The organism is Achromobacter mucicolens (genome assembly GCF_902859725.1).
Classification (GTDB): Bacteria; Pseudomonadota; Gammaproteobacteria; order Burkholderiales; family Burkholderiaceae_B; genus Achromobacter; species Achromobacter mucicolens.
In genome coordinates this window covers 1-225711 of the sequence record NZ_CADIJP010000009.1, presented here as the reverse complement: position 1 = coordinate 225711, position 225711 = coordinate 1, and the positions used below count along the sequence as shown (strand labels likewise).

At 66.0% G+C, this 225711-nt stretch carries 210 protein-coding genes, 3 tRNA genes and 2 pseudogenes (1 of these 215 only partly in view); 105 read left to right on the top strand and 110 right to left on the bottom strand.

From position 1 onward, the window contains the following. The 4 genes in view from HV786_RS13850 to HV786_RS13835 are tightly spaced (at most 24 nt apart) and all read right to left on the bottom strand, a layout consistent with a single transcriptional unit that may run on beyond the window. Positions 1-843, bottom strand: partial view of a branched-chain amino acid ABC transporter permease gene (locus HV786_RS13850; RefSeq protein WP_056327370.1) — the 5' portion only. Its footprint begins 222 nt before the window's first position; 843 of the gene's 1065 nt are visible here — the first part of the coding sequence; the start codon lies at positions 841-843; its stop codon lies beyond the left edge, outside the window. Between the two features lie 23 nt (positions 844-866). Next, positions 867-1796, bottom strand: coding sequence for a branched-chain amino acid ABC transporter permease (locus HV786_RS13845; protein WP_056327372.1), 930 nt, complete (start codon positions 1794-1796; stop codon positions 867-869). Positions 1797-1820: 24 nt separating this feature from the next. Continuing rightward, positions 1821-2618 carry an ABC transporter ATP-binding protein gene (locus HV786_RS13840; protein ID WP_056327375.1) on the bottom strand — a complete coding sequence of 266 codons (798 nt, stop codon included), beginning with the start codon at positions 2616-2618 and terminating at the stop codon, positions 1821-1823. Between the two features lie 5 nt (positions 2619-2623). Then, positions 2624-4600 (bottom strand): AMP-dependent synthetase/ligase, encoded by a 1977-nt coding sequence (locus tag HV786_RS13835; protein ID WP_128829560.1) that lies wholly within the window; start codon positions 4598-4600, stop codon positions 2624-2626. A 168-nt stretch (positions 4601-4768) separates the two neighbouring features. Between HV786_RS13835 and HV786_RS13830 the strand changes: the two genes are divergently transcribed. The 3 genes from HV786_RS13830 to HV786_RS13820 all read left to right on the top strand — a co-directional run bounded on the left by HV786_RS13830 (position 4769) and on the right by HV786_RS13820 (position 6594). Continuing rightward, on the top strand, positions 4769-5476 hold the full coding sequence (locus HV786_RS13830; RefSeq protein WP_056327378.1) for a Crp/Fnr family transcriptional regulator: 708 nt from the start codon (positions 4769-4771) through the stop codon (positions 5474-5476). Positions 5477-5543: 67 nt separating this feature from the next. Continuing rightward, positions 5544-6005, top strand: coding sequence for a MarR family winged helix-turn-helix transcriptional regulator (locus HV786_RS13825; RefSeq protein WP_128829559.1), 462 nt, complete (start codon positions 5544-5546; stop codon positions 6003-6005). Positions 6006-6168: 163 nt separating this feature from the next. After that, positions 6169-6594, top strand: coding sequence for an organic hydroperoxide resistance protein (locus HV786_RS13820; RefSeq protein ID WP_056327382.1), 426 nt, complete (start codon positions 6169-6171; stop codon positions 6592-6594). 1149 nt (positions 6595-7743) lie between these two features. Here HV786_RS13820 and HV786_RS13815 read toward each other — a convergent pair. The 6 genes from HV786_RS13815 to HV786_RS13790 form a co-directional block, all read right to left on the bottom strand. Next, on the bottom strand, positions 7744-8466 hold the full coding sequence (locus HV786_RS13815; protein WP_128829558.1) for an ABC transporter ATP-binding protein: 723 nt from the start codon (positions 8464-8466) through the stop codon (positions 7744-7746). Positions 8467-8484: 18 nt separating this feature from the next. Beyond that, complete coding sequence (locus HV786_RS13810; RefSeq protein ID WP_128829557.1) at positions 8485-10407, bottom strand: branched-chain amino acid ABC transporter ATP-binding protein/permease; 1923 nt, start codon at positions 10405-10407, stop codon at positions 8485-8487. Positions 10408-10410: 3 nt separating this feature from the next. Further along, positions 10411-11283 (bottom strand): branched-chain amino acid ABC transporter permease, encoded by an 873-nt coding sequence (locus HV786_RS13805; protein ID WP_006216335.1) that lies wholly within the window; start codon positions 11281-11283, stop codon positions 10411-10413. Between the two features lie 140 nt (positions 11284-11423). Then, positions 11424-12587, bottom strand: a complete 1164-nt coding sequence (locus HV786_RS13800; protein WP_056319508.1) for an ABC transporter substrate-binding protein — start codon at positions 12585-12587, stop codon at positions 11424-11426. 321 nt (positions 12588-12908) lie between these two features. Then, a complete protein-coding gene (locus HV786_RS13795) occupies positions 12909-13850 on the bottom strand; it encodes a LysR substrate-binding domain-containing protein (protein WP_175211104.1) in 942 nt (313 codons plus the stop codon). 76 nt (positions 13851-13926) lie between these two features. Continuing rightward, positions 13927-14559, bottom strand: coding sequence for a LysE/ArgO family amino acid transporter (locus HV786_RS13790; RefSeq protein ID WP_175211102.1), 633 nt, complete (start codon positions 14557-14559; stop codon positions 13927-13929). A gap of 156 nt (positions 14560-14715) precedes the next feature. Here HV786_RS13790 and HV786_RS13785 point away from each other — a divergent pair, with 156 nt between their 5' ends. Together HV786_RS13785 and HV786_RS13780 are read left to right on the top strand one after the other, a co-directional pair. Then, positions 14716-15615: a LysR family transcriptional regulator ArgP gene (locus tag HV786_RS13785; RefSeq protein ID WP_063955095.1), complete on the top strand. Its 900-nt coding sequence runs from the start codon at positions 14716-14718 to the stop codon at positions 15613-15615. An 18-nt stretch (positions 15616-15633) separates the two neighbouring features. Beyond that, entirely contained in the window at positions 15634-16125 is a 492-nt protein-coding gene (locus HV786_RS13780; protein WP_062838924.1) for a copper chaperone PCu(A)C, read from the top strand. Positions 16126-16279: 154 nt separating this feature from the next. On the opposite strand, the gene gdhA is transcribed toward HV786_RS13780, so the two are convergent. Together gdhA and HV786_RS13770 are read right to left on the bottom strand one after the other, a co-directional pair. Continuing rightward, positions 16280-17626 (bottom strand): NADP-specific glutamate dehydrogenase, encoded by a 1347-nt coding sequence (gdhA, locus tag HV786_RS13775; RefSeq protein ID WP_056319526.1) that lies wholly within the window; start codon positions 17624-17626, stop codon positions 16280-16282. Between the two features lie 412 nt (positions 17627-18038). After that, complete coding sequence (locus HV786_RS13770; protein WP_056319529.1) at positions 18039-18833, bottom strand: exodeoxyribonuclease III; 795 nt, start codon at positions 18831-18833, stop codon at positions 18039-18041. Between the two features lie 132 nt (positions 18834-18965). On the opposite strand from HV786_RS13770, the gene pyrE reads away from it, so the two are divergent. Continuing rightward, positions 18966-19652, top strand: a complete 687-nt coding sequence (gene pyrE / locus HV786_RS13765; RefSeq protein WP_056319532.1) for an orotate phosphoribosyltransferase — start codon at positions 18966-18968, stop codon at positions 19650-19652. Positions 19653-19783: 131 nt separating this feature from the next. Here the strand turns inward: pyrE and HV786_RS27320 are convergent. From HV786_RS27320 to gatC, 5 genes and pseudogenes are all read right to left on the bottom strand, one after another. Further along, a pseudogene (locus HV786_RS27320) lies at positions 19784-20110 on the bottom strand (type II toxin-antitoxin system VapC family toxin); the annotation flags it as partial. Beyond that, positions 20107-20355 carry a type II toxin-antitoxin system Phd/YefM family antitoxin gene (locus HV786_RS13755; protein ID WP_128829556.1) on the bottom strand — a complete coding sequence of 83 codons (249 nt, stop codon included), beginning with the start codon at positions 20353-20355 and terminating at the stop codon, positions 20107-20109. The gene HV786_RS13755 and the pseudogene HV786_RS27320, both read right to left, overlap by 4 nt. A 100-nt stretch (positions 20356-20455) precedes the next feature. Beyond that, on the bottom strand, positions 20456-21913 hold the full coding sequence (gene gatB, locus HV786_RS13750; protein WP_062839047.1) for an Asp-tRNA(Asn)/Glu-tRNA(Gln) amidotransferase subunit GatB: 1458 nt from the start codon (positions 21911-21913) through the stop codon (positions 20456-20458). 4 nt (positions 21914-21917) lie between these two features. Next, positions 21918-23453, bottom strand: a complete 1536-nt coding sequence (gene gatA / locus HV786_RS13745) for an Asp-tRNA(Asn)/Glu-tRNA(Gln) amidotransferase subunit GatA (protein WP_175211100.1) — start codon at positions 23451-23453, stop codon at positions 21918-21920. A gap of 3 nt (positions 23454-23456) precedes the next feature. Next, entirely contained in the window at positions 23457-23765 is a 309-nt protein-coding gene (gatC, locus tag HV786_RS13740) for an Asp-tRNA(Asn)/Glu-tRNA(Gln) amidotransferase subunit GatC (RefSeq protein ID WP_056319538.1), read from the bottom strand. Between the two features lie 229 nt (positions 23766-23994). On the opposite strand from gatC, the gene HV786_RS13735 reads away from it, so the two are divergent. From HV786_RS13735 to HV786_RS13710, 6 genes are all read left to right on the top strand, one after another. Beyond that, on the top strand, positions 23995-25038 hold the full coding sequence (locus HV786_RS13735) for a rod shape-determining protein (RefSeq protein WP_006216320.1): 1044 nt from the start codon (positions 23995-23997) through the stop codon (positions 25036-25038). Positions 25039-25122: 84 nt separating this feature from the next. Further along, positions 25123-26007: a rod shape-determining protein MreC gene (gene mreC / locus HV786_RS13730; RefSeq protein WP_056319540.1), complete on the top strand. Its 885-nt coding sequence runs from the start codon at positions 25123-25125 to the stop codon at positions 26005-26007. A gap of 49 nt (positions 26008-26056) precedes the next feature. Beyond that, positions 26057-26563, top strand: coding sequence for a rod shape-determining protein MreD (gene mreD / locus HV786_RS13725; protein WP_108005818.1), 507 nt, complete (start codon positions 26057-26059; stop codon positions 26561-26563). Positions 26564-26578: 15 nt separating this feature from the next. Then, positions 26579-28507 (top strand): penicillin-binding protein 2, encoded by a 1929-nt coding sequence (gene mrdA / locus HV786_RS13720; RefSeq protein ID WP_056319545.1) that lies wholly within the window; start codon positions 26579-26581, stop codon positions 28505-28507. Further along, positions 28504-29640, top strand: coding sequence for a rod shape-determining protein RodA (rodA, locus tag HV786_RS13715; RefSeq protein WP_056319549.1), 1137 nt, complete (start codon positions 28504-28506; stop codon positions 29638-29640). The genes mrdA and rodA overlap by 4 nt, the downstream gene beginning before the upstream one ends. Positions 29641-30152: 512 nt before the next feature. Then, positions 30153-31403, top strand: coding sequence for an IS256 family transposase (locus HV786_RS13710; RefSeq protein ID WP_128829545.1), 1251 nt, complete (start codon positions 30153-30155; stop codon positions 31401-31403). A 657-nt stretch (positions 31404-32060) separates the two neighbouring features. Here HV786_RS13710 and HV786_RS13705 read toward each other — a convergent pair. The 5 genes from HV786_RS13705 to argB form a co-directional block, all read right to left on the bottom strand. Next, the gene (locus HV786_RS13705) at positions 32061-33110 is read right to left on the bottom strand and encodes an Ldh family oxidoreductase (protein WP_056319551.1); all 1050 of its coding nucleotides are present in this window, start codon (positions 33108-33110) and stop codon (positions 32061-32063) included. 9 nt (positions 33111-33119) lie between these two features. Then, entirely contained in the window at positions 33120-34613 is a 1494-nt protein-coding gene (locus HV786_RS13700; protein ID WP_128829544.1) for a DASS family sodium-coupled anion symporter, read from the bottom strand. A gap of 303 nt (positions 34614-34916) precedes the next feature. Beyond that, positions 34917-35492 carry a nucleoid occlusion factor SlmA gene (slmA, locus tag HV786_RS13695; RefSeq protein WP_056319559.1) on the bottom strand — a complete coding sequence of 192 codons (576 nt, stop codon included), beginning with the start codon at positions 35490-35492 and terminating at the stop codon, positions 34917-34919. A gap of 53 nt (positions 35493-35545) precedes the next feature. After that, on the bottom strand, positions 35546-36292 hold the full coding sequence (locus HV786_RS13690; protein WP_056319764.1) for a pyrimidine 5'-nucleotidase: 747 nt from the start codon (positions 36290-36292) through the stop codon (positions 35546-35548). 43 nt (positions 36293-36335) lie between these two features. Next, positions 36336-37238 carry an acetylglutamate kinase gene (argB, locus tag HV786_RS13685; protein WP_013396740.1) on the bottom strand — a complete coding sequence of 301 codons (903 nt, stop codon included), beginning with the start codon at positions 37236-37238 and terminating at the stop codon, positions 36336-36338. Positions 37239-37513: 275 nt separating this feature from the next. Between argB and HV786_RS13680 the strand changes: the two genes are divergently transcribed. Then, positions 37514-38302 carry a MetQ/NlpA family ABC transporter substrate-binding protein gene (locus tag HV786_RS13680; RefSeq protein ID WP_056319563.1) on the top strand — a complete coding sequence of 263 codons (789 nt, stop codon included), beginning with the start codon at positions 37514-37516 and terminating at the stop codon, positions 38300-38302. Positions 38303-38420: 118 nt separating this feature from the next. On the opposite strand, the gene HV786_RS13675 is transcribed toward HV786_RS13680, so the two are convergent. From HV786_RS13675 to HV786_RS13660, 4 genes are all read right to left on the bottom strand, one after another. After that, the gene (locus tag HV786_RS13675) at positions 38421-38915 is read right to left on the bottom strand and encodes a peroxiredoxin family protein (RefSeq protein WP_056319566.1); all 495 of its coding nucleotides are present in this window, start codon (positions 38913-38915) and stop codon (positions 38421-38423) included. Then, complete coding sequence (locus tag HV786_RS13670; protein WP_128829543.1) at positions 38912-39658, bottom strand: BON domain-containing protein; 747 nt, start codon at positions 39656-39658, stop codon at positions 38912-38914. Before HV786_RS13670 ends, HV786_RS13675 begins: the two co-directional genes overlap by 4 nt. Next, positions 39655-40248, bottom strand: coding sequence for a phosphoheptose isomerase (locus HV786_RS13665; protein WP_056319572.1), 594 nt, complete (start codon positions 40246-40248; stop codon positions 39655-39657). Before HV786_RS13665 ends, HV786_RS13670 begins: the two co-directional genes overlap by 4 nt. A gap of 86 nt (positions 40249-40334) precedes the next feature. Continuing rightward, the gene (locus HV786_RS13660) at positions 40335-40814 is read right to left on the bottom strand and encodes a YraN family protein (RefSeq protein WP_056319574.1); all 480 of its coding nucleotides are present in this window, start codon (positions 40812-40814) and stop codon (positions 40335-40337) included. 64 nt (positions 40815-40878) lie between these two features. Here HV786_RS13660 and rsmI point away from each other — a divergent pair, with 64 nt between their 5' ends. Both rsmI and HV786_RS13650 read left to right on the top strand, forming a co-directional pair. Beyond that, positions 40879-41814 (top strand): 16S rRNA (cytidine(1402)-2'-O)-methyltransferase, encoded by a 936-nt coding sequence (gene rsmI, locus HV786_RS13655; RefSeq protein WP_175211098.1) that lies wholly within the window; start codon positions 40879-40881, stop codon positions 41812-41814. Positions 41815-41817: 3 nt separating this feature from the next. Then, positions 41818-42402, top strand: coding sequence for a methylated-DNA--[protein]-cysteine S-methyltransferase (locus HV786_RS13650; RefSeq protein WP_152382891.1), 585 nt, complete (start codon positions 41818-41820; stop codon positions 42400-42402). 58 nt (positions 42403-42460) lie between these two features. On the opposite strand, the gene HV786_RS13645 is transcribed toward HV786_RS13650, so the two are convergent. Further along, positions 42461-43420 (bottom strand): septal ring lytic transglycosylase RlpA family protein, encoded by a 960-nt coding sequence (locus tag HV786_RS13645; RefSeq protein WP_175211096.1) that lies wholly within the window; start codon positions 43418-43420, stop codon positions 42461-42463. Next, on the bottom strand, positions 43417-44289 hold the full coding sequence (rapZ, locus tag HV786_RS13640; protein ID WP_063956154.1) for an RNase adapter RapZ: 873 nt from the start codon (positions 44287-44289) through the stop codon (positions 43417-43419). Before rapZ ends, HV786_RS13645 begins: the two co-directional genes overlap by 4 nt. A gap of 193 nt (positions 44290-44482) precedes the next feature. On the opposite strand from rapZ, the gene HV786_RS13635 reads away from it, so the two are divergent. Both HV786_RS13635 and HV786_RS13630 read left to right on the top strand, forming a co-directional pair. After that, the gene (locus HV786_RS13635) at positions 44483-45241 is read left to right on the top strand and encodes a c-type cytochrome (RefSeq protein WP_175211094.1); all 759 of its coding nucleotides are present in this window, start codon (positions 44483-44485) and stop codon (positions 45239-45241) included. 12 nt (positions 45242-45253) lie between these two features. After that, positions 45254-46537 (top strand): c-type cytochrome, encoded by a 1284-nt coding sequence (locus HV786_RS13630; RefSeq protein ID WP_175211092.1) that lies wholly within the window; start codon positions 45254-45256, stop codon positions 46535-46537. Here the strand turns inward: HV786_RS13630 and HV786_RS13625 are convergent. The 9 genes from HV786_RS13625 to HV786_RS13585 form a co-directional block, all read right to left on the bottom strand. Beyond that, positions 46534-47967, bottom strand: a complete 1434-nt coding sequence (locus HV786_RS13625; protein ID WP_175211090.1) for an aminotransferase-like domain-containing protein — start codon at positions 47965-47967, stop codon at positions 46534-46536. The two genes, HV786_RS13630 and HV786_RS13625, sit on opposite strands and share 4 nt — an antisense overlap. Before the next feature lie 25 nt (positions 47968-47992). Continuing rightward, on the bottom strand, positions 47993-48919 hold the full coding sequence (gene hprK, locus HV786_RS13620) for an HPr(Ser) kinase/phosphatase (protein ID WP_006216298.1): 927 nt from the start codon (positions 48917-48919) through the stop codon (positions 47993-47995). Between the two features lie 20 nt (positions 48920-48939). Further along, positions 48940-49395 (bottom strand): PTS sugar transporter subunit IIA, encoded by a 456-nt coding sequence (locus HV786_RS13615; RefSeq protein WP_056319588.1) that lies wholly within the window; start codon positions 49393-49395, stop codon positions 48940-48942. A 342-nt stretch (positions 49396-49737) separates the two neighbouring features. Continuing rightward, the gene (gene hpf / locus HV786_RS13610) at positions 49738-50076 is read right to left on the bottom strand and encodes a ribosome hibernation-promoting factor, HPF/YfiA family (protein ID WP_056319592.1); all 339 of its coding nucleotides are present in this window, start codon (positions 50074-50076) and stop codon (positions 49738-49740) included. Between the two features lie 217 nt (positions 50077-50293). Beyond that, the gene (lptB, locus tag HV786_RS13605) at positions 50294-51088 is read right to left on the bottom strand and encodes an LPS export ABC transporter ATP-binding protein (protein ID WP_128829541.1); all 795 of its coding nucleotides are present in this window, start codon (positions 51086-51088) and stop codon (positions 50294-50296) included. A 33-nt stretch (positions 51089-51121) separates the two neighbouring features. Beyond that, positions 51122-51745, bottom strand: a complete 624-nt coding sequence (lptA, locus tag HV786_RS13600) for a lipopolysaccharide transport periplasmic protein LptA (protein ID WP_056319596.1) — start codon at positions 51743-51745, stop codon at positions 51122-51124. After that, on the bottom strand, positions 51742-52374 hold the full coding sequence (gene lptC, locus HV786_RS13595; RefSeq protein ID WP_056319599.1) for an LPS export ABC transporter periplasmic protein LptC: 633 nt from the start codon (positions 52372-52374) through the stop codon (positions 51742-51744). Before lptC ends, lptA begins: the two co-directional genes overlap by 4 nt. A 37-nt stretch (positions 52375-52411) precedes the next feature. After that, positions 52412-53020 (bottom strand): KdsC family phosphatase, encoded by a 609-nt coding sequence (locus HV786_RS13590; protein ID WP_175211089.1) that lies wholly within the window; start codon positions 53018-53020, stop codon positions 52412-52414. Further along, positions 53017-54006, bottom strand: a complete 990-nt coding sequence (locus HV786_RS13585; RefSeq protein ID WP_056319605.1) for a KpsF/GutQ family sugar-phosphate isomerase — start codon at positions 54004-54006, stop codon at positions 53017-53019. Before HV786_RS13585 ends, HV786_RS13590 begins: the two co-directional genes overlap by 4 nt. Before the next feature lie 104 nt (positions 54007-54110). Here HV786_RS13585 and purT point away from each other — a divergent pair, with 104 nt between their 5' ends. The 8 genes from purT (at position 54111) to HV786_RS13545 (ending at position 63248) form a co-directional block, all read left to right on the top strand. After that, positions 54111-55328 carry a formate-dependent phosphoribosylglycinamide formyltransferase gene (purT, locus tag HV786_RS13580; RefSeq protein ID WP_128829539.1) on the top strand — a complete coding sequence of 406 codons (1218 nt, stop codon included), beginning with the start codon at positions 54111-54113 and terminating at the stop codon, positions 55326-55328. Between the two features lie 314 nt (positions 55329-55642). Continuing rightward, entirely contained in the window at positions 55643-56188 is a 546-nt protein-coding gene (locus HV786_RS13575; protein WP_128829538.1) for a GbsR/MarR family transcriptional regulator, read from the top strand. Positions 56189-56314: 126 nt separating this feature from the next. Further along, positions 56315-57889 (top strand): cytochrome ubiquinol oxidase subunit I, encoded by a 1575-nt coding sequence (locus HV786_RS13570; protein WP_056319612.1) that lies wholly within the window; start codon positions 56315-56317, stop codon positions 57887-57889. Between the two features lie 14 nt (positions 57890-57903). Next, complete coding sequence (cydB, locus tag HV786_RS13565) at positions 57904-59058, top strand: cytochrome d ubiquinol oxidase subunit II (protein WP_128829537.1); 1155 nt, start codon at positions 57904-57906, stop codon at positions 59056-59058. 16 nt (positions 59059-59074) lie between these two features. Then, the gene (gene cydX / locus HV786_RS13560; RefSeq protein ID WP_056319618.1) at positions 59075-59200 is read left to right on the top strand and encodes a cytochrome bd-I oxidase subunit CydX; all 126 of its coding nucleotides are present in this window, start codon (positions 59075-59077) and stop codon (positions 59198-59200) included. Next, positions 59197-60945 carry a thiol reductant ABC exporter subunit CydD gene (gene cydD, locus HV786_RS13555; RefSeq protein ID WP_128829536.1) on the top strand — a complete coding sequence of 583 codons (1749 nt, stop codon included), beginning with the start codon at positions 59197-59199 and terminating at the stop codon, positions 60943-60945. The genes cydX and cydD overlap by 4 nt, the downstream gene beginning before the upstream one ends. Continuing rightward, positions 60942-62639, top strand: coding sequence for a thiol reductant ABC exporter subunit CydC (cydC, locus tag HV786_RS13550; protein ID WP_175211087.1), 1698 nt, complete (start codon positions 60942-60944; stop codon positions 62637-62639). Before cydD ends, cydC begins: the two co-directional genes overlap by 4 nt. A 54-nt stretch (positions 62640-62693) precedes the next feature. Continuing rightward, positions 62694-63248 (top strand): adenine phosphoribosyltransferase, encoded by a 555-nt coding sequence (locus HV786_RS13545; protein WP_056319625.1) that lies wholly within the window; start codon positions 62694-62696, stop codon positions 63246-63248. Positions 63249-63299: 51 nt separating this feature from the next. On the opposite strand, the gene HV786_RS13540 is transcribed toward HV786_RS13545, so the two are convergent. Beyond that, complete coding sequence (locus tag HV786_RS13540) at positions 63300-64190, bottom strand: LysR family transcriptional regulator (RefSeq protein WP_128829535.1); 891 nt, start codon at positions 64188-64190, stop codon at positions 63300-63302. A gap of 385 nt (positions 64191-64575) precedes the next feature. Between HV786_RS13540 and HV786_RS13535 the strand changes: the two genes are divergently transcribed. Next, entirely contained in the window at positions 64576-64956 is a 381-nt protein-coding gene (locus HV786_RS13535) for a DUF4148 domain-containing protein (protein ID WP_128829534.1), read from the top strand. A 446-nt stretch (positions 64957-65402) separates the two neighbouring features. Beyond that, on the top strand, positions 65403-66515 hold the full coding sequence (locus tag HV786_RS13530; protein WP_175211086.1) for a porin: 1113 nt from the start codon (positions 65403-65405) through the stop codon (positions 66513-66515). Positions 66516-66676: 161 nt separating this feature from the next. Here HV786_RS13530 and ilvA read toward each other — a convergent pair whose 3' ends face one another. Beyond that, a complete protein-coding gene (ilvA, locus tag HV786_RS13525) occupies positions 66677-68185 on the bottom strand; it encodes a threonine ammonia-lyase, biosynthetic (RefSeq protein WP_128829533.1) in 1509 nt (502 codons plus the stop codon). 95 nt (positions 68186-68280) lie between these two features. On the opposite strand from ilvA, the gene HV786_RS13520 reads away from it, so the two are divergent. The 5 genes from HV786_RS13520 to HV786_RS13500 all read left to right on the top strand — a co-directional run bounded on the left by HV786_RS13520 (position 68281) and on the right by HV786_RS13500 (position 75326). Continuing rightward, complete coding sequence (locus HV786_RS13520; RefSeq protein ID WP_128829778.1) at positions 68281-68817, top strand: YqaA family protein; 537 nt, start codon at positions 68281-68283, stop codon at positions 68815-68817. A 132-nt stretch (positions 68818-68949) separates the two neighbouring features. After that, positions 68950-72909, top strand: coding sequence for a DUF3683 domain-containing protein (locus HV786_RS13515; protein ID WP_175211084.1), 3960 nt, complete (start codon positions 68950-68952; stop codon positions 72907-72909). A 238-nt stretch (positions 72910-73147) separates the two neighbouring features. Further along, positions 73148-74266 carry a PDDEXK nuclease domain-containing protein gene (locus tag HV786_RS13510; protein WP_128829532.1) on the top strand — a complete coding sequence of 373 codons (1119 nt, stop codon included), beginning with the start codon at positions 73148-73150 and terminating at the stop codon, positions 74264-74266. Between the two features lie 188 nt (positions 74267-74454). Next, positions 74455-74898 (top strand): Hsp20/alpha crystallin family protein, encoded by a 444-nt coding sequence (locus HV786_RS13505; protein WP_062838950.1) that lies wholly within the window; start codon positions 74455-74457, stop codon positions 74896-74898. Positions 74899-74930: 32 nt separating this feature from the next. Then, the gene (locus HV786_RS13500) at positions 74931-75326 is read left to right on the top strand and encodes an Hsp20/alpha crystallin family protein (RefSeq protein ID WP_056319645.1); all 396 of its coding nucleotides are present in this window, start codon (positions 74931-74933) and stop codon (positions 75324-75326) included. A 174-nt stretch (positions 75327-75500) separates the two neighbouring features. Here the strand turns inward: HV786_RS13500 and HV786_RS13495 are convergent, their stop codons facing one another. Together HV786_RS13495 and HV786_RS13490 are read right to left on the bottom strand one after the other, a co-directional pair. After that, positions 75501-76469, bottom strand: a complete 969-nt coding sequence (locus HV786_RS13495) for a Bug family tripartite tricarboxylate transporter substrate binding protein (RefSeq protein WP_128829531.1) — start codon at positions 76467-76469, stop codon at positions 75501-75503. A 155-nt stretch (positions 76470-76624) separates the two neighbouring features. Then, entirely contained in the window at positions 76625-77344 is a 720-nt protein-coding gene (locus HV786_RS13490; protein WP_062838952.1) for a YggS family pyridoxal phosphate-dependent enzyme, read from the bottom strand. A gap of 212 nt (positions 77345-77556) precedes the next feature. Between HV786_RS13490 and HV786_RS13485 the strand changes: the two genes are divergently transcribed. Together HV786_RS13485 and HV786_RS13480 are read left to right on the top strand one after the other, a co-directional pair. Next, positions 77557-78798, top strand: a complete 1242-nt coding sequence (locus HV786_RS13485; RefSeq protein WP_128829530.1) for an aminotransferase-like domain-containing protein — start codon at positions 77557-77559, stop codon at positions 78796-78798. Positions 78799-78970: 172 nt separating this feature from the next. Further along, positions 78971-79987 (top strand): amino acid ABC transporter substrate-binding protein, encoded by a 1017-nt coding sequence (locus HV786_RS13480; RefSeq protein ID WP_128829529.1) that lies wholly within the window; start codon positions 78971-78973, stop codon positions 79985-79987. Between the two features lie 71 nt (positions 79988-80058). Here the strand turns inward: HV786_RS13480 and HV786_RS13475 are convergent, their stop codons facing one another. From HV786_RS13475 to dprA, 3 genes are all read right to left on the bottom strand, one after another. After that, the gene (locus HV786_RS13475) at positions 80059-80532 is read right to left on the bottom strand and encodes a hypothetical protein (protein ID WP_056319659.1); all 474 of its coding nucleotides are present in this window, start codon (positions 80530-80532) and stop codon (positions 80059-80061) included. Positions 80533-80557: 25 nt separating this feature from the next. Continuing rightward, complete coding sequence (locus tag HV786_RS13470) at positions 80558-81466, bottom strand: hydroxymethylglutaryl-CoA lyase (RefSeq protein WP_128829528.1); 909 nt, start codon at positions 81464-81466, stop codon at positions 80558-80560. A gap of 93 nt (positions 81467-81559) precedes the next feature. Beyond that, a complete protein-coding gene (gene dprA / locus HV786_RS13465; protein WP_175211082.1) occupies positions 81560-82672 on the bottom strand; it encodes a DNA-processing protein DprA in 1113 nt (370 codons plus the stop codon). 230 nt (positions 82673-82902) lie between these two features. Here dprA and def point away from each other — a divergent pair, with 230 nt between their 5' ends. Both def and fmt read left to right on the top strand, forming a co-directional pair. Next, entirely contained in the window at positions 82903-83415 is a 513-nt protein-coding gene (gene def / locus HV786_RS13460) for a peptide deformylase (protein ID WP_062838955.1), read from the top strand. Positions 83416-83429: 14 nt separating this feature from the next. Beyond that, positions 83430-84371, top strand: a complete 942-nt coding sequence (gene fmt, locus HV786_RS13455) for a methionyl-tRNA formyltransferase (RefSeq protein WP_175211072.1) — start codon at positions 83430-83432, stop codon at positions 84369-84371. 19 nt (positions 84372-84390) lie between these two features. Here the strand turns inward: fmt and HV786_RS13450 are convergent, their stop codons facing one another. The 5 genes from HV786_RS13450 to HV786_RS13430 form a co-directional block, all read right to left on the bottom strand. After that, the gene (locus HV786_RS13450; RefSeq protein WP_175211070.1) at positions 84391-84912 is read right to left on the bottom strand and encodes a class IV adenylate cyclase; all 522 of its coding nucleotides are present in this window, start codon (positions 84910-84912) and stop codon (positions 84391-84393) included. Between the two features lie 15 nt (positions 84913-84927). Continuing rightward, a complete protein-coding gene (locus tag HV786_RS13445; protein WP_175211068.1) occupies positions 84928-85554 on the bottom strand; it encodes a pyridoxamine 5'-phosphate oxidase family protein in 627 nt (208 codons plus the stop codon). A gap of 12 nt (positions 85555-85566) precedes the next feature. Further along, positions 85567-86193, bottom strand: a complete 627-nt coding sequence (locus tag HV786_RS13440; protein ID WP_128829527.1) for an HAD hydrolase-like protein — start codon at positions 86191-86193, stop codon at positions 85567-85569. Between the two features lie 70 nt (positions 86194-86263). Continuing rightward, positions 86264-86830 (bottom strand): hypothetical protein, encoded by a 567-nt coding sequence (locus tag HV786_RS13435; protein ID WP_128829526.1) that lies wholly within the window; start codon positions 86828-86830, stop codon positions 86264-86266. Positions 86831-86865: 35 nt separating this feature from the next. After that, entirely contained in the window at positions 86866-87456 is a 591-nt protein-coding gene (locus tag HV786_RS13430) for an LOG family protein (RefSeq protein WP_056319681.1), read from the bottom strand. A gap of 234 nt (positions 87457-87690) precedes the next feature. Here HV786_RS13430 and HV786_RS13425 point away from each other — a divergent pair, with 234 nt between their 5' ends. Beyond that, complete coding sequence (locus HV786_RS13425) at positions 87691-88251, top strand: ferritin-like domain-containing protein (RefSeq protein ID WP_062838961.1); 561 nt, start codon at positions 87691-87693, stop codon at positions 88249-88251. 134 nt (positions 88252-88385) lie between these two features. On the opposite strand, the gene rimO is transcribed toward HV786_RS13425, so the two are convergent. The 3 genes from rimO to HV786_RS13410 all read right to left on the bottom strand — a co-directional run bounded on the left by rimO (position 88386) and on the right by HV786_RS13410 (position 90952). Next, complete coding sequence (gene rimO, locus HV786_RS13420; protein WP_418910215.1) at positions 88386-89741, bottom strand: 30S ribosomal protein S12 methylthiotransferase RimO; 1356 nt, start codon at positions 89739-89741, stop codon at positions 88386-88388. A 133-nt stretch (positions 89742-89874) separates the two neighbouring features. Further along, complete coding sequence (locus tag HV786_RS13415) at positions 89875-90126, bottom strand: helix-turn-helix domain-containing protein (protein WP_062838962.1); 252 nt, start codon at positions 90124-90126, stop codon at positions 89875-89877. Between the two features lie 193 nt (positions 90127-90319). Beyond that, on the bottom strand, positions 90320-90952 hold the full coding sequence (locus HV786_RS13410; protein WP_128829525.1) for a LysE family translocator: 633 nt from the start codon (positions 90950-90952) through the stop codon (positions 90320-90322). 96 nt (positions 90953-91048) lie between these two features. Here HV786_RS13410 and rsmB point away from each other — a divergent pair, with 96 nt between their 5' ends. The 7 genes from rsmB (at position 91049) to HV786_RS13375 (ending at position 100500) form a co-directional block, all read left to right on the top strand. Continuing rightward, entirely contained in the window at positions 91049-92386 is a 1338-nt protein-coding gene (gene rsmB / locus HV786_RS13405; protein WP_175211066.1) for a 16S rRNA (cytosine(967)-C(5))-methyltransferase RsmB, read from the top strand. A 39-nt stretch (positions 92387-92425) separates the two neighbouring features. Further along, positions 92426-93016: a DUF4390 domain-containing protein gene (locus HV786_RS13400; protein WP_128829524.1), complete on the top strand. Its 591-nt coding sequence runs from the start codon at positions 92426-92428 to the stop codon at positions 93014-93016. Beyond that, positions 93013-95328, top strand: coding sequence for a sensor histidine kinase (locus tag HV786_RS13395; RefSeq protein ID WP_128829523.1), 2316 nt, complete (start codon positions 93013-93015; stop codon positions 95326-95328). The genes HV786_RS13400 and HV786_RS13395 overlap by 4 nt, the downstream gene beginning before the upstream one ends. A gap of 11 nt (positions 95329-95339) precedes the next feature. Then, positions 95340-96035, top strand: a complete 696-nt coding sequence (locus HV786_RS13390) for a response regulator (RefSeq protein ID WP_128829522.1) — start codon at positions 95340-95342, stop codon at positions 96033-96035. Next, positions 96032-97411 (top strand): Trk system potassium transporter TrkA, encoded by a 1380-nt coding sequence (gene trkA, locus HV786_RS13385; RefSeq protein WP_175211064.1) that lies wholly within the window; start codon positions 96032-96034, stop codon positions 97409-97411. Before HV786_RS13390 ends, trkA begins: the two co-directional genes overlap by 4 nt. Before the next feature lie 53 nt (positions 97412-97464). Next, positions 97465-98934: a TrkH family potassium uptake protein gene (locus tag HV786_RS13380; RefSeq protein ID WP_128829521.1), complete on the top strand. Its 1470-nt coding sequence runs from the start codon at positions 97465-97467 to the stop codon at positions 98932-98934. Positions 98935-99261: 327 nt separating this feature from the next. Beyond that, on the top strand, positions 99262-100500 hold the full coding sequence (locus HV786_RS13375; RefSeq protein ID WP_175211062.1) for a YbdK family carboxylate-amine ligase: 1239 nt from the start codon (positions 99262-99264) through the stop codon (positions 100498-100500). A gap of 25 nt (positions 100501-100525) precedes the next feature. On the opposite strand, the gene HV786_RS13370 is transcribed toward HV786_RS13375, so the two are convergent. Continuing rightward, on the bottom strand, positions 100526-101461 hold the full coding sequence (locus HV786_RS13370; protein ID WP_175211060.1) for a methyltransferase domain-containing protein: 936 nt from the start codon (positions 101459-101461) through the stop codon (positions 100526-100528). 90 nt (positions 101462-101551) lie between these two features. On the opposite strand from HV786_RS13370, the gene HV786_RS13365 reads away from it, so the two are divergent. Both HV786_RS13365 and HV786_RS13360 read left to right on the top strand, forming a co-directional pair. Further along, positions 101552-102286 (top strand): ComF family protein, encoded by a 735-nt coding sequence (locus tag HV786_RS13365; protein WP_420809640.1) that lies wholly within the window; start codon positions 101552-101554, stop codon positions 102284-102286. A 134-nt stretch (positions 102287-102420) separates the two neighbouring features. Continuing rightward, positions 102421-102891 carry a tRNA (cytidine(34)-2'-O)-methyltransferase gene (locus HV786_RS13360; RefSeq protein ID WP_128829520.1) on the top strand — a complete coding sequence of 157 codons (471 nt, stop codon included), beginning with the start codon at positions 102421-102423 and terminating at the stop codon, positions 102889-102891. Positions 102892-102913: 22 nt separating this feature from the next. Here the strand turns inward: HV786_RS13360 and HV786_RS13355 are convergent, their stop codons facing one another. The 5 genes from HV786_RS13355 to HV786_RS13335 all read right to left on the bottom strand — a co-directional run bounded on the left by HV786_RS13355 (position 102914) and on the right by HV786_RS13335 (position 106363). Further along, positions 102914-103906 (bottom strand): Bug family tripartite tricarboxylate transporter substrate binding protein, encoded by a 993-nt coding sequence (locus tag HV786_RS13355; RefSeq protein ID WP_056319730.1) that lies wholly within the window; start codon positions 103904-103906, stop codon positions 102914-102916. Between the two features lie 65 nt (positions 103907-103971). After that, the gene (locus HV786_RS13350; RefSeq protein WP_175211058.1) at positions 103972-105039 is read right to left on the bottom strand and encodes an NAD(P)H-dependent glycerol-3-phosphate dehydrogenase; all 1068 of its coding nucleotides are present in this window, start codon (positions 105037-105039) and stop codon (positions 103972-103974) included. A gap of 17 nt (positions 105040-105056) precedes the next feature. After that, positions 105057-105593 (bottom strand): protein-export chaperone SecB, encoded by a 537-nt coding sequence (secB, locus tag HV786_RS13345; protein WP_056319734.1) that lies wholly within the window; start codon positions 105591-105593, stop codon positions 105057-105059. A gap of 37 nt (positions 105594-105630) precedes the next feature. Further along, positions 105631-105888: a glutaredoxin 3 gene (grxC, locus tag HV786_RS13340; protein WP_056319736.1), complete on the bottom strand. Its 258-nt coding sequence runs from the start codon at positions 105886-105888 to the stop codon at positions 105631-105633. A 52-nt stretch (positions 105889-105940) separates the two neighbouring features. Beyond that, a complete protein-coding gene (locus HV786_RS13335) occupies positions 105941-106363 on the bottom strand; it encodes a rhodanese-like domain-containing protein (protein ID WP_056319739.1) in 423 nt (140 codons plus the stop codon). A gap of 214 nt (positions 106364-106577) precedes the next feature. Between HV786_RS13335 and gpmA the strand changes: the two genes are divergently transcribed. The 7 genes from gpmA to HV786_RS13300 all read left to right on the top strand — a co-directional run bounded on the left by gpmA (position 106578) and on the right by HV786_RS13300 (position 114867). Further along, positions 106578-107330, top strand: coding sequence for a 2,3-diphosphoglycerate-dependent phosphoglycerate mutase (gene gpmA, locus HV786_RS13330; RefSeq protein ID WP_056319742.1), 753 nt, complete (start codon positions 106578-106580; stop codon positions 107328-107330). Positions 107331-107337: 7 nt separating this feature from the next. Continuing rightward, positions 107338-108939 carry a murein hydrolase activator EnvC family protein gene (locus HV786_RS13325; RefSeq protein WP_175211056.1) on the top strand — a complete coding sequence of 534 codons (1602 nt, stop codon included), beginning with the start codon at positions 107338-107340 and terminating at the stop codon, positions 108937-108939. A 136-nt stretch (positions 108940-109075) separates the two neighbouring features. Further along, positions 109076-110521 (top strand): S41 family peptidase, encoded by a 1446-nt coding sequence (locus tag HV786_RS13320; RefSeq protein WP_063952146.1) that lies wholly within the window; start codon positions 109076-109078, stop codon positions 110519-110521. Continuing rightward, positions 110518-111276, top strand: a complete 759-nt coding sequence (locus HV786_RS13315) for a HesA/MoeB/ThiF family protein (RefSeq protein ID WP_128829518.1) — start codon at positions 110518-110520, stop codon at positions 111274-111276. Before HV786_RS13320 ends, HV786_RS13315 begins: the two co-directional genes overlap by 4 nt. A gap of 104 nt (positions 111277-111380) precedes the next feature. Next, positions 111381-112571 (top strand): GGDEF domain-containing protein, encoded by a 1191-nt coding sequence (locus HV786_RS13310; protein WP_128829517.1) that lies wholly within the window; start codon positions 111381-111383, stop codon positions 112569-112571. 167 nt (positions 112572-112738) lie between these two features. Then, the gene (locus HV786_RS13305; protein WP_128829516.1) at positions 112739-113458 is read left to right on the top strand and encodes a FadR/GntR family transcriptional regulator; all 720 of its coding nucleotides are present in this window, start codon (positions 112739-112741) and stop codon (positions 113456-113458) included. Then, positions 113455-114867, top strand: coding sequence for an FAD-binding oxidoreductase (locus tag HV786_RS13300; RefSeq protein WP_142052483.1), 1413 nt, complete (start codon positions 113455-113457; stop codon positions 114865-114867). The genes HV786_RS13305 and HV786_RS13300 overlap by 4 nt, the downstream gene beginning before the upstream one ends. Positions 114868-115991: 1124 nt before the next feature. On the opposite strand, the gene thiC is transcribed toward HV786_RS13300, so the two are convergent. Then, on the bottom strand, positions 115992-117905 hold the full coding sequence (thiC, locus tag HV786_RS13295) for a phosphomethylpyrimidine synthase ThiC (RefSeq protein WP_062838980.1): 1914 nt from the start codon (positions 117903-117905) through the stop codon (positions 115992-115994). Positions 117906-118300: 395 nt separating this feature from the next. On the opposite strand from thiC, the gene HV786_RS13290 reads away from it, so the two are divergent. Then, a complete protein-coding gene (locus HV786_RS13290) occupies positions 118301-118864 on the top strand; it encodes a SecDF P1 head subdomain-containing protein (RefSeq protein WP_128829515.1) in 564 nt (187 codons plus the stop codon). A gap of 204 nt (positions 118865-119068) precedes the next feature. Here the strand turns inward: HV786_RS13290 and HV786_RS13285 are convergent, their stop codons facing one another. After that, positions 119069-119518, bottom strand: coding sequence for a helix-turn-helix transcriptional regulator (locus HV786_RS13285; RefSeq protein WP_063952153.1), 450 nt, complete (start codon positions 119516-119518; stop codon positions 119069-119071). 103 nt (positions 119519-119621) lie between these two features. Here HV786_RS13285 and HV786_RS13280 point away from each other — a divergent pair, with 103 nt between their 5' ends. Further along, entirely contained in the window at positions 119622-120290 is a 669-nt protein-coding gene (locus tag HV786_RS13280; protein WP_254599478.1) for a response regulator transcription factor, read from the top strand. 39 nt (positions 120291-120329) lie between these two features. On the opposite strand, the gene proB is transcribed toward HV786_RS13280, so the two are convergent. From proB to HV786_RS13255, 5 genes are all read right to left on the bottom strand, one after another. Continuing rightward, on the bottom strand, positions 120330-121466 hold the full coding sequence (gene proB / locus HV786_RS13275) for a glutamate 5-kinase (RefSeq protein WP_056319998.1): 1137 nt from the start codon (positions 121464-121466) through the stop codon (positions 120330-120332). A gap of 55 nt (positions 121467-121521) precedes the next feature. Then, the gene (obgE, locus tag HV786_RS13270; RefSeq protein ID WP_056319997.1) at positions 121522-122658 is read right to left on the bottom strand and encodes a GTPase ObgE; all 1137 of its coding nucleotides are present in this window, start codon (positions 122656-122658) and stop codon (positions 121522-121524) included. Positions 122659-122859: 201 nt separating this feature from the next. Then, positions 122860-123120, bottom strand: coding sequence for a 50S ribosomal protein L27 (gene rpmA, locus HV786_RS13265; protein WP_006389959.1), 261 nt, complete (start codon positions 123118-123120; stop codon positions 122860-122862). Between the two features lie 34 nt (positions 123121-123154). After that, the gene (rplU, locus tag HV786_RS13260; RefSeq protein WP_006216228.1) at positions 123155-123466 is read right to left on the bottom strand and encodes a 50S ribosomal protein L21; all 312 of its coding nucleotides are present in this window, start codon (positions 123464-123466) and stop codon (positions 123155-123157) included. A gap of 269 nt (positions 123467-123735) precedes the next feature. Continuing rightward, positions 123736-124494 carry an IclR family transcriptional regulator gene (locus HV786_RS13255; RefSeq protein WP_128829513.1) on the bottom strand — a complete coding sequence of 253 codons (759 nt, stop codon included), beginning with the start codon at positions 124492-124494 and terminating at the stop codon, positions 123736-123738. 136 nt (positions 124495-124630) lie between these two features. Between HV786_RS13255 and HV786_RS13250 the strand changes: the two genes are divergently transcribed. The 13 genes from HV786_RS13250 (at position 124631) to HV786_RS13190 (ending at position 142352) form a co-directional block, all read left to right on the top strand. Continuing rightward, entirely contained in the window at positions 124631-125800 is a 1170-nt protein-coding gene (locus HV786_RS13250) for a fumarylacetoacetate hydrolase family protein (RefSeq protein ID WP_128829512.1), read from the top strand. 193 nt (positions 125801-125993) lie between these two features. Continuing rightward, positions 125994-126959 (top strand): octaprenyl diphosphate synthase, encoded by a 966-nt coding sequence (gene ispB, locus HV786_RS13245; RefSeq protein WP_056319988.1) that lies wholly within the window; start codon positions 125994-125996, stop codon positions 126957-126959. A 150-nt stretch (positions 126960-127109) separates the two neighbouring features. After that, a tRNA-Pro gene (locus tag HV786_RS13240) sits at positions 127110-127186 on the top strand. A 698-nt stretch (positions 127187-127884) separates the two neighbouring features. After that, a complete protein-coding gene (locus HV786_RS13235) occupies positions 127885-129144 on the top strand; it encodes a nucleotide sugar dehydrogenase (protein ID WP_128829408.1) in 1260 nt (419 codons plus the stop codon). Positions 129145-129182: 38 nt separating this feature from the next. Next, on the top strand, positions 129183-131663 hold the full coding sequence (locus HV786_RS13230) for a hypothetical protein (protein ID WP_128829407.1): 2481 nt from the start codon (positions 129183-129185) through the stop codon (positions 131661-131663). Beyond that, entirely contained in the window at positions 131660-133717 is a 2058-nt protein-coding gene (locus tag HV786_RS13225; protein ID WP_056319979.1) for a glycosyltransferase, read from the top strand. The genes HV786_RS13230 and HV786_RS13225 overlap by 4 nt, the downstream gene beginning before the upstream one ends. Positions 133718-133760: 43 nt before the next feature. Continuing rightward, positions 133761-134918, top strand: coding sequence for a polysaccharide biosynthesis/export family protein (locus HV786_RS13220; protein WP_056320018.1), 1158 nt, complete (start codon positions 133761-133763; stop codon positions 134916-134918). A gap of 17 nt (positions 134919-134935) precedes the next feature. After that, positions 134936-136273, top strand: coding sequence for an ABC transporter permease (locus HV786_RS13215; RefSeq protein ID WP_062838988.1), 1338 nt, complete (start codon positions 134936-134938; stop codon positions 136271-136273). A gap of 9 nt (positions 136274-136282) precedes the next feature. Continuing rightward, positions 136283-136999, top strand: a complete 717-nt coding sequence (locus tag HV786_RS13210) for a hypothetical protein (protein ID WP_056319973.1) — start codon at positions 136283-136285, stop codon at positions 136997-136999. 121 nt (positions 137000-137120) lie between these two features. Beyond that, the gene (locus tag HV786_RS13205) at positions 137121-138152 is read left to right on the top strand and encodes a KpsE/RkpR family capsule polysaccharide export protein (protein ID WP_158216737.1); all 1032 of its coding nucleotides are present in this window, start codon (positions 137121-137123) and stop codon (positions 138150-138152) included. Further along, the gene (locus HV786_RS13200; RefSeq protein ID WP_175211052.1) at positions 138145-140058 is read left to right on the top strand and encodes a tetratricopeptide repeat protein; all 1914 of its coding nucleotides are present in this window, start codon (positions 138145-138147) and stop codon (positions 140056-140058) included. The genes HV786_RS13205 and HV786_RS13200 overlap by 8 nt, the downstream gene beginning before the upstream one ends. 20 nt (positions 140059-140078) lie before the next feature. Then, on the top strand, positions 140079-141308 hold the full coding sequence (locus HV786_RS13195) for a pectate lyase family protein (protein WP_128829490.1): 1230 nt from the start codon (positions 140079-140081) through the stop codon (positions 141306-141308). Between the two features lie 75 nt (positions 141309-141383). Then, complete coding sequence (locus HV786_RS13190) at positions 141384-142352, top strand: glycosyltransferase family 9 protein (protein WP_128829406.1); 969 nt, start codon at positions 141384-141386, stop codon at positions 142350-142352. 112 nt (positions 142353-142464) lie between these two features. Here HV786_RS13190 and HV786_RS13185 read toward each other — a convergent pair whose 3' ends face one another. Further along, positions 142465-144555: a PhoX family protein gene (locus HV786_RS13185; RefSeq protein ID WP_128829405.1), complete on the bottom strand. Its 2091-nt coding sequence runs from the start codon at positions 144553-144555 to the stop codon at positions 142465-142467. A gap of 177 nt (positions 144556-144732) precedes the next feature. Continuing rightward, positions 144733-145128 carry a SecDF P1 head subdomain-containing protein gene (locus HV786_RS13180; protein ID WP_128829404.1) on the bottom strand — a complete coding sequence of 132 codons (396 nt, stop codon included), beginning with the start codon at positions 145126-145128 and terminating at the stop codon, positions 144733-144735. A gap of 123 nt (positions 145129-145251) precedes the next feature. Between HV786_RS13180 and HV786_RS13175 the strand changes: the two genes are divergently transcribed. The 17 genes from HV786_RS13175 to HV786_RS13095 all read left to right on the top strand — a co-directional run bounded on the left by HV786_RS13175 (position 145252) and on the right by HV786_RS13095 (position 162982). Next, the gene (locus HV786_RS13175; RefSeq protein ID WP_338076539.1) at positions 145252-145704 is read left to right on the top strand and encodes a hypothetical protein; all 453 of its coding nucleotides are present in this window, start codon (positions 145252-145254) and stop codon (positions 145702-145704) included. A gap of 146 nt (positions 145705-145850) precedes the next feature. Further along, on the top strand, positions 145851-146279 hold the full coding sequence (locus HV786_RS13170; protein ID WP_128829403.1) for a carboxymuconolactone decarboxylase family protein: 429 nt from the start codon (positions 145851-145853) through the stop codon (positions 146277-146279). 255 nt (positions 146280-146534) lie between these two features. After that, positions 146535-147158, top strand: a complete 624-nt coding sequence (locus HV786_RS13165; RefSeq protein ID WP_128829402.1) for an HAD-IB family hydrolase — start codon at positions 146535-146537, stop codon at positions 147156-147158. After that, a complete protein-coding gene (locus HV786_RS13160) occupies positions 147155-148036 on the top strand; it encodes a decaprenyl-phosphate phosphoribosyltransferase (protein WP_128829401.1) in 882 nt (293 codons plus the stop codon). The genes HV786_RS13165 and HV786_RS13160 overlap by 4 nt, the downstream gene beginning before the upstream one ends. A 2-nt stretch (positions 148037-148038) precedes the next feature. Beyond that, positions 148039-148377: a DMT family transporter gene (locus HV786_RS13155; protein WP_128829400.1), complete on the top strand. Its 339-nt coding sequence runs from the start codon at positions 148039-148041 to the stop codon at positions 148375-148377. A 12-nt stretch (positions 148378-148389) separates the two neighbouring features. Continuing rightward, on the top strand, positions 148390-149526 hold the full coding sequence (locus tag HV786_RS13150) for a hypothetical protein (RefSeq protein WP_128829399.1): 1137 nt from the start codon (positions 148390-148392) through the stop codon (positions 149524-149526). Continuing rightward, a complete protein-coding gene (locus HV786_RS13145) occupies positions 149523-150677 on the top strand; it encodes a hypothetical protein (RefSeq protein ID WP_128829398.1) in 1155 nt (384 codons plus the stop codon). The genes HV786_RS13150 and HV786_RS13145 overlap by 4 nt, the downstream gene beginning before the upstream one ends. 319 nt (positions 150678-150996) lie before the next feature. Further along, positions 150997-151806, top strand: a complete 810-nt coding sequence (locus tag HV786_RS13140) for an ABC transporter permease (RefSeq protein WP_175211050.1) — start codon at positions 150997-150999, stop codon at positions 151804-151806. A gap of 3 nt (positions 151807-151809) precedes the next feature. After that, the gene (locus tag HV786_RS13135; protein ID WP_175211049.1) at positions 151810-152856 is read left to right on the top strand and encodes an ABC transporter ATP-binding protein; all 1047 of its coding nucleotides are present in this window, start codon (positions 151810-151812) and stop codon (positions 152854-152856) included. A gap of 8 nt (positions 152857-152864) precedes the next feature. Then, positions 152865-153746 carry an ABC transporter permease gene (locus HV786_RS13130; RefSeq protein WP_056319944.1) on the top strand — a complete coding sequence of 294 codons (882 nt, stop codon included), beginning with the start codon at positions 152865-152867 and terminating at the stop codon, positions 153744-153746. A gap of 28 nt (positions 153747-153774) precedes the next feature. After that, positions 153775-155022, top strand: coding sequence for a metal-dependent hydrolase family protein (locus HV786_RS13125; RefSeq protein ID WP_128829396.1), 1248 nt, complete (start codon positions 153775-153777; stop codon positions 155020-155022). Between the two features lie 5 nt (positions 155023-155027). After that, positions 155028-156686 (top strand): amidohydrolase family protein, encoded by a 1659-nt coding sequence (locus HV786_RS13120; RefSeq protein WP_128829395.1) that lies wholly within the window; start codon positions 155028-155030, stop codon positions 156684-156686. After that, on the top strand, positions 156686-157669 hold the full coding sequence (locus HV786_RS13115) for a CobW family GTP-binding protein (protein WP_175211048.1): 984 nt from the start codon (positions 156686-156688) through the stop codon (positions 157667-157669). Before HV786_RS13120 ends, HV786_RS13115 begins: the two co-directional genes overlap by 1 nt. 89 nt (positions 157670-157758) lie before the next feature. Further along, positions 157759-158808 carry an ABC transporter substrate-binding protein gene (locus tag HV786_RS13110; protein ID WP_056319935.1) on the top strand — a complete coding sequence of 350 codons (1050 nt, stop codon included), beginning with the start codon at positions 157759-157761 and terminating at the stop codon, positions 158806-158808. Between the two features lie 279 nt (positions 158809-159087). Next, the gene (locus tag HV786_RS13105) at positions 159088-161100 is read left to right on the top strand and encodes a TonB-dependent receptor domain-containing protein (RefSeq protein WP_128829774.1); all 2013 of its coding nucleotides are present in this window, start codon (positions 159088-159090) and stop codon (positions 161098-161100) included. Between the two features lie 81 nt (positions 161101-161181). Then, entirely contained in the window at positions 161182-161967 is a 786-nt protein-coding gene (otnI, locus tag HV786_RS13100) for a 2-oxo-tetronate isomerase (RefSeq protein WP_175211047.1), read from the top strand. Between the two features lie 43 nt (positions 161968-162010). Next, positions 162011-162982 (top strand): Bug family tripartite tricarboxylate transporter substrate binding protein, encoded by a 972-nt coding sequence (locus HV786_RS13095; RefSeq protein ID WP_175211046.1) that lies wholly within the window; start codon positions 162011-162013, stop codon positions 162980-162982. 23 nt (positions 162983-163005) lie between these two features. On the opposite strand, the gene HV786_RS13090 is transcribed toward HV786_RS13095, so the two are convergent. Together HV786_RS13090 and HV786_RS13085 are read right to left on the bottom strand one after the other, a co-directional pair. After that, a complete protein-coding gene (locus HV786_RS13090; RefSeq protein ID WP_128829509.1) occupies positions 163006-163911 on the bottom strand; it encodes an EamA family transporter in 906 nt (301 codons plus the stop codon). Positions 163912-163964: 53 nt separating this feature from the next. Continuing rightward, complete coding sequence (locus tag HV786_RS13085) at positions 163965-164609, bottom strand: LysE family translocator (protein ID WP_128829508.1); 645 nt, start codon at positions 164607-164609, stop codon at positions 163965-163967. 206 nt (positions 164610-164815) lie between these two features. On the opposite strand from HV786_RS13085, the gene HV786_RS13080 reads away from it, so the two are divergent. Then, the gene (locus HV786_RS13080; protein ID WP_128829507.1) at positions 164816-165286 is read left to right on the top strand and encodes an Lrp/AsnC family transcriptional regulator; all 471 of its coding nucleotides are present in this window, start codon (positions 164816-164818) and stop codon (positions 165284-165286) included. 36 nt (positions 165287-165322) lie between these two features. On the opposite strand, the gene HV786_RS13075 is transcribed toward HV786_RS13080, so the two are convergent. From HV786_RS13075 to HV786_RS13065, 3 genes are all read right to left on the bottom strand, one after another. Continuing rightward, on the bottom strand, positions 165323-167782 hold the full coding sequence (locus tag HV786_RS13075) for a mechanosensitive ion channel family protein (protein ID WP_175211044.1): 2460 nt from the start codon (positions 167780-167782) through the stop codon (positions 165323-165325). Positions 167783-168046: 264 nt separating this feature from the next. Next, positions 168047-168122, bottom strand: a tRNA-Phe gene (locus tag HV786_RS13070). 131 nt (positions 168123-168253) lie between these two features. Then, positions 168254-168329 (bottom strand) — tRNA-Phe (locus HV786_RS13065). Positions 168330-168653: 324 nt separating this feature from the next. Here HV786_RS13065 and hemA point away from each other — a divergent pair. The 5 genes from hemA to HV786_RS13040 all read left to right on the top strand — a co-directional run bounded on the left by hemA (position 168654) and on the right by HV786_RS13040 (position 172948). After that, the gene (gene hemA / locus HV786_RS13060; protein ID WP_056319920.1) at positions 168654-169928 is read left to right on the top strand and encodes a glutamyl-tRNA reductase; all 1275 of its coding nucleotides are present in this window, start codon (positions 168654-168656) and stop codon (positions 169926-169928) included. An 85-nt stretch (positions 169929-170013) separates the two neighbouring features. After that, the gene (gene prfA, locus HV786_RS13055; protein WP_056319917.1) at positions 170014-171096 is read left to right on the top strand and encodes a peptide chain release factor 1; all 1083 of its coding nucleotides are present in this window, start codon (positions 170014-170016) and stop codon (positions 171094-171096) included. Positions 171097-171106: 10 nt separating this feature from the next. Next, entirely contained in the window at positions 171107-171940 is an 834-nt protein-coding gene (prmC, locus tag HV786_RS13050; RefSeq protein WP_128829105.1) for a peptide chain release factor N(5)-glutamine methyltransferase, read from the top strand. Between the two features lie 114 nt (positions 171941-172054). Continuing rightward, complete coding sequence (gene grxD / locus HV786_RS13045; protein ID WP_056319914.1) at positions 172055-172381, top strand: Grx4 family monothiol glutaredoxin; 327 nt, start codon at positions 172055-172057, stop codon at positions 172379-172381. A gap of 6 nt (positions 172382-172387) precedes the next feature. Next, the gene (locus HV786_RS13040) at positions 172388-172948 is read left to right on the top strand and encodes a UbiX family flavin prenyltransferase (protein ID WP_056319911.1); all 561 of its coding nucleotides are present in this window, start codon (positions 172388-172390) and stop codon (positions 172946-172948) included. 119 nt (positions 172949-173067) lie between these two features. On the opposite strand, the gene HV786_RS13035 is transcribed toward HV786_RS13040, so the two are convergent. Further along, entirely contained in the window at positions 173068-174141 is a 1074-nt protein-coding gene (locus HV786_RS13035) for a tetratricopeptide repeat protein (protein ID WP_056319909.1), read from the bottom strand. Positions 174142-174313: 172 nt separating this feature from the next. On the opposite strand from HV786_RS13035, the gene HV786_RS13030 reads away from it, so the two are divergent. After that, on the top strand, positions 174314-175108 hold the full coding sequence (locus tag HV786_RS13030) for a MetQ/NlpA family ABC transporter substrate-binding protein (protein ID WP_128829104.1): 795 nt from the start codon (positions 174314-174316) through the stop codon (positions 175106-175108). Between the two features lie 15 nt (positions 175109-175123). Here the strand turns inward: HV786_RS13030 and HV786_RS13025 are convergent, their stop codons facing one another. Continuing rightward, entirely contained in the window at positions 175124-176086 is a 963-nt protein-coding gene (locus HV786_RS13025) for a LysR family transcriptional regulator (protein WP_175211042.1), read from the bottom strand. Positions 176087-176187: 101 nt separating this feature from the next. Between HV786_RS13025 and HV786_RS13020 the strand changes: the two genes are divergently transcribed. Together HV786_RS13020 and HV786_RS13015 are read left to right on the top strand one after the other, a co-directional pair. Continuing rightward, positions 176188-177285: a mandelate racemase/muconate lactonizing enzyme family protein gene (locus HV786_RS13020; protein ID WP_128829505.1), complete on the top strand. Its 1098-nt coding sequence runs from the start codon at positions 176188-176190 to the stop codon at positions 177283-177285. 100 nt (positions 177286-177385) lie between these two features. Then, positions 177386-178378 carry a Bug family tripartite tricarboxylate transporter substrate binding protein gene (locus HV786_RS13015; RefSeq protein WP_152382826.1) on the top strand — a complete coding sequence of 331 codons (993 nt, stop codon included), beginning with the start codon at positions 177386-177388 and terminating at the stop codon, positions 178376-178378. A gap of 22 nt (positions 178379-178400) precedes the next feature. Here the strand turns inward: HV786_RS13015 and HV786_RS13010 are convergent, their stop codons facing one another. Genes HV786_RS13010 through HV786_RS12995 form a run of 4 tightly spaced genes read right to left on the bottom strand, consistent with a single transcriptional unit; the run spans position 178401 to position 182507 of the window. Next, entirely contained in the window at positions 178401-179213 is an 813-nt protein-coding gene (locus HV786_RS13010; RefSeq protein WP_175211040.1) for an SDR family NAD(P)-dependent oxidoreductase, read from the bottom strand. Continuing rightward, complete coding sequence (locus HV786_RS13005) at positions 179210-179998, bottom strand: citryl-CoA lyase (RefSeq protein WP_128829103.1); 789 nt, start codon at positions 179996-179998, stop codon at positions 179210-179212. Before HV786_RS13005 ends, HV786_RS13010 begins: the two co-directional genes overlap by 4 nt. After that, positions 179995-181500 carry a class I adenylate-forming enzyme family protein gene (locus HV786_RS13000; RefSeq protein WP_175211037.1) on the bottom strand — a complete coding sequence of 502 codons (1506 nt, stop codon included), beginning with the start codon at positions 181498-181500 and terminating at the stop codon, positions 179995-179997. The genes HV786_RS13005 and HV786_RS13000 overlap by 4 nt, the downstream gene beginning before the upstream one ends. 17 nt (positions 181501-181517) lie before the next feature. After that, positions 181518-182507, bottom strand: a complete 990-nt coding sequence (locus tag HV786_RS12995; RefSeq protein ID WP_128829102.1) for a Bug family tripartite tricarboxylate transporter substrate binding protein — start codon at positions 182505-182507, stop codon at positions 181518-181520. Positions 182508-182609: 102 nt separating this feature from the next. On the opposite strand from HV786_RS12995, the gene HV786_RS12990 reads away from it, so the two are divergent. Further along, positions 182610-183404: an IclR family transcriptional regulator gene (locus HV786_RS12990; protein WP_056319887.1), complete on the top strand. Its 795-nt coding sequence runs from the start codon at positions 182610-182612 to the stop codon at positions 183402-183404. Positions 183405-183447: 43 nt separating this feature from the next. On the opposite strand, the gene HV786_RS12985 is transcribed toward HV786_RS12990, so the two are convergent. From HV786_RS12985 to HV786_RS12970, 4 genes are all read right to left on the bottom strand, one after another. After that, positions 183448-183993 carry a DUF934 domain-containing protein gene (locus tag HV786_RS12985; RefSeq protein WP_128829101.1) on the bottom strand — a complete coding sequence of 182 codons (546 nt, stop codon included), beginning with the start codon at positions 183991-183993 and terminating at the stop codon, positions 183448-183450. After that, entirely contained in the window at positions 183986-185728 is a 1743-nt protein-coding gene (locus HV786_RS12980) for a nitrite/sulfite reductase (RefSeq protein WP_128829100.1), read from the bottom strand. Before HV786_RS12980 ends, HV786_RS12985 begins: the two co-directional genes overlap by 8 nt. 533 nt (positions 185729-186261) lie before the next feature. Continuing rightward, on the bottom strand, positions 186262-186453 hold the full coding sequence (locus HV786_RS12975) for a DUF2970 domain-containing protein (RefSeq protein WP_056319879.1): 192 nt from the start codon (positions 186451-186453) through the stop codon (positions 186262-186264). Positions 186454-186526: 73 nt separating this feature from the next. Beyond that, positions 186527-187462 (bottom strand): LysR family transcriptional regulator, encoded by a 936-nt coding sequence (locus tag HV786_RS12970; RefSeq protein ID WP_128829099.1) that lies wholly within the window; start codon positions 187460-187462, stop codon positions 186527-186529. Between the two features lie 232 nt (positions 187463-187694). On the opposite strand from HV786_RS12970, the gene HV786_RS12965 reads away from it, so the two are divergent. After that, entirely contained in the window at positions 187695-189029 is a 1335-nt protein-coding gene (locus HV786_RS12965) for a DUF3100 domain-containing protein (protein ID WP_128829098.1), read from the top strand. A 146-nt stretch (positions 189030-189175) separates the two neighbouring features. Here the strand turns inward: HV786_RS12965 and HV786_RS12960 are convergent, their stop codons facing one another. Further along, positions 189176-189757 carry a hypothetical protein gene (locus HV786_RS12960; RefSeq protein WP_128829097.1) on the bottom strand — a complete coding sequence of 194 codons (582 nt, stop codon included), beginning with the start codon at positions 189755-189757 and terminating at the stop codon, positions 189176-189178. Between the two features lie 172 nt (positions 189758-189929). Here HV786_RS12960 and HV786_RS12955 point away from each other — a divergent pair. Beyond that, positions 189930-190405: pseudogene (locus HV786_RS12955) on the top strand (helix-turn-helix domain-containing protein); the annotation flags it as partial. A gap of 39 nt (positions 190406-190444) precedes the next feature. Here the strand turns inward: HV786_RS12955 and HV786_RS12950 are convergent. The 10 genes from HV786_RS12950 to HV786_RS12905 form a co-directional block, all read right to left on the bottom strand. After that, entirely contained in the window at positions 190445-191044 is a 600-nt protein-coding gene (locus HV786_RS12950; RefSeq protein WP_056319865.1) for a glutathione S-transferase, read from the bottom strand. A 24-nt stretch (positions 191045-191068) separates the two neighbouring features. Further along, entirely contained in the window at positions 191069-192775 is a 1707-nt protein-coding gene (locus HV786_RS12945; RefSeq protein ID WP_128829094.1) for an FAD-dependent oxidoreductase, read from the bottom strand. A 5-nt stretch (positions 192776-192780) separates the two neighbouring features. Beyond that, positions 192781-193509, bottom strand: a complete 729-nt coding sequence (locus HV786_RS12940) for an SDR family NAD(P)-dependent oxidoreductase (protein ID WP_128829093.1) — start codon at positions 193507-193509, stop codon at positions 192781-192783. A 9-nt stretch (positions 193510-193518) separates the two neighbouring features. Continuing rightward, positions 193519-194271: an SDR family NAD(P)-dependent oxidoreductase gene (locus HV786_RS12935; RefSeq protein ID WP_063955923.1), complete on the bottom strand. Its 753-nt coding sequence runs from the start codon at positions 194269-194271 to the stop codon at positions 193519-193521. A gap of 19 nt (positions 194272-194290) precedes the next feature. Beyond that, positions 194291-195010 (bottom strand): ABC transporter ATP-binding protein, encoded by a 720-nt coding sequence (locus HV786_RS12930; protein ID WP_128829092.1) that lies wholly within the window; start codon positions 195008-195010, stop codon positions 194291-194293. Beyond that, complete coding sequence (locus HV786_RS12925) at positions 195003-195767, bottom strand: ABC transporter ATP-binding protein (protein WP_128829091.1); 765 nt, start codon at positions 195765-195767, stop codon at positions 195003-195005. The genes HV786_RS12930 and HV786_RS12925 overlap by 8 nt, the downstream gene beginning before the upstream one ends. Continuing rightward, the gene (locus tag HV786_RS12920) at positions 195764-196765 is read right to left on the bottom strand and encodes a branched-chain amino acid ABC transporter permease (RefSeq protein ID WP_175211035.1); all 1002 of its coding nucleotides are present in this window, start codon (positions 196763-196765) and stop codon (positions 195764-195766) included. Before HV786_RS12920 ends, HV786_RS12925 begins: the two co-directional genes overlap by 4 nt. Continuing rightward, positions 196762-197664 carry a branched-chain amino acid ABC transporter permease gene (locus HV786_RS12915; protein WP_128829090.1) on the bottom strand — a complete coding sequence of 301 codons (903 nt, stop codon included), beginning with the start codon at positions 197662-197664 and terminating at the stop codon, positions 196762-196764. The genes HV786_RS12920 and HV786_RS12915 overlap by 4 nt, the downstream gene beginning before the upstream one ends. A 67-nt stretch (positions 197665-197731) precedes the next feature. Then, on the bottom strand, positions 197732-198946 hold the full coding sequence (locus HV786_RS12910; protein ID WP_175211033.1) for an ABC transporter substrate-binding protein: 1215 nt from the start codon (positions 198944-198946) through the stop codon (positions 197732-197734). Between the two features lie 83 nt (positions 198947-199029). After that, a complete protein-coding gene (locus tag HV786_RS12905) occupies positions 199030-199824 on the bottom strand; it encodes an SDR family NAD(P)-dependent oxidoreductase (RefSeq protein WP_175211032.1) in 795 nt (264 codons plus the stop codon). Positions 199825-200030: 206 nt separating this feature from the next. Here HV786_RS12905 and HV786_RS12900 point away from each other — a divergent pair, with 206 nt between their 5' ends. Then, positions 200031-200708 carry a GntR family transcriptional regulator gene (locus tag HV786_RS12900; RefSeq protein ID WP_056319843.1) on the top strand — a complete coding sequence of 226 codons (678 nt, stop codon included), beginning with the start codon at positions 200031-200033 and terminating at the stop codon, positions 200706-200708. 54 nt (positions 200709-200762) lie between these two features. Here the strand turns inward: HV786_RS12900 and HV786_RS12895 are convergent, their stop codons facing one another. Together HV786_RS12895 and HV786_RS12890 are read right to left on the bottom strand one after the other, a co-directional pair. Further along, complete coding sequence (locus tag HV786_RS12895) at positions 200763-201413, bottom strand: carbonic anhydrase (RefSeq protein WP_128829088.1); 651 nt, start codon at positions 201411-201413, stop codon at positions 200763-200765. A 187-nt stretch (positions 201414-201600) separates the two neighbouring features. Beyond that, positions 201601-201942 carry an FxLYD domain-containing protein gene (locus HV786_RS12890; protein WP_128829087.1) on the bottom strand — a complete coding sequence of 114 codons (342 nt, stop codon included), beginning with the start codon at positions 201940-201942 and terminating at the stop codon, positions 201601-201603. A gap of 217 nt (positions 201943-202159) precedes the next feature. On the opposite strand from HV786_RS12890, the gene HV786_RS12885 reads away from it, so the two are divergent. Beyond that, positions 202160-202486 carry a PsiF family protein gene (locus HV786_RS12885; protein ID WP_062839027.1) on the top strand — a complete coding sequence of 109 codons (327 nt, stop codon included), beginning with the start codon at positions 202160-202162 and terminating at the stop codon, positions 202484-202486. 72 nt (positions 202487-202558) lie between these two features. Here HV786_RS12885 and HV786_RS12880 read toward each other — a convergent pair whose 3' ends face one another. Genes HV786_RS12880 through HV786_RS12855 form a run of 6 tightly spaced genes read right to left on the bottom strand, consistent with a single transcriptional unit; the run spans position 202559 to position 206418 of the window. Next, entirely contained in the window at positions 202559-203599 is a 1041-nt protein-coding gene (locus HV786_RS12880; protein WP_175211030.1) for a cyclase family protein, read from the bottom strand. A 5-nt stretch (positions 203600-203604) separates the two neighbouring features. After that, the gene (gene pcaD / locus HV786_RS12875; protein WP_128829085.1) at positions 203605-204384 is read right to left on the bottom strand and encodes a 3-oxoadipate enol-lactonase; all 780 of its coding nucleotides are present in this window, start codon (positions 204382-204384) and stop codon (positions 203605-203607) included. 58 nt (positions 204385-204442) lie between these two features. After that, positions 204443-204739 carry a YciI family protein gene (locus HV786_RS12870; protein ID WP_128829084.1) on the bottom strand — a complete coding sequence of 99 codons (297 nt, stop codon included), beginning with the start codon at positions 204737-204739 and terminating at the stop codon, positions 204443-204445. Positions 204740-204751: 12 nt separating this feature from the next. Then, positions 204752-205027, bottom strand: coding sequence for a muconolactone Delta-isomerase (catC, locus tag HV786_RS12865; protein ID WP_056319828.1), 276 nt, complete (start codon positions 205025-205027; stop codon positions 204752-204754). A gap of 60 nt (positions 205028-205087) precedes the next feature. After that, positions 205088-205732 (bottom strand): 3-oxoacid CoA-transferase subunit B, encoded by a 645-nt coding sequence (locus HV786_RS12860; protein WP_056319825.1) that lies wholly within the window; start codon positions 205730-205732, stop codon positions 205088-205090. Continuing rightward, positions 205729-206418, bottom strand: coding sequence for a 3-oxoacid CoA-transferase subunit A (locus HV786_RS12855; protein ID WP_128829083.1), 690 nt, complete (start codon positions 206416-206418; stop codon positions 205729-205731). Before HV786_RS12855 ends, HV786_RS12860 begins: the two co-directional genes overlap by 4 nt. A gap of 195 nt (positions 206419-206613) precedes the next feature. Here HV786_RS12855 and HV786_RS12850 point away from each other — a divergent pair, with 195 nt between their 5' ends. Beyond that, positions 206614-207396, top strand: coding sequence for an IclR family transcriptional regulator (locus HV786_RS12850; protein ID WP_063955940.1), 783 nt, complete (start codon positions 206614-206616; stop codon positions 207394-207396). A 50-nt stretch (positions 207397-207446) separates the two neighbouring features. Here HV786_RS12850 and HV786_RS12845 read toward each other — a convergent pair whose 3' ends face one another. From HV786_RS12845 to ppc, 5 genes are all read right to left on the bottom strand, one after another. Beyond that, positions 207447-208175 carry an SDR family NAD(P)-dependent oxidoreductase gene (locus HV786_RS12845; protein ID WP_062839031.1) on the bottom strand — a complete coding sequence of 243 codons (729 nt, stop codon included), beginning with the start codon at positions 208173-208175 and terminating at the stop codon, positions 207447-207449. Between the two features lie 138 nt (positions 208176-208313). Beyond that, positions 208314-209654, bottom strand: a complete 1341-nt coding sequence (locus HV786_RS12840; RefSeq protein WP_128829082.1) for a short-chain fatty acid transporter — start codon at positions 209652-209654, stop codon at positions 208314-208316. 169 nt (positions 209655-209823) lie between these two features. Continuing rightward, positions 209824-210759, bottom strand: coding sequence for a 3-hydroxyacyl-CoA dehydrogenase family protein (locus HV786_RS12835; protein WP_128829081.1), 936 nt, complete (start codon positions 210757-210759; stop codon positions 209824-209826). A 796-nt stretch (positions 210760-211555) separates the two neighbouring features. Beyond that, positions 211556-212377, bottom strand: a complete 822-nt coding sequence (locus HV786_RS12830; RefSeq protein WP_128829080.1) for an alpha/beta fold hydrolase — start codon at positions 212375-212377, stop codon at positions 211556-211558. Positions 212378-212389: 12 nt separating this feature from the next. Then, complete coding sequence (ppc, locus tag HV786_RS12825; RefSeq protein ID WP_175211028.1) at positions 212390-215239, bottom strand: phosphoenolpyruvate carboxylase; 2850 nt, start codon at positions 215237-215239, stop codon at positions 212390-212392. Positions 215240-215405: 166 nt separating this feature from the next. Here ppc and queC point away from each other — a divergent pair, with 166 nt between their 5' ends. After that, positions 215406-216125, top strand: a complete 720-nt coding sequence (gene queC, locus HV786_RS12820) for a 7-cyano-7-deazaguanine synthase QueC (protein WP_128829079.1) — start codon at positions 215406-215408, stop codon at positions 216123-216125. A 678-nt stretch (positions 216126-216803) separates the two neighbouring features. Here the strand turns inward: queC and HV786_RS12815 are convergent. Both HV786_RS12815 and HV786_RS12810 read right to left on the bottom strand, forming a co-directional pair. Further along, positions 216804-218042, bottom strand: a complete 1239-nt coding sequence (locus HV786_RS12815; RefSeq protein WP_175211026.1) for an MFS transporter — start codon at positions 218040-218042, stop codon at positions 216804-216806. Beyond that, positions 218039-218584 carry a GNAT family N-acetyltransferase gene (locus HV786_RS12810; RefSeq protein WP_062841295.1) on the bottom strand — a complete coding sequence of 182 codons (546 nt, stop codon included), beginning with the start codon at positions 218582-218584 and terminating at the stop codon, positions 218039-218041. The genes HV786_RS12815 and HV786_RS12810 overlap by 4 nt, the downstream gene beginning before the upstream one ends. 144 nt (positions 218585-218728) lie before the next feature. Here HV786_RS12810 and HV786_RS12805 point away from each other — a divergent pair, with 144 nt between their 5' ends. From HV786_RS12805 to HV786_RS12790, 4 genes are all read left to right on the top strand, one after another. After that, positions 218729-219628 carry a LysR family transcriptional regulator gene (locus tag HV786_RS12805; RefSeq protein WP_152382806.1) on the top strand — a complete coding sequence of 300 codons (900 nt, stop codon included), beginning with the start codon at positions 218729-218731 and terminating at the stop codon, positions 219626-219628. Next, positions 219625-220434, top strand: a complete 810-nt coding sequence (locus HV786_RS12800) for an AraC family transcriptional regulator (RefSeq protein WP_175211024.1) — start codon at positions 219625-219627, stop codon at positions 220432-220434. Before HV786_RS12805 ends, HV786_RS12800 begins: the two co-directional genes overlap by 4 nt. 106 nt (positions 220435-220540) lie before the next feature. Further along, entirely contained in the window at positions 220541-222409 is a 1869-nt protein-coding gene (gene ilvD, locus HV786_RS12795; RefSeq protein WP_128829078.1) for a dihydroxy-acid dehydratase, read from the top strand. Positions 222410-222612: 203 nt separating this feature from the next. After that, complete coding sequence (locus HV786_RS12790; RefSeq protein WP_128829077.1) at positions 222613-223494, top strand: LysR family transcriptional regulator; 882 nt, start codon at positions 222613-222615, stop codon at positions 223492-223494. A 79-nt stretch (positions 223495-223573) separates the two neighbouring features. On the opposite strand, the gene lpdA is transcribed toward HV786_RS12790, so the two are convergent. Continuing rightward, a complete protein-coding gene (lpdA, locus tag HV786_RS12785; protein WP_128829076.1) occupies positions 223574-224971 on the bottom strand; it encodes a dihydrolipoyl dehydrogenase in 1398 nt (465 codons plus the stop codon). 8 nt (positions 224972-224979) lie between these two features. After that, positions 224980-225711: 2-oxo acid dehydrogenase subunit E2 (locus tag HV786_RS12780; RefSeq protein WP_175211021.1), on the bottom strand; the 732-nt coding region annotated here is incomplete at its 5' end.

Here is a 225711-nt window from a genome sequence, read left to right as displayed (position 1 = left end):
GATGATCGAACCCAGCCCGCCGATGATGACCATGAACAGCAGCTGGAACGAGCGGCCCAGGTCGAACGCCAGCGGCTCCCACGAACCCAGGTGGATGTAGCCCCACAAGGCGCCGGCCACGCCGACGATGAACGAACTGACCGCAAACGCCGTCAGCTTGGCGTACATGGGCCGGATGCCGATGACGGAAGCGGCGACGTCCATGTCGCGGATCGCCATCCATTGGCGGCCGATGGCGCCGCGCACCAGGTTCTTGGCCAGCAAGCTGAAGATGACGACCAGGATCAGCACGAACAGGTACTTCTCCATGGCGCTCTGCACCGGCAGCCCGAAGGCCGTGAGCGGCGGCACCGACACGCTTCCCGAGGACGAATAGTTGGTGAAGAAGGGGATGCGCAGGAACGCCCAGTCCACGAAGAACTGCGCGGCCAGTGTCGCCACCGCGAGGTACAGGCCACGGATGCGCAGGCTGGGGATGCCGAAGATCACGCCGACGAGGGTGGCAAAGCAGCCCCCCAGGAGAATCTGCACCACCAGCGGCATGCCGGGAAAGCGCACGCCGAAGTTCCACGCCGCATACGCGCCCACCGCCATGAAGGCGCCTGTTCCCAGCGAGATCTGGCCGCAGTAGCCGACCAGGATGTTCAGGCCCACGGCGGCCAGCGCCAGGATCAGGAACGGAATCAGGATGGCGCGCAGCAGATAGTCGCTGGCCATCGCCGGCACGGCGATGAACGCCACCGCCATCAGCAGCCAGATGAAGACGCGATCCTGGCGGATCGGGAAGATCTGCTGGTCAGCGCGATAGCTGGTCTTGAATTGGCCGTTTTCGCGATAGAACATGTTTTATCCTCGGTGACGCAGGCTTAGACGCGGTCGATGATCTTCTCGCCGAACAGCCCTTGCGGACGGAACAGCAGGAACACCAGCGCCAGCACATAGGCGAACCAGATTTCGATGCCGCCGCCCACCAGCGACCCCAGATACACCTCGGACAGCTTTTCCCCCACCCCGATGATGAGCCCGCCCAGAATGGCGCCCGGCACCGACGTCAAACCGCCCAGGATCACCACCGGCAACGCGCGCAGCGCGGCGGTGGACAACGTGAACTGCACGCCGAACTTCGATCCCCAGATGATCCCGGCCACCAGCGCCACCAGTCCCGCCACGCTCCACACGATCACCCAGATGCGGTTCAGCGGAATGCCGATCGACTGCGCGGCCTGATGGTCGTCGGCCACGGCGCGCAGCGCGCGGCCCGTCGAGGTGTACTGGAAGAAGAGCGCCAGCGCCGCCACCAGCAGCGCCGCAATGACCGCCGCGGTCAGGTCCTCCAGGTTGATGAGCAGCCCCCCCTCGAACACCGAGTCCAGGATCAACAGCGGATCCTTGGGCATGCCGACATTGATGGAGTACACCGAGCTGCCGAACGTGATCTGGCCCAGTCCGTCCAGGAAATAGCTGATGCCCAGCGTGGCCATCAGGAGCGTGGTGGCTTCCTGGTTGACCAGATGGCGCAGCACGAAGCGTTCGATCGCCACGGCCAGCAGGAACATCACGATGGCGCTGACAATGAACGCCAGCACGTTGGCCAGGATCATGTTGTCAAAGCCCAGCCAGCGCGGCAGCCATTCCGAAAAGCGCGCCATCGACAGCGCCGCCACCAGCACCATCGCGCCCTGCGCGAAGTTAAAGACGCCGGACGCCTTGAAGATCAGCACGAAGCCCAGGCCGATCAGCGCGTACAGCATGCCGCTCATCAGGCCGCCGAATAAGGTCTCTAGAAAAAATCCCATGTCTTTCCGCCTTGGTTGTCCGGCTTAGTGCGACACGCCGAGATAGGCGCGGATCACGTCTTCGTTGGCGCGGACCTCATCGGGCTTGCCGTCGCCGATCTTCTTGCCGTAGTCCAGCACGACCACGCGGTCCGAGATGTCCATGACCACGCCCATGTCGTGTTCGATCAGCACGATGGTCGTGCCGAACTCATCGTTCACATCCAGGATGAAGCGGCTCATGTCCTGCTTTTCCTCGATGTTCATCCCGGCCATCGGCTCGTCCAGCAGCAACAGGCGCGGCTCCATCGCCAGCGCCCGGCCCAGGTCGACGCGCTTCTGCAGCCCGTAGGGCAGGCGGCCGACCGGCGTCTTGCGGTAGGCCTGGATTTCCAGGAAGTCGATGATGTTCTCGACGAACTCGCGATGCTGGATCTCTTCGCGCTCGGCAGGCCCCAGGCGGAACGCCTGCGCCAGCAGGCCGCTCTTCATGCGCAGGTTGCGGCCCGTCATGATGTTGTCCAGCACGCTCATGCCCTTGAACAGCGCCAGGTTCTGGAACGTGCGCGCGATGCCCATCTCGGCGGCGCGGCGCGGGTTCATGCGCGAGAACCGCTGGTTGCGGAATTCAATGCCGCCTTGCTGCGGCGTGTACACGCCGTTGATGACGTTGAGCATGGAGCTCTTGCCCGCGCCGTTGGGCCCGATGATGGCGCGGATCTCGTGCTCGCGCACGTTGAAGGAAATATCGGTCAGCGCTTTGACGCCGCCGAAGGACAGGGAGATGTTCTGCATGTCCAGCATGACATCGCCGATACGCTGGTCGCGGTCGTTATGGCTCATGATCTCTACGCGGCTCGGGCGGTGATGGCGGGAAACGTCTTGACCGGGCAGATCCGCAGGTCCGCCGAAATCTTGCCGGTGCGTCCGTCTTCGAATTTCACTTCGGTCTCGATGAACTGCGACTGCTTGCCGCCAAAGAGCGCCTCGATCAGCACGCCATACTTCTGCGCGATGAAGGCGCGGCGCACCTTGCGCGTGCGGGTCAGCTCGTCGTCATCGGGGTCCAGTTCCTTGTGCAGGATCAGGAAGCGGCTGATCTGCGAGGCGGCCAGCTTGGGATCGGTCGCCAGGTCCGCATTGACCTGCTCCACGCATTCGGCAATGAGCTGATAGACCTCGTCCTTGCCCGCCAGGTCCGTGTAGCCGGCGTAGGCCAGGCCGCGGCGCTCGGCCCAGTTGCCCACGGCTTCCAGGTCGATGTTGATGAACGCGCACACATCCTCGCGGTTTGCGCCGAACGCCACCGCTTCCTTGATGTGCTGGAAGAACTTGAGCTTGTTCTCGATGTACTTGGGCGCGAAGAGGCTGCCGTTGGCCAGCTTGCCCACGTCCTTGGCGCGATCGATGATCTTGAGCTGTCCGTCGGTGTCCAGGTAACCGGCATCGCCTGTGTGGAACCAGCCGTCAGCGCTGCGCGCCTCGGCCGTGGCGTCCGGATTGCGGTAGTACTCCTTGAACAGGCCCGGGCTCTTGACCAGGATCTCGCCGTTGTCGGCCACGCGGATTTCCACGCCGGCCACGGGCGGTCCGACGGTGTCGTCGCGCACCTGACCGTCGGGCTGCACGCAGACGAACACCGAGGTCTCGGTGGACCCGTACAACTGCTTGAGGTTGATGCCGATGGAGCGGTAGAACACAAAGAGGTCGGGCCCGATGGCCTCGCCCGCCGTGTAGGCCACGCGCACGCGGCTCATGCCCAGGGCGTTGCGCAGCGGGCCATAGATCAGCACGTTGCCCAATGCATAGCGCATGCGGTCCCAGGCGTTCACGGACTCGCCGTCCAGAATCTTGGTGCCGACGCGGCGCGCCAGCTTCATGCAGGCGCCAAACAGCTTGCGCTTGAGATATCCCGCGTCTTCCATGCGGATCATCACGTGCGTCAGCAGGCCTTCCAGCACGCGCGGCGGCGCAAAGTAATAGGTGGGGCCGATGTCGCGCATGTCGATCGACACCGTATCGGGCGACTCGGGATGATTCACCGTGAAGCCCGTGACCAGCAGCTGCGTGTACGAGAACATGTTCTGGCCGATCCAGGCGGGCGGCAGGTAGGCCAGCACGTCTTCCTGGTCGGTCAGTTTTTCCATGTCGGACACGGCGCGCGCGCGGTCGATGAGCGCGTGGTGCGTCAGCACGACGCCCTTGGGCTTGCCCGTCGTGCCGGACGTGTAGAACATCGCCGCGGGGTCCTGCGGCTGCACGGCGGCCACGGCGCGCGCGTAAAAGTCGGGGTGCTTGGCCGCGTATTCGCCACCCAGCGCTTCCAGTTGCTCATAAGACAGCAGCATGGGATCGGCATAGTGGCGCAGGCCGCGCGGGTCGTCGAAGACGACGTGCTTGAGCGCGGGGCACTGCTCGCGCACCTCGATCATCTTGTCGACCTGTTCCTGGTCCTCGACGATCGCGACGCTGATCTCCGCATCCTGCAGCACGTAGACCATTTCCTGGGCCACGGCGTCCTGATAGAGCGGAACGGGAATCGCACCGATCGACTGCGCGGCCATCATGGCCATGTACAGGCGCGGGCGGTTCTCGCCGATGACGGCCACATGCATGCCGGGCTGGATGCCAAGCGACGCAAGACCCTGCGCGACGTGACGGACATGCTCCGCCACTTCGGACCAGGTCAGGGTTTGCCAGATCCCCAGGTCTTTCTCTCGTATCGCGGGCCGCGACCCACGAACGTTGGCATGCGCGAGCAGCAGCGCCGGAAAGGTGTCCGGCGCCGCCGGCATCTGTGCAGATGCGGGCGATGAATGTGCCACGTTGTCTCCTCCGGTTTGGGCGCATCGCGCGCGGTGCCTGCGTTGAAGCGGCTGCGGCGGCGTGCTTGACCAGTTGGTTTTAGATTTACGGCAGGAGTTAAGGTATAAGGTTGGGTTGCTACCAACTGTCACCATCGCGACATTCAAGGACCTTTTAGGGTATTCCCGATGCAGCTATCCGACTCCCTGCAACTCGCCGCCGCCTGGTTCCGCGTACTCGACGCCGAACAGCAAGCGCGCGTGGAGCGGGACCTTTCCGTGCAGCAGGTCGTTGCCGGATCGATCATAGAGCGCAAAGGCGAACTCGCCCAGGCATGGATCGGTGTGCTCGCGGGACTGGTGAAGGTGTCGGTGGGCAATTCGGAAGGCAAGGTCGCATCGCTGACGGGCGTGCCCGCCGGCGGCTGGATCGGCGAGGGCTCGCTCCTGAAGCGCGAGGTCCGCAAATATGACATCGTGGCGCTGCGCGACTCGGTGGTGGCGCGCCTGCCGGGCGCGACGTTCGACTGGTTGCTGGATACCAGTATTCCGTTCAACCGCTACCTGCTGCACCAATTGAACGAGCGCGTGGCGCAGTTCATCGGCAAGGCGGAGTACGACCGTCTGCTGGATCCCGACGCGCGCGTCGCCCGCTGTCTGGCCGAGCTCTTCAACCCTTTGCTGTATCCGGGCATGGGCATGCGCCTGACGATTACGCAGGAAGAAGTCGGCTATCTGGCCCGTGTCTCGCGCCAGCGCGCCAATCAGGCGTTGCGCAAGCTGGAGGAAGCGGGATTGCTGAACGTCGAATATGGCGCGGTGCGCGTGCTGGATCTGGACGGCCTGAAGCAATACGGGTCGGATCGGGGCACGTCGGAAACGGAGCAGGCGGCGTAAGCCGGGGGCAAGCTGACGCGCAAAAAAAAGTGTTGACGATAAATCGTGCGCTATTTAATATTGCGCAATGAAATCCAGAAACAAGACCAAAGGCGTTTTCAACCCGCTGCTGCTGGACAGCCAGTTGTGCTTCGCCCTGTACTCGACCTCGCTGGCGATGAACAAGGTGTACCGCAAGCTGTTGCGCGGGCTGGATCTGACCTATCCGCAATACCTGGTGATGCTGGTGCTGTGGGAAGGCGACGAGATTACGGTGACGGATATCGGCGACCGCCTGTTCCTGGATTCCGCAACGCTGACGCCGCTGCTCAAGCGCCTGGAAGCCGCCGGCCTGGTGACGCGCAAGCGCGCCGTGAACGACGAACGCCAAGTGATCGTGAGCCTGACCAAGCAGGGCCGCGACCTGCGCGAAAAGGCCGAAGCGGTGCCGCATGCGGTCGGTGCGGCGGCGCAGTGTTCGCTGGACGAAGCGCAGGGCATGACGAAGACGCTGCACGCGCTGCGGGAAAAGCTGGTCGAAAGTCTTTGAGGTTGCGGGTGATGACTGTCATCATCCGGTTTTATAAGTAGCGCACGATATTGTTGTTCACTATTTAAATTTTCAGGCAAGCCGCAAGTTCATCGTTGACCGCCAACACGGGAAGGGTCCCGCAAGGCAAGCAGTTCAAACTCTCATTCAAAGGAACCACACCATGTCTATCGAAAAAGTCCTCTACCGCGCCAACGCCACCGCCACCGGAGGCCGCGAAGGCCGTGGCGTCAGCGACGACGGCAACCTGGACGTCAAGCTGACCACCCCGCGCGAACTGGGCGGCGCCGGCGCCGCGGGCACGAACCCGGAACAACTGTTCGCCGTCGGCTACTCGGCCTGCTTCCTGGGCGCGATGAAGTTCGTCGCCAACCGCGACAAGATCGCGATCCCGGCAGACGTGTCCGTGAACGGCACCGTCGGCATCGGCGCGATCCCCACCGGTTTCGGCATCGAAGTCGAACTGAAGATCTCGCTGCCGGGACTGGACCGTGCCGAAGCCGAAAAGCTGGTCGCAGCCGCACACATCGTGTGCCCGTACTCGAACGCCACGCGCGGCAACATCGACGTGACGCTGACGATCGTTTGAGGTTGACGTTGCATTGAGGTTGATGTGACGGCGAAGTGGGCCTTGCAGGGGATGACTGATCTGGTCGGTTGCCTGCATAGGCCCATTTTTTATTGCGCTGCGGTTCGTGGATTGATGATCCTCGTGCTGTGATGTGAGTTCTTCAGGGCGACCGCACTCCGTGCCACTAGGGCCTTCGTAGGTTATATGTAGGTCTGCCACGAGGTTCTTCGTAGGTCGCCCGACGCCGCGGTCACCGTGGGCACGATCGCCCACGATCGCGGTCCGGAGCCTTCGCTCCGGACTCCCCCTTCGTCATCTTCGTCCGCCTTCGGCTCCCTTCAGATTCCCTCGGGCGCATCGACGGCGCTCGCACCCACGGTGACCGCGACGCCGTGCTGCCAGGGTCTTTGGTATGTGGCGCTGTAAGACCTGTGGTCAGGGAAGGGGATTTGCGGGGCCGCCGAATTGCTGCCGCCCGGGCGGCGGCAATCGGCATCGGAGACGTGGGTCGTCGGTGCGGGGTGCGCTTGCGCGCGTGCGCAGATTGGTTTTCGAATGACGCTCGTCAGAGGGGGGAGAGCGGTGATGGGCGGCGCGGCGACGGTCAGCTACAACTTGCCGACCCGTACGCGCCGCCCATCGGGCACTGGAGTTCAACTGATGACTATTGCCGTCACGGCCTGAATCTGCCCAGAGCGTCTGCCGCTGCCGGTGTCTGACACCCTTGGGAGATGCACTAGGTATGATGCGAATCTTACCCGGGTGTCAGACACCTAGAGCAGAAGCAGCCACACGCGAAGCGTCATCGCCCCGACGCAAGTCGCCGCGTAAGCCCCCGAAGGCCGCCCGCGCGGCCGCCGCGGGCGGGCCCCGCAAGATCTTTCTCTCTCCCCCCACCGTGGGCAAGAACCTAAAGAACCCCACTCGCCCCGCAGACCGCAAAGCTGAATCTACAAGAGCCCGTCGCAGCGGGGGCCGAGGCGCGCGGGGCGTGTAGATGCGCCCGAGGGAAACCGAAGGGAGCCGAAGGCGTACGAGGTTGACGAAGGGGTAGTCCGGAGCGAAGGCTCCGGACCGCAATCGTAGCCCCGCGCGCCTCGGCCCCCGCTGCGGCGGGCGTCTAAAGAACCACCCTCAACGCCAGCCTAAAAAAACCCCCAATAAACCTCAATGCGCCCCACCCAAATAAGCCGCCACCACAGCCGGATCATGCTTCAGTTTGTCCGCACTCCCATGCACGGAAATCCGCCCATTCTCCAGCACATATCCATAATCCGCGACATTCAACGCCGCCGCCGCGAACTGCTCCACCAGCAGCATCGTCACGCCTTCTTCCTTGAGCCGTGCAATGATCCGGAACACTTCCTCCACCAGAATCGGCGCCAGTCCCATCGACGGCTCGTCCAGTAGCACCAGTTCCGGGTTCAGCATCACCGCACGCGCCATCGCCAGCATCTGCTGTTCGCCGCCCGATAACGTGCCTGCCAGCTGATCGCGCCGTTCCTTCAAGCGCGGGAACAGGTCCATCGCCCGCCCCAGATCCGCCTGCACGTCACCCTTAGGACGGCTACCCGTCAGGCGGGGAAACGCGCCCAGCAGCAGGTTGTCCGTCACCGACAGCGTCGGAAACACCCGGCGTCCTTCCGGCGAATGCGCCAGTCCCAATCGGGCAATCCGATGCGACTCCATCCCGTCGATGCGCTTGCTGCCCAGCGTGATCTCCCCCGCCGTCGGCCGGATCATCCCCGACAATGCCCGCATCGTCGTCGTCTTGCCGGCCCCGTTCGAGCCGATCAGCGTGACCACCTTTGCCTTGGGCACCTCCATGCTGATGCCGTGCAGCACCTTCACCTTGCCGTAGCCTGCTTCCAGATTCTTGATCGATAGCATCTTGTTGTCCCCTTGGCGTCAGGCGGGCGCGCCGCCCAGATACGCCTCGATCACCTTGGCGTTGCTTTGCACTTCATTGGGCAGGCCCTCAGCGATCTTCTGGCCGAAGTCCAGCACCGACACGGTGTCGCACACCCCCATCACCACATCCATGTGGTGTTCGATGAGGATCAGCGTGATGCCGTGGTCGCGCACCTTGCGGATGATGGCCAGCAGCTCCACGATGTCGGGCGCTGTCAGGCCGGCCGCCGGCTCGTCCAGCAGCAGCAGTTGCGGATCCAGCGCCAGCGCGCGTGCGATCTCAAGCAGGCGCTGCTTGCCGTAGGGCAAGTTGCGCGCCTCTTCGTTGGCCAGCGACTCCAGCCCCACGAATTCCAGCAGCGCCATGGCCCGCGCCCGTGCGCCCTGTTCTTCGGTCTTCCACTTGGGCGTGCGCAGCGCGATGGCCGCCAGTCCCGTCGTGAAGGTGTGGTGCAGGCCCACCAGCACGTTCTCCAGCGCGGTCATCTCGCCAAAGAGCTGCACGTTCTGGAATGTGCGGGCGATGCCGGCCTCGGCGATATGAGCCGGGGGCAGGCCAACAAGCGACTTACCGGAAAACTCCACCGCACCGGCCGTGGGCACGTAGATGCCGGTCAGCACGTTCATCATGGTGCTCTTGCCGGAGCCGTTCGGTCCGATCAACCCGTGGATCGTGCCGCGCTTGACGGTCAGGTCCACTTCGTTCAGCGCCTTCAGGCCGCCAAACTGCATCAGCACGTTCTTGGCCGCCAGCAGGGTTTCGCCCTTGCCGGCCACCGCGTCGGGCACGGCGTCCTGTTCCTTCACCAGGTCCTTCTTCACCGTCAGCGCAGCGCGGCGCGTGGAGAAGAACAGGTTGCGCACGAAGCCCACGATGCCGTCGGGCAGGTAATACACGACGAACAGGATCATGGCGCCGAAGATGGTCAGACGCCAGTCGGTCACGGCCTCCAGCCAGTACGAGAAGATGGCCAGCACGATCGTCCCGATCACCGGCACCGCAACCTTGCGCGGCTCGGTGCGGCCCTTCGAGATGGCCACGGCGCTGCCTACCGTCACCAGGATCGCCACCGCCAGCGCGATCAGGCGGAATGTGCCGATGTCGTCCAGCATCTTGGGCAGCAGCACGATGATCGACGCGCCCAGCAAGGCGCCGGTTCGGCTCTTGCGTCCGCCCATGATGATGGCCAGCAGGAACAGGATCGTGAGCTCGAAGTTGTACGTGTTCGGCGAGATGTACTGTTCGGAATACGAATACAGCGCGCCCGCCAGCCCGGCGAAACCGGCACTGATGACGAAGGCGATCACCTTGTGGCGGTACACCGACACGCCCATGCAGTCCGAGGCGATCGGGCTGTCGCGCAGGGCTTCGAACGAGCGGCCCAGGTGCGACTTCAGGATCCGGTGCACCACGATCAGCGAGATCACCAGCAGCGCGGCGACCAGCCAGAAATACTCGGCCTTGGTCAGCACGTGCCCGGCGATGGACGGCTTGGAGATCTTGATTCCGAGCGGGCCTTCGGTCAGGAAGGTCATCTCGTTGATCAGGATCTGGATGATCGTGCCGAATGCCAGCGTCACCATCGCCAGATAGGGGCCCGTAACGCGCAGCGCCGGCAGGGCCAGCACCGCGCCGAAGGCGGCGGCAATGAGGATGGCGGCGGGTAGCGTCAGCCAGATCGGAATCTGCAGGTGAAAGACCAGCACGCCGGCCACATACGAGCCGATGCCGAACAGGCCCGCGTGGCCCAGCGACACCTGGCCGGTGTACCCCACCACGATATCGAGCCCGAACAGCAGGATCGAATAGATCATGATGGTTTCAATCAGGTGCAGGTAATACGTGTTGGTCACGCCCAGCGGCACGGCGGCCAGGCAGGCCACGGCCACGATGGATAGGAGAAGGTGCAGGGGTTTCATCGCTTACACCTTCTTGATCGCGGTCTTGCCGAACAGGCCGGCGGGCTTGAAGGTCAGAACGAGCAACAGCAATACCAATCCCGGCACGTCTTTGTATCCCGTTGATAGATAGAAACCGGTGGTCGTCTCGGCGATCCCCAGGATCAGCCCGCCCACCACGACGCCCATCCCGCTGGACAGGCCGCCAATGATCGCGACGGCAAACGCCTTCAGGCCGAGCACCGCGCCCATCGTGGCGCCGGTCAGCGTCAGCGGCGCGACCAGCACGCCGGCGAACGCCGCGGTCAGCGACGACAGCGCATACGAGAACGTGATGACCATGCCCGTGTTGATGCCCATCAGACCGGCCGCGTCGCGGTCGTTGGACGTGGCGACGAAGGCCTTGCCGTAGATCGACTTGCGGTTGAAGATCTCCACCAGGATCATCATGCCCAGCGCGCCGAACACCACCAGCAGCTCCATCGGCAAGACGTTCGCGCCCAGCACCTGGATGGGCGCCTCGGGCAACGGCGAAGGAAAGCGCAGGTCGTCGCGGCCCCAGATGTTCTCGGCCACGTTCTTGAAGATGATGCCCAGCGCAATGGTGGCCATGATCCAGCCGAATTCGGATCGCGTCTTGATGGCGGGCCGCACGCCCACGCGCTCGACCAGCGCGCCCTGCGCGAAGCCGAAGATGCAGACGATGGGAATCATGACCCAGTAGTTCACGCCCAGTCCGACAAGCGTCAGACCGACGAGCGCACCCAGCATCAGGGCTTCGCCCTGGCCGAAGTTCAAGGTGCCGGACGTGGCGAAGGTGAGCTGGTAGCCGAAGGCAATGACCGCGTAGATCATGCCTAGCGCGATACCGCTATAGATGAGCTGTAGAAGAATCATGGTGTGTGTCTTGAGGCGCTGTGTTCCGTCCCAACCCCCTTGGGCAGAACGCTGTTTTCAGGCGGCTGCATGCCCCGCGCCCTGAGCTTGGGGCGCGGGCGGCGGCGGCCGGGCAGCCGCCGCCTTCCTGCTTGTCGGGATTAGTTGGCCTTGACGACCCGGCCGCCCTTGACCTCGCCGATGACCACTTCCTTGGCGGTGATCGCGTCGTGGTTGTCGTGCGAGAAGGGCTTGTTGTAGGTCATCACCACGCCCTCGACCGGGGTCTGCAGGTTCTCAAGCGCTTCGCGCACCTTGGGACCGTCGGTGGAGTTTGCCTGCTTGATGGCGGCTGCCAGCAGGAAGATCGAGTCATAGCCCTGCGCGGCCGACACCGGTGAGTCGATGCGGTTGTTCTTGGGCTTGAACTTGGCCAGGTAGGCGTCGATGAACGCCTTGCGCTTGGGCGTGTCCGGGTCCTGGATGAAGGTCTGCGGCATGCGCGCGCCTTCGCCGTTGGCGCCGGAGTTGTCGATGTAGTTGGCCATCGACAGCGTCCAGCTGCCGATGATCGGCACCTTCCAGCCCAGCTTGGTCATGCCGTTGGCGATCTGCGCCAGTTCGGGGCCGATGCCGTAGGTCAGCACGGCTTCGGCGCCCGCGGCCTTGGCCTTGAGCAGCTGGGCCGTCATGTCGACGTCCTTGATGTTGAACTTTTCGACGGCCACGGGCTTGATGCCCTTGGCGTCCAGCGCTTTCTCCAGATCCTCGCGGCCAAGCTGACCGTAGTTGGTGGAGTCGGCCAGGATCGCCACTTTCTTGAAGCCGCGGCGCGTGATCGCTTCTTCGACGATCATCGGGGCCTGGATGCTGTCATGCGCCGCGTTGCGGAACACGTAGTTGTCGGGGTATTCCGGCGCCTTGAACTGATGCGTGATCACACTGCCGGTTGCCACGTTGTTGAACACCGGGATCTTGGCGTCCTGGTAGAAGCGCTGGGAGGCCAGCGCCACGCCAGTGTTGATGTAGCCGACGGTGGCCGTCACCTGTTCCTTGTTGATCAGTTCCTGCGCGATCTGCACACCGCGCTCGTTTTTGGCTTCGTCATCGCGTTCGACGGCGACGAGCTGGCGGCCCAGCACGCCGCCGTTCTTGTTGATCTCTTCGATGGCCAGGCGCACGCCGTCGCGCATGCTGACGCCCATGGAGGACGAACCGCCGGTGTAGGGGCCGGCCACGCCGATCTTGATGGGGTCGGCGGCGTAGGACGCGGCCGATACGGCAAATGCAAGGGTTCCTGCAAGCAGCTTCAAACGAAAATCCATGGATGTCTCCGTTGTAATTGGGTGAACTGCGTGGAAAGCCGTGTGCCGGCGCCAGTCGGCGTGGGATGTTTTGTTGGCGCGCTCCTTTGTTGCGTGTGGTGACTGTCTGCTTAATCGCTTACGCGAATCTGACCCGGCGGTGCTTTTCCGCGTAAATACCTAGTGCGGCTGCAAGGTTCCTTTCAGACTGCTGAACGTCTTTAGCCTGATGGCGGGCCCGCAGCCGCATCGGTGCACCGGGCGCGCGCAGACGTGCTGGCCGCATCCTAGCGATCAGGATGCGGCGTCGTGCGGAAAATCATTCCGCCATCGAGTGGAAATTTATTCCTGACTGGCCCCGGGCCCGCGTGGCCATTGGGCTGCGCGCTGGCAGACCTCGGTCAGCCATAGGGAAAACGCCTGGACTGCGCCGCCAGGTGCACGTGTGGTTTCGGTGCACAGGTAGTACTGCGACTCGCCGGGGATTTCCACGTCCAGCAGGCGCACCAGCTTGCCTTCGTCCAGCCACTCGGCGGCCAGCGACCGGCGCGTCAGCGCCACGCCCTGGCCCGCGCGTGCGGCGGCGAGCATCATGCCCAGGTCCACCAGCCACACGCCGCGCGACGGCTCGGGCCAGTCCAGGCCCGCTGCCGCCAGCCACGGACGCCAAGGCTCCATCGGGCAACGCAGCAGGTCGGCGCGGGCCAGGTCCGCCGGCCGCTGGAACGGGCCGCGCGCCGCCTGATAGCCGGGCGAGCACACCGCGAACACGGGATCGTGCGTCAGGGGGTGTGCATGCAGGCCGGGATACTTGCCGCTGCCGAAGCGGATCCACACATCGGCATTGGGCGGCATGATGTCCAGGTAGGGAATGGACAGCATGATCTCCAGTTCGACGTCGGGATGCGCGGCGGTGAAGCCGGGCAGGGCGGGGATCAGTACCTGCCGGGCAAACGTGGGCGTGGACACCACGCGCAGCGTTTCCAGCTTGGGTTCGTTGCGCTTGTGCAGCGATGCGTCCGACAGCAGGTCTAGCGCCGTGCGCACCTGTTCCAGATACTCGCGTCCCGCCGCGCTCAAGGTTGCGCCGCGGCTGCTGCGGATGAAGAGGGTGACGTCCAGCAGCGTCTCAAGCGAGGCAATGCGCTTGCCGATGGCGCTGGCGGTGACAAAGAGCTCTTCGCTGGCGCGCTCGAAAGAACCCAGCCGCGCCGCGGCTTCGAACGCCTGGATGGCGGCAAGCGGCGGCAGGCGCACATCTTTGGAAGGGGAAGGTCCGCGCATGGAGCGGTGGCGGGCCGGCCCTGCGCCCGACAGAAATTGGTGAGGCGACGATTATAAAAGTGCTGGCCTGCGAGCCTCAGACGCCCTTGACCGCCAGGCTGACCGCCAACCCGGCCATGACTGCGGCGATGACGCCGTCCAGGACCCGCCAAGCCGTCGCGCTGGCAAAGAACGGGGCGAAGAGGCGCGACCCGACGCCCAGCACGGCGAGCCACAGCAAGCTGGCCGTGAAGGCGCCGGCCGCGAAGGCCATGCGGGCGTCTTCGAAGCCGTGCGCCAGCGAGCCCACCACCACCATGTCCAGCCAGAAATGCGGATTGAGCAGCGAAAAGCCCAGCGCGCCCAGCATGGCGGCGCGGCGCGACGGCACCACGTCGCGGGCGGCGGCCAGGCCGCCCGTGGCCGTCCAGGCGCGGCGCGCGGACTGCGCCGCGTACCAGGTCAGAAAGGCCACGCCGAACCACAGCACGGCGGTGGTCAGCCAGGGGAACCACGCGGTCAGCGCCTGCAGGCCGGACACGCTCGCGAAGATGAACACCAGGTCGATCAACGCGCAGATGGCGACCACGCTGAGCAGGTGCGCGCGCATGAGGCCCTGGCGCAGGATGAACGCGCTTTGCGCGCCCACGACAGCGAACAGGCCGAGGCCCGTGGCCGTGCCGCTGGCCCAGGCGGTGAGGAAGGCGGGGGATGACAACGTGGCAAACATGGAAGGGATACCTGTGAAACCGGTGACTGCAACGCCTGTGGCGGCGCTTCGATGGGTTGCCGGGCGCGTGGAGCGGGCGGCATGGTGAGATTTTCCCTTGCCATGCATATGAAATACAGCTAATTTTCCTTCACTATATTAAGCACAGCTAATGTCATGAAAATCGATCACGGCAACCTGCGCGCTCTGGCCGCGGTGGTGCGCGAAGGCAGTTTCGAGCGCGCGGCGCTATCGCTCAGCGTCACGCCGTCGGCGGTGTCGCAACGGATCAAGGCCCTGGAAGACCGCATGGGCCGGTTGCTGGTCCAGCGCACCGTGCCCGCCGCTGCCACGGCCGATGGCCAGGTGCTGGTCCAATTGGCCGAGCAGACTGCCTTGCTCGAGCACGACGCGCTGAACCGGCTGGGCGTGGCCGATGACGACATCCCCCACGCCAGCATCCCGATCGCCGTCAATCACGACAGCCTGGAAACCTGGTTTGTCGACGCCGCCCTGCAGTTCGCCGCGCGCACCCGCGCCACGCTCGACATGCTGTCCGAAGACCAGGATCACACGGCCGCCCTGCTGCGCAACGGTTCCGTGCTGGGCGCCGTGACCACGCTGGCCGATCCCGTGCAGGGTTGCCGCATCCACGCGCTGGGCAGCATGCGCTACGTGGCCACCTGCACGCCCGATTTCCACAAGCGTTACTTCGCGTCGGGGGTCAATGCGCAGACGCTGGCTCAGGCGCCCGTGCTGGTGTTCAACCGCAAGGACGCCCTGCAGGCGCGCTTTGCGCACAAGATCGCCGACCCCGCGCCGTGGGAGCCGCCGGTCTGGTGGGTGCCGTCCACACGCGCATTCGTGCAGGCGACGCTGGGCGGGTTGGGCTGGACCATGAACCCGCTGCCTTTGGTGCAGGAACACCTTGATGCCGGTCAACTCGTCCTGCTGCGCGGCCGGGCGTGGGAGGACGTGCCGCTCTACTGGCAGCATTGGCGGGTAAACTCCGAAGCCATGGAAGCCTTGACCGACGCGGTGCTGTCAGCCGCCCGCAGTCTGGTCAGGCGCCGTTAACGTCTCAGGAGGACACGCATGAACATCCGCAAGTTTGCCGCCATTGCCGCGATTGGCCTGTGCACCGCCGGTTCGGCGTGGGCCAAGGACTACAAGGTGGGCCAGGTCGAAATCGACGATCTCTGGGTGCGCGCTTCCGCGCCGGGCCAGGCCAACGGTGCGGGCTACATGGATATCGACAACGACGCCAAGGCACCGGACCGCTTGCTGTCCGTGACATCGGATGCAGCGGAACGTGTGGAACTGCACACCGTGCAGACCGAGAACGGCGTGTCCAAGATGCGTCAGGTCGAAGGCGGCATCGCGCTGCCCGCCGACACCGAGGTCAAGCTCAGCCCGGGCGGCTACCACGTCATGTTCATCAAGCTGAAGGCGCCGTTCAAGGACGGCGCCACCGTGCCCGCCACGCTCAAGTTCGAAAAGGCGGGCGAAGTCGCGGTGCAGTTCAAGGTCATGCCGGCCTCGCACAACCCCGGCATGAGCCACGGTCATGGCGGCATGAAGCACTGATTCTGGCAAGCCCGCGTCCCCGGGGGCGCGGCAGTCTTGCCAAGCGGCGGCGGCCTTGCCGCCGCCGCCAATAACAAGGCCGACTCGCAATGAATCGGCCTTTTGCTTGGTCCGCTTACCTGCGCCGCTGCGGGCGAGGGTCAGCGAGCAGCGATCAATACAGGCCTTGCTGGCGCATGGCGTCCGCGACCTTCACGAAGCCGGCGATGTTGGCGCCGTCCAGGTAGTTCACGTACTCGCGCTCGGAGTGGCCGTGACGCACGCAGTTTTCGTGGATGTCGCGCATGATGGCGTGCAGGCGGGCGTCCACTTCCTCGCGGGTCCAAGACAGGCGGGCCGAGTTCTGCGCCATTTCCAGGCCCGACACGGCCACGCCGCCGGCGTTGCTGGCCTTGCCCGGCGCGTACAGCACACGGGCGGCAACGAAGGCCTTGGCGGCCTCAAGCGTGGCGGGCATGTTCGCGCCTTCGGCGACGGCCAGCACGCCGTTCTTGATGAGCGTCTGCGCATCCGACAGCTCCAGCTCGTTCTGCGTGGCGCACGGCAGGGCGACGTCGACGGGCACATGCCACGGGCGCTTGCCGGCCTCGTACTGCAGGCCGAATTGGCGGGCGTAGGTGTCCAGGCGGCCGCGCAGATCGTTCTTGATGTGCATCAGCGCCACGAGCTTCTCGTGGTTGAAGCCGGCCTCGTCGACGACGGTGCCGTTCGAATCCGACACGGTGATGACGCGGGCGCCCAGGGCCATCGCCTTCTCGATGGCGTATTGCGCCACGTTGCCCGAGCCCGACACGGAAACGCGCATGCCGTCGAAGGACTTGCCCACGCGCTTGAGCATTTCTTCGGCGAAGTACACGGTGCCGTAGCCGGTGGCCTCGGGACGGATCAGGCTGCCGCCAAAGGTCAGGCCCTTGCCGGTGAACACGCTGGCCGTCGAGTTGGACAGCTTTTTCATCATGCCGGCCATGAAGCCGACTTCGCGCGCGCCTACGCCGATGTCGCCGGCCGGCACGTCGGTGTCCGGGCCCAGGTGGCGGTACAGCTCGATCATCAGCGCCTGGCAAAAGCGCATGACTTCGGCATCGGACTTGCCCTTGGGATCGAAGTCCGAGCCGCCCTTGCCGCCGCCCATGGGCAACGTGGTCAGCGAGTTCTTCAGGGTCTGTTCGAAGGCGAGGAACTTCAGGATCGACAGGTTCACGGACGGGTGAAAGCGCATGCCGCCCTTGAACGGGCCGATCGCCGAGCTGTGCTGGATGCGGAAGGCGCGGTTGACCTGGGCGCGGCCCTGGTCGTCAGTCCAGCAGACGCGGAACTGGATGACGCGCTCGGGTTCGACCAGACGTTCGAGCAGGGCGTGTTCAGCGTAGTGGGGATGCTTCTCGACGAAAGGCCACAAGCTGAGCATCACCTCCTGGACGGCTTGCATGTACTCGGGTTGCTGCGGGTCGCGCGCGGCGACGCCACGCAGAAAGTCGTCCAGACTCTGCACTTTCACCATGATCTCCTCGGGGGTGCTTCGAATAGGTGCGGAAATTGCGCTAGATTGGGGCGCGATCAGTTTGTTTTGGTGCAAGACTGCACCGGTATGGTGCGGCGATTGTAGGGGCAAAATGTTGCCCTGCGCAAAGCGAAAAACCGCGCCATCACATTGATATCAAACGGATTTTTTGAAGCAAAAATCGGGGACGTATTTGTGGGTGAGCGTCCCGGGATGCGGATTACAAAGGTGCGCGTTTGGGGGTGACGTTTGAAATATCAGGGAAAATTAATATGTCCCCGTTTTAAATGCCTGTCCCGTCATAGAGGCGGCTGCTCGTGCCCTCAGGCCGCGCGGGCATCCGCAGGCCGCGCGCATGCGCGTCGGCCCGTGGACCGCGCGTGATAAGTCCCCAATTAAATATTGAGAAAAATCACGCGCGCAAGGTGGTGTCGTAATCGATCGTCAACGGCGCGTGATCCGAGAAGCGTTCGTCCTTGTAGATGGCGACGTTACGCGCCTTGGCGGCGATGCCCGGCGTGGCGATCTGGTAGTCGATACGCCACCCGACGTTCTTGGCCCAGGCCTGGCCGCGGTTGCTCCACCAGGTGTATTGGTCCGGACGGTCATCGATGGTGCGAAACACGTCCACAAAGCCGCGCTTGTCGAAGACATCCGTGAGCCAGGCGCGCTCTTCGGGCAGGAAGCCCGAGTTCTTCATGTTGCCCTTCCAATTCTTCAGGTCAATTTCCTTGTGCGCGATGTTCCAGTCGCCGCAGATGACGAATTCGCGGCCGGTCGTCTTATGCTCGTGCATCAGGGCATCGATCCACGGCCCGAACCGGTCCAGGAAGCGGTACTTCGCCTGCTGGCGTTCGTCGCCGCTGGAGCCGGAAGGCAGGTAAGCGCTGATGATCGACAGATCCTTCCAGTCGGCGCGGATGATGCGGCCTTCGTTGTCGAACTCTTCACAATCAAAGCCGTTGTTCACGCGCTCGGCGGCGTCTCGCAGGTAGATGCCCACGCCGCTGTAGCCCTTTTTCACGGCGTGATGAAAGTGGCCGGTATAGCCGGGCGGATGGCGCAGGTCGTCGGTCAGGTCCTCGTGGGAGACCTTGATTTCCTGCAGGCACAGCACGTCGGCGGCGTGCTTTTCCATCCACGGTTGCAGGCCCTTCTTGAAGGCGGACCGGATGCCATTGAGGTTGATCGACGTGATGCGCAGCAAAGCGAAACTCCTGTAATGCGGCCGCAGGGGGGGCGGACAATGCCAGGAATTTAACCGACTCGGCGGCGCCGTCCAGGAAAGTCCCCGACAGCGGATAAAATGCGGGGTCTGCCACCTACCGGAACCCCTTGCATGCCCGCCGCCCAGTCCTCCGTCACCGCCCTGGATTTCGTCCGCTTCGCCTTGAACGAGGGCGTTCTGCGCTTTGGCAGCTTCAAGGTCAAGTCGGGCCGTATCAGCCCCTATTTCTTTAACGCGGGCCTGTTCAACAACGGCCGCTCGGTCGGCAAGCTGGCGCAGTTCTACGCGCAGGCGCTGCTGGATTCCGGTGTCGAGTTCGACATGCTGTTTGGCCCCGCGTACAAGGGCATCCCGCTGTCCACCGCCACCGCCGTGGCGCTGGCCGGCCATCCTGACATGCAGGGCCGCAGCGACGTGCCGTTTGCCTACAACCGCAAGGAAGCCAAGGACCATGGCGAGGGCGGCACCCTGGTCGGCGCGCCGCTCAAGGGCAAGGTCGTCATCATCGACGACGTCATCACCGCCGGCACGTCGGTGCGCGAATCGGTGGAAATCATCCGCGCCGCGGGCGCAGAGCCGGCCGCCGTGCTGATCGCGATGGACCGCATGGAGCGCGCCGGCCCGGACGACGCCTTGTCGCCGCACTCGGCCGTGCAGGACGTGGCCAAGACCTATGGCATCCCTGTGGTCGCGATTGCCTCGCTGACCGACATCCTGGCCTTGCTGCAAGACGATGCGGCCTTTGCCGAGAACCGGGATGCCGTGCTGGCGTATCGGACGAAGTACGGGGTGAAGTAAGGGGAGCCATACTGCGCGAGCGGTTCCGCCAGGTGTGAGGGCGGTCCAAGTACGGAAACCCCGCAGGTTTGCGCCGCAGCACATAGTTTCTGATCGAAGGTCGCAAGCGTGGCGCCGGTTGCCAATGCCAGTTCCAGATAGGACGCGTCGTAGACGGTCAGGCTGTGTTTCCGGGCGAGGGACACGCTGGCGGCCAGCCAAAGCTGCGTGGGGCGTTGCTCTTCAGAGAAGGGCACGCGGCTCAGGATCTCGGAGAATTTGGTCAGCACGCTCGCGCTGGCCATGCCAGAGCGCTCCGCGCGCATCGCGCCATGGGCGACCTCCAGATGCCAGATCATTGGCACATAGGTGACGTAGTCGTCCAGCCCCTCCAGGATGCGAAAGGCTGCCTCTCGAAAAGGCTGGCAGGGAAGGCTCAGCCAGTTGAGCGCAACCGAGGCGTCAAGGACAAGTTTCATTCGTGCACCGGCTTTACCGCCGCCCACCAGCTCTCATAGCTGTCGTGCTGGATGGCGGGAAACGTCTTTATCGACTCCACTGCCCAATGCGCGTTTTCGCTCATCATGGGATTGACGGGGCGGATCTGGGCGTAGGGCTGTCCGTCACGCAGGACGACGATGCGGGCTCCTTGGTGTGCGGCTTCAATGAGCGAATCCACACGCTGGGGCAGCTGTTCCAGGGGCACTTCAAAGTACGGAGACATGTTGTCTTCCCATCAGACATTGACCGCTCCATTCTTCGCCAAAGAAAAAGCCGCGGCAATCTGCCGCGGCTTCGGATTAGTCTGATTTCGCAATAAGCGATCAACTATCCAACTTCTGCTTCAGCAAGTCATTCACCTGCTGCGGGTTGGCCTTGCCGCGGGCGGCCTTCATGATCTGGCCGACCAGGGAGTTGAACGCCTTCTGCTTGCCAGCGCGGTACTCCTCGACGATGGCCGGGTTGGCGGCCAGCACCTCGTCGATCATCGCGCCGATGGCGCCCGTGTCGCTGATCTGCTTCAGGCCGCGGGACTCGATGATGGCGTCGGCGTCGCCGCCGTTCTCGCCGGCCCACATGGCGCCAAAGACCTCGCGGGCGATCTTGTTGGAGATCGTGCCGTCGATGATGCGGCCGATCAGGGCCGCCAGCGCGGGCGCGGCGACGGGCGATTCGGCGATGGTCTTTTCTTCCTTGTTGAGCACGGCCGCGACTTCGCCCATGACCCAGTTGGACGCAAGTTTGGCCTGACCGGCCGGCAGCGCGTGCGCCACGGCCTCAAAGTAGGCGGCCAGGTCGCGGCTGACGGTCAGTTGGGCCGCGTCGTAGGCGGGCAGGCCGTATTCCGATTCAAAGCGCGCGCGCTGGGCGGCCGGCAGTTCGGGCATGGCGGCGCGGACCTCGTCCACCCAGTCGCTGGAGATCACCAGCGTGGGCAGGTCGGGGTCGGGGAAATAGCGGTAGTCGTGCGCGTCTTCCTTGCTGCGCATGCTGCGCGTCTCGTCGCGGTCGGCGTCGTACAGACGCGTTTCCTGGACGACGGTGCCGCCGTCCTCGATCAGCTCGATCTGGCGGCGCGCTTCATAAATGATGGCGCGTTCCAGGAAGCGGAACGAGTTGACGTTCTTGATCTCGGTGCGGGTGCCGAATTCCTTCTGGCCCACCGGGCGCACCGACACGTTGGCGTCGCAGCGGAACGAGCCTTCCTGCATGTTGCCATCGCAGATGCCCAGCCACACGACCAGGCTGTGCAGCGCGCGCGCATAGGCCACGGCCTCGGCGGCCGAGCGCATTTCGGGTTCGGTCACGATTTCAAGCAGCGGGGTGCCGGCGCGGTTCAGGTCGATGCCGCTGGCGGGGCTGCCATTGGCCAGGCTGAAGTCGTCGTGCAGGGACTTGCCGGCGTCTTCCTCCAGGTGGGCGCGCGTCAGGTTGACGGTCTTTTCCTCTTCGCCGACGAAGAACGACAGCGAACCGCCCACCACCACGGGCAGCTCGTACTGGCTGATCTGGTAGCCCTTGGGCAGGTCAGGGTAGAAGTAGTTCTTGCGCGCAAAGACCGAGCGCGGCGCGATCTTGGCGCCCACGGCCAGACCGAAGCGGATGGCGCGTTCGGCCGCGCCGCGGTTCATGACCGGCAGGCTGCCCGGCAGGGCCAGGTCGACTTCATTGGCCTGCGTGTTGGGCGCGGCACCGAATTGGGTGCTGCTGCCCGAAAAAATCTTGGAGTCCGTGGAAAGCTGCGTGTGCGTTTCCAGGCCGATGACGATTTCCCAGTTCATGTTCTCAGCCTTGCTGGACAGGGGCACGCTGATGCCAGTCCGTCACGTGTTGGAAGCGGTCGGCGATGGCCAGCAGGCGGCCTTCGTCGAAGTAGTTGCCGATGATCTGCAGGCCGATGGGGCGATTTTGTTTTTCGCCGCCGAAACCGCAGGGGATCGACATGGCGGGCAGGCCCGCCAGGCTGACGCCCAGCGTGTAGACGTCGGCCAGCCAGTCGGCGGTCGGGTCGTCGCGGTTGTCGCCGATGTTCTTGGCGACCGTGGGCGTGACCGGTCCCATGATGACGTCGCACTGGTCCGCAAAGGCGCGCTGGAAGTCCTGCGCGATCAGGCGGCGCAGGCGCTGCGCCTGCAGGTAGTAGGCGTCGTAATAGCCGTGGGACAGCACGTAGGTGCCGATCAGGATGCGGCGCTTGACCTCGTCGCCGAAACCTTCGGCGCGCGAGCGGCTGATCATCTCGTTCAGGTCGCCATACTGCTTGGCGCGGTGGCCGTAGCGCACGCCGTCGTAGCGCGCCAGGTTGCTGGACGCTTCGGCGGGGGCGATCACGTAGTACGCCGGAATGGCCAGTTCAGTGCGCGGCAGCGAGACAGGCACGCGCACGGCGCCCAGCGCCTCGAACTGCTCAAGCGCGGCCTGAACGGCAGCGGCCACGTCGGGCGCCAGGCCAGCGCCAAAATATTCCTCGGGTACGCCAATGCGCAGGCCCTTCAGGGGCTGGCTGCCGGCGGCGTCGAAGCGCCCTTGCGCGGCGTCGAAGTCGCGGCGCACGCGGCCGGGCTCGTTGACGGCGCCGTCGCACTTTTCAAGGCTGGTGGCGTCGCGCGGGTCAAAGCCGCTGATGACGTCCAGCAGTTCGAGCAGGTCGCGGCTGCTGGGGGCCAGCGGGCCGGCCTGGTCCAGGCTGGAGCCGAAGGCCACCATGCCGTAACGCGACACGGTGCCATAGGTGGGCTTGATGCCGCTTACGCCGCACAGGGCGGCGGGCTGGCGAACCGAGCCGCCGGTGTCGGTGCCGGTGGCGGCAGCGACCAGGCGGGCGGCCACGGCGGCGGCCGAACCGCCCGACGAGCCGCCGGGCACGGCAGCGTGGTCCCACGGGTTCTTCACGGCGCCGTAGGCGGAGTTCTCGTTGCCGGAGCCCATGGCGAATTCGTCGCAGTTCAGCTTGCCCAGCGAAACCGCGCCGGCCGCTTGCAGACGCTCCACGACGGTGGCGTCGAACGGGCTGGTGTAACCCTCGAGCATCTTGCTGCCCGCGGTGGTGCGCCAGCCGCGCGTGACGAAGGCGTCCTTGTGGGCGATCGGGATGCCCGCCAGCGGACCGGCGGTGCCGGCCGCCAGCGCGGCGTCGGCCGCGCGCGCCTGGGCCAGCGTCAATTCGGCGTCAATATGTAAAAAGCTGTTCAGGCCGCTGGCCGCTTCGGCGGCCGACAAGGCGCTTTGCGCCAGGTCAACGGCACTGATTTCGCGTTGGGCGAGGGCCGCGCGCAGGGCGGCGATCCCCTCGAACTGGGTGTGCAGGGCAGGTTTCGTCATGACTTATTCCAGGACCTTGGGAACCAGGAACAGGCCGTCCTGGGCATCCGGCGCATTGGCCAGCAGTTCCTCGCGGCGGGCTTGCGAACCGGCTTCAGTCACGGCGTCTTCACGCAGGCGCAATACGATGTCTTCGTGGGCGGACAGAGGATGGGCCAAAGGTTCCACGCCTTGCGTGTCGACGGACTGGAGCCGTTCGATCAAGTGGAGAATGCCGTTGAGTTCGGCCTGCGCGACGGTGCGCTGGTCGGGGGTCAGTTCGATTCTGGCCAGCCGGGCAATGCGGGCCACATCTTTGTCGTTGAGCGCCATGGGGAATTGCAAAAATCGGTGAGCGAAGGCCGCGGGGCGGGAGTGGGCAGTATGCACATGCCAAACCCGTTACAAAGCTTGAATAGCCTGCATTTATGCGCTATTTCCGGGGAAATTATAAGTTATGATTCACGGTTTAATCGCCGTGATGACAGGCGGACCCGTCGTTTCTCGGGCCAAACGCCCCGCGGCTTGACCCCAATTCCCCCCAGAATTTAGCTGAGCTCCCATGTTCGGATTCCTGCGCAGTTATTTTTCCAGCGATATGGCGATCGACCTCGGTACCGCCAATACGCTGATTTACGTCCGCGGCAAGGGCATCGTTCTCGATGAGCCTTCCGTGGTCGCAATCCGTCATGAAGGCGGGCCCCACGGCAAGAAGATCATTCAAGCCGTCGGGCACGAAGCCAAGCAGATGCTCGGTCGCGTTCCCGGCAACATCGAGGCCATTCGGCCCATGAAGGACGGCGTGATCGCCGACTTCACGGTCACCGAGCAGATGCTCAAGCAGTTCATCCGCATGGTGCACCCCCGCAACATGCTGGCGCCCAGCCCGCGGATCATCGTCTGCGTTCCCTGCGGTTCCACCCAGGTTGAACGCCGCGCCATCCGCGAATCGGCCCTCGGCGCCGGCGCCTCCCACGTATTCCTGATCGAAGAACCCATGGCCGCTGCCATCGGCGCCGGCCTGGCCGTGTCGGACGCCAGCGGCTCGATGGTCGTCGACATCGGCGGCGGCACCACCGAAGTGGCCGTCATCTCGCTGGGCGGCATGGTCTACAAGGGTTCCGTGCGTGTCGGCGGCGACAAGTTCGACGAGGCCATCGTCAACTACATCCGCCGCAACTACGGCATGCTGATCGGCGAACCCACGGCTGAACTGATCAAGAAGGAAATCGGCTCGGCGTTCCCGGGTTCCGAAGTCCGCGAAATCGAAGTCAAGGGCCGCAACCTGGCCGAAGGCGTGCCGCGCAGCTTCACGGTCTCGTCCAACGAGATCCTGGAATCGCTGACCGATCCGCTCAACCAGATCGTGTCCGCCGTCAAGATCGCTCTCGAACAGACGCCTCCCGAGCTGGGCGCCGACATCACCGACAAGGGCATCGCCCTGACCGGTGGCGGCGCGCTGCTGCGCGACCTGGACCGCCTGCTGCAAGAAGAAACCGGCCTGCCGGTCGTGGTGGCCGACGATCCCCTGACTTGCGTCGTGCGCGGTTGCGGCGAGGCGCTGGAACACCTTGAGAAACTGGGCGCCATCTTCATCAACGACTAATATTGCCCGCCAGCCCGGAGCCCCGCTTTTTTCTGGCTCCGGCCGCTGCGGGGGCCTCGGACGCGGGCGCCCGGGCTGAGATTCATGCAACGACAAGGGACTCCCCCCCTATTCAGGCGCGGCCCACCGGCAGAGGTGCGGCTGGTCGTTCTGGTCGTCCTTGCCCTGGCCCTGATCGTCATGGATTCACAATGGCGCATGCTGGAGCCGGCGCGCCGGACGATCGCCGTGGCGCTTTATCCCTTCCAGCGCGCCGTCATGGCGCCGCGCGACCTCGTCCAGCAAGTCAATGAGTGGGTCAACGCGGCCAATCTCATCCGCAGCGAAAACGAGGCCCTGCAACGCCAGCGCATCGAGCTTGCCCAGGTCGCGTCCCACGCCGCCCAGCTCGCCGCCGAAAACTCCCAGCTGCGCCGCCTGCTTGGTGTGACCGACACCGTGGCGCAGTCCGCGGTGGTGGTCGAAGTCATGTACGAACCCACCAACGCGTTCACCCAGCGTCTGGTCTTCAACAAGGGCAGCAAAGCCGGTCTTGCCCCCGGCATGCCCGTTATCGACGAAGGCGGCGTGGTCGGCCAGATTGTCCGCGTGACGCCGATGACCGCCGAGGCGGCCCTGGTCACCGACGAACAGGTCTCCATCCCGGTGCAATTGCTGCGCAACGGACTGCGTCTGATTGCATTTGGCGGCAATTCCCCCGGCAAGATGGAAGTGCGCTACCTGGCGGCCAATGCCGACATCAAGGAAGGCGATACTATTGTCACCAGCGGCGTCGGCGGCCTCTTTCCCGCCGGCCTGCCCGTGGCCAAGGTGACCTCGGTCGAACGCGATACCGCATCCGGTTTCGCGCGCGCCGTGTGTGAACCCTTGGCCCACCCAGAACGCTATCGCCACTTCCTGGTTCTGCAAGTGGATGTGGATCGCGCCGAGTCCAACCGTCAGGAGGTCGATTCCGGTGGATCGGACTAATCAACAAGCCGCAGGGCAGTCTCCGCGCCGCCTTGGCACGCCCAGCAACGTGCAGCCCGACAGGCTGTCGGGGCCCGCGCATGCCTTCTTCGTGTGGGGCACCGTGCTGCTCGCGTGGCTGGTGTCGCTGCTGCCGTGGCGCCTGTGGCAGGGCGCGCCCGACGTGCTGCTGCTCATCATCGCCTTCTGGTGCGTGCACGAGCCGCGCCGCGTGGGCCTGTTCACGGCCTTCTTCTTCGGCCTGCTGATGGACGTGCACGACGCGGGCCTCCTGGGCGAGCACGCGCTCTCGTACACGCTCGTCGCCTACGGCGCGGTGGTCCTGCACCGCCGGCTGCAGCGCTTCGACCTCTGGAGCCAGGCCATGCACATGCTGCCTGTGTTCTTCATTGCGCGCTTTGTCACCCAGATCATCCACGCGTGGCTGGCCGGCAAATGGCCGGGTTGGGACTGGGGCATCAGCGTGCTGTTGACTGCCGCCCTGTGGCCGCTGGCGGGCTGGGTGCTGCACCTGCCGCAACGTGGTGTCGACGACGCCGAATCCTCATCCGCCTGACGGCGGCGTCGCGTCATGTTTGAATTCAAGAAAACCGGCCAGCAGCAGAAGCAGCGCTTCCGCCTGCGCGCGTGGGTGGGCGGCGCCTTCGCGCTGGTGTGTTTTGGCGTGCTGGTGGGCCGGTTCTGGTACCTGCAGGTCGACCGCTACGAAGGCCTGTCCGAACGCGCCGACCGCAACCGCATCGCGGTCGTGCCGATTCCCCCGCGCCGCGGCGAGATCCTGGACCGCAACGGCGAGGTCCTGGCCCGCAACTACCGCACCTACACCCTCGAAGTCGTGCCGGCCCACGCGGGCAACATGAACGAACTCTTCGAGCGCCTGACCGAAGTCGTCTACATCAGCCCGTCCGACCAGCGCCGCTTCAAGCGCCGCGCCGCCGAGTCCAGCCGCTATGCCAGCCTGCAACTTCGAAACAACCTGAACGAGACCGAGGCCGCGTGGTTTGCCGCGCACGCGTTTCAATTTCCGGGCGTGGAACTGCGCGCCCGCTGGGTGCGCGAGTACCCGCAGGGCGTGTCGGCCGCGCACGTGGTGGGCTACATCGGCCGCATCGCCGACAACGACATCGAGGAACTGGACCGCGCCGGGCAACTGGGCAACTATCGCGGCACCGAGGTCATCGGCAAGAAGGGCATCGAAAAGACCTGGGAAGAACAACTTCACGGCCGCACCGGCCTTGAAGAAGTCGAGGTGACGGCGGGCGGTCGGCCCATGCGCACGTTGCGCCGCATCGATCCGGTTCCTGGCTCGGACATCATGCTGTCCATCGACATGGGACTGCAGAAGGTGGCCGAAGAGGCGTTCGAAGGCCAACGTGGCGCGCTCGTCGCCATCGATCCGGACACGGGCGAAGTGCTGGCTTTCGTGTCGCAGCCGTCATTCGATCCGAACCTCTTTGTGGACGGGATCGATGTCGACAATTGGCGCATGCTGAACGAATCGCCGGACCATCCCCTGATCAACCGTCCCCTGTACGGCACCTATCCCATCGGCTCCACCTACAAGCCCTTTGTGGGCCTGGCCGCGCTGGAACTGGGCAAGCGCCGCGCGACCGACCGTATCTCGGACCCGGGCTACTACGAATTCGGCGGACAGAAGTTCCGCAACGCCGGCGGCGCAGCCTATGGCATGACGGACATGCACAAGGCCATCGTCGTGTCCTCCGACACGTATTTCTATTCGCTTGGCCCCGAAATCGGAGTGAACGCCCTGCACGATTTCACCAAGCAGTTCGGGTTTGGCCAGATCACGGGCATCGACCTGGAAGGCGAAAAGCGCGGCGTGCTGCCGTCCACCGACTGGAAGCGCGCGGCCTACAAGGACAAGGAACGCCAGCGCTGGTACGCGGGCGAGACCATCTCCGTCGCGGTGGGCCAGGGCTACAACGCGTTCACGCTGCTTCAGCTGGCGCAGGGCACCTCCACGCTGGCCAACAACGGGCTGTACCGCCGTCCGCACCTGGTGCACGCGGTGCGCGATCCGCGCTCGGGTGTGGCCAAGCCGACCGAGTCGCCGCCCGACTATCGCATTCCGCTCAAGCAGGCCAATGTGGACGTCATCAAAAATGCCATGGCCGACGTGGTGCGGGCCGGCACGGCGCGGCGCGCGTTCGCCAACACGCCCTACCAGGCCGCCGGCAAGACCGGCACTGCGCAGGTGTTCAGCCTGCGCGGCGGCCACTACCGCGCCAGCGCCATCGACGAGCGTCTGCGCGACCACGCGCTGTTCATGGGCTTCGCGCCGCTTGAGCACCCGCGCATCGCCGTGGCGCTGATCGTCGAGAACGCCGGTTGGGGCGCCAGCGTGGCGGCCCCCGTCGCGCGCAAGGTCTTCGACTACTGGCTGGCCAAGGACCGCCAGGACAAGATCGTTCGTCCCGAGCGCGCGGACACCATGGCGACCGTCGACGACATCGCCTCCGACCTGGTGCGCCAACAATGAAGCGTCTTGGCCTGATCCTGCTGCGCGTCTTCACGGCCTTCGACTGGCCGCTGCTCGCGATCCTGATGATGTTCGCGGCGCTGGGCCTGACGGTGATGCACTCGGCCGTCGGCGGCACCGACTGGCGCTTTGCGGAACAGTCGCGCAATTTCATCATCGCCTTCTTCGCGATGTGGACGATGGCGCTGATTCCGCCGAAGCTGCTGATGAAGCTGGCCTTGCCGTTCTACGTGGTCGGGGTGGTGCTGCTGCTGGGCGTCGAATTCTTCGGCGAGACCAGCAAGGGCGCGACCCGCTGGCTGAACCTGGGCGTGACGCGCATCCAGCCGTCCGAGATGATGAAGATCGCGGTGCCGATGATGCTGGCCTGGTACTTCCAGCGCCACGAAGGCGCAGTCCGCGTGCGCGACTTCCTCGCCGCGGCCGCGATGCTGGCCGCGCCTTTCGGCCTGATCGTGCTGCAGCCCGACCTGGGCACGGCGCTGCTGGTGTTCGGCGCGGGCTTTTTCGTGATCTATTTCGCCGGCCTCTCGTTCAAGCTGCTGGTGCCGGTCATGCTGGCTGGCATCATCGCCATCGGCACGCTGGTCTACTATGAAGACCAGCTCTGCGAGCCGGACGTGGACTGGGTGGTGCTGCACGATTACCAGAAGCACCGGGTCTGCACGCTGCTCAATCCCAGCTCCGATCCGCTGGGCAAGGGATTTCACACGATCCAATCGATGATCGCGGTGGGCTCCGGCGGCGTCTATGGCAAGGGCTACATGAAGGGGACGCAGACGCACCTGGACTTCATCCCCGAACGCACGACCGACTTCATCTTCGCGGTGTACGCCGAGGAATTCGGCCTGTACGGCGGCATCGCAATCCTGGTGCTGTACGGCCTGATGATGGCGCGCGGCTTGACGATCGCGTCCCGCGCCTCATCCCAATTCGGCCGCCTGCTGGCCGGCGCGCTGACGATGATGCTGTTCATCTATGTCTTCGTGAACGTGGGCATGGTGACGGGGATCCTGCCCGTGGTGGGGGTGCCGTTGCCCTTTATGAGCTACGGGGGGACGGCGTTGTTCACGATGGGGATTGCGTTTGGGATCATGATGAGTATTAGTCGGCATCGGTCTGTGAAGACTTGATGTTGGTGGTTGTTCTTCGTGGGTCGATGTCTTTGTGACTTGGAGTTTTCCTTAGGGCGATGATCTTTGCGCTACGGAGTTCTTCGTAGGTCGCCCGACGCCGCGGTCACCGTGGGCACGATCGCCCACGATTGCGGTCCGGAGCCTTCGCTCCGGACTTCCCCTTCGTCATCTTCGTCCGCCTTCGGCTCCCTTCAGATTCCCTCGGGCGCATCGACGGCGCTCGCACCCACGGTGCCCGCGACGCCGTGCTGCGAGGGTCTTTGGTATGTGGCGCTGTAAGACCTGTGGTCAGGGCAGGAGATCTGCGGGGCCGCCGAATTGCTGCCGCCCGGGCGGCGGCAATCGGCATCGGAGACGTGGGTCGTCGGTGCGGGGTGCGCTTTCGCGCGTGCGCAGAGTGGTTTTCGAATGACGCTCGTCAGAGGGGGGAGAGCGGTGATGGGCGGCGCGGCGACGGGAGTGTCATAAATTTTGTGTTTGGGGCCTAACATGTTGCTCAAGGAGCATGTATGGCTACCAAGAAAAAGACACCGCTGAGGGAACTGCCGACGATCCCCACCGAGCTGGTTGATCAATTCGTCAAAGGCCCTATGACCGCCGAGGCGGTGCAAGACCTGTCGATGGCGTTCAAGAAGGCGCTGATCGAACGGGCCCTGGGAGCAGAATTGGGCCACCACCTGGGCTATCCGGCGGGCGGCGAGCGCCCCGAGCAGGCCACCAATCAACGCAACGGCAAAAGTTGCAAGACAGTCCTGACCGATGACGGGCCGCTGCGGGTGGAGATCCCACGCGACCGCGATGGCAGCTTCGCCCCGATCCTGATCCCCAAGCACGAGCGCCGCTTTACCGGGTTCGACGACAAGATCATCGCCATGTACGCCCGCGGCATGACGGTGCGCGAGATCCAAGGGTTTCTGCTCGAGCAGTACGGCACGGAAGCCTCGCCGGAGTTCGTCAGCTCGGTGACCGACGCGGTGATGGACGAGGTCACGGCCTGGCAAACGCGGCCTCTGGAGACGATGTATCCGGTGGTGTTCTTCGACGCGCTGCGGGTCAAGATCCGCGAGGACGGCGTGGTGCGCAACAAGGCCGTGTACTTGGCGCTGGCGGTGTTGCCAGACGGCACGCGCGACATCCTGGGCCTGTGGATCGAGCAGACTGAGGGCGCCAAGTTCTGGATGAAGGTGTTCAACGAGCTCAAGACCCGCGGCACGCAGGACATCCTGATCGCTGTCACTGACGGTCTAAAGGGCATGGAGCAGGCGCTGAACGCGGTGTTCCCGGCCACGACGCTGCAGACTTGCATCGTGCACCTGATCCGCTCCAGCCTGGAATACGCCAGCTGGAAGGAGCGCCGGACGGTGGCTGCGGCGCTGAGGCCGATCTACACGGCGGCGACCGTGGAGGCAGCGCTGGCCGCGCTCGTGCAGTTCGAGCAAGGCCCTTGGGGCCAACGCTACGCGCCGATCGCTGATGCATGGCGCCGGGCCTGGGACCGTGTGATCCCGTTCTTTACGTTCCCACCGGCGATCCGCAAGGTGATTTACACCACCAATGCCATCGAGAGCATCAACGCGCAGTTGCGACGGGCGGTGAAAACGCGGGGCCACTTCCCAAGCGACGAGGCCGCCACCAAGCTGCTGTGGCTGGTCTTGCGCAACATCACCGGAGCCTGGGGCAGCGCCACGCACGACTGGAAGGCCGCTATGAACCAGTTCGCCGTGATTTATGCAGAACGCTTCACTGACCCGTATCGCTGAGATAGCATCAATAAGCCTGATAGAACCAACAATCAGACTTCTAACGCCTCAAACACAAAAATACTGACACTCCCGCGGCGACGGTCAGCTACAACTTGCCGACCCGTTCGCGCCGCCCATCGGGCACTGGGGTTCAAGTGACGATTACTGGCGGCTCTGCCTGGGCCTGCCCAGCGCGTCTGCTGCTGCCGGTGTCTGACACCCTAGGGAGACGCACTTGGTATGACGGGAATCTCACCAGGGTGTCAGACACCTTGAGCCGTCGCAGCCACACGCGAAGCGTCATCGTCACGACGCGAGACGCCGCGTAAGCCCCCGAAGGCCGCCCGCGCGGCCGCCCGGGGGCGGGCACCGCAAGATCTTTCTCTCTCCCCCCACCGTGTGCAAGAACCTAAAGAACCCAACTCGCCCCGCCGCCGGCAAAGCTGAAGCGACTGGAGCACGTCGTAGCGGGGGCTGGGGTGCGCGGGGCGTGTAGATGCGCCCGACGGAAACCGAAGGGAGCCGAAGGCGTACGAGGTTGAGCACGGGGCAGTCCGGAGCGAAGGCTCCGGACCGCAATCGTAGCCTCGCGCGCCCCAGCCCCCGCTGCGACGGGCGTCTAAAGAACCCGCCTCAATGCCAGCCTAAACACCGCCAGCAGCCCAAAAACCAACCTCACGGCAACGCTTCAGGCACCCCAAGCTCCACGGCCAACTTCGTCAACCCGTCCCAAATCCGGCTATCAAACTCCACCGAATCTGCATTGACCGCCCGATTGCGAGCCTCGTACTCCCCCGGATACTGCACCGCTTCCACTCCGGGTTGCGGTTTGCACGCATGCAGGTAGTCGATGAAGGCGCCGACTTCCATCGACCGCCAATCCGTATTGAAGTCCACCTGCGGATCCAGCAGCAGCGCGAACATGTTGTTCGTCGCCACGCCGATGCGCGGATGTTCCGGTTGGATGGTGCCGCCGCCGGACAGCACGCCGGCAAGCAGTTCGGCCACCAGTCCCAGCGCGTAACCCTTGTGACCGCCGAATGGCAGCAGTGCGCCGGGCGGGTCGGTGAAGAGCGCGCCCGGGTCCGTCGTTGGGTTGCCGTCGGCATCGATCAGCGACCCCGGCGGCGCCTGTTCGCCCTTCGCCGCCAGCACGCGCGCCTTGTTCACCGCGATCGAGCTGGTGGCCATGTCCACGATGAACGGCGGCCGGCCGCCGGGCAGGGGGCCGGCAAAGCACAGCGGGTTCGTGGTCAGGCACGCCTGCGCGCCGCCGAACGGGGCGACGGTGGGCGAGCGGTTGATCACGTTGGTGAAGGCCAGCAGGATCAGGCCCTTGGCCGCCACCATTTCGCCGAAATGGCCCATGCGGCCCAGGTGATGGCTGTGGCGCAGGGTCAGGATGCATTGACCGTGTTCCTGTGTGCGCTCGATCGCCTTTTCGATGACGACCTTGCCCACGTACTGACCCAGTCCGTGGTGGCCGTCGTAGGCCAGCATGGCGCCGCGGTCGTTGAGAAGTTCGGGGCGGCCGTCGGGTTGGGCCAGGCCCTCGGACAACACGCGGCGGTAGTTGGTCAGGATGGACAGGCCGTGGCTGGTGTAGCCGACACGGTCGGATTCCACCAGGTGTTCGGCCACGTCGCGGGCGATGTCTTCGGGCACGCCTTGCGCCATCAGCACCCGGCGGCCGTATTCGTTGGCTTGGGCAATCGTGATCTTCATGAAGATTCCTTACAGCCAGCCCAGCCAGCGCCAGTACGTCATGCCCATCAGCAGCATCAGCAGGTAGCCGACGATGGTCACGATGATACCGACCTTGGCGAACTGCTTGGCGTTGAAAGTCTCGGTGCCCAGGCACACCATGTTTTGCGGCGCGTTGATGGGCAGGATGAAGCCGTAGCTGACCACGAAGCCCAGCAGCATCGTCATGCCCAGGCGGCTGAATTCGCCCGGCAGCGTTGCCAGCACCGAGATCAGGATGGGCAGCATGGCCGAGGTCAGCGCAGTGGCGCTGGCAAAGCCCAGGTGGATCACGATCAGGAAGGCGGCCAGGATGGCGAAGATGGCGAGCGGGCCAAGGTGATCCAGGCCGGTGTGTTGCACCACCTGGTTGCCCAGCCATTGGCCGGCCTGCGTCGTGAGAAGCGCGGTGCCCAGGCTGATGCCGACGCCGAACACGATCACCGTGCCCCATGGGATGCGTGATTGCACGTCTTTCCATGTCATCACGCCAAAGCGCGGCAACATCAGCAGCACGAGGCCGAAGTAGGTGGTCGAGGTGGTGTCGAACTTGTGCAGCTTGCCTTCGGTCGACCAGAACAGCAGCAACATGATGGACACAGCCATCAGGCGCTTTTGCGCGCCGGTCATGGGACCGAGGTCGAGCAGCGACTTTTCGACGGCTTCCTTGCCGCCGGCAATGCTGTTGCTTTCAGGCGGCAGCAGCTTGAGCACGATGACGATCAGCACGGCGGACATGATGAGCGACCAGGGGGCGCCGGCAATCAGCCAGTCCGACCAGGCCACGCGTTCGCCCAGCATCTTTTCCATGAAGCCGACCGTCAGCAGGTTTTGCGCTGCGGCAGTCTGGATGCCGACGTTCCAGATGCTGGTGGCCTGGGCCACGATGATCATGATGCCGGCGGCGATGTTCGAGCGCTTGTCCACGCCGAAGGCCGCGATCACGCCCATCATGATGGGAACCACGGCGGCGCTGCGCGCGGTGGCGCTGGGCACGACAAGGCTCAGCACGATCGTCACGGCGATACATCCGATGAGGATGCGGCGCGTGCTGGTGCCCACCTTGGACAACGTGACCAGCGCGATGCGGCGGTCCAGTCCCGTGAAGGTCATGGCGGCGGCAATGAACAAGGCGCCGGTGACCAGCGCCAGCGCCGAGTTTGCGAAGCCGGTGAGCGCCATGCTGATGGCGGCCGACGTGCCGTACAGAACGTTGGGATCCTTGATGGTGGGGGCGGTGCCCAGCAGGAAGGCCATCAGCGTCGTGATCATGATGGCGCTGGCTTCGTAGGAGACGGCTTCAGTGATCCAGACGACCACGGCAAACGCCAGGATAGCCAGCATGCGGTGTCCTGCAACGGGCAGGTCCGCGGGCAGGGGCATCATTAAAACGCCGATCATCACGAGGATGCCGGCGATGAGCCCGATTGGTATTTTGGCTTTTTTGGGGGCTTGCGAGGCGGGGACTGCGGTTTCCGCGGCCATATCCTTCTCCGGTTGAGGTCAAACTGACGAAACACCGCCCGCGAGCACGGGGTCAATCAAATCGGTGTGTCGACGCTACAGGATGATCGTGACGGCATTGAGGAAAACCCGTATTGATGAACATCAAGCAAGCGGAGAACAGCGCTTGTGGAAAACTTGTCCCGGGCATTATGCTCGTCGCCCCCTGCGTGGGGCAAGCAAGTGAGTGTTGCATTTACACGAACCAATCGGGTCACGATGAATGCGTTTTACCCCGCAAGGGCCGCGCGCATTGTTCCGTGAAATGACGCTAATGCAGGCGGCTCAGCCCAAGGCAAGGCGCAGTTGTTCGTCCAGGTGCAGCGTGGGCGTGACGCGCCATCCGCTTTGGGCGTAGCGCAGCCAGCGGCCCAGTACCAGATGCGTCAGCAGGCTGGCGTGCGCGGCGACATTGGCTTCCTGCGGCAGGCCGCCGTCGGTGATCGCGATGCGCAGCGACTGTTTTAGCGACGCCTCGATGCGATCGTTGATGTGGTTGATGCGTTCCTGCAGCCGGTTGTCTTCGGTGACCAACGCGTCGCCGGTCAGCACTCGCGTCATGCCCTTGTTGCGTTCCGAGAAGGTCAGCAGCATGGCGACCGTCTTGTGCGCCTGGGGCACACCGTAGGGCTCGGCGGTGGCGATCTGGTTCACCAGCGTGAAGATGCTGGTTTCGATGAATTCGATCAGCCCCTCGAACATTTGCGCCTTGCTGGCGAAGTGCCGGTAGAGGGCGGCTTCGGAAACCTCAAGGCGCGCGGCCAGCGCGGCCGTGGTGATGCGGGACGCGTGCGGCTGCTCCAGCATTTCGGCCAGAGTCTGCAGAATCTGGGTCTTGCGCTCGCCGGGTTTGCTCGCCATGGAAGGGACTGCTTCGCGCAGGATGACGGGTGGAGGGGGAGTGGAGCGCGCCGTCAGGCCCGCAGGGGGCGTCGGCGTAACAACAAATCACTGACGCAGTTTACCCGCAAGTCGACGTAGGCCGGGCGGTGCGAGCGTCCGCGGCCGAAGGGCGTGCCGGGGTGGTAGACGTGGACCGTCTTTAAGCCCGCCACGCGGGCGCCCCGCAGGTTGGCGAGCGTGTCTTCCACGAGCACGGCGCGGTGGGCGGGAACGCCTTCGCGCGCCAGCACGTAACGCAGCAGCGCCGCGGAAGGCTTGGGGCGGTATTGGCCATGCAGCCGCATGTGCTCGATGGCCCACAGGCTGTCGAACTGGCGCAGGATTCCCAGGTGCGACAGGACGGACCGCGCATAGTGCAGCGGCGCGTTGGTAAGCAGCACCTTGCGGCCGGGCAGGCGGCGCAGCTTGTCGGCAAGCGCCTTCTCCGACCGCATCAGCGGCGCGACGTCGAAGTCATGGCTGCGATGCAGGAATTCATGCGCATTGACGCCGTGGTGCCGCACCATGCCGATCATGGTGGCGCCGTAGCGTTTCCAGTACTGCGACCGCACCAGGTTGGCGGCATCCACGTCCACATTGAGCGCCTCGGCCACCGCCATCGTCATGCCGTGATCGATCTTGGAGAAGATGGCGTGCGAGGTGTCGTGGAGCGTGTTGTCCAGGTCGAAGAGCCACAGGCGCTCGGGCGCGCCCGTGGCGATCCCGCGCGACCGGCGCATGCGGACCGCGGGCCGCAGCAGCTGGCGACGCGCTTGCATCATGAGAGGCTCACGGCGCGCAGTGCTGCGGAATCGGGCTGCATCAGTGCGAGCTGATCATCGTGCCGACGCCTTGGTCGGTCAGGATTTCAAGAAGCAGGCAGTGCGGCACGCGGCCGTCGACGATGTGCACCGAGTTCACGCCGTTCTTGGCTGCGTCCAGCGCGGACGAGATCTTGGGCAGCATGCCGCCGGAGATCGTGCCGTCGGCAAAGAGCTCGTCGATGGTCTGGGCGGACAGGCTGCGCAGCAGCTTGCCGCCCTTGTCCAGCACCCCGGGGGTGTTGGTCAGCATCAGCAGCTTTTCGGCGCCCAGCACTTCGGCCATCTTGCCGGCGACCACGTCGGCATTGATGTTGTACGCCGTGCCGTCTTCGCCATAGCCGATGGGCGAGATGACGGGAATGAACTGGTCGTCCTGCAGGGCCTTCACGACGGCCGGTTCGACCATGGTGATGTCGCCCACGAAGCCGATGTCGATGGGCTCGGACGGGTTGTCCTTGTTGGCCATCAGTTTCTTCTGGGCCTGGATCAGGCCGCCGTCCTTGCCGGTCAGGCCCACGGCCTTGCCGCCGACCTCGTTGATCATCATGACGATGTCCTGCTGGACCTGGCCGCCCAGCACCCATTCCACGACTTCCATGGTCTCGGCGTCGGTGACGCGCATGCCCTGGATGAAGGTGCCTTGCTTGCCAATGCGGCGCAGGGCGTCATCGATCTGCGGACCACCGCCGTGGACCACCACCGGGTTCAGACCCACCAGCTTGAGCAGCACGACATCGTGCGCGAAGCTGCGCTGCAATCGCTCTTCCGTCATGGCGTTGCCGCCGTACTTGACCACGATGGTCTTGCCGTGAAATCGTCGGATATACGGCAGAGCCTCGGACAGCACGGCGGCTTTGACGGCGGGAGACGAAACGGCAGCAGGGTCGGGGGTGTCGGTCATGGCAGCTAAGTCGGCAAATAAATAACAGGTAAGTTAGCGGGCGTTAAAAAAATGCCTGCACAAGAACGCGGTTGGAACGCGGCTAGCGCAAGCATACGACGGATTGTAGTCCCCTCAGGTTTCTTATGCTGGAAAGCCATGTCCTTATGCCCGACAAATAACCGGCATTCAGGTAAATTGGGGGCGTTTTCACAACGGCTGGCCCCGCAAAAGGGGGCTCGCCCGAACCTGCGGGGACATCTATCCCCGTTTTTCATCCATAAAAGAGGCAAGACATGCGTTTGAACTTCGTCCGTTCCGCCCTGGCAGCGTCGGTCCTGCTGGTTGCCGCCAATGCAGCCCATGCAGAAAAGGTGGTCGTTGGCGCCACGCAGGTTCCGCACGCCGAGATCCTTGAAGTGGTCAAGCCCAAGCTGGCCAAGGAAGGCGTGGAGCTCGACATCAAGGTGTTCAGCGACTACGTGCAGCCCAACCTGCAACTGGCGGACAAGCAGCTGGACGCCAACTTCTTCCAGCACAAGCCGTACCTGGATAGCTTCAACAAGGACCGCAAGGCGACACTCGTGCCGGTGGCGCTGGTCCATGTCGAGCCCTTCGGCGGCTACTCCAAGAAGATCAAGAGCCTGTCGGACCTGAAGGACGGCGCCACGGTCGCCATCCCCAATGATCCGTCCAATGGCGGCCGCGCACTGGTGCTGCTGCAAAAGCAGGGCGTCATCAAGCTCAAGGATCCGGCCAACATCCTGGCCACGGCCGCGGATGTTGTCGAAAACCCCAAGAAGCTGAAGTTCCGCGAACTGGAAGCGGCCATGCTGCCGCGTGCGCTGGACGACGTGGACCTGGCGCTGATCAACACCAACTACGCGCTGGAAGCCGGCCTCGTGCCGACCAAGGACGCCCTGTTCATCGAAGGCGCCGATTCTCCCTACGCCAACGTGCTGGTCACCCGCAGCGACAACAAGGACGCCCCGGGAATCAAGAAGCTGGTCGACGCGCTGCACTCGCCGGAGGTCAAGACCTTCATCCAGGAAAAGTACAAGGGCGCGGTGGTTCCCGCCTTCTGATGCACGGCGCGCGGGTGGCCGCGAGCCGCCCGCTCCCGCCCATCGGCATGCCCCAAGCAAAACGCCGCCCGTTATTTTGCGGGCGGCGTTTTGTTTTGGGGCTGCTTGCGTGGGCGGATCAGCCGGCGGCCAGCGCCTTTTCCACGGTGGCGTGGAATTCGGCCTTGTCGTATTCGCCCAGATAACGCTTGATGATGCGGCCCTCTTTGTCGATGAGGAACGCCGTGGGCGTCAGGCGGATGTCGCCGAAGGCGCGGGCGATGTCGCCCTTGGTGTCCAGCGCAACGGGAAACGGCAGCTTGCGGGTCTCGGCGAAGTTCAGCACGAAGTTGGGCGGGTCGTAGTTCATGGCGACCGCAATGGCCTCATACCCCTTGTCCGCATACTCGTTGTAGGCGGAGATCGTGTCGGGCATTTGCTTGACGCACGTGACGCAGCTGGTCGCCCAGAATTTGACCAGCACGACCTTGCCGCGCAGGTCCTGCATCGAGAACGTCTTGCCTTCCAGCGTGGTGAAGGTAACGTCGGGGGCGGTCTGGGCCGGGCGCATGGCGAACCACGCGCCAATGCCGACCGCGACCAGGACTGCGAGGGCTACGATGGCTTTTTTCATTTGATGGGCATTGCCTCGACGCCGCTGCTCGTGCCGCCGGTGCCCGCCGCGTTGTCAGTGGCCGGACCGGTGCCGCTTTCGATGGGCGCCTTGCTTTCGGTGGTGGCGGGTTTGGAGCCGCTTCCCGACAGGCGGATCGCCTCTTCGCGGCTGATGGTTTCAAAGAGCTTGACCACCTTGGTCACGCCGCCGACGTCGGCGGTGGCGTTGGCGGCATAGTCGCCTTCGGCTTGCGTGACCTTGCCCATCAGGTAGACGACGCCGCGGTCGGTCGTGACGGCGATGGTGCCCGAGGGTACGTACTTGGTATTGAGCAGGGCGGTCTTGACCTTGGAGGTCAGCCAGGTGTCGTTGGAGCGCTGGCCAAACGAGGCGATGGGTCCGACGTTCAGCTGGTTGATGACCTGCTTTACGTTTTCCACGCCCTGGGCAATGGTGGTGGCCTGGTTCTTGGCTTCTTCGGAGGGCACATCGCCCGTCAGCAGAAGGTGGCCGCCGTAGGCCATGGCATTGACGCGTGCGGTATCGCCCAGCTTCTGGGAGATCAGGTTCTGCGCCTTGAACGCCATGTTCTGGTCTTCGAGCTGGACGCCGGACGTGCGGCGGTCGGTGACGACCACCGCCGTGGTGGCGGCGGCGCCGCCCACGATCAAAGGCGCGCAGGCCGTCAGCGAAAGCGCCGCGGTGGACAGCGCGGCGGCAAGCATCAGCGGGCGGACTGCGGGTCTGACGTCAAGAATCATTCGGTGTCTCCAAGCAGAAGAGCGTCGATGCCGTCGCACAGCGCGTGCAGCAGCAGAATATGGACTTCCTGGATGCGCATGGTGCGATCGCTGGGAACACATAGATGGACGTCCATCGGGGTAATGAGTTCCCCCATGACGCCGCCGCCCTTGCCGGTCAGGGCCAGGACGTGCATTTCGCGTGCGCTGGCGGCTTCCATGGCGCGGACCACGTTGGGCGAATTGCCGCTGGTGGAAATGGCCACGAGCACGTCGCCGGCCTGCCCGAAGGCGTTGACCTGCCGTTCAAAGACTTCGTCAAAGCCGTAGTCGTTGCCGACCGCCGTGAGGATGGAGGTGTCGGTATTGAGCGCGATGCCCGCGAGCGGCAGGCGTTCGCGTTCGAAGCGGCCCACCAGCTCGGCGATGAAATGTTGCGCGTCGGCGGCCGAGCCGCCATTGCCGCAAGCCAGAATCTTGCCGTTGTTCGCCAGGGCGCCGAACAGCACGTCCACGGCCACGGCCAGCGGCTCGGCCAGGACGTTCATGCTTTGTTCGTGAGCGGCCATGGCGTCGCGAAAGTGCGACGTCATACGAGAGGTCATATCCATGGGCGCGATTATCTCACGGGGCCGGGCCGCGGTTCTGTCCACGCGCAACGATCGCCGAGGGCCGGCGCCGGACTGCGCCAGCCGGATCAGGGCAGCCAGAAAGCGCCGCGCAGCCAGGCCGGCTCGCCGTCGTCGAAAACCACCGCGTCGAAACGTGCGGGCGGGGGCGCTCCTTGCCAGTGGCGGCGGGCCAGTTCGGGCAGCCACAGCGCCGCCGCCCGCGCCAGCCGCGCCTGCTTTTCCCGGCCGATGCTGGCGGCGGCCCCGCCGAACCGGCGGTTGGCGCGCGCCCGGACCTCCACGAAGACGAGCGTGTTGCCGTCGCGCATGGCCAGATCGATTTCACCGGCGCGGCAGGCCAGGTTGCGCGCCAGCAGCGTCAGGCCGTGCGCCAGCAGCAGGCGCAGCGCTGCCGCTTCATGATGATCGCCGCGTCGCTGCGTGGGCGAGCGGCGCGGGGGCGGACGGTCGGCCGGCGTGCGTCCGGTGCGCCGCCGACGTTTGGCGGCGCGGCGGCGGGCGGCCAGGGCAAGTTCGCAGGCCAGGCGCAGGGTGTCGTCCGTCATGGATTCCAAAGGCAGCGGGCATAGGCGGCTACACTGACATGGTTTTCCGAGTCTGCAGGCTGCAATGAATCAAAACGTCTCACCTCCCGTTGCCGGCGATGCCTGGTCCCGCGTGTCGGAACGCGTGGCCGGCCAGCATTGGCCCGCCTCGACGCTGTATGTCGTGGCCACGCCCATCGGCAATCTGGGCGACCTGGGCCTGCGTGCCTGGCACGCCCTGCAGCGGGCTGACGTGATTGCTGCCGAAGACACGCGCGCCAGCCGCACGCTGCTCGATGCCTGGGGCGTGGGCACGCCGCTCATGGCGGCGCACCGCCACAACGAGGCCGCCGCGGCGCAGGCCATCTGCGAGCGCCTGGCGCAAGGCCAGCGCGTGGCGCTGGTGTCCGACGCCGGTGCGCCCGCGGTCAGCGACCCCGGCGCGCGGGTGGTCCGGGCGGTGCGCGCCGCCGGCTACGCCGTGGTGCCGGTGCCCGGCCCCAGCGCCGTGATCGCTGCGCTGATGGGCAGCGGCGTCACCACGGACGAGAACCCCGCCTACGCCTTCGCGGGCTTTGCGCCACCGAAGGCCGTGGCCCGTCAGCGCTGGCTGCGCCAGTGGTGCGCATTGCCCGCGCCCGTCGTGATGTTCGAGTCGCCGCACCGGCTGGCGGCCACCTTTGCCGACCTGCTCGAGGTGTGCGGCCCCGACCGCGAACTGACCGTGGCGCGCGAGCTGACCAAGCGTTTCGAAGAGATCGGCACTTTCCGGCTGAGCGAGGCGTCGGCCTGGCTGGCCGCGGATCCGCATCGTGAACAGGGCGAGTTCGTGCTGATCGTCCATGCCGAGCCCGAAGCGGCCGCTGACGAGGACGCGGACCCGGCCCACGACGTTCTGCTGGACGCCTTGCTGGAATCGCTGTCCGTGCGCGATGCCGCGCGCGTCGCCGCCAAGGTGACCGGCCAGCCTCGCGACGTCCTGTACAACCGCGCCCTGGCGCGCAAGAAGACGCAGGAATAATCCATGGCGTATTCGACGCTCGTGTCCAACAAACCGGCCGACCCGAACGAGCGGCTGACCTATCGCGACATGCCGACGCCGCTGGGCGAGATGCGCCTGGTCGCCAGTCCCAAGGGGTTGCGCGGCGCATGGTTCACCGATCAGGCGCTGCTGCCGTCGCCGGAAGGCTGGACGCTGTCCGGCAACGACCCCTTCCTGGAGCAGGCGCGGCGCGAACTGGACGAGTGGTTCGCCGGCGAGCGGCGCGTGTTCGACGTGACGCTCGACCCCGTGGGAACGACGTTTCAGCATCAGGTCTGGCATGCGCTGTGCGCGCTGGAATTCGGCGTGCTCACCAGCTACGGCGAGCTTGCCCGCGCCGTGGACCGGCCCAAGGGCGCGCAGGCGGTGGGCGGCGCCGTGGGCCGCAATCCCATCAGCATCATCATTCCGTGCCACCGCGTGATCGGCGCGGACACGTCGCTGACGGGTTTTGGCGGCGGGTTGCCCCGCAAGCAGGCGCTGCTGGCCCACGAGGGCAATCGCTATCTCAGCCGCAGCGCGCGCGCCCGCCGGGTCTGCGACGGGCAGGCAGAGCTGTCCTGGTAGGCAAGCCCGGCGCCCGGCCGCTTATTTGGGCGCTGACTTGGCCAATTACCGCGATGCGTTATTGCGACGCGATGGTCGGCAGGATGCCGATGCGGTCCGACACGAGCGGCACGGCATTGAGCGCGCTCTGGCGGTCGGGATACGGACCGATCCGCACCCGGTAAAGATTGTTGGTCTGTTCCACCGTCGCCGCAGGCGCGCCTTCGGCGCCCAGTTGCGTGTTGATGCGGCTGACCAGCGACTGCGCATTGGCGGGCTGGCTGAACGCGCCCACCTGCAGGTAGACGCTGCCGCCGGCCACGCCGGACGCCGGACGCATCGGTGCGGGGCTGGGCGTGGCTGGCGCCAGGGGCTCAGGCGTCAGCGCCACGGGCGTGGCGGCCACGGGCGCCATTACGGGCGTTGAGCCCGTGGCCGATTCCGGCTCCGGCGCGGGGGCCGCGGGCGCGCCTTGCGAGGCCAGCCGGCGGATCTCTTCGGCCTGGATCGCTTCCACGACCACCTGGCCGCTACCCGGGCCGATGATGCCCAGCTTGTAGGCGGCCACGTATGACAGGTCCATGATGCGGTCGCTGTGGAAGGGGCCGCGGTCGTTCACCCGCACGATGATCGTCTTGCCGTTGACCAGGCTGGTCACCCGCGCATAGCTGGGAATCGGCAGCGTCGTGTGCGCGGCCGTCATGGCATACATGTCGTAGGTCTCGCCGATCGACGTGGAGTTGCCATGAAACTTCTTGCCGTACCACGACGCGATGCCGCGCTTTTTGTAGGGCTGTCCGCTCGTGTCCGGCACGTAGCGCTGGCCGAATACGACATAGGGCCGGTTTGCCCCGCTGGCGTAGGGTTCCAGCTTGGGCACGGCGTCTGGAATCTGGTCCAGGTTCGACGGCGGATTGGCATCCGGCCCGTCGTCCTTGTAGTAACCGCCCTTCTTGCGTCCGCCGCTGGTGGAGCAGCCTGCCACGGCGATCGCCAGCAGCAGCACGAAAATGAGATGTAAGGGGCGGGAAAGCGTCATGCGGTTTCGTCGGGCAGTTGCGTGCGGTGGCGCACCAGGAGCGGGTCGTGATCGGCAAAGCGCAGCGCCAGCTGTTCCACCACGTAGACCGAGCGGTGCTGGCCGCCGGTACAGCCGATGGCCACGGTCAGGTAGTTGCGGGTGTCCTGCGTGTACAGCGGAAGCCAGCGCTTCAGGAAGCCCGCAATGTCGTCGATCATCAGACCCACCTGCTCGTATCCCGCGAGCCACGTGGCCACGGGCTCGTCGCGGCCGGTCAGCGGGCGCAGATTGCGGTCGTAATGGGGATTGGGCAGGCAGCGCACGTCGAACACCAGGTCCGCGTCTCCCGGCACGCCGCGCTTGTACGCGAAGGATTCGAACGTCAGCACCAGCGGCGCGCGGTCTGCCTTGATCAGGTCGCGGATCCAGGCGCGAAGCTGGCCGGGCGTCAGGTCCGAGGTGTCGATGACGTGTTCCTGCTCGCGCAGCGGCGCCAGCAGTTCTCTTTCCAGGGCGATGCACTCGGTCAGCGAGGGTGCGGTGCCGCCGCGCTGCAGGCGGTCGGTCAGCGGATGGCGGCGGCGCGATTCGGAATAACGCTGCACCAGCGTGGCCGTGTTGGCATCCAGGAAGACGACCCGCAGGCTGGTGCCCATGGCGCGCAACGCGGTGACCACGTCGGGCAGTTCGGCAAGCTCGCCCGGCGAGCGCACGTCGATGGCGACCGCCACGCGCTCCATGCCCTCATCACGCGCCTGGGCAATGAACTCGGTCAGGAAGCGAACGGGAAGATTGTCGACGCAGGTATAGCTTGCGTCCTCGAGCATGCGCAGCGCGACGGATTTGCCGGAGCCGGAAATGCCGGTGACGAGGACGACTTTCAACATGGACATGATTGTGGCACGCTTTTCCAGGACGATGCCGGCGGGATAGCATCTGATATGGCCATAAACTCAGGAACTGCTTCTGTTCCCTGCTGCGTGCCCTGACGTAAGCTAGGGGCCGCAAACTCCGCAGTTCCATCGCAGTTCCACTTTACGCGCCCCGCCGTCTCGGTTCGGGGTTTGGAATTCGACCTAGATGTTAGCCCTCATTTCCTCTTGTAGTGTTTCACTGCTGCGGTTTTGGACGATCCCAAGGGCCTTGGCCGCGGCGGCTGTTGTGTTTATGTCCGCGCCCGCGCTGGCGCAGCAGCCCGACCCGCCGGTCTTGCAGCCCGACACCATGGCGGCGCGCGTGGCGGCCTGTACGGCCTGTCATGGCGCGCAGGGCAGGGCGGGTGCCGATGGCTACTACCCGCGGCTGGCCGGCAAGCCGCAAGACTATCTCTACCACCAGCTGCTCAATTTTCGCGACGGCCGGCGGCAGTACCGGCCCATGACGCATCTGCTGGCGGGACTGCCCGACGACTACCTGCGCGAAATGGCCGCGTATTTTGCCGACCAGCATGTGCCGCATCCGGCGCCCGTGCGCGCGGACGTGTCCGCGGCCACGCTCGAGGCCGGCCGCAAGCTCGCCCGCGATGGCGACGCGGCGCGCGGCCTGCCGGCCTGTGCGTCCTGTCACGGCGCGGCGCTCTCCGGCATGCTGCCCGCGATTCCCGGCCTGCTGGGGTTGCCACGCGATTACATCGGCGCGCAGATCGGCAGCTGGAAGAACGGCCTGCGCCGCGCCGCCGCGCCGGACTGCATGGCCGACATCTCCCACAAGCTCACGCCCTCCGACATCGGCGCCCTGGCGGCCTGGCTGTCGTCGCAGCCCGTCGTCGAGCCCTACGTGCCTGATGCCGCGAATTCGGTCCGGCTGCCCGCGGAATGCGGCAGCCAGGCGCAACGCTGAACGGGGCCGCGAATGACGCTGATGAAAAGAGTTCTGGGTGTCCTGTTGCTGGTGGCTGTGGCGGCCGTCGGCGGGTTGTATTGGCTGGGCACGCGTGACGATGCCAGCACCGGGCCCACGGCCGCGGCAGCCGAGGGTGCCACGCTGATCGAACGCGGCCGCTATCTGGCGCTGGCCGGCAACTGCATGGCCTGCCACACCAGCCAGGGGGGCAAGACGTTTGCAGGCGGCACGCCCATTCCCACGCCGTTCGGCACGGTCTACGGTCCGAACATCACGCCCGATCCGGATACCGGCATCGGCGCATGGACGGCCGACGACTTCTGGCAGGCGCTGCACAACGGCAAATCGAAGGACGGCACCTTGCTGTATCCGGCGTTCCCGTACACCGAGTACACGCGGGTCAACCGCAGCGACGCCGACGCGCTCTTTGCCTATCTGCGCAGCGTGTCGCCCGTCAAGCAGGCGAACCGTCCGCCCGACATGAATTTCCCGTACGACCAACGCGCGCTGCTGGCGGCGTGGCGCGCGCTGTACTTCAAGCCTGGCGTGCAAGCGCCCGATCCCGGCCAGTCGGTCCAATGGAATCGCGGCCGGTATCTGGTCGAGGGGCTGGGGCATTGCGCGGCCTGCCATACGCCGCGCAACAGCCTGGGCGCCACGCGCACCCGCGACGCGCTGGCGGGGGGCGTGATTCCGGTGCTGGATTGGTACGCGCCGCCGCTCACGAACGACATGCAGACCGGCATGGGGCGCTGGTCCGCGCAGGACATTGCCGCGCTGCTCAAGACCGGCATTTCGGCGCATTCGACCGTCAGCGGACCCATGGCCGAGGTCGTGCTGGGCAGCACCCAGCACCTGACCGACGAAGACGCCCTGGCCATCGGCACCTATCTGAAGTCGTTGCCCGCCACGCCGCCCGCGACCGATGCGCGCGCCGCCGTCCCCGCGCCCGCGGCCATGGAACTGGGCGGCAAGCTGTACCGCCAGCAATGCGCGCAATGCCACCAGGCCGACGGCAAAGGCAGCGGCACGGCGTGGCCCGCGCTGGCCGGCAATCCCACGGTGACCGCGCCATCGCCCGTGAACGCCATCCGCATGGTGCTCGACGGCGGCTACGCCCCGGCCACGGCCGCAAACCCGCGTCCGCACGGCATGCCGCCGTTCGGCCAGGTGCTCAACGACAACGACATCTCGATGCTGGTGACCTACATCCGCAACAGCTGGGGGAACGAAGCAGGCGCGGTGAGCGGCCTGGAGGTCAAGCGCGCGCGGGCGTCGTCGACGTTGAACTAGCGCCCGGCGGTGGCCGCGCGGCAGGCCTCGTGCGCCAGGTCGCCCAGCGTGCGGATCGCCGCTTCGGTGCTTGCGTCCCACGGGTGCCCGTAGTTCAGGCGTAGCGCGCTGCCAAATTGGCCGCTGGCAGAGAAGATCGGGCCGGGCGCCACGCTGATGCCGCGCGCCAGCGCCTGGCGGTGCAGCGACAGCGCATCCACGGCGGCCGGCAGTTCCAGCCACAGGAAGAATCCGCCCTGCGGCCGCGTCACGCGCGTGCCGGCGGGAAAGGCCTGCGCGATGGCGTCGGCCATGCGCTCCTGCTGCGCCTGCAAGGTCTGCCGCAGCCGGCGCAGATGGCGGTCATAGCCGCCTTGTTCCAGGTATTCGGCAATCGCGCCCTGCGCGGGACCGGACGCCGACAGCGTGGATGACAATTTCAGGCGTTGCACCTGCTGGGCGTAGCGCCCGGCGCTGGCCCAGCCAATGCGATAGCCGGGCGCAAGGCATTTCGAAAACGACGAACAGTGCAGCACCAGCCCGCGCGTGTCGTAGGCCTTGGCGGGAACCGGCCGCGTCGCGCCGAAGTAGAGCTCGCCGTAGACGTCGTCTTCGATCAGCGGAATGTCGTGCCGGGCAAGCAGTTCGACGAGCCGGCGCTTGTTGTCGTCGGGCATCAGGCAGCCCAGCGGATTCTGGAATTGCGTCATCAGCCAGCAGGCGCGCGGCGCGTGGCGCAGGATGGCCGCCTGCATCGCGTCCAGGTCGATGCCGGTGCGCGGATGCGTGGGCACTTCCAGCGCTTTCAGCCCAAGGCGTTCCAGCGCCTGCAATGCGCCGTAGAACGTCGGCGCTTCCACCATGACGGTGTCGCCGGGCTGCGTGACCGCCTGCAGGCAGAGATTCAGGGCTTCGAGCGCGCCATTCGTGACGACGATGTCGGCGGCGGGCAGATTGATGCCGCCGATCAGGTAGCGCAGCGCGATCTGCCGGCGCAGGCGCGGATTGCCGGGCGCCAGGTCTTCAACGGTGTCGCGCGGGTCCTGGCGCTTCAGATGCGTGGCCATCGCCTGCGCCAAGCGCGGCAGCGGAAAGAGCAGCGGCGAGGGGAAGGCCGAGCCCAGCGGCGTGACGTCGCGATTGCGCACCGAGCCCAGGATGTCGAAGATCCGTTCGCTGATCGCCAGTTCGGTCGATTCACCGTCGGGGCATGAGGCGCCGGGTTCGGGCGGCAGCGATTCGGCGGGGGCGTTGACGTAGTAGCCCGAGCGCGGCTGCGCGCGGATGAGACCGCGTGCTTCAAGCAGGTAGTAGGCCTGGAACACCGTCGAGGGGCTAACGCCGCGCGCGGCACACGCGTCACGCACGGAGGGCAGCTTGTCGCCGGCGCGCAGCACGCCGCTTGCGATCGACGTGGCGATCTCGTCGGCCAGAGTCTCGTAGAGGCTCACGATGCCGCAGGGCGACGACGCGGGCTCATTTGCTGCTTTGGAGGATCGCCATGGCCTGGCGTTCCATGAATTCGCCCAGCGTGTCGATGCCGCGCAATTTCAGGATGGTGTTGCGCACGGCCGCCTCGACCAGCACGGCCAGGTTGCGGCCCGCGGCCACCTGCAGCATCACCTTGCGCACGGGCAGTCCCAGCATGTCCTGCGTGATGTCTTGCAGCGGCAGGCGTTCGAATTTGTCCTGCGCGGTGGCGCGCACCAGGTGCACGATGAGCTTGAGCCGCATCTTGCGGCGCACCGAGGTTTCGCCAAAGATGGTGCGGATGTCGAGCAGGCCCAGGCCGCGGACTTCCAGCAGATTCTGCAGCAATTGCGGACAGTGGCCTTCGATCATGTTGGGCGCGGTGCGCGAGAACTCGACTGCATCGTCGGCCACGAGGCCGTGGCCGCGCGAGATCAGTTCCAGCGCCAGTTCGCTCTTGCCCAGGCCCGATTCGCCCGTGATCAGCACGCCCAGCCCCAGCACGTCCAGGAACACGCCATGCACCGTGGTGGTGGGCGCCAGCTTCTTGCCCAGATAGATGCGCAAGAGGTCGATCAGTTGAGCGGCCGCGACCGGCGTGGACAGCAGCGGTACCTGGTGCTGGTCGCACTGGTCGACGAGGTCTTGCGGCGGCGTCAGGCCATCGGCCAGCAGAATCGCAGGCACGCCGCCGATCAGCAGCTCGTCCATGTGGTGCATGCGGCGGCGCAGGTCGAAGCGCGTGTAATACGCCAGCTCTTCCTGGCCAAACACCTGGATGCGAGACGGGTGGATCAGGTTCAAGTGGCCGACCAGGTCGGCGGCCGCCATGCCGTCATCGGGAATCGCGCGGTCCGCCGCGCCTTGGCCCGAGATCCAGTTAAAAGGGATTTTGTCGGCGTTGTCGTCGACGAGTTCCTGCACCGTGAGCATGGCAGCGATTCCGCGTGGGATCAGAGTTGGCCGGTCGTGAGCATTCTGTGCACGATGGCCGGGTCGGGCTCGGTGGCCAGCGCCTCGCGCAATGCCTTGTTGGACATCAGCTGGGCGAGTTCGGCCAGGATGTCCAGGTGCTGCTGCGTAGCCGTTTCGGGCACCAGCAGGCACAGCAGCATCGACACGGGTTGTCCGTCGGGCGCGTCGAACGTGATGGGCTGGGCAAGGCGGATGAATGCCGCCAGCGCTTGTTCCAGACCTTTCACGCGGCCGTGCGGCACGGCCACGCCCTGGCCGAGGGCGGTTGACCCCAGACGCTCACGGGCAAAAAGGCTGTCGAACACGAGCGCGCGTGCCAAGCCGTTGTTGTTTTCAAAAAGCAGGCCGGCCTGTTCGAACGCACGTTTCTTGCTCGTGGCGAGCATATCGAGCACGACGTTGCCGGCGGGGAGGATGCGCGACAAATGATTCATCAGGGCATTATAGGGTTATATGACGCACTGCAACAATCAACCGCCCCGGACGTTTCGGACGACCGGAAGCGATCGGGGCACAAGAGCGACAGCATAGTCTGATCGCGGCGCGTTGTGGGCATTCTGGGGGTGGCGATCATCACGGCGCGGCGCACGTCCGGCAAAAGCCCAGGAAAACGCCAATCGGCCGTTGGGCGCCAGCGGGAGGAAACACGAGGGGGGGGAGGAGGGGACTTTGCCGATGCCCCGGCTGGACACAAGGTCTAGCGGGACACCGGGACTTAGGCAGGATCCTGGGATCCCTGTACGGCTAGTCGCTCAGGTGAGCGGTCATGAAGCGCGTTACTGCTGGGGTGGCGAGAGGGTCGCCGCTTGCCGCTTCACGGACTCTGCTGAATGACTTCTTACCTTGTCCTTGTGCTTGATGACCTGACGGTCGACTTTGTCAGCAAGAAGGTCGATGGCTGCATAGAGGTTTTCATCGGTTGCTTCACAATGAATGTCCTTGCCGCTCAGTCGCATGGTGATTTCGGCTCTATGCCGCAGGGGCTCTACTGAGAGCATGACCTGGGTATCGATGACGTGATCGAAATGCCGCAGCACTCGCGCCAGTTTGTTCATGACATATTCCCGGATGGCCGGGGTGACGTCGAGGTGACGACCGCAGATGCTCAGGTTCATAGTGTGCTCTCCTTCTAAAAGAGGAAAAAGGTGCGCAAAAGGCGCGGTGAAGTCGTTAGGCGTTCTCCTTCAATAAGCAGGTTCGTTTAGTACTAGTGTATAGACTCGGGCCGATAAAACAAGCTGACCTACCGCAAGTTCATGGCAATTTTATGGCTGAACCCCTAGGGCGTATGGCCCTTCTTTCCGAGGCGTTACGGGGTCTTTCAGCATGGGGTTACATCCGGAAGTGTTCGCCCAGATACACGCGGCGAACGGCGGGGTCGCCCACGATTTCCTCGGGGTGGCCGTCGGTCAGCACCTTGCCTTCGCTGATGATGTAGGCGCGGTCGCAGATGCCCAGGGTTTCGCGCACGTTATGGTCGGTGATCAGCACGCCAATGCCGCGGCCCTTCAGGAAGCGCACGATGCGCTGGATCTCGATGACCGCGATCGGGTCCACGCCGGCAAACGGTTCGTCCAGCAGGATGAAGCGCGGGCTGGTCGCCAGCGCGCGCGCAATTTCCACGCGGCGGCGTTCGCCGCCCGACAGCGAAATCGCGGCATTGCTGCGGATATGGCCGATCTGCAGTTCTTCGAGTAGCGACTCCATCTGCTCATTGATCTTGGGCGTCGACAACGGACGGCCGTCCGGACCCACCTGCAATTCCAGCACGGCGCGGATGTTCTGTTCGACCGTCAGGCGGCGGAACACGGAAGCGTCCTGCGGCAGGTACGACAGGCCCATGCGCGCGCGCTTGTGGATGGGCATCGCCGTGATGACGGCGCCGTCGATTTCGATGCGGCCCGCGTCCGCGGGCACCAGGCCGACGATCATGTAGAAGCTGGTGGTCTTGCCGGCGCCGTTGGGGCCCAGCAGGCCCACGACTTCGCCGCTGACCACGGACAGGGACACATCCTGCACCACGGTGCGGCCGTTGTAGGTCTTGCGCAGTCCGGTTGCGCGCAGGCTGCCCTGCTTGACGCCCGAAGGGGCGGAGGTCACGGGGGTCGGCACTGAAGGTTGGTTCATCGTGGCTGCGATTGGTGTTGCATGGGAAGCGCTTCAGCGCCCTTTCTTGGCTGCCTGCTGCTTGCGGCATTCGGCGACGGCGGCGTCCAGCTTGGCGCGCGGTTCGGCCAAGGAACGCACGCGTCCACCGGCCGCGGCGGAATTCGGGCCGCCTTGCGCTTCGTACGTGCCGGACTTCTCGTTGTAGCGTACCCGTTCGCCGCGAATGGTATCGAACGGTTTCCCACAGACGTAGCGGGTCACGATAGCCTGGCCGATCAGGTCGAACGTGCTGTTGGTGCCGTCGTATTCGGCGCGCAGGCCCTTGCCTTCGATGAGTTCGAAGTTCTCGGGGCGCTCCTGGCGGATGGTGACGACCTTGCCCTTGTTGGCGGTGGCCGTGCCGTATTGGTTGCCCTGCGCGTCCTCGTTCATCTGCAGCGTGTCGGACGTCAGCGTCATCAGGCCGCGCGTCATGTTGACGTTGCCGGTGAACACGCTTTGTTTCTTCACGTCGTCGTAGTGCAGCGTGTCCGACAGGATCAGCGTGCTGGGCTCTTCAGCCGGCGTTGCCGCCTTCGGGTCCGCGGCATGGGCCGGCGCAAACGCGCAAGCCGTCAACAGCACGGCGCCCATCAGGCGGGTCGTCGGGGCGAAGAGGGTCCGAAGGTCGGTCATGGCTTTTTCTGGTTAGAGTTGTTGGCAGGAATTTCGGTGCGGCGCTGCTGCCTGCCTTCCGAACCGGCAATTTCCACGTCGGTTGACGCCGACACCTGCAGTTGGCGAGTCTTGTTGTTGTAGTGCATGCCCGTGCCCTGCATGCGCGAGCGGCCCTTCAGGACCGTGGCGGGCAGGTCGGTGAAGACCACGTCGTCATCGGGCAGGATGATGAGCTGCTGGCTGCGCACGTCCAGCATGTCGTTTTCGGCATCGGGCTGGCGCAGCACGTGGGCGTCGCCCTGCATGACGATCCGCTTGCCGCCCTGTTCCATCACGGCCGTCTTTGAAACCGCGACCGTGATCGGATTGGTCTCGCGCTGGCCCACCGCGCGCGGCGCGGTGACGTGATACGAATCGTCGTCGGGGAAGTGCTCCATGTAGTCGCCTTCCAGGCGATTGATGGGCTTGCCCGTGGGATCGGTGCGCAGCATCACGAATTCGCGCGACCATGCGTCCATTTCGTGGGTGACGCGGCGCGGCGGGTCCACCTGGATGGCGCGCTGCGCGTAATCGGCCGCCCACCACGAGCTGGTGACCAACACCAGCAGCAGGAACAGCGCGATCAGTGAGGGAAAACGTTCTTTCATCGGGTGCGCCGCGAGGGCGTATACGTTGTCGGGGCGATCACTGGATGGCTCCGGGGCCGAGCAGACCTGGCGATGCCAGGAACGCGCCCAGGCGGCCTTGCGAGGCCAAGAGGAGATCGCAGCATTCGCGTACGGCTCCGCTTCCGCCGGGCAGGGTGGAAACCCAGTGGGCTGCCTGGCTGACGTAGCCGGGAGCGTTGGGCACGCTGGCCGCGAAGCCGGCGCGCTGCAAGGCCGGCAGGTCGATGATGTCATCGCCCATGTAGCCGGTTTGATTCAGTTGGACACCGCAGCGCTGCGCAAGTTCGGTCAAGGCGCTGCCCTTGTCGCGCACGCCCTGGATGACTTCGGCGATGCCCAGTTCCGCGGCGCGGCGGGCGACGATGGGGCCGGAACGTCCGGTGATCAGCGCCACTTTCAGGCCGCCTTCCATCAGCAGCCGCAGCCCGTGGCCGTCCAGCGCGTGGAAGCGCTTTTGCAGTTCGCCGCCTTCGCCGTAATAGAGGCTGCCGTCGGTCAGCACGCCGTCCACGTCGAAAACCATCAGCCGCACGGCCGCGGCGCGTTCGCGCACGACGGCGGGGATACGGGCAAGCACCAGCGCTTCGGCCGGGTGATTCACGGAAGCAGAAAGGTTCATAGTCATACCACTTTAGCGGCCATCAGATCGTGCATGTGCAATGCGCCGACCAGCGCGCCGTCATTGTCCAACACCAGCATGTGATTGAGCCGTTGTTCGTCCATCTGCCGGGCGGCCTCGACCGCCAGCGCCTCGGGATTGATGCTGCGCGGCGAGCGCGTCATGCCCGCCTCGACGGTCAGGCTGCGGATATCGCCGTGCCGCGCGATGAGACGGCGCAGATCGCCGTCGGTGAAGATGCCCAGCGGGCGGTGCTGCGCGTCGGTGACGACGGTCATGCCCATGCCCTTGGCCGACATGACCTCCAGCGCCTGCGACACCGGGGTGCCCGCCATGACGATGGGCAGGGCGTCTCCCTGGCGCATGACGTCGCGCACGTGGGTAAGCAGGCGGCGGCCCAGCGCGCCGCCCGGGTGCGAGCGGGCAAAGTCCTGCGGCCCGAAACCGCGGGCCTCCAGGCAGGCGACGGCCAGGGCGTCGCCCAGCGCCAGGGCGGCGGTCGTGCTGGCGGTGGGCGCCAGGTTCATCGGGCAGGCTTCCTGGGCCACGCTGGCATCCAGGTGGATGTCGGCCTGCCGGGCCAGCTCGGATTGCGGATTGCCGGTGATGGCGACCAGCCCCGCGCCCATGCGGCGCACGACGGGCAGGATGGTCAGCAATTCCGAGCCCGAGCCGGAATAGGAGATCGCGATGAGGACGTCGTCGCGGGTGATCATGCCCAGATCGCCGTGGACGGCCTCGGCCGCGTGCACGAAGAAGGCGGGCGTGCCGGTGGAGGCCAGTGTCGCGGCGATCTTGCGGGCGATGTGTCCCGTTTTTCCGATGCCGCTGACGACCACCCGTCCGCGGCAGGCGAGCAGCAGGTCGACAACGCGCGTGAAGCTGTCGTCCAGCCGGGCGGACAGGTCTTGCAGCCCCTGGCTTTCAATCTGAAGCGTTCTGCGCGCAGATGCCAGCGCGGTGCCGGACGAAGAGGTGGGATGGTCGTTCATGGGGCGGATTTTAATCGCAGTATGCTAGTTTGCCCCGCGCAGGGGCGTATGGCATGCTGGCGAGTCTTTCAACGGCTTTCAAACTTTCCTTCCAGGCCCGCTCCATGTCCAGCATTTCCAGTCCCGTCCTTGGCACGCCACTGTCCCCCTTGGCCACCCGCGTCATGCTGCTGGGTTCCGGTGAACTGGGCAAAGAGGTCATCATCGCCCTGCAGCGCCTGGGCGTCGAAGTTATTGCAGTGGATCGGTATGCCGACGCGCCGGGTCATCAGGTGGCGCACCGGGCGCATGTGGTGTCGATGACCGACCCGCAGGCCTTGCGGCAGGTCATCGAAGCGGAGCAACCGGACGTTATTGTCCCCGAAATCGAGGCCATTGCCACCAGCTTGCTGGTGGAACTGGAAGCGGCCGGCGTGGCGCGGGTCACCCCGACGGCCCGCGCGGCGCAACTCACCATGAATCGCGAAGGCATCCGCCGCCTCGCGGCCGAGACGTTGGGGCTGCCGACCTCGCCCTACCGTTTTGTCGACACCGAGGACGAGCTGCGTCAGGCCATCGATGGCGGCATCGGCTATCCCTGTGTCATCAAGCCGGTCATGTCCTCGTCGGGCAAGGGCCAGTCGGTCATCAAGAGCGCCGACGACGTGGCCTCCGCCTGGCGATACGCCCAGGAAGGGGGACGGGTCGGGGGCGGCCGCGCCATCGTCGAGGGGTTCATCCGCTTCGACTACGAAATCACGCTCCTGACCGTACGGGCCCGCGGCGCCGACGGCCAGGTCGAGACCCGCTACTGCGAACCCATCGGCCACAAGCAGGTGGACGGCGACTACGTTGAAAGCTGGCAACCGCACCCCATGTCTCCGGCGGCGCTCCAGCGTGCGCGCGACATCGCGCTGGCCGTCACGTCCGAGCTGGGCGGACTGGGCATTTTCGGCGTAGAGCTCTTCGTGGCGGGCGACCAGGTCTGGTTCTCCGAGGTCAGCCCGCGTCCTCACGACACCGGCATGGTCACCATGATTACCCAGGTGCAGAACGAGTTCGAACTGCACGCGCGCGCGCTGCTGGGGCTGCCGGTCGACCCCAGCCTGCGCCAGCCGGGCGCCAGCAGCGTCATCTATGGCGGCGTGGAAGCCCGGGCGGTGTCGTTCCATGGCGTGGCCGAGGCGCTTGCCGAGCCCGGCACGGACATCCGCCTCTTCGGCAAGCCCGAATCCTTCGTGAAACGCCGCATGGGCGTGGGGCTGGCCGTGGCGGAAGACGTTGCCGCCGCCCGCGCCAAGGCCAAGCGCGTGTCGGCCGCCGTGACCGTCAAGGCCGGCTGATCGTCCGCCCTGGCGTGACCCTGGCCGGGTAGCGCCCGCCGTTCCCCCAATATTTCACCCCCATCAACGCCACCCGCCCACCGGCCGGTGGCGTTTTTGCTGAGCGCCGTTCCCCGATTTGTGTTGTATGGCTGTCACGTTCGGCGGCTAATTTGGCCTGCCCGCGCCCTGAATGGCGCCCGGTTGCGCCTTCGCCCCTGAGCGCAGTGTGGTTTGCGCTTTCTCATCGTTTGTTCGATAATTTCAGAAATTTCTGAAATCGAAGTAACTGCATGTGTCGTGCAGCCCCTTCACTGTGTTACTGGCTGATCCTCATGGCGCTTTCCCCCCAGATCGAACGATTTGTCCTGCACTTTGGTGAAATGGGCAGCCGTTGGGGCGTGAACCGCACCGTCGGCCAGATCTACGCCCTGCTGTTTCTCGCGCCTGAGCCCCTGAACGCCGACGATATCGCCGAGGCCCTGGGTTTTTCGCGCTCGAACGTCAGCCTCGGGCTGAAAGAGCTGCAGTCCTGGCGCCTGGTCAAGCTGATGCATCAGGTGGGCGACCGCCGCGACTACTTCGAGACCCCGAAGGACGTCTGGGAAATCTTCCGCATCCTCATGGAAGAGAAGCGCAAGCGCGAAGTCGACCCCACCCTCACGCTCCTGCGCGACACGCTGCTGGAGTCGCCGTCCGGGCCCGACGAGGCTTACGCGCAACAACGAATGACCGAAATGCTGGAGCTCATCGAACTATCCACGGGGTGGTTCGATGAGGTTCAACGGCTGCCGCCCGAAACCCTGCAAAGCCTCATGAAGCTTGGTTCCAAGGTTCAGAAGGTGTTGGGATTCGCCGGCAAATTGCGGGGCAAGGGTTGACCCGTCACGCCTCGATTTTTCAGGAAACCTCTATGAAGTTGTATGCAACGCCCCTAACATGGCGCGGTAGACGGCCTGGGAACCATGCCGGTTGCCGCAGCGCGTCGACGCCTTGGGAGCAGCCTCATGATTGATCTCGATGTCGTGAATCTCTCGCGGTTCCAGTTCGCCGCGACTGCGCTCTACCATTTCATTTTTGTCCCGCTCACGCTTGGCCTGTCGTTCATCCTGGCCATCATGGAAAGCGTGTACGTCATGACCGGACGCGCCATCTGGAAGAAGATGACGATGTTCTGGGGCACGCTGTTCGGCATCAACTTCGCGCTGGGCGTGGCCACGGGCGTGGTGATGGAGTTCCAGTTCGGCATGAACTGGTCCTACTACAGCCACTACGTAGGTGACGTCTTCGGGGCGCCGCTGGCGCTTGAAGGGCTGATGGCGTTCTTCCTGGAAGCCACCTTCGTCGGCCTGTTCTTCTTCGGCTGGAACCGCATGTCCAAGGTCAGCCACCTGGCCGTGACCTGGCTGGTGGCCTTCGGCACGAACTTCTCGGCCCTCTGGATCCTGATCGCCAACGGCTGGATGCAGAACCCGGTCGGGGCGGTCTTCAATCCGGACACGATGCGCATGGAAATGACCGACTTCGCCGCGGTCATCTTCAACCCGGTCGCGCAAGCCAAGTTCGTGCATACCGTCAGCGCCGGTTACGTGGCGGGCGCCATGTTCGTCATGTCGATCAGCGCGTGGTATCTGCTGCGCGGCCGTCATATCGACCTGGCCAAGCGCTCGATGGCGGTGGCTGCCAGCTTCGGTCTGGCCGGCGCGCTGTCGGTGGTCGTGCTGGGCGACGAAAGCGGCTATCTCACCACCGAACACCAGAAGATGAAGATCGCGGCCATGGAATCCATGTGGCACACCGAGCCCGCGCCCGCGTCCTTCAACCTGATCGCCATCCCGAACCAGGCCGAGCGCCGCAACGATTTCGCGATCGAGATTCCCTATGTCATGGGCATCATCGGCACGCGTTCGCTGACCACGCCGCTGCTGGGCATCAACGACCTGATCCTGCGCGCCGAGAATCGCATCCGCGACGGCATCGTGGCCTACGAGGCCTTGCAGAAGATCCGCGCGAACCCGAAGGATGTGGATGCGCGCATGGTGTTCGACAGGACCTGGCCGGACCTGGGCTATGCGCTCCTCGTCAAGCGCCATCAGCCCGACATCAGCAAGGTCACCGAAGCCGACATCAAGCAGGCCGCGATCGATACCGTGCCGACCGTGGCGCCGCTTTTCTGGGCGTTCCGCATCATGGTCGCGGTGGGCATGTACCTGATCCTGTTCTTCGGCGTGGCTTTCTGGCTTGCCTCGCGCGGCCGCCTGGACAAGCGTCCGGCGCTGCTCAAGGTGGCGTTGTGGAGCCTGCCGCTGCCGTGGGTCGCCATCGAAAGCGGCTGGTTCGTCGCCGAATACGGCCGCCAGCCCTGGGTGATCGAAGGCGTGCTGCCCACGTACTACGCGGCGTCGGGCCTGACCATGACCGACCTTGTCATCAGCCTGTCGATCTTCCTGGTGCTGTACACGATCCTGCTCATCATCGGCGTGAAGGTCATGCTGCACGCCATCAAGGCCGGACCGAAATCCGACGGGCCGGCGCCGGGTGATGCCGCCGCCGATCCCGTCCATGCCGCCGTGCGCGCCTGAGGGGAGAAACGCAAATGGATACCCTAATTCCTTTTGACTACGGCACGCTGCGCGTGGTGTGGTGGGTGCTGCTGGGCGCCTTGCTCATCGGCTTTGCCGTCATGGACGGCTTTGACCTGGGCGTGGCGGCGCTGTTGCCGGTGGTCGCCAAGACAGACGCCGAGCGCCGCATCGTCATCAACGTGGTGGGGCCGGTCTGGGAGGGCAATCAGGTCTGGCTCATCACCGCGGGCGGCGCCATCTTTGCCGCGTGGCCCTTGCTCTATGCCGCATCGTTCTCGGGCTTTTATCTGGCGATGATGCTGGTCCTGCTGGCGCTGATCCTGCGGCCGGTGGGCTTCAAGTACCGCAGCAAGATGGAAGGCACGCGCTGGCGTAATCGCTGGGACGCGGTGCTGTGCTTCTCGGGCGTGGTGGCGTCGCTGGTGTTCGGCGTGGCGATGGGCAACATCGTGCTGGGCGTGCCGTTTACGTTCGATGCCGTGACGCTGCGCCCGATCTACGAAGGGCACTTCTTCCAGCTGTTCATGCCGTTCGCCCTCTTGGCCGGCGTGCTGAGCGTGGTGATGCTGGCCATGCACGGCGCGGTGCTGCTGGCCTGGCGCACGGATGATCCCGTGTCCTCGCGCGCTCGCAACTGGGGCCGCCTGTGCGCGGTGCTGACGGCAGTGCTGTTCGCGGCCGGCGGCTTCTGGGTCGCAGGCGGCGTGCCGGGTCATGCAATCACCAGCGCGGTCGATATGTCCGCGCCGTCCGATCCGATGCTCAAGACCGTGTCGGTGCAGACCGGCGCCTGGATGGCCAATTACGCGAAGTGGCCGTGGATGTGGATCGCGCCCGCGCTGGGCGTGGCCGGCGCGGTGCTGGCGGCGCTGCTGCTGACCGTGCGCGCCAACATGCTGGCATTCCTGTCGTCCTCGGCGTCGATCGCCGGCGTGATCCTGACGGTGGGCTTCTCGCTCTTTCCGTTCATCATGCCGTCTTCGACCAATCCGAAGGCCGGCCTGACCATCTGGGACGGCTCGTCCAGCCACCTGACGCTGTGGATCATGGTGATAGCTGTCGCTGTTTTCCTGCCAATCGTGACGGTCTACACCGGCTGGGTGTACCGCGTCATGCGCGGCAAGGTCACCCATGATTCGGTGGGCGACACGCCCAACTCGTACTGATAAAGGAGCCTCGTCCATGTGGTATTTCTCGTGGATTCTCGGCCTTGGCCTGGCGTGCGCATTCGCCATTCTCAATGCGATGTGGTTCGAGCTGCGTGAAGGTCAGACCCATGACCCGCGCGCCAGCCGCGACGTCGAGTGAGCGGCGGCGCAAGCAGCCTCGAGCACGACCCGTCGGCGACCCTGCAGAAGCCGCCGCGCGAACAGTCGCGGTGGCTGATGGGACTGGCCAGGACGGCGCGGTTTCCGCTGATCGTGGCGGGCGCCGCGCCGCTGGTCAGCGGCGCATTGCTCGTCGTGCAGGCCTGGCTTCTTGCCAGCGTGCTCGACTCGGCGATTGTGGGCGGTGTGCCGCGGCATGAACTGCTGGGCGGCATCGCCGGCATCGCGGGGCTGATGCTGCTGCGCGCGTGCATCGCCTGGGCAGGCGAGCGCGCCGGCGCCGATGCCTCCGAGCGCATCAAGCGCCACGTTCGCCAGTCGCTGTTCCTGCGGCTGGTGCAAAAAGGCCCTTACTGGAGCCGCGGCAAGACGTCGGGCGAACTGGCGAGCGCGGTGGTCGACCAGGTCGAGGCGCTGGATGGCTTCTTTGCGAAATATCTGCCCGCGATGGCCGCGGCCGCGATGCTGCCGGTTGCGTTCGCGGTGGTGCTTCTGCCCGTCGACGTGATCGCGGGCCTGGTGCTGCTGATCACGGCACCGCTGATTCCGCTCTTCATGGCGCTGGTGGGGTGGGGCGCGCAAGGCGCCAGCCGCCGCCACCTGCGTGCGTTCGCCCGGCTGTCGGGGTTTTTCGCGGACCGGTTGCGTGGGCTGTCCACGCTGAAGCTGTATGGGCGCGCACAGGCCGAGGCCCAGTCCGTCGTGGCCGCCAGCGATGCGCTGCGCCAGCGGACGATGTCAGTGCTGCGCATCGCGTTTCTGTCCTCGGCCGTACTGGAATTTTTTGCCGCGTTGGGCGTGGCGGGCATTGCGGTCTACATCGGCCTGACTTACCTGGGATTTCTGGACATGCGCTGGTCGCCGCTGACGCTGCAGGCCGGGCTGTTCTGCCTGTTGATGGCGCCCGAGGTCTACGCGCCGCTGCGCCAGTTTGCCGCCCATTATCACGACCGCGCGACGGCGCTGGCCGCCGTCACGCAAATTGCCGTCCTGTTCGATGGCCTGCCGCAAGCCGAGGCCGAAGAAGCGCCCGCTTTGGGCGGCAAGCCCGCGCATGCCGGCAAGGGCGCCGCGGTTGTCATTGATGGATTGCGGGTCGAGGCGCCGGGCCGCGGCCACGCGGTGCTGGCCGATGCGGCGCTTGCGCTCGCGCCCGGCGAGCACATGGCGCTGATGGGACCCAGCGGTATCGGCAAGTCCACCCTGATCGAAGCCATCGCGCGCCTGCGGCCCGCCGACGGTGATATTCGCATCGATGGCCTGCCGCTGGCGCAATGGGACGAGACCGCCTTGCGCCAGCGTGTGGCGCTGATCGGCCAGCGGCCGCAATTGCTGGCCGGGTCGATCGCCGACAACATCCGGCTGGGCCGGCCCGGCGCCACGGATGCGCAGATCGAGGATGCCGCGCGCCGCGCTTGCGTGCTGGAGTTCGCGCAGGACCTGCCGCAAGGATTGGATACCGTGCTGGGCAGCCGCGGCCATGGCTTGTCCGGCGGGCAGGCGCAGCGCGTGGCGCTGGCCCGCCTGTTCCTGCGCGATCCGGGTCTGATTCTGCTGGACGAACCCACCGCCCACCTGGACGACGCCACGCAGGACCGGGTGCTGGATGAGATCCTGCAATTTGCCGCGGGCCGCACCTTGGTGCTGGCGACGCATGCGCCCGCAGTGGCTGCACGCTTGCCGCGCGTGGCGCGCATCGCCGCCGGCGCCGTGGAAGTCGCATGAAGAATTTGTTGTTGCTCCTGCCGCTATACGCACGCCGCAAAGGCGGGCTTTTGCTCGCATTGTTCTGTGCGCTGGCGACCGTGGCCGCCGGCGTGGGACTGCTGGGCGTGTCGGGCTGGTTCCTGACGGGCGCGTTCCTGGCCGGCGCCGGCAGCGTCTTCAACCTGTTTGCGCCGTCCGCGCTGGTGCGGGGGCTGTCCTTCCTGCGGATCGTGTCGCGCTATGCCGACCGGGTGGTCGGTCATGCCGCCACGCTGCGCTTGTTGGCGGATCTGCGCGCCTTGGTGTTTTCGGCGCTGATCCGGCTGACGCCGCGTCAGCTTGCGCGTTATCGCAGCGGCGATCTGGTCGCCCGCATGACGAACGACGTCGATGCGTTGGATACGGTCTTTCTGTTTGTGCTGGCGCCGCTGGCCACCGCGATCGTTGCCGGCGCGGTGCTGACCGCCGTGCTGGGGCAATGGGTTCCCGCGGCGGCGCTGGTCTTTGCGCTGGCGCTGCTGACGGCGTGCGTGGTCGTGCCCCTGTGGCTGCTGCGCGCGGCGCGCAAGCCAGGCGCGGCCGCTCAGGAAAGCGCGGCGGGGCTACGCGCCGCCACGCTGGATGCGGTTGACGGCCATGCCGACATGGTGGCCCTGAATGCACAGGCCGAGACGCTGGCGCATTTCGAACGTCTGTGCGAAGCCAGCGCCCAGGCGCGCCGCAGCCAGGCGCGGGTGGCGGTGCGCGGGCAATGGTTCCTGCAGGTGGCCGCGGGCGTGGCGGTGATGGCGCTGCTGTGGTTTGGGCTTGCCGCGCATGAGGCGGGGCGGATCGAAGCCCCCGTCCTGGCGGGCCTGCTGCTGGCCGTCATCGGCATTTTCGAGGTCGCCGGTCCGATCATGCGGGGCGCATCCCGGATGGGATCGGCGATGTCGGCCGCCGCGCGCATCCGTGAGGTCACGCAATGCGAACCCGATATGCAGGACCCGGCGGTGCCGCGCCCCTTGCCCCACAGCGGCGCGCTGGAACTGGATGGTGTCGGCTTCGCCTATCCGGCCCGTGGCGCCGGCGATGGCGTGCGGGTGCTGAAAGACATCAACCTGCGAGTCGAACCGGGCGAACGCGTGGCCATCCTGGGCCCAAGCGGTGCGGGGAAATCCACGCTGCTGCATCTGATCCTCAGGCTCGAGGATCCGCAGGCCGGGCAGGTCCGCTTCGGCGGGTTCGATGCGCGCGCGTGTGCGCAGGCCGATTGGCACCGGCGGATCGTCCTGCTGTCGCAAGATTCGCCCCTGTTTCTGGGCACGCTGCGCACCAACCTGTTGATCGGCAATCCCGACGCCGACGATGGCGCGCTGTGGCAGGCGCTGGATGCAGCAAGACTCGGTGATTTCGTGCGCGGCCTGCCCGATGGCCTGGATACCTGGGCTGGCGAAACCGGCTCGCAGCTGTCGGCCGGACAAGCGCGGCGCTTGTGCCTGGCCCGGGCGTTGCTGGCGCCTGCCGCGGTCATCGTGCTGGACGAGCCGACCGCGGGATTGGATGGCGCGGCCGAAGCGGCATTCTTTGCGGACCTGGAACACGCGGTGCGCGGACGCACCGTGGTGCTGGCCACGCACGCGGCCCTGCCCGAGGGCGCGGTGCATCGTTGCCATGTGTTGCGCAACGGTCGGCTGCATGACATGTCATCGCACGCGGCAATCCTGGCTTAAGCGCGGCGGCGCGGTTATAGTTCGCCTTGCTTCAATTCACTCAGGGCCGTATCCATGCAGACCGACAACGCCGAGTTCATCCGGCGCACCATCCGCAGCGTTCCGGACTGGCCCCAACCCGGTGTCACGTTCCGCGATATCACGCCGGTGCTGCAGGATCCGCGTGCGTTCCGCGTCCTGATCGATCTCTTCGTCTATCGCTACATGCGCCAGCGCCTGGATCTGGTGGCGGGTGTGGACGCGCGCGGCTTCATCGTGGGCAGCGTGCTGGCCTATGAACTGAACCTGGGCTTCGTGCCCGTGCGCAAGAAGGGCAAGCTGCCTTACCGCACGGTGGCAGAGGAATACTCGCTGGAATACGGCAACGCGGCCGTCGAAATGCATACGGATTCGGTCCGAACGGGCCAGCGTGTCCTGCTGGTGGACGATCTGATCGCCACGGGCGGCACGATGCTCGCGGCCATCAAGCTGTTGCAGCGCCTGGGCGCCAACGTGGTGGAAGCCGCCGCGATCATTGATTTGCCGGATTTGGGCGGGTCCGCCAAGGTGGCTGCCACCGGCACGCCGCTCTACACGGTCTGTCAGTACGGCGCGGACACGACGCCGTAGCGGTACGGCATCAGCCGCTTCCTTCGCAGGGCGCCGCCCTTCGCACCTTCCTTAGGCGTCAGACAAGCGGGGCTGGATGAAATCCAGGAACGCCTTGGTCTTGGCCGGCAGCATGCGCGAGGGGAGCAGCGCAAACAAGGGCAGGGGCGTCAGGCTCCACTCCGGCAGCACGCGCACCAACCCCGCCTGCTTGATGGCGCGCTCCATCGCGTCGAACACCAGCAGCGGGGTGATGCCCAACCCCTGCCCGGCCAATCGTCCCAGCATGCCCACGTTATTGGCCGACAGGCGGCCAGATACCTGCACGCGCTCGACCTTGTCGCCCGAATGGAGCATCCAGAAGGACGATTCCTCGCGCATGGTGGGGCGCAGGCATTCGTGGTGGGTCAGGTCCGCCGGCACGCGCGGTTCGCCGTGACGCGCCAGATACTCGGGCGATGCATAAAGCTGGTGCGCCATCAGCACGATCTTGCGCGAGATGAGGCTGGAATCGGGCTGCTGCCCGAAACGCAGGATCAGGTCGAATGGATTGCTGATGGGATCGATAGGGCGCATGCTCAGATCGAAGTCGCATTCGATGTCCGGATGCTGTTCGCGAAATTCGCGGATCACGGCGGGCAGGAACAATTGCGCCAGGCTGGTCGGCAGCGAAATCCGCAGACGCCCCTTGGGCTGCACGGCCATGTCCAGCAGTTGGTCGTGCGCGATGCGCGCCTCTTCGACGATATGGCGGCAACGTTCGAAGTAGATGGCGCCGGCTTCGGTCAGATCGATCTTGCGGGTGCTGCGGTTGAGCAGCCGCATGCCCACGCTGCGCTCCAGTTCGCTGACCCGGCGCGAGAGCGTGGAGGTCGGGATATTCAAGGCTTCGGCGGCGTGGCTGAAGTTCTTGCGCTTGGCGACCTCGACGAATAGCGCGATGTCGTTAAGCTGAATGTCCATGAATGCCCTCGAGACTCAAATTTCCATTTCTGGCAGATTCGTATGATAAATGGAATTATTGTCCCGCCAGTAGAAATGTCTATTTCTCCACTTTGAACAACAATTCCATCGCGTGGGGGATTTATATTGCGATACCCACCTTGCGGGGAACTGAACAAATGCGAGGTTTGGCATCCTCCTGCGCAACCATCGCGGGCCCTTTTCTCATAGAGACATGACGCTGATCCGGCAAGCAATTGTCCCATTCGTGCAAATATGTTCCCCAAATTAAGGGTTTTTACTAAGCGCCAATCGCCAGATACTTCGTCCCAGCAATCAAATTGTCATATCGAGCCCGCCAGCCTGGCGCAAGACGATGTGCAACGTTTAGGATGGAGTCATCGCAATGAAAGCCCTAGCAACCGCACTCATGGTTACCGCAACTCTGGTTGGCATGTCCGCCGCTCACGCCGATGGCAAGACGCGTGAACAGGTCCAGCAGGAACTGCAAGCCGCCAAGGCCGCGGGCACCGTCACGTTCGGCGAACTGGACTATCCGCCCGCTGCGCCCCAGACCACCAGCCTGTCGCGCGAACAGGTTCAGCAGGAACTGCAAAGCGCCAAGGCCGCCGGCCAGGTGACGAGCGCTGAACTCGACTATCCGCCCAAGGCCGTCTCGCAGACCGCCGGCAAGACCCGTGCGGAAGTTCGCCAGGAACTGGCCGACGCCAAGGCGCGCGGCGAATACACGTTCGGCGAACTGGATTACCCGCCCAAGGGCCGCTGATTCAAAACCGGCTATCCAGCCGCCCGGAAGGTCACCGAAAGAACCCCTTGTGACGCCGAGGGGTTTTTTTGCGTCCTGCTTTTTGTGCGGCGGCTGAATCCGTGTGGCATTTACGCTGCAAAAACTGTTCCGCTCCCGCTACATCTGTTTCCCGCCAGGACGCGCCGCATGGCCGATCCGGTGATGTGAAAGCGGGATGCGAGCAATGATTCATATTTGAGATCAAGGTGTTAGCAGGCGCCAAGTGACGCGGTGCGCCTTCAGGTGCGCGTCATTATCCCAACCATGGAAAGTAGTTCGTCGAAATCCGGGTTACTACGAACTGCTACAAGCCGGACACTACCTCCAGTGCATCAGCCGCGCGATTGGACGCAGCGGCATGCGAGGTTCCGCGGTCTTGCGGCGCCAAGCAGTGCGCCTTTCATCTCGCCATTTTGGGGTTTCAAATGAAGAAGACGTTTTTGGCCGTCGCGTTGCTGACCGGCTTTGCCGGCGCCGCGCAGGCCGCCGATTCCGTGACGCTGTACGGTTTGATCGACGCTGGCCTTGGCTACGAAAAAGTGAAGTTCAAGGGCGACTCGCAGAGCCGCATCGGTGCGGTGCAGGGCGTGAGCAGCGGTTCGCGCTTCGGCCTGCGCGGCACGGAAGACCTGGGCGACGGCCTGCGCGCGGTGTTCACCCTGGAAGGCGGCTTTGGCCCTCTGAACGGCAACTCGCTGCAGAGCAACCGCCTGTTCGGCCGTCAGGCCACCGTTGGGCTGGACAGCGATTCGTGGGGCCGTCTGGAATTCGGCCGTCAGACCAACCTGGCCTCGAAGTACTTCGGCTCGATCGACCCGTTCTCGATCAGCTACAACAACGCCAACATGGGCACCACGTTCGGCAGCGCCAACACGATGCGCCTGGACAACATGGTCCTGTATCAGACCCCCAGCCTGGGCGGCTTGAAGGTCGGCCTGGGTTATGCGTTCAGTGCGGACGACACCGTTACCGACTCGACGCAGAAGGGCTTTGCCACGGGCAACAACAACCGTGTGATCACCGCTGGCGTGCAGTACGTCAACGGCCCGCTGAACCTGGCCGCCGCCTACGATCGCTTCAACCCGTCCAACGACCGCGTCGGCGGCAAGGATGCGGCGCGCATTCAGGAATACATCGTCGGCGGTTCGTACGACTTTGAAGTCGTGAAGCTGGCTGCCGCCTTTGGCCAGACCCGCGACGGCTGGTTCATCGGCCAGAACATGGGCACCACGCCCGACGGCATGAACAAGCTGGGTTCGTTCAAGCCGGCCGACGGCTTTCGCGCTAATTCGTACATGATCGGCGCCACCGTGCCGCTGGGCCGCCACGCCGTGTTCGGCTCGTGGCAGCGCGCCACCGCCAGCAACGACAAGCTGACGGGCGACGACGCAACGTTCAACGTGTACAGCCTTGGCTACACCTACGAGTTCACCAAGCGCACGAACCTGTACGCGTACGCCTCTTATGGCGACAACTACGCGTTCCAGCACGATGCCACCGATACGGCGGTTGCCGTCGGCCTGCGTCACCGTTTCTAAGCAATAGCGCGTCCGGCCGGACCTTGCTGAATGCGCGGGCCATTCTCCGTGGACCGCCGAGTGACAGCGAACCCCCCCTACATTGGGTCCGGCCGGGCGTGACTTGCGCCCAGAAGGGAAGGGCCTCCGCAAGGAGGCCCTCTCGCATTGCAGCGCCGGAACTACAGGAAGAGCTTGTAGGCCGGGTTGTCGGTTTCGTTCCAGTGGGGATAACCCAATTCCGCCACGAAGTTGCGGAACAGCTTCTTGTCCGCGGGCGGCACCTGGATGCCGATCAGGATGCGGCCGTAGTCCGCGCCCTGGTTGCGGTAATGGAACAGGCTGATGTTCCAGTCGGGATTCATCGCGTTCAGAAAGCGCATCAGCGCGCCCGGGCGCTCGGGGAACTCAAAGCGGTACAGCAGTTCGTTGCGCGCCAGCGTCGAGCGGCCCCCGACCATGTGGCGCAGGTGGGTCTTGGCCATTTCGTCGTGGGTCAGATCCAGCGTGTCGAATCCGTGCCGGCGGAAGTTCGCGGCGATCTTGTCGGGTTCCGCGGCGGACGAGACCTGGATGCCGACGAACACGTGGGCGCGATCCGCGTCCGAGATGCGGTAGTTGAATTCGGTGACGCTGCGTTCGCCCACCAGTTCGCAGAAGCGGCGGAAGCTCCCGCGCTGCTCGGGCATGGTGACCGCGAAGACGGCCTCGCGCATCTCGCCGACCTCGGCGCGTTCGGCCACGAAGCGCAGCCGGTCGAAGTTCATGTTCGCGCCGCACGCGATGGCGACGAGCGTCTTGTTCTTCAGGTTGTGCTCGGCCGCGTACTGCTTGGCGCCTGCCACCGCCATCGCGCCGGCCGGCTCCAGCACGCTGCGCGTGTCCTGAAAGACGTCCTTGATGGCTGCGCAGATCGCATCGGTGTTGACCACCACATAGTCGTCCACGTACTTGCGCGCCAGCTTGAAGGTCTCGGCGCCCACCATCTTGACCGCCGTGCCGTCCGAGAACAGGCCCACGTCATTCAGCTGGACGCGCCGGCCCGCGCGTACGCTGCGCAGCATGGCGTCGGAGTCCTCGGTCTGCACGCCGATGATCTTGATCTCGGGGCGCAACTGCTTGATGTACGCCGCGACCCCTGCGATGAGGCCGCCGCCGCCGATGGCCACGAAGATCGCATCGATGTGGCCGGGGTGCTGGCGCAGGATTTCCATGCCGACGGTGCCCTGGCCGGCGATCACGTCGGGATCGTCGAAGGGATGGACGAAGGTCAGCTTCTCTTTCTTTTCCAGCACCTGCGCGTGCGCGTAGGCATCCGAAAAGCTTTCCCCGGCCAGCACGACCTCGCCGCCCAGGCGGCGCACGGCATCGATCTTGACCTGCGGGCTGGTGGTGGGCATGACGATCACGGCGCGGCAGCCCAGGCGGCTGGCCGCCAGCGCGACGCCCTGCGCGTGGTTGCCGGCCGAGGCCGCGATGACGCCGCGGTTGCGCGCCGCCGGACTCAGGTTGGCCATCTTGTTGTAGGCGCCGCGCAGCTTGAAGCTGAACACCGCCTGGGTATCCTCGCGCTTGAGCAACATCGTGTTCGACATCCGCTGCGACAGCAGGGGCGCTGCCTCGAGCGGGGATTCGACCGCAACGTCGTAAACCTTGGAAGTCAGGATGCGTTTCAGATAATCAGTGGACATGGACCGCGCGACAGGGCAAGAGTGGGGACTGGCCAGGATTATTGCAGGGAATGCCTGTCGCCTTCCCGGTTTCCCGCGGCTACACTGCCGCAACCATGGAAGAAAGTCTCTTATCCGCAGTTCATTGGCTCTTGGGGGTGCTGGCGCTGCCCTCGGTGGGCCTGCCGGCCATCTTTACCGTCTCGCTCGTGTCCGCGACCCTGTTGCCGCTGGGCTCCGAGCCGGCGGTGTTCGGCTATATCAAGCTCTCGCCGGACATGTTCTGGCCCGCCATCCTGGTGGCGACGGCCGGCAACACTGTGGGCGGGGCCATCAGCTACGCGATGGGGCTGGGCGCCGAGAAGGCGGTCGAGCGCTGGAAGGAAAAGCATCCCCATCCGCATCCCAAGGCCACCGAAGGCGGCCGGATGCGTGGACGTTGGAACGAGCGTGCCCACGATTGGCTGCATCGGATGGGGCCGCCGGCGCTGCTCTTGTCCTGGTTGCCCGCGGTGGGGGACCCCCTGTGCGCCGTCGCGGGCTGGTTGCGCCTATCCTTTTGGCCCTGCGTCTTCTACATGGCCATTGGCAAATTCATGCGCTATCTGTTCATGACTGCCGGCCTGCTCTGGTTCTTCCCAGGCAAAATCTAGCGCTGACGCCACACTTAAACGGGGACGAAACGCGTCGTCTCCGATGCGCTTTTGCACGGCTTGCCCGGGTTATTCGGGGCCAGGTCGGGACAATGGCATAAAATACTTTTTTAAGGGCCCCCTCTTGCCGCCATGAACGCCCCACTCGCCAGCCACATCTTGAACGGGGCGATGCCGCCCGCCGCACCCGCGCGATTGCGCGAAATCCCCTACAACTACACGTCGTTTTCCGACCGCGAAATCGTGGGCCGGTTGCTGGGCGAAGATGCCTGGAGCCTGCTGAGCGATCTGCGCGGCGAGCGCCGCACGGGCCGTTCTGCCCGGATGCTCTACGAAGTGTTGGGCGATATCTGGGTCGTGCGCCGCAACCCTTACCTGCAGGACGACCTGCTGGACAATCCCAAGCGCCGCAAGCAGCTCATCGAGGCCTTGCATCACCGCCTGGGCGAAATCGACAAGCGCCGTGAACCGGGCGCGCCCGCCGAAGCCGGCCACGATCCGCATCGCGACGAGAAGGTGGTCGGGCTGCTGGCCCGGGCGCGTTCGGCCATTGCCGCCTTCGAAGGCGAGTTCGACCAGACCGCCATGATGCGCAAGCAGGCGCAGAAGGTGCTGGGCCGCATCACGGCGCGCGACAACATCAAGTTCGACGGCCTGTCGCGCGTGTCGCACGTTACCGATGCGACCGACTGGCGCGTGGAATATCCCTTCGTCGTGCTCACGCCCGACACCGAGGACGAGATCGCCGCGCTGGTCACCGCCTGTATCGAACTGGGCCTGACCATCGTCCCGCGCGGCGGCGGCACCGGGTACACCGGCGGCGCCATTCCGCTGACCTGGAAGTCGGCGGTCATCAACACCGAGAAATTCGACAAGCTGGGCAAGGTCGAGTCCTGTATCCTGCCCGGCCTCACCGAGCCCGTCGCGGTCATCCACGCCGGCGCCGGCGTGGTCACCAAGCGCGTGTCCGAAGCGGCCGAGGCGGCCGGCTTTGTGTTCGCCGTGGACCCGACGTCCGCCGAGGCTTCGTGCGTGGGCGGCAACATCGCCATGAACGCCGGCGGCAAAAAGGCCGTGCTGTGGGGCACCGCGCTGGACAACCTGGCCTGGTGGCGCATGGTCGATCCGGACGGCAACTGGCTGGAAGTCACGCGCCTGGACCACAACATGGGCAAGATCCATGACGTGGAAGTGGCCCGCTTCGAGCTCAAGTGGTTCGACGGCAAGGGCAAGCCCGGCGAGCGCCTGCTCAAGACCGAGACGCTGGAAATCAAGGGCCGCGTGTTCCGCAAGGAAGGCCTGGGCAAGGACGTCACCGACAAGTTCCTGGCGGGTCTGCCCGGCATCCAGAAAGAAGGCTGCGACGGTCTCATCACGTCGGCGCGCTGGGTGCTGCACCGCATGCCGCGCCACACGCGCACCGTCTGCATGGAATTCTTCGGGCAGGCGCGCGACGCCATCCCGTCGATCGTCGAGGTCAAGGATTACCTGGACGGCGAAGGCAAGGCGCGCGGCGCCATCCTGGCCGGCCTGGAGCACCTGGACGAACGCTATCTGCGCGCGGTGGGCTACGCCACCAAGAGCAAGCGCGGCGTGCTGCCCAAGATGGTCCTCATCGGCGACATCGTCGGCGATGACGACGACGCGGTGGCCGCGGCCGCCAGCGAGGTCGTGCGCCTTGCCAACACGCGCCACGGCGAAGGCTTTGTGGCCGTCAGCCCCGAGGCGCGCAAGAAATTCTGGCTGGACCGTTCGCGCACCGCCGCGATCGCGCGTCACACCAACGCCTTCAAGATCAACGAAGACGTCGTGATCCCGCTGCCCCGCATGGGCGAATACACGGATCACATCGAACGCATCAACATCGAGCTCTCCACGAGCAACAAGCTCAAGCTGCTGGGGGAACTTGACGCGTATCTGTGCACGCCGCTGCCGGTGGGCAAGATCGACGATGCCGACATCGAAACCACCCGCGCCGAGGTGCTGGCCGAGCGCACGCGCCAGGCCATCGAACTGATCGCCGCCACGCGCCAGCGCTGGCAATGGCTGCTGGACAATCTGGACCTGCCGCTGGGCGAGGCGCTGCCGCAACTGGACGGACTGGGTCTTGGCGAACTGCGCGCCACGTTGACCCAACGCCTGGCCACACAGCCCGGCGCACGCGTCTTTGACGTGGTGCAGGACCGCACCATTCGGGTCTCCTGGAAGACCGAGGTGCTGGCGGGCCTGCAGCGCGCGTTCTCGGGCGCGGCCTACAAGAAGATCGTCGACGAACTCGTCGCCATTCACGCCCGGGTGCTCAAGAGCCGCGTGTTCGTCGCGCTGCACATGCACGCCGGCGACGGCAACGTGCACACCAACATTCCGGTCAACTCGGACGACTACGAAATGCTGCGCGAGGCCCACGCGGCCGTCGAGCGCATCATGCAGATCGCCCGCGACCTGGACGGCGTGATCTCCGGCGAACACGGCATCGGCCTGACCAAGTACGAGTTCCTGACCGAGGCCGAGCTGGCCCCGTTCCAGGACTACAAGCGCCGCGTCGACCCGAATGGCCATTTCAACGCCGGCAAGCTCATGCCCGGCGCGGACCTGCGCCACGCCTGGACCCCCAGCTTCAACCTGATGGGCCACGAGTCGCTGATCATGCAGCAAAGCGACATCGGCGCCATCTCGGAATCGATCAAGGACTGCCTGCGCTGCGGCAAGTGCAAGCCGGTGTGCGCCACGCACGTGCCGCGCGCGAACCTGCTGTACTCGCCCCGCAACAAGATCCTGGCCACGTCGCTTTTGGTCGAAGCCTTCCTGTACGAAGAGCAGACCCGCCGCGGCGTCAGCCTGAAGCACTGGGAAGAGTTCGAAGACGTTGCCGACCACTGCACCGTCTGCCACAAGTGCTACAACCCCTGTCCGGTCGACATCGACTTCGGCGACGTGTCGATGAACATGCGCGCCGTGCTGCGCCGCATGGGCCGCAAGTCGTTCAACCCGGGCACGGCCAGCGCCATGTTCTTCCTGAACGCCAAGGATCCGGCCACCATCAACGCCACCCGCAAAGCGATGGTGGGCGTGGGCTACAAGGTGCAGCGCGCCGCGCACGACCTGTTCTCCGGCCTGGTCAAGAAGCAGACGGCCAAGCCGCCGGCCACGGTGGGCAAGCCCCCGCTGCGCGAGCAGGTGGTGCACTTCGTGAACAAGAAGATGCCGGGCGGGCTGCCCAAGCAGGCCGCGCGCAAATTGCTCGACATCGAAGACGCGAACTACGTGCCGATCATCCGCGACCCCAAGGCCACCACGGCCGACACGGAAGCGGTGTTCTACTTCCCGGGCTGCGGTTCCGAGCGCCTGTTCTCGCAGGTGGGCCTGGCCACGCAAGCGATGCTGTGGCACGCCGGCGTGCAGACCGTGCTGCCGCCCGGCTACCTGTGCTGCGGCTATCCCCAGCGCGGCAACGGCATGACCGACAAGGCCGAGCAGATCATCACCGACAACCGGGTGCTGTTCCACCGCGTCGCCAACACGCTGAACTACCTGGACATCAAGACCGTGGTGGTCAGCTGCGGCACCTGCTACGACCAGCTTGCCGGCTATGAATTCGAAAAGATCTTCCCGGGCTGCCGGCTGATCGACATCCACGAATACCTGCTGGAAAAGGGCATCAAGCTGGAAGGTGCCAAGGGCGTGCGCTACATGTACCACGACCCCTGCCACACGCCGATGAAGCTGCAGGAACCCATGAAGACCGTGCGCGCGCTGGTGGGCGATGGCGCGATCAAGAGCGACCGCTGCTGCGGCGAGTCGGGCACGCTGGCCGTCAGCCGTCCCGACATCTCCACGCAGGTGCGCTTTCGCAAGCAGGAAGAGCTGCAGAAGGGCGATGCCGCGATCCGTAGCGACGGCTTCACGGGCGACGTGAAGGTCCTGACCTCGTGCCCGTCGTGCCTGCAGGGCCTGTCGCGCTACGAGGGCGACACCGGCATGGAAGCCGACTACATCGTGGTCGAGATGGCGCGCCACATTCTTGGCGAAGGCTGGATGGAAGACTACGTGCGCCGCGCCAACGCGGGCGGGATCGAACGGGTCCTGGTGTAATCCGCGCCCTGCGCAAACGAGAACCGCGGCCAGCGATGGCCGCGGTTTTTTTTTGCGCCGCGCAATGCAGAGGGACGTCGCGTTGACTCCACTACGCGCTGCCGCGCTGAACGGGTGGACAAAATGGTCTCGTCTCGTCCGTTTCCATGAGAGCCGGGCGCTAGAGTGGCGCCTGGCCGCGTAATGGACAGAACATCCGGTATGCCGGCGGATTGGGCGGTTTCGAGGAGGCGTGGGCGTGACCAGAAAGACTGCTGCAGCGGGGAGGACGGCAATTCCCCCGCCGGTCGGCTATGCAGGAATACACGGTGGCATTGTCGAACTGCTGGACGCAACGCGTCAGGTTGCCGCGCGCAGTGTCAACGCCTTGATGACGGCCAGCTACTGGGAGATCGGCCGCCGCATCGTGCAGGCAGAGCAGAAGGGCAAGAGGCGCGCCGGCTACGGTGAGCAACTGATCTCTCGGCTGTCCGCGGACCTGAGCCAGCGCTTCGGCCGGGGCTTCAGCCCGGACAACCTGGAGAACATGCGTCAGTTCTTTCTTGTGTACCCCACGCCACCAATTTCCGAGACACCGTCTCGGAAATTCGGCCTCACAGGCCACGTGCCGTTATTTCAGCTGCCATGGTCGGCGTATGTCCGTCTGATAGCGGTAAAGAATGCTTCTGCGCGCAAATTCTATGAAGATGAAGCGTTGCGGGGCGGTTGGAGCGTGCGTCAGCTCGACCGACAGATTGGCAGCCAATTCTATGAGCGCACCATGCTGTCCAAAGAGAAGGCCGGCATGTTGGCGAGGGGTGGGACGCTGACGCCGCAGGACCTGGTGACGCCTGATGACGCGATCAAGGACCCCTATGTCCTGGAATTTCTGAACCTCAAGGACGAATACTCGGAGTCTGATCTGGAAGCCGCCTTAGTGCAGCGACTTGAAGACTTCCTGCTTGAACTCGGTGAAGGATTCGCCTTTGTCGGTCGCCAGCGCAGACTGCGGATTGATCAGACGTGGTATCGCGTGGATCTGTTGTTGTTCCATCGCAAGCTGCGCTGCCTGGTCATCATCGATCTGAAGCTGGGCAGTCTGACCCACGCCGACGTGGGTCAGATGCACATGTACTGCAACTACGCCAAAGCGCATTGGGCGTACACCGATGAGAATCCCCCGGTCGGAATGATCTTATGTGCCGACAAGGGGCAAGCCCTGGCTCGTTACGCGCTGGAGGGATTGCCGACGAAGGTCATGGCCGCCAACTACCGCACCGTGCTACCCGATGCCGAGGTGCTGCAAAAAGAGCTGGAGAATGCGCGCAGGCTTATCGAAATCAGCGGGGCAAAGTTTCGCGGGATGAAGCGGCCATAGGTCGCGCACGACAGCTGTTCGGCTGTCGAATTTGAGGCTTTTGCTCCTGGTTTCACATGAAGAAAGGCCCCCTTGAAACTCCAAAAACCGCTCCCATACTTGGCACTGAAGCGATCAGACGTGCGGTCGCGGTGGTGGCGATTGTGGCGCGTCTGCATCGGTCCCTTTTTTGATCCGAGGAGACCTTCATGAGCAACTTTCCGTTCAACGACAGCGGCTTCGCGTCGGCCTTCGACGCCATTCAGGAACACATGGGCCGCGTGCTGCGCGGCGCTGGGGTGCCTGCCGCCTTGCGCGCCACGCCCCAGGGGTACTTTCCGCCCGTCAACGTCGGGGTGTCCGGCGATTCGATCGAAGTCGTTGCGTTCATTCCCGGCGTGGATCCGGAAGGCTTGAACGTGTCGATCGAAAAGAGCCTGTTGACCATCAGCGGCGAGCGCAAGCCGCAGGACCTGCCCGAGGGCGCCCGCTACTACGCGCGCGAGCGTACGCAGGGCCGCTACACGCGCGTCATCGAGCTGCCCGCCGACGCCGATCCGGACAATGTGCAGGCGCGTTACACGGACGGCTGCCTGGCCATTTCGATCAAGCGTAAGGAATCGGCCAAGCCGCGCACCGTGACCGTGCAGTGACCCGCCAACGCAACCGCATAGGAGTAACGATCATGAATGAACGCAAAGACCTGACCGTGCCCGCCGAAGCGGCCGTCTCCGAAAAGCGCGACGGACGCGGGGTGACCGTGCCGGCCGTGGACATCTACGAGGACAAGGAAGGCATCACGCTGCTTGCGGACTTGCCGGGCGTGTCCAAGGAAAGGCTGCGCATCAACGTCGAGGCCGACGTGCTGCAGATCGAGGGCGAGGCCTCGGTCGAGACGCCGAGCGACCTGCGGCTGGTGCTGGGTGAAATGCGCGCGCCGCTCTTTCGCCGGGCGTTCCGGCTGGGACAGGAGTTCGACCGCGCGCAGATCAGCGCGAGCCTGAAGCAGGGCCTTCTGACGCTGCGCATTCCGCGCGTGCGTGAGGCGCAGCCGCGGCAGATTCCTGTCGTGGCGGGGTGATTCGGGCGGCGGGACGCCATTTGGCGCGGCCCTCGGGTGTTGGGCACCTGATGCGTGGCCACGGCAAGCCGGCGACTGTCTCAGCCGGGTGTCTGACACCATCCCAAGCACGGCCATGAAAAAGCCGCGGTCGACTGACCGCGGCTTTTTCATGGCCGGATGACGCCGGAGCGATCACTCCAGCTTGATGTTCGCCTTCTTGATGACGTCGGCCCAGGCGCTGCGCTCCTGATCGGCATACGTCTTGAAGTCCTGCGCCGACATCGGCATGGGGATGACGCCCATGTCCAGCATCTTCTGCGAGACTGCGGGCGACTTGAGCGTGGCGTCCAGGTCGGTCGACAGTTTTTTGACGACGGCTTCCGGCAGGCCGGCCGGGCCGACCAGGCCTTGCCAGGCGTAGGCCGTGAAATTGGTCACGCCCTGTTCGGCCATCGTCGGGACGTCCGGCAGCACCGTCACGCGCTCGGGCGTGGCGGCGGCCAGCACGCGCAGCTTGCCTGCCTTGACGTTGGGCAGGCCCGATCCCAGGTCGATGAACATCATGTCCACCTGGCCGCCCAGCAGGTCCTGGATGGCGGGCGCCGCGCCCTTGTACGGAACGTGCAGCACGTTGGCGCCCGTGCGTTGCTTGAAGAGCTCCAGCGCCAGGTGATGCGGCGAGCCCGCGCCGGCGGATGCCGAGGTCAGCTTGCCGGGTTCCTTCTTGGCGGCGGCGATCACGTCTTCGACCGTCTTGTAGGGCGAATTGACGTTGACGGCCAGGAGCAGCGGGAACTTGGCGATGCCGCCGATGTAGGTGAACTTGGCGGGGTCGTAGGACAGCTTGGCGTAGAGCGACGAGTTGAAGGCCAGCGTGCCGGAGTCCGCCGTGCCCACCAGGTAGCCGTTGGGTTCGGCCTGGGCGATGGCCGTGGCGCCGATGATGGTGCCGGCGCCCGGACGATTTTCGACCACGATGGTCTGGCCCAGCGTCTTTTCCAGGCTGCTGGCCACGGTGCGCGCCACCACGTCGGTGCCGCCGCCGGCGGGGTAGGGAACGATCCAGCGGACCGGTTGCGTGGGCCAGGATTGGGCGGATGCCGCGGTGGCGGCCAGCGACAGGGCGGCAAGCGCCAGCAGGCGCTTTGCGTGCTTGTGCATGAAGTGTCTCCTCGTGCGGGGTATCGTGAGCGCGGCGCTTGCGTCGTTGATCGACGTCAACTTACGCCGCATATTTTTTGCGTGGCTATTATGCCTTGCGCCTGCGCAAAAAGGGGCCCGTGCATTGGGCCCCCTCAAACTCGCGAATCTCCGCCTTATTGCGGATCCGGATAACTTCGCGCGCCGAAGATGGCCGAGCCGATGCGGACCTCGGTCGAGCCCTCCTCGATGGCCAGTTCGAAGTCGCCGCTCATGCCCATCGACAGACGGTCCAGCGAAACGCCGGGAATGTTCTCTTTTGCCAGTCCATCGCGCAGCTCGCGCAGCGCGCGAAAGCAGGCTCGGACCTCGTCGGGGTTGGGCGAGTTGACCGCCAATGTCATCAGCCCCTGCACGCGCAGCGTGGGATAGTCGGCGGCGATGCGGCGCAGGAACGGGCCGACCTCTTCGAGCGCCATCCCGTACTTGCTGGGTTCGGACGAGGTCTTGACCTGCACCAGCACGTCCAGCGTGCGGCCCGCATTCTGCAGGCGGCGGTGCAGGGCATCGGCCAGTTCCACGCGGTCCAGGGATTGGACTTCCGACGCATCGCGCGCGGCGTCCTTGGCCTTGTTGGTCTGCAGGTGTCCGATCAGCACCCATTGCAGCCCCAAACCTGCCAGCGCCTCGGCCTTCTGGCGGATCTCCTGGGTCTTGTTCTCGCCAAAGCGGGTCAAGCCCAGCGCCATCGCTTCGCGGATGGCGTCCTCGCCAAAGGTTTTGCTGACGGGCAGCAGGGTCACGCTGCCGGGAGGACGGCCCGCCCGTTCGCAGGCCTCTCGGATGCGTTGCTGGATCCGGGCGAGGCGCCCGGCCATGGTGTCGTCGGCGGTCATGCAGCTCTCTGGGAAAACAGGATGTCCCATAGTGTAGGACGTGTTTCGGCGCTTGTCGGCGCGTGGGCTATCAGCCCGGCAAGGCTGGCGTTGACCCTGTCAGAGGGGCAGGCTTAGAATTTGCGGAGATTTGTTTATATTTCAAAGTTCCATGCCGTCCGGCGCCGCCCATTCGGGCGTCACGATCCCCCCTCCTACTCAGCCCTTTCGCCATGTCCAGTGCAGCGCCCGAATACGTCTTTGCCACGCCGTTCCTGAACCCTCCCGCCTCGCCCATCCGATCGCTCATGCCCTACGCCATGCGTCCGGGCACCATTTCGCTGGCTGGCGGATATCCGGCGCAGGAATTGTTCGACGTCGACGGCTTGTCGATCGCGTCCACGCAGGTCACGGCCCGGCTGGGCGCTTGCCTGCAATATTCCAACATCGACGGCCAGGCTAGCCTGCGGCACGAGCTGGCGCGCCTGTCCGCGGCGCGCGGCCTGCACTGCAATGCCGACACGGAACTGGTTGTGACGGGCGGCTCGCAGCAGGCGCTGGCGCTCCTGACCCGCGTGATGCTGCAGCCCGGCGACCACGCCATCATCGAATCGCCGGCCTTCCCGAACTCCGTGCAGGCCTTGCGCTACACGGGGGCGACGGTGCATACCGTGCCTTCGGGCCCGGATGGCATCGACGTGGACGCGCTGGACGAACTGGCATCGCGCGTGAAACCCAAGATGGTTTGCGTCGTCGCCTCGTTCTCGAATCCCTGCGGCGCCACCCTGACGCGCGAGCGCCGGCTGCGCTTGCTGGAGCTGGCCGTCAAGCACCGCTTCCTGATCGTCGAGGACGACCCCTACAGCGAACTGCGATTTGCCGGGCAAGCCGTGCCGCCCATCGCGGCGCTGGCCGAGGGCGAAGCCCGCCACTGGGCGGTGTACATGGCCAGCATGTCCAAGACGATGGCGCCCGCGCTGCGCATCGGCTGGCTGGTCGCGCCGCCCGAGATCCGCCGCCGCTGCGTTGGCGCCAAGGCGGCTGACGACATGGCGTCCTCGGCCTGGATCCAGGAAATCGTCGCCCAATATCTGGCCAACGGCCGCTACGACGAACACGTGCCGCGCATCCGCGCCGCCTACGGCTTGCGCTGCACCGCCATGGCCGACGCGCTGGCGCGCGAACTGGATGGCCGCATCACGTTCAGCAAGCCCGAAGGCGGCATGTTCTTCTGGGCGCGCCTGACCGGCGAGGTGGATGCGACGCGCCTGTTGCCCTACGCCATCGAGCACGAAGTCGTCTACGTGCCCGGCAAGGCGTTCTACGCCGACGCGGCGCAGGCCGATCTGTTCGCCATGCGCATGTCGTTCGCCACCATGAATGAAACCCAGATTGCACAAGGCATGGTCCGCCTGGGCCGCGCGCTCGACGCGTGCCAGGCCAACGAGCCGGTGTCGATTTCGCTGGCGGCTTGACGGCGCGCAGCGTCACGCCCACCCCGCGTTGCTATCCTTTCTGCGCAGGTCCGCCGGCAGGCGCCGGCGGCATACCTAAATAAGCGTCCGTTATTTGGCGGGGGCGCTTCATGTCTATAAGCTGCTTGCCTTGGCGCGCTTTCGCGCCCGGTAGCAGAAAGGAATTCTCGTCATGAACATTGCAAAAGGGTTGGTGGGCGCGGCGCTTCTGATGGCAGCCGCGCAGGGCGCGCAGGCCGCAACACTGGACGTCGTGAAACAGCGCGGCGCCGTCGCATGCGGCACGACCACGGGCTTTGCGGGCTTTTCCGCGCCCGACGCGCAAGGCAAATGGCAGGGCCTGGACGTGGACCTGTGCCGCGCCATCGCCGCCGCGGTGTTCGGCGATGCGAACAAGATCAAGGTGGTGCCGCTCAATTCGCAGCAGCGCTTTACCGCGCTGCAATCCGGCGAAGTCGATGTGCTGACGCGCAACACCACGGTGACACAGCAACGCGACACGGCGCTGGGCATCATCCATGCCGGCATCAATTTCTACGACGGCCAGGGCTTTCTGGTGCCCAAATCGCTGGGCGTGAAAAGCGCCAAGGAAATCAACGGCGCCACGGTATGCCTGCAGACCGGCACTTCCAACGAGAACACCCTGGCCGACTGGGCGCGCGCCAACAACGTGACCTACAAGCCCGTCGTCATCGAGACCTTCAACGAGGTCGTCAACGCGTTTGCCTCGGGCCGCTGCGATGTGTTCTCGACCGACGCCTCGGGCCTGGCCTCGATCCGCATCTCCAAGTTGCAGAATCCCGACGACTACGTCGTGCTGCCCGAGATCATCTCCAAGGAACCGCTGGGCCCGTTCGTGCGCCAGGGCGACGACGCGTGGCTGAACATCGTGCGCTGGTCGTTGTCGGCCATGATCGAAGCCGAGGAATACGGCGTCACGTCCAGGAACGTGGACGAACAGGCCAAGAGCGCCAATCCCAACATCAAGCGCATCCTGGGCGTGACGCCGGGTAGCGGCGCGAATCTGGGGCTGGACGAAAAGTGGGCCTACAACATCGTCAAGCAGGTGGGCAACTACGGCGAGAGCTTCGAGCGCAACGTGGGCGAGGGCAGCCCGCTCAAGATCAAGCGCGGCTTGAATGCGCAATGGACGCAGGGCGGGTTGATGTACGCGTTGCCGATCCGTTGATTCCGTGTTTCCAGAGTCCCCGCGTGTCAGACACCTTGTGTGTCTGACGCCGGCTGACTTTGGATGCAGAATCAAGCGCTCTTGTACAACTCTCCAATCTTCACAAACGCCGCGCGCAGTTCCCGCGTGCCGCCCTGAAAAATCACCGGCTTTCCGCGGTGCGTGAAGACGACGAGCCGCTTGGAAAACACCATCGGCACGAAGCGCGCGAAGCGCACGTCTTCCCAGGCCACTTCGCGCCGCGTGAACCACGTCTGGCGGATGCCGTGATCGTCGATCGTGGTGATGGACGTCTGCATGTGCCACGAGACAAACAGCAGCGCCACAAAGCACAGCACCACGGCCACTGCCAGCAGCGTGTCGAAGGGCTGTGAGGGCGCGCGGATGGCGGTGGTGACAACCTGCACGCCCAGCACCGCAAGCAACACCCAGGTCAGGATGCGCACCCAGTCCGGCCATGCCTGGCCCGCCAGGGGCAACGGGCCGATGGCGCGGAGCAGCGCCGCGAGGTCTTCGGGCGCGCGGGTGGCTGTCGGGGTGGTCATGCGGACGGGGGCGTGCGCCGCGGGATCAGGCCGCGCGCTTGGCGGCGATGGCGTTGCCGGCGCGGCTGGAGCCCTTGCGGTTCAGATGCGCGGACATCCATTGCCCAATGTCGACCACGGCGTCGAAGTCCACGCCCGTGTCGATGTCCAGGCCGCGCAGCATGTACAGCACGTCTTCCGTCGCGACGTTGCCGGTGGCGCCCTTTGCGTAGGGGCAGCCGCCCAGGCCGGCCACCGACGTGTGGAAGATGGAAATGTTGGTTTCCAACGCTGCCAGGATGTTGGCAAGCGCCTGGCCATAGGTGTCATGAAAATGGCCCGACACGCGCGCCGGGTCCACGACCCGCGTGACGGCGGCCATCACTTCGCGCACGCGCTTGGGGTTGCCCACGCCGATGGTGTCGGCCACGTCGATCTCATCGACCTGCATCGCCAGGTAGCGCTGCGCCACGTCCACCACGGCCTCGACGGGAACTTCGCCCTGGTAGGGACAGCCCAGCGCGCAGCTGATGCTGCCGCGCACGCGGATGCCGGCTTCGCGCGCGGCCTGCACGACGGGCTCGAAACGCGCGATGGATTCGGCGATGGAGCAGTTGATGTTCTTTTGGGAAAAGGCCTCGCTGGCGGCGCCGAAGATCACGATTTCGTCCGCGCGGGCGGCCAGCGCCCCTTCAAAACCCTTCATGTTGGGCGTCAGCACCGAATAGATGGTGCCGGGCCGGCGTTCGATGCGCGCCATCACATCGGCGCCGTCGGCCATCTGCGGCACCCATTTGGGCGACACGAACGACGCGGCTTCCACATTGGGGAAGCCCGCGGCGCTCAGGCGGTTGACCAGTTCCACCTTGATGCCGGTGGGGACGAATTCCTTTTCGTTCTGCAGACCGTCGCGAGGCGATACCTCGACGATCTTCACGCGGGAGGGCAATGCCATGTCTCTTCCTGTGTCGGTATTGGGAGGCCGGGGCTACAAGGCTGCGGCGCTGCCGAACATATTAGCGCCATCGCATCCGGCCCCGTTGCGGTGCTAGTGCAAACGCTGGTAGCGGCCATCGTCCAGCCGGGCGATGCGGCCCTGCAATTCCAGTTCGACCAGTTGCGTCTGCAGGTCGGCCGTCTCCAGGCTGCACCGCGCCTGGATGGCGTCCAGATGCAGCGGGTCGAAACCCAGGGCGTCGAGCACGGGATGGGCGGGGGCCGGGGCCGGTGTCTGCCTGCGCGCGGGCGGCGTCGGCGTGGGGCCCCCGCCAAGCTCGTCCGTAATGTCCATGGCGGTTTCGACCAGCTTGGCGCCCTGGCGGATCAAGGCATGGCAGCCGCGCGACAGCGGCGAATGGATGGAGCCCGGGATGGCGAAGACTTCGCGTCCGCATTCTCCCGCTAACCGCGCGGTGATCAGCGACCCGCTCTGCTTGGCCGCTTCCACCACCAGCACGCCGCGCGCAAGGCCCGCCACGATGCGGTTGCGCTTGGGAAAATGCTGCGGGCGCGCGCCGGTGCCCAGCGGCAGCTCCGACACCAGCGCGCCGTGCGCGGCGATGCGGTGCGCCAGGTCGCGATGGCTGGCCGGATAGATGCGGTCGATGCCCGTTCCCATGACCGCAACGGTGCCCGCGCCCTGCGGGCCGGCGTCCAGCGCCCCTTCATGCGCGGCGGCGTCGATGCCTAGCGCCAGGCCGCTGACGACGCGCCAGCCGTTGCCCGCCAGATGCCGGGCAAACGCGCGCGCATTTTCCTGGCCGCCGGGCGTGGCATTGCGCGCGCCCACGACCGCCAGCGACGGCCCCTGCAGAAAAGCGGGGTCCCCGGCGACATACAGCAGGATGGGCGGGTCGGCGATCGTCAGCAGGCTTTGCGGATAGGAGGGATCGGCCAGCGTGAGGACGTGGCGGCCGGGCTGCTGCACCCATTCCAGCGCCGCCTGCACCTGCTTTTCCATGTCGGCCGGCATGGGCGCCGCCAATTGCCGCGCCAGCGCTTCCGGCACGTGCCGCGAGAGCGCGGTGGCGCGCTGCGCGTAGATCTGATCGGGCAGCCCAAGGGCGGCGAGCAGCTGGCAGGCGGTCGCGGAACCGACGTTGGGTTCGAGGGACAGCCGCAGCCAGGCGGCGAGTTCTTCTGGCGATTGCGTGAGGGGCATGAAACGGGCGCGGAAAAGGCGTCTGGGGTTCGAGAGTGTCGCATGCGCCACCCGCGTTCATCAGGACCGGGGTGGACGGATATGCGCGGCCGCGAAAATGGCAAAAACCCCCCGCAAAAACGGTGCCGCAGCAATGTCTGTAATCCCTGAATTAGCCGAAAACTATTAGAAATCAAGACTCTAATGAATTAAACTCTCGACCAAGCATCACTACTGGCGATCCCTCTTCAATGGCTTTACTTCCCATCCTTCGCTACCCGGATCCGCGCTTGCACAAAAAGGCCAAGCCGGTTGCCGAGGTCGACGACCGCATCCGCCAACTCGTGCGCGACATGGCCGAAACCATGTACGACGCGCCGGGTGTCGGCCTGGCCGCGACCCAGGTCGACGTGCATGAGCGCGTCGTCGTGATCGACGTGTCCGAGGAAAGCAATTCGCTGCTGACCCTGATCAACCCCGAGATCACCTGGCGCAGCGACGACTACAAGATCTACGAAGAAGGCTGCCTGTCCGTTCCCGGCGTCTACGACGAAGTGGAACGCGCGTCGCGCATCCGCTGCAAGGCGCTGGACATCGACGGCAAGCCTTTCGAATTCGAGGCCGACGGTCTTCTGGCCGTTTGCGTGCAGCACGAACTCGATCACCTGGAAGGCAAGGTGTTCGTCGAGTACCTGTCCAACCTCAAGCAGAATCGCATCAAGACCAAGCTCAAGAAGGCCGAGCGCGAAGCGCTGCGCGCCTGACGGAGAGCCGGTCCATGCGTATCGTCTTTGCCGGAACCCCGGAATTTGCCCGTATCGCGTTCGACGCCCTGCGGGCCGCGGGCCACGAAATCCCCTTGGTCATGACGCAGCCGGACCGGCCGGCGGGGCGAGGCCTGAAGCTCACGCCCAGCCCGGTCAAGCAAGCGGCGCTGGATGCCGGCATTGCCGTGGCCCAGCCGCGCAGCCTGCGTCTGGATGGCCGCTATCCGGACGAGGCCGCCGAGGCCCGTGCGTTGCTGGAAAGCGTGGCGCCCGATGTCATGGTGGTGGCCGCGTACGGATTGATCCTGCCGCAATGGGTGCTGGATCTGCCGCGCCTGGGTTGCCTGAACATCCACGCCAGCCTCTTGCCGCGCTGGCGCGGCGCCGCACCCATCCAGCGCGCCATCGAGGCGGGCGATGCCCGTACCGGCGTCACCATCATGCAGATGGACGAAGGCCTGGATACGGGCGACATGCTGCTCGAACGCATCGTGCCGATCTCGGACGAAACCAATGCCGCGCAGCTGCACGACGCGTTGGCGCAGGCGGGCGGTGAAGCCATCGTCCAGGCGCTGGATGCGTTGGCCAATGGCGGCCTGACCGCGCGCAAGCAGCCGGAAGACGGCGTGACCTACGCAGCCAAGCTGGACAAGGCCGAAGCCGCGCTCGATTGCAGCCAGCCCGCCCAATTGTTGGCGCGCCGCGTGCGGGCTTTCAATCCCGTCCCGGGCGCCAGCATCCGGTTGCCGGGACTGCCCGATGCCGTCAAGGTCTGGCGCGCCCAGGCGTTGGCCGAGGCCACCACGGCGGCGCCGGGCAGCGTGCTCCGCGCCGATGCGGCGGGCATCGACATCGCGACCGGCCAGGGCGTGCTGCGCCTGCTTGAATTGCAAAAGGCGGGCGGCAAGCGCCAGCCGGTGGATGTGTTCGTGCGCGGCTGGCAGCCCGCCTGACGGCGCTGCGCCAGGCGGCTCACGCCTGGCCGCGCGCCGCCAGCAGATCCAGATACGCGCCCGACAGCAACTGCTCGGGCGCGACGGCCAGCCCGGCCATCAGCGCTCGGGCTTCTTCCATGCCTGCTTCGACGGTTTCGTCGTCGCGCAGCACCACTTCCAGCTCCAGGAATTCGCCCAGGCCTTGCACGCGGTCCAGGTGGATTCGCGTGCGCCCGGCCATGAACACCGTGCGGTGTTTCCTGACGCGGCCGATCACGCCGTAGGCGTGCGACAAGGCCTCGCGCAGGGAGTCGGGTGCGTCGGTGGGTGAGATGACGTAGAAGCTTTCCTTGGGACCGCTATCGTCGGCGCGCCGATAGAAGATCAGCTCGCCCGAGCCGTCCGCGAAGGCGCGCAGCTTCAGGCGGCCGTTGGCGCACGTGAAGAAGGTGTCGTCCTGGTCGATGAAGACCGGCTCTTTTCCCGATAGCGCCGCGGCCAGGTGTTCGAGGGCGTCCAGGCTGTCCACCCGCGCCTTGATCTCGACATTGCGTGCCATGGCCGCGCTCCGGATTCAGTAAAGCGAACCGGCCACGCGGGCGGGCAGTTCGCGATCGTAGGTCACGCCGTCGAACGTGCCCGCGGTCAGGTCGGACAGAATGCGGCCGACGCTGGGCAGCGCGGTGCGGGGGATCTGCGTCTGCGGGTCCCAGAGGCGCGAGCGCAGCAGGGCGCGCGAGCATTGGAAATAGACCTTCTGCACGTCGATGACCAGCACGGAACGGGGCAGCTTGCCGTCCATCTCGAAGCGCGCAAGAAGCGCCGGGTCGACGCTGATGCGCGCCGTGCCGTTCACCCGCAATGTTTCGCCCACGCCCGGCACGAGGAACAGCAGGGCCACGCGCGGATCGGCGATGACGTTGAGCAGGCTGTCCACGCGGTTGTTGCCGCGGCGGTCGGGCAGGAGCAGCGTCTTTTCATCTTCCACCATCACAAACCCGGCGGGGTCGCCGCGCGGCGAGGCGTCCAGCCCGTCCGGTCCCGCCGTCGCCAGCAGCGCGAACGGCGCGGCCTCGATGAACGCGCGGTAGTGCGGATGCACGTGGTCGACCTCTTTTTTCAGGGAGGCTTCGCCGGGCGAACCGTAAAGCGCGTGCAGGGCGTCGGCGTCGGTAATCAGGTGAGCGGGATCGGTATGCATGGGATCTGGGCGTTATGCCAGTGCGTTGGGAAGGTCTTGAACCGCCAGGAACAGCTCGTCGGGGCCGCGGCCGCGCAGGGCGTCGACATGGTTGTAGCCCCAGGCAACCGATCCGACACGCACGCCCGCCTTGCGGGCCGCGTCGATGTCGCGCATTTCGTCGCCCACCAGCAGGAAACGTTCGGGGGGCGTGCCGTGCTGCTTGAGCAGGCGATCGATCTTGGCGGCCTTGCCGAACAGGTCGCTGCCGCATTCGTAGTCGTCAAAGAGCGCCGCGGTTTCCTCGCCCAGCACCCGCTTGACGTTTTCGACGGAGTTCGAGCTGACCACCGCCAGGCGCAGGCCGCTCGCCTTCAGGCGGGCCAGCGCCTGCGGGATGCCGTCAAACAGCTGCACGCTAGGATCGATTTCCTCCATCAGCGCGCGCACGTGCGTCATGATCGCGGGCAGCTTCCATAGCGGGATGTTCAGGTACTTCAGGATCTCCATCGCATCGCGGCTGCGAAGCGCTTCGCGTTCGGACGCATCGATCTTGCGGAAGTTGTACTTCTCCGCGACGGTATTGAGAATGGTGTTGAACCACGGCATGGTGTCTGCCAAGGTCCCGTCGAAGTCGAAGGCTGCAATGTCGTATTTCAATTCTTGAATCCAATGCCGGCAGGCTGGGCGGGGACGCCTCTTCCACGCTGACAGGCGTCGTCGCGCATCCCTACATGCCGTGCGGGTGAAGCAAATAGTGCACGACCGGCGCCAGGTCTTCAAGCGGCGGGGCGCCGGCGACCACGCGCGCGGCGCTGGTCCAGGGGTAGTCCAGAGCCAGCAGCCAGCCGAACACCGCGGACGCATCGCCCGGGGATAGCGTCACCATGGTTTCGATCGTGATGGTCAGGCGCTTGGCGCGATACGGGTCGGGCTGAAACTCCCAGTCGTATCGCCCACAGCCCACGCGCACGTTGCCGGTCGCCTTTTCGGTCATGCCGACCAGCCAGTCGCAGTGGTAATCCGGCAGGCGTCTGTCCGCCGGGGGGCGCGACAGGTAGAAGGTGTAGACGTTGTCGTAGGTCTGGCCGAACTTGCGCACCAGCGTGTCGGTGATGGCGGCCAGGCCATGCGATTCAGGCGGAAAGGCGATGGCCTGCGTGCGCAGGGCCATTTTCAGCACGGCGTCGGGCGCGAAGGCGCGGGCCATGTAGTGCGGGCGGTTCTCGTCCTTGGCGTGAAAATAGTCGCGCAATACGGACTCGGTGCAACCGGGGAACAACGAATCGGTAGGCATTGCGGGGGCTTCCGTTCAGGTCTTTGGCGTGGGGGTCAGGGCTTTCGGATCGGATCGAACCACTTCGAGACGTTGGGCGGCTCGTAGATGGCGTAGCGATCCAGCAGCAAGGCAGGGTCTTCTTCCACCACCAGCATGTCGCGATGCTGGGGACGGATGAATGCTTCTTCCACGGAGTGGTCAATGAATTGCATCAGGGCATCGTAGTACCCGGCCACGTTCAGCAATCCGCAGGGCTTCTGGTGCATGTTCAGTTGCGCCCAGGTCCAGACTTCGAAGAATTCTTCCAGCGTGCCGGCGCCGCCGGGCAGGGCGACGAAACCGTCGGCCTTCTCCATCATCATCGCCTTGCGCTCGTGCATGTTTTGCACCGTATGCAGCTCGGTCAGCCCCAGATGCGCCTGTTCCTTCTTGAGAAGCAGTTCGGGGATGACGCCGATGACGCGGCCGCCGCCGGCCAGCACTTCGTTGGCCACCACGCCCATGATCCCGACGATGGATCCGCCGTACACCAGGCCCAGGTCGCGCTTGACGAGTTCGCGCGCCAGCACGCGGGCCTGCTCCACGTAGTCCGGGCGCGTGCCCGGGTTGGAGCCGCAATAAACGCAGATATTCTTCAGAGTCATAAAACGGGTGGGAAATTGCCGGCCGCGTTACAGATTGCGTCACGAGGCCTTTCGCGAAGCCGATAGTTTACGCAAGGTTGCCGGAGGATTCCCGAGACCCTGGGAGAGGGCCGCGGGGCAACACGGGCAATGTTTGGACACAGCAAGTTCCGGCGCGCTCGGTAGACTGAAGATTGCGAAAACGACTGGAAGTCCAGCGTCGTGCTGCTTTCACGGACTAGAGGAGCTAACGATATGGAACAAGCAAACCGCAACCCGCAGGAAAACAAGCGTCCCTTCGATATGGACGTGAAGGCGATTCGCGCCAAGGCGCGCAAGGACATCGAATCCGGCGCCATTACCGACACGTATCGCGCAGACCGTGAAACCGTGCTGAAACTGCTGAATGAAGCGTTGGCCACAGAAATCGTCTGTGTGCTGCGCTACAAGCGCCACTACTTCATGGCTCGCGGCCTGAATGCGGAACCGGTCGCGGCCGAGTTTGCCGAGCATGCTGCGCAGGAGCAGGACCACGCCGACAAGCTGGCCGAGCGGATCGTGCAGCTGGGCGGCGAGCCGAACCTGTCGCCCAAGGGCATCCTGGACCGCAGCCATTCCGAATACGTCGAAGGCAATTCGCTGGAAGAGATGATCAAGGAAAACCTGATCGCCGAGCGTATCGCCATCGACAGCTATCGCCAGATGATCGATTACATCGGTGAACAGGATTCCACCACGCGCCGTCTGCTGGAGGAAATCCTGGCGGTGGAAGAGGAACACGCCGACGATCTGTCGGACTTCCTGGCCAAGTCCTGATGGGGCGCCGCCCCGTTCGCGGGGCGGATTGATGGGCGGCAGCGGGGTCCCGGGATCCGCGGCTCGTCACGCTCAAAGAAAAACGCCGTCCGGCGCGCGATGCGCCGGACGGCGTTTGTCCGAAGGCGCTGCGATTACAGCGCGTCGGCCCAGAGGTCGTACTCGTCGGACTCGGTGACGCGCACGCGCACCATGTCGCCCGGCTGCAAGGGCTTGTCCGAACTGACGTAGACGCAGCCGTCGATTTCCGGCGCGTCGCCCGCGCTGCGGCCCACCGCGCCGTCTTCGTCAACCTCATCGATCAGCACGTCGATCTCGCGGCCGACCTTCAGCGCCAGGCGCTGGGCGGAGATGGTCTGCTGCAGCGCCATGAAGCGCTCCCAGCGATCCTGCTTGACGTCGTCCGGCACCGGATCGTCCAGCAGGTTGGCCGGCGCGCCTTCAACCGGCGAATACTGAAAACAGCCCACGCGGTCCAGCTGCGCTTCCTGCATCCAGTCCAGCAGATACTGGAAGTCTTCCTCGGTTTCGCCGGGAAAGCCGACGATGAAGGTCGAGCGGATCGTCAGGTCCGGGCAGATTTCGCGCCAGCGCTTGATGCGCGCGAGCGTTTTGTCCTCGAAGGCCGGGCGCTTCATCAGCTTCAGGATGCGCGGGCTGGCGTGCTGGAACGGGATGTCCAGGTAGGGCAGGATCTTGCCCTCGGCCATCAGCGGAATCACTTCATCGACGTGCGGGTACGGATACACGTAGTGCAGGCGCGTCCAGACGCCCATTTCGGACAAGGCCATACAGAGCTCGGTCATGCGGGTCTTGACCGGGCGGCCGTTCCAAAAACCGCTGCGGTATTTCAGGTCCACGCCGTAGGCGCTGGTGTCCTGCGAGATCACCAGCAGCTCTTTGACGCCGGCCTTCACCAGGCGCTCGGCTTCGTTCAGCACGTCGCCGACGGGACGGCTGACCAGGTCGCCGCGCATCGAGGGAATGATGCAGAAGCTGCAGCGATGATTGCAGCCTTCGGAGATCTTCAGGTAGGCATAGTGGCGCGGCGTGAGCTTCACGCCCTGCGGCGGCACCAGGTCCACGTAGGGATTGTGGTCCGTGCGCGGGGGCGCCACGCCGTGCACGGCGCGCACGACCTCTTCATATTGCTGGGGACCGGTCACCGACAGCACGCTGGGATGCACGTCGCGGATCACCGATTCCTCGACGCCCATACAGCCAGTCACGATGACCTTGCCATTCTCGGCAAGGGCTTCGCCGATGGCCTCCAGCGACTCGGCCTTGGCGCTGTCGATGAAGCCACAGGTGTTCACGACGACCACGTCGGCACCGTTGTATTCCGGCGTGATTTCGTAGCCTTCGGTGCGCAGCTGGGTCAGGATGCGTTCGGAGTCGACCAGGGCTTTGGGGCAGCCCAGGGACACGAACCCCACGCGCGGCGCGCGCGCCGGGTTGGCTTCCTGGGCGGCGGCCGTGATGGCGTCCAGCGTCGCGCTGGCGCCGTTGCTGGGAGGAGTGCCGGCGCCTTTGCCGGGGCGGGAATGTTCAATAACGTCCAATCTAATTCACCGTAGGTTCGCGCACGGGCATTGGGCGTGCGGCGGGGTAATCGTCAAAGGGTCAGGGCCAGGCCGGGGCGTCCACGGAGGACAGCTGGCGCAGCGTTTCGGGATGCAGCATGGCGACCCGCAGCAATGTCTGCGCGGCGCCTGAAGGGTTGCGCCGGCCTTGTTCCCAATCCTGCAAGGTACGCACGCTTACGCCCAGCAACGCCGCGAAATCCGCCTGCGGCAGGCCCACGCGATTGCGCGCTTCGCTGATATGCGACGCCTGCCACCGGACGGACCGGGCAAGCGGAACAGCCTTATTCATAACTCAATCGAGGGGGGAGGGGGGCGGCGTTTTCCCGCCAACCGAATTCGAGGCTGGCGGCCGCTCCTGTGGCGATAGCGGGAAAGCGCAAGATTATACGGCATTGCCGTAGGCGCGGATAGCGCCGGGTGCGCAACCGGCCTGCGAAAAGGGGGGCGGAGAAGCGGACGCGGACCGTCGGCCCGTGTCCGGTTCAGGCTGCGGTGCGCCGGTACAGGGCCAGCGTCCCGGCCAGACCGATCAGCATGCCCCCGCAGATCCGGTTCAGCCAGCGCAGGCCGCCCGCCCGGAAGGCGCGCACCATCTGGGCGCCCAGGGTGGCGTACGCCAGCATCGTCGCCAAGTTCAACAGCGCCAGGATCCCGGCCAGGATGGCGTATTGGGCGGGCAGAGGCGCCGCGGGGTTGATGAACTGGGGCAGAAAGGCCGACATGAAAAGCAGGGCCTTGGGGTTGGTCAGCGCCACGACGAAGCTGCGCATGCCAAGAGCCAGGCCGTCCGGACGGGCGTCGCGGGGGCGCTCGGACGGCAGGGTCAGCGCCGCGTCCGAACGCAGGAGCTTGACGCCCAGCCACGCCAGATACGCCGCGCCCGCCCATTTGACGATCTGGAAGGCGACTTCGGAGGCCGCCAGCAGCACGCCCAGGCCGCAGGCCACCGCGCCGATCAGGACCAGATCCGCCAGCACGGCGCCGCCCATGCCCCAGCACGCGGCGCGCACGCCGTGGCGCGAGCCGTTGGACAGGGCGAGAAGCACGGTGGGGCCGGGCGTGATGATGGCGACGGCAGAGGCCAGGACGAACAGCAGCAGCGTGGCAAGGGTCATGATCGGGCTCCGGGGCAGGCACCCAGTGTGCCGCGCCCGCCTCCCTCTCGTCCAGGTCCGGGCTACCATAGCGGTCTTACTCTTTGATTTCGCCCCATGTCCAAGCGTTCCGACTCCCCCAATCTGGCTCCTCCGCTCTCTTCAGTCCTTCTTGCCAGCGCGGAAGTGGTGGAGGATGTGCTCGACGGCCGTTCGCTCACCGAGGCGCTGGCCGACGTGGACGCCGCGCTGCGTCCGGCGACGCAGGCCGTGTCGTTTCATGCAATGCGCTACCTGGGTTGGGCCGATGCGGTCGGGCGCGAGATGGTGCAGCGCTATCCCAGCGTGCTGTTCGAGTCTTTGCTGCTGGTGTCGCTGACGCTGCTCAAGGAAGAGGGCGATGCGGCCGTGGCCTTGCCCGGCATGCCGGTCTATGCGCCGCACACTGTCGTCGACCAGGCGGTGACCGCGGCCGCCGGCTCGCGCGCCCTGGCGTCGTACAAGGGCATGCTCAACGCCTGCCTGCGCCGCTTCCTGCGCGAACGCGCCGCGCTTGAAGCCGCGGTGGCCGACAGCCCCGAGGCGCAATTCAATCATCCCGGCTGGTGGGTCAAGCAACTGACCGTGGCCTATCCAAAGCAATGGCGCGACATCCTGGCCGCCGCCAACCTGCCCGCCCCGCTGACGCTGCGGGTGAATCGCCGGCGCGCCACCCGCGAACAGGTGCTGGCGGCGTTTGCCGATGCGGGCCTGGCGGCCGAACCGGTGGGCCAGTCGGGCGTGGTGCTCGCCACGCCCAAACCGGTGACGCAGTTGCCCGGCTTTGCCGAGGGCTGGTGGTCGGTGCAGGACGCGGGCGCACAGCTCGCCGCCGAATTGCTGGCGCCCGCAAACGGCATGCGGGTGCTGGACGCGTGCTCGGCGCCGGGCGGCAAGACGGCGCACCTGCTTGAGCTGGCCGATATCGACCTGCTTGCCCTGGACGCCGATGCCGACCGGCTTGCCCGGGTGGAACAGAACCTGGCACGGCTGGGCTTGGGCGGCGATCACGTCCGGCTCAAGGCGGCCGATGCGGCCGACCTGGACGCCTGGTGGGACGGCAAGCCCTTTGACGCGGTGCTGGCCGACGTGCCCTGCACGGCGTCGGGCATCGTGCGGCGTCACCCCGACATCCGCTGGCTGCGCCGCGAAAACGACCTGCGCCGCACGGCCAGCCTGCAGACCCGGATCCTGGACGCGCTCTGGTCCACCGTGGCGCCGGGCGGCCGCCTGCTCTATGTGACATGCTCGGTTTTTCCGATCGAAGGCACGCGCCAGGCCCTGGAGTTTCTGCAGCGCCACCCCGACGCGACCCGCCTGGACGCACCGGGCCAGTTGCTGCCAGTTGCGGTCGATGCAACACCCGCGGCGCAACACGACGGGTTTTTCTACGCCTTGTTTGCCAAGCAGTCCTGAATCCCGAAGAATAGGGGCATGACGTAGTCCCGGTGCCGTATGTCCATTATTTCGCGCGTATTTCTTGGGTTGTTGCTGGTATCTGCCGTGCTTTTGACCGCGCCGGGCGGCTTGGCTCACGCGTCCGAACCCCGTGTCACGCGTGTGGACCCGGTGGTGCGAGACGGCAACCTGGAAATCGACGCGGATATCGAATTCGAGCTGAATCAGCAGTTGCGCGACGCCGCCCAGCGCGGCGTCGCCTTGTATTTCACGGCCGACCTCACCATCACCCGCGAGCGCTGGTACTGGTTCGACAAGTCGCTGGTGGACACGTCCCGCACCTGGCGGGTGGTCTATAACGCGCTGACCCGTCAATGGCGGGCGGGCGTGGGCGAGCTGTCCTTTCCGGTGGCCTCGCTGGACGACGCGATGAGCGCCATCCGGCACATCCGCAATTGGCGAGTGGCAGAGGCGAGCGAGTTTGATGCGGGTTCGGAATACAACGGGCAATTGCGTCTGAGGCTGGATACGTCGCTGCTGCCGCGGCCGTTCCAGGTCAATGCCCTGAACAGCAGTTCGTGGGCGCAGGCGACGCCGTGGATGGACTTCTCGTTCATGTTGGGCGACAAGGAGAAAGATCCCTCATGAGGCTTTTGCTTCGGCTGGCGCTGATGGTCGGCGCCGTGAGCGGTCTGGCGCTGCTGGGCCTTCTGGCCTGGTCCACCGGTAACGCCTCGCGATTTGCGCGCTACTACGACACGCTGCTGGTCCTGAACGGCATTTTCGCGCTGGCGCTCTTTGTCTGGGTGGTCGCGCTGACGGTGCGGCTGGCCCGTCAGATCCGGCGCCGGCAGTTCGGCGCGCGGCTCACCGCCCGCTTTTCCCTGGCGTTCGCCCTGATCGGCGTGGTGCCCGGCGCGCTCATCTACACCGTGTCGGTGCAGTTCATGTCGCGCTCGATCGAATCCTGGTTCAACGTGCGCGTGGATACGGCGCTGGAAGCCGGCCTGAACCTGGGCCGCGCCGCGCTGGATTCGCTGCTGGCGGACCTGGACGCGCGGGCGCGCTCGATGGCGGTCGAACTGAACCGCAGCACCGACAGCGGCGTGACGCTGGCGCTGACCCGGCTGCGCGAGGCCAATGGCGTGCAGGAAGCCATGGTGTTCACGGGCAGCGGCCGCATGGTGGCGTTTTCGACCAGCCAGTACGGGCAACTGCTGCCTGCAATGCCGCCTTCCACGGTGATGAACCAGTTGCGGCTGGCGCGCGGTTACTCGGCGGCCGAAGCCGACGATCCCGTGACGCCGGGCGCCGAGGGCGGCCTGCATCTGCGCGTGGTGATCCCGCTGAACGGCCCGGACCGCTACGACAACCTGCTGGGGCCGGCGTCCGAACCCCGCTGGCTGCAGTTGCTGCAGCCGGTGCCCGAGCAGATCGCGCACAACGCCAACCTCGTGCAGCAAGGCTTTCGCGATTACCAGGAGCTGGCGCTGTCGCGGTTGGGCCTGCGCAAGCTCTACGGCATCACGCTGACGCTGGCCCTGCTGCTGGCGGCGTTCGGCGCCATCGCGGTGGCGCTGTCCCTGTCCAAGCGGCTGGTGCGCCCGCTGCTGAGCCTGGCAGGCGGCACGCAGGCGGTGGGCGTGGGCGACTACCGGCCCTTGCCCGAACCGCCGGAACGCGACGAAGTCGGCCAGCTTACGCGCTCGTTCAACGCCATGACGCGCCAGCTCGACGAGGCGCGCCGCATGGTCGAAAGCAACCGCCAGCAGCTCGAACGCTCCAATGTGTACCTGGAAAGCGTGCTGTCCAACCTGTCCTCCGGCGTGCTGGTGTTCGATGAATCCTTCCGCGTCACCACGGTCAACCAGGGCGCCCAGACTATCCTGGGCGCCGACTTGCGTTCGGTGATCGGCCGCCCGCTGGAGACGGCGGACGGCATGCTGGAGTTTGCGAACATCGTGCGTCAGGCGTTTTCCACGCATGCGGCGGTCGGTTCCGAACGCCAGCACTGGCAGCAGCAGTTCGAAATCGCGCCCGCCGCGGTCGAAGGCGAGACCGCATCGCAGCCGCTGACGCTGCTGGCGCGGGGCACGCACCTGCGCGTGGACGGGCGCGGCAACGGCTATCTGGTGGTGTTCGACGACATCACCGAAGTGATATCGGCCAACCGGACGGTGGCGTGGGGCGAGGTGGCGCGCCGTCTGGCCCACGAAATCAAGAATCCGCTGACCCCCATCCAGCTCTCGGCCGAGCGCCTTGCCATGAAGCTGGAAGGCAAGCTGCCGCCCGCCGAGGCCCAGATCGTGGCGCGCTCGACCAACACGATCGTGAACCAGGTGGCGTCGCTCAAGCAGATGGTGGACGACTTCCGCGAATACGCCCGCACGCCGCCGGCCGTCATGCAACGCATCAACTTCAACGCGCTGGTGGCGGACGTGCTGTCGCTGTACGGCTGGGAGCCTGAGGGCGGGTCCTCGCGCCTGACGGAGAAGACCCTGAATCTGGACGTGAGCCTGGCGGCCGGTCTGCCCGACATCGAAGGCGATCCGACCCAGCTTCGGCAGGTGATTCACAACCTGCTGTCGAATGCCCGCGATGCGATCGCGGAACTGGGCGGGCAGGGCCGCGTCAGCGTGACGACGCAGCTCATGCGCAGCGAACAGCCCGATCGCGTGGCCCATCAGGCGCTGCGTTTCACGGTGGCCGACACCGGTCCGGGCTTCCCGCCGCAGGTCATGCAGCGCGCGTTCGAGCCCTACGTAACCACAAAGTCCCACGGGACTGGGTTAGGATTGGCAATCGTCCGCAAGATCGTGGAAGAGCATGGCGGACGTATCGACCTTGCCAACCGCAAGGAAGGAGGGGCGCGGATTTCCATCCTGTTGACCCGGCTCGCGCCCGGGTCCGATACTATGGACGCCACCGCGCAAGAAAAGGATAATGCGGCTACGCAATAGGTGGATGCTTTATGGCCAGAATTCTGGTGGTTGACGACGAAGTCGGTATACGCGAGCTTTTGTCGGAAATCCTTTACGACGAGGGACACACGGTCGAGCTGGCCGAAAACGCGGCGCAAGCGCGCGCTGCCCGTCTTCGCATGCGTCCCGATCTGGTGTTGCTGGACATCTGGATGCCCGACACCGACGGTGTCAGCCTGCTCAAGGAGTGGGGCTCGCAAGGCTTGCTGGACATGCCTGTCATCATGATGAGCGGCCACGCCACCATCGACACGGCAGTCGAAGCCACGCGCATCGGCGCCATGGATTTCCTGGAAAAGCCCATCACGCTGCAGCGTCTGCTCAAGACCGTTGCCGCGGGTCTGGCACGCGGCCGCTTGCCGCATCCGGCGCCTGCCGCCGCCAATCCGGCGGTCGCCAGCTCGGTGGTCGCGCTGGAAGACGAACTCGATCCGCCGGCCGCGCTGGCTGCCGTGTCCGCCAACGATGCGCCGGCCACCTCCAACGGCCAGCTTGGCAGCATCTCGCTGGACCAGCCGCTGCGCGAGGCGCGCGACGAATTCGAGCGCATCTACTTTGAATATCACCTGGTCAGGGAAAGCCACAGCATGACGCGCGTGTCCGAACGCACCGGGCTGGAACGCACCCACCTCTACCGCAAGCTCAAGCAATTGGGCATCGAGTCCGCGCGCAAGCGCAGCACATGAAGATCCTCATCATGGGCGCTGGTCGCGTAGGCACCAGCGTGGCGGAAAACCTGGTGTCCGAGCAAAACGACATCACGGTCATCGATTCGGACCCCGCCCAGCTGCAATACCTGCAAGAACACTTTGACCTGCGTGTCGTCCTGGGAGACGGCTCGCAGGTGTCGGTGCTTGAAAACGCCGGCGCCGCCGATACCGATCTTTTCATCGCCTGTGCGGCGTCCGACGCCGCCAACATGGTCGCGTGCAAGATTGCGCGCCAGCTGTTCAACATTCCCCGCCGCATCGCCCGTATCCGCTCGGCCGAGTTCCCCGAGCATCCGGAACTCATGAGCGAAGAAGGCTTCTGCATCGACGCGCTCATCAGCCCCGAACGCAGCGTCACCACTTACCTGCACAGCCTGATCGAATTTCCCGAGGCCTTGCAGGTCGTGGAATTCGCGGAAGGGCGCGTCAGCGTCGTGACGGTCCGGGTGGGGCATGGCAGCCCGATGGCGCATTCGTCCGTCGACAAGCTGCGCGACGTCTGGCCGGACGTGAAGGCGCGCGTGATCGACGTGCTGCGCGGCGGGCGTCCCCTGCGCGCGGGCAGCGGCACCGTCATCGCGCCGGGCGACGAAGTCGTGCTGGTCGTGGATTCCGACCATGCCCGCCGCGCCGTGCGCAAGCTTCGCGACGCCGAGCGGGCCGTGCGCCGCGTGATGATCGCGGGCGGCGGCAATATCGGCTTGCGGCTCGCGCGCCAGCTCGCCGAAGAAAAGTACAGCGTGCGCATCATCGAGCACGACCTCAAGCGCTGCGAATACCTGGCGACCCAGCTGCCGGACAGCGTGCTGGTCCTGCACGGTAGCGGCACGGACGAGGCGCTGCTCGAGCGCGAAAACATCGAGGACATGGACACCTGGCTGGCGCTGACCAGCGACGACGAGGACAACATCATGTCCTCGCTGCTGGCCAAGCGGCTGGGCGCACGCAAGGTGATCGCGCTGATCAACCGGCAGGCATACGGCGAACTGATGCAGGGCAGCCATATCGACATCGCGGTGTCGCCGTCGCAAGCCACCATGAGCGAGCTGTTGCGTCATGTGCGCCGCGGCGACGTGGTCGCCGTGCACCGGCTGCGCCAGGGTGTGGCGGAGGCCCTGGAGGCCATTGCACACGGCGACCGCTCCACGTCCAAGGTGGTGGGCCGCGCGGTGGGCAAGATCAGCCTGCCAAAGGGCGCCAGCATCGGCGCGCTGGTGCGCGGCGAAGAAATCATCCTGCCCGACGCCGATACCGTCATCGAAACCGACGACCACGTCATCGTCTTTGTGCCCTCGCGCCAGCAGATGCCGCGCGTGGAAAAGCTGTTCCAGGTCTCGGCGTCCTTCTTCTGATGCGCTGCCCCTCTCACTCCTTGCGTGGGCCGCGCGCGGCCGGATAAGCCTTCATGAAGCGCGTTCTGGCCACCCTGTACATCCTGGGCCTCACCATGGTGATGTTCGCCCTCACCATGCTGATCCCGCTGTTCATCGCCTATGTGGGGGCGGACGGGGCGCGTGACGCGTTCCGGAACGGGTTTCTCATTTCGGTGGGCATTGGCGGCGGCCTGGCCGCGCTGACCCGGCGCAACCGCAGTGAATTGCGGGCGCGCGACGGCTTCGTGCTGGTGTCGGCCGTGTGGGCGGGCCTGCCCTTGCTGGCGGCCATTCCGCTCTTGCTGTATTTCCATGGCGCGGGGCTGCCCTTGTCCTTCACCGGGGCCTATTTCGAGGCGATGTCCGGGCTGACCACGACGGGCGCCACGGTCCTGACCAATCTGGACACCTTGCCGCCGTCGATCAACCTGTGGCGCGCCACGCTGATCTGGATCGGCGGCATGGGCATCCTGGTGCTGGCCGTCGCCATTCTTCCCCTGCTGGGGGTGGGCGGCCACCAGGTGGTCCGGGCGGAAACCCCGGGTCCGATGAAGGACGAGCGGCTGACCCCGCGCATCGCCAGCACGGCCAAGGCGCTGTACGCGGTGTACTTCGTGTTTTCGATTCTCTGTTTCCTGGCGTACCGGCTGGCCGGGCTGTCCTGGTTCGAGGCCTGGTGCCACATGGCCACCACCATGGGGCTGGGGGGCTTTTCCACCTGGGACGACGGCTTCGCGCACTTTGACTCCGTGGCGGTCGAAATGGTGGCGATGGTGTTCATGCTGATCGCCGGGATCAACTTCGCGACGCACTTCAACGCCTTCCGCCAGCGCAGCCCGCGCGCCTATTGGCGCTGCCCGGAGGCCATCCCGTACCTGGTCGTGGTGCTGGGAGTGGGCGTGATCATCTCGGTGTACCTGTTCATCAAGGACGTCTACACGGATCCCCTGGAGGCGCTGCGCTACGGGATGTTCAACACCATCTCCATGGCCACCACCACGGGCTATGCCAACACGGACTTCGCGCAGTGGCCGCTGTTTGCGCCGCTGACGATGCTGCTGCTGTCGGGTTTTGCGACATCGGCGGGGTCGACGGGGGGCGGGATCAAGATGATCCGCGCCATCCTGCTGATCAAGCAGGCCCGCAACGAGCTGGTGACGATGCTGCACCCGCATGCCGTCAGTCCGGTCCGGATCAACGGCAGGGCGGTGGAGACCCGGACCATGTCGTCCGTGCTGGCCTTCATGCTGTTCTACGGCCTGTCGATCGCCGTGTTCACCAGCCTGCTGCTGCTCTCGGGCCTGGACCCCATCACGGCGTTCTCGGCGGTGTTTGCCAGCGTGAACAACACGGGGCCGGGGCTGGGGCCCGTGGGTCCGATGGGCTCGTTCGCCGTGCTGTCGGACTTCCAGATCTGGGTCTGCACCTTCGCCATGCTGATCGGCCGCCTGGAGCTCTTGACCGTGCTGGTCCTGTTCACGCCAATCTTCTGGCGCAAATAGCCGCCGTCCGGCGTCAATTTAGTAAGGGATAACCCTAATCAGGGTTATCCCACCCCCTCTCAGAATCCCCGTCAATACTGGCTTTCGGCGCCTGGCGCGGTGGCGACCCGCGCCAATCCTATGCTGTGAGCGCTTGCTTACTTTTCTTCAGAGGGCAAAACCGGATGATTCGCGATGTTGCACACAAATGTCACGATTTTCAATCGTTTTGCCACAAAGCTGCGGCTATCATGCGTTCACAAGCCGCCGTCTAGCGCCCCCCGGGAAGTTGCCGGGCTTCAAGGTCGAACGGCGCATACCCTCATCAAACATTCAAAGGAGTCCGAGATGGAACAAATCCCGTTCATTTCGTCGGCCCCCAACACCCTGGGCATCGAACTCGAGCTGCAACTGATCGACCCCCGCAGTTTTGACCTTGCTGCAGCCTCTGACGAACTGTTGGCCCAGATGGCCAACCATCCTATTGCCGACCGCGTCAAACCCGAAATCACGCGGTCCATGATCGAACTGAACTCCTCGGTGCACGAGCACCCCATGGGCCTTCTGGCCGAAATGCGCGAGATGCGCGACGCCCTGGTTGAAGCGGCCGACGCGGTGGGCGTGTCGGTGGCGGGCGGCGGCGCCCATCCCTTCATGCGCTGGCAGGAACGCTCCATCTCGGATACCCCGCGCTTCCAGTACCTGGCCGAAATGTACGGTTACCTGGCGCGTCAATTTACGGTTTTCGGCCAGCACATCCATCTGGGCGTGAAGAGCGGCGACGATTCGATCAAGCTTCTGCGCCGCCTGTCGCCCTACGTGCCGCATTTCATCGCGCTGTCGGCCTCTTCGCCCTACTGCGAGGGGGTGGATACCCTGTTCTCGTGCTCGCGCCTGAACGCGGTCAACAGCTTCCCGCTGGCCGGGCATATGCCCGCCGAGGTCAAGGACTGGTACCAGTTCGAAGCCCATCTGTCGCAACTGCGCGCCTTCGGCCTGGCCGAAAGCATCAAGGACCTGTACTGGGATATTCGCCCCAAGCCCGAGTACGGCACGGTCGAAATCCGTGTTTGCGACACGCCGCTGACCGTGGAGCGCGCCTGCCAGGTGGCGGCGTTTGCCCAGGCGCTGGCAGTGCTGCTGATGCGCGAGGAAGATCCCAGCGACAACGCGTGGCTGTCCTACCGCAGCAATCATTTCCAGGCCTGCCGGTTTGGCCTGCAAGGCAGCTACGTGACGCCGGAAGGGCAGCGCGTGCGCCTGATCGACCATCTGCGCGCGCTGTTTCAGCGCCTGATGCCGGTGGCCGAGGAACTGGGCACGGGCGACATGATCGCCGCCCTGCGCGACGATGCCATGCGCGCTGGCAACGATGCCCGCTGGCTGCGCAGCCAGTATCACCGCCTGCGCGACCTGCCGCTGGTGGTGGAGGCCATGTCCAATGCCTGGCGCGGCACGGCGGCTCCCGTCGCGCCGCCCGCGGAGCCCACGGCGGTGCTGCGCCGCCGGATCCGGGCGACGTCCGAGCCCATGCAGAGCCTGGCCGCTTCCGAGCCCGGCGTCATCGTGCCCGAACGGCTGCACTAGAAGTGCCAGCCGCGGGGCCCTCGTGTTAGGGGGCCCCGCGGTGCCGGCCGCCGATCGCGCTGACCGACAGGCGGGTTTCTCCCGCCACGGTCCGATGCGCGGCGGCGCGCCAGGCGTGGCCGTACGCCACCTCGATGCTCAGCACGATCAGACCATCGGCATTGCGCTGCGCTTCCAGCGCGGCGCACAGGCGGTCGCGCCAGTCCCGTCCCACCAGCCCGCCGCGGCGGCCTTCCGCCGGGTTTCCGCCCAGCGCGCGCACGTCCTGCAGCAGCTTTTCCGGACTGCGATAGGTCAGGGTCAGGATTTCCTGGTCCATGACCGGATCCGCGAAGCCATTCTCCACCAGCAGGTCGCCGAAGTCGTGCATGTCCACGAAGGACGGCGTGGCGGTGCGCAGGCCCGCGTCCGCCACTGCCTGGCGCAGTTCGCGCAGGGTGGCCGGGCCCAGACAGGAGAACATCGCCAGGCCACCCACTTTCAGGATGCGGCGCCACTCGGCCAGCACGGCGTGCGGTTCGCGGTGCCAGTGCATGGCCATGTTTGACCACACCAATTCCAGCGATTCAGGGGGCAGGCCCGTATTGGCCAGATCCGCGTTGACGAACGCGGGGGCGGCGGGGCCGCGGCGCGCCAGCTTGCCGATCCAGGCCGACAGGCCGCCCGGCGCGTGGCGCTTGCGTGCTTGGCTGAGCAGCGGTTCACAGTTGTCCAGGCCCGTATAGGCGGCATCCGGGTAGCGCTCGCGCAGCAGCGGCAGGTTGTCGCCGGCGCCGCAGCCGGCGTCCAGCAAGGCTTGCGGCTGCACGCGGATGTACTGCAGGCGGCCGAGCATGCGGCGCGCCACCTCGCCGTAAAGGAATTGGGCGTCAGCCAGGTCGCCGCGGCGCGCGAACTGGCGCGGCACGTCGGCGCTGACGAGGGGCAGGGAGGGGGGCGTTGCGGATTCTGGCAGGGACATTTCGGTCGCGCCCGCGGGATCGCCCGGGGGCGGAGCATGGTTTGATCTGGGATGGCACACATTATTGCGCATCCCGGCCGCAGGCTCCGATTGCCCCTACTGGGCATGGGGCGACGGCTGCTGTCGCGCGTGGGCGGCGATTGCCCCTTATGCGGCGCACGGGTCGCGGGGGCGCGGCTGTGCGCCGGCTGCCAGGCCGACATCCTGGCGGGGCCGCCGGGCGCATCGGCCAGATGCCCGCAGTGCGCGCTTCGCCTGAAAGGCGGCGGGCAGCATTGCGCGGCCTGCCTCGCGGCGCCGCGCACATTCAGCCGGACCGTCGCGGCCTTTGACTACGCGCCGCCCGGCGACTCGCTGATCCTGATGCTCAAGACGCAGTTGCGGCTCAGCATGGCGCCGGTGCTGGCGCGGCTGATGGCGCAGGCGCTGCAGGCGGCGGACGGGGCAGCCAGTCCGGGCGCGGGAGCCTGGCCTGCCGATCTGGTCCTGGTCCCCATCCCGGCCAGCCGCGCTTCGCTGCGCCAGCGCGGAATGAATCCGGCGGCCGAGATCGCGCGCAGCCTGGCCGCGGAACTGTCGCTGCCCGCGCCGCGCCTTGTTCTGGCGCGGCGGCGCGAGACGCCCCGCCAGGCCACGCTGGACCGGCGCGCCAGGCAGCGCGGGGCCGTGGGTCTTTTTACCTGCACCGGCACCGTTCTTGGTCGGCATGTGGCGGTGGTGGACGACGTGATGACCACTGGCAGCACCGCTGGGGCCGCAGCGCAGGCCCTGATGGCGGCGGGCGCGGCCAGCGTCACGGTGCTGGTGGCCGCGCGCACGCCATGACGCCGGATTGCATCGGCCGGCGTCCAGGCCCGGCCGCCAGAATGGCCTGCCGCGCGCCGGCCCATCCTGGCAAATCGGCGACAATCACGCCTGCGGCCGCTTCCGGCCGCACGCCTTTTCATCTTCCCTGCGCCATGTTCCACGTCATTCTTGTCTGCCCGGAGATCCCGCCCAACACGGGCAACGCCATTCGCCTGTGCGCCAATACCGGCGCGCAGCTGCATCTGGTGCGGCCGTTGGGGTTTGAACTGGATGACGCCCGCATGCGGCGGGCCGGGTTGGACTATCACGAGTGGCAACCCGTGCGCGTGCACGACACGCTGCGGGAGGCGCTGGAAGATACCGGCGCGGTCGCCTCCAGCATCTATGCGCTGACCACGCACGCGCAGCGCAGCGTGGCCGATGTCAGTTTCAAGCCGGGGGATGTGTTCGTGTTTGGCCGCGAAAGCGCTGGCCTGTCCGACGAGCACCAGGCGATGTTTCCGCCGCAGCAGCGGCTGCGGCTGCCGATGCGCACCGGCCAGCGCAGCCTGAACCTGTCGAATGCCGTGGCGGTTACGGTGTTCGAAGCCTGGCGCCAGCAGGGTTACGAAGGCGGCGCATAGCGCCGCCCTTCGGCCGGGAAGCTCAGTCCAGCGACAGCTTGAGCTTGTCGATCACCTGGTCCCAACGCGCCTTTTCATTCTTGATGCGGGCGGTCAGGGCTTCCGGGGTGGACGGGGCGGGCGTGAAGTATTGCAGCGCGAGCTGCTTGCGCACGGCATCGCTATTGATGATGCGCGCCAGTTCGCTATTGAGCCGTTCGACGATCGGCGTGGGCGTGCCGGCCGGCGCCAGGATCGCATTCCACGAGATGGCCTCGAAATCCGGATAGCCTTGCGAGGCCATGGTCGGCACGCCGGGCAGGGCGTCGCTGGGCTGCAGGCTGGTCACGGCCAGCAGCTTGACCTTGCCGTCGCGAGCCTGCGGCACGGCGATCGCCGGCACCATGAAACCGGCCTGCACGTCGCCGCCGATGATGGCGGTGATGACCTGGGGAAAGCCGGAATACGGGATGTGCGCCAGGTCCACGCCCGCGCTCTCCTTGAACATCTCCATGGCCAGGTGGGCCGAGCTGCCCGGGCCGACCGACCCGTAGTTCAGCGAATTGCCGCGGCCCTTGACCAGCTTGACGAAGTCCTGGACGTTGTCGACCTTCAGGCTGCCCGGCACCACCAGCACGTTGGGGCTGGTGCCCACCAGCGACACCGGCTCCAGATCGGTCAGGGGGTCGTAGCCCAGCGTCTTCTTGTACAGGGTGGGGGCGGTGACCAGCGGGCCGTTGATCGTGTAGAGCAGCGTGTAACCATCGGGCTTGGCCTGCGCCACCATGCGCGTGCCGATGTTGCCGCCCGCGCCCGGCTTGTTGTCGATGACGATGGGCTGACCCAGGGCCTGGGAAAGCGGCTCGGAAATCGTGCGCGCCAGGATGTCGGGAGACGAGCCCGGCGGGAAGGGCACCACCATGTGGATCGGGCGCTCAGGCCAGTCGGCATGGGCGGCAAAGGGCACAATGGCGGCCAGGCTCAGGCAAAGGCCACGCAGCAGCGGGCCGACCCGGAACTTGCGGGTTTGCGTCATGAAGGATGTCTCCTCGGGGTGGGTGTCGTGTGTTGTTGTCGGAGCGGAATGGACAGAGGCGCGGTCTAGGCGGCGCCGAAGGCCTCGCCGGAGCCGGACCCTTCGTAACGGGCGTCCCGCGCCAGCAGGGCCGAGACGGCCGTCATGGGCGCCACGCCTTCGAACAGCACGGCGCACACGGCTTCGGTAATGGGCAATTCGACATTGATGGCGCGGGCGCGTTCCAGCGCGGCGCGGGCGCAGCGCACGCCCTCGGCGGTGATGCCGCTGGCCAGGATGTCGGCCAGCTTGCGGCCGGCGCCGATCTCCAGGCCCACGCGCCGGTTGCGCGATAGCTCGCCCGTGGCGGTCAGCACCAGATCGCCCAGGCCGGTCAGCCCGGCGAAGGTTTCGGCCTGCGCGCCCAGCGCGACGCCAAAACGGGTCATCTCGGCCAGACCGCGGGTAATCAGGGCTGCGCGGGCATTGGTGCCCAGCGCAAGGCCGTCGCAGATGCCGCAGGCAACCGCGATCACGTTCTTTAGCGCGCCGCCCACCTCGACGCCGACCAGGTCGGTGCTGGCGTACACCCGCAGCGCCGCGCCATGGAACGCCGCGGTCGTGACCTCGCGCAGCGCGGGGCTGCTGCTGGCGACCGTCAGCGCGACGGGCAGGCCTTGCGCGACTTCTCGGGCGAACGAGGGGCCTGACAAGGCGCCGCCCGTTGCGCCGGGCAGGGCCTCGCGCATGATTTCGTGGGGCAGCCTGGCCGTGTCGGCTTCAAAGCCCTTGCACGTCCAGACGATGGGGGTGTCCTGCAGGCCCAGCGAGGGCAGCCGTTGCGACAGCGCCTCGCAGATGGACATGAGACCCGCGACGGGCACGCCCAGCACGATCAGGGGGCGCGCGGCGTCGTCCTGCAAGGTGCGCAGCGTGGCGTCCAGATCGGCGGAAAACTGCAGCGTCTTGGGCAGGGAAATGCCCGCCAGATAGCGGGCATTTTCGTGGGTGGCGGCCATGGCGGCCGCTTGCGCGGCTTCGCGCGCCCAGAGCTGGGTGGGGTGGCGGCGGCTGGCGGCCGCCGCCAGCGCGGTGCCCCAACTGCCCGCACCCAGGACGGCGACGCGCAGGCGCGGCTCGGCGGGTTGGTTCATGGGGCGCCGCGGGGTGCTTACTGGCGGGTCGCGCCGGGGGGCAGGATGATGCCCGAGTCGCCGCCGCTACCATTGGCGGCGCCAGCCTGCTGCTGTTGCAGTTCGGCGATGCGCTGTTCGTACAGGGCCTGGAAGTTGACTTCGGTCAGGTGCAGCGGGGGCATCGAGGTGCGGGTGATCGCGTCGGCGATGTTGGCGCGCAGGTACGGGTAGAGCATCGTGGGGCAGACAATGCCCAGCAGCGGATCAAGCTGTTCTTCGGGGATGTTGGCCGCTTCGAAGATGCCGGCTTGCGTGCCTTCGACCAGGTACACGACCTTGTCGTTGATGCGCGTGGTGACGGTGACGGTGACCGTGGTTTCGAACACGGTTTCGGCCAGGCGCTGACCGCCCACGGTGATGCTCACCTCGACCTGGGGCGCTTCCTGCTCCAGGAACACGTGCGGCGCGTTAGGCATTTCCAGCGAGAGGTCTTTCAGGTAGACGCGCTGCAGATTGAACGAGGGCGCGTCGTTGCCGCCTTCTTGCTGGGAGTTTTGGTCTTGATCAGCCATGAGTGTTTCCGTTGGTGGGAGAGGCAAAAAGGGGCGATTAGCCGTTCAGCAAGGGGGTGAGTCCACCCGAGCGGTCCAGGGCCATCAGGTCGTCGCAACCGCCGACATGGGTATCGCCGATGAAGATCTGCGGGACGGTGCGCCGGCCAGTGCGTTCGATCATGACATCGCGCTGGGACGGTTCCCGGTCGATCTGGATGATTTCCAGGTCGGTCACGCCGCGCTGCTCGAGCAGCGACTTGGCGCGGGCGCAATAAGGGCAATAGTCCTTGCTGTACATGACGACTTTGTTCATTGGGCGCTCCTGTGGGTACAAGGATAGGTAGATGGGGGCGAGTCCGCCCGCTTCAACCCTTCTGGGTGACCGGCAGGCTGGCGGCGGACCAGGCGCGCATGCCGCCTTCCAGCGGCACGACGTCGGTAAAGCCCTGAGCGCGCAGCTTGGCGGCGGCGCGGGCCGAATCGCGGCCATTGTCGCAAACCACCACGAGCGGCTTGTTCTTGGGCAGCGAGCTGGCCTTCTGCTCGATGTCGGCTGCCGGCACGTTTCGTGCCTGGGCAATGTGGCCGGCCTGGAATTGCTCGGCAGGGCGTACGTCGACCCACACGGCATTGCGCTGGTTGACCATCTGGATGGCTTCATTCGTGCTGATGGCGGATCCGGTACGGCCCTTGCGCAGGGCCGGAATGATCAGCATCACGCCGGACACCACGGCGACGGCGACAATGAAAATGTTGTTTTTATCGAGCAAGAATTGCAAAAGGTCCACGAAGGCTTCCTGTAGTACGTCGGCTGGCGCTACGCCGGCTTGCACGTCGGCAAGTCCGCCGGCCAGCCGGGTAGGGGCGAACCCTGATGCATCGCGTCCAGGACATGGACGCGGTGCGCCGGGGCAGAATCACGGGCAAAATCACTCAATTATAAAATGAGCCCATTCCTTAACCATCCTCCAACTTTAACCCGCGCTGCGGGCGCCCCAAACCATGCACAAACTCGTACTGATGCGCCACGGTGAAAGCCAGTGGAATCTGGAAAACCGTTTCACCGGCTGGACCGACGTCGACCTGACCGACACGGGCCGCGAACAGGCCCGCAAGGCGGGCGAACTGCTCAAGAAGGAAGGCTTCGCCTTTGACCTGGCCTACACCTCCGTGCTCAAGCGCGCCATTCGCACCCTGTGGATCGCGCTGGACGCCATGGACGCCATGTACACCCCGGTCGGTGTGAACTGGCGCCTGAACGAGCGCCATTACGGCGCCCTGCAAGGCCTGAACAAGTCCGAAACGGCCGCCAAGTACGGCGACGAGCAGGTGCTGATCTGGCGCCGCGCCTACGCCATCGCCCCGGAACCGTTGTCCCTGGACGACGAACGCCACCCGCGTTTCGACAGCCGCTACGCCAAGATTCCGGCCGACCAGCTGCCCGCCACCGAGTGCCTGAAGGACACCGTGGCCCGCGTGCTGCCGTTCTGGAACGAATCGATCGCCCCGGCCATCCGTTCCGGCCGCAAGGTGCTGATCGCGGCCCACGGCAACAGCCTGCGCGCCCTGATCAAGCATCTGGACAACGTGTCGGACGACGACATCGTCAACCTGAACATCCCGACCGGCCAGCCGCTCGTCTATGAACTGGATGATGACCTGCGCCCGATCCGCCACTATTATCTGGGCGATGCCGCCGAGATCGAGGCGGCCATGGCTGCGGTTGCAGCCCAGGGCAAGGCCAAGAAGGACTGATATCTCTATGCGTCGCACGGCGGGGTTGTTGTTGGCGGTCATGTTGGCCAGTGGGACGCTGCCTGCGCGCGCCGCGCCCAGCGACCTTGCCGGGCGTCAGTCCGATGCCGAGAAACAGCAGGCCGCCTTGCGCGACCGCATCGAGAGCCTGCAAAAGGAAATCGACGACCGCGAGGCCGCCCGCAAAGAGGCGGCCGACGCGCTCAAGCAGTCGGAATCGTCCATTTCCCGGATCAACCTGCGCCTGAAGGAACTGGCCGAGGCCAACCGCAAGGCGACGGCCGATCTCGCGTCGCTGGAAAAGCAGATCACCGCGCAGGAGGCCGTGCTGGCCAAGCGCCGCGTCGAGCTGGCCGACCAGCTGCGCACCCAATACACCAGCGGCCTGTCGCCCTGGACGGCGCTGCTCTCCGGCGACGATCCCCAGGTGCTGGGCCGCAATCTGGGCTATCTGGACTACGTGTCCCGCGCCCGGGCCGACGCCGTGAAGGCCTTGCGGGCCGACATCGACCGCCTGGCGGCGTTGCAAGCCCGCGCGGATGAACGCCGCGCCGAAATCGAAAAAGGGGTCGCCGAGACCTCCGAACAGAAAACCGCGCTGGTCGCGCAGCAAAAAGAGCGCGCCAGCCTGCTGGCCCAGCTGGAAGGGCAGATCGCCGCCCAGCGCGCCGAGGCCAACAAGCTCGGGCGTGACGATCAGCGCCTGTCGCGGCTCATCACCGATCTGGACGCGGCGATTGCCAAGCAGATCGAGGAAGCGCGCAAGGCGGAAGAGGCGCGCAAGCGCGCCGAGGAAGTCCGCCGGGCCGAGGAGGCGCGGCGTGCGGCCGAGGAAGCCCGCCGCGTGGCTGAAGAAGCCAGGAAGCGCGCCGAAGCCGAACGCCGTGCGCAGGACGCCCGCCGCAAGGCCGAGGCCGACCGCAAGGTCGCCGAGGACGGCGCCCGCCGCGACAACGAAGCCCGCGAGGCCGCCCAGGCGCGCGAACAGGTCGAGGCGGCCGCCCGCCAGAATCGGGGCCCGGTGGCCGTGGCCGACCCGGATGCCGCCGGATTGCGTCCCGCCGAGCAGCGCCAGACCCGCATTGGCGGCCCTGCCGATACGCCGGCGCAAACAAAGCCTGCCGAACCGCCCAAAAAGACGGAACCGATTGACGAACCCGCCACTCCAACGCGCAATGCATCGGCCCAGCAGGCCGCCAAGGCCCCGCCCGTGGGCGGCGGCAACGGCCTGCGGCATGGGCTGGCCATGCCGGTGCGCGGACAGGTGCAGGGCAGGTTCGGGGTGGATCGCCCGGACGGGGGCGTATGGCGGGGTGTGGTGCTGCGCGCGCCAGAAGGGACGCCCGTCAAGGTGGTGGCCCCCGGTACTGTGGTTTACGCCGATTGGCTGCGCGGCTTTGGCAACCTGATCATTGTGGATCATGGCCAGCAGTACCTGACCGTCTATGCTTACAACCAGAGCCTGCTCAAACGGGTGGGCGATCCGGTGGCTGGCGGCGATACTATTGCAACCGTCGGCGCGACCGGCGGCCAAGTGGAATCCGGCCTATACTTTGAAATTCGCCATCGTGGCGCTCCAGTGGACCCGGCCCAATGGCTGGCGCAGTAGATGTAGGTCGGCTGGTCGTGCACCGGTTTGCTGGGATGCGATCGGCGCAGATGCTGTCGGTAAATGAATGTCGTTGGAAAAATACCGTTGGTAAATTACCAAACCCATCGGCGAAAACAAAATTCGGGAAGTGTGCATGGGCACTCGTAAGTTTCGCGGTTTCGGTCTGATTGCCATCGGTGCGGTGGCTGGCGTGTTGCTCAGTGTTGGCGTGACTGCGGTCGCCCAGCGCGGCAGCCCCCTGCCTCTGGACGAGCTCAGGCAACTGAGCAATGTGTTTGCCGCCATCAAGAACAACTACGTCGAGGCCGTCGACGACAAGACCCTGATCGACAATGCCATCTCCGGCATGGTGTCGAACCTGGATCCCCACTCCGCCTACCTGGATGCCGACGCGTTCCGCGAGATGCAGACCGCGACGCAAGGCGAGTTCGGCGGCCTGGGCATCGAGGTCGGCGCCGAAGACGGCTTCGTGAAGGTCATCTCGCCCATCGAAGACACGCCCGCCGCCCGCGCGGGCGTCATGGCTGGCGACCTCATCATCAAGATCGACGACACGCCCACCAAGGGCATGACCCTGAACGACGCGGTCAAGCTCATGCGCGGCGCGCCCAAGTCGCCCATCACCCTGACGATCATGCGCGCCGACCGGCCGCAGCCGATCGTCTTGAAGATCGTGCGCGACATCATCAAGGTGCGCAGCGTGCGCAGCAAGATGCTGGACAACGGCATCGCCTACGTGCGCGTCGCCCAGTTCCAGGAAAAGACCGGCGCCGATCTCGCCCGCCAGCTCAAGGAGCTGGGCGCGAAGGAACCGCCCAAGGGCCTCGTGCTGGATCTGCGCAATGACCCGGGTGGCCTGTTGACCAGCGCCATCGGCGTGTCCGGCGCGTTCCTGCCGCCCGATGCGCTCATCGTGTCCACGGACGGCCGCACCCCGGACGCCCGCCACAAGTACCTGGCCACGCCGTCGGAATACGCTCGCGGCGAAAGCAACTACCTGTCCGGCCTGCCGGCCTGGACCAAGACGGTGCCGATGGTGGTGCTGGTGAACGTGGGCTCGGCCTCGGCATCCGAAATCGTGGCCGGCGCGCTGCAGGACCACAAGCGTGCCAAGGTGCTGGGCAACCGCACGTTCGGCAAGGGCTCGGTGCAGGTGATCCTGCCGTTGTCCGAATCCACCGCGGTCAAGCTCACCACGTCGCGTTACTTCACGCCCAGCGGCCGCTCCATCCAGGCGACCGGCATCGAACCGGACTACGTCGTTGCCGATACGGCCGACGGCGACCTGTTCCGCCTGCCGCGCGAAGCCGACCTGCAACGCCACCTGTCGAACCAGCAGACCACCAACGAGATCAAGTCCAGCGCCGACCAGGACAACGTGGAACTGCCGGCCAAGGTGTTTGAATTCGGCGGCAAGGACGACTTCCAGCTTCAGCAGGCGCTGAACCTGCTGGCCGGCAAGCCGGTGCAGAAGGGCTCGGCCCGCGCCCAGGCCAAGGCTGACGCCAAGGCCGGCGGCGGGACGCCCCAGCGCATGAAGATCACGCCGACCGGAGTCGAGCCCAGCAAGGACAAATGAACGACGAGCAACTGCTGCGCTACGCCCGCCACATCCTGCTGGACGAACTCGGGATCGAAGGGCAGGAAAAACTGCTGGCGGCGCGTGTGCTCATCGTGGGGGCGGGCGGATTGGGTTCGCCCGCCGCGCTCTACCTGGCCACCGCTGGCGTGGGCGACATCACGCTGGCCGACGACGACGTCGTCGAACTGAGCAACCTGCAACGCCAGATCCTGCACACCACCGCCAGTGTCGGCCGTCCCAAGGCCGAGTCCGGCCGCGACATGCTGGGCGCCTTCAATCCGCAGACCCGCGTCCATGCCCGGGTCGAGCGCTTGAAAGACCAGGCCCTGTCCGACGCGGTCGCGCAGGCGGACCTGGTGCTGGACTGCACCGACAACTTCACCACCCGTCACGCCATCAATCGCGCCTGCGTGCAGCATCGCAAGCCGCTGGTTTCCGGCGCCGCGATCCGCTTTGACGGCCAGGTCAGCGTCTACGACCTGCGCGACGACAACGCACCGTGCTATCACTGCCTGTTTCCCGAAGCCGACGACGTCGAGGAAGCCAACTGCGCCACCATGGGCGTGTTCGCGCCGGTGGTCGGCATCATCGGCAGCATGCAGGCCGCCGAAGCCCTGAAGCTGCTGTCCGGGGTGGGCGAAAGCCTGTCCGGACGACTGCTCTGGCTGGACGTGCGCACCATGCAATGGCGCAGCGTCAACGTGCAGCGCGACCCGGAATGCACGGTTTGCGGGCACCGCGGGCACGGGTAAAGACTGCCCGTATTGCACCCAAGGACAATACTAAAGGTTTCAAATACCTGCTATAACGCCAGCCAGCCTACTGAATTCGGGTAGATGGTCATGGATATGACGGCGTGGATACAGGACTGAAGTTCAGCTTGCCCAAATGGCGGCTGACGCGTTGGCTGACGCATTCCGGGCATGACACGCCTGCGGACATCCGCGCGGCGCTCATCGCCAGTCTGTTCGGCACGCTCCCCATTTTTGCCGGCGGGGTCATCAACACCCTGATGATCTCGGGCGTCGTCGCGTGGCGCCGGCCTGAACCGCTGTACGTCTCGTGGCTGATCCTGGAGATCGTGCTCGCGCTGGTGCGCGTCACGATTCTGCGCGCCGCCTTGCGGGCGGCCCCCAAGGGCGGCAATACCTATACCGATCTGTACATCCTGCTGGCGCTGCTCTGGGCGTTCAGCGTGGGCTATGGTGTGTTCGTCACCTTGCTGAATGGGGACTGGATGGCGGCGACGCTGGCCGGCGTATCGTGCGGGGCCATGGCGGGCGGGATCTGCTTTCGCAACTACGGCGCGCCCCGGCTGGTGGGCGCCATGATCTTTCTGAGCCTGGGCCCCATGTGCCTGGGCGCCCTGTTCACGGGCGAATGGGTCATGGCGATCGTCTTCGTTCAGATCCCGTTTTATCTCATCAGCATGGTCATCGCCTCGCACCGGCTCAACCGGATTCTGGTGTCCACCATGCTGGCCGAACGGGACAGTGACCGGCGCGCCAGCGAAGACGCGCTGACCGGCCTTGCCAATCGCGCCGGCCTGCTGGCGGCGCTGGAGCGCGTGTGTTCCAGCGCGCGCGGCCATGACAGCGCCGCCGCCCTGCTGTACATGGACATGGACGATTTCAAGCGAATCAACGACACCCATGGGCACGCCGGGGGCGACCAGGTGCTCAAGACCATCGCGGAGCGCATGCGGGCCATGCTGCGGGTGGACGACGTCGCCGCGCGAATCGGCGGTGACGAATTCATCGTCCTGGTCACCGGCATCGACGCCACGGCCGCACTGCGGCTGGGCGAGCATCTGCTGCGCGACGTCTCGCAGCCCATTACGCTGGCCGACGGCAACCGGGTCTGCGTGGGGCTGTCCATCGGCATCTCGATCATGTCGGGCGCCAACCGCACCCCGCAAGGCGCGCTGGATTCCGCCGACGCGGCGCTGTACCGGGCCAAGGCGCAGGGCGGCCGCTGCTGCGTGGTCGACCAAGGCCAAGTCATCGCCGAAAGCGAAGGCCTGCAAAGCGCGTCGGTCGCCGCTTGAAGCGACGGCGCTCGCCCGCCGCGGCCGCGCTGGGCCGAATCTGTCCGAATCTGGACGCCGTTCACTGATTTCCGCTCTTCACCACCACGGCATACGGGCCACATGACCGGCGCTCTGAAATAATTAAAGTTATCAGATAACCTGAAAAATCTGCCTATAATCCGCTCATGTTGACCAAGAGCCTCACTCTCACCGAGCAGGTCGCCCGCCAGCTCGCCAGCGAAATCGCCGACGGCATCCACGCCGTCGGCGCCAAGCTGCCGTCCGGCCGTGTGCTGGCCGAGCAGTACGGCGTCAGCGCCGCCGTCATCCGCGAAGCCACGGAACGCCTGCGCGCGCAGGGCCTGATCCAGAGCCGGCAGGGGTCGGGCAGCACGGTCGTTTCGCGCACGGGCGCGCAGGGCTTTCAGGTGTCCAGCGGCATTGCGGTCGACCGCGACAAGCTCGCCAACGTCTACGAACTGCGCATGGAACTGGAAGGCGGCGCGGCCGCGCTGGCTGCGGTTCGCAGCACAGCGTCGGACCTGGACGCCATGGCTTCGGCCCTCGCCTCGCTTCAAGCCCATCTGGACCACCCCGAGGCTGGCGTCGAACATGACATCGCCTTTCACGTCGCCATCGCGACCGCCACGCACAACAGCTACTACCAGGACCTGCTGCAATACCTGAACCTGCAGCTGCGCCTGGTCGTCAGCACCGCCCGGTCAAACAGCCGCCTGCAGGAAGGTTTGACCGCCGCCGTGCATCAGGAACACGTCGCCGTGTTCGAGGCCATCCGCGCGCGCGATCCGGACCGCGCCCGCCAGGCCGCCATCCGCCACTTGCAGCAAGCCGCCGGCCGCCTGCAACTCGATCTTCTCTTTCCCGCTGCATCCCACATCTCATGAGCGCAACCGACTTTTCTCAACGGCTGGTCCAGGCCCTGGGCCCCGATACCGTGTTCACCGACCCGGCAGACATCGCCCCATGGCTGTCCGACTGGCGCGGCCTGTATAACGGCCAGGCCCAAGCCGTCGTGCGCCCGCGCACGACAGCCGAGGTCGCCACCTGCCTCGCCCTGTGCCAGGAAGCCGGCGTGCCGGTCGTGCCGCGCGGCGGCAACACCGGCCTGTGCGGCGGCGCCACGCCCGACGGCGGCGCCAACAACGTCGTCATCAGCCTGGACCGCATGAACGCGGTGCGCGCCATCGACACCGTCGCCAACACCATGGTTGCCGAAGCCGGCGCCATTCTGGGCAACCTGCGCCGCGCAGCCCAGGACGCCGGCCGCCTGCTGCCGCTCAGCCTGGCCGCGGAAGACTCCAGCCAGATCGGCGGCAACGTCGCCACCAATGCCGGCGGCGTGAACGTGGTGCGCTACGGCATGGCCCGCGAACTGGTTCTCGGCCTGGAAGCGGTGCTGCCCACCGGCGAAATCTTTCACGGCTTGCGCACCCTGCGCAAGGACAACACCGGCTACGACCTCAAGCAACTGCTCATCGGGTCGGAAGGCACGCTCGGCATCATCACCGCCGTCGCGCTGCGCCTGTACCCGCGCACCGACGTGCGCTCCGTCGTGCTGGCCGCCGTCGAATCCCCGGCGCAGGCGCTGCAACTGTTCGAGATCCTGTTCGAACAATGCGGCGCACGCCTGCAAGCCTTCGAATTCTTCACCGGCGATTGCCTGGACCTGGTGCTGACGCACGCCGAGGGCGTGCAGGAGCCCTTCGAACAACGCTACCCGGCCTACGTGCTGGTGGAACTGGCCGACACCACCGACGAGGCCGCGCTCAACACGCTGCTCGAAAACGTCATCGGCACGGCGCTCGAACGCGGCCTGTGCCTGGACGCCGCGGTCTCGGCGTCACTGGCCCAATTGCAGACGCTGTGGAAGCTGCGCGAGGAAATCTCCGAAGCCCAACGCGCCGACGGCCCCCACCTGAAGCACGACGTGTCGCTGCCGATCGAGCGCATTCCCGACTTCATGCAATCGGCCGAAGCGCGCGTACGCGCCCTGTACCCCGACATCCGCCCGTTCATCTTCGGCCACTTCGGCGACGGCAACCTGCACTACAACCTGTCCCGCCCGGCAGGCGCAGACCGCAACTGGGTCGCGGAGCATGGGGCGGCGATCACGGATGCGGTGTTGGATGAAGTGAATCGCTATGGGGGAAGTATTTCGGCTGAGCACGGAATTGGACAGCTCAAGCGTGAGCATTTCCTGCATAGCAAGGATGCTGTGGAGTTACGGTTGATGCGGGAGATCAAGAAGGTGATGGATCCTGCGGGGATTATGAATCCTGGGAAGTTGTTGTAGGCGTTGGTTTGGATCTTCGTGGTTGATCGGGGATTTGTCGTCGCATTAGATCTTCATAGTTGCAGCGGATCTTCGTAGGTCGCCCGACGCCGCGGTCACCGTGGGCACGATCGCCCACGATTGCGGTCCGGAGCCTTCGCTCCGGACTTCCCCTTCGTCATCTTCGTCCGCCTTCGGCTCCCTTCAGATTCCCTCGGGCGCATCGACGGCGCTCGCACCCACGGTGCCCGCGACGCCGTGCTGCGAGGGTCTTTGGTATGTGGCGCTGTAAGACCTGTGGTCAGGGCAGGAGATCTGCGGGGCCGCCGAATTGCTGCCGCCCGGGCGGCGGCAATCGGCATCGGGTCGGTGGGACGTCGTGGCGGTGTGCGCTTGCGCGCTGGCGGGGAGCGGTTTGCTGATGGTGCTCTCCGACGGGGGAGGGGCGGTGATGGGCGGCGCGCGTCGACGGCCAGCTACAACCTGCCCACCTCTACGCGCGCCGCCCATCGAGCACTGGAGTTCAATTGACGATCAATGGCGGTCGTGCCGGAACTTGGCGAGCGCGTTTGCTGCTGCCGGTGTCTGACACCCTAGGATCAAGGGCGGTCGTGCCGAAACTTGGCGAGAGCGTTTGCTGCTGTCGGTGTCTGACACCCTCGGGGGGTGAACTCGGCATGAAGCGCCTCTCACCAGGGTGTCAGACACTTTAAGAGGAAGCAGCCACACGCGAAGCGTCATAGCGACGACGCAAGACACTGCGTAAGCCCACGAAGGCCGCCCGCGCGGCCGCCCGGGGGCGGGCACCGCAAGACGTTTCTCTTCCAACCGACTGCGTGCAAGAATCTTAAAAATCCGGCTCGCCCCGCCGTCCGTAAAGATTCAGCGGCAGAGCCCGGTGTGGCGTGGGCCTGGGGCGGGCGGGGCGTTTAGATGCGCCCGGCGGAAACCGAAGGGAGCCGAAGGCGGACGAGGTTGAGCGCGGGGCAGTCCGGAGCGAAGGCTCCGGACCGCAATCGGAGCCCCGCCCGCCCCAGGCCCACGCCGCGCCGGGCGTCTAAAAAACCCGATCCGTCGCAAGCCGCAAGCCGCAAGCCGAATGCGGCAACCCCTTAACTCCATCAACCTAAATCCCCGCCAACAATTCACTGCCGGTGATAAACCTCACTCCCTTTCCGCACAAACTCCACCGACTTCTCCTGCATCCCCTTAGCCAGCGCTTCCTTCTCGCTGACTCCCTGAGCCGCCGCATAATCCCGCACATCCTGCGTGATCTTCATGCTGCAGAAATGCGGTCCGCACATCGAGCAGAAGTGCGCCACCTTCATCGAATCCTTAGGCAGCGTCTCGTCGTGGAATTCCTTCGCCGTATCCGGATCCAGACCCAGATTGAACTGATCGTCCCAGCGGAACTCGAAGCGCGCCTTCGATAGTGCGTTGTCGCGGATCGCCGCGCCCGGATGACCCTTGGCCAGGTCCGCCGCATGCGCCGCGATCTTGTACGTGATGATGCCGTCCTTCACGTCCTTCTTGTTCGGCAGTCCCAGGTGTTCCTTCGGCGTCACGTAGCAGAGCATCGCCGTGCCATACCAGCCGATCAGCGCCGCGCCGATGCCCGACGTGATGTGGTCGTAGCCGGGGGCGATGTCCGTCGTCAGCGGGCCCAGCGTGTAGAACGGCGCCTCGTGGCAGTGTTCCAGCTGCAGCTCCATGTTTTCCTTGATCATCTGCATCGGCACATGACCCGGGCCTTCGATCATCACCTGCACGTCGTGCTTCCACGCCACCTGCGTCAGCTCGCCCAGCGTCTTCAGTTCCGCAAATTGCGCCTCGTCGTTTGCGTCGTAGCCCGAGCCCGGACGCAGGCCGTCGCCCAGCGAGAAGCTCACGTCGTACGCCTTCATGATTTCGCAGATCTCTTCGAAGCGTTCGTACAGGAAGCTCTCCTTGTGATGCGCCAGGCACCACTTGGCCATGATCGAGCCGCCGCGCGAAACGATGCCAGTCATGCGGTCCGCGGTCATCGGGATGAACGGCAGGCGCACGCCTGCGTGGATCGTGAAATAGTCCACGCCTTGCTCGGCCTGCTCGATCAGCGTGTCGCGGAAGATCTCCCAGGTCAGGTCCTCGGCCTTGCCGTCCACCTTTTCAAGTGCCTGGTAGATCGGCACCGTGCCGATCGGCACCGGCGAATTGCGGATGATCCACTCGCGGGTTTCGTGGATGTGCTTGCCGGTGGACAGGTCCATCACCGTGTCGCCGCCCCAGCGGATCGCCCACGTCATCTTTTCCACTTCCTCGCCAATGCCCGAGCTGACCGCGGAATTGCCGATGTTCGCGTTGATCTTCACCAGGAAATTGCGGCCGATGGCCATCGGCTCCACTTCCGGGTGGTTGATGTTGGCGGGGATGATCGCGCGGCCGCGGGCGACTTCGGCACGCACGAACTCCGGCGTGATGGCGGCGGGGATGGCGGCGCCGAACGATTGGCCCGGGTGCTGGCGCAGCAGGCGCTTGACCATCTTTTCGCCGTCGGGGCCGCTGTCGCGCAGCGTTTGCAGGTAGTGCTCGCGGCGCAGGCTTTCGCGAATCGCCACGTATTCCATTTCCGGCGTGATGATGCCGCGGCGCGCGTAGTGCATCTGCGAAACGTTCGCGCCGGACTTTGCGCGGCGCGGGGGGCGTTGCAGGTCAAAGCGCATTGCCGTCAGCTTGGGATCGGTCAGGCGCGACTTGCCGTAGTCGCTGGTCGGGCCGGACAGCAGCTCCGTGTCGCCGCGCTCCTCGATCCACGCGCGGCGCAGTTCCGGCAGGCCGCGGCGGATGTCGATCTTGACGTCCGGGTCCGTGTAGGGACCGCTACAGTCATACACCGTCAGCGGCGGATTTTTTTCGCCGCCGAACATCGTCGGCGTGTCGTCCTGTTCGATCTCCCGGAATGGGACCCGGATGTCCGGGCGTGAGCCCACTTCATACACGCGGCGGGATTTGGGCAGCGGTGCGACGGCCGCAGCGTCGACTTCGGCGGTCGCGGCCAAAAATTTGGGATTTGCGTTCATGGAAAGCTCCAAGCGAGTGGTTGGAGCCGATCGGGATGGACTCCCGCCTTGGACGTGCGAAGACGCGTGGCGGGAATACGCTCCCAGCATCGGCATTATCCGTACTGGTACGAAGGGACTCTCTCAACACGTCGCCGCCGTGGATGGCGGGACGAGTACCCCTGCGTGAACGCGCAGTATAGAGCCAAGCGGACGCGGCGCCTTGAACAATCTGCGAGTACCGTCGCAACCCGCGCAAATAGGGCAGTTGAACGAGGCTGGTATTACTGCTTTACATTTGGATTCAGTCTAGACAGACACCGCCATGCAGGTTCGGTACACTTTTTTCCACACGCCGCGTGTACAGTCTTAGAGTCTTACCGTCCGGCATCAGCCCACTTAAGAAGGAATCGAGCATGCAACTGAACCTACGCACATTGGCGCCCGCCCTCGTAGTCGTGACATTGGCGCTAGCGGGTTGCAAGACGGCCCCGACTAAGACGTCCGACGCCACGGCCACGCCCCAGGCGGGCCAGCAATCGACCACGCCAGCGGCCGCCGCGCGCGTGGATTTCTATCTTGCCAAGCGCGAACCCGGCGCCGGCCTGCGTGAAGTGAACCTGCCGGACGGCAAGCTCTATCTGCAGGAAACGCCCGTGCTCACGCGCGCCGACCTGACCGATGCCGCCGCGCTGGTGGATCGCCAAGGCCAGAATTTCGTGGGTCTGCGCTTCTCCGAAGCCGGCACCCGCAAGCTGACCGCCGTCAGCACCGCCAACGTCGGCAGCGTGCTGGCCCTGGTGATCGATCAGGAGCTGGTTGCCGCGCCGCTCATCGGCGAGCCCCTGAACCGTGGCGTCCTGGCCTTTGGCGTGCCCTCGGCCCAGGCGGCCTCCGAAATCGCCGCGCGCATCCGTGGCGATGCCGTGCCCGCCGCAGGCGGAACGGCACCCGCGCCGGCACCCGCTGCCAAGCCCTGATCTCGGGGTGCGCAAAAAAACCGGCTTACGTGGCCGGTTTTTTTTCGTCTACGTTTTTGTGTTGGAAGGCGCATTCAACGTGCGCGCCAGGTGCCCAGGCGAACGAGACAAATTGGTCCGCTCGATGCGGCTCGCAGTGTCTTGATCTTGAAGCGTTGTCGCGGCGCGGCCCCATATGCAGCGCGCCGCAGCCCGCGGCCGCGATCAGCCGATCTTGCGGCCGCGCGGCTTGATGCCGCGGCGGAGCAGTGTCGTTTCGATGAAGGTCTGGGTTAACGCTTCGAGCATTGCCCGTTCGTCGGGCGTCAGCGATTCGAATTGCGACGGTGAAATGTTGGGATAGGGCCACGGCGCCAGCGGACGGGGCCGGCCGCCGGGGCGCGGTGCAGACTCGGAAACGCCTGATACTGGCAAAGTATTGCTCAGGTCGTAGGCGTCCAGGGGAAGCTCCATGGGACCCTTGCCCGTTTCCAGCCATTCGACTTCGATCTTCAACACCTGCGCCAGTTTGCGCGCGGATCGGCTTGAATGCCGCAGACCACTTTCGTAGCTGCCGATCGCACTTTGCGAGATGCGCACCAGACGGGCGAGCGCCTTCTGCGTGTGGCCACGAAGAAGACGCGCATGCTTCAGTCGGTCTGAGAATGTTTTCACAGGGCGATTGAAGCTTGCCGATCTGTCACGTTGGTGGATATAAATAACACTAGAGTGATAACAGAGGGAAGGTCGCATGTGGGAGCGGGGCAGCGTATTTATCGTGCGATCCGAGGACGTTGCGGGGTGGCGGCTGGCCACTGCGCTGCGCCAATTCGACTGGGACACGCGCGTCTTCGCATCGGTGGACGCCCTGCTCGAACACGTGACCGGTGAAGCGCCAGATCTGCTTGTCGTGCAAGGGCCGTGCGCCGGTATGGCCGATCTTGTTCACCGCGTGCGTCAAGCCGCGCCCGGCGCGCGGGTGGTGTGGCAAGACGGCGGCGCCACCACGGCGCAGCGCGCGGCGGCGCTGGACGCAGGGGTCGACGCCTGCGTGCCGCCGGACATGGAGCTCCTGGAGTGGGACGCGCTGCTGCGCAGCCTGTGCCGGCGAGCGCGATGCGGACCGGGCGCCTGGCGCGTCGTGGCGTTTGGCCGCATGCTGGTGGGCCCCCGCGGTGAACGCCTGCCGCTCACCCTTCGCGAGCGCGCCGTTCTCATTCGGTTGTTCAATGCGCCCGGCCACTGCCTTCATCGCGAAAGCTTCTTTCCGGCGCAAGCGCGCGATCCCCTGGACAGCGCAAGACGCGTGGACGTGGTCGTGTCCCGGCTGCGCAACAAGGCGCGCCGGTTCAATATCGATCTTCCGTTGCTGGCAGTGCGGGGGTGGGGATACATCCTGCTGCCCGAAGGCGCGGGCAGGGCGCCTGCGGTTGTGGCCGGCGCCTGATCCCCCGCGCCGCCGTATCGCGGCGCCTGCCGCGGCTTCCTACAGCACGACCAGATTGTCCCGGTGCATGAGCTCGGGTTCGGTCATGCTGCCCAGGATGCGCGCGATCTGCGACGAAGGCTGGCGCAGGATGCGGCGCGTGTCGGCCGACGAATAATTGATCAGCCCGCGGGCGCATTCATGGCCCTGGCTGTCGACGCAGGCCACGACGTCGCCGCGGCCGAATTCGCCTTCCACGTCGGTCACGCCGATAGGCAGAAGGCTCTTGCCTTCGCGCAGCAGCGCCTGCACGGCGCCGTCATCCAGCACCACGCGGCCACGCAGGCGCAGGTGATCGGCGAGCCACTGCTTGCGCGCCGACCACACCGGCACGACCGCCTGCAGTTCGCTGCCGATGCACTCGCCCTGGGCCAGGCGCGTCAGCACGTTGCGTTCGCGGCCCGACGCGATGACGGTGTGCGCGCCGCTATGGGCCGCGCGCTTGGCGGCCAGCACCTTGGTCAGCATGCCGCCGGTGCCGATGCCGCTGCCCGCGCCACCCGCCATGGCTTCCAGCGCGGGGTCGCCCGCCTGGGCGTGCGACATGAACTTGGCTTGCGGATTCTTGCGCGGGTCGGAGTCGTACAGGCCGCGTTGGTCAGTCAGGATGACCAGCGTGTCGGCTTCGATCAGGTTGGTGACCAGCGCGCCCAGCGTGTCGTTGTCGCCCAGCCGGATTTCGTCGGTCACGACCGTGTCGTTTTCGTTCACGATGGGCACGACACCCAGACGCAGCAGGGCAAAGAGCGTGCTGCGCGCGTTCAGGTAACGGTGGCGGTCGGCCAGGTCTTCGTGGGTCAGCAAAATCTGCGCGGTGCGCAGGCCGTGTTCGGCGAAGGCGGCCTCGTAGGCCTGGCACAGTCCCATCTGGCCCACGGCTGCCGCAGCCTGCAGTTCGTGCATGACGGACGGGCGCTTGCGCCAGCCCAGGCGCGCCATGCCTTCCGCGATGGCGCCGCTGGACACCAGCACGATCTGCTTGCCCTGCTTGTGCAGGGCGGCGATCTGCGCGGCCCAGTGGGCGACCGCGGCGCGGTCCAGGCCTCGGCCTTCGTTGGTGACCAGCGATGAGCCGACTTTGGCGACGATGCGCTGGGCGTGGGTGACGACGGAAACGGCAGGTGATTCAGCAGACATGATGGCGGCCGGCTGCGGCGAAAAAAAGCGTAATCGAAAGGACTGCGATTATGGCTTATTCGTTACCGCCGCGCGGCGCGGCCGGCTTGTCCGCGTCGGTGCGCGTGTCGTCAAAGCGCGGGTCCGGCGCCACGTAGGTGCCTTCGGCCTGATCCTGCGCAAGCTGTTCCTTTTCGCGCTCGGCGTCCAGGTAGTCCTGCAACGCGTAGATCAGGTCCTGCGTGCCTTCGCCCGACAGGCCCGAGATGCCGAACACCGGACCGGTCCAGCCGTAGAGCTCGAGGAAGCGGCGCTTGGTGTCCTCGGGGTCCGGCACCATATCCAGCTTGTTCAGGATCAGCCAGCGCGGCTTGGCGGCCAGGTCGGCGTCATAGCGGCGCAGTTCCTCGACGATGGCGCGCGCGTCGGCGACGGCCTGCTCGACGGGATCGGCGTCCGGATCCGGCGTGGACACGTCCACCAGGTGCAGCAGCACGCGGGTGCGCGCCAGATGGCGCAGGAACAGGTGACCCAGGCCGGCGCCTTCGGAGGCGCCTTCAATCAGGCCCGGAATGTCGGCCACGACGAAGCTGCGCGACGGCGAAGTGCGCACGACGCCCAGGTTCGGGTGCAGCGTGGTGAAGGGGTAGTCGGCGATCTTCGGCTTCGCATTGGAAATGCGGGTGATCAGCGTCGACTTGCCGGCGTTGGGCAGGCCCAGCAGGCCCACGTCGGCCAGCACCTTCAGTTCCATGCGCAGGTAGCGGTGTTCGCCTTCCTTGCCGGGCGTCCATTGCTTGGGCGCGCGGTTCACGCTGGACTTGAAGTGGATGTTGCCCATGCCGCCCTGGCCGCCGGCGGCCAGCACCACCTTCTGTTCGTGCTTGTTCAGGTCGAACAGGACTTCGCCGGTTTCGGCGTCATGGATGATCGTGCCCACCGGCACGCGCAGGGTGATGTCCGGGGCGGCAGCGCCGTATTGGTCCGAGCCGCGGCCGTTTTCGCCGTTCTTGGCGCGATGCAGGCGTGCGTAGCGGAAGTCGATCAGCGTGTTGATGTTGCGATCGGCCACCGCGTAGATGGTGCCGCCACGGCCGCCGTCGCCGCCGTCGGGGCCGCCACGGGGAATGAATTTTTCGCGGCGAAAGCTCGCCACGCCATTGCCGCCTTTGCCGGCGACCACTTCAATGGTGGCTTCGTCTACGAATTTCATGGTGTATGCGCGTGTAGTGGGTGAGGGCGGGCATCCACACGGGGAGCCGCCGGGAGGCAAAAGAGAGCTTACTCGCCAATTGCCTTCAAACAAAAAAGCCCTGCCGCACGCGACAGGGCTTTTGCCGTTCGGGAACTGCGGCGGACCGCGTCCCAGACCGTATGCGACCGCGGACATGAGGTCCGCGGGCTTGCCAACCGATTACTCGGCAGCGACGATCGAAACGGTCTGCTTGTTCAATGCGCCCTTGAAGCCGAATTGAACCTTGCCGTCGACCAGCGCGAACAGGGTGTGGTCCTTGCCCATGCCGACGTTCACGCCAGCGTGGAAGCGAGTACCGCGCTGACGCACGATGATCGAACCAGCGGGAATCAATTCGCCGCCGAATGCCTTGACGCCCAGACGCTTCGATTCTGAGTCGCGTCCGTTCCGCGTAGAGCCGCCGCCCTTTTTCTGTGCCATGTTTAGCTCCTGCTAAGTGGTACCGAGTCGCTTCTTAAGCCGTGATGGCTTCGATGCGGATTTCGGTGTAGTTCTGACGGTGGCCCTGACGCTTCTGATAGTGCTTGCGACGGCGCATCTTGAAGATCTTGACCTTGTCGTGGCGGCCTTGCGCAAGAACCGTTGCCTTGACCACGGCGCCGGAGACGAGGGGCGTGCCAACTTTCAGTTGGTCGCCTTCGCCCACGGACAGCACTTGGTCCAGGGTGATTTCTTGCCCAATGTCAGCCGGTATCTGTTCTATCTTGAGTTTTTCGCCAGCGGCAACGCGATACTGCTTGCCACCGGTTTTTACGACCGCGTACATGGGGTATTCCTTAAATAGGTAAATGGGTTCGTTCGAGCTGCCTGCCCTGCTGGGCAAGAATGCCGTGCTGGCCTGCCGTACCAGTGCTGGTACTGGCGCTTGTACTAGCCGAAAATCCGCTGAATCAGGACTTGCGATGATGCCAGGCGGCGTGCACGAACAACCGACGTAATTCGGCCATCGCTGACCGAATCCGAGATATTAGCCCGGGACTTTTGGAAAGTCAAAAAGCTGTTGCAGGCTAAGGGCTTAGGTGTGGCGTGCAGGCTTCAGGCGCCCGGGATCACACGCAGCGCAATGTCGCGCGCCACGCGGCGGATGCCTTCCGTGGCGGCTTGCCGGTGGGCGTCGTCCAGGCGGTCGGTGGGGATGGACGTGCTGACCGCCACCCGCTTGCCCAGGGGCGTCACGCCCACAAAGGCCGCAAAGCACTCGAGACCGGTGGCGACTTCCTCCCGGTCGTGGGCCAGGCCGTGGCGCCGCACGTCGTCCAGTTCGCGGTGCAGGCGGGCAGCATCGGCGATCGTGCGGTCGGTGACGCGGGGCAGTGTCTCGGGCAGCCGGGCGGCCAGGTCGTCGGGCGGCAGGCTGGCAAGCAGGGCCTTGCCGAGGGCGCACGCGTGTGCGGGCAGCCGCAGACCCAGGTCCGACACCAGGCGCACGGGCCGGCGTGCGTCCTCCCGGGCCAGGTAGACCACATCAAAGCCATCGAGCGCGGCCAGTTGCACGACCTCGTTGCAGCGGGCCACGAAGGCGCCTGCCGCCTGGTGAAAGGCCGTCTGAAGCCCATCGTGGCGCAGGTACGCGGCGCCTAGCGCCATCAGTTCCAGTCCGACGATATAGCCCCCGTCCAGGCGCTCGACCCAGCGGCGTTGCTCAAGGCAATCAAGCAGCAGGTATAGCGTGCTCTTTGGCATCTGGCAGGCGCGGGCCAGCTCCGCGGCCTTCACCGGGGCGGGCCGGCCGGCCAGCACGCGCAGGATGTCGTGGGTGCGGCGGATGGCAGGAACGTCGTATTCGGCGGCCATGATTCCAATATGTTGGACAGATATTCAAGATGTTGGACATGATAAATGAAGTCTCCTAGACTGGCTGCGCCATGCCGGGTCAGCCGGCACAGAACACGAGCCCGCCGCCGGCAGGGCATTAACGCGAGGAGACGCCATGAACCCCAATAACCTGCTGCCCGCCGATCTGTCCGACGCCTTGCTCGTGGGCCGCGTGTGGCGGCCTGATCCCGTCGGCGGCCCGAGCGTGGTCGTGGTGCGTGGGGGAGAGGTCGTCGATATCACGGCCACGGCGCCGACCGTGTCCGACCTGCTGGACCATCCTGACCGCGTGTCGCTCGCGCGCCAGGCCAAGGGCGAATCCCTGGGTGACGCGCACGCGCTCATGGCTGCCACGCTGCAAGGCGCGCAAGGGCCGCGTCTGCTGGCGCCCTGCGACCTGCAGCCGGTGAAGGCGGCGGGCGTCACGTTTGCCATCAGCCTCTTGGAACGCCTGATCGAGGAAGAGGCGGGCGGCGACGCCGGCCGCGCCGAGGAAATCCGCGTGCGCATGCAGGCGCTGATCGGCTCCGATCTGTCCCGGCTGCGCCCGGGATCGCCCGAGGCCATCCGCCTGAAAGCCGAAATGCTCGAGCGCGGCCAGTGGTCGCAGTATCTGGAAGTGGGCATCGGCCCCGACGCCGAAGTCTTCTCAAAGACGCCGCCCATGGCCTCGGTGGGCTTTGGCGCGCGAATCGGCGTGCTGCCCGAGTCGCAGTGGAACAATCCCGAACCCGAGATCGTGCTGGCCGTCGACAGCCGGGGCGAAGTGGTCGGCGCCACGCTGGGCAACGACGTGAACCTGCGCGACATCGAAGGCCGCAGCGCGCTGCTCCTGACCAAGGCCAAGGACAACAACGGCTCCTGCGCCATCGGGCCGTTCATCCGGCTGTTCGATGGCGGATTCACGCTGGACAGCGTCCGGGGCGCCGATGTCTCGCTGCACATCGAAGGCCCCGACGGTTTCACGCTGGACGGCGTCAGCCACATGCGCGAGATCAGCCGCGACCCGCTGGACCTGGTGCGCCAGACCCACGGCGCGCACCATCAGTACCCGGACGGCTTCATGCTGTTCCTGGGCACGATGTTCTCGCCCACCAAGGATCGCAAGGGTCCGGGCACCGGGTTCACGCATGTGGCTGGCGACCGGGTGGTCATTGCCTCGGAGCGCCTGGGCGCGCTCGTGAACGAGGTGCAGCTGGCCACGGAAATCCCGCCCTGGACGTTCGGCGTGCGCGCGCTCTACGCGAACCTGATGGCGCGCGGCCTGCTGGCGCGCGGGCGCTGATCCGGCCGGGGGATCCGACCGGCTGATCCGACCGGCGCGGGGCGCCTGGCGCCGGGCTGCGCGGCCCGGGCCGCGGGCGGCCGGACTTCCCGCGCACTCCCCGTATAATCCGTGGTCGAATCCCCCGCCGACCGCTGGCGGGCCCAGCGGTAAGAGCCGTTACGCGGCTCGCTTCACACTTGTCGGATACGTCTTGAATCTCCCCGCGCTCATTGCCCCCATTGCTGACGATATGAAAGCCGTCGATGCGGTTATCCGCGAGCGGCTGAATTCCGAAGTGGTTCTGATCCGCACGATTGGCGACTACATCATTGGGGCGGGCGGCAAGCGCATGCGCCCGGCCATGGTGCTGATGGTGGCGCGCGCGTTGGGCTACGAAGGCACCCATCACCAGTTGCTGGCCGCGGTGGTGGAATTCATCCACACCGCCACGCTGCTGCACGATGACGTCGTCGACGAATCCGACCTGCGCCGCGGCCGCGAAACCGCCAACGCGGTGTTCGGCAACGCGGCCAGCGTGCTGGTGGGCGACTACCTGTACTCGCGGTCGTTCGAGATGATGGTCGAGGCCGACTCGATGCGCATCATGAGCATCCTGTCCGAAGCCACCACTGTGATCGCCGAGGGCGAGGTGCTGCAGCTTCTGAACGTGCATGACCCGGACGTCTCGCAAGAGCGCTACCTGCAAGTGGTGCGCTACAAGACGGCCAAGCTGTTCGAGGCCGCCGCCCAGGTGGGCGCCGTGCTGGCGGGCGCCACGCCCGAGCAGGAAGCCGCCGCGGCCGCCTATGGTCGCCATGTGGGCACGGCGTTCCAGCTGGTCGACGATGTGCTGGATTACAGCGGCGACGCCGCCGCCCTGGGCAAGAACGTGGGCGACGACCTGCGCGAAGGCAAGCCGACCCTGCCGCTGATCCGCGTCATGGAAGTGGGCACGCCTGAGCAGCAGCAGCTCATCCGCGATGCCATCAAGACGGGCGACGCCGACTTCGCTGCCGTGGCCGCCGCCATCCAGGCCACCGACGCGCTGGAACACGCCCGCCTGGCCGCCGTGGCCGAGGCCGATCGGGCCCGCGAAGCCCTTTCGATCTACCCCATTTCCCCTTTTCAAAATTCTCTGTTAGAATTCTGCGCTTTCGCGGTGAATAGAGATCGCTAGCCAAAAACGGCGGCGAAATCGGCAGGAAGTTCACTAGGAAAGTGCAGTAAGAGTGACTGAGTGATCAGGTTCTCGAAGTGAACGAAGCGGTAAGCAGTAAGTGAAGTAATGTTTGGCGGTACTGAGCATCGCTGAATAAGTTGTCAAGATCGGGGCGTAGCTCAGCCTGGTAGAGTACTGCGTTCGGGACGCAGGAGTCGGAGGTTCGAATCCTCTCGCCCCGACCACTTCATGTGGTCGAGAATTTATGAAGGTGTTTCCCGACACCTTTGGCTGAAAGCCGGTATCGCGCAAGCGTTGCCGGCTTTTTTGCATTTGCGCGGCTGAATGCAAAAACTATTTCACAGCGGCCGGTGTCAGACACCTTGTATAGCGAGACTTTCCGAATCGCCTGCCGAATTACTCAAGGTCTGGCCATTTATTACCGTGCGATGAAAACCCAGGCATGTCTCGTGCTGATAGGGTGCGGGTTGATCCCCATTTTGGCGCGGATTTTTATATTGCCTCACGCAATAATCTAATAAGCCGCCGTTCTGGATAATGATTTTTCAGTTTGGTTAAAACGGACCAAGAAAAACGTCTTTTAATATTTGATTACATTGCTCGCAACTCTCATGTTGCGGTTTGTGTAATGAATGTAATTTTTCTAGGGATTTCCCGGGTTTATTACGGGTTGTCCTGATTTATTTCCGCAGCAATAAAAATATTTAGAAAAAAGTTTGCTGTTCGACCCCTCTACGATGCCCAGGCTCGCTACCCAGTCCATTAACGGGGTACCGAGCCAAATTCATTTTTAGCGATACGTCCGCCCCTGTACGGCAACAGTATTTCGGCCTTATGTCGATTTACTCGCTCTGGGGCGTCGATTTCTAGTGTCTGCGACACGACGAAAACAGTGAGGTCCCCCGTGGTAAAGAGAATCGCAGTGTGTGGCCTTGGATATGTCGGCCTGCCCGTGGCAGTGGCATTTTCCAGGCGCTTTGATGTCATCGGTTTTGACGTGGACAAGCGGAGAATCGCACGGCTGAAAGAGGGTGATGACTGGACCGGCGAGATCGAACGCGACGTATTGCTTGCCTCCCCCATGCAGTTCACCGACCAGTTGTCCGAACTGGAAGGCTGCGACTTTTTCGTGGTCGCCGTTCCGACGCCCGTCGACGAGAAGAACAACCCCGACTTTTCCCTGCTGGTCCGCGCGTGCCAATCGCTCGGCCCCGTGCTGCGTCCGGGCTGCATCGTGGTCTTCGAATCGACCGTCCACCCCGGCGCCACCGAGGAGATCTGCGGTCCCGAGCTGGAAAAGGCGTCTGGCCTGCGCTGCGGCGTCGACTTCAAGCTGGGCTACAGCCCCGAGCGCATCAACCCGGGCGACCGCGAGCATCCGCTTGAGAAGATCGTGAAGATCGTTTCCGGCCAGGACGAGCAATCGCTGGAAGTCATTGCCGGCGTGTACGAGCAGATCATCGATGCCGGCGTGCACCGCGCGTCCTCCATCAAGGTGGCCGAAGCGGCCAAGGTGCTGGAGAACACGCAGCGCGACATCAACATCGCGCTGATGAACGAGATGTCCAAGATCTGCGGCCTGGTCGGCATCCGTACGTCGGAAGTCCTGGCCGCGGCCGGCACCAAGTGGAACTTCCTGAAGTTCACCCCCGGCCTGGTGGGCGGTCACTGCATCGGCGTGGACCCCTACTACCTGACCTCCAAGGCCCAGGAACTGGGCTACCACCCCGAAGTCATCCTGTCCGGCCGCCGCATCAACGACGGCATGGCCGCGCATGTGGCCTCGCGGCTGGTGCAGCAACTGGCGCGCAACGGCCGCCTGAATGCCTCCACCCGCGTCGGCATCCTGGGCATGACGTTCAAGGAAAACGTGCCCGACATCCGCAACTCGAAGGTCGTCGATCTTTACAACGCGCTCGGCCAGTACGGCATCACGCCGGTGGCGTGCGACCCCATGGTCGATCCGGAGCAGATGGACCACGAATATGGCATCAAGCTCGTCGGCCGCGACCAGTTCCGCGACATGGACGTGCTGATCCTGGCGGTGCCGCACCGCGAAACCATGGAAACCATCTGGGAAGACCTGCCTCAGCTCGTCAAGAACGGCGGCATGGTGTGCGACTTGAAGTCCGTCCTGGACCCCAAACGGCTGCCGGCCGACCTCTTGTACTGGACTCTGTAGTTCAGGCGCGTAATCCATACCTACAGGAGAGACCCTGAATGACTGCTTTCACTATCGCTCCGATCGGAACCTGCCGCATCCATACGCCGCTGCGCGATGCCGTGGGCCGCTACCCGATCAAGCTTCAACTCGGCCGCAACTACGGTTTCGTGCACACGGCCGCCGAAGCGCTCCAGCAGGCCCGTTTCATGTTCGGCCAAAGCGACATTCCCGCCGACGTGCAGCGCCTGATCTTCCGTCCGTCCAATGGCGAGCAGGCTCGCCGCGGCACGCACAAGCCGGCCGACCTGTATATGGTCGAGCTGTCCTCGCGCAAGCTGCTGACCATTGACGGCCATCCCATCCAGTCCAATTACCTGGGCCGCTATTTCAGCGAGTTCTTCGCCGACCGCACGCGCACCCGCGCCTTCTGGTCCATGGCCGCCACCGACCGTCTGGCCGAACGCCGCGCGCAGCTCGATCAGGACCCGGTCTTCAAGAGCCTGAGCGCGGAAGACCGCGACCTGCTCGCCCGCATCGTCAAGCGTGACCAGACGGACGAGGAGATCGAGCAGGAGATGCGTCAGCTCGTCGAGCTGCTGGGCCGCGACAAGATCGTGTTTGTCACCCACGTGAATGCGCTCACGCCGGACAACGTGCCGATCGAACAGCGCCAGCAGCTGATCGCCGCCATTACCGCCGCCGCGCAGCGTATCGGGGTGCCGTGCTACGACCCGACGCCGCTCATGAACAAGATCGGCCAAGCCGAGGCGATGGAAGATGGCGGGCTGGACCTGACCCACTACACGCCGGTCTTCGCCGAGCGCCTGTACACGGACTGGTTCAAGAATTTCATCCGGCCGCGCATGAGCTCCTCGACCCCGCAGACCGCCGTGCCCAAGCTGGGCGCCGAGGAAAGCGTCGAGCGCATCGAGAAGCTGTGGGACTCGGGCGAACTGCGCGAAGCCTCGCGCCGTGTGCGCGACGTGCTGCGCCGCTACCCGGGCCTGCCGGATCACGTGGTGCTGTTTGCGCGCATCCAGGAAGAGCTGGGCGACTACGAAGGTTCGCTGGCGCTCCTGACCAGCGCTGACGGCACGCTGGCCTCGGGCAGCAAGGCCGAGCAGATCCTGATGCGTAACCAGTTCAAGCTGGGCCGCTACGACGTGGCGTACTCGCTGGCAGCCGGCCTGCTGGGCGACGAAATCGAAACGCCGGAAATCGTCCGCATCGCGGCGGTGTCCGCCGGCCACCTGGGCTATGTCGACGAAAGCCTGGGCAACTGGAAGCAGCTGTTCCGCATCAGCGCGCCGGGCGACGCCATGTCGCTGGAAGCGGCCGACACCGTGCTGTCGCTGTTGCAGACGGGCGGCGACATGGAAGCGGCGATTCGCTGGGTCCAGGAAGTCCGCGCGGCCAATCCCAGCTACGGACGCGGCTTCGCGGTCCTGTGGCGCGACCGCCTGCTGGCCGGCGACCGCGACGCGCTGCGCGATCTGGCGAGCGAGCAGCCCAAGCTGGAAGAGGGCGACGCGCTGGAATTGGTCAAGGAAGCCTCGTGGCGCGGTTGCATCGTGGCCGCGGCGACGCTGGCGGCCTCGTGCAACCTGGCCAAGAGCGAGCAGGAAGACATCAGCGGCTGGCTGCAGGCGCAATCGGCGACGTGGGCTGAAGAAGGCAACCGCGCGCTGGAGGAAGGACGCCTGCGCGATGCGGCCGAACGCATCTGCGCGCACCGTCTGCTCAACCCCGACGCGCTGACCGGCGCACGGGCGCAGCGTGCATTCGAACGCGCCATGCGCCTCGGCGCGCGGGCCGCGCTGGTGGCGGGCAACCACAAGGAAGTGATCGACCTGACCAACCTGGCCATCGACACGAACGTGGACTTCCCCGAGCTGCACGCCATGCGTGGCCGCGCCGCCGACGCGCTGGGCGACAAGAAGACGGCCATGCGCCATCTGGAAGTGGCCGCCGCCGGCGAGACCGCCCCGTTCAGCACGAAGCTGCACTTTGCCCGCGTGGCCTTCAATGGCGGCTGGTTCGGTGAAGCCATCGACGCCTACAAGGACGTGCTTGCCCATCCGGGCGCCGACCAGAGCGCCAAGGACGAGGCCGAGCGCCAGTTGGGCCGGCTTGGACCGCGCGCCATCCGCGGCGCCCGCGAGCTTCTGTCGAATGGCGATCATCAGGGCGCGTGGAAGCTGCTGGATCGCGTGGCCCAGTCGTGGCCCGGCATGCCGGAGGTCGATCACGAGAAGCGCCGCATCCTGGCCTATCTGTACGCCGAGGCGCGCGCCCTGGATTCGTCCAGCACGACCGAACGCCTGGCGCTGGGCGAACGTATCGTCTCGCTCGTGCCTGACGACCCCATCGGCCTGCGTCTGGCCGCAGTGGGCGCGATGCGTCTGCACCGGTTCGAACAGGCCCTGCCGTACTGGAAGACGCTGCAGGAGCGTTCCGAGAACCCGGCGCAATACGACAATTACATCGAGCGCTGCCTCGCGTGGATCGAAAAGATCAACCGGAGAAAGGCAGCATGAATCCGCCACTGATCACCGAGCGAGCGGACGCCAAGTCCGAACTTCAGCAAGTTCAAGCGCAGTTGGAGGAAATCGTTGCGGCATCGGTGCGGGTTCAAGTCGCTCAGGAAAACCTGGCGCGGGCCAAGGAGCTTGCCCGCGGCCACATGCAAGACTCGAAGGTCCGGTTCCTGCTGCTTCGCCTGCAGGAATCGGCGGGTCTGAACGAAGGCATGGCCGAGCAGTGGACGACGCTGCTCGAGGAATGCCCGGATGACCTGCAGATCGTGCGCTATTGCGCGACGCGGCTGGTGAAGGAGCGGCACCTGGACGACGCCATGGCGCTGGTCGACCGTCACCTGCCCGCGTCCACGACGAATCCGGACCGCCTGTTCGCGCGGGCCAAGCTGTTGAGCGACATCCGCGCGCACGAGCAGTCCGACGCGCTGTTCCGCAGCCTGATCTCGCAGCACACGGATCGCAACATGCGCGTGGAGTTCGCCAAGCGCCTGCGCAAGCGCGGGCTTCTGGCGGACGCCTGGGAGGCGATCGCGCCGGTGGCCAAGCACCTGACCCCAGGCAGCAAGGCGGCCGAGCTGGCCGAAGGGCTGGCCAGCGACTACGCGTTCTATCAGCGTTTCGAATCCGAGGAGGCCCTGGCCGGCAAGGACGTGCGCATCATTTCGATGAAGCACGCGATCCTGCATTTCCGCCATCGCAAGCTTGCCGAGAACACGCCGGAAAAGGCCGTGTCGGTGGCGCTGGTCACCGGCAGCCTGGGACCAGGCGGGGCCGAGCGCCAGCTGACGCGCCTGGCCGGCGAACTGACCCGTCTGGCCGCCTCGCCGGAACAGCAGCCGCCCGACATCCTCATGCGCCCCAAGAAGGTCGAGGTGCTGGTCAAGCAGCACACCGAACCGTCCGGCGTTTCAAAGAAGCAGGATGATTTCTTCCTGCCGGTGCTCATCAAGGCGCAGATTCCCGTCACGGAGATCAACCGCCTGCCGGCGATCTCGGTGGCGCACCAGGCCCTGCCCGAAGGCAGCCTGGGCCGCCTGCTGGAGCAGCTGCCGCCGCCCGTGCACTACGGCGTGACGCGGCTGGCGCCGGTGCTGCGCGCGAACCGGTTCGACGTGGTGAGCCTGTGGCAGGACGGCACGTGCCTGTTCGGCGCCCTGGCCGCGCTTCTGGCCGGCACGCCGACCATCCACCTGGTGTTTCGCGGCCTGCCGCCGAACATCCGCAAGGACCGGTTCCGCGAAGAGTATCCCGAGTTGTACCAGGCGCTGGCGCAGGTGCCCGGCGTGGTGTTCGTCAGCAACAGCCGCAAGGCCGCAGAGGCGTATGCCGAGTGGCTGGACCTGCCGCTCGAGCGCTTTCACATCCTGTACAACGGCGTGCCCGACCTGGCGACCGATGCGTCGGACGCCGACAAGGAAAAGTGGGAAGCCTTCGAGGCGCGCACCCAGGACGCCACGGAAACGATCGGCGGCGTGTTCCGACTGGAACCCGACAAGCGTCCGCAGCTCTTCATCAAGCTGGCGGCGCTTTACCTGAAGGAGCGGCCACAGGCGCGCTTCTTCCTGGTGGGCGACGGGCGCCTGCGCGAGAACATCGAAGCGCTGGCGCAGGAACACGATGTCCTGGACCGGTTGCTGCTGGTGGGCCTGTCGAACCACGTGGGGTTCTGGTATTCGAAGATGGACGCCAGCGTGCTGCTGTCGCGCTATGAAGGCCTGCCGAACGTCCTGATCGAGGCGCAGCTGTTGGGCGTGCCGGTGATTTCCACGCCGGCGGGCGGGGCAGAGGAGTGTTTCGTCGAGGACGAAACGGGCCACCTGCTCAGCGACGTCGATCACCCCGACATGCACGAGGCGTACAAGAAGGTCTTGAACATGGTGGATCAGGTGCGCAGCAATGCGGACCTGCGGGCACACAGCCGCCAGCGGGCGCAGAAGCTGTTCTCGCTGGATGCGATGCTGACCAAGTTCATGAGCATCTGCATGCCCGCCATGACCGAGTCCCAGAACGACGAGCGCATCGACGTGGCGCCCCAGCGCCGCATGCTGGCGTAATCGGCGGTTGTTCTTTTTCAAGTTGTTGACGCTGAAGGATCTTATGCAAATGAACGTCCCGGCCCTGGGATCGCGGCGACACGCGACCCTTGCCCTGCTGCTTCTGGCAGCGCTGACACTCTCGGGTTGCCAGCTCCCACGGTCCGGCCCGATGCTCAGCGAAATGACCGGCGCTCACGATGACAAGGACGTCATCGTGATGCCCGTGTCGCGTGAACTGGCGCAAAAGAGCAGGGTGCCCGACGTGGCCGACTTTCCTGTTCGATACCGCGATCTGACGCAAGCCGGATTCGACAAGCTGGTGCCGGGCGACGGCATCAACGTGCGCGTCTGGGAGCGCGGCGGGCTGGGCGTGTTTGCCACGGACCCCTCCGGCGTCAGCGACCTGGGCAACCAGGAGATCGATCGTTCGGGGCATGTCTCGTTCCCGATCATCGGCAAGTTCCGCGCCGAGGGCATGACGCTTGGCCAATTGCATGACGCCATCGTGGCGCGCCTGAGCAAGCTCGTGGTCGGCGCGGACGTCAGCGTCACGCGCGCGGCCGATGCACGCGGCCAGATGGTGACGGTGCAGGGCAACCTGACCAAGCCCGGCATGTACCCCATCACGCAGACCGCCCAGCGCCTGAGCAGCGCGCTGGCGCAGGCCGCGCCGGTGCAGACCAACCCCGAACAGCTCATCATCAGCCTGCGCCGCGACAACCAGGTCGCCTCGGTGCGGCTGGCGGACATCTACCGCAATCAGAACAACGACATTCTTCTGCGCTCGGGCGATGTCATCACCGCCTACGATGCCAAGGAATTCCTGACCGTGCTGGGCGCGGCCGGCCAGCAGGGCCGGGTCGAGATCAGCAAGCGCAACTACAGCGTGCTGGACGCGCTGGCCGATTCGCGCGGCCTGGACGACAAGCTGGCCGACCCGCGGTCGGTGTTCCTGTTCACGCCCGCGAGGGCGGGGGCCGAAGGCAAGCCGGACTTGCTGCCCGTCGTGTACCAATTCGACCTCACGCGGCCGGAGCAGGTGGCGCTGGCGCGCGAGTTCACGGTGCATGAAGGACAGGCGATCTATATCTCGGACGCGCCGTTCACGCAGGTGCAGAAGGTGTTGTCGGCCTTCCGCGTCACGATGAGCGCCGGCTTCAGCGCCACGCGGGCCATCGACAGCGATTCGGGCGGCGGTTCGACCGGCGTAGCCCAATAGCGCGTCCATGAGCGTCCATGAGTAACGAGGATCGGATCAAGGGCTGGCGCTCGCGCCGCAAGGAAAGCAACTACACGGTAGGGTCTGGCGTCGCCAACTGGCGGCTGGACCCGGCCGCGCTGTTCGAGGCCAAGGCCCCGCCGGCCGTGCTGTTCAAGCCGCTATTGGCCCGCCTGCAGGGCGAGCCGCACGACTCCGTGGCGGCGCGGCGGGCGGTGTACGAGGCCGTGCAGGCGGAGCTGGATGCCGAGATCGCGCGCAGCGCGGTCGACGAGTCCCTGGCCGATTTTTCGCGGCGGCGCCTGCGCATCATCGTGCGCCTCCTGGAGCAGGACATCCGCGCGGGCGTGGACGTCTTCGCGCTGGGCTACATGCCCGCCAAGCTGATCGCCGAGGACGAGCGGCTGGCCGCCGCGCATGCGCGGCGCGTGGAGCGGCGCAAGCAGGACGAAGCACGCGAAGCGCGCCGCCATGCGTCGCGCAACGACATCGCGCTGGAGATCGAGGTCCCGCAAAGCGAGGCGGGCGACCTGGCCATCCTGCGCGACCGGCTGCGCACCCTGCATGAAGGGCATTCGGACGATACGGCCGGCCACCGGCCGATCGGCCGCACGCTGATGGCGATGTTCATCTATCAGCTGCGCGTGATGCACGGCGAGAGCCGCATTGCGCTGGTGTGGGCGCTGGTGGGCCCCGTGGTGCTGCTGACCCTGATTTCGTCGCTGTACATCCTGATGGGCACGCACTACATCCTGGGCATGGACGTGCAGACGTTCTCGCTACTGGGTGCGACGACCTGGATCATGTTCCGCCAGATCGCGTTTCGCAGCAGCACGGCCTATGTCTCGGCCCGTGGCCTGTTGAACTTCCAGGGCGTCACCCCGCTCATGTGCGCGCTGGTGCAGGCCATGATCTATGTATCGGTGTACCTCGTGGTGTTCGGGGTGCTGATCAGCGCGGGCCATGCGATCGGGCTCATCACGCTGCCCAAGAGCTGGGCCGGCTTCATCCTGTTTGTCGTGCTGATGGGCGTGGCGGGCGCGGCGATGGGCGTGCTGTTCGGATCGATCGCGACGTTCTGGCATTTTTTCCTGCGGCTGGCGCCGATCATCGAGCGCTTCCTCCAGATCTTCGCGGCCGTGTTTTTCGTGTCGGAGCAGTTTCCGGAGCAATTGCGGCCGTGGTTGCTGTGGTCGCCACTGGCGCACGGCATGCAGTTGCTGCGCTCGGCGTACTTCCAGGCGTACGAGTCGCACGACGCCAGCCTGGGTTATTTCCTGACCTCGCTGGTGTTCATGATGGTGATCGCCCTGGTGGCCGAGCGCCTTGCCCGTCCCAATGTCCAGCCGATGTGAGGGTGACCAATGATCCATCTCAATGGCGTAACCGACGAACCCTATGCCTTCGGCAGCAGACTGCCGCTGCTGGCCAACGCCACGCTCGACATTCCGGCCGGGCGGTATGCCTTGCTGTCGCCCGCGCCGGAAATGCACCGCCAGCTGGTGGACGTGCTGTGCTGCCTGCGACCGCCGCGGCAGGGTTTCGTCAAGCACGACGGCAACGTCTCCTGGGCGATTGGCCGCCAGGGCTTCATCCGCGGCAAGGCCAGCGGCCTTGCCATGATCGATTTCGTCAGCGAGATGTACGAGATCGATCCCGACGCGACGTACGAACTGGTCGCGGACCTGATCAGCGATCCCAAGATGCTGGCCAAGCCCATGGAGCATTGGCCGCTCTACGTGCGGCAGGAGTTCTCGTTCGCGCTGGCGCTGGCGCCCGCGTTCGATGTCTACGTGATCGAAGGAAGCATTCCCTTCGAGCCTTGCCGTTTCACCCGGCTCTGGCTGGCTCTGTTCGAAGAGCGGCTGGTGGGCCGGACACTCATTTTTTCCAGTTATCGCCAGAATCAGTTGGCGGATTATTGCTTCAAAGGCTTGATCTATGAACGAAGCGCGCTCAGCATCGACGACGACCTCGACCAGTGCCTCCGCAGGTATCCCCCGCGACGATCTCGGAGCGACTCCGGCACAGGCGACGACGTCCTCGGAGGCGGCTTCGACGAAGGCCAGCTCGGGTTCTGAGGGCGGATCCGAGATCGAACGCCGCCGCCGAGAGCGGCAGTCGGCGCTGCGCGAGCGCCGGCGCCATCGCTGGGTCAACGCGCTGATCGTCCTTGTGCCGGTGGTGCTGGCGCTGATCTACCTGTCCTTCGTCGCCACGCCGCGCTACGAGGCCGAGTCGCGCTTTTTCGTGCAGTCGGCGTCCAACCAGCAGGGCGGCGGGGGCGCGGCGGCCAGCCTGCTGACCACGGGCAACTCCGGCGGCATGCTGGGCGGCTTCGTGGACGGATGGGCCGTCGCGGACTTCCTGAAATCGCGCGACAGCATGCAGCAGCTTGACCGCAAGGTCGGCCTGCGGCGTTACCTGATGAACGACGGACTGGATCCGCTGAACCGCCTGGCCGAGGACTCCAGCGAAGACGATCTGTATCGCGCCTATCAGGCCTCGGTGCACGTCTCGTTCAACGCGCTGGAGCAGATCGATGTGCTGCGCGTCAGCGCGTTCTCGTCGGAAGACGCGGCCACGCTGTCCAAGGCGCTGATCGGCCTGGCCGAGGAATTCGTCAGTTCGATGAACGAGAAAGGTGTGGCCGACAAGCTGAAGGTAAGCGAAGAATCGGTCAAGCTGGCCGAGGAAAAGGCGTTGGCGGCGCGCGATGCGCTGACGACCTGGCGCACCAAGCACGGCAACATCGATCCCAGCGCAACGGTGTCGATGCTGCTCAACCTGTCCAGCCAGCTGGAAGGCGAGCTGAGTACCGCGCAGATCAACCTGGACAAGATCCGGGCGCTGGATAACAAGGACCATTTCATGCTCAAGCCTGCGCAGATGCAGGTGGCGGCGCTGAAAAAGCGGCTTGCTTCCGTGCGCCAGCGCCTGAGCGGCGACGGCAATACGGAAGCCAAGCAACTGAAGGAATACGAGGCGCTGCGCAATGCCCAGGTGTTTGCGGATTCCAATCTGACGCTGGCGCAGCAGTCGTACCAGCAGGCGATGACGGACGCGCTGCGCCTGCAGCGGTATCTGTCCATCATCGCGCAGCCGGTTCCGACCGACCGCCCCAGCAGCCCGCGCACCGGAATTCTGCTGTTGCAGGCCCTGGCGCTGGGATTTGTGCTCATGTTCATCGCCCGCGTCGCGATGGCTTTGTTGAGGGGGCTGCGTCATGGTTGATACGGTCGTTGGAAACTGCACGCCGCAAGTCGGCGCCGAATCGAAGGACGCCACGGCGCGCCTGCGTGACGTCATCGGACAGATCCGCGCCTCGGCAGACCCGGCGCGCGACATGACCGCGCTGGAGCCGGCGCTGCGGCCGGCGAAGGATGGCTGGCGCGAGGTCCGGCGCCTTCTGGTGTCGCCTTACGTGAAGGAGGGCAAGCTGGCCCCCGCCGTCGCGGCGCTGGAGACGCTGGTTGCCGTGTATCCCGAGCGGGCCGACGACAGGCGCCTGCTCGCCAGTCTGCTCGGCCGCCTGGAGCAATGGGACAAGGCCATTGCGCAGGCGGACGCCGCCGCCGGCATCGAACCCGGCAATGCGTCGCTGCATGCCGCGCGCATCCAGCTGCGCGTTCAGGCGGGGCGCGTGCCCGAGGCGGCGGATGTCGCCCGCACGACCCTTGCGCTTGCCCAGAGCGCGCCGGAAGATGCGTATTCGTGGCTGATGGCCTTCGTGCGCAACGGCGACGTTGCCGAGGCAGCAGGCATCGCGGCAGCGCTGGACCCGGACAACCTGCCCAATGAGCGCGTGGCCACGATGGCGGTGCGCGCGCTGCTGGCGGACCGCCGCAACGCCGCGGCCATTCGTCTTGGCGACGCCGCCTTGCGCGCGGGCCACGACTGCGCGGCGCTGCGATCTTCGCTGGGGCTGGCGCATCTGCGGCGCGGCACCGAGGAAGATCGCAAGACGCATGCGCCGGCGCACTTTGAAGCGGGCCTGAAGGCCGCGCCCGACGACGTGCGGCTGCTGACGCTGCATGGCGAAACGCTACTGCGCGCCGGGCGCTACAAGGATTCCGTGGCGCCATTGGCGCGCGCCATCGAACTGGCGCCCGAACTTGAGCAGACGCGGGGCCTGTATGCCCGGGCGCTGCGCTACACCTTGCAGTACGACGCGGCGGCCGAGCAGATGATGTTCCTGTTGAAAAAGTCGCCGGACAACCTGCTGTGGCAGCGGTCCGCCATTGGCGCGCTGTCGCAGGCCGGGCGCAAGGACGAGGCCGAGGCGCTCTTCGAGCAATATGTGGCCAAGCGCGGCGCGCGGCTGCCGGAGACCTTCCAGGAAGCGTTGGCGCGCATGGAAGCGCAGCTCGACACCGCACCCATTCCGCAGGCGCGATTGGACTGGGCCTGGTCGATGCGCGGCGACACCAGCCTCGACCGCGCCACGTGGGAACGCCGCGCGCGCTGGGGCCACATGATCGACCATCTGCTGTTCGATTGGCTCGAATGCCGCGAGGAACGCGTCGAAGAGGCGATGGCCATGCTGGGTGAGCTGGATACCGGCGAGCGCTTCTTTGCGCCGCTGCTTGCCGCCGGCCGCGGTGTCGTGGTCGCCACTGCCCACGTCGGGCCGATGTATGCGGGCTTGATGGCCCTGGAACTGGTCGGCATCCCGTCGCGTTGGCTGGCGTCGGCGCCCAGCATCGCCCGCAGCAGCTACGCCGAGGCGCTGATCTCGACGGCGGACCAGACCGAAGCGCAGGTGGCCAAGGCCTGCATGCGTGCAATCAACTCGGGATTCGTGCTGTGCCTGGCCATCGACGGCGCGGCCAATCCCGCCGCGCCGCGCACGACGTTCGAAGGCCAGGACGTCACCTATTCCGGCTTTGCGGCCCATCTGGCGCACCGGATGGGCGTGCCGTCCGTGTTCTACGCGCCGCGCTGGGAGAACGGTCAGGTGGCCTACACGCTGGAAATGCTGCCGGCCGCCAATCCGGGCGAGGAGGCCGACGCCTACGCGCAGCGCTGGCAGAAGGCGTACTTCGAGCGGCTGCGCGAGCACCTTGCCGGCCCGCCGGAAAACCTGCGGCTGAGCGGCGGCATCTGGCGTCACGTGACGGCCGCGGATCCGTCCGCGTGACGCACAGGGAGCGATTTGTGATGCGACTTCAAAAGACGATGATGATCTGGCTGCTGGCGCTGGCCGGCCTGCATGGCGGCGCCGCGGCCGCGGCCGAGCAGTGCCGGACGCCGGACGAGCACTGTCCCTTCGTCTCGGCGTTGCTGGCGCAGCGCGAAGGGTATGGGGCCAAGGCGACGGGTGGCCTGGGCGGCAAGTTCATTGAAGTGACCTCGGACCAGGACGCCGGCCCCGGCACGCTGCGGGCAGCGCTGGCGCAGGCCCGCAAGGGACCGACGTGGATACGCTTTGCCTCGGACATGACCATCGTCCTGAAGTCGCAGTTGCGGGTTCCGTCCAACACGACCATCGACGGCCGCGGCAAGCGGGTGGCCCTGATCGATGATGGCCTGGGCGTGTATGGCGCGAAGAACGTCATCCTGACGCATCTGACCATTGACGGGCGGCTTACCCGCCTCACGCAGGCCGTGAACGTGGCCAACGACAGCCGCGACGTGTGGGTCGACCATATGGATCTGTCGCGGATGTCGGATCGCCTGTTGAACGTGAAGAACGGCTCGACCGACGTGACGATCTCGTGGACCAAGTTCCACAATTCGAACAAGGTGATGCTGCTGAACAACATCACGTCCAAGAACCTGTTCCAGAACTACGAGCGCGACTCGATTGCACGTGTAACGCTGCATCACAACTATTTCTTCAACACCGTGCAGCGCAATCCGCGCGCGCAGTTCGGCACCTTCCACCTGTTCAACAACCTGCTTGAGAACTGGGACTTCTATGGCATGAGTTTCAGCCTGGAGGCCAAGGCGCTGGTGGAAGGCAACATCTTCAACAACGATGCGCAGCGCAAGTGCGTGGAACCCGAGTTCTTTCCCACCGTGGAAGGCATCAATGTCAATTATTGTCGCTATATCCCGATTGCGCCGGCGCGCAGCGCATTGGAAAATGGCGACTCCGATCGCGGGGCCTATGAAAGGCGCAAGGAGGATCACGGGTACACTCGCGACTTCAAGGCGTTTCTGCGTCTGAAAGACAACCTGTACCTGGGCGATGCGAAGCCGGTGTTGCAGGATTACCGCCCCGAGTCGGCGCCCACGCCGCCGTATTGTTACGGCTACGAGAAGGCGACGCCCGAGCTGGCCGAGAAGATCCGCAAGTTTGCGGGCAATACATCGGGCGATACGCCCCTGCCGGCCTCACGCACGGGTGCGGGTTGCCAGGCTGAAAGTCACCGGCCGGGGTCTTGATTTCAGAGTTTTCCGATTGCGCGCGGTTCTGCAAGAAAGCAGGATTTCGTGCGAGATTTCACCAAGTGAGTGGCCATGGCCGATGTCGTCGTATTCGTTCGTAGCAAGTCGCGCTACGGCGACCAGATAGTGGCGTATCCCGCGCTGTATCAAGTCAAGAAATTGTGGCCGGACAAGCAGGTGCGCGTTGTGTCCCGATTTGCCGTCGAGGACTTCTATACGCAGCTGCCGTGGGTGGACCAGTTCGTCCGCGCGGACGCGTTCGGCGATCAGGTCCGGGCGCTTCCGCGGCGCGCCAGCGCGTCGCTGACCCTGCATCATTCCAGCGAGCGCTTTGCCCTGATCAACCTGCTGCGCCGTCCCCCGATGCGCCTGGGCTTCAGCAACCGCCGCCTTGGCGACTGTGTCTGGACGCATTCGCACGTCAAGGACATCCGCGAATACATCGGCCTGGCAAACCTGCGGCTGCTGTCCACCGTGCAGCACCACGACCCCGAGGTCATCGCGCGCCAGTGCTTCCTTGAGATCGCACAGCCCTGCGCGGACAAGGTGCAACCGGCCGACATCGTCTTCATCCCGGGCGGTGGCGCAGGCAAGTTCAAGCGGTGGCCGGTAGAGCATTACGTTGCGCTGGCCGATCTGCTGCAGGCGCGGCTGGGCGGCGGGGCGACGTTCACGTTTGTGCTGGGGCCGGCTGAAGCGGCCGAGCGCGAACGCCTGCAAGCCCTGCAACGGGCGGACTTCCGGCTTGAGAGCTGCCGGCCCGTGGCCGAGCTGGTCGCGCTGATGCAGCACGCGCGCCTCATCGTCTCCAACGATTGCGGCCCCTCCCATATCGCGCAGGGCCTCTGTGTGCCCTACGTGGGCGTGTTCAACGAATCCAACCCCGAATGGTTCTGGGCCCGCGAGTACACGCGCGACGTCGTGCCCGAAGCTGGATTTTCGAATATCGATTCGATTGAGCCGGGGCGTGTGCTCCAGGCTTGCATGACGGTGTTGGACAAGTCCCCGCAGCGACCCGGGCTTGATCGGTGCGCCGCTTAGCCGGTCACTAGCCGATCACTAGCCGGCGCCTTGCGCGCAAGCGATAAAAAAAGGCCACCTGCGAAGGTGGCCTTAGTGCTTGGGCGACCGGGACGTCCCGGTCGCGCCGTCATCACACCCCGATCGGACCGCCGTCGGCACGGCGGATCACCACCGTGGACGAACGCGGGCGGACGACGCCCGTGGTGGCGACGGTGGCGTCATCGGTGTCGTAGGCCGGCCAGTTCACCGGATGCTGGATGTTCAGGAAGACGCTGGTGTAGTCCGGCGTGAAGGCAAAGCCGGTCACTTCGGCTTCGTTCGGTCCGATGAAGAAGCGGCGCAGATCGGCCTGGTTGGTCGCATTGATCGCCGGGCCCGTGCCGGTGCTGTTGGCCAGGGCGCCGGGGATCACGGCCAGCATCTGGTCATTGGTCGCGCGGGCCACGTCGTTGTTGCGGCCGCCGTCGATGCCGTTGTCGGTCTGGATCCACAGGATGCCGCGCGGGTCGAAACCCAGGCCGTCCGGGCTGGCAAGCTGGTTCAGCGCGGTCAGGCCGGAACGGTTGGTGTCGGCATCGGCGCCGGCGTTCGAACCGAACACGAAGATGTCCCACTTGAACTTGGTCGAGCCCGGCTCGTCGTGCCAGCGCACGATGTGGCCGTTGACGTTGTTCAGGCGCGGGTTGGCCGGGTTGGTGCCGCGGCTGGCATTGCGGCTGGTGTTGTTCGTCAGCGTCAGGTAGATGTCGCCGTTGGTCGGGTGCGTGGCCGTCCATTCCGGGCGGTCCATCGGCGTGGCGCCGACGAAGTCCGCTGCGCCGCGCGTGTTGATGATGATGTTTTCCAGGCTGCCGAATTCGTCGGCCAGCGTGCGGCCGCCCGCGCCCACGGTCGTGCCGACGAGCGGAATCCATTGGCCCGTGCCGTCGGCGTCAAAGCGCGCGACGTACAGCGTGCCCTTGTCCAGGTACTTCGCGCCCACGGCGAGGCGGTCGGTGCGCTCGGCATCCTTCGGATCCCACACGGCTTCTGACACGAAGCGGTAGATGTATTCGAAGCGGGAATCGTCGCCGCTGTAGAAGGCGAGCGGCTTGCCGGCTTCGGGCATGGCGTAGGCGCAGCCTTCGTGCGCGAAGCGGCCCATCGCGGTGCGCTTGGTGGCGATGCTGTTTTCGTTGAACGGATCGATCTCGACCAGGTAGCCGAAGCCGTTGACTTCGTTGCGCCAATCCTGCGTGAAGTCTGCGCCGGTCTCGGTGACGTTAAAGCGCGCGAACTCGCCCTGGACTTCCAGCGGATCGTTGGCGCCCGTTTCCCATTGGTAGCGGCCGGCGGTATCCGGCACGCCGACGCGAAGCTGGTGCGCGGGTCGCGTGCCGGTGTTCACGAAGCAGGCGGCCCAGTTTTCTTCAGCGGTGATGTACGTGCCCCACGGGGTGAAGCCGTTGCCGCAGTTGTTGTTGGTGCCACGCACCATCGTGCCGGTGGGCGAGTACGGGGTCTTGACCCAGTCCGTGCCGCCGACCGGGCCGGCCAGCTTCATAGGCGTGGCCGACGTGAAGCGGCGGTTGTAGCGCGAATTGTGAACGATGTTCCAGCGGCCGTTTTCCAGGCGCACGTGCAGGATCGCCACGCCGTGCGCGTTGATCTCCTTGCGGATTTCCTCGATGGGACGCACGCCTGCGACGTTCGTCGGGCCGTTCGGGTGCAGCGCGCCCTGGTCGATGTATTCGTGGTTGATCGCCAGCAGGCCTTCGGTGGAGCTGCCATTGATCGGGAAGAAGTGCATGCCGTCGTGGTGCATGCCGGTGGAGTTGAGCAGGTCCGTCGAGCTGTTGTTGCCGTTGCGGTCCCAAGGATTGGCGTTGTCGTTGAACGGCGTGCCCCACGGCGCGAACACGTGGGCGGTGTAGCCGGCCGGCACGACACAGGCGTCGGTCATGGAGGTCGGCAGGGACTCGAAGCCGAGCTTGATCGGGGCGGCAGGCTGCTCGCCGCCGGGCACTTCGGGCGCGGGATTCTGGCCGCCGTTGCCGGCGTCGTCGTCATCGTCGTCGCTGCCATTACAGCCGGCCAGGCCCAGGCTGGTCATCGTCGCGAACGCGGCGGCGATGCCGCCGCGCATCACCATGCGGCGGGACATGTTCTTTTCGAGGATCTCGCTGAACGGGGTGCTCTGGCTGGGGTTGCGGACAGTCTTGTCGGAGATGGACTTGCTCATTGGAACTCCTGGCTTTGGGTCTGATGCCCGATGGGGACGAGCAATACTAGAAGTCCGAAATGAAAGGTTAATGACAGTGCCCTGAAATTGAGGCGCGCGGCAAGCGCGTGGCCAAAAACAAATGGCTGACCCCGCATGCGCGGGCGTCAGCCACGGGACTCGATGAGGCAGGCGCGTCTATCTGTTCTCGTCGTCCATCGTCAGCGCGCCGTCCTTCATGATGCCTTGCGCGATCTCTTCAGCCGATTTGCCGGCAAAGCCGTGTTCGCCGGCGGTGATGCGCAGGCTGTCGCCTTCCAGCGGACTCATCAGCGTGGCCGAGGACAGGAGAATGCCGTTCGCGCGGAACTGCACGCGCTGGCCCACGCGCTCGCGCGTGAAGTTCGCCAGCGCCTTGCTGCTGTCCGGCTTGAGCTTGATGTCGACAATGCGGGCGTTGGTGTGCGGATCGGCGCCGGGCGTGGCCTGCTCGACCTGCAGGGTGACGGATTCGGCGTGGGCGGCGAAGGGGACGGCGGCGGCCAGCGCCGCGGCCAGCGCGGTGGCCAGCATGGGATGTCGCATGGACGGCATGGAAACGCTCCTTCTGATGGACGACGGCTCCATCCTATACGGATCCCCTCGGGCGGGGATGACCGTCTGATATATTCCTGACGAAATTTTGCCGGCTTGGGCCGCGCCCGAGGACAGTGAGAAATGACCATGATTGCACGCGCGACCTGCCTGTTGTCCATCGCACTTCTGGCGGGCACGGCCCACGCCGGTTCCGCACCCGCTTCGCTGTCGTGCGTGTCCGAGAGCGGCAAGGTGGCGCTCAAGGGCGATATCCCTTCGCCGTCGTCCGATGAACTGGCGCTGACCTTGACGTACGCCGCGGCCACGCTGTCGTTCACGGCCGACGACGCGCCGGCGTATGTGGTCGCCAATTTCTCGCAGTCGGTCTTCACACTGGTCGCGCCGGCCGACGGGCAGGCGCTGACGCTGTACGCGCTACCGTCCACCGTCGCCGTGAAAAAGACGGCGGCCGGCGACATGGCGGGCACGTTCCAGGCCAAGTTGCTGGGCCCGCGTCCCGGGGGCAAGGCGGCCAGCGGTCATCCCGCGCCGCTGCAGGCCACGTTGAATTGCGATTACCGCTATTCGCTGTAGGCGCCGCCCGCTGCGTTCACTGCCCAGGCATCGATTTGCGCCGCTGCGCCGCATTTGACGGGCGGGATGCGGCACGCCCACAATCGGCCGGATGACAACCGGCAGGCGGGCCGGCGATGCCCGCCGCCACGATCCCGGAGGAATCCATGGCAGACACCCAGAAAGAAACCCAGAAAGAAACCCAGGCGCTGTTCGATCAAGGCCTGGCGCTGCGCCGCGAAGTGCTTGGCGCCGATTATGTCGACGGATCGCTGGCGCGCGCCAACGACTTCATGATGGCCTTCCAGAACATCACCACGGAGTGGTGCTGGGGCTATACGTGGGGCCGTCCCGGGCTGGAGAAGAAAACGCGTAGCATGCTCAATCTGGCCATGCTGACGGCGCTGAACCGTCCGGCCGAGATCAAGCTGCACGTCAAGGGCGCCCTGAACAACGGCGTGACGGTCGAAGAGATCAAGGAGATTCTCTTGCAGGCCACGGTGTATTGCGGCATTCCCGCGGGGCTGGACGCTTTCAAGGTGGCCAACCAGGTGCTGGAAGAGGAAGGCGCATTCAAGAAGGCAGAGCAGGCCTGAGGCCCTAGCCGCGCGAAAAACGGCAGGAATCGCGCGGTGCTTTTTGCCTTGCTCGCCCGGTGAGCAGGCTATGATGAATTGTCATCAAGTGTGTTACAAACACACAACATTTGAAATAAAACGCATAGACTTCACCGCAGGACTGCATCGCGCAGCCCTGCGTCTGACATTACGCGTTCGCGCCTTGGGCGCTGACGCATTTTCCGGCACAGTTTGCGACGTCATGCCCTGCCCGGGCGCCGCCGCGAAAGCAGTATGGCTACACAAACGCAGTTTCCCGATTCCACGCGGGTGATCGCGGCCTTCGACTTTGACGGCACGCTCACCCAGCGCGATACGTTCGTCCCCTTCCTGGCCCACTTGTCGTGGGTCCGTTTTCTGACGGCGCTCTTGCAAACCGCCCCGGCGCTGGCGGCCTTTGCCATGCGCCTGCGCAGCAACGAAGACGCAAAAAGATCACTGTGCCGCGCCGCGTTGCGCGGACGTCCGCGCGCCCAACTGGCCCACGTCGCCCGCGCCTGGGTGCACACCATCCCGCTGCGGCCCGCGCTTATCGAGCGGCTGCGCTGGCACCAGCAGCGCGGCGACCGCTGCGTGCTGGTCAGCGCGTCTCCCGATATCTACCTGGAAGAAGTGGCGCGATACCTGGGGTTCGACGACCTTATCTGCACGCGCATGGCGGTGGACGCGCAGGGCCGCCTGACCGGCGACTTTGACGGCCACAACTGCTGGGGACCTGAAAAGCTGCGGCGCCTGACCGAACGCTTCGGCGGCACGGACCAATACGAACTGCACGCCTACGGCGACAGCCGTGGCGACCAGTGGCTCATCGATGCGGCGCACCACGCGTGGTATCGCGGGCAGGCGGTCAAGCCATGACCGCCTTGCTTTCCCTCTTGCGTCCGCAGCAGTGGCTGAAGAATGGCTTCGTGCTGATCGGCCTGATCTTCAGCCACGGCTGGTCCGACCCGGCGCTGGTGTTCGCGGTGGGTGTGGGTTTCGTGGCGTTTTGCCTGGCTTCCAGCGCGGTGTATGTCCTGAACGACTATTACGACCGCGCCGCCGACGCGGCCCATCCCAAGAAACGGCTGCGCGCCATCGCCAGCGGCCGGGTGAGCCTGCCCGCCGCCCGCGCGCTGATCGCCGTGCTGTTCTGCGCGGCGCTGGGCCTGCCGCTTGCGTGCGGATTGTGGCCGGTGGCACTGGCCGTGGCCGGGTACCTGACCCTGAACATTGCCTACACGTTGAGCCTGAAGCACAAGGTGCTGGTCGATGTGTTCTGCATCGCATCCGGCTTCATGATCCGCCTGGCCTGTGGCACTTACGCGGTGGGCATCGTCCCGTCGCGCTGGATGCTGCTGTGCAGTTTCATGCTGACCCTGTTCCTGGGCTTTGCCAAGCGGCGCGCCGAAATTGCCTCGGCGCCCCTGGATGCGCCGGCGTCGGAGGGCAGCACGCGCACCGTGCTCCGGCACTATTCCCCGCAACTGCTGGACATTCTGGTGGCCATTACCGCCAGCACGACGCTGCTTGCGTATGGCCTTTACACCGTGGACTCGGACACCGCCGCGCTGCACGGGACGCAGCATCTGATCATCACGCTGCCCATCGTCACGTTCGGCGTGTTTCGCTATCTGTACCTGCTGTACAAGGGCGGATCGGGCGAAGATCCGGGCCGCGATCTGCTTGCCGATAATCAGATACGCCTGGCGGTGCTGGCCTGGGTGGCCGTGGTGGTTTTGCTTGTAAGGACGTAGACATGGCATATCTTTGGCTGATCCTCAGCGGGGCCTGTAGCGTGGCGGCCAGCGTGGCGCTCAAGGCGGCGGGAAGCAGCGCCGCACAAGCGGCCGCGCCGTCCCTGCTGAGCCAGGCGCTGCCCTATCTGGGCGCCATCGGCGCGTACGGACTGGGTTTTGGTTTTTATGCGCTGGCGCTGCGCCAGCTGGATCTGACGCTGGCCTATCCGTTGATGGTGGCTTTTGCCATCGCTGGCGTCTTTGCCTACGGCCTGTTGTCGGGCACGGAAACGATCACCGCCCTGCGGATGGTGGGCGCGGCGTTCATCGCCATTGGCGTCTTCCTGATTTCGAAATAGGCGGGCACAGGCATGCAACGTTTCTTCAATGGCGCGTGGTACCGCGGGTTCCTGCTCTGCTGCGCCTACGTCGTGGTGGCGGCGGCCGTCATGAACGGCTTCTACACGAAGTGGCGGCTCAACGACGGCCACGCGGCCCTCGGGCTGACGCAGATGGTCGAGGGCACGGCCTACCGCCCCTATGTGTATCGCCAGTTCGTGCCGGCGCTGGCCAATGGCATCCAGTCGCTGCTGCCGCCGTCCACCGTGGCGCGCCTGTCCGAACGCCTTGCCGAACCCCGGCGGGTGGACAGCCGCTCGGGCCTGGCGATGCGCTATCCGGGGTCCGAGGCCCTCATGCCAGCCGTGACCCTGCGCTATCACCTGGTCTACTACCTGACCTTCGCCGCGCTGCTGACCTCGCTTTTCGTCATGCGCCGCGTGGCGCTGCAGGCGGGGGCCGGCGCCGCGGCCGCCACAATCGCGCCCGCGCTGCTTGCGATGGTGGTGCCGTTCTTTCTGACCGAGGGCGGCTTTTTCTATGACTTCGTCGAACTGATGTTCATCATGAGCGCCGTGCTGCTGGCGCTGGGCGCGTCGCGCCAGACGCCGGTGAGGCTGTGCGCTTTGGTGGCGCTGGCCGGGCTGGCCACCTGGAACAAGGAAGCCTTCTTCTTTTTCACGCCCGCGCTGTATCCGCTCTTGCGGCGCAACCTGCCGCGGCAGCACGCCGCAGGCGTGGTGGGCGTGCTGCTGCTGGTAAGCGGCTGCGTCTATCTGGCGCTGCGCCTGCGCTACGCGGGCAACCCCGGTTCGACGGTCGATTACCAGCTGTGGGACAACCTGCGCTTTTACGTGGACCCCGGCAACTGGCTGCGAACCGAGAACACCTATGGCGTCCTCTTGCCGCGCGGCTTCAGCATCGTGAGCATGCTGGCCTTTGCCGGCATTGCCATCCACGGCTGGACGCGCCTGCCTCAGCCCCTACGCTGGCACGCGCGGCTGGCGCTAGCGATCAACCTGCCGCTGTTCCTGTTGTTCTGCTCGCCAGGCGAAATGCGCAACCTGAGCATGCTCTATCCGTCCCTGCTGTGCCTGCTGGCGCTGTCGCTGGCCAAATGGCTGGGCCCGCAGGGCGCCTTCCAACCGGCCGCCTCGGAAGTCCGATGATCCGTTTTTTCAATAGCGTGGTTTACCGCCGCTTTCTGCTGGCGATGTTATATGTGACGGTGGCTGCGGCTGCCTTCAACGGTTTCTATACGAAGTGGCGGCTGAACGACGGGCATGGCCCGCATTCGCTGGCGGCCATGGTGGACGGCACCGCCCACCGTCCCTATGTGTACCGGCAATTTGCGCCGGCCATCGCCAACGGCATCCAGGATTTGCTGCCGGCCGCGACGGTGGCGCGTCTGTCCGAACGGCTGACCGAGCCGCGCCGCGTGAACAGCCGCTCGGGGCTGGCGATGCGCTATCCGGAATCGGAAGCGATGCAGGCCCCCGTAACGCTGCGCTATCACATCGTCTATTACCTGACCTTCGCGGCGCTGCTCGGCTCGCTTTTCGCCATGCGGTCGGTGTGTCTTGCGGCAGGCGCCAGCGGGGCTGCGGCCACCGCAGCGCCGATGGTCATTGCGCTGTTGCTGCCCTTCTTCCTGACCGAGGGCGGCTTCTTTTACGACTTCTTTGAAGTGCTGTTCATGGCGTGCGCGATCCTGCTGGCCTGGCGCATTCCCGTGGAGCGCCCCATGCGTGCGGCGGGACGGCTGGGCCTTCTGGCCGTCGTCGCGGCCATGGCGACATGGAACAAGGAGGCGTTCTTCTTCTATGTGGTGACGCTGTATCCGTTTCTGCGGCGCAGCCTGCCGCGCGTCAAGGCTGCAGGCATCGTGGCGGCCCTGGTGTTCGTCTGCGGCTGCGTGTATCTGGCGCTGCGTGTGCGCTACGCGGGCAATCCCGGCGGCGCGGTGAGCTTCCAGCCGGGCGCGAATTTCTTCTACTTCCTGGATCCGGGCAACTGGTTCCGCACCGAAAGCACCTACGGCGTTGCGCTGCCCAAGGGCTTGAGCGCGGTGATGGTGCTGATGATCGCGGGCGTTGCCGTGACCGGCTGGCGGCTGCTGCCCACGCCGTTTCGCGTGCACGTGCTGATGGCGCTGGCGGTCAACGTGCCGCTCTTCCTGCTGTTCGCCGCCGAGGGCGAGGCGCGCAACCTGAGCATGCTGTATCCGTCGCTGCTAGCCCTGATGTCGATGGCGCTGACCGCGTGGATCGGTGCGGCGGCCGCATCGCCATCGGCTGCGCTTCGCGCTGCCGATTCCTGACGCGCGGCCCGGGCGGCGCAGCGATGACGGGGGCGCGGTAGCTGCGCGCCACTGCACCGGTTGCACCTGCCGCGGCCCCGCTTCGCAGCGGGTTGCACCCTTGACGGGGCTACCGCAGGGATAACCCGCGAGTTTTGGCGTGCCGTGGGTTATCCCTACTTGAGCCGGGCAGCAACCGGTCGATATGCTTCGGTTAACCGTAGGGACCGCAGAGTCTTTCGGAGGAGTTTCAAACCGAGCCGGCAGTTGCTGAAAGGAACCGGATTTGCATAATGCACCTCCTTTGGATTCAGCCGTCGCGGTCTCGCGGGAAAAGCCAGTGCGCGTGATCCCGTGGGCCACGTGGCTGCACCGCGTTTTCGTGGTTCTCATGTATGCGTTCATGCTCAGCCCCATCGTGCTGGTGGTCTGGCTGAGCTTCTTCAAGGACGCCATCCTCTATTTCCCGCCATCGGGCTATACGCTCTCCTGGTACGTCAAGGCCTGGGAAAATCCCGCGTTCGCCAACGGCTTCATCTTCAGCCTGCAGGTGTCGTTGGTGGCCGCGTTCATCGGCGTGGTGATGGGCGTGCTGGCGGCGGTTGCGATTGCGCGCTACCGCTTCGCGGGCAGCAAGGGCGTCAACACCTTGCTGCTGTCGCCGCTGCTGATTCCCGGCATCGTCGCAGGCGTGGCCGTCTATCTCTTTTACCTGCGCGCTGAAAACGTGCTGGACCAGGATCTTGTCGGCACGTTCGGCGGACTGGTCATCGCGCACGTGTGCCTCACCATTCCGTGGACCGTGCGTCTGGTCACGGCGGGCATGGCCGGGCTGGACGGCTCCATCGAGGAAGCCGCTCGCAACCTGGGCGCAAGCGCGCCAAAGGCATTCATGCGCGTGACGCTGCCCATGCTGCGGCCGTCCATCGTCGCTGCGGCGCTGTTCAGTTTTGTCGTGTCGTTCGAGAACCTGGAGCTGTCGCTGTCGCTGGTGGGCCCTGGACGCACGACGCTGCCGATCGCGATCATGCAGTACCTCGAATTCAACCTGGACCCGACCATCGCGTCGGTGGCCTCGGTGCAAATCCTGCTGTTGGGCATCATCATGCTTGTGACCGACCGCTACGTGAAACTCAGTCAGGTGGTGTAAGAAATGGCGAAGGTCTCAATCGAAAACATCCGCAAGCAGTTCGGCGCGGCGGTCGCGGTGTCGGATTTTTCCCTGGAGATTGCCGAAGGCGAGCTGGTCACCTTTCTGGGGCCCAGCGGTTGCGGCAAGACGACGACGCTGCGCATGATTGCCGGCTTCATCACGCCGACGTCGGGACGCATCCGCATTGGCGAAACCGACGTCACGCGGCTGCCGGTGCACAAGCGCGATACCGGCATGGTGTTCCAGCGCTATGCGCTGTTTCCGCACATGACGGTGGCCGAGAACGTGGCGTTCGGTTTGGAAATGCACAAGGTGCCCAAGGCCGACCGCGATGCGAAGATCCGGCGCGTGCTGGACATGGTGCGCATGACTGAGCTGCGCGACCGCTATCCGCGCCAGTTGTCCGGCGGCCAGCAGCAGCGCGTGGCGATTGCGCGCGCGCTGGCGATCGAACCCAAGGTGTTCCTGCTGGATGAGCCGCTGTCCAACCTGGACGCCAAGCTGCGCCTGGAAGTGCGCGAGGAAATCCGCGCGTTGCAGCGGCGCCTGGGCCTGACCACCGTCTTCGTCACGCACGACCAGGAAGAGGCGTTGGCGATTGCGGACCGCATGGCCATCATGCATGACGGCATCGTGCAGCAGGTGGGCGCGCCCGACACGCTGTACGAACGGCCCGCCAACCTCTTCGTGGCGGACTTCCTGGGCAAGATGAACGTCTTCACGGGGCGGGGCCAGGCCGGCGATCAGTTCGAGACCAAGGCCGGCCAGCGCATCGCGGCGCCGGGCGGCGGCAACGCCACGCATCTGGGCGTGCGGCCGGAGCGCGTGCGCCTGCAGACGCAGCCGTCCAGCGGCAACGCGCTGCCGGGCGTGATCGAGTCGTCGCTGTACCTGGGGTCGGTGCTTGAGGTGCGGGTGCAGCTCGATGGCGGCGACCGCCTGATCAGCCAGATCGTCAATGCGGGCGCGCGCGGCGCGCCGCCAGCCGCCGGCGAGCGCGTCTATGCGTGCTTCGAGCCCGACGACTGCGTCGCCTTCACGCAATAGGAGGCGCCATGACGACCGCAACGCAGGATGGGCGCCCCAGCCGATGGCTGGGCCCCGGGCTGGCCTTTCCGGCCTCGCTGGTGGTGCTGGTGATCATCATGATCCCGATCCTTCAGCTGGCGCGCTACAGCTTCAATCATTTCGACCCGGTCGAGATGATGCAGACCGCCTTCACGTTTGAGAACTACGCCAAGTTCTTCGGCGACCCCTACTACCGCGATATCTTCTTCACCACGCTGGGCATTGCGGCGCTGTGCACGGTGCTGGCGCTGGTGCTGGGCTTTCCGGTGGCGTACTTCCTGGCGCGCACGCAAAGCCGCTACAAGAGCCTCTTTGTGATCCTGCTGGTGTTTCCGCTGATGGTGGGCAACGTCGTGCGCGCGGCCGGCTGGATGGTGGCGCTGGGCAACGCCGGCGTGGTCAATGCCGTGCTGCAGGGCCTGGGCATCATCGACAAGCCGCTGACGCTGATGTACACGCCGACCGCCGTCGTCATCGGCACCACCGCAGTCGTCATGCCGTACCTGATCCTGACGCTGCAAAGCGTGCTGGAAGGCATGGACCTGTCCGTGGAAGAGGCCGCGCGCAACGTGGGCGCCAGCTTCTTCACCACGTTCCGCCGCATCGTCTTGCCGATCGCCGCGCCGGGTGTGGCGGCGGGCACGATGCTGGTGTTCATCCTGTGCATGAACGCGTACGCCACGCCGGTGCTGCTGGGCGGCTCGGGCCTGACCATGATGGCGCCGGCGCTGTATGACCAGATCACCAAGGCCTCGAACTGGCCGTTTGGCGCCGCGCTGGCGGTCATCCTGGTCTGCGGCACGCTCGTCATCGCCCTGATATCCAACTGGCTGATCCACCGGCGCTACATCAAGACCATGGCGTCCTGACCCAGACATCCCCCCCAAGGAAATTCTCATGTCCGCTGTGCTGTTCAAGAATGCGAACCTGCTCGATCCGCTGCAATCCGAGCTGCTGGAAGGGCACCACGTCCTGGTGGAGGACGGTGTCATCAAGGAAGTGTCGGACAAGCCGATCACCGCGTCCTCGGCGCACGTGATCGACGCCGCGGGCCGCACGCTGATGCCCGGCCTCATCGATCTGCACGTGCATGTGCTGGCCACGCAGCTGAATCTCAGCACGCAGGGCGTCCTGCCCGACGCGCTGGTGATGATGCGCGCGGTGCCCATCATGGCGGCAATGCTGCGCCGGGGCTTTACCACCGTGCGCGACGCGGGCGGCGCAGGCTGGGGCCTGAAGTGCGCCGTCAACGAAGGCACGGTCAAGGGGCCGCGCCTGTTCATCTCGGGACGCGCCATCAGCCAGACGGGCGGTCATGGCGATCCCCGTCCGCGTTCGGACCACCTGCGTCCCATGAGCTTTTGCGGTTGCTGCTTCCGGGCGGGCGACATCGGCCGCGTGGCCGACGGCATCGACGACGTGCGCAAGGCCGTGCGCCAGGAACTGCAGATGGGCGCGGACCAGATCAAGATGATGGCCTCGGGCGGCGTGGCGTCGCCCACCGATCCCATTGCGTCCTTTGGCTATTCGGAAGAGGAGATCCGCGTCATCGTCGATGAGGCGGCCAGCCGCCAGACGTACGTGATGGCGCATTCCTATACCGCCGACGCCATCGAACGCGCCATCCGCAACGGCGTGCGCACCATCGAACACGGCAACCTGGTCGACGAGCGCGTGGCGCGTTTCATGGCCGAGAAGGGCGCATTCGTGGTGCCGACGCTGGTGACCTACGAGGCGCTGGCCAACGAAGGCGCCGACTACGGGCTGCCGGCCGATTCCGTGGCCAAGATCGCCACGGTGCGCACCGCGGGCCTGCATTCACTTGAGATCTACAAGAAGGCGGGCGTGAAGATCGGTTACGGCTCGGACCTGCTGGGGCCGTCACAGCGCCTGCAAAGCGACGAGTTCCGCATCCGCCGCGAGGTGCTGTCCGCGCAGGAAGTCATCCAGTGCGCCACCACGACGGCGGCCGAAGTGCTGAACCAGGTCGGCCAGCTGGGCCGCATCCAGGCTGGGGCGCTGGCCGACATCCTGCTGGTGGACGGCGATCCGTACCGCGACCTGTCGTGCCTCTTGGGGCAGGGCGAGCACATCGGCCTCATCATGAAGGGCGGCGTCATCGAACATAACGACCTGGGGGTGTAGGGGCCATGAGCGATCCCACGTTTTCGCAGTCGGAAGTCGGCGAGGAATCCCGCGATGTCAACGCGGCCAAGGGGTGGCACCCGCCCTCGGCGCCCGCGCCCCGCGATCGCGGCCTGGGGCCGTTTCCGCGGCTGATCCTGCGCGGGGCCACGATCATCGACGGCACCGGCGCGCCGCCGTGGGGGCCGGTGGACATCGTGATCGAGAACGATCGCATCACCGCGCTGGTCAACGTGGGCACGCCGCACAAGGCCATCGACCCCAAGCGCCGTCCCGGCCCTGGCGATCACGAGATCGACTGCCACGGCAAGTTCGTGACGCCCGGCTTTGTGGACGCGCACGCGCACATCGGCACGCCGTATCACGCGATGAGCGGCATCGTGCCGCCCGCCGACTACATCTACAAGCTGTGGCTGGCGCATGGCGTGACCACCGTGCGCGAGATGGGCGCGATGGGCGGCCTGGGCTGGACGATGGAGCAGCGCGAGCTGTCCGCGGCCAACAAGATCGCGGCGCCGCGCATGATCGTGCATTCCGTGTTTCCCGCCGTGAATGATCGCGTCAAGACCATCCACACGCCGGAGCAGGGCCGCGAATGGGTGCGCAAGCTGGCCGCCCGCGGCGCCGACGGCATCAAGTTCTTTGGCGCGCCGCCAGCCATCATGGAGGCGGCGCTGGACGAGGCGGCCAAGGTGGGCCTGCGCTCGGGCTGCCATCACGCCCAGATGGCGGTGACGCGCGTGAATGCGCTGAAATCCGCGCGCTGGGGACTGACCAGTTCCGAACACTACTACGGCCTGCCCGAGGCGCTGTTCGAAGACCGCGTCGTGCAGTCGTTTCCCACGGACTACAACTATAGCGACGAGTACTACCGCTTCGCGGTGGCGGGCCAGACCTTCATGCAGGCCGCGCAGCCGGGTTCGGCCAAGTGGCGCCAGGTCATGGACGAGTTCCTGGAAATCGGTCACACCTTCGTGCCCACCTTCAACATCTACGACGCCAACCGCGACCTGATGCGCGCGCGCCGTGCGGACTGGCACGACGAGTACACGTGGAAGGCGGTGTGGCGCTACTTCCAGCCGCAGCGCGGCGGCCACGGCGCCTACTGGTATCGCTGGAGCACCACCAACGAGATCGAATGGAAGCAGAACTACCGGCTGTGGATGCAGTTCATCAACGAATACAAGAACCTGGGCGGACGCGTCTGCGCGGGCAGCGATTCGGGCTTCATCTACCAGATCTACGGCTTCGGCTTCATCCGCGAACTGGAACTGCTGCAGGAAGCGGGCTTTCATCCCATCGAGGTCCTGCGCGCGGCCACGTCGCACAGCGCGGCGCTGCTGGGCATCGATGACGACACCGGCTCCATCGACGTGCAAAAGCGCGCCGACCTCTTGATCCACGACCAGAATCCGCTCACCGACTTCAAGCTGCTGTTCGGCACCGGCGCCATGCGCCTGAACGACAACACTGCCAAGGTCGAATGGAAGCGCTGCCTGCAGACCACCATCAAGTCGGGCGTGGTGTACGACACCGCCGAGCTGCTGGCGGACGTGCGCGCGATGGTGCGGGACAGCTGGGCCGACGATCCCGACGGCGAGCGCCCGCCCACCGGCGGCGCGCCGGCTGGGTCGCCCTGCGACTCGGGTGAGGACGTGACCTGATGGCCGTCGACCTTTTCCTGTTGTGCGGGTTCCTGGGCAGCGGCAAGACCACTCTGCTGGTGGACTACCTGCGCGATCCGGAATCGCGCGATACGGGCGTCATCGTCAACGAGGCGGGCGAGGTCGGCGTGGACGGGGCCATCGTGGCCAACGACAGCGACAACGTGCCGATGACCTTGATGGCCAACGGCTGCGTGTGCTGCTCGTTGCGCAGCGATCTGGTCTACACGCTGAGCGCGCTGCTGGATGCGCCCCGGCCTGAAGGCGAGGGTCTGTTGCAACGCGTCGTCCTGGAGTGCAGCGGCCTGTCGCGGCCCGGCCCGATCATCGCGTCGCTGGCGGATCCGGAATTGGCCAGCCGCGGCCTGCGGCTGACGGTGGTCTGCACCGACGACTGCGCGCGCGATCCCGACGCGCTGGCCGAGATGGACGAGGCGATGGCGCAGTTTGGCGCGGCCCATCGCATCGTGTTGACCAAGACGGATCTGCTGCCGGCCGTGCCCGGCGCGCTGGGCGAACGCGCCGCGCGCGCCGAGGCGCTGAATCCGCTTGCCGAGATCGTCGCGGAACCGGATCGCCGGCGCGCGGTGCAGGCCGCGTTCGCGCCGTCGCAAGGCACGTCCGACCTGGCCGGCCTTGCGGCGCGAGTGCTTGCCGCAGGCGGGCAGGGCGCGTCGCATCCGCGCATCCGCGTCATGGCGGCGCGCGCGCATAGCGGCATCAGCTGGACCGATTTTTCCGAGTGGCTGGATAACCTGGCCGGCCTGTGCGGCGACCGTCTGCTGCGCGTGAAGGCGGTCGTGCGCGTCACGGACTGCGAGGAACCCATCCTGATCCAGTCGGTCGGCTCGACGTTCAGCCTGCCGCAGCGGCTGACGCGGCAGCCCGATGCGCGCGACGCGATCATCGTGATCGCGCGCGACATCGAGGCCGACGAGATCCGCGCGTCCTCGCCGGATGCGCCGGTGCAAATGCTGGTCTGAATCCTGTTGAACCCAAGGCCGCGCGCCAGACTGGCCTGCCGCGCGGCGCATCGTAGCAAGTCGTCAGTTCCCTTCGATACGAGGTTGTTATGCAAGAGAAAAACCTGAATCGCCGTGGCTTCATCAAGACCGCCTCCGGCCTGGCCCTGGCGCCCGCCCTGGGCTGGCTGCCCGGCATGGCCAATGCGGCCGAAAAGGAAATCGTGGTGGGCACCTGGGGCGGCGATTACCAGAACCTGCTGCAGCAGATCATCAATCCCATCGTCGCCAAGCAGGACGTGAAGGTGGTCTACGACACGGGCAACGCCGTGGGCCGCGTGACCAAGCTGCGCGCCGAAAAGAACTCGCGCCGCGGCAGCATGGACGTGGCGCTGCTGGGCGAAGTCGACATGTACGACGCCGAGCGCTCGGGCACGTTGGAGCCGCTGGACACCAAGAAGCTGCCCAACCTGGCCAACGCCATCGACACGCTGAAGACGCCGTATTCGATTCCGCACATCTTCAGCGCGATGACCCTGGTCTACAACACCGAGAAATTCCCGACCCCGCCGGATTCGCTGCAGGTGCTGCTGGATCCGAAGTGGAAGGGCCAAGTCGGCTTCTCCGACATTCTCTACCTCTACAACTCGGTCTTCGTGGGCCTGGGCGCGGACGGCAACACCAAGGATTTCGAGGGCGGCAAGCGCTTTCTCGCCAAGCTCAAGCCCAACGCGCCGCGCATCTACCCGTCCAACGAAGCGGTTGCCGCCGCCTTCAAGTCCGGCGAAATCGCGATCGCCGTCATGTGGAAGGCGCGCGCGCTGCAATGGAAGGACAGCGGTCTGCCGCTGGGCTTCGTCATCCCGAAGGAAGGCTCTGTGCCGGTGTCGTTTGAAGCGGCCGTCGCCAAGAACAGCCGCAACAAGGATGCGGCCTGGGCCTACCTGAACGCCATGCTGGATCCGCAAGGGCAGATCGGCTTTGCCGAAAAGATGGGCTACGCGCCCACCGTGACCAACGCGCAGTTGCCGGAAGCCTTGAAGCGGGTGGGCTTTTCGGACGCCGAGGTCAAGCTGCTGCACGCCTACGACCTGAAGGGCTTGACCGAGAAGAAGGCGGACATGCTCGAGTTCTGGAACAAGGAGTTCAAGGCGGGCTGATCGACGGGCGGGCGCCGTTTCCGCCTTTCCGGTTGTCCGTTTCATCGTTGTCCGCGTCATCGAAGCGCGATTCCTGCAAGGGAATCGCGCTTTTTCATTCCGGGAGCCGCTGCACTAGTTATGAAATGTTATATCATCCGTCTGCGTTTTGTAATGATATAACATCCGAGAGAGCAAAAGATGAAAGGAAAGAAGCAGGGGTTGGGGAAAGCACGCGTCAAGGCCTCGCGCAGCCGTCGACATGGCCGGGCGCCCTTGAAACCGCTGGTGTGCTCGCTGATGCTGATGGCGCCCGTGGCGCAGGCGCAGACCGCGAGCGAGACGCGCGCGCAGACCGTCGCGCCGATCACCGTGTCCGCCAACCCGTTGGGGCTGGACTTGAACAGCACCACGCTGCCCGCCTCGGTCCTGGAAGGGGACGCGCTGATCGAGCAGCGCAACGGGACGCTGGGCGAGACCCTCAAGAACCTGCCGGGCGTGAACAGCGACACGTTCGGCGGCGGCGCCAGCCGCCCGGTGATCCGCGGGCAGACCGCGCCCCGTGTGAAGGTGCTGTCCGATGGGTCCGAAGTGATGGACGCCTCGGCCATCTCTCCCGACCATGCCGTGACGGTCGAGCCCCTCTTGGCCGATCGCATCGAGGTCCTGCGCGGGCCGGCCACGCTGCTGTATGGCGGCGGCGCGATCGGCGGCGTGGTGAACGTGGTGGACAAGAAAATCCCGACAGAGGTGCCGGAGAAAGGCATCGCCGCCGAAGCCGAGCTGCGCGGCGCCACCGGCACCAAGGAGCGCGCCGGTGCCGTGGGCATCACGGCGGGCGAAGGCCAGTTCGCGGTGCGCGTCGAAGGCATGAAGCGCCGCACCAGCGACTACGACGTGCCGGACTGGCCCGGCGGCACGCTGGAAGGGTCGTACAGCGAATCGACGCAGGGCTCGGTGGGCATGTCGTGGATCACGCCGCGCGGCTATGTGGGCGTGGCCTTCACGCATCTGCAAAGCGAATACGGCCTGCCCGGTCACAACCACGAATACGAAGGGTGCCATCCGCACGGCACGCATCTGCACTGCGGCGGCCACGACCATGACCACGGCGACGAGGGCGAGGAAGGTCACGACCACGATCACGAGCATGGCGGCGTGCCCTACGTGAAGCTGCGCAGCAACCGGGTGGATCTGCGCGCCGAATATCAGGATCCGTTCGCCGGCTTCGAGAAGATCCGCTTTCGCGGCGGCCTGACGGACTACCAGCACGATGAGATCGAAGGCGGCGAGGTTGGCACGCGCTTCAAGAACAAGGGCTACGACATGCGGGTGGAGCTGCAGCACAAGCCCATCGCCGGCTGGCGCGGCGTGATCGGTCTGCAGAATGCGTACAGCGACTTCAGCGCCGAGGGCGAAGAGGCGTTCCTGCCGCCCAGCAAGACCCGGTCGAACGGCATTTTCGTGCTGGAGGAATACCAGTTGAACGACTGGCGGTTCGAGCTGGGCGCGCGCCAGGACTGGCAGCGCGTGTCGCCGTCGGGCGGCGCGCCGCGCAGCAGCCTGTCGGGCACGTCGCTGTCGGCCGCCGCGATCTGGGACTTCGCGCCGCAGTATTCGGTGGCGCTGTCGCTGTCGCGCTCGCAGCGCCTGCCCAACGCGCAGGAACTGTATGCGGACGGCGTTCACCTTGCCACCAATACGTATGAACTGGGTAATCCGGACCTGACGCGCGAAACGTCGCACAACATCGACCTGACGCTGCGCAAGCATTCGGGCGATACCACGTTCTCGGCCAGCGTGTTCCACAACCGCGTCAAGAACTACATCTACGCAAATACGCTGGATCGCTTTGAGGATTTCCGCCTGATCGAATACACGCAGCAGGATGCGGAGTTCACAGGCGTGGAAGGCGAGGTGCGGCACCAGTTCACGCCGGTGTTCTCGGCGGCGGTGTTTGGCGACTACGTGCGCGGCAGGCTGACGGGCGGCGACGGCAATCTGCCGCGCATTCCGGCCGGACGCGCGGGCGTGCGCGGCAACTTCAAGTGGCAGCAGTGGTCGGGCGGCGTCGAATACGCCCGCGTGTTCGCGCAGAAGGACATTGCGGCGTACGAGGACACCACCCCGGGCTACAACATGGTCAACGCGGTCGTCGCGTATCGAGGCCAGTACGGCGCGACGGGCTACGAGGTCTACCTGCGCGGCACCAACCTGTTGAACAAACTGGCCTACAACCACGCGTCGTTCATCTCGTCGGTGGCCCCGCTGCCCGGACGCAGCGTGTTGCTGGGCGTGCGCATGACGTACTGACCGGGTTGGGGGCGGCGCCCGGCTGTGCTATTTTCGGCGGATGCCGCCGCCCGCGGCGGCATCACGCGCCAGGAGCCCGCCATGCTGAAGTTCGCCGCCAATCTGTCGATGATGTACCCGGAACATGCGTTCCTGGACCGCTATGCGGCGGCAGCGGCCGACGGCTTTGCGGGCGTGGAGTGCATGTTTCCGTATGAAGCGCCGGCCGCATTCGTGCGCGAGCGCATGGATGCGGCCGGCGTGGCGCAGGTGCTGTTCAATGCGCCGCCCGGCATCACCGCGCAGGGCGACCGCGGCCTGGCGGCGCTGCCGGGCAGGCAGGAAGAGTTCCAGGCCGGCATCGAGCAGGCGCTCTGCTATGCCACCGCGCTGTCTTGTTCCAACGTCCACGTGATGGCGGGCGTGGCGCCGCCGGACGCGTCGCGCGATGAGATGCGGGACTGCTATCTGGCCAATCTGGACTGGGCTGCGCGCGAGGCCCGGTCCGCCGGCGTCACGCTGCTGATCGAGCCGATCAACACGCGCGACATCCCCGGCTACTTCCTGAACCGCCAGGACGACGCGCACGCCGTCGTGCAGGCTGTCGACGCGCCCAACCTGAAAGTCCAGATGGACCTCTACCACTGCCAGATCGTCGAGGGCGACGTCACCGCCAAGCTGCGCGAATACCTGCCCACCGGGCGGGTCGGCCATCTGCAGATCGCCGGGGTGCCGCTGCGCCAGGAGCCCGACCGCGGCGAGCTCGATTACGGCTGGATCTTCGGCGTGTTGCGTGAATTGCAGTACGGCGGCTGGATCGGCTGCGAGTACCGCCCCGCGGGCTCGACCTCGGCCGGCCTGCGTTGGCTGAACGCCGCCCGCGCCTGATCGGCGCAATGCCCCCAATCGAAGTGCAAAAGGAGTGAGCTTCATGTTTCAGGGCGTGCTGCGCATGCTGTTGTCGGCCGCGCTGGCGGCGGCCATTCCAGCCGCGTCGGTGGCGGGCGGATATCCCGATCGCCCCATCCGCTGGCTGGTGCCGTTCAGTGCTGGCGGCGGCAGCGATCTGGCGACGCGCATCGTGGCCCGGCATGTCGGCCAGACGCTGGGCCAGCCGGTGGTGGTCGAGAACCGGCCGGGCGCGGCCACCATCGTCGCGGCGCAGGAGGCCGCGCGCGCACAGCCGGATGGCTACACGGTGCTGACCGCCGGCATGAGCACGCTGGCGCTCAACCCGTGGCTCTACAGCGATTTGCCCTACGATCCCCAGGCCGATTTCACGCCGGTGTCCACGCTGGTGGCGCTGCCCATCGTCCTGGTGGCCGCCCCGGATGCCGGGCTGCGCACGCTGGACGACGTCAAGACGTATCTGAAGCGCAAGGAGCCGGGCAGTTATGCCTCGCTGGGCGTGGGCAGTCCGCACCATCTGGCGATGGAATTGTTCATGGAAACGATCGGGGGGCGCGCCACGGCCGTGCCGTACAAGGGGACGCCGCCGGCGCTTCAGGACGTCGCCGCTGGCGTGGTGCCGCTGATGATGGCGGACCTGGCCGCCGCGCGGCCGCTGATCCAGGCGGGCAGGCTGCATGCCATCGCGGTGCCGTCCGCCGCACGATCCGGGCAACTGGCCGAGGTGCCGACCTTTGCCGAGGCGGGCGGCCCGGTTTGCGAGGCGGCGGCCTGGCAGGGCGTGGTGGCCCCGGCCGGCACGCCGGCGCCGGTGGTGGAGACGCTGAGCCGCGCGATCCAGCAAGCCCTGGCCTCGCCGGACGTGGTCAAGCAGCTTACCTTGCAGGGCATGGAACCGGCCGGCAGCACGCCGCAGGCGTTCGAGGCATACGCGCGCCAGGAGCACGCGCGCTGGGGCGCGGTCATCCGGAGCAAGGATTTGCCGGCCCAGTGAGCGGGCGGGCGCCGCCAGAATGTTCAGTCGGGCGCCGGAATCGGCGCCTTGCGGCTACGTTGCGCCGTGGCCGCGCAGCCCGCGGACGCGATGATGATGCCGCAGATTGCCAGCCATTGCGTCTGGGACAGGTGCTCGTTAAGCACCACCACGCCGGCCAGCGCGCCCATTGCGGGCTCCATGCTGAGCAGCACGCCGAAGGTCTTTTGCGGCAGCCGCCGCAGCGCCACCATTTCCAGCGAGTAAGGCAGGGCGCTGGACAGGATGCCGACGGCCACGCCGGCCAGGATCAGTTTGGGGTCCAGCAGCGCCATGCCCGCATGCGCCGCGCCGACGGGCAGGGCCACCATCGTGGCCGCCAAGAGGCCCAGCGACGTGGCCTGGCCGCCATGCACGTTTCCGGCCATCTTGCCGAAGATGATGTACAGCGCCCAGCACACGGCAGCGCCCAGTGCGTACGCGATGCCTTGCGGATCGAGATCGTGCACGGACTGCCCGGTGGGGATCAGCAGGATCAGGCCGGCCAGCGCGCAGGCGATCCAGACGAAGTCGATGGCACGCCGCGACAGCACGACAGCCAGCGTGAGCGGCCCGGTGAATTCGATGGCGATGGCAATGCCCAGCGGCAGGGTCTTGAGCGCCATGTAGAACAGCAGGTTCATGCACGCCAGCGTCACGCCATACAGGGCGATCTTCGCAGCGTTGCGGCGCGTGAGCGGAAAGCGCCACGGCCGCCAGAAGGCCAGCAGGATGATGGCGCCGATGACGATGCGATATGCGGTGGTGCCTTGCGCGCCCACTTCGGGAAACAGCGATTTGGCAAACGACGTGCCCACGCACAAGGAGGCCATGGCGCCGATCAGCGACAGGGTGGGCAGCAGGGTGGACGTGGCGCTGGAATGTCCGTTGTTCAAGGTGGCGGCGGTCATGGAAGGCTGAGGGTGTGCAATGGCGTCGTCGGTTCAGGCGGGCGAATGGGCGGTCAGGGCTGCGGATTCATCGCCGTGGATATCAGTACGTAGATCGCCAGCCCGAACATGGTTGCGCCCAGCAGCCCCTGCTGCATGCGCAGGAACCAGGGGTTGCGCCCGACCCAGCCGCGGATGCGCGACGCGCCGTACGCAAAGCAACTGCCGTACGGCAGGCTGAGCGCCTTCATCGTGACGCCCAGCACCAGCATCTGGATCCAGACCGGTCCGTTATCCGGCGAGGTGAACTGAGGCAGGAAGGCGATCATGAAAAGCAGCACCTTCGGGTTCAGCAGATTGGTGATGAAACCCTGCCAGAAGGCGTCGCGCGCGTCGCCCGGCTGGGCCGCCAGCGACACCTCGGCGGCGTTCGCGCACCGGATCATGGCCTTGATGCCCAGGTAGCCCAGGTACAGGCCGCCCGCCGCCTTGATGCCGACGAACAGCGTGGGAAAGGTCCGCAGCACCGACGCCAGCCCCAGCACCACGGCGGGCACCTGGATGAACCCGGCCGCCACGTTGCCCAGCACGCTATGGAAGGCGGGGCGGAATCCCTGCGTCATGCCCCGCGACAGCGTAAGCGCCATGTCGGGTCCGGGCGTAAGCTTCAAGGCCGCATCGGCGGCCAGGAACAGCAGGAACAGCTGGAGTGAGGGCATTGCGGGTGCTGCGTGAAAAAACCCGCATGTGCGGGCGGAGGGCTCCCAGTGTAAGCAAGCGGCCTGAATAATTCCTGCGTCCCGCGGCCCCGAAATGAAGTTTCCCGTCGAAATCGCGAAGGATTGCATCGCCGTCCCGATTAGAATCCTCGAATAGCCTGTCCCGCGCCATCCTGGGCGCCATTTCCCCGCGTTCCGAACGCCCCATGGAACTAGACGATTTCGACCTGCAGATCCTGCAAAGCCTGCAGGAAGACAACCAACGCACCAGCCAGGACGTCGCGCAACGCGTGAACCTGTCGCCGGTATCCTGCCTGCGCCGCATGAAGCGGCTGCGCGAAGCCAAGGTGGTGACGGCGGACGTGTCCGTCGTCGATCCCGCCGCCGTGGGCCGCGGCATTACGATGGTTGTGCTGGTCTCGCTGGAAAGCGAACGCGCCGACAAACTCGACCAGTTCAAGCGCGCCATGCAGAGCGCGCCCGAAATCATGCAATGCCTGTCGGTGACGGGCGAGGTCGATTTCGTGCTGACGCTCACCATGCGCGACATGGCCGAATACGAGGTGTTCGCGCAGCGGTACTTCTGGGGCAATCCGAACGTGAAGCGGTTCTCGACGCTGGTGGTGATGAGCCGGGTGAAGAACGGATTGACGGTGCCGGTGATGGCTGGCGGGTGAACCGGCGCCGAGGCCGGCGCTAAGGTAGGTACAGCTTCAGCCCGCAGGCGGGGCATCCGGTCCGGGTTGCCTGGCCGCGAAGATCGCACGGCCCGCCTCTTCCGAAACACTGCGCAAGTGCAAGTCCCGCTGCGGAAAGGGGATCTGGATGCCCGCGTCCCGTAGCGTGTCGTACATCCGCGCCAGCATGTCGCTGCGGATCTCGATCCACCGGTCGAAGTCGTAGGTCCACGCGCGCAAGCTGAAATCCAGCGTGCTGGCGCCAAAGCCCATGAAGAGCACCATCGGCGCAGGCTCCGTGACTACGCCCGGCGTCTGCCGCGCGACGTCGTCCAGCAGCGCGAGCACCTGCCGCGGGTCGGTGCCGTAGGCCAGCCCGATGCTGATCTCGATCCTGCGGCTGCGGTCCAGCATCGTCCAGTTGGTCAGCTTGTCGGACAGCAGCGTGCCGTTCGGGACGATCACGTCGGCGCCGTCGAACGTCTTGATGCGGGTGGCGCGCATGCCGATATCCCTTACCTGGCCCGACGTGCCGCCGATCTCCACGACATCGCCGGGCTGGATCGGCCGCTCGAACATCAGGATCAGGCCCGACACAAAGTTGTTCACCACGCCCTGCAGGCCAAAGCCGATGCCCACGCCCAAGGCGCCGAACACGATGGTGAGCTGGCTGGTCTGGAAACCCGCGGCCGACAGCGCGATGCCCAATCCCAGCAGCAGCACCAGGTAGTACGACAGCGAGGCGATGCTGTTGCCGACGCCGCGCGGCAGCGACATGCGGGTCAGGACCTCGTCGTGCAGGATGAGGCGCACCGCGCGCGCGGCCCAGAAGGCAATCACGACCGAGATCGCGAAGACCAGGATGTTGCCCAGGCTGATCGAGACCTCGCCGACTTCCAGCGTGTAGGACAGGACCTGCGTCACGAAGGCGTAGGTGGCGCGCAGGACGCGGAAGCGGTCCATGGTGTAGACCGCCCAGCCCACGACCGCGGCGGCGCTGATAAGACGGATCAGCAGCAGCACCAGCGGCGGCGCATGTTCGCGCGCCAGCCGGAAGCGCGAAATGCCCTGACGGGCCAGCAGAAGCTGCAGCAGGGTGATGATGACGGTGACGCCCGCGTACAGCACCAGCCCGAAGTAGCCGCTGCCGATGATGCCGCTGGTCAGCATCTCGGACAGCGACACATTGCCGATGAGGTTCGCGCCAAGCGACACGCACAGCAGCCCCGCCGCTCCCCATGCGACGGCGCGCAAGGCGCGCACCAGCCGCTCGGAACCGGGCGGGTAAGTCTGGCGCCGTCCGCGCGCCAGCAGCCACAGAATGGCCGTCAGGGCTGCGACGGCCGCCGCCACGGTGGACAGGCGATAGAAGAGGGTGTTGGCCAGGAACAGGAAGCCCAGGCGCTCGGCAAGGAAGAGCGCGGTGATGACGCGCGGCCAATGATCCAGTTGCCGGCGGCTGGCGGGCGGAAGCAGACGCAGCACCGGCACCGCCGCCAGCACCAGGGCGATCTGCTGCACCATCAACGGCGCGTCCGGCTCCAGGGCCAGCACGCCCATCATCGACAGCAGGACCCACGTGGAGATGGGCCGCCCGAGCACACCGGCAGCGGTTTCGCTCATGACGCCGGTGCGAATGGCGTTGCGGCTCTTTCTGGCCAGCCAGATCAGCAGCGGCAGCAGCAGCAGTTGCAAAGTGTGCAGCGCGCGCTGATTGCTGGCGCCGGCGGCGCCGTAGTCGCGCGCGAAGCGGACCTCGATGTCCAGACCTTGGCGCAGAAGGGTCATGGTGTCCAGGTCGGATCTTCCGGACCAGTCCAACGCCCAGAGCGGCGGCGAATCCACCCGCAGGAGCCGCGCGTCGACGTAGCTGATCGCCTCCGTCACCTGGCGCTGGCCCGCCTTGATCTGTTCCTCGATCGCGTTGGCCCGCTGTTCCAGTTCAACCTGGCGCGACAGCGGCACGGACAGCGCCTGGCTGGCTGCCAGCAACTGCGCGATCACAACGTCGACGCGGTCGGCCAATGCCGCCGGCAGCCCCGCCGCGCCCGGCGCGTCCTTGATCGCCTGCCAGGCCGTGCGCCGGCGCAGCAGCTCGGCCGCGTCACTGGCGTACCAGGCCGTCGCCTGCCGCATGTCGGCCCGCCAGCGCGCCAGCCGCCGCACGTCGAAAACCCAATGCCGCTCCAGGCTTTCCAGCCGCATGATGGGAAAGTTGCGCAACTGGGCCGGCTGGAATTCGTAGAGCTTTTCGTCGGCGGACTTGGCGATGGCATCGAGCGGGGGCATCAGCGCGGTCAGCGGATCCGCCGTCGCCGCGCGCTGCAACACGCCCTCGGCGTACCGCAAATCCGTGTCCGCCCGCAGCGGAATCTCGGCCATCTGGATCGCGGCAGGCGGCGCGGCGGGCGCGGGCGTTTCCGCCGCAAGCGCCACGCGCGCCCATCCCAGGACCAGGCCAAACAGGCAGAAGAGGATTCGTGCGCGGGCGCGCATGTTGCGACTCCGTGGTGGGGGACGGACGTGCGGTTACTTGGGATCGACTGCGAAACGGCGGCATGTCACGATATCGCGAAATGCTGCGGGCCAGAAGGGTGATGTGGATTTCGCCATTCGCAATTCGCGAATGGCGAATGGCGCATTTGCTGCGGGCGCTGCCGGCGCGGGGTAGGTGTCGCAAGCATGTCTGGCAATTGGCGCGCCGGAAAGCAAAAACCCCGCCGCAGTAAATACCGGGCGGGGCTAAGTGCAGGAATCTTTTGGTGGCCTGGGGCGGAATCGAACCACCGACACAAGGATTTTCAATCCTCTGCTCTACCGACTGAGCTACCAGGCCAACGAAGCCCGCCACTATACACAAAATGTCGGGACAGGTGGAGGCGCACACGCCGCCACCCACAAAAAACTCAACAAAAAACCCAGCGCGAGGGCTGGGTTTTTTGTGGGAACCGAAGTCCCGAATGCTTTTGGTGGCCTGGGGCGGAATCGAACCACCGACACAAGGATTTTCAATCCTCTGCTCTACCGACTGAGCTACCAGGCCAACGAAGTCCGCAACTATACACAATTTTTCAGGCTTGTGCCAGCCGGGTCCGCGTTGTGCCACTTTTTTCTGCGCAACACGGTTTCGCTGCCCGGGCGTTACCGCAGACTGTTGGCTTCACGGCACGAAAAGGCGTCAACTGGCGTCAATCGGGGGCGGAAGTGGCCTGGGGATAACCCGCAGGAGTATAATCGTCAGCGGTTTTGTTGTTACAGCCGGATGCTTTCCCGCCTTTGACGCGAGACAAGCGGGCTGCGGCACATTGTTCTTATAGTGGCAGTTCTTAACGCTTAGCCGCGGGTGGCTTTCCGCCATCCCTCACACATGTCGGTAGCTGTCCTTGCCTTCGGTCTGAATCACACGTCCGCGCCGGTATCGGTCCGCGAGCGCGTGTCCATGCCCGTCGATCTGGTCAAGCCCGCCCTCGAAGGCTTGCGTTCGGCGTTCGGCGGCTCTGTCCGCGAAGCCGCCATCCTGTCCACCTGTAATCGCACCGAGATCTACTGCGCGGCCGACGGCCACGTGGCGGATCAGTTGCCCGCCTGGCTGGCTGAACACAACCGCCTGGACGCCGGCACGCTGCGCCCGCACCTGTATCGCCATCATCAAGACGACGCCGTGCGTCACGCCTTCCGCGTGGCGAGCGGCCTGGATTCCATGGTGCTGGGCGAAACCCAGATCGTGGGCCAGATGAAGGACGCGGTGCGTGCCGCCGGCGAAGCCGGTTCCCTGGGCACCTTGCTGCATCAGATGTTCCAGCGCACCTTCTCGGTCGCCAAGGAAGTCCGTTCGCAGACCGCCATCGGCGCCGAATCCGTGTCCATGGCCGCCGCCGCGGTGCGCCTGGCCGAGCGTGTGTTCGGCAATCTGGACCAGGCCCGCACGCTGTTCATCGGCGCGGGCGAAATGATCGAACTGTGCGCCACGCACTTTGCCGCGCAGCGTCCGCGCAGCATGGTGGTGGCCAACCGCACGGCCGAACGCGCCGAACTGCTGGCCAACCGCTTTTCGGCCAGCACGATGAAGCTGTCCGACCTGACCGAGCGGCTGTCCGAATTCGACGTCGTCGTTTCCTGTACGGCAAGCTCCCTGCCCATCCTCGGCCTGGGGATGGTGGAACGGGCCACGCGCCTGCGCCGTCACCGCCCGATGGTCATGATCGATCTGGCCGTGCCGCGCGACATCGAACCCGAAGTCGGGCGCCTGGACGACGTGTATCTGTATTCCGTCGACGATCTGGGCCGGTTGGTGCAGACTGGCACCGACGCCCGCCGCGCCGCGGTGGTGCAAGCCGAAGCCATCATCGAAACCCGCGTCCAGGGCTTCATGCACTGGATGCAATCCCGCGAAGTAGTGCCCGTCATCCGCGACCTGCACCAGGCCGCCGAAGACGTCCGCGCCGCCGAACTGGAACGCGCCCGCCGCCTGCTCGCGCGGGGCGAATCGCCCGAAGCCGTGCTCGAACAACTGGCGCACGGCCTGACGCAAAAGTATCTGCACGGCCCGCTCGCGGCACTGAACCGCAGCGAAGGCGACGACCGCAAGCAACTGCTTGCCTGGATGCCGCGCCTCTTCCCCGGCCGCGACTCCCGCCGTTAGCGGCTCTGCCCCACGCCCCGCCTCATGGCGGGCGTTCGCTTTGTGGGCGCCCGCTTTTTCTGTCTTCTCCTTGGGTCTTCCCCTCATGAAATCTTCCATGCGCAGCCGGCTGGAGCATTTGTGCCATCGCCTGATCGAGGTCGATGCCTTGCTCGCCGAACCGGAAACCGCGTCCGACATGGACCGCTTTCGCAAGCTTTCCCGCGAGCGCGCCGAACTGGAACCGGTGGTCGAAGCCTTCACCGCGTTCGCCCGCACCGAGGAAGACATTGCGACAGCGCAGGAGATGCTGTCCGAGCCCGACATGAAGGCGATGGCCGAAGAAGAGATCAAGACCGGGCGCGGCAAGCTGGAAACGCTGGAAGCGGCGCTGCAACTGCTGCTCCTGCCGCGCGACCCCAACGACGGGCGCAGCGTGTTCCTGGAAATCCGCGCGGGCACGGGGGGCGACGAGAGCGCGCTGTTCTCGGGCGACCTCTTGCGCATGTACACGCGCTACGCGGAACAGCGCGGCTGGCGCGTGGAACTGATGTCCGAAAGCCCGTCCGAGCTGGGCGGCTACAAGGAAGTGATCGCGCGCATCGACGGCGACGGCGCGTATGGACGTCTGAAGTTCGAGTCGGGGGCGCACCGCGTGCAGCGCGTGCCGGCGACCGAGGCGCAGGGCCGCATCCACACGTCGGCCTGCACGGTCGCCATCATGGCCGAAGCCGACGCCATGTCCGAGATCGTCATCAATCCCAGCGACCTGCGCATCGACACCTTCCGCGCCAGCGGCGCGGGCGGCCAGCACATCAACAAGACGGATTCGGCGGTGCGCATCACCCACTTGCCGACCGGGCTGGTGGTCGAATGCCAGGACGACCGTTCGCAGCACCGCAACAAGGACAAGGCCATGCAGGTGCTGGCCGCGCGCCTGAAGGACAAGGAAGAGCGCGAGCGCCAGAGCAAGGAAGCGGCCGAGCGCAAGAGCCTCATCGGCACGGGCGACCGCTCCGAGCGCATCCGCACCTACAACTATCCGCAGGGCCGCGTGACCGATCACCGCATCAACCTGACCCTGTACAAGCTGCAGCAGATCATGGAAGGCGACCTCGAGGAACTGACCGGCGCGCTGATCGCCGAGCACCAGGCCGAGCAGCTTGCCGCGCTGGGCGACGACATCTGAGGCCGACGCGATGCCAGGGCCCCAGATCAAGAGCCTGCTGCTGGACACGCGCCTGCCGCGCCTGGAAGTGCGCATGCTGCTGGAGCACGTGCTGGACAAGCCGCGCGCCTGGCTGCTGGCGCACGACACCGATGCGCTGGCGCCCGAGGTGGCGGCGGCGTACGAGGCCCTGGCGCTGCGCCGGCTGGCGGGCGAACCCATGGCCTACCTGCTGGGCCATCGCGAGTTCATGGGGCACCGCTTCCGGGTGACGCCCGACGTGCTGATTCCGCGGCCCGACACGGAAGTGCTGGTCGAAACCGCGCTGGAATGCATCGATGGCGTCACCGGGCCTATGGTGCTGGACCTGGGCACGGGCAGCGGCGCGATCGCGGTGTCGATCGCGCTGGCGCGGCGCGACGCGCGCGTGATGGCGTCGGACGTCAGCGCGGCCGCGCTGGCCGTGGCTGCCGCGAACGCGTGGGAGTTGACCGCTGCCGTGCGCTTTGCCGAAGGCAGCTGGTACGAGGCCGTGCCCGCCGGCGAGGGCTTTGACCTGATCGTCTCCAATCCGCCCTACGTGGCCAGCGACGATCCGCATTTGGACCAAGGCGACCTGCGCTTTGAGCCGCGCGGCGCGCTGACCGATGGCGCGGGCGGGCTGGAGGATCTGGCGCGCATTGTCGAAGGCGCCGGCGCCCACCTGAAACCCGGCGGCTCGCTCTGGATGGAACACGGCTGGGATCAGGCGGAGCAGGTACGCGACATGCTGCGCCAGGCCGGATTTGCAGACGTGCACAGCCGTCAGGATCTGGCGGGGATCCAGCGGATCTCGGGCGGGCGTTTGCTGGTCGCAGGTGTTTGACACGTGTTGTTGCGTTTGCCCCGGATATACCGGCCCCGTGCCGGGGTAATCGGGCGGTTTTCCCGGGTGTACCTATAATTGAGCAATTCCGTTTTGCCAGTCCAAGAGACCACCATGAGCGACGTTCAAGAATTCATCCGTGAAACCGTTACCCAGCACCCGGTCGTGCTGTTCATGAAAGGCACCGCCCAGTTCCCGCAATGCGGGTTCTCCGGCAAGGCCATTCAAATCCTGAAAGGCTGTGGCGTGAAGAAGCTCGTCACGGTCAATGTGCTGGAGGACGACGAAGTCCGCCAGGGCATCAAGGAATTCTCCAGCTGGCCCACCATTCCGCAGCTGTACGTGTCCGGCGAGTTCATCGGCGGCTCGGACATCATGAATGAGATGAACGAGTCCGGCGAACTGAAGACGCTGCTGGAGCAATCCGGCGCCACGGCCTGACGCATCATGCGGCGGCTCGTCGTCGGCATCACGGGCGCTACCGGCGCGCTCTATGCGGTGCGCATGCTGCAGGCGCTGCGCAACGTCGAAGACGTCGAGACGCACCTGGTGGTGTCCGCCTCTGGCGTGCTGAACATCAAGCATGAGCTCGATGTCAGCCGCCACGACGTCTATGCGCTGGCCGATCACGTGCACAGCGTGCGCGACGTGGGCGCCACGCTGGCCAGCGGCGCTTTCCAGACCGCGGGCATGGTGATCGTGCCGTGCTCCATGCGCACGCTGGCGGCCGTGGCCCACGGCCTGTCCGACAACCTGATCACCCGCGCCGCGGACGTCACGCTGAAAGAGCGCCGCCGCCTTGTGATGATGGTGCGCGAGACGCCGTTCAATCTGGCTCACCTGCGCAACATGACGGCGGTGACCGAAATGGGCGGCATCGTGTTTCCGCCGCTGCCGGCGTTCTATCACCGGCCCGCGTCCATCGAAGAGATGGTGGATCACACCGTGGCGCGCGTGCTGGAATTGTTCGACATCGTCGTGCCCGGGCCGCATTGGGAAGGCACGTAGGCGCTAGCCTCCCGTCCTGCCCAAGCCGGCAAGCCACGTAGGCGCTAGCCATCCCATTCGCAAAGGCACGCGGGCGCAAAGCCACCCGCGCCGTCCCGTCCCGGCAAGCCCCGCCGGCGCTACTCCACCAAGCCCAGCCCGTTCAACGCCGCCAGGTTTTCCGGCCATTTGCGCGCGCGCGCGTTCTGCAGTTCGATGCGCGCCCAGGCCATCCATCCGGCCCATTCGATGCGCTTGTCCCACGCCGTGCCCCAGGCCTGCAGCGCGGCCAGGCCGGCGGCAGCATGCTGTTCCGCGGCCTCGAAATCTCCTGACGTCAACGCCAGTTGCGCCAGCAGCAGGCGCGGTTCGCCGACCCACGGGTTGTGTTCCACCGCGGCTTCCAGCATGTGGCGGGCACTGTCCATTTCGGTCAGGGGATGCATGCGCGTGATGACCTGCCAGTACAACGCGCTGGCCGCCGCTTCGTCGCGCGGGCTGAGCGTGGCGCGGCAATTGTCGAAGGCGGGCGGCAGCGGAATGCCGGTGTCCTGCGGCATGCGCGACAGCGGCGCCAGCAGATGCGACAGCATCGACAGGATGTTCGACGGCGGCTTGAGCGGGCCGGGCCACAGCGACGAGGCCCAGTTCGTCTTCAGGTCGCGGCGCTGCTGCTGCGGATAGCAGGCAAAGATCTCGTCCTGCCAGCTATGCCATTGCTCGCCCATGTCGGCGGCGGACACGACCGTGAATGCGGCGACCTGGCGCGGCGTGAACGTGAACACCTGCCCGTCGGCGCCTTCCAGCGTCAGGCCTTCCGGTCCCGTGCCCTGGCCCTGCAGGATGGCCTGCACGAATCGCGTGCGCGGCATGGCGCAAAAGAGGCTGACCCATTCTTCGGCTTCGGCGCCGAGCACATCGCGCAACGTGTTGCGCTCGCGTTCACGGTCAAAGAGCGTGAGGTCCACGTATTCGTTGCCGTACACGCTGTGAAACAGGCCCAGCAAGCGAACCTCGCGCGGCTGGTTCCACAGCGCCAGCGTGCGGTAGACGCCCAGCAGGTGATGCTTGAACGTGCCGGCCTTGTGCCAGTCTTCGCCGGCGCTGCGCGCAAACAGCAGGTCGAGCAGGGCGGGCAGGTCGGCGTCGACGGCGGCGTAATGGTCAGCCAGCAGCGCGCGCGCATGCGGATGGAGTTCGGTAGTCGTGGACATGGAGGCGGGTGGGTTGATGAAAGCAGGCTCTATTGTGTCCCCATGCGCCGGCGCTGTCATCGCGGTGTTTATATCTAAATCCACATATAAATATGAATATTCATCGCTTCCGGTTTTGAGGCGGCGTCTCTAGAATCCGGGGTCTCCTTACGACTACCTCTAGAGATCACCCATGCGCCTTCGTCATTCCCTGGCCGTTCTTGCCACCCTTATCGGTTTTGCCGGCACCTCGGCGATGGCGCAGGACGCCGAGCTGAAGGTGGGTGTCACCGTCGGCCCGCACGCGCAGATCGGTGAAGTCGTGCAGCAGGTGGCCGCCAAGGAAGGCCTGAAGGTCAAGCTGATCGAATTCAGCGACTTCATCCAGCCCAATGCCGCGCTGGACGCCAAGGAGCTGGACGTGAACATCTACCAGCACAAGCCTTTCCTGGAATCGCAGAACAAGGCGCGCGGCTACAAGCTGGTGCCGGTGGCGACGGCCGTCGTGCAGCAGATGGGCATCTACTCCAAGCGCGTGAAGTCGCTGGACGATCTGCCGCAGGGCGGCAAGGTGGCCATTCCGAACGATCCGACCAACGGCGCCCGCGCGCTGCTGGTGCTGCAGGCCGCCAAGCTGATCAAGCTGAAGGACGGCGTGACGGTGTCGGCGTCGATCTTCGACATCGCCGAGAACCCCAAGAACCTGAAGTTCGTCGAGATCGAGGCCGCGCAGCTGCCGCACTCGCTCAAGGACGTGGATGCCGCCGCCGTGAATTCCGCCTACGCCATCCCCGCCGGCCTGTCGCCCGCCAAGGACGCGCTGGCGCTGGAAAGCAAGGACGCACCGTTTGCGGCCGTCGTGATCGCCGCGCGCGAGGACAACAAGAACGATCCGCGCATCGCGCGCTTCATCAAGGCCTACCAGTCCGACGAAGTGAAGGCTTTCGTGGCCAAGCAGTTCCCCGGCGCCTATACGACCTCCTGGTAAGCCGTCCCGCCACGTTCATACGGCCGGGCGCGCGCGCGTCCGGCCTCGCGCCGTCTGGCGTTCGTCAGCCGCGGCCTCCCCGCGCGACAGCCACATGCGCGCCTCGTTCGCCAAGCCTTCCTGCAGCACCTGCGCCGGCGCGCTCATCGCGCGGTCGCGCGACCACACCACCGCCAGCACCGGGTCTTCCAGCGCCAAGAGGCGCCGCGCGGCCAGGCCCTGCCGTTCGGCGTAATGCGCGCCCAGGCTTTCCACGATGGCCACCCCCAGGCCTTGCGCGGCCAGCGCGCACGCCGCCGATGATTGCGCCGCCTCGATGATGGGGCGATACGGCAGGCCGCGTGCCTCCAGCGCCTGACGCGTCGCGCGCCCGGCGGGCAGGGCGGGCGCCAGCACGATCGGGCCGGCTTCGGCGACCTCGTCCAGCGTCAACGTGGCCTTTCTGGCCCAGGGATGGTCCTTCGGCATGACCGCATGCAGCCCCAGCGGCGCCAGCCGCTGGCTGGACACGCGGTCGATGTCCGGCGGCGAACCGATGATGATGCCCAGGTCGATGCGATGGTCCACCGCCATCTCGATGATTTCCAGGGCGGTGCCGGCGCGCACGGTCACGGCCACGGACGGATGGGCGCGGCGCACGCCGGCCAGAGCCGGGGGCAGCAGACTGGACGCTGCAATGGCGACGGCAGCGACATCCAGCCGCGCCAGCGCGCCCTGGCGGATGTCGACGGCCAGCCGGTCCACGGCCTCGATGCCCGCCAGCGCATTGAGGACTTCCGGGATGAGCGCGCGGCCCTGGCTGGTCAGGTGCAGCCTCCGGTTCTCGCGGCTGAAGAGCGCAAAGCCCAGCCGCGTTTCCATGTCGCGCAAGAGCGCGCTGGCGGCGGGCTGCGTCATGTTGACCGATGCCGCTGCGGCGGTGACGGTGTCGTGCCGGTACATGGCGCGCAGCAGCAGGAGTTCTCGCCGGTTGAACATACGAAATCCATATGGAAATAGTCAATTCATCTATTTGACCATATGAACCAGCGGCCGCCAGAATAGCCCATCGCATTTTGCATCCCGACCTCCACGCCGCCATGCCCGCCAACACCATCGTTTCCGTCACCTGCATTCCCTTGCGCCTGCCGTTTCATCACTGGAGCCCGTCGCCGCTGTTCGCCGGCCGGCCGCGCGACAAGCTCGACAGCGCGCTGGTGCGCGTGCAGACGGAAGACGGCACGGTGGCGTGGGGCGAGTCGTACTGCGTGGAGCCGCGCGCCTTGCCCGCCATCTTCGAGACGCTGATCGCCCCGCTGGCCTGCGGGCGGGACGCGGACGACGACACCTTGCTGCCGGGCATGCAGCGCACGCTGCACAACCTGGGGCGGTCCGGCCCCGTGGTGCACGCGCTGGCCGGGCTGGACATCGCGCTGTGGGACCTGCGCGCCAAGCGCGCGGGCGTGCCGTTGTACGAACTGCTGGGCGGGAAGCGCCGCGAACGGGTACGTGTGTACGCGTCGTTGCTTCAGTACTACGGCAACGCCGAGCGCCTGGACGCGGTGACCACGCGCGCGCTGAACGAAGGCTATACCGAGATCAAGCTGCACGAGCGCACGGCCGATGCGCTGGCTGCCGTGCGCCGCAGCACGGGGCCGGGCGTGCCGATCATGGTGGACACGAACTGCGCCTGGCTGCCCGGCGAAGCCGAAGCTGCCATCGAGGCGATGCGCCCGCACGATCCTTTCTGGATCGAGGAACCCTTGTGGCCGCCGGAAGACGACCGCGCGCTGGCCCGCTTGAAAGATGCCTGCGGCATTCCGCTGGCGGTGGGCGAGAACGCCGCCAGCGCAACCGACCTGGAGCGCGTGGTGGACACGGAAGCGGCGCAGTACGTGCAGCCCAGCGTCATCAAGCTGGGTCTGACCGCCGCGTGGCGGATCGCGCAAAAGTGCGCGGACACGCGCGTCGTGTGCGCGCCGCAGGTGGCGTTCTTCGGTCCTGGATACCTTGCCAGCCTGCACCTGATCGCCGCGCAACAGGCCGAGGTATCCCTGGAACGCCTGTACGTCGAACTGGCGCACGTGCCTTACGGGCGCAGCGTGCCCATCAAGGACGGCTGGGTCGACGTGCCGGACGCGCCGGGATTGGGCGCGGACCCGGAGGCGGAACTTGCCCAGGGCCGCTACAGCAGCTGAACCACACGCATCCGCACCCACGCATCAGATTCGAAAGACACACCGAAATACGAACCGGCCCTCAAGAGGCCGCACCGCATATGAACCTGGAGACAACCCCATGCATCCCTCACGCAGAGCGTTCCTGATCAATGGCGCGGCCCTGGCCGCTGGCGCCGCCGTGTTGCCGTGGTCTTTCGCGGCGCGCGCCGCGCAGTATCCGGACAAGGCGGTCCGCCTGACCATCCCGTATCCGCCCGGCGCGGCCACGGACACGCTGGGCCGCATGGCGGGCCAGGTGTTTGCCGAGGCGCTGGGGCAGCCCTTCGTCGTGGAGAACCGGGGCGGCGGCGGCACCACGATCGGCACGCGCGCCCTCGCGGTGTCGGCGCCCGATGGCTACACCATCGGCATGGTCGACTCCACGTTCACAATCAATCCCGCGCTGCTGGGCGAGCGTCAACCGTACGACGCCATCAAGGACTTCGCGCCGATCTCGCTGATGGCGACGGCGCCTTTCGTCATGGTGGTGCACCCCTCGGTCAAGGCGACGGACATCGCGTCCTTTGTGGCGCTGGCCAAGGCGCAGCCGGGCACGTTGTCGTTCGGATCGGCGGGCGTGGGCAGCGGTCCGCATCTGGCCGGCGAGCAACTGCGCCAGCAGGCGGGCGTGGACGTGCTGCACGTGCCGTACCGCGGCGGCGGTACCGTGATCACCGACCTCTTGGGCGGCCAGGTGCAGTTCGGGTTTGCCACCGTGCCCACAATGCTTGAACACATCAAGGGCGGCAAGCTGCGCGCGCTGGCGGTCACCAGCCCGCAGCGCGTCAGCCAGCTGCCCGACGTGCCCACCTTTGCGGAAGCGGGCCTGCCGGGCGTGGATATCTCGCCGTTGTTCGGCCTGGTTGCGCCGGCCGGCGTGCCCGCGCCGATCATCGAGCGCCTGTCGCAGACGCTGGCCGAATCCGTGCAACGCGGCGCGTTGCGGGACAAACTGACGGGGATGGGCTTTCAGCCCGTCGGCAGCACGCCGGCGCAATTTGCGCAGCGCATCCAGGACGACGTGGCTAAGTGGACGGGCGTGATCCAGCGCGGCAACATCAAGGCCGAGTAGGCGCGTTAGGCGTACTTGCCCTTCAGGCGTACTTGCCCGTCAGGCCGCCATCGACCAGCAGTTCGGTGCCGGTGATGTAAGACGCATCGTCGGAAGCCAGAAAGGCCACCGCGTTGGCGACCTCCCAGGGCGTGCCCATGCGGCCCATCGGCACCTGCCTGTCGCGCGCCGCGCGGGCGGCGTCCAGGTCGTTGGCATCGAACATCCGGGCGACGTTGCTGGCCACGCGCGGGGTGTCGATCAGCCCGGGAATCACTGTGTTCACGCGGATGCGGTCGGCGGCATATTGCTGCGCGGCCATACGCGCGAAGTGGATGACGGCGGCCTTGCTGACGCTGTAGGCCAGATGCGGATAGCCGGTGTACCGGATGCCCGCGATGGACGACACCGCGACGATGGCCCCGCCGCCTTGCGCGCGCATCAACGGGACCACCAGCCGTGTCGCGATCAGCAGGCTGGTCACGTTCACCTGCTGGATGCGGTCCCAGTCTTGCAGCGAGATGTCCTCGGGGCCGCCCACCTTGCCGATACCCGCGTTGGCCTGCAGGACGTCGATGCGGCCGAAGCGGCCCAGCGCCGCCTCCACCGCGGCCTGCATCGCAGCCGGATCGGCCACGTCGGCCTGCACCGCCAGTGCGATGCCGCCGGCCGATTCGACTTCGTGCGCCGCGTCTTCGGCGGCGGTCAGGTTGGCGTCCAGCGCAATGACGGCCGCGCCGTGGCGCGCCAGCGTCACGCAACTGGCCTTGCCGATGCTCCAGCCGGGCGCCGAGGTGCCCGCGCCCGCCACCAGCGCGACCTTGCCGGCCAGGCGCGCGCCGGATGCCGCCGTCATGATTGCCCGCCGTTTTGCTGATGGGACTTGCCCTTGCCCACGTACGGAATGGCGTGGTCGATGGTTTCCCAGATAAACCGGCCGGAAGGGCTTTGCTGCTCTTCGGCAACGTGCGAGACCAGACCCGCCGCGCGCGAGATGACGGCAAAGCCGCGCATCAGGTCGGTGGGCACGCCGATTTCGCTGAGCAGCGCGGCCACGGCGCCCGTCGCATTGATGGTGATGTGCTTGCCGTACGTCTCGTCGATGGCGCTTGCCAGCCAGCGCAAGGCCTGCACGGACTTGCCGCTCAGCTCGTTTTCCGCTTCGGCCAGCGCCAGCAGCTTGATCGCGCGCGGATCGTCCGGTTTGTGCAGGTGATGCCCGAAGCCGGGCAGCGGGCTGCGCGAGGCGCGGTGCTCGCGCGCAATCGCCAGCGCCTCGGCGGGGCCGTCGGCGGCCTGCTGGATGCGGTCCAGCAGGCGCGAGCAGTTTTCCATGGTGCCGACGAACTGGCTGCCCACGGCCATCAGGCCGGACGCCACGGCGCCCTGCAGGTTCTCGGGCGCGCTCATGTAGATCAGGCGCGTGGCGATCGCGCTGGGCGTCATGCCGTGTTCCATCAGCGTGACCAGCACGGCGTCCACGATGCGCATGTCCACCGGGCGCGCATCGCGTCCCAGGATCTGCATGATCATCACCTCGGTGAAGGACTTCTTGCCGATCAGGTCCTCGACCAGGTCGACGTCGCGGTACGACATGCCGGTCAGGTGATGGGCGCACAGGCGGGTTTCGGGCGTGTTCATGGCGTCTCCTTCATTGCGGCGTCGCGCACCGCGTTCTTCAGCACCTTGCCCACGCTCGAGCGCGGCAGGCTGTCGTGGAAATGGATCTGCTTGGGCGTGGCCACCGGGCCCAGCAGCGTGCGGACGTGCGCCTTCAGTTCATCGTCGCTCGCCTGCGCGCCGGGTTGAAGCTGAACGGCCGCGTGCACGGCTTCGCCCCATTTGTCGTCGGGCACGCCGAATACCGAGCACTCGTAGACGGCCGGATGCGCGGACAGCGCGTTCTCGACGTCCACCGGGTAGATGTTGAAACCGCCGGTGATGATGACGTCGCGCAGCCGGTCCTTCAGGAACAGATAGCCGCGCGCATCGATGAGGCCGGTGTCGCCCGTGTGCAGCCAGCCGTCGACCACGGTCTCGGCCGTTTTTTCGGGCAGCCGCCAGTAGCCGGTCATGACCAGATCGCCCTGGACCACCACTTCGCCGATCTCGCCGCGCGGCAGGAGCGTGCCGTCGGGCGCCATGATCGCCACGTCCGACAGCGGCGTGACCCGGCCGACCGACGCGCGGTTCTCAGGCGCTTCGAGGTCGGCGGGGCGCAGCACGGTGACGATCTGCGGCGCCTCGGTCTGGCCGTAGGTCGTGCCCAGCACCGGACCGAAGAACGCGCGCGCACGCTCGATTTTTTCGACGGGCATGGGCGCGCCGCCGTAGATCAGGTTGCGCAGCCGCGGGAAGTCCGCGCGCGATATGCCTGGCTGCGCCATCAGCATGTAGATCAGCGTGGGCGGCATGAAGCTCAGGGTGCCGCCCCGCTCGCGAAACGCCGCCGTGATGGTGGCGGGCGACACGCTATCGAGCAGCAGATGCGCGCCGCCTTGCGCCAGCACCGGCAGCAGATACGTGCCCGTGCCGTGCGTGATGGGCGCGGACACCACATAGCGGTCATCGGCAGTGAGGCCCCAGTTGAGGATCTGGTTGACGATGCCGGCGTTCCACGCGTGATACGGCTGCATCACGCCCTTGGGCAGCCCGGTGGTGCCACCCGTGAATTTGATGGCCTGGGTGGCGTCGCGGGGCAGCGCGTGGCGCAGCGGCGCACGGCCCGCGAAACCGGTCAAGAGGCCATCCAGCGTCAGGTCTGCCGCCGCGTCTTCCAGCTCGACGCGCCGCGCATTACTGGCGGCCACGAGCGGCCCGCCGACGCCGTCCACGATCACGATGGTCGGCTCGGTGGCATCCAGGATGCGGCCGATCTCGCGCGCGGTGCTGCGGTAGTTGAGCGGCACCCACACCTTGCCGCTCGCAAGCACCGCCAGCAGCGCCAGGATGTGACGCGCCGAGTTGCCGGCGCAGATGGCCACGCGCGTCTGCGGCGCCGGGTCCAGGGCCTGCAGGGCTGCCGCCAGCGCGCGGGTGTCGGCCGCCAGCCGCGCGTAGGTGACCTGCCCGTCGGGACCATCGAGCGCCACGCGATCCGGATGCAGCTCGGCCGCGCGGAAGAAAAAATCGATCGGGTACACCTTGGCTCCTTGGGTCGCTAGTTGGCCTTGAGGTTGGCGCTTTTCACGACCGCACCCCACTTGTCGATTTCGCTGGCGATCTTCTTGGCAAAGGTCTCCGGCGTGTTGGGCGGCTGCGGCGGGAAGAATCCGCCCTGCTTGTATGAGGTCTGCAGGGCGGGGCTGGCCAGCGCCTTGTTCACTGCCTGATTCAGGCGGTCAATGACGGGTTTGGGCGTGCCGGCAGGCGCCACCAGGCCAAACCACGATTCCACGTCAAAGCCCGGCAGGCCGGATTCGGCCAGCGTGGGCACATCGGGCGTGGCGGGCAGGCGCTCGGGCGAGGTCACGCCAATGGCGCGCAGCTTGCCCGCCTGCACGTGGGGCAGGGACGAGGGCAGGTTGTCGAACATGGAATCCACCTGGCCGCCCAGCAGGTCCGCCACCGCGGGGCCGCTGCCGCGATAGGGCACGTGCAGGATGTCGGTGCCGGTCTTCATCTTGAAGAGCTCGCACGACAGGTGAATGGACGATCCGCTGCCGGACGAGGCGCAGGTCAGCTTGCCGGGGTTCTTCTTGGCATACGCGATGTATTCCTGCACGGACTTGATCGGCAGCTTGGGATTGACCACCAGGATGTTCGGAATGGTCGCCAGCAGGCCGACCGGCTCGAAGCCTTTGACGAAGTCGTAATTGAGCTGGCTGTACAGCGTGCGGTTGATGGTGTTGGCGATGGACCCGACGTACAGCGTGTAGCCGTCGGGGGCGGCGCGCGAGACGATTTCTGCGCCGATGTTGCTGTTCGCGCCCGTCTTGTTCTCGACCACGACCGTCTGGCCCAGCTCTTCGGACAGCGATTTGGCCATCAGGCGCGCCACGATGTCGGTGGCGCCGCCGGCGGCGTAACCGACGACGAGGGTGATGGGGCGTTCGGGATAGGGTTTGGCCGCCCAGGCAGGGGCGGCGGCCAGGAGGGCGCCGCTCAAGGCCACCGCCGCAGCGGTCCAGCGCTTGCCGAAAGTCTTCATTGTTGTCTCCGTCCTGTTTGTCTAATAATTGGACAGATCTCCGTCTGTCCGCCTTCATATTCGGCTTTGATGGAGGCCCTATCAACGCAAGGTGTCCAGAAATTGAACAAACCGGATTCCGAGGGTTCCGGTCCGCGCATCCTGCGGCGCGGGCTGAAGGTGCTGGGCGTGCTGCGCCAGGCCGGCGCGGCCGGCATGCACGTGGTGGACATCGCACGGGCCGCGGGCATGCAGCGGTCCACGGTGTACCGCTACCTGGATGTGCTGGTCGAAGAGGGCTATGCCCTGCGCGAATCGGGCGCGCCGCGCTGGCGTGTTGCCGAACTGGGCGTGATGATGGCCGGCGATCCGCACGCGCAGGCCGTGCGCAGCCTGCGGCCGTTGCTGCGCCAGATCAGCGACGTCAGCGGCGATTCGGCGTTTCTCATCTGCCGGGCGGCGAACGATTCGCTCTGCCTGCATCGCGAGGTCGGCAACTACCCGGTGCAGGTGCTGGCCGTGACGGTCGGGCATCGGCAGCCGCTGGGCGTGGGCGCGGCGGGTCTGGCGCTGCTGGGCGCGTTGCCCGCCGCCGAAGCCGACGAAGTCGTGGCGCAGAACGAGCAGGCGCTACGCGCCTACGGCGGCATGACAGTGGCGCAGATGCGGCGGCTGGTCGAGAACACGCGCGGGCGCGGCTGGGCGGTGGTGGGCAACGCGGCGGTGCCGGGGGTGCTGGGCGTGGGGGTGGCGCTGTGCGATGCCGGCGGGTATCCGCGGCTGGCGGTTAGCGTATCCAGCCTGATCAGCCGGATGCAGGCGCCGCGCCAGCGCAGCATTGCCGACCTGATCCGCGCGCAACTGGCGCAGAGCGGGTTTGGCATGCAGCTTGGGGCGGCGCCCGGGGAAGGGGACTGAGGCCGCAGGGGCCTCGTTCAGTCGGCCCGTTCAGTCGGCCGGCTTATGCGGCCGCGGGCGTGGGGACGCGGTACGTCTTCTGGTAGTGCACCGTGAACGTCTTGAAGGCGGCCAGCGCCTTGTGCGGATCGTGTCCGGGCTTGACGAGAAAGCTGTCAAAGCCCACGCGCGCCTGGTAGTGGATGGTGTCGATCATCACGTCGCCCACCGCGCGCAGCTCGCCCTGCCACTGGTAGCGCGTGCGCAGCAATTGGGCCAGCGAGTAGCCGCGGCCATCGGTGTAGACCGGGAAGTCCACGGCGATGAAGGCGATGCCTTCGGGAGGCAGCACGCCGTCTGCGTCCGCCAGATCGGTCAGGTCGGCATCGGGGCTCAGCAACACCGCCACGGGATGCGCGTGGCGGCGCAGCGTGGCGCGCGATGTCTTCCAGACGGACAGCGGGACGATCCAGCCGGGTTCGTCGGCGGGCACCTGGCCTTCGGCCGGCACTTCGGGTTCGGGCACGAAGGGGCGCGACGTGTCGGCCTCCAGCTTGCCGTTGCGGATCAGGTGCGGGCCGGGCGCGTCGTGGGCGTAGATCTCAGACATGGGCGGGCTCCGCGTGCTGCGTGGGTTTGGCGAAGGCAGGGTCCGCGTACACGTCCTGCTTGAAGGGGTCGATGCCGACACGGTCGACCACGTCGATGAAGCGCTCGGCCTCGCTGTCGCGCAAGCCCAGGTAGGTGCGGATCAGGCGGTCGACCACGCCGGGCACCTGATGGCGCGCGAACGACGGACCGATGATGCGGCCGATGGCCGCGCCGCCGCCGTGTGTGGATTCGAGGTCGGGCAGCGGCTTGGCGGCGCCGTTCTGGCGGCCGCCCACCGTGACCTGGTACCACTCCTCGCCGGCCTTATCGACGCCGAGGATGCCGATGTGGCCGACGTGATGGTGGCCGCAAGAGTTGATGCAGCCCGAGATGTTCAGGTCCAGCTCGCCGATCTCGAACAGGTAGTCCAGATCGTCGAACTGGCGCTGGATGGCTTCGGCCACGGGAATGGAGACGGCATTGGCCAGCGCGCAGAAGTCTCCGCCCGGACAGGCGATGATGTTGGTCAGCAGGCCGACATTGGGCGTGGCGAGGTTCAGGGCCTCGAGCTTTTGCCACAGCTCATGCAGACGCGAACGGCGCACGTCTGCCAGGATCAGGTTCTGTTCGTGCGACACACGCAGTTCGCCATAACCGAAGTCGTCGGCCAGGTCGGCCACGGCGTCCATCTGGTCCGCGGTGATGTCGCCCGGCGGCACGCCGGTGGGCTTGAGCGACACCGTGACCGCGGCGTAGCCGGCGACCTTGTGCGCATGCACGTTGGTGCGCAGCCAACGCGCAAAACGCTTGTCGCCCGCGGCCAGCGCGGCGGTGTTGTCGATGTCCGCCGCGGCGGCGGCATCGTGCTGCGGCCAGACGAAGCGCGACTTGATGCGGTCCACGAATTCCTGCGTGATGGTGTCGGGGCCGCCCTTGATGCGCTGCCATTCTTCATCGACCTGCTGCGCGTAGACCTCGGGCGTCAGGTCCTTGACCAGGATCTTGATCCGCGCCTTGTACTTGTTGTCGCGGCGGCCATGCAGGTTGTATACGCGCAGCGCGGCCTGCAGATAGGTCAGCAGGTGCTGCCATTCGACGAACGGATTGATCAGCTTGCCGACGATGGGCGTGCGGCCCAGGCCGCCGCCGATCCACACGCGGAAACCCAGCTTGCCGTCGCGTTCGACCGCCTGCAGGCCGATGTCGTGCACGCCCACGGCGGCGCGGTCTTCCACGGCGCCGCTGACCGCGATCTTGAACTTGCGCGGCAAAAAGGCGAATTCCGGATGCAGCGTGGACCACTGGCGGATGATCTCGCACCAGATCAGCGGATCGACGAGCTCGTCCGGCGCGACGCCGGCAAAGTGATCCGTGGTGGTGTTGCGGATGCAGTTGCCGCTGGTCTGGATGGCGTGCATCTGCACCGTGGCGAGCTCCGCCAGGATGTCCGGCACGTCTTCGAGCTTGGGCCAGTTGAACTGGATGTTCTGACGGGTGCTGAAATGCCCGTAGCCGCGGTCCCATTTGCGCGCGATGTGCGCCAGGGTGCGCAATTGGCGCGAGGCCAGCAGGCCGTACGGAATCGCGACGCGCAGCATGGGGGCGTGGCGCTGGATGTACAGGCCGTTCTGCAGGCGCAGGACGCGGAAATCGTCCTCGGTAAGCTGGCCGTCGAGAAAGCGGCGCGTCTGATCGGCAAACTGCGCGACACGCTGCTCGACAAGCTGTTGATCGACGGGGTCATACACGTACATGTCTACTGCCCTTGAAATCTTCTCGGTCTGAACCCCGGAACGGGGCGGGCGCACGGCGCCGGAAAAACGGGATTCATAACCGTAACAGGCAGCCGCAAAGACCGTCTAAGTCATTCTGGTAATAAAGAAATAAGGCCCCCACGCCGCGCGCGCTTCGCGCGCTAGCTGCCCCCCGAGGGGGCTGCCCCGCCTTCGGGCGGCCGGGCGGCGGGGCGGCTTTTTTTGCGGAGGGTGAGCAGGTCTCCCGCAATGCCCCCACGCCGCGCGCGCTCCGCGCACTAGCTGCCCCCCGGGGGGGCTGCCCCGCCTTCGGGCGGCCGGGCGGCGGGGCGGCTGTTTTTGCGGAGGGCGTGCGCTACGCCCTTTGCAAAGGTCGGCTGCCGGAGGGGCATGGTTTATGCGTGACGGGTATTTTTGCAAAGGATGGGGCTTCAGTCTTTGCGGGAAATCATCTGCACCGATGCCGTACAGCGGCTCCGTCGTTGCCTATAGCTAGTTGCAACTGGCTCGGCCGGTGCGCGTCGGCGACGCGGCTACAACGCCGCATTCACCGCCCAGCGCGCCACGAACACCAGAATGATCACCAGGCAGGCCGCGAGCAGCAGGCCGGTGGCGATGAGCGGGCCGGGTTTGTTGTGGGCGATGTCGGCGTCGTAGCCGCGTCCGCGGCGCACGCCGAAAAAGGCCCATAGCACGGAGCGGACCGTACGCAGGAAACTGAGCATATGCGCCTCCGGGCAGATTCTTGACCGTCCACTGTAGACGTTGGACTGCGGCGCAGACAGATGCAGATCCGGTTCAACCGACCGTATCAGTTGGTGCGGCGGCATGCGCACCGATGCCGCGCACGATGTGGTCCAGCAACTCGCGCGCGGCGGGTGAAATGTGGCGGCCGGCGCGGCTCAGGACGTGCAGGCTGCCCTGATTCAGAATGGGATTGGCCAGCGGCAGGCTGGCCAGCCGCTGTGCCTGCATGTCGGCGGTGACGGCGATGGGGGGCGTGAGCGCGTAGCCGATGCCGGCCGCCGCGAATTGCCACAGCGCCTTGAAGGACGAGGTGGTCAGCACGTTATGCAGCCGCACCTGCTCGCTGATCTCGGCCGCCTGGATGTGCTGGCGCACGCCGAAGCCTTCCTGCATGGACGCGCCGGGGTAGTCGGCCAGGTCGGTCAAGAGCAGGGGGCGGCGCAGCCGCGTCAGCGGATGATCCTGGCGCACGATGGCGCGTATCGGTTCGGGCCGCGAGTAATGCGTGCGCAGCCGCGCGTCGTTGGGCGGCTGGAACACCAGCCCGATGTAGGCGCGGTCGTCGACGATGCGCTGCACGATCTCGGAGGTGCGGGCCACGTCGATGTCCAGCGTGACTTCCGGGTGGCTGCGCCAGTAACCCGGCAGCACGCTGTCGAACATGAGCTCGACAAAGCCCTCGCCCAGCACCAGATCGATGTGGCCGCGCTCGGCCTTGCGCAGGCTGTCGATCTCGGAAAAGAAGCTTTCCTGGATGTCCTGCTGGCGCTTCACGTAGCGGGCAAGGATGTGGCCGGCATCGGTGGGCACCAGCCCGCGGCCGCGGCGCTCGAACAGCGCCATGCCGCAGTCGCGTTCCAGCGCGGCGATGGCGCGGCTGACGGCGGACGGATCCATTTCCAGCGCTTCGGCCGCGCCGCGCACCGAGCCCCGGCTCATGACCTGCATGAAGTAGTGCGTGCGGCGGGCGTCGAGTTGTTCATCCATGGCGGCGGCTCCGGGGCGGGAATGCGGCGGATTTTCCACGCGGGAAATTAAGGGTTTACCCTTAACTAACGTTGTCCCGTGCAAAAATTTCCCAGGAAAAGGCAATTCGTTGCATTTTACGCAACGTTTCTCGGCGGCGGGTGTCATGGTTGCCCGCCAACGGGCAGAGCGAAAATTGCGCAGTCCGAACCGGCGCGCCCGTTGCGCGCCGTTCGTCATCAGGGGAAAAACAATGTCTCATGCCAGCGCCAGCCTGGCCCTGCCTTCCATGCCGCTATCGGGGCGCGTGCGCATGCTCGCCGCCATCCTGCTGGTGGTCGTCATCTCCGAAGCGATCGGCAGCGTGACCTTCTCGGTCGGTCCCGGCAAGATCGTCCTGCAACCCATGCTGTGGGCCATTTTCATCGGCGCGGTCGTGGCGGCTTTCGGTCAGCGGCTGCCGTCCGGCATCGGCATCGACAAAGCCATGCAGACCCGCATCAGCGGCTACCTGCAATATGCGTTGCTGCCGTTCCTGGCCAAGCTGGGTCTGATGGTCGGCGGCGCCTTGCCGCAGGTGCGCGAGGCCGGCTGGGCGCTGGTGTTCCAGGAGTTCGGCCACTTTTTCGGCACCATGGCCATCGGCCTGCCGCTGGCGCTGCTGCTGGGCATCAAGCGCGAAGCGATCGGCGCCACGTTCTCGGTGGGCCGTGAGCCCAGCCTGGCGATCATCGGCGAGCGCTACGGCATGAATTCGCCCGAAGGCCGCGGCGTCATGGCCGAATACATCACCGGCACCGTGATCGGCGCGCTGTTCGTGGCGCTGATGGCCGGCTTCATCACCAGCCTGAACATCTTCGATCCGCGCTCGCTCGCCATGGGCGCAGGCGTGGGCTCGGGCAGCATGATGGCCGCCGGCGTGGGCGCGATCGCCTCGCAGCAGACGCCCGAAATGGCGCATCAGGTGGCTGCGCTGGCCGCCGCGGCCAACCTGCTGACCACCGTGGTGGGCGTGTACTTCACCCTCTTCATCTCGCTGCCCACGACGATCTTCCTGTACGGCAAGCTGGAGCCCGTGCTGGGCCGCTTCTCGCGCGGCAAGAACGAGGCCGTGGTCGACGACAGCGTGTCGGAAGACGTGCCCGCGCACGGCGCGAAGATGGGCTTTGGCGACCGCCTGACCGCCTACGTCATCTGTGGCCTGTTTGCGTTGGTGGGCAACCGCCTGGGCTACAACGTGCCGTTCGCGGACGCGCTGCCCGGCATGGGCATCATCGTGCTGCTGGTCGTCATCACTGACCTCATCCTGCGCGTCGTGCCCAAGCTGCCGGCGGTGTTCGTGCTGTCGCTGATCGCCATGACGGCCGGTTGCCCTGGCGTGCTGCCGTACTCGGACCAGATCATCGCAATGGTGGGCAAGGTCAACTTCCTGCCGTTCACGACGGTCATCCTGGCCATGGCCGGCCTGTCGATCCTGAAAGACCTGCCCGCCTTCCGCAAGCTGGGCTGGAAGATCGTGGTGGTGTCGCTGGCCGCCAACGCCGGCACCTTCATGGGCGCCACGATGATCGCGGAATTCTTCCACTGATCGGTCTTCGCGCCACGAGAAAGCCGCTTTTTCAGGCGGCTTTTTTCATGGGCCGGCTTGGTGGCGGTGTCAGACACCCGTTGAGACGCCGTCGCCAACCGAAGGGCATCTCTTTCGGCTGCCTGACACCAGGGCCAGCGCGGGGATCAGGGCGCGGCGCCGGGGCGGTAGCGTGCGTTGTCGGTCACGTTCTCGGTCGGGCCGATGTTGGCCACCGCCGGAACGGCACCACTGGCTGCCTTCATGACAGCCGCGGCCTGCAACTCGACTTGCGGATTGCCCATGGCGACACGATAAGGTTGCAGCGGCGCCAGGCCTTCGATGGTGCCCCAGTCGTTCGCGGCCTGGGCGCGTTGGGCCACCGGGTCGGGTCGGGCGGCAAAGTCTTCAACCGCGCGCCGCATGCGGGCGTCCGCGTACAAGTCGCGCAATTCATCGATGTTGATGGCGGGGGCGGCAAGAGCAAGGGGCGCGGCGGCGGGGTCCGCTTTGTCGCTGACGCGCGGGGCGTTTTGCTCGGCCCTTGCCAATTTATCGGCCTGGGCGCGTTCCACGCGCTGGGCTTCGCGGGCGGCCTGTGCCTGGGCGGTGCGCTGCGCCTGGCGGGCCGCGAAGTTCTGCGCGGCGCGTTCGGCTTCCCAGGCGGGGCGGTTCTCATCCAGCATCGATACGCGCGCCGGAAAAGGCGCGGCGACGTGCGGGATGGCGGAGATCGCAGAAATGGCCATGCGGGCGCTCCTTGTCGTGATTGACCTTTGGGTTGGTCTGTCAGGGGAGATGCAGGTTCACTGTAGCAAAGCCTTCTGCGCAGGGCTTTATCCATCTGTGGATTTCGTAACCGTCTCCCACACGGCCAATTCCTCCGGCAATGCGGCCAGCTTGCCCCTGACCAACCCGAGCGTGGAAGCCGCGGTGTTGGGAGCGGGCCTGCTGCGCGAACTCTATTTCCGCGTGCTGACCGGCCCGCAGGGCAGTTCGATGCGGGAAGCACTATCGCTGCGAGGGCAGTTCGGCCGTATTGGCAAATCCCTGCGTCTCATCCATGCGGAGTATGCCCAGCCGCTGGATGTGACCAGGCTGGCGAATGAGGCGGGCATGAGCGTGCCGAGCTTTCACAGCCATTTCAAGGCGGTGACGCAGGTCTCACCCATGCAGTACGTGAAATCGCCCGCCTGCACCAGGCTCGCCTCTTGATGGTGCGGCAGGACCTGACGGCCGAGACGGCGAGCCAGGCGGTGGGCTACACGAGCCAGTCCCGGTTCAGCCGCGAGTTCAAGCGCCTATTTGGCCTGACGCCAGCGGCAGAGGCGCGGCGCATGCGCGAAGGCTTCGCTATACCGGCCTTCGCGCAAGCCGCGTTCGTGTCGTCGCACTGACGCCGTCGCACTTACCGGCGCAAACCGCCGGCGGCCGGATCAGGGCTTGGTGGCCTGCATCGAGGGGCGTTGGCTGAAATCCTCGTACCAGGCAGCCGTGGCCGGATGCGAGGCGCGCCAGTCCAGGTCAGGGAAGCGGAAGTCCAGGTAACCGAGCGCGCAGCCGATGGTGACGGTGCCGATGTCCAGGCGGCCAGCGAGGCCCGCGGCGTTCTTCTCGATGAGCGCAAGGCCATCGCGCACCTTGCCCAGCTGGCCCTCGACCCAGCCATCCCAGCGCAAGGCCTCGGGACGCAGCACGGTCTCGTAGCGCGCCAGCAGCGCCGCGCCCAGCATGCCGTCGGCCATTGCCTGCTCGGTCAGCACGGGCCAGCGGGCCTTGCCGGCAGGAAAGAACGATCCGCCGCCCAGGTCGTTCAGGTATTCGCAGACAACGCGGCTGTCGAACAGCGCCTGACCTTCATCGGTGATGAAGGTGGGCACCTGGCCCAGCGGATTGCTCGGGATGATGGTCTGGTCGCGGGCGACGGGACCGGCGGCGCTGGGCAGCTTTTCAATCCGGTCGGCCAGCCCGAGTTCGTGGGCGATGACCATGCACTTGCGTACGAAGGGCGAAGCGGGCGAGAAGAAGATTTTCATGGGGTTCCCTGTCGGTGAGAGGCGTCAGTGTTGCGCATGGGCCAGGTGCTGTCCAGCCACCCAGCCAAAGGTCAAGGCGGGGCCGAGCGTGATGCCCGGCGCGGGGTACGCGCCGCCCATCACGGACTGCATGTCGTTGCCCGCCACGTAAAGGCCGGGGATCGGCGCGCCGGCGGCATCCAGCGCCTGCGCATGTGCGTTGGCGGCAATGCCGCAGGCGGTGCCGATGTCGCCCGGGTACACCTTGACGGCGTAATAAGGCCCATCGCCAAGCGGCGCGAGGCACGGATTCGGTTGGTGCTGCGGATCGCCCAGATAGCGGTTGTAGGCCGTGCTGCCCTTGCCGAAATCCGGATCGGTTCCTTGCGCGGCGTGCTGGTTATAGCGTTGGACGGTGGCCTGCAGCGCGTCGGCCGGTACGCCGAGCCGGCCGGCCAGCGCCGCCAGCGTGGACGCCTGCAAAAGGTAGCCCAGGTCGATCAGGTGTTGCCGGGGCCGGCCGCCGGGCAGGGCCAGGCCAAGGCCCCACGTGTCGATGAACCGCTGGTCGCAGACCAGGAATGCCGGGATGCTGGGCACGGTCTCGTTGCTGCGGTACATGGCCTGCACGAACTCGTGGTACGAGGTCGATTCATTGACGAACCGGTTGCCCGCGCCATTGACGGCGATCAGGCCGGGCTTGGCGCGGTCCCAGACCAGATGCGGGTAATTGAGTGGCGTGCCCGTGCCGGTATCCAGCACGGAAACTGGCGCCCAGAAGGCCGGACTGGCATGGCCGCTGCCGAACGCCGCGCCGGCCCGTTCCGACAGCCGGATGCCATCGCCGGTATTGCCGCGCGGGGACATCGACCAGCCGCCGGTCGGCTGCGGGTAGATTCGCGCGCGCCGTTCCGGATCCCACGGGAATCCGCCCGTCGCCATCACGACGCCACGGCGGGCGCGCACGTTGACCGTCTTGCCGTCCCGCGACAGAGCTGCGCCCAGCACCCGCCCGGCGGCGTCGCGGTGCAGCGACAGCGCGGGCGTTTGCAGCCAGAAGTCGATGTTGCGGGTCAAGAGTCCATGAAACAACTGGGCCGCCAGCGCATTGCCCAGCAGCAGCCGCGTGCCGCGGTGATACCCGCGCGCGCGGTCCGAGGCGTAACGCAACACCAGCTTCATGCTGTGGCGCCAGGCAGCGAATGAACGCGTGGCGCCAAGCAGGTGCCGCACGTCGGTGATGTTGACCATCATGCCGCCGAGCACGGTGAATTCCTTGAGCGGGTCGCGCAAGAGCCGCAAGCGGCTGCCCAGCCTGCGGCCGTCGAATTCGACAGGGTCGAGCGAACGGCCGCCCATTGCGGCGCCGGGCCGGTCAGGGTAGTAATCCGGGGAGGCGGTGCGCGCGGCAAGCTGCAAGAGGCCGCGCGACACCAGGTAATCCATCATGCGCGGGCCTGCCTCCAGATAGGCCCGCTTCATGTGTTCGGGGGCCGCCGCGCCCACCGTCTGGTCCAGATAGGTCCAGACGCTGTCCATGCTGTCCGGATGGCCCGCCGTTTCAGTCTGCGCGTTCAGGGGGATCCACACCGCGCCGCCGGAGATCGCCGTCGATCCGCCGATGCGGTCGGTCTTTTCGACCAGCAGCACGTCCATCCCTTCCTCGTGCGCGGTCAGCGCCGCGGCCATGCCGCCCGCGCCGGAACCCACGACGAGCGCATCCACTTCCTTGTCCCATGCGATCTGGTCCATGCCGCCTACGCTCCCGATCCGCCCAGCGACTTGCCGCCATCCACGAAGATGACCTGCCCCGTGATGAAGTCCATGTGTGGCGCGGCCAGGAAGGACACCGCATTGGCAATGTCTTCAGGCCGCCCCGCGCGCCCGGTCGGCTGCAAGGCCAGTTGCGCGGCCATGCGCTCGGGCGTCAGGTTGCGCAGCAATGGCGTATCGATGAGGCCGGGCGCAATGGCGTTGACCAGGATGCCGCGTCCGGCCAGTTCCATCGCGCTGGCGCGGGTGTAGCCAACCAGCGCCGCCTTCGAGGCCACGTAATGCGGATGGTTCTTCGCGCCCAGATACGCGCGCGACGCGATGTTCACGATCTTCGCGCCCGGCTGCATGGTCCGCGCCGCTTCCTGGGTCAGGGTGGCGACCGCCAGCAGGTTCACGTCGAAGGCGCGCCGGTAGTCATCGCTCGTCACGTCGAAGAACGTGCGCTCGTCAAAGAGGCCAGCGTTGTTCACCAGCGCGGCCAGCGGCGGCAATGCGCTCGCCAGCGCGCGCGTGGAGGCTTCGTCGGCCAGGTCCACGACGCGGTGGCTGACATCCAGTCCCCGGTCGGCCAGCGCCCGTGATTCCTTCTCCGCCAGCGCCCCGTTGCGATCGGCCATCACGACGCGAAATCCATCCCGCGCCAGCCGCTCCACGATCGCCAGGCCCATGCCGCTTGCGCCGCCCGTGACCAACGCCGTTCCCAGACTCATGATTTCTCCTTAGACAGCCAGATAGCCGCCGTCCACGGGCAGCACCACGCCATTGACATAGCTGGCCAGGTCCGAGGCCAGAAACAGGATGGGGCCGACGATCTCGTCAGCGCGCCCCGCGCGCGCCATGGGCGCGCGCCCCATGTACCAGTCGGTGCCGCTGGCCTGGGCGCGCTGGCCGGCGGTCATCTCGGTTTCCATCAGTCCCGGCGCCACCGCGTTGACCCGCACGCCGTGGGGAGCCAGGTCGCGGGCCAGTACCTCCGTGAACGAGCGCACGCCGCCCTTGGACACCACGTAGCCCGCGGTCGAAATGCCGCAGCCGTAAGCCACGATGGAACACAGGTTGACGATGGCGCCGCGCGAGGCCTTGAGCTGTTCCACGAAGGCATGCGTGACGTTGAACGTGCCTTGCAGGTTCACCCGCATCACGCGGTCCCAGATCTCGGGGGTGCGCGGATCGTCGAACGGCGCGCGCGCCGAAATGCCGGCGTTGTTGACGAGGATGTCCAGCGGACCGTGGCGCGCCGCGCAGTCGGCGGCAAAGGCGCGCACCGCCTGCTCGTGGGTCACGTCCAGCTCGGCATGCGCGGCATGGCCACCGGCCGCGACGATGGCCTGCGCCGACGCGGCGGCAAGCGCCGCGTCCACGTCGGTCACGATCACGCGGGCGCCTTGCCGGGCAAAGCCCTGTGCGATGGCGGCGCCCAGGCCGCGCCCGGCGCCCGTCACCAGGACGCGCTTGTCTTGCATTGAGATCATGGCATTTTCCTTGCGGCGCCTACGCGCCCAGATAGGCGCGCTGCACGCCTTCGTCGCTGGCGAGCGCGGCGGATTGCCCGTCCAGCGCGATCTCGCCGTTCTCCAGGATGTAGGCGTGACTGGACACCGACAGCGCGAGTTTGACGTTCTGTTCGACCAGCAGAATCGTGATGCCCTGTTCGCGGTTCAGCCGCAGGATGATGTCGAAGATCTGCTCGACCACCAGTGGCGACAACCCCATGGACGGTTCGTCCAACAGGATCATGCGTGGCCGCGCCATCATCGCGCGGCCGGTCGCCAGCATCTGCTGCTCGCCGCCTGAAAGCGTGGCGGCCTTTTGTTCGAAGCGTTCTCGCAGGCGCGGAAAGGTGTCGCACACCATGTCCATGTCCTGCCGGACAGCGTTGCGGTCCCGGCGCAGGTAGGCGCCCATTTCCAGGTTTTCGCGCACGCTCATCTCGCGGAAGATCTCGCGGCCTTCCGGCACCTGCACGATGCCGCGTCCCACGACCTCATCGGCGGACAGGCGATGGATGGGTTCGCCCGCGAAACGCACGCTGCCCGCCGTGGGCGAGACCAGACGAGAAATCACGTTCAACGTGGTCGACTTGCCTGCGCCATTGGCGCCCAGCAGCGCCACGATGGCGCCTTGCGGCACCTTCAGCGACACGTCCTGCAATGCGCGGATGTTGCCGTAGGCGGCCGACACCGCATCGACTTCCAGCAGAATCTCAGCCACCAGCTGCTCCCTTGCCCAGATAGGCCTCGATGACACGGGGGTCGTTGCGCACCTCGGTGGGTGTGCCCTCTGCGATCTTTTCGCCAAACGACATGACGGTGATGCGATCCGATATGGACATCACCAGTTGCATCACGTGTTCCACCAGCAATACCGTGATGCCGTCCCGCTCGCACAATTCGGTCAGCAGGCGGTCCAGCGTCTCGATCTCGCGGTTTCGCAGGCCCGCCGCCGGTTCGTCCAGCAACAGCAGGCGCGGAGAAATGGCCAGCGCGCGCGCCAGCTCCAGCATCTTCTGGCGTCCGAAGTCCAGACTGCAGGCGGGGGTGTCCAGGAAGTCTGCCAGGCCGACGCGCTCGAGCAGATGCTCCACCCGCTCGCGGGCCTCGGCCGCCGCGGGACGCAACAGCTTGCGCGGGCCGTTCGCGCCGTGCGCGTACGTTCCCAGCAGCGCGTTCTCCCGTACGCTGAGCGCGCCGAAGAGCTCCAGGTTCTGGAATGTGCGCGCCACGCCCAGCGCCGCCATTTCGTGTGGCTTCTTGCCCGTGATGTCGGCGCCATCGAAGGTGATGCTGCCGCTGGTGGGGCGGTAATAACGCGATATGCAATTGAATGTCGTCGATTTGCCGGCGCCGTTTGGGCCGATCAGCGCGTGAATGCGGCCGCGTTCCACTTGCATGGACAGCCCGTTGATCGCCGTCAGGCCGCCGAATTTCACCGTCAGACTCTGCACGTCCAGATAAGGATGGGTGCTCATGCTGCGCTCCTTTGCGGGGATTTGGAGGCGGTGGCCGCCGCGCGCGAGGCCGCGGGCAAAGGCGCGGCCGGCGGGGGCGCGCGCCGCGCCGCGCGGCCCGCAAACAGGCCTTTGGGCGCGAACATCATGAAGCCCATCAGGATGACGCCGTAGATGATTTCCTGGAACGACAGCGCCTGGCGCAGCAGTTCGGAGATGAGGCCGAAGGCCAAAGCCCCCGCGATGGCGCCGCGTACCGAGCCGATGCCGCCCACCACGACCATCGTCAGGATCAGGATGGTCGTCTGAAAGCCCAGGCTTTCGGGATGGATGAACGACGCGAAGAGCGTGTACATGCCGCCGGCGATGCCGGCGTAGGCGGCCGACAGCGTGAACGCGGTTCGCTTGATGGCATTGACGTTCACGCCCATCGCCTGCGCCGCGACATCGCTCTCGCGCACGGCCCGGAAGGCCGATCCCAGTTGCGAGCGCGACAACGCCACGGTGGCCCACAGCAGCAGCGCGGCAATCAGCACGACAAAGGGGTAGGCCTTCATGTCCGACACCAGTTCGTACCCGAAGAGCGAGGCGGGCGAGATGCGGAATCCGTTGGATCCGTTGGTGACCGATTGCCAGTTCAGGAACACCCACTGCATGGCTTCCCCGAACGCGAACGTGGACAGCGCCAGATAGATGTCGCGCATGCGCAGCGCGAGCGCGCCGATCACGTAGCCGAGCGCCGCGGCCAGCAGCCCGCCCGCCAGGATGGAGACGAAGAAGGGCGGATGCCAGAGGTTGTTGATGAGCCCGGCGGTGTAGATGCCCACGCCGTAGAAGGCCGCGTGCGACAGGGCGAACTGCCCGGTTTCGCCGATGACCAGGTGCAGGCCCAACGCCAGCACCACGAACACCATCAGCAGGTTGACGACGTAGACGACATAGCCGCTAGCCATGAAGGGCAGCGCCACCAGCACGACGGCCATGAGCGCCAGCAGGGTGCGATCGATCTTGTTGCTCATACTTTCTTCACCTGCAGTTTGCCGCCCAGCAGTCCTTGCGGGCGCACCAGCAGCACGACCATGATGGCCACGAAGGGCGCCACCACGATGGCATTGGTCGAAATGAACAGCCCCACCAGGTTCTCGGCGATGCCGATCACAAAGCCTCCGACCACCGCGCCGGGCAGGCTGGTGATGCCTCCCACGATGGCGGCGGCATAGGCCAGGATGGCGATGTGGCCGATGTCCGGGGTGATGAGGATTTTGGGCGTGATGAGCAGCGCCGCGACGGCCGAAATCAGGCCTGACAGCGCCCACACCATCATGCGGATGCGGGTGAGGTTCACGCCCGTCAGCCGCGCTGCCTTCGGATTCATTCCCACCGCGCGCATGGCCCGGCCAACGCGCGTGTAGGCGAACATCCCGAACAGCAGCAGCATGACGATGACCGCGACGGCGAAGATCAGCAGGTCAAGCCGGGTCAGCACGGCGTCGCCGATGATGACGGCGTCCGTGGACGCAAGCGGCGGCAGCGAGCGCGGGGTGTCGCCCAGGCCCGACGTGCGCACCAGCCCCTTCAGGGCGTACGCCAGCCCCAGCGTGGCGATGACCATCTGCACGCCCACGCCCTTGGAAGCGATGACCCGTTCCATGACGACGCGCTGGAACAGGCCCGACAGCACGGCCACCGCGGCCAGCGTGACCGGAATGACCGCCAGGTAAGGCCATCCCATCACCAGGATGAGGAACAGCGCAATGTAGCCGCCCACCATGAAGATCTCGCCCTGGGCGAAATTCGGCACATCGGTGGTCTTGAAAATGATGACGACGGCGACGGCCAGCAACGCGTATACGCTGCCCGTCACCAGCCCCGACAGCACCCCCTGCTGCAGGAACAACCAGGTATCGGCAAAGCTCATGATGTTCTCCGGCGGCCCGCGCGATGCTGCGCCATCGCGCGGGCGTGGCCTCTGTAGGGCCGCGGGTTTACTTCTGGTATTGCCAGGTGCTCTTGAAGGCGCCAGGCACGAGCGTCATGTTCGTCCCATCGAACTTGATGTAGATGGCGGCCTCCTGCGCGGCGCGGTCGCCCGGGCCGAACTCGATGGGGCCTGCCATGACGCCCGAGTCGAACTTCATGGTTTCCAGCGCCTGCAGCACCTTTTCACGCGTGGGCTGCGGGCCGGCGGCCTTCAGCGCGTTCACGACCGCCATGGCGGGCGGAATGCCGTAAGGCATGTAGGACTGCGGGTGCCCGGGCTTGGCCGCCAGGTCGGGATACGACTGCTTGTACATGTCGTATACCCACGTCAGCTTCGGCCCGCCCGGCAGATCCGCCAGCACGTCCTGGATGTACACGTTCTTGAACGCATCCTTGTTGCCCACGTTCTCCACGAGCTGCTTGAGATCCGCCGTGCCATTGACCGCCAGCACGATGGGCTTGTTCCAGCCCAGTTCGTGCGCCTTCTTGATGATGAGGGCGGCGGGGCGCGCGTAGGTCGTCAGCAGCAGCACATCGGGATTGCCCGAGCGGATCTTCAGCATGGGCGCCGTCACGTCGGTGATGTTCGGATTGACCGACTGCACCTGCAACGCCGGGTCGCCAAGCTGTTTTGCCTGCGACTGCGCCGCCTCCAGGTTCCAGCCGCCGTAGGCGTCGTCATGATTGATGTAGCCGATCTTCTTGGCCTTCAGGTGTTCCGATGCGAACTGCACCATCGAGCCGCCCACGGCGTGCTGAGAGATCGAGAAGGCGCCGTAGATGTACTTGGAGGGCGGGTAGAGGGCGCCGTCGCCGGAGGCATTGAGCATGACCAGCGGCACTTTTTCGCGTTCGATGTATTCGCGCGAGGCGACGACGGCCGCCGAGCACGATCCCCCGTTCAGCAGGAAGACCTTGTCCTGCTCGTTCAGCTTCTTCACGGCGGCGACCAGATCGTTGGCGTTGCAGCGGTCGTCTTCCACGACCAGCTCGATCTGGCGGCCGTTTACGCCGCCTTCCTTGTTGACCTTGGCGTACCACATCTTGGCGGCGTTCAGCACGTCAAAGCCGTAGGCCATGCCGCTGCCCGACAGCGGCGCAAAGACGCCGATCTTGATGGTCTTGTCCGTGATCCCCGGTTCCTGCTGCGCCTGCGCGGCGGTCGAAAAGGCCAGGGCGCACAGCGCGGCGGCGGCCGCGTAGCGACTACGTTGGTTCATGCTTGGTCTCCCGTTCTTTTTTGGATGCGCGTCTTTGGTGGATGACGCTTTGATGCGTTGACGGCGGTGCCGCCGGGTAAGTCTTACTGCATGCGGTAGCCGCCGTTCACGTCGATGACGCTGCCGGTGATGTAGCCCGCGTCTTCCGAGGCGAGGAACCGCACGGCCGCGGCCACTTCCTCGGCGGTGCCGATGCGGCCCAGCGGGATGGCTTGTGCAGCCGCGGCCAGCGCGCCGCTGCTGGTGACGGTGCTGCGCAGCATGTCGGTGTCGATCAATCCGGGCGCGATGCCGTTGACCGTGATGCCAAGATGGGCGGCCTCGCGCGCCATGGACTTGGTCAGGCCCAGCACGGCCGACTTGGCGGCGATGTAAGAGGCGCTGGAACGGTAGCCGCCCAGTTGCGCGGCGACCGACGTGAAGGTGACGACCCGGCCATGCGCCAGCGGCTTGGCTTCGCGCCGGCGCAGGTAGGCGCGTCCGCACAGGAACACGCCGCGCGCATTCACGGCAAAACTGCGTTCCCAGATATCGAGCGACGTGTCCTTGATGAGCGGCCGCTCGCCGTTCTCCTGGAACAGCAGCAGTCCGGCCGCGCTGACCAGCACCGCGATGGGGCCGTGCTGGCTTTCGATCTGCTCGAATGCACTGTCGACGGCCGCTTCGTCGCTGACGTCAAAGGCATGCGCGGCATGGGGCGCGCCCAGCTCGTCGGCCACCCGGCGCGCACGGTCGCTGTCCACGTCCGACACCACCACGCGCAGTCCGGCCTGTGCGAGTTCCCGGCAGATCGTGGCGCCGATGCCGCCGCCGCCGCCGGTCACGAGGGCGAGGCGGGGCCCCGGGCCGGCCGTGGCGGGCTTGGATACATTGGTCATGCTGTCTCCTCCGTGGCGTGTCGTCCATCCTTGGGGATTGGATCGGCCGCCAGTCTGATTTTTTGCGATTATGTATACATGGCCGTAGGGCAGGTATAGGGGCTTACCCTGAACGACGTTTGATTTACGGCAGAAGCACTATGGAAAGCCCTGAGATAGAGCTAGAGCACACTGCCGCATGTATTCTTCATGTATACAATTGCCGCATGGATACGCTATCTCAACACGTCACCGATACGCTGCGGGACTGGGTGCTGCACGGCAAGTTCAGTCCCGGCGCTCGGCTGGAAGAAATCCCGCTGGCCGAAAAACTGGGCGTGTCGCGCACGCCGGTGCGCGCGGCGCTCGCCACGTTGGGCAACGAAGGCCTGCTCGAACATTTGCCCAAGCGCGGCTACACCGTGCGGGCTTACGACATCGGGGAGATTGTGGCGGCGTATGAAGTGCGAGCCGCCCTGGAGGGCCTGGCCTGCCGGCAGGCGGCGCTGCGCGGCCTGTCGAATGACGCGGTCGCGGTGCTGAAGAACTGCCTGGACGAGGGCGACCGGATTCTTGCCAAGGGCGTGTTGCTGCCGGAGGACCATCTGCCGTACCAGCAGGTCAACATCACCTTGCACAACGGCATTCTCGAGGCGGCGGGCAATCCGTGGGTGAAGCGGTTCGCGACGCAGGCGCAGGCAATTCCGTATGCGTCGGACCGGATCATCCTGTGGGAAGACCACGGGATCATCCTGCGCTCGCACGATGACCATCATCGGATCGTGAGCGCCATCATCGCCCGCGACGGCGCGCGGGCCGAGGACCTGATGCGCGAACACGTGTACTACGCGGGCATCATCCTGAAGAACAACTACGAGCGGCTAGCCCAGGCGTACCGGGTTTGAACGGCCCGGCTCGCCTGTCGCAAGCCAGTGGCGCGGGCGCAAGGCCCGCGCCCCTTATTCCGTGATGCCCGTTTCCAGGCAGGGCTTGAACTCGCCGGTTTCCGGATCGCGCAGGAACAGGACGCCGGTGGCCACGCCAAAGTAGGCGCCGTGCAGTTCCAGCTCGCCCTTCTCGACGCGGCGGCGGATGGACGGGAACGTCATCAGGTTGTTCAGGCTGTGCGCGACGGTGGCCAGTTCCAGGCGTTTCAGGTTGGCCTGGCGGTCGCCGGTCTCCGGGGACATGCCCTTGGCGACGGGTTCGATCTGCGACATCCATTTGCCGATGAAATCGCTCTTGCTCAGCGGCGTGGCGTCGTCGAAGAAGAAGCGGATGCCGCCGCAGGAGGCGTGGCCCAGCACGACGATGTGCTTGACGTTCAGGCCGTTGACCGCAAATTCGATGGCGGCGCTGGTGCCGTGGTACGACGATTCCGAGTCGGGATCACAGGGCGGCACGAGGTTGGCCACGTTGCGCACCACAAACATTTCACCGGGGCCTGCGTCGAAGATCGCTTCGGGCGACACGCGCGAGTCGCAACAGCCAATGATCAGGATTTCCGGGCTTTGGCCGATTTCGGCCAGCTTTTGGTAGCGGCTGCTTTCCGTCTGGAAGCGGCCGTCAAGGAAGGATTGGTAGCCTTCGGAGAGTCTTTTGGGAAACATGATCTTCAGTTCCTAATATCGAGGCCAGGCTTGCTGGCGCGCCGGCATACGCACGAAGGGGCTTCGTGTGGAAGCCCCTTTTATCGAGTCGGCAGTCGGGATTTTCCCATAATTGGGCTGATAGCCACCTGTCTAAACCCTGATATCAAAAGGGTTTTTTTGCGGCGGGTCGAAGCCCTGGCCAGCCTTAGCGGGCCGCAACGTCCAGCGGGGTCACGCGGGTGAATTCGAGCGGCGTGATGGCCTTGACCACCTTGATCTGGCCGGGGGCGAGGGGGCCCACGATGTCTTCGCTGACCCGGCCGACCTCGCGGTTCTGGGCGTCGTACAGGACGTAGGTCAGAAGGACGCTATTGACGGGGCGTTCGGACTGGTTGGCCAGAAAACCGGTGATGGTCGAGACGTTGCGGGTGCTGTCGCGCACGGCCTGGACGTTGCCCAGGGTGACGCCGTAGGCAAGGCTTTGCGCGCCGGCGGCGGCGGATGCGCAGGCCAGCACGGCAATCGAGGCGAGGATGATTTTTTTCATGGCGTCTCCTGGGGCTCGCGGCGCGGGTTTTGCCTATCTCACTCCTTTCCGGCCGTGGATACAACGGGTCAGATGGATGAATGGGTAACAGGTTGCGGCGGAGGTTGCGAAGGCGCCGGGATTGTCCGATGATGACCGGGCCGGCGCCTTGGCCGGCGGACCGTGCAGCCCCGCGTCGCGCGTGCCAATGCGCTTGGGGCGCTCAAGGGAGGAACTCATGCTTTCCCGTACCACCCAGCTGGCCTCGGCCATCCTGTTGTCCGCATGTTTTGCCGGCGCGCAGGCCCAGACACCCGCCGCGCCCTCAACCGCCAAGACGCCCACGCCGCAGCAGCAGCGCATGTCGGACTGCAACAAGGCCGCCGAGGGCAAGAAGGGCGACGACCGCAAGACCTTCATGAGCAGCTGCCTGAAGGGCGAGGAGCCCGCCAAGCAACTGACGCCGCAGCAGCAGAAGATGAAGGACTGCAACGCCAAGGCCGGCGAGCAAAAGCTGACGGGCGAGGCCCGCAAGACTTTCATGAGCACCTGCCTGAAGGGCTGAACGCGGGGCAAGCAAAAACGCCAGACGAGGTCTGGCGTTTTCTTTGGTCCGCTGACACCGGCGCTATGCGCGTCACGCCGTTGCAATCGGCGTGACCGGCGATCCGATCGCATGCGGCAGGCGCAGCGGGGGCGCGGTCAGCATGAAGTGGTGGCGGCCGTTGACATGCAGGAAATCCGCCAGGTCCTTCAAATACCAAAGCTCGGCCAGCGGCAGGCCCAGTTTGAACAGGCAGTGGTGATGCAGCGGCAGCATGGGACGCGCGCCGGACTTTTCGCGGGCGGGATAGGCCTCGACCGCGTAGTTGTCGGCGCAGATGGCGGCGATGCCGCTGTCGGTGATCCATTGCAGCAGCGCGTCGTCGGTGCCGTCCAGCGCGGCGCCGTAGGTGTGCAGCACCTCGGGGTCCGGGGCGCCGTTCATGGCGACCACGGCTTCGGCGTAGCCGGTGCGCAGCACCAGCATGTCGCCGGGCTCCACGGCGATGCCGTCCGCGTCCAGCACGTGCATCAGTTCGGCATGGCCGATCAGCGTGCGGCCCGGGCCGTAATGGCGGAACAGGTCCACCAGCACCCCGCGGCCCTGCATGCCCTTTTGCGCCAGGTTCTCGACGCCCAGCTTCAGCGCGGCGGACGGGCCGCCGCTGTTGCAGCCGCAGCCCGTGTGGTCGCCGTCGGCCGGTCCCACAACGTCCACGCCGGCCTGAAAGCCGTTGTAGTAGCGCAGTTCCGGCGTGCCGTCGCCATCGGCGTCAAACAGCGCGCCCACGTGCGCGAGCGCGTCCCACTGCGTCGAATACTGCATGGACAGCAGCACCTGGTCGTCGCTCAGCACATCAAGCGCGTCCGGATTGACGTTCTTGAGCGGGAAGTTCAGGTATGGCGTGTCCTTGAGCTTTGTGGGGCTTAGCTGCGGCGGATGGCGGCGCGGGTTGAGCACGTTGCCGCCCGGCAGGTCCAGCGGCAGGGACAGGCAGAAGGTCTTGCCGGTGCGGATCTCGCGCGCGCCCTTCAGAACCTGTTCTTCGGTAATGAGGTTCAGGCGCCCGAGTTGGTCGTCGGGCCCGAAGTCCCCCCAGTTGGAGCCTTCGGGCCGGTGCTTCCAGCGTTGCATGCGGCTCACTCCGTCAGGAAGTCGACGACCGCGCGGGTGAAGGCTTCCGGTTGCTCCCAGTTCGAGATGTGGGAGGTGTTCAGTTCGACATAGCGCGCGCCCGGAATGGCGGCGGCCAGTTCCTGGCCTTGCGCGGGCGTGGCGGCCAGGTCGTGCGTGCTGCTGATGACGAGTGTGGGCGCGGTGATCGAAGACACCTGCTCGCGGAAGTCGGCGTCGCGCAGCGCGGCGCAGTTGCCCGAGTAGCCTGCGTCCGGCGTGCGGCGCAGCATGTCGATCAGGACCTGCGTGAGGCCGGGTTCGGCGGCGCGGTAGGCGTCGGTCAGCCAGCGCTCGACCAGCGTGGGGGCCATTTTTTCCAGCGTCTGCTCAGCGACGGCGGCGATGCGGGCGCTCCAGCCTTCGGTCGAACCGATGCGCGCGGCGGTGTTGCACAGGACCAGCTTGCCGACGAGTTCGGGGCGCGCCAGCGCCAGCCACAGGCCGGTCGGGCCGCCCATCGACAGGCCGCAGAAGTGTGCGCGCTTGATGTCCAGGTGCGCCAGCAGTTCGGCGACGTCGTTGCCCAGCTGCTCGAAGCTGTACTCGCCTTCGGGGACCGAGGACTTGCCGTGGCCGCGGGTGTCGTAGCGCAGCACGCGGAAGTGGCGGGTCAGTTCGGGGATCTGGCGGGCCCACATGTCGGCGCAGGTGCCCAGCGAATTGGAGAGCACGAGCACCGGCGCGTCGGCGGGGCCATCGATGACGTAGAACAGCCGTGCCTGGCTGAGATCGGCATAAGACATGTGGGATTCCTTCCGGGAAAGCCGCGGCTGCGCGTCGTTGACGGCGGCCGGGCGGGGATTACAGGTGGCAGACGCCGTCGACGTAGGCTTTGCGCCAGCGGGTGATGGTCACGCGGTCGAACAGATCGGCCTGCGCGAACGGGTCGGCATCGATGAACTGCTGCGCGGCTTCGCGCGTGTCGACGTCGACGATGTACAGGCCGCCGCCGGCATCCTTGCCGTCATCCTGCAGCTTGGCGCCGCACGCCAACAGGAGCGCCTTGTTGGCGTCCAGGTATTCCAGGTGCTTGGCGCGGTGTTGCTGGCGCATGTCCTGGTGGTTGGGCTTGTCGAAGGTTTCGATGATGTAGGGCATGCGAGGCTCCTGTCAGATCGCCGAGGGATGGCGCGCGAGCGCGGTGACTTCGATATCCATGTACGGGAAAAGCGGCAGGGACGACAGCAGCGCATGCAGTTCGTCGTTGCTTTCGACGTCGAAGATGCTGACGTTGGCGTAGCGGCCGACAACGCGCCACAGGCTCTTCCATTTGCCGTCGCGCTGAAGCTGCTGCGCCAGGGCCTTTTCGTCGGCCTTCAGTTTGTCGGCGCGGTCGGCGGGCATGTCGACGGGCAGATTGACTTGCATTTGAACCATGAACAACATGATGGACTCTCCATGATGCCGCCCCGGCTGGCGGGGCGACGTATCGGCAATTAAGGGACTTCAGTTCGCAAACTTGAGCGGCAGGCCGGTCAGGCGCAGCAGCTCATCGGCGGTCATGTCGCCGAAGATGTCGGTGACGGTCACGCCGTCCTTGTTGATGTCGAACACCGCGACGTCGGTGTACACGCGCGATACGCAGCGCACGCCGGTCAGCGGATAGGTGCAGGTCTCGACCAGCTTGCTCTGGCCTTCGCGGGTCTGCAATTCCATCATCACGAAGACGTCTTTCGCGCCGATGGCCAGGTCCATCGCGCCGCCCACGGCGGGGATGGCGTCGGGCGCGCCGGTGTGCCAGTTGGCCAGGTCGCCGTGCTGCGAGACCTGAAAGGCGCCCAGCACGCAGATGTCCAGATGGCCGCCGCGCATCATCGCGAACGAATCGGCATGGTGAAAGAACGAGCAGCCTGGCAGTTCGGTGACGGGCTGCTTGCCGGCGTTGATGAGGTCGTAGTCTTCCTCGCCCTTGGCGGGCGCCGGGCCCATGCCCAGCATGCCGTTTTCGGTGTGCAGGATGACTTCGCGTCCGGCCGGCAAGTGGTTGGCGACGAGCGTGGGCAGGCCAATGCCCAGGTTGACGTAGGCGCCTTCGGGAATGTCCTGCGCGACGCGGGCGGCGATCTGGTCGCGGGTCAGTTTGGTGCTCATTGCTGCTCCTTGGCGGCCGCTTGGCCTGCGATCTGCACGACGCGCTTGACGAAGATGCCGGGGGTCACGACGGTTTCGGGGTCCAGCTCGCCCAGTTCGACGATTTCGCGCACTTGGGCCACGGCCACGCGCGCGGCGCTGGCCATGATGGGGCCGAAGTTGCGGGCGGTCTTGCGGTAGACCAGGTTGCCCCAGCGGTCGCCGCGTTCGGCCTTGATCAGCGCGTAGTCGGCGTGCAGCGGGTACTCCAGCACGTACTGGCGGCCGTTGATTTCGCGAGTTTCCTTGCCGTCGGCCAGCGGCGTGCCGTAGCCGGTGGGCGTGAAGAACGCGCCGATGCCGGCGCCGGCGGCGCGGATGCGCTCGGCCAGGTTGCCTTGGGGCACCAGTTCCAGTTCCAGCTTGCCGCTGCGGTACAGGCCGTCAAAGATCTGCGAGTCCGCCTGGCGCGGAAACGAGCAGATGATCTTGCGCACGCGGTTGGCGCCCAAGAGGGCGGCGAGCCCAGTGGTGCCGTTGCCGGCGTTGTTGTTGATGATGACCAGGTCCTTGGCGCCCTGTTCAAGCAGGGCGTCGATCAGTTCCATGGGCTGGCCGGCAGTGCCGAAGCCGCCGATCATGACGGTGGCGCCATCGGGGACGTCCGCCAGGGCGGCGGCAGTGCTTGCAACAAGCTTAGAGATCATGATGTTCGCTCATAGGTGGCGTGTCATAATTTGTTCTTCTTTCGAACTTTCGTTCTTCTGAAGAACATCGTTTCATGGGGACTGCGAAGGCGTCAAGGCATGCCCGCACGCCGCACTCTCCATCGTTCGGAGTCGCCCGCAAGGGGCAACGCAGGGCTCGCCGGCGGCGGGCCTTTTACTCTTGGAACCAGACGGATGGCCGAGCAAGATCCCCAGCAACCCAGCGACAGTTACGTGCAATCCTTCGCGCGCGGCCTGTCGGTGATCCGGGCTTTCGGCCCCGACCGTTCGCAGATGACGCTGTCCGAAGTCGCGGCCGTGACGGGCCTGACCCGCGCGGGCGCGCGCCGCATTCTGCTGACGCTGGAGCACCTGGGCTATGTCACCGTCGACGACCGCAAGTTCTCGCTGACGCCGCGCATCCTGGAGCTCGGTTACGCCTACCTGTCGGGCACGCCGCTGTGGAACCTGGCGCTGCCCTACATGGAAGAAGTCGCCGAGCTGACGCGCGAGTCCTGCTCCGTGTCGGTGCTGGAAGGCGCCGACATCGTGTACATCCTGCGCCTGTCGACGCATAAGGTGATGACGATCAATCTGGCCGTGGGCAGCCGCTTGCCGGCCTGGGTGACGTCGATGGGCCGTGTGCTGCTGGCAGGCCTGCCGCCGGCCGAACTGGACCGCGTGCTGGCGATGAGCCAGATCCAGCGCTACACGGCGGATACCATCACGGACATCGATGAGATCAAGCGCGTGCTGGCCGGCGTGCGCGCCGATGGCTACGCGTGCGTGGCGCAGGAACTGGAGCCCGGCCTGCAATCGGTGGCGGTGCCCATCATCGACCGCAGCGGCCGTGTGATCGCCGCGATGAACGTCAGCGGCCATGCCAACCGGTTTTCGCGCGAGGCAATGCTGGAGGCCTTTCTGCCGCCGCTGCGCCGCGCCGCCGACCAGATCAACCACGCGCTGCTGCGCCGCTAGGCGGCGCGGGCGGATGGCGAGGTCGGTCGGCAGGGACATGGCGGCCGCGTTCAGATGGGTGCGACGCCAAGCGTCGTGCCGCCGCAGACATACAGCATCTGGCCGGTGACGAACCCGTTGTCGGGCGACAAAAAGAACATCGCGGCGCGCGCGACGTCTTCGGGGGTGCCCAGGCGCTTGACGACGATGCTGTTGATGATGCGCTCGGTCTGCGGCGCGCCGGCGGGATTGCTCTTGGTGAAGAGGTCGGTGGCGATGGGGCCGGGGCCGATGGCGTTGACGGTGATGCCGTCGCCGCCCAGTTCCATGGCCAGCGTGCGGGTCATGCCCACCAGTCCGGCCTTCGTGGCCGAATAGACCACGCGATCCGGCTTGCCCAGCGCGGCCCGCGAAGACATGTTGACGATGCGGCCGAAGCCGGCTTCGCGCATGGCGGGCAGCGCGGCCTGCACCAGGATAAGCGCGGTGCGCAGGTGCAGATTGACGACGTAATCCAGGTCGGCCAGCGTGGCGGTGTCGGCGGTGCCGGGCCGCGTGGCGCCGGCGTTGTTCACGAGGCCGACGATGTTGAACGCGCTGGTGACTTCGCGGGCGACTTCCTGCGTGCGCGCTTCATCGGTCAGATCGGCCTGATACGAGACCAGACCCGCCGGCGGATTCTCGGGCAGCTTGTAGTCGATGTTGACGACCTTGTGGCCGGCATCGAGCAGCATGCGGACGATGGCGGCGCCGATCCCGGCGCTGCCGCCGGTGACGAGATATGCGGTGGGTTTGGTCATATCAATTCCCGTTCGGTTCAAAAAACAAGGCTCTGAAAACTTTCCGGCTCCCCCGATCGGGGACACCGCCAGATCCGGCTCCGCCGGTCTGCAGGTGTCGCCCCTGGGGGCGCGCGTGAGCGCGTAGGGGGGGACCGATCAATGCGTCAGGTAGCCCCATGCCAATACTGCGGTGATGTGGATCACGCCGACCCACAGCATCATGATGACGGTATAGCCCATCACGTCGCGCAGCTTCAGCTTGGACAGGGCCAGCGCCGGCAGGATCCAGAAGGGTTGCACGAGGTCGTTCCAGGCGTTGCCCAGCATGACGGCCATGGTGGTCTGGTTGAGCGCGCTGCCGATTTCCTTGGCGGCGTCGATCATGAACGGACCCTGGATGACCCAGTGGCCGCCGGCGGACGGCGCAAAGAAGTTGATGACAAACGAGCTGATCAGGCCCCAGAACGGCAGCGTTTCAGGCGTGGCGACGTCGACAAAGACCTTGGAGATCGAGGTGACCAGACCCGAGGCGGCCATGATTGCCATGATGCCGGCGTAGAACGGGTATTGCAGGATGATCCCGGAAATGGTCTTGATGCCTTCGGTCAGTTTGGCGACGTAGGCGGCCGGGGTGCCGAGCAGGATGATGCCCAGGAACAGGATGATGAAGTTGATGAGGTTCAGGTCCAGCGAACCGCCGTCCATGAAGTGAAAGACGACGTAGGCCACGCCGAGCGCGCCGATGAGCAGGCTGAGCAGGCGGCTGTTGTTGAGCTTGGAGGCTAGCGTGCCCTTTTCGAGCATGTCTTCGGCGGCGTTGGACGCGTTGGCGTCGCGGTCGATGTTGGGATCGACTTCGACGATCGCTTCACCCTTCTTGGGGTGCAGCCAGGCGTTGAGCAGCGGCAGGGTGATGATGATGACCAGGCTGGTGATCAGCATGGGCACGGAGAAGATGGTTTGGGACAGGGGGATGGTGCCCATCTGCGCGGCGGTGGGGTGACCGGGCGTGGCGACGAGCACGGGGATGCTGGCCGACAGGCCAAGACCGTACATGGTGAAGCCGCTGTAGGCGGCGGCGATGATCAGGGGGTAGTGCACGCCCTTGACCTTCAGGGCCAGTTTCTTGGCGACGATGCCGCCGATGACCAGGCCAAAGCCCCAGTTCAGGTAGCTGCCGATGCCGCCGACGAGCGTGGCGACGATGATGGCGGTGTGCGGCTTGTGGACGTGGCTGACGATGCGGTTGAGCATTCGGTCGGTCAGCGGCGCGGTGGCCAGGACGTAGCCCATGGCCAGGATGACGGCCATCTGGGTGGTGAAGGCCAAGAGGCTCCAGAAGCCTTTGCCCCAGGCGCGGGTGACATCGCCGATGCTCTGGCCTTCGATGCCCATGGCCAGCAGCACGGTGAGCAAGGTGAGCGCGATCGCAAAGACAAAGGGATCGGGCAGATACTTGCGCATCAGCTCGGTGAAAAATGAAGCCAATTTATTCATGGTGCCTCCAACAACTCCGTAAGGCGGTTCTCTGATGTCCGGCGGCGCGCGTCATCGGGTGACGATGCGGGCGCGCGGGACGATTGCTTTTCTTTGTGTGGTTGGGCTTGTGGCCCGATGGCGCGGTCGGTCGTGGCCGCCGCGCTTTTTGTGGATGTTTGAGAACGGCTCAGGAGCCGCCGGCCTTGCCGTTCAGCCAGGCGGCCAGTTCGCCAAGGGCGGCGCTTTTCTCGCGCAGGACGCGTTCGCGGCGTTCGGGGCTCCAGGTGTAGAAGCCCTGGCCGCTCTTGGCGCCGAGGTGGCCGCTGTCGACTTTGCTTTTGAGCAGGTCGGACGGTTCGGTGCGGTTCTCGAGGTCTTTGTAGAGGTAGCTGGCGATGGCGTAATGAACGTCGATGCCGTTCATGTCGCGCTGCTCCAGGGGGCCGGACAGGGCGAGGCGAATGCCGAGGCTCCATTTGACGACTTCGTCGATGTCTTCGGCGCTGGCAACGCCCTTTTCCAGCAGGGAGATGGCTTCGCGCGCAAGCGCATGCTGGATGCGGTTGGCGATGAAGCCGGGAATGTCCTGGCGCACGAGGACGGGGCGTTTGCCGCCGAAGCGCAGGGTGGCCATGACTTTGGCAACGGTGTCCTCGGAGGTGTCGTCGTTGCGGACGACCTCGACGAGGGGGATGACATCGGCGGGGGTGAAGAAGTGGGCGCCCACGAAGCGGTCGCGGCGCTGGACGGCGCTGGCGATGGCGTTGATGGACAGGCCGGAGGTGTTGGTGGCGAAGAGGGTGTGCGGGGGGCACAGGGCGTCGAGCTTGGCGAAGATGCCGCGCTTGAGATCCAGGTTCTCCGGGACGGCCTCGATGACGAGGTCGCTGGCGGCGGCAGCTTCGAGGCCTTGCTCCATGCGGATGCGCTGGATGACCTGCTGGACTTCGCCGGGCGCGTAGACGTTCAACTGCCGTTCGATGGTCTTGAGGGCTCGGTCCAGGGCGCCGTCGACCGGATCGATCAAAACGACATTGAGTCCCTTCGAGGCGAACAGCGCGGCAATGCCGCTGCCCATGGCGCCTGCGCCGATGACGGCGAGATTTCTGAGGGGAGTGTCCATATGGCTCGCTTGGTGCTTGCGGCTGCTGCTTGCACGCGGGCACGCGGGGACCAGGAGGAACGCTGTCTCGTCCGAGGGTGCCTTTCTGTGCGCGGCTGGCCAGAAAAATCTTTTTGTTCTATATACGAACATTTGTGCGTGTATAGAATTTCTGTGGGGGATAGTACTAAAAGTTGCTGGGGGTGGACAAATGGGGGATGGGGGGTGTTCGGTGGGTGGACGGTGGTGCGGGTGCTGGACTGCATGGGAGCGGGCATTTGGACGGCGTAGGGCTGCATTCTTTTGGCGCCCGGCGCGTCGTCGGCCTGGGGCGCGCGGGGCTACGATTGCGGTCTGGAGCCTTCGCTCCGGACTGGCCTAGGCGGCCCCCCCCTTCGTCATCGTCGTTGTCGCCTCCGGCGACTGCCTTCCGATTCCCTCGGGCGCATCTACACGCCCCGCGCACCCCAGGCCGCCGCCACGCCGGGCTCGGGTGAATTCAGCTTGGCGGGCGCTGGGGCGGGTGGGGTTCTTGAGGTTCTTGCCGGCGGCGTTTTGAGTTTGGAGCGTCTTGCGGTGCCCGCCCCGCGGCGGCCGCGCGGGCGGCCTGGCGAGGCGTACGCGGTGTCTTGCGTTGGCGTGATGACGCTTCGCGCTCGCGCGGTCTTCTTGGTATCTGACGGCGGCCTAGATGCAGATGCTCTTAGGTGTCTGACACCCTTACGCACTGTCGTTTGAATCGGCGGATCGTGTTGCCGGGTGTCTGACACCGGCCGCAACGCGATGCCGGTTGGACAATTCAAATTGCACCCCTGCCTTAAGCGCAGCGTTTGACCAGATCCTTAATCAGTGCGGTCACCTCGTCAGGCTGCTCAAGCCCAGCAAGATGGGCCACGCCTTCCAGCGCGTGACCCTGCGCATTCGGCAGCAGCCGCGACACCTTGTGGGCGCGTTCCTGAATATGAGGAAAGTCCAACTCCCCCCATATGACCGACGCAGGAACATCGATCATCCCCAGCCGGGCGAACGCCTCGATATCGTCGCGATTGGTTCCGATTGGCGTCGCCGCCAGCGCAATCGCGTTCATTTCCAAAAACAAGCGTCGTGTTTCGCCGGTAACGCGCCCAGGATCGGCCAACGGCCCGTCCAAAAAAAGCTCCGCCTTGATCTCGTTGATCCGGTCACGATCTGCGGTTGCCTCCGCCTGTCTCTGACGCCCGACCTGTTCCAGGATCTCTGGCGAATAGACGGGCGCGGGGGCGCCGTTCACGGTGGGCGAAATCAGCATCAGGCCGCACACTCGGGCGGGGTGCATCAAGGTTGCATTCAGCGCGATGTTGGCGCCCTGGGAGCAGCCGGCCAGGATCACGGGTGTAGAACCAACCGTGGCGTCGATGACGGCGATCAGGTCTGCGACGGCGGAGTGGTCCTGCGGTTCCGTCCGTGTTTCGCCGAAGCCCCGTCGGTCATACGCGATGGCTCGGTAGTCCGGCCCGCTCGCTTCCAACTGCGCGCGCCACATGCGCCGGTCGCAGATGTTGGCGTGCAGGAAGACGACGGGCATGCCGCTGCCCGCCGTTTCCGTGGCGATCATGGCGGCGCCGCACGCGACCTGCAATGTGGCATTTACCGAGCTCATGGGTGGCGACACCTACCCCGAGTTCCGCAGCCCCGCCGCGATCCCGTTGATCGTCAGATGGATCGCGCGCTGCACGCGCTTGTCGACCTCTGCGGCGGGCTTTTTCTGCGCGGCACGATGCCGGCGGATGAGGTCGATCTGCAGATAGTTCAGCGGGTCGATATACGCGAAGCGTTCGCGCAGCAGGATTTGCAGCGTGGGGTTGTCGGCAAGCAGTTCGCGTTGGGTCAGCAGTTTGAGCATGGCGAGCGTGCGGCCGTGTTCGGCGCTGATGGCGCCGAAGATGCGTTCGCGCAGGGCGCGCTGGGGGACGAGTTGGGCGTAGCGGGCGGCGATGGCGAGGTCGGATTTGGCCAGCACCATTTCCATGTTGGAGAGCAGGGTGCGGAAGGCGGGCCAGTCGCGGGCCATTTCGCGTAGTTGGGCGAGGCGGCCGCGGCGGGAGCGGGGGGCGTCGGGGGCGCCGGTTTCGAGGTAGGCCTCGATGGCCGAACCCATGCCGTACCAGCCGGTGAGCATGAGGCGGCATTGGGCCCAGGAAAAGCCCCAGGGGATGGCGCGCAGGTCTTCGATGCGTTGGCCCTTTTTGCGGGACGCGGGACGCGAGCCGATGTTCAGGCCGGCGATTTCGCTGATGGGCGTGGCTGCGAAGAAGTATTCGGCGAAGCCGGGGGTGTCGTAGACGAGGCCGCGGTAGGTGCGTTGCGCGGTGTCGGACATGAAGGACATGGCGGGGCCGTGGTGGGCCATGTGGGCGTCTTCGGCGCTGGTGGCTTCGGCGCGCGGGGCGAGGCTGGATTCGAGGGTGGCGGCGACGAGGAGTTCAAGGTGCCAGCGGCCGACTTCGGCGTCCTTGTACTTGCTTTGGATGACTTCGCCTTGCTCGGTGAGGCGGATCTGGCCGGCGACGGTGCCGGGAGGCTGGGCAAGGATGGCGTCGAAGCTGGAACCGCCGCCTCGGCCGACGGAGCCGCCGCGGCCGTGAAAGAGGCGCAGGCGGACGTTGCGGCTGGAGAAGACATCGACCAGCGCGCGTTCGGCCTGGTAGAGCGACCAGTTGGAGGTAAGGAAACCGCCGTCCTTGTTGCTGTCGGAGTAGCCCAGCATGACTTCCTGCGCGCCGTTCTGCGCGCGCTTCACGCGTTGGCGGATTTCGGGCAGGTCAAGCCAGGCGGCCATGATGTCGGCGCCGCGTTGCAGGTCGGGGATGGTTTCAAAGAGCGGCACGACCATGAGGCCGTCTTCGGGAAGGATGTCCTGGCCGGCGGGCGCGATGAGGCCGGCTTCTTTCTGCAGGACCATGACTTCGAGCAGGTCGCTGAGCGTTTCGGTGTGCGAGACGATGGTCTGGCGCACGGCCTGTTTGCCGTAGCGCGCGCGGCCGGCGGCGGCGGCGCGCAGGACGGCGAGCTCGCGGGTGGTGTCTTCGGAGTAGGCGATCCAGGGCGACGCGAGCGGGCGCGCCTGGGCGAGTTCGGCGCGCAGGAGTTCGACGCGTTCGTTTTCGGACAGGGCCAGGTAGTCGAGGGGCTTGCCGTTGTGCGTGACGCCAGCGCGCGAGAAGAGTTCGGCAAGCGCGGCTTCGTGGACGTCGGAGCTTTGGCGCAGGTCGACGGTGGCCAGGTGAAAGCCGAAGACTTCGAGGGCCTGCTGCAGGCCGGAGAGGCGCAGCTTGGCGAGGGGGGCGCCGTGGTGCGCGGCGAGGGATGCGGCGATGACGGCGAGGTCGGCGGCGAATTGCTGGGGAGCGTCGTACGCGGGGGCGGCGACAGTGCTGCGGCGGGCAAGGTTCTGGCCGGTCAGGCGCAGCGCGGTGGCTGCCAGCCGGGCGTAGACGCCGACGAGGGCGCGCCGGTAGGGTTCGTCGCGGCGGTGCGGAGAGTCGTCGCCGCTGCGCTCGGCGAGCGCGAGCAGTTCGGGGTCTGCGGCGATGAGCAGCGTGGTGATGGACAGTTCGGCGCCCAGCGCGTGGACTTCCTGCAGGTAGTGTTCAAAGAGGACGGTGGCCTGGCGCAGCAGGGCGCGTTCGAGCGTGGCGGCGTCGACGTTGGGATTGCCGTCGCGGTCGCCGCCGATCCAGCTGCCCATGCGCAGGAAGGGTTCAAGCGGAGGGGGCGGGGCGGCGAAGGGCTTGGCGGATTCGCGGTTGAGCAGTTTGGAGAGGTCGCCGTACAGGCGCGGGATGACCTGCAAAAAGGTGCTGCGATAGTACGAGAGCGCGTTTTCGATTTCGTCGGCGACGGTCAGGCGCGTGTAGCGCAGCATGCGGGTCTGCCACAAGGTGGCGACGCGGCCGAGCAGGGCGGTGTCGAGTTCGGCCAGTTCGTCGGGCGTGAGCTGGGCGTCGCGCTGCGCGAGGGCGCTGGCGATTTCGCGGTGGACATCGAGCGTGCTTTTGCGCTGCACTTCAGTGGGGTGCGCGGTGAGGACGGGCATGACGCAGGCTTCGGCCAGCAGGCGGCGGATGCGCGCTACGCCGACGCCCTGGCCACCAAGCACCTGGATGGCTTCGCGCAGGCTGCCGCGCGCGGGCGTGCCGTCGGTGAGGGCGCGGGCGCGCTGGCGGCGGTTCTGGTCGCGGTCTTCGGCGATGTTGGCCAGGTGCAGAAAGTAGCTAAAGGCGCGTGCGACGGAGTTGGGGTCGCTGCCTTGCAGGCGCTTGACGCGTTGCTCGAGCAGTTTGCTGTCGGCGTCGTCGCCTTCGCGGCGGAATTTGACGGCGGTGCGGCGCAAGGTTTCGATGGTGTCGAAGACGCGCTTGCCTTCGCATTCTTCGATGACTTCTCCTAACAGCCGGCCTAACAGCCGGATATCGTGACGCAAGGGTTCTGCGGAATCGGACTGCGTGCGCTTGGCATTCATCGTGCGGGGATCCGTTTGATGGCTGTTGGAAGAGGAAAAGTCGAAGCGGGCGTTGCGGGCAAACCTTGAAAATGATGGATCGATTTTACGCAGCGTTCCTTACGGGGAAGGCGGTTTGCTCGGTTAAAGTGCGAGGTATCCCTTCGTTATTCCAGAAGCCCCCTTTATGCAAAATCATCAACGTCGCGCGCTCGTTCTGTTTTCGGGCGGCCAGGATTCCACCACTTGCCTCGCCTGGGCGCTTGACCGCTATGCGCATGTGGAGACGGTGGCGTTCGATTACGGGCAGCGCCATCACATCGAACTGTCTGCGCGGCTGAATGTGCTGCGCGAGATCCGGGCCAATTTTCCGGACTGGGCGGCGCGGTTGGGCGAGGACCATCTGCTGGACCTGAAGGTGCTGGGTCAGGTCGGCGATACGGCGATGACGAGCGACCGCGCGATCGAGATGCAGGCCAATGGGCTGCCGAATACGTTTGTGCCGGGACGCAATCTGTTGTTCCTGACGTTGGCGGCGGCGCTGGGGTATCGGCGTCAGCTGGACGTGCTGGTGGGCGGGATGTGCGAGACGGATTTCTCCGGGTATCCGGATTGCCGGGACGACACGATCAAGGCGCAGCAGGTGGCTTTGGGCCTGGGACTTGGGTCTCGGGTGACAATCGAAACGCCGCTGATGTGGATCGACAAATCTGAGACCTGGGCGCTGGCTTATGCGCTGGGGGGCGATGCGTTGGTGGAGACGATCGTCGAGGAAAGCCATACGTGTTATCTGGGGCAGCGGGGGGCTCGGCATGATTGGGGGTATGGGTGCGGGGAGTGTCCGGCTTGCAAGTTGAGGAAGATCGGGTGGGAGAAATGGGTGGTGGCTTCGGCGGCTGAGGGTTGAGTCGCCGGTCATCGTCTGGTGACTTCGAATGTGGAAGCGCTGATGGTTCTTTCATGGCCCGTGGGATGAGGTTCTGGCAGCCTTGCTTGCGCGGGGGGGGGGGCTTAAGACGGTCGGTGTTTCGGCGGACTGGAGCTGGTTCTTGAGACGCCCGGCGTGTCGTCGGCCTGGGGCGCGCGGGGCTACGATTGCGGTCCGGAGCCTTCGCTCCGGACTGGCCTAGGCGGCCCCCCCCTTCGTCATCTTCGTTGTGGCCTTCGGCGACTGCCTTCAGATTCCCTCGGGCGCATCTACACGCCCCGCGCGCCCCAGGCCGACGACACGCCGAGCTCTGGTGGTTTCAGCTTGGCGGGCGCTGGGGCGAATCGAGTTCTTGAGGTTCTTGCCTGCTGTCGTGCGGGGTTGAAGCATCCTTCGTTGCCCGCCCCACGACGGCCGCGCGGGCGGCCTGGCGGGGCTTACGCGGTGTCTTGCGTTTGGTGATGACGCTTCGCGCGTGGTTGTGCTGTGTCGCGTCACCGGGTGTCTGACAGCGGCCGGGCGTGTCTGTATCGCCTCCATCGTCGTCGAGGCACCTTGCCTGGTGTCTGACACCCTACAGAGAAGGCGGTCCGCTTTTCCTCGCCGCTTCATGGGTGTCTGACACCGTCGTCACACCGTCCTTGCTCCCCGCATCACTCACACGGTGTTTCGCACTGCCGGTTCGGCAGCGCAAGCCACGGCTTTTGTCCTTTCGTCTTCCCGCACCCGCCCGATGAATTTCCATCTCAATACGACCGCCGCGGCCGCAATGATCGCGGCTATTGCCGCTGATGCGCCCATCGCTGCTCGTGCGCCGTGGGCGTCGATGATGAACGCATACGCAACCGGCGCGGCGGCGGTCAGCAGGAAGCTTGGGATTAGCAGCGATCCGACGAGGGCGCCGTAGCTTCGGAAGTCGAAGAGCGCCAGCGGCAAGGTGCCGCGGGTGATGGTCATGAGGCCGTTGCAGGCGCCGTAGAGCAGGGTGTAGGCGGCGGTGATGTAGAGGTTGCCGCCGGGAACGAGGGCGAGCAGGAAGCACAGGGGGAGGGCGAGGCCCACCGCCAGGTTGAGGGTCAGGGGATGCAGGCGGGCGCCGATGAGGACGTCGCCGAGGCGCGCGGCGAATTGGCCGATGCCCCATAGGGCGGCGACGCTGACGGCGGCGGCGGTGGCCAGGCCCAGGCCGGTCAGCAGGGAGAAGAGGTGGGCGGCGTTGCCGGCGGCCAGGAAGTTGGTCAGCATCGCCATGAAGGCGTACAGGGTGCCGGCCAGGCGGCGTTCGGCGGCGGTGCGGGTCAGGGCGGCGGCGGTGTTGCCGGGGGCGGTGCGGGTGGCGGTGTAGCGGCGGCGGGGCAGGGCCAGGTAGAGGGGGACGGTGGCGAGCGCCAGTGCGGCGTAGCACCAGGCGGCGCCGCGCCAGCCCAGCCATTCGGCAAGAAAGTGGCCGACGGGCCACATGACGGTGGATGCCAGGCCGCCGAAGAGGGTGATCTGGGACATGGGCCGGCGCGCGGCGGGGCCGGCGGCGCGGGCCAGGGCGGCGAAGGCGGCGTCGTACAGGCACAGGCGCATGCCGACGCCCAGCGTGGCCCAGGCCGCGAAGTAGAGGGCGTGGGAGTGCGCGATGGCGAGCAGGGCGCAGCCCAGCGCGGACAGCATGGCGCCGGCGGGCATGACGCGGTGGCCGCCCCATCGGTCCACGGCGGCGCCGGCGGCGGGCGATACCAGGGCCATGACGACAATGGCGGCGGAGAAGCCGCCGTAGATGGTGGCGGCGTTCCAGCCCAGGTCGGCGGTCATGGCCGGGCCGAGGGCGCCGATGAGGTAGAAGGTGACGCCCCAGCCGACAAGCTGGGTGAGCCCCAGGCAGATGACGGCGTGGGGGCGGATCATGGGCGTTGCGGGGGCGTGGTGTCGCCGTCGCCCAGGCTGCGCTGCATGAGCACGGTGTCACGCCATTCGCCGTGCTTGTGGCCGACGGAGCGCAGGGTGCCGACGGGGTGAAAGCCCTGGCTGGCGTGCAGGGCGAGCGAGGCGGCGTTGCGGCTGTCGCCCACGACAGCCAGCATCTGGCGCCAGCCGGCGGCGGTGCAGCGTTCGATCAGGGCGGCGAGCAGCTTGCCGCCGATGCCCAGTCCGGCGCGGCCGGCCTTGACGTAGACGGAGTCCTCGACGGTGTGCCGGTACGCGGGGCGCGGGCGGTAGGGCGTGACGTAGGCGTAGCCGACGACTTCGCCGTTGATCTCGGCCACGAGGTAGGGCATTTCCTTTTCCAGGACGCCGGCGCGGCGCTGGCGCATTTCGGCGATGGAGGGTGGATCGAGCTCGAACGAGGCGGTGCCGTGCTGCACGTGGTGCGCATAGATGGTCTTGATGGCGGGCAGATCGGCTTCCGCGCTGTCGCGGATGAGGACGGTGGGCGAATGGGGCGACATGGAAATGGCCGGAGATTTAGGGGGCGATCAGGTGCGCAAGGAGCCGCAAGGATGGGCAATGAAAACGCCAGTGTGAGCCAAGGTCATGCATTAATAAAGCTTTGGTCTATTATGATTTTCATAAGTAAAACTTTGGTGTGAGCCATGCGCGGCTTGAATCTGGACCACCTGCGCACGTTTGCGCAGGTCATCGAACTGGGCAGTTTTTCCGCCGCCGCCGAGCGCGGGGGCGTGACGCAGCCGGCGGTCAGCCTGCAGATCCGGCAGTTGGAGCGGCGCTTCGGCCTGAAGCTGGTCGAGCGCGTGGGGCGGCGCGCGGGGCCGACGGCGGCGGGGCGGGAGCTGCTGGCGCACATCCGCGTGATCGACGGCGCGATTGCGCAGGCCGAGCAGGCAATGAGCGCCCATGCGTCGCAGGTGTCGGGGCGGATCCGGCTGGGCACGGGCGCCACGGCGTGCACCTATCTGCTGCCGCCGGTGCTGGCGGATCTGCGCCAGCGGTTTCCGGCGCTGGACGTCGTGGCCAGCACGGGCAACACGGCGGACATGCTGCGCGGGCTGGAGGCCAATACGCTGGATATCGTGTTGATCACGCTGCCCGCGCCGGGCCGCATGTTCCAGGCGACGCCGTTGATGGAGGACGAATTCGTGGCGATCTTTCCGGCGCGCGATGCCGCCGCCATTCCCGAGGCGGTGACGCCGCAGGCGTTGGCGCGGATGCCGCTGGTGCTGTTCGAGCCGGGCGCGCGCACGCGGCGCCTGGTGGACGACTGGTTCGGGGCGGCGGGCGTGGCAGCCAAGCCGATCATGGAACTGGGCAGCACGGAGGCGATGAAGGAGATCGTGGGGGCGGGCCTGGGCTGCGCGGTGTTGCCGCGGCTGGCGGTGTCGGGCGCGGGCCGGCGCGAGGCGCTGGAGGTACGCTCGCTGACGCCGCGCCTGTCGCGAGACCTGGCGATCGTCCTGCGGCGCGACAAGCCGCTCAGCCGCGGGCTGCGGCATCTGCAGGATGCGCTGCTGGCGCTGCGGGGGGATACGCCATGACGGCATCCTCCGCGCTTCGCACGCCGGCCGACCTGGACCTCTATCCCTATGAATCGTCGCGCCGTCCGGTGGCCGGGCTGGCCGTGGACTACCCGGACGGGCATCGCGTCAAACGCCATCGCCACCGGCGCGGACAGCTGGTCTATGCGATTTCGGGCGTGATGGTGGTGGATACGGACGCGGGCATCTGGGTGGTGCCGCCGACGCGCGGCGTGTGGGTGCCGGCGTGGGTGACGCACGGCATCCGCATGAGCGGCGAACCGCGCATGCGCACCGTGTTTGTGGAACCCGGCGCGGCGGCGCATCTGCCCGCGCAGTGCTGCGTGTTGTCGGTGTCGCCTTTACTGCGCGAGTTGATGGCGGCAGCCGCCCAGGTGCCGCTGGACTGGGCGCCGGACACGCGCGACGGCCGGCTGATGCTGCTGCTGCTGGACGAGCTGCGCCAGGAGCCCGCGCTGCCGCTGCATCTGCCGCAGCCGACGGAGGCGCGCCTTGCCCGGATCTGCCGGGCCATCGTGCGGCATCCGGAACGTCAGGACGGGGCGGCCGATTGGGCGCGGGCGTTGGGGGTGGATCCCAAGACGGTGCATCGGCTTTTCCTGCGGCATACGGGCATGACGTTCGGCCGCTGGCGCCAGCAGGCGCGGCTGCTGGCGGCGATGGAGCGGCTGGCGCGGGGCGATCGGGTGCTGGATGTGGCGCTGGACCTGGGGTACGAAAGCCCCAGCGCGTTTGCGGCCATGTTCCGCAAGGCGCTGGGGGAGTCGCCCAGCGCCTTTGCGGCGCGCAGCGTGGCGTCCGCCTGACGGCCGCGTGTCCGTTTCAGCACGGCCGCGGGGCGGCCGGGGGCGGAACCAGCGTATTATTTACCGTTTTGCCGCCCACGCTAACAGCTACAGCCTGAGACAGATCATGCCGCACTACCGCTCCCGCACTTCGACCCACGGCCGCAACATGGCCGGCGCCCGCGCCTTGTGGCGCGCCACCGGCATGAAGGATGGCGACTTCGGCAAGCCGATCATCGCCGTGGTGAACTCGTTCACGCAGTTCGTCCCCGGCCACGTGCACCTGCGCGACCTGGGCGCGCTGGTGGCCAAGGAAATCGAAGCCGCCGGCGGCGTCGCCAAGGAATTCAACACCATCGCCGTGGACGACGGCATCGCCATGGGGCACGGCGGCATGCTGTATTCGCTGCCGTCGCGCGAACTCATCGCGGACTCGGTGGAATACATGGTCAACGCGCACTGCGCCGACGCCATGGTCTGCATCTCGAACTGCGACAAGATCACCCCGGGGATGCTGATGGCCGCGATGCGCCTGAACATCCCGGTCGTGTTCGTGTCCGGCGGCCCGATGGAAGCGGGCAAGGTCAAGTCGCCCACCGACGGCAAGGTCATCGCCAAGATCGACCTGGTCGACGCCATGATCAAGGCCGCCGATCCCAACGTGTCGGACGCGGAAGTCGCCGAAGTCGAGCGCAGCGCCTGCCCCACCTGCGGCTCCTGTTCCGGCATGTTCACCGCCAACTCGATGAACTGCCTGACCGAAGCCATCGGCCTGGCGCTGCCGGGCAACGGCACCATCGTCGCCACGCACGCCTGGCGCAAGGGGTTGTTCGAGCAGGCTGGCCGTCTGGTCGTTGACCTGTGCCGCCGCTACTACGTCGAAGAAGACGAATCCGTCCTGCCGCGCAACATTGCCACCAAGAGCGCGTTCCAGAACGCGATGGCGCTGGACGTGGCGATGGGCGGTTCGACCAACACCGTGCTGCACTTGCTGGCCGCCGCGCAGGAAGCCGGCGTGGACTTCACGATGGCCGACATCGACCGCATCTCGCGCAAGGTGCCGTGCCTGTGCAAGGCGGCGCCCGCCACCGACAAGTACCACATCGAAGACGTGCACCGCGCTGGCGGCATCCTGGGCATCCTGGGTGAACTGGCGCGCGCCGATCTGCTGGACCTGTCCTGCGGCAACGTGCACAGCGGCACGCTGGGCAACGCCATCCAGCAATGGGACGTGGCCGGCAACGCAAGCGAAGAAGCCAAGAAGTTCTACCGCGCGGCGCCCGGCGGCATCCCGACCACGGTCGCCTTCAGCCAGGACGCCACGTTCCTGACGCTGGACACCGACCGCAAGACGGGCTGCATCCGCAGCAAGGAAAACGCCTACTCCAAGGACGGCGGTCTGGCCGTGCTGTACGGCAACCTGGCGGAAAAGGGTTGCATCGTGAAGACGGCCGGCGTGGACGAGTCGCAGTGGGTCTTCACGGGCCGTGCGCGCGTCTTCGAAAGCCAGGACGACGCCGTTGAAGGCATCCTGGGCGACAAGGTCGTCGCGGGCGACGTGGTGGTGATCCGCTACGAAGGCCCCAAGGGCGGCCCCGGCATGCAGGAAATGCTGTATCCCACGTCCTACCTGAAGTCCAAGGGCCTGGGTAAGACCTGCGCGCTCTTTACCGACGGCCGTTTCTCGGGCGGCTCGTCCGGTCTGGTGATCGGCCACGCCTCGCCGGAAGCGGCCGAAGGCGGCACTATCGGCCTGGTCGAAGAAGGCGACACGATCGAGATCGACATCCCCAACCGCAAGATCCACCTGGCGGTCGCCGATGACGAGCTGGCCCGCCGCCGCGCCGCAATGGATGCGCGCGCCGACGGCTGGGAGCCGGTGGGCCGCGAACGCGTGGTCTCGCAGGCGCTGCAGGCCTATGCCGCGCTGGCCACGTCGGCCGACCGCGGCGCGGTGCGCGATCTGTCGCAGCTCAAGCTCAAGGGCAAGCGCTGATCGGTTGATGGTCGGTTGCTGAGAAAGGCGGCGCTTCGGGCGCCGCTTTTTTTCGCCCCGCGGGTTTGCTCGGTTTACAGGCTGTGGTTTGTAAACCGGAAATACAGCCCCTCGCCTGTAGATCGTGGATTGGGCGTCGCTTGGCTATAAATCCCGGCAATCGTCCCGATAAAATCCAGCAACCCTCAACCGGAGCGCAATAAATGTCCCTGAACTCCGAAGCTTTGCGTCTGTTCCTCGGCGTGGTCGACGCCGGCTCCCTTAGCGCCGCCGCCGAAATGCTGGGCCAGACCGCATCCGGCGTCAGCCGGGGGTTGCAGCGGCTGGAGGAAGACCTGGGCGTCACGCTGCTGAACCGGACCACGCGCCGCATGGAGCTGACCGAAGAGGGGCGGAATTTTCTGCCGAAGGCGCGGCAGATCGTGGCGGCGCTTGAAGAGGCCGAGGAGTGCATGCGCATGGTGCACCAGCGGCCGGCCGGGCGATTGCGCGTTGACGCGTCGGTGCCGGTGATGCTGCATTGCGTGGTGCCGCACGTGGCCGAGTTCCGGCGCGCGTATCCGGAGATATCGCTGGAACTCACCAGCAACGACCGCATCGTGGACCTGATGGAGCATCGCACCGATGTCGCGCTGCGCATGGGGCCGCTGACCGATTCCACGCTGCATGCCCGCGCGCTGCGGCCGTCGCCGCGCTGGATAATGGCCAGTCCCGATTACATCGCCCGGCGTGGCGCGCCGCGCACGGTGGAGGATCTGGCGGACCACGAATTGCTGGGCTTTACCCAGCCGGAAAGCCTGAACCTCTGGCCGCTGCGCCATGCGGGCGGTTCGAGCTTTCAGGCGACGCCGACGCTGGCGACTTCCAGTGGCGAGACACAGCGTCAACTGGCGCTGCGCGGCGTGGGCATCGCCTGCCTGTCGGACTTCGTCGTGCGCGAAGATATCGCGGCCGGGCGGCTGGTGAAGGTGCTGGAAAGCGAATACACCGATTACCTGCAACCGATGCACGCGGTGTATCACCGCAATACGCAGCTATCGCGGCGCATTGCGTGCTTCCTGGATTTCTACGCGGGCCGGATTTGACGCGCGCAGGTGTCTGACACCCGCCCGACATGTTCTCGGCATGTCGCCTGTCTCACGAGGGCTCAGACACCGTCATTGGCTACGCGTGCAGCGCCCGTCCAAATGCCGCCAGCACCGATTCGTGCAGCGTTTCCGATAGCGTCGGATGCGCAAACACGGTGTGCATCAAGTCCTCTTCGGTGGCTTCCAACGAGGCCGCCACGCCATAGCCGGTAATCAGCTCGGACGCCTCGGGGTGGATGATGTGCGCGCCCAGCAGTTCGCCCGATTTGGCGTCGAAGACTGTCTTGACGAGTCCCTGGTCCTCTCCCATCGCAATCGCCTTGCCGTTGCCGGCGAAGGTGAATTTGCCAACGCGAATGTCGCCGCCGTGTCGGGCGGCGTGTTCGCGCGCGCGGGCTTCGGTCATGCCGATGCTGGCGACCTGTGGGTAGGAGTAGGTGCAGGCGGGAATGCGCAGTGGGTCGATGGCGTGCACGGGCAGGCCGGCGATGGCTTCCACGCACAGCACGGCTTCGTGGCTGGCCTTGTGGGCAAGCCACGGCGCGCCGGCCACGTCGCCGATCGCGTAGACGCCCGGCTCGCCGGTGCGGCACAGGCCGTCGGTGACGATGTGCGTTTTTTCGACTTTGACGCGCGTCTTTTCCAGGCCAAGATTCTCGACGTTGCCGACAATGCCGGCGGCGACGATGACGCGGTCGAACGTCTGTTCGATCTTTCTGCCTTCTTGCTCCAGCGTGACCTTGACGCCGTCGGCGGTGGTCGACGAGGCCGTCACCGCGCAGCGGGTCAGGACGCGGATGCCTTGCTTGTCGAAGGCCTTGCGCGCCAACTGCGAAATCTCGGCGTCTTCCTGCGGCAGGATCTCCGGCGTCATGTCGATCAGCGTGACCTCGGCCCCCACTGCGCGATAGAAGCTGGCGAACTCGGCGCCGATGGCGCCCGCGCCCACCACCAGCAGCGATGCCGGGATCGCGTCGGCAACCAGTGCCTGCCGGTAGGCCCAGATGCGTTCGCCCACGGGCAGCGCCGGCAACTCGCGGGCGCGTGCGCCGGTGGCCAGGATGATGTGCTTGGCCGACAGCGTGGCGCCGTTGTCCAGCGCCAGCTTGCCGGACCCGGCAAGCCGGGCGCTGGCGGCAAACACCGTCACCCCGTTCTTCTTCATCAGGTGCGCGACACCCTGGCCCAGCCGGCCGGCGACCTTGCGCGACCGGGCGACCATGGCGGCCAGATCGGGCCGGGCCTCGCCCGCGCCCGTCACGCCGTAATGCGCGGCCTCGCGGCAGGTGCGCAGCACGGTGGCGCTATGCAGCAGCGCCTTGGTGGGAATGCAGCCCCAGTTCAGGCAGATGCCGCCCATTTCGGCGCGCTCGACCAGCGCGACCGACATGCCCAACTGCGCGCCGCGGATCGCGGCCACGTAGCCGCCGGGTCCGCCGCCCACCACCACCAGGTCAAAACTCGTCTTCGTCATGGCGGGGCTCACAGCAGGATGCGCACGGGGTTTTCGATCAGCGCGCGGAAGGCCGCGAGCCAGCGTGCGCCGACCGCGCCATCCACGACGCGATGGTCCGCCGATAGCGTCACCGTCATCATGTTGGCGGCGGCGAGTTGACCCTCGGCGTCGACCACCGGGCGGCGTTCGGCCGCGCCCACGGCCAGGATGGCGGCCTGCGGCGGGTTGATGATGGCGGCGAACTGGCTGATGCCGTACATGCCCAGGTTGCTGACGGTCAGCGAGCCGCCCGTGAACTCCTCGGGCTTCAGGCGGTTGACCTTGGCGCGCCCGGCTAGCTCGGCGATCTCGCCCGAGATGGCGGAGAGCGGCTTGACGTCGGCATCGCGCACGATGGGCGTCACCAGGCCGCCATCGGTGGCCACCGCCACCGAGACGTCTGCGCCGGCGTGGTACTCGATGTCATCGTCGTGCCAGGACGCGTTGACCTCGGGCACCTCGCGCAGCGCCAGCGCGGCGGCGCGCACGATGAAGTCGTTGACCGACAGCTTGACCGCGCCGCCTTGGTTGGCCTGCGCGCGCAGGGCCAGCAGCGCGTCCATGCGGCAGTCGACCGTCAGGTAGAAGTGCGGCACGTGCTGCTTGCTTTCGGTGAGGCGCCGTGCAATGGCGCGGCGCATGCCGGTGTGGGGCACGCGGCGCGCGGCTGGCCGGCCAGCGAGCGGCGCGGCAGCGGGCGCGGAGGTCGGCGCGCGGTC

Excerpts from the sequence above, each read along its gene's own strand:
- HV786_RS13825 (WP_128829559.1), top strand. The coding sequence starts at position 5,544 with ATGAAATCCAGAAACAAGACCAAAGGCGTTTTCAACCCGCTGCTGCTG.
- HV786_RS13090 (WP_128829509.1), bottom strand. The coding sequence starts at position 163,911 with ATGACCGCCGCCACCTTGAACAACGGACATTCCAGCGCCACGTCCACC.
- HV786_RS13700 (WP_128829544.1), bottom strand. The coding sequence starts at position 34,613 with ATGGCCGCGGAAACCGCAGTCCCCGCCTCGCAAGCCCCCAAAAAAGCC.
- HV786_RS13820 (WP_056327382.1), top strand. The coding sequence starts at position 6,169 with ATGTCTATCGAAAAAGTCCTCTACCGCGCCAACGCCACCGCCACCGGA.
- rsmB (WP_175211066.1), top strand. The coding sequence starts at position 91,049 with ATGTCCAAGCGTTCCGACTCCCCCAATCTGGCTCCTCCGCTCTCTTCA.
- HV786_RS13540 (WP_128829535.1), bottom strand. The coding sequence starts at position 64,190 with ATGGACATTCAGCTTAACGACATCGCGCTATTCGTCGAGGTCGCCAAG.
- otnI (WP_175211047.1), top strand. The coding sequence starts at position 161,182 with ATGCTGAAGTTCGCCGCCAATCTGTCGATGATGTACCCGGAACATGCG.
- HV786_RS13075 (WP_175211044.1), bottom strand. The coding sequence starts at position 167,782 with ATGCGCGCCCGCGCACGAATCCTCTTCTGCCTGTTTGGCCTGGTCCTG.
- HV786_RS13105 (WP_128829774.1), top strand. The coding sequence starts at position 159,088 with ATGCTGATGGCGCCCGTGGCGCAGGCGCAGACCGCGAGCGAGACGCGC.
- HV786_RS13005 (WP_128829103.1), bottom strand. The coding sequence starts at position 179,998 with ATGAACACGCCCGAAACCCGCCTGTGCGCCCATCACCTGACCGGCATG.
- HV786_RS13355 (WP_056319730.1), bottom strand. The coding sequence starts at position 103,906 with ATGACGCAAACCCGCAAGTTCCGGGTCGGCCCGCTGCTGCGTGGCCTT.
- HV786_RS12935 (WP_063955923.1), bottom strand. The coding sequence starts at position 194,271 with ATGATCTCAATGCAAGACAAGCGCGTCCTGGTGACGGGCGCCGGGCGC.
- HV786_RS13570 (WP_056319612.1), top strand. The coding sequence starts at position 56,315 with ATGATTGATCTCGATGTCGTGAATCTCTCGCGGTTCCAGTTCGCCGCG.
- rsmI (WP_175211098.1), top strand. The coding sequence starts at position 40,879 with ATGAATCAAAACGTCTCACCTCCCGTTGCCGGCGATGCCTGGTCCCGC.
- HV786_RS13150 (WP_128829399.1), top strand. The coding sequence starts at position 148,390 with ATGCAACGTTTCTTCAATGGCGCGTGGTACCGCGGGTTCCTGCTCTGC.
- gpmA (WP_056319742.1), top strand. The coding sequence starts at position 106,578 with ATGCACAAACTCGTACTGATGCGCCACGGTGAAAGCCAGTGGAATCTG.
- HV786_RS13160 (WP_128829401.1), top strand. The coding sequence starts at position 147,155 with ATGACCGCCTTGCTTTCCCTCTTGCGTCCGCAGCAGTGGCTGAAGAAT.
- HV786_RS12950 (WP_056319865.1), bottom strand. The coding sequence starts at position 191,044 with ATGAAAATCTTCTTCTCGCCCGCTTCGCCCTTCGTACGCAAGTGCATG.
- HV786_RS13110 (WP_056319935.1), top strand. The coding sequence starts at position 157,759 with ATGCAAGAGAAAAACCTGAATCGCCGTGGCTTCATCAAGACCGCCTCC.
- HV786_RS13200 (WP_175211052.1), top strand. The coding sequence starts at position 138,145 with ATGGTTGATACGGTCGTTGGAAACTGCACGCCGCAAGTCGGCGCCGAA.
- HV786_RS13095 (WP_175211046.1), top strand. The coding sequence starts at position 162,011 with ATGTTTCAGGGCGTGCTGCGCATGCTGTTGTCGGCCGCGCTGGCGGCG.
- HV786_RS13635 (WP_175211094.1), top strand. The coding sequence starts at position 44,483 with ATGTTAGCCCTCATTTCCTCTTGTAGTGTTTCACTGCTGCGGTTTTGG.
- HV786_RS12810 (WP_062841295.1), bottom strand. The coding sequence starts at position 218,584 with ATGTCGCCCCATTCGCCCACCGTCCTCATCCGCGACAGCGCGGAAGCC.
- rpmA (WP_006389959.1), bottom strand. The coding sequence starts at position 123,120 with ATGGCACAGAAAAAGGGCGGCGGCTCTACGCGGAACGGACGCGACTCA.
- HV786_RS13225 (WP_056319979.1), top strand. The coding sequence starts at position 131,660 with ATGAATCCGCCACTGATCACCGAGCGAGCGGACGCCAAGTCCGAACTT.
- HV786_RS13530 (WP_175211086.1), top strand. The coding sequence starts at position 65,403 with ATGAAGAAGACGTTTTTGGCCGTCGCGTTGCTGACCGGCTTTGCCGGC.
- secB (WP_056319734.1), bottom strand. The coding sequence starts at position 105,593 with ATGGCTGATCAAGACCAAAACTCCCAGCAAGAAGGCGGCAACGACGCG.
- HV786_RS13015 (WP_152382826.1), top strand. The coding sequence starts at position 177,386 with ATGCATCCCTCACGCAGAGCGTTCCTGATCAATGGCGCGGCCCTGGCC.
- HV786_RS13790 (WP_175211102.1), bottom strand. The coding sequence starts at position 14,559 with ATGTTTGCCACGTTGTCATCCCCCGCCTTCCTCACCGCCTGGGCCAGC.
- HV786_RS13755 (WP_128829556.1), bottom strand. The coding sequence starts at position 20,355 with ATGTCTCCGTACTTTGAAGTGCCCCTGGAACAGCTGCCCCAGCGTGTG.
- HV786_RS13520 (WP_128829778.1), top strand. The coding sequence starts at position 68,281 with ATGGAAGAAAGTCTCTTATCCGCAGTTCATTGGCTCTTGGGGGTGCTG.
- HV786_RS12895 (WP_128829088.1), bottom strand. The coding sequence starts at position 201,413 with ATGTTTCCCAAAAGACTCTCCGAAGGCTACCAATCCTTCCTTGACGGC.
- HV786_RS12975 (WP_056319879.1), bottom strand. The coding sequence starts at position 186,453 with ATGCTCAGTTTCCTGCGTACGGTCCGCTCCGTGCTATGGGCCTTTTTC.
- HV786_RS13780 (WP_062838924.1), top strand. The coding sequence starts at position 15,634 with ATGAACATCCGCAAGTTTGCCGCCATTGCCGCGATTGGCCTGTGCACC.
- HV786_RS13325 (WP_175211056.1), top strand. The coding sequence starts at position 107,338 with ATGCGTCGCACGGCGGGGTTGTTGTTGGCGGTCATGTTGGCCAGTGGG.
- hpf (WP_056319592.1), bottom strand. The coding sequence starts at position 50,076 with ATGAACCTGAGCATCTGCGGTCGTCACCTCGACGTCACCCCGGCCATC.
- HV786_RS13705 (WP_056319551.1), bottom strand. The coding sequence starts at position 33,110 with ATGAAGATCACGATTGCCCAAGCCAACGAATACGGCCGCCGGGTGCTG.
- HV786_RS13785 (WP_063955095.1), top strand. The coding sequence starts at position 14,716 with ATGAAAATCGATCACGGCAACCTGCGCGCTCTGGCCGCGGTGGTGCGC.
- pyrE (WP_056319532.1), top strand. The coding sequence starts at position 18,966 with ATGCCCGCCGCCCAGTCCTCCGTCACCGCCCTGGATTTCGTCCGCTTC.
- HV786_RS12960 (WP_128829097.1), bottom strand. The coding sequence starts at position 189,757 with ATGGCCATTTCTGCGATCTCCGCCATCCCGCACGTCGCCGCGCCTTTT.
- HV786_RS13535 (WP_128829534.1), top strand. The coding sequence starts at position 64,576 with ATGAAAGCCCTAGCAACCGCACTCATGGTTACCGCAACTCTGGTTGGC.
- HV786_RS13320 (WP_063952146.1), top strand. The coding sequence starts at position 109,076 with ATGGGCACTCGTAAGTTTCGCGGTTTCGGTCTGATTGCCATCGGTGCG.
- HV786_RS13030 (WP_128829104.1), top strand. The coding sequence starts at position 174,314 with ATGCGCCTTCGTCATTCCCTGGCCGTTCTTGCCACCCTTATCGGTTTT.
- trkA (WP_175211064.1), top strand. The coding sequence starts at position 96,032 with ATGAAGATCCTCATCATGGGCGCTGGTCGCGTAGGCACCAGCGTGGCG.
- HV786_RS13445 (WP_175211068.1), bottom strand. The coding sequence starts at position 85,554 with ATGCATACCGATCCCGCTCACCTGATTACCGACGCCGACGCCCTGCAC.
- purT (WP_128829539.1), top strand. The coding sequence starts at position 54,111 with ATGTCCAGCATTTCCAGTCCCGTCCTTGGCACGCCACTGTCCCCCTTG.
- HV786_RS13145 (WP_128829398.1), top strand. The coding sequence starts at position 149,523 with ATGATCCGTTTTTTCAATAGCGTGGTTTACCGCCGCTTTCTGCTGGCG.
- HV786_RS13230 (WP_128829407.1), top strand. The coding sequence starts at position 129,183 with ATGACTGCTTTCACTATCGCTCCGATCGGAACCTGCCGCATCCATACG.
- HV786_RS13430 (WP_056319681.1), bottom strand. The coding sequence starts at position 87,456 with ATGACTCTGAAGAATATCTGCGTTTATTGCGGCTCCAACCCGGGCACG.
- HV786_RS13415 (WP_062838962.1), bottom strand. The coding sequence starts at position 90,126 with ATGAATAAGGCTGTTCCGCTTGCCCGGTCCGTCCGGTGGCAGGCGTCG.
- queC (WP_128829079.1), top strand. The coding sequence starts at position 215,406 with ATGCAAAATCATCAACGTCGCGCGCTCGTTCTGTTTTCGGGCGGCCAG.
- HV786_RS13300 (WP_142052483.1), top strand. The coding sequence starts at position 113,455 with ATGAGCGCAACCGACTTTTCTCAACGGCTGGTCCAGGCCCTGGGCCCC.
- HV786_RS13505 (WP_062838950.1), top strand. The coding sequence starts at position 74,455 with ATGAGCAACTTTCCGTTCAACGACAGCGGCTTCGCGTCGGCCTTCGAC.
- HV786_RS13480 (WP_128829529.1), top strand. The coding sequence starts at position 78,971 with ATGAACATTGCAAAAGGGTTGGTGGGCGCGGCGCTTCTGATGGCAGCC.
- HV786_RS13190 (WP_128829406.1), top strand. The coding sequence starts at position 141,384 with ATGGCCGATGTCGTCGTATTCGTTCGTAGCAAGTCGCGCTACGGCGAC.
- HV786_RS12870 (WP_128829084.1), bottom strand. The coding sequence starts at position 204,739 with ATGCCCTACATCATCGAAACCTTCGACAAGCCCAACCACCAGGACATG.
- HV786_RS13220 (WP_056320018.1), top strand. The coding sequence starts at position 133,761 with ATGCAAATGAACGTCCCGGCCCTGGGATCGCGGCGACACGCGACCCTT.
- HV786_RS13495 (WP_128829531.1), bottom strand. The coding sequence starts at position 76,469 with ATGCACAAGCACGCAAAGCGCCTGCTGGCGCTTGCCGCCCTGTCGCTG.
- pcaD (WP_128829085.1), bottom strand. The coding sequence starts at position 204,384 with ATGTCTTATGCCGATCTCAGCCAGGCACGGCTGTTCTACGTCATCGAT.
- HV786_RS13575 (WP_128829538.1), top strand. The coding sequence starts at position 55,643 with ATGGCGCTTTCCCCCCAGATCGAACGATTTGTCCTGCACTTTGGTGAA.
- HV786_RS13665 (WP_056319572.1), bottom strand. The coding sequence starts at position 40,248 with ATGGATATGACCTCTCGTATGACGTCGCACTTTCGCGACGCCATGGCC.
- prmC (WP_128829105.1), top strand. The coding sequence starts at position 171,107 with ATGCCAGGGCCCCAGATCAAGAGCCTGCTGCTGGACACGCGCCTGCCG.
- cydX (WP_056319618.1), top strand. The coding sequence starts at position 59,075 with ATGTGGTATTTCTCGTGGATTCTCGGCCTTGGCCTGGCGTGCGCATTC.
- HV786_RS12845 (WP_062839031.1), bottom strand. The coding sequence starts at position 208,175 with ATGACCAAACCCACCGCATATCTCGTCACCGGCGGCAGCGCCGGGATC.
- HV786_RS12885 (WP_062839027.1), top strand. The coding sequence starts at position 202,160 with ATGCTTTCCCGTACCACCCAGCTGGCCTCGGCCATCCTGTTGTCCGCA.
- HV786_RS12850 (WP_063955940.1), top strand. The coding sequence starts at position 206,614 with ATGGCCGAGCAAGATCCCCAGCAACCCAGCGACAGTTACGTGCAATCC.
- HV786_RS13010 (WP_175211040.1), bottom strand. The coding sequence starts at position 179,213 with ATGACGGCGGCATCCGGCGCGCGCCTGGCCGGCAAGGTCGCGCTGGTG.
- HV786_RS13360 (WP_128829520.1), top strand. The coding sequence starts at position 102,421 with ATGTTCCACGTCATTCTTGTCTGCCCGGAGATCCCGCCCAACACGGGC.
- HV786_RS12805 (WP_152382806.1), top strand. The coding sequence starts at position 218,729 with ATGCGCGGCTTGAATCTGGACCACCTGCGCACGTTTGCGCAGGTCATC.
- lptC (WP_056319599.1), bottom strand. The coding sequence starts at position 52,374 with ATGAAAGAACGTTTTCCCTCACTGATCGCGCTGTTCCTGCTGCTGGTG.
- HV786_RS13135 (WP_175211049.1), top strand. The coding sequence starts at position 151,810 with ATGGCGAAGGTCTCAATCGAAAACATCCGCAAGCAGTTCGGCGCGGCG.
- HV786_RS12830 (WP_128829080.1), bottom strand. The coding sequence starts at position 212,377 with ATGAGCTCGGTAAATGCCACATTGCAGGTCGCGTGCGGCGCCGCCATG.
- HV786_RS12855 (WP_128829083.1), bottom strand. The coding sequence starts at position 206,418 with ATGATCTCTAAGCTTGTTGCAAGCACTGCCGCCGCCCTGGCGGACGTC.
- HV786_RS13615 (WP_056319588.1), bottom strand. The coding sequence starts at position 49,395 with ATGAATCATTTGTCGCGCATCCTCCCCGCCGGCAACGTCGTGCTCGAT.
- ilvD (WP_128829078.1), top strand. The coding sequence starts at position 220,541 with ATGCCGCACTACCGCTCCCGCACTTCGACCCACGGCCGCAACATGGCC.
- HV786_RS13125 (WP_128829396.1), top strand. The coding sequence starts at position 153,775 with ATGTCCGCTGTGCTGTTCAAGAATGCGAACCTGCTCGATCCGCTGCAA.
- HV786_RS13210 (WP_056319973.1), top strand. The coding sequence starts at position 136,283 with ATGATCCATCTCAATGGCGTAACCGACGAACCCTATGCCTTCGGCAGC.
- HV786_RS12970 (WP_128829099.1), bottom strand. The coding sequence starts at position 187,462 with ATGGATGAACAACTCGACGCCCGCCGCACGCACTACTTCATGCAGGTC.
- gatA (WP_175211100.1), bottom strand. The coding sequence starts at position 23,453 with ATGACGAAACCTGCCCTGCACACCCAGTTCGAGGGGATCGCCGCCCTG.
- HV786_RS12790 (WP_128829077.1), top strand. The coding sequence starts at position 222,613 with ATGTCCCTGAACTCCGAAGCTTTGCGTCTGTTCCTCGGCGTGGTCGAC.
- HV786_RS13115 (WP_175211048.1), top strand. The coding sequence starts at position 156,686 with ATGGCCGTCGACCTTTTCCTGTTGTGCGGGTTCCTGGGCAGCGGCAAG.
- HV786_RS13155 (WP_128829400.1), top strand. The coding sequence starts at position 148,039 with ATGGCATATCTTTGGCTGATCCTCAGCGGGGCCTGTAGCGTGGCGGCC.
- HV786_RS13130 (WP_056319944.1), top strand. The coding sequence starts at position 152,865 with ATGACGACCGCAACGCAGGATGGGCGCCCCAGCCGATGGCTGGGCCCC.
- hprK (WP_006216298.1), bottom strand. The coding sequence starts at position 48,919 with ATGCTCACGGTGCAGGAACTCGTCGACGACAACGCCGACAAAATCCCT.
- catC (WP_056319828.1), bottom strand. The coding sequence starts at position 205,027 with ATGTTGTTCATGGTTCAAATGCAAGTCAATCTGCCCGTCGACATGCCC.
- mreC (WP_056319540.1), top strand. The coding sequence starts at position 25,123 with ATGCAACGACAAGGGACTCCCCCCCTATTCAGGCGCGGCCCACCGGCA.
- HV786_RS13120 (WP_128829395.1), top strand. The coding sequence starts at position 155,028 with ATGAGCGATCCCACGTTTTCGCAGTCGGAAGTCGGCGAGGAATCCCGC.
- rapZ (WP_063956154.1), bottom strand. The coding sequence starts at position 44,289 with ATGTTGAAAGTCGTCCTCGTCACCGGCATTTCCGGCTCCGGCAAATCC.
- HV786_RS13180 (WP_128829404.1), bottom strand. The coding sequence starts at position 145,128 with ATGCCGTCCATGCGACATCCCATGCTGGCCACCGCGCTGGCCGCGGCG.
- HV786_RS12800 (WP_175211024.1), top strand. The coding sequence starts at position 219,625 with ATGACGGCATCCTCCGCGCTTCGCACGCCGGCCGACCTGGACCTCTAT.
- HV786_RS12910 (WP_175211033.1), bottom strand. The coding sequence starts at position 198,946 with ATGAACCAACGTAGTCGCTACGCGGCCGCCGCCGCGCTGTGCGCCCTG.
- HV786_RS13020 (WP_128829505.1), top strand. The coding sequence starts at position 176,188 with ATGCCCGCCAACACCATCGTTTCCGTCACCTGCATTCCCTTGCGCCTG.
- HV786_RS13795 (WP_175211104.1), bottom strand. The coding sequence starts at position 13,850 with ATGCGCGGACCTTCCCCTTCCAAAGATGTGCGCCTGCCGCCGCTTGCC.
- HV786_RS13170 (WP_128829403.1), top strand. The coding sequence starts at position 145,851 with ATGGCAGACACCCAGAAAGAAACCCAGAAAGAAACCCAGGCGCTGTTC.
- HV786_RS13585 (WP_056319605.1), bottom strand. The coding sequence starts at position 54,006 with ATGAACGACCATCCCACCTCTTCGTCCGGCACCGCGCTGGCATCTGCG.
- lptB (WP_128829541.1), bottom strand. The coding sequence starts at position 51,088 with ATGAACCAACCTTCAGTGCCGACCCCCGTGACCTCCGCCCCTTCGGGC.
- def (WP_062838955.1), top strand. The coding sequence starts at position 82,903 with ATGGCTTTACTTCCCATCCTTCGCTACCCGGATCCGCGCTTGCACAAA.
- HV786_RS13490 (WP_062838952.1), bottom strand. The coding sequence starts at position 77,344 with ATGACCGCCGACGACACCATGGCCGGGCGCCTCGCCCGGATCCAGCAA.
- ilvA (WP_128829533.1), bottom strand. The coding sequence starts at position 68,185 with ATGTCCACTGATTATCTGAAACGCATCCTGACTTCCAAGGTTTACGAC.
- HV786_RS13815 (WP_128829558.1), bottom strand. The coding sequence starts at position 8,466 with ATGCTATCGATCAAGAATCTGGAAGCAGGCTACGGCAAGGTGAAGGTG.
- HV786_RS13660 (WP_056319574.1), bottom strand. The coding sequence starts at position 40,814 with ATGACGGACGACACCCTGCGCCTGGCCTGCGAACTTGCCCTGGCCGCC.
- obgE (WP_056319997.1), bottom strand. The coding sequence starts at position 122,658 with ATGAAATTCGTAGACGAAGCCACCATTGAAGTGGTCGCCGGCAAAGGC.
- HV786_RS12925 (WP_128829091.1), bottom strand. The coding sequence starts at position 195,767 with ATGAGCACCCATCCTTATCTGGACGTGCAGAGTCTGACGGTGAAATTC.
- HV786_RS13025 (WP_175211042.1), bottom strand. The coding sequence starts at position 176,086 with ATGTTCAACCGGCGAGAACTCCTGCTGCTGCGCGCCATGTACCGGCAC.
- HV786_RS13165 (WP_128829402.1), top strand. The coding sequence starts at position 146,535 with ATGGCTACACAAACGCAGTTTCCCGATTCCACGCGGGTGATCGCGGCC.
- HV786_RS13735 (WP_006216320.1), top strand. The coding sequence starts at position 23,995 with ATGTTCGGATTCCTGCGCAGTTATTTTTCCAGCGATATGGCGATCGAC.
- HV786_RS13675 (WP_056319566.1), bottom strand. The coding sequence starts at position 38,915 with ATGAAAAAAGCCATCGTAGCCCTCGCAGTCCTGGTCGCGGTCGGCATT.
- prfA (WP_056319917.1), top strand. The coding sequence starts at position 170,014 with ATGAAATCTTCCATGCGCAGCCGGCTGGAGCATTTGTGCCATCGCCTG.
- HV786_RS13080 (WP_128829507.1), top strand. The coding sequence starts at position 164,816 with ATGGAACTAGACGATTTCGACCTGCAGATCCTGCAAAGCCTGCAGGAA.
- HV786_RS12965 (WP_128829098.1), top strand. The coding sequence starts at position 187,695 with ATGTCTCATGCCAGCGCCAGCCTGGCCCTGCCTTCCATGCCGCTATCG.
- HV786_RS12860 (WP_056319825.1), bottom strand. The coding sequence starts at position 205,732 with ATGAGCACCAAACTGACCCGCGACCAGATCGCCGCCCGCGTCGCGCAG.
- gatC (WP_056319538.1), bottom strand. The coding sequence starts at position 23,765 with ATGGCGCTCAACGACAAAGATGTGGCCCGCATTGCCCGGCTGGCCAGA.
- lptA (WP_056319596.1), bottom strand. The coding sequence starts at position 51,745 with ATGACCGACCTTCGGACCCTCTTCGCCCCGACGACCCGCCTGATGGGC.
- HV786_RS13485 (WP_128829530.1), top strand. The coding sequence starts at position 77,557 with ATGTCCAGTGCAGCGCCCGAATACGTCTTTGCCACGCCGTTCCTGAAC.
- HV786_RS13450 (WP_175211070.1), bottom strand. The coding sequence starts at position 84,912 with ATGGCACGCAATGTCGAGATCAAGGCGCGGGTGGACAGCCTGGACGCC.
- HV786_RS12815 (WP_175211026.1), bottom strand. The coding sequence starts at position 218,042 with ATGATCCGCCCCCACGCCGTCATCTGCCTGGGGCTCACCCAGCTTGTC.
- HV786_RS13475 (WP_056319659.1), bottom strand. The coding sequence starts at position 80,532 with ATGACCACCCCGACAGCCACCCGCGCGCCCGAAGACCTCGCGGCGCTG.
- slmA (WP_056319559.1), bottom strand. The coding sequence starts at position 35,492 with ATGGCGAGCAAACCCGGCGAGCGCAAGACCCAGATTCTGCAGACTCTG.
- HV786_RS13670 (WP_128829543.1), bottom strand. The coding sequence starts at position 39,658 with ATGATTCTTGACGTCAGACCCGCAGTCCGCCCGCTGATGCTTGCCGCC.
- ppc (WP_175211028.1), bottom strand. The coding sequence starts at position 215,239 with ATGAATGCCAAGCGCACGCAGTCCGATTCCGCAGAACCCTTGCGTCAC.
- HV786_RS13515 (WP_175211084.1), top strand. The coding sequence starts at position 68,950 with ATGAACGCCCCACTCGCCAGCCACATCTTGAACGGGGCGATGCCGCCC.
- thiC (WP_062838980.1), bottom strand. The coding sequence starts at position 117,905 with ATGAACGCAAATCCCAAATTTTTGGCCGCGACCGCCGAAGTCGACGCT.
- grxC (WP_056319736.1), bottom strand. The coding sequence starts at position 105,888 with ATGAACAAAGTCGTCATGTACAGCAAGGACTATTGCCCTTATTGCGCC.
- HV786_RS12840 (WP_128829082.1), bottom strand. The coding sequence starts at position 209,654 with ATGAATAAATTGGCTTCATTTTTCACCGAGCTGATGCGCAAGTATCTG.
- HV786_RS13215 (WP_062838988.1), top strand. The coding sequence starts at position 134,936 with ATGAGTAACGAGGATCGGATCAAGGGCTGGCGCTCGCGCCGCAAGGAA.
- HV786_RS13395 (WP_128829523.1), top strand. The coding sequence starts at position 93,013 with ATGAGGCTTTTGCTTCGGCTGGCGCTGATGGTCGGCGCCGTGAGCGGT.
- HV786_RS12835 (WP_128829081.1), bottom strand. The coding sequence starts at position 210,759 with ATGGACACTCCCCTCAGAAATCTCGCCGTCATCGGCGCAGGCGCCATG.
- HV786_RS13255 (WP_128829513.1), bottom strand. The coding sequence starts at position 124,494 with ATGGCCGCCGAATACGACGTTCCTGCCATCCGCCGCACCCACGACATC.
- HV786_RS13630 (WP_175211092.1), top strand. The coding sequence starts at position 45,254 with ATGACGCTGATGAAAAGAGTTCTGGGTGTCCTGTTGCTGGTGGCTGTG.
- HV786_RS12985 (WP_128829101.1), bottom strand. The coding sequence starts at position 183,993 with ATGTCTGAGATCTACGCCCACGACGCGCCCGGCCCGCACCTGATCCGC.
- HV786_RS13185 (WP_128829405.1), bottom strand. The coding sequence starts at position 144,555 with ATGAGCAAGTCCATCTCCGACAAGACTGTCCGCAACCCCAGCCAGAGC.
- rodA (WP_056319549.1), top strand. The coding sequence starts at position 28,504 with ATGAAGCGTCTTGGCCTGATCCTGCTGCGCGTCTTCACGGCCTTCGAC.
- HV786_RS13390 (WP_128829522.1), top strand. The coding sequence starts at position 95,340 with ATGGCCAGAATTCTGGTGGTTGACGACGAAGTCGGTATACGCGAGCTT.
- HV786_RS13305 (WP_128829516.1), top strand. The coding sequence starts at position 112,739 with ATGTTGACCAAGAGCCTCACTCTCACCGAGCAGGTCGCCCGCCAGCTC.
- HV786_RS13035 (WP_056319909.1), bottom strand. The coding sequence starts at position 174,141 with ATGTCCACGACTACCGAACTCCATCCGCATGCGCGCGCGCTGCTGGCT.
- HV786_RS13085 (WP_128829508.1), bottom strand. The coding sequence starts at position 164,609 with ATGCCCTCACTCCAGCTGTTCCTGCTGTTCCTGGCCGCCGATGCGGCC.
- HV786_RS13375 (WP_175211062.1), top strand. The coding sequence starts at position 99,262 with ATGGAACAAATCCCGTTCATTTCGTCGGCCCCCAACACCCTGGGCATC.
- cydB (WP_128829537.1), top strand. The coding sequence starts at position 57,904 with ATGGATACCCTAATTCCTTTTGACTACGGCACGCTGCGCGTGGTGTGG.
- HV786_RS13690 (WP_056319764.1), bottom strand. The coding sequence starts at position 36,292 with ATGCAAGCGCGTCGCCAGCTGCTGCGGCCCGCGGTCCGCATGCGCCGG.
- HV786_RS13380 (WP_128829521.1), top strand. The coding sequence starts at position 97,465 with ATGAAGCGCGTTCTGGCCACCCTGTACATCCTGGGCCTCACCATGGTG.
- cydC (WP_175211087.1), top strand. The coding sequence starts at position 60,942 with ATGAAGAATTTGTTGTTGCTCCTGCCGCTATACGCACGCCGCAAAGGC.
- argB (WP_013396740.1), bottom strand. The coding sequence starts at position 37,238 with ATGACCGACACCCCCGACCCTGCTGCCGTTTCGTCTCCCGCCGTCAAA.
- HV786_RS13810 (WP_128829557.1), bottom strand. The coding sequence starts at position 10,407 with ATGAAACCCCTGCACCTTCTCCTATCCATCGTGGCCGTGGCCTGCCTG.
- HV786_RS13290 (WP_128829515.1), top strand. The coding sequence starts at position 118,301 with ATGCAACTGAACCTACGCACATTGGCGCCCGCCCTCGTAGTCGTGACA.
- HV786_RS13800 (WP_056319508.1), bottom strand. The coding sequence starts at position 12,587 with ATGGATTTTCGTTTGAAGCTGCTTGCAGGAACCCTTGCATTTGCCGTA.
- HV786_RS12945 (WP_128829094.1), bottom strand. The coding sequence starts at position 192,775 with ATGGACCAGATCGCATGGGACAAGGAAGTGGATGCGCTCGTCGTGGGT.
- HV786_RS13040 (WP_056319911.1), top strand. The coding sequence starts at position 172,388 with ATGCGGCGGCTCGTCGTCGGCATCACGGGCGCTACCGGCGCGCTCTAT.
- HV786_RS12900 (WP_056319843.1), top strand. The coding sequence starts at position 200,031 with ATGGATACGCTATCTCAACACGTCACCGATACGCTGCGGGACTGGGTG.
- HV786_RS13410 (WP_128829525.1), bottom strand. The coding sequence starts at position 90,952 with ATGACCCTTGCCACGCTGCTGCTGTTCGTCCTGGCCTCTGCCGTCGCC.
- rplU (WP_006216228.1), bottom strand. The coding sequence starts at position 123,466 with ATGTACGCGGTCGTAAAAACCGGTGGCAAGCAGTATCGCGTTGCCGCT.
- grxD (WP_056319914.1), top strand. The coding sequence starts at position 172,055 with ATGAGCGACGTTCAAGAATTCATCCGTGAAACCGTTACCCAGCACCCG.
- HV786_RS13315 (WP_128829518.1), top strand. The coding sequence starts at position 110,518 with ATGAACGACGAGCAACTGCTGCGCTACGCCCGCCACATCCTGCTGGAC.
- dprA (WP_175211082.1), bottom strand. The coding sequence starts at position 82,672 with ATGCCCCTCACGCAATCGCCAGAAGAACTCGCCGCCTGGCTGCGGCTG.
- HV786_RS13710 (WP_128829545.1), top strand. The coding sequence starts at position 30,153 with ATGGCTACCAAGAAAAAGACACCGCTGAGGGAACTGCCGACGATCCCC.
- HV786_RS13830 (WP_056327378.1), top strand. The coding sequence starts at position 4,769 with ATGCAGCTATCCGACTCCCTGCAACTCGCCGCCGCCTGGTTCCGCGTA.
- HV786_RS12905 (WP_175211032.1), bottom strand. The coding sequence starts at position 199,824 with ATGACCAATGTATCCAAGCCCGCCACGGCCGGCCCGGGGCCCCGCCTC.
- HV786_RS13195 (WP_128829490.1), top strand. The coding sequence starts at position 140,079 with ATGCGACTTCAAAAGACGATGATGATCTGGCTGCTGGCGCTGGCCGGC.
- HV786_RS13435 (WP_128829526.1), bottom strand. The coding sequence starts at position 86,830 with ATGCCTACCGATTCGTTGTTCCCCGGTTGCACCGAGTCCGTATTGCGC.
- HV786_RS13500 (WP_056319645.1), top strand. The coding sequence starts at position 74,931 with ATGAATGAACGCAAAGACCTGACCGTGCCCGCCGAAGCGGCCGTCTCC.
- HV786_RS13650 (WP_152382891.1), top strand. The coding sequence starts at position 41,818 with ATGGCGTATTCGACGCTCGTGTCCAACAAACCGGCCGACCCGAACGAG.
- proB (WP_056319998.1), bottom strand. The coding sequence starts at position 121,466 with ATGTCTGCTGAATCACCTGCCGTTTCCGTCGTCACCCACGCCCAGCGC.
- HV786_RS13645 (WP_175211096.1), bottom strand. The coding sequence starts at position 43,420 with ATGACGCTTTCCCGCCCCTTACATCTCATTTTCGTGCTGCTGCTGGCG.
- HV786_RS12940 (WP_128829093.1), bottom strand. The coding sequence starts at position 193,509 with ATGAGTCTGGGAACGGCGTTGGTCACGGGCGGCGCAAGCGGCATGGGC.
- HV786_RS13425 (WP_062838961.1), top strand. The coding sequence starts at position 87,691 with ATGGAACAAGCAAACCGCAACCCGCAGGAAAACAAGCGTCCCTTCGAT.
- HV786_RS12995 (WP_128829102.1), bottom strand. The coding sequence starts at position 182,507 with ATGAAGACTTTCGGCAAGCGCTGGACCGCTGCGGCGGTGGCCTTGAGC.
- HV786_RS13250 (WP_128829512.1), top strand. The coding sequence starts at position 124,631 with ATGAACCCCAATAACCTGCTGCCCGCCGATCTGTCCGACGCCTTGCTC.
- fmt (WP_175211072.1), top strand. The coding sequence starts at position 83,430 with ATGCGTATCGTCTTTGCCGGAACCCCGGAATTTGCCCGTATCGCGTTC.
- HV786_RS13545 (WP_056319625.1), top strand. The coding sequence starts at position 62,694 with ATGCAGACCGACAACGCCGAGTTCATCCGGCGCACCATCCGCAGCGTT.
- lpdA (WP_128829076.1), bottom strand. The coding sequence starts at position 224,971 with ATGACGAAGACGAGTTTTGACCTGGTGGTGGTGGGCGGCGGACCCGGC.
- HV786_RS13845 (WP_056327372.1), bottom strand. The coding sequence starts at position 1,796 with ATGGGATTTTTTCTAGAGACCTTATTCGGCGGCCTGATGAGCGGCATG.
- HV786_RS13590 (WP_175211089.1), bottom strand. The coding sequence starts at position 53,020 with ATGACTATGAACCTTTCTGCTTCCGTGAATCACCCGGCCGAAGCGCTG.
- HV786_RS12980 (WP_128829100.1), bottom strand. The coding sequence starts at position 185,728 with ATGTACGTGTATGACCCCGTCGATCAACAGCTTGTCGAGCAGCGTGTC.
- HV786_RS12915 (WP_128829090.1), bottom strand. The coding sequence starts at position 197,664 with ATGAGCTTTGCCGATACCTGGTTGTTCCTGCAGCAGGGGGTGCTGTCG.
- HV786_RS12920 (WP_175211035.1), bottom strand. The coding sequence starts at position 196,765 with ATGAGCAACAAGATCGATCGCACCCTGCTGGCGCTCATGGCCGTCGTG.
- HV786_RS13680 (WP_056319563.1), top strand. The coding sequence starts at position 37,514 with ATGCGTTTGAACTTCGTCCGTTCCGCCCTGGCAGCGTCGGTCCTGCTG.
- HV786_RS13840 (WP_056327375.1), bottom strand. The coding sequence starts at position 2,618 with ATGAGCCATAACGACCGCGACCAGCGTATCGGCGATGTCATGCTGGAC.
- gdhA (WP_056319526.1), bottom strand. The coding sequence starts at position 17,626 with ATGGTGAAAGTGCAGAGTCTGGACGACTTTCTGCGTGGCGTCGCCGCG.
- HV786_RS13370 (WP_175211060.1), bottom strand. The coding sequence starts at position 101,461 with ATGTCCCTGCCAGAATCCGCAACGCCCCCCTCCCTGCCCCTCGTCAGC.
- mrdA (WP_056319545.1), top strand. The coding sequence starts at position 26,579 with ATGTTTGAATTCAAGAAAACCGGCCAGCAGCAGAAGCAGCGCTTCCGC.
- gatB (WP_062839047.1), bottom strand. The coding sequence starts at position 21,913 with ATGAACTGGGAAATCGTCATCGGCCTGGAAACGCACACGCAGCTTTCC.
- HV786_RS12890 (WP_128829087.1), bottom strand. The coding sequence starts at position 201,942 with ATGAAAAAAATCATCCTCGCCTCGATTGCCGTGCTGGCCTGCGCATCC.
- hemA (WP_056319920.1), top strand. The coding sequence starts at position 168,654 with ATGTCGGTAGCTGTCCTTGCCTTCGGTCTGAATCACACGTCCGCGCCG.
- HV786_RS13470 (WP_128829528.1), bottom strand. The coding sequence starts at position 81,466 with ATGGCATTGCCCTCCCGCGTGAAGATCGTCGAGGTATCGCCTCGCGAC.
- HV786_RS13400 (WP_128829524.1), top strand. The coding sequence starts at position 92,426 with ATGTCCATTATTTCGCGCGTATTTCTTGGGTTGTTGCTGGTATCTGCC.
- HV786_RS13175 (WP_338076539.1), top strand. The coding sequence starts at position 145,252 with ATGACCATGATTGCACGCGCGACCTGCCTGTTGTCCATCGCACTTCTG.
- HV786_RS13350 (WP_175211058.1), bottom strand. The coding sequence starts at position 105,039 with ATGAACCAACCCGCCGAGCCGCGCCTGCGCGTCGCCGTCCTGGGTGCG.
- HV786_RS13805 (WP_006216335.1), bottom strand. The coding sequence starts at position 11,283 with ATGATTCTTCTACAGCTCATCTATAGCGGTATCGCGCTAGGCATGATC.
- HV786_RS12880 (WP_175211030.1), bottom strand. The coding sequence starts at position 203,599 with ATGCAACGCTGGAAGCACCGGCCCGAAGGCTCCAACTGGGGGGACTTC.